The organism is Acinetobacter sp. 18QD2AZ41W (assembly GCF_009829025.1).
In the GTDB taxonomy this organism is placed as follows: domain Bacteria; phylum Pseudomonadota; class Gammaproteobacteria; order Pseudomonadales; family Moraxellaceae; genus Acinetobacter; species Acinetobacter pseudolwoffii.
In genome coordinates this window covers 115,344-346,029 of sequence record NZ_WURP01000002.1, presented here as the reverse complement: position 1 = coordinate 346,029, position 230,686 = coordinate 115,344, and the positions used below count along the sequence as shown (strand labels likewise).

At 43.2% G+C, this 230,686-nt stretch carries 231 protein-coding genes, 3 tRNA genes and 3 pseudogenes (2 of these 237 only partly in view); 136 read left to right on the top strand and 101 right to left on the bottom strand.

Annotated features, from left to right (window positions below; all coding sequences use genetic code 11):
* Window positions 1-742 carry the 5' portion of an RNA methyltransferase gene (locus tag GVV58_RS04665; protein WP_005097613.1) on the bottom strand. 35 nt of this gene lie to the left of the window's left edge, so only the first 742 of its 777 coding nucleotides appear in the window; the start codon lies at window positions 740-742; its stop codon lies beyond the left edge, outside the window.
* Window positions 743-794: 52 nt separating this feature from the next.
* Window positions 795-1,769, bottom strand: coding sequence for a class 1 fructose-bisphosphatase (locus GVV58_RS04660; RefSeq protein ID WP_159516075.1), 975 nt, complete (start codon window positions 1,767-1,769; stop codon window positions 795-797).
* Between the two features lie 181 nt (window positions 1,770-1,950).
* On the opposite strand from GVV58_RS04660, the gene GVV58_RS04655 reads away from it, so the two are divergent.
* Window positions 1,951-2,136, top strand: coding sequence for an NF038105 family protein (locus GVV58_RS04655; RefSeq protein ID WP_005097610.1), 186 nt, complete (start codon window positions 1,951-1,953; stop codon window positions 2,134-2,136).
* A gap of 75 nt (window positions 2,137-2,211) precedes the next feature.
* Here the strand turns inward: GVV58_RS04655 and pal are convergent, their stop codons facing one another.
* From pal to GVV58_RS04620, 7 genes are all read right to left on the bottom strand, one after another.
* Window positions 2,212-2,784, bottom strand: coding sequence for a peptidoglycan-associated lipoprotein Pal (gene pal / locus GVV58_RS04650; RefSeq protein WP_005097609.1), 573 nt, complete (start codon window positions 2,782-2,784; stop codon window positions 2,212-2,214).
* 54 nt (window positions 2,785-2,838) lie between these two features.
* Window positions 2,839-4,122 carry a Tol-Pal system beta propeller repeat protein TolB gene (gene tolB, locus GVV58_RS04645; RefSeq protein ID WP_171502630.1) on the bottom strand — a complete coding sequence of 428 codons (1,284 nt, stop codon included), beginning with the start codon at window positions 4,120-4,122 and terminating at the stop codon, window positions 2,839-2,841.
* 204 nt (window positions 4,123-4,326) lie between these two features.
* Window positions 4,327-5,640: a cell envelope integrity protein TolA gene (gene tolA, locus GVV58_RS04640; protein WP_159516074.1), complete on the bottom strand. Its 1,314-nt coding sequence runs from the start codon at window positions 5,638-5,640 to the stop codon at window positions 4,327-4,329.
* Window positions 5,641-5,643: 3 nt separating this feature from the next.
* Window positions 5,644-6,093, bottom strand: a complete 450-nt coding sequence (tolR, locus tag GVV58_RS04635; RefSeq protein WP_005170046.1) for a protein TolR — start codon at window positions 6,091-6,093, stop codon at window positions 5,644-5,646.
* Window positions 6,093-6,791, bottom strand: coding sequence for a protein TolQ (gene tolQ / locus GVV58_RS04630; protein WP_004279111.1), 699 nt, complete (start codon window positions 6,789-6,791; stop codon window positions 6,093-6,095). The genes tolR and tolQ overlap by 1 nt, the downstream gene beginning before the upstream one ends.
* A 27-nt stretch (window positions 6,792-6,818) precedes the next feature.
* Window positions 6,819-7,226 (bottom strand): tol-pal system-associated acyl-CoA thioesterase, encoded by a 408-nt coding sequence (ybgC, locus tag GVV58_RS04625; RefSeq protein WP_004731733.1) that lies wholly within the window; start codon window positions 7,224-7,226, stop codon window positions 6,819-6,821.
* 266 nt (window positions 7,227-7,492) lie between these two features.
* The gene (locus GVV58_RS04620; protein ID WP_167381270.1) at window positions 7,493-8,836 is read right to left on the bottom strand and encodes an amidohydrolase; all 1,344 of its coding nucleotides are present in this window, start codon (window positions 8,834-8,836) and stop codon (window positions 7,493-7,495) included.
* 258 nt (window positions 8,837-9,094) lie between these two features.
* Here GVV58_RS04620 and GVV58_RS04615 point away from each other — a divergent pair.
* Both GVV58_RS04615 and GVV58_RS04610 read left to right on the top strand, forming a co-directional pair.
* Window positions 9,095-9,355, top strand: a pseudogene (locus GVV58_RS04615) (acetamidase); the annotation flags it as partial.
* A 195-nt stretch (window positions 9,356-9,550) separates the two neighbouring features.
* Window positions 9,551-10,288, top strand: a complete 738-nt coding sequence (locus GVV58_RS04610; RefSeq protein ID WP_227523631.1) for a hypothetical protein — start codon at window positions 9,551-9,553, stop codon at window positions 10,286-10,288.
* A gap of 13 nt (window positions 10,289-10,301) precedes the next feature.
* On the opposite strand, the gene ruvB is transcribed toward GVV58_RS04610, so the two are convergent.
* From ruvB to GVV58_RS04590, 5 genes are all read right to left on the bottom strand, one after another.
* Entirely contained in the window at window positions 10,302-11,309 is a 1,008-nt protein-coding gene (ruvB, locus tag GVV58_RS04605) for a Holliday junction branch migration DNA helicase RuvB (protein WP_005097600.1), read from the bottom strand.
* A gap of 222 nt (window positions 11,310-11,531) precedes the next feature.
* Entirely contained in the window at window positions 11,532-12,134 is a 603-nt protein-coding gene (gene ruvA, locus GVV58_RS04600; protein ID WP_159138210.1) for a Holliday junction branch migration protein RuvA, read from the bottom strand.
* A gap of 120 nt (window positions 12,135-12,254) precedes the next feature.
* The gene (locus GVV58_RS04595; protein WP_005097598.1) at window positions 12,255-13,595 is read right to left on the bottom strand and encodes a deoxyguanosinetriphosphate triphosphohydrolase; all 1,341 of its coding nucleotides are present in this window, start codon (window positions 13,593-13,595) and stop codon (window positions 12,255-12,257) included.
* Window positions 13,596-13,768: 173 nt separating this feature from the next.
* Window positions 13,769-13,900 (bottom strand): putative transporter small subunit, encoded by a 132-nt coding sequence (locus GVV58_RS15530; protein ID WP_005097597.1) that lies wholly within the window; start codon window positions 13,898-13,900, stop codon window positions 13,769-13,771.
* A gap of 11 nt (window positions 13,901-13,911) precedes the next feature.
* A complete protein-coding gene (locus GVV58_RS04590) occupies window positions 13,912-15,549 on the bottom strand; it encodes a hypothetical protein (protein ID WP_005170049.1) in 1,638 nt (545 codons plus the stop codon).
* Window positions 15,550-16,902: 1,353 nt separating this feature from the next.
* Here GVV58_RS04590 and purL point away from each other — a divergent pair.
* From purL to GVV58_RS15605, 3 genes are all read left to right on the top strand, one after another.
* The gene (purL, locus tag GVV58_RS04585) at window positions 16,903-20,736 is read left to right on the top strand and encodes a phosphoribosylformylglycinamidine synthase (RefSeq protein ID WP_159516073.1); all 3,834 of its coding nucleotides are present in this window, start codon (window positions 16,903-16,905) and stop codon (window positions 20,734-20,736) included.
* A 526-nt stretch (window positions 20,737-21,262) separates the two neighbouring features.
* Complete coding sequence (locus tag GVV58_RS04580) at window positions 21,263-21,709, top strand: hypothetical protein (protein WP_051064989.1); 447 nt, start codon at window positions 21,263-21,265, stop codon at window positions 21,707-21,709.
* Window positions 21,710-22,062: 353 nt separating this feature from the next.
* Complete coding sequence (locus GVV58_RS15605) at window positions 22,063-22,188, top strand: KGW motif small protein (protein ID WP_252146096.1); 126 nt, start codon at window positions 22,063-22,065, stop codon at window positions 22,186-22,188.
* 209 nt (window positions 22,189-22,397) lie between these two features.
* On the opposite strand, the gene GVV58_RS04575 is transcribed toward GVV58_RS15605, so the two are convergent.
* A complete protein-coding gene (locus tag GVV58_RS04575) occupies window positions 22,398-24,140 on the bottom strand; it encodes an FAD-dependent monooxygenase (protein ID WP_159516072.1) in 1,743 nt (580 codons plus the stop codon).
* Window positions 24,141-24,311: 171 nt separating this feature from the next.
* Between GVV58_RS04575 and GVV58_RS04570 the strand changes: the two genes are divergently transcribed.
* From GVV58_RS04570 to GVV58_RS04560, 3 genes are all read left to right on the top strand, one after another.
* Window positions 24,312-25,187 (top strand): LysR substrate-binding domain-containing protein, encoded by an 876-nt coding sequence (locus GVV58_RS04570; RefSeq protein WP_100329052.1) that lies wholly within the window; start codon window positions 24,312-24,314, stop codon window positions 25,185-25,187.
* A 29-nt stretch (window positions 25,188-25,216) separates the two neighbouring features.
* Window positions 25,217-25,534: a hypothetical protein gene (locus GVV58_RS04565; protein ID WP_005097590.1), complete on the top strand. Its 318-nt coding sequence runs from the start codon at window positions 25,217-25,219 to the stop codon at window positions 25,532-25,534.
* Window positions 25,535-25,674: 140 nt separating this feature from the next.
* Window positions 25,675-27,144, top strand: a complete 1,470-nt coding sequence (locus tag GVV58_RS04560) for a carotenoid oxygenase family protein (protein ID WP_100357452.1) — start codon at window positions 25,675-25,677, stop codon at window positions 27,142-27,144.
* A 226-nt stretch (window positions 27,145-27,370) separates the two neighbouring features.
* On the opposite strand, the gene GVV58_RS04555 is transcribed toward GVV58_RS04560, so the two are convergent.
* Window positions 27,371-28,174 carry a nitroreductase family protein gene (locus GVV58_RS04555; protein ID WP_005170077.1) on the bottom strand — a complete coding sequence of 268 codons (804 nt, stop codon included), beginning with the start codon at window positions 28,172-28,174 and terminating at the stop codon, window positions 27,371-27,373.
* Between the two features lie 73 nt (window positions 28,175-28,247).
* Complete coding sequence (locus tag GVV58_RS04550) at window positions 28,248-29,048, bottom strand: enoyl-CoA hydratase (protein ID WP_159138205.1); 801 nt, start codon at window positions 29,046-29,048, stop codon at window positions 28,248-28,250.
* Window positions 29,049-29,149: 101 nt separating this feature from the next.
* On the opposite strand from GVV58_RS04550, the gene GVV58_RS04545 reads away from it, so the two are divergent.
* A complete protein-coding gene (locus GVV58_RS04545; protein ID WP_005097586.1) occupies window positions 29,150-29,719 on the top strand; it encodes a nicotinate-nicotinamide nucleotide adenylyltransferase in 570 nt (189 codons plus the stop codon).
* A gap of 5 nt (window positions 29,720-29,724) precedes the next feature.
* On the opposite strand, the gene GVV58_RS04540 is transcribed toward GVV58_RS04545, so the two are convergent.
* On the bottom strand, window positions 29,725-30,630 hold the full coding sequence (locus GVV58_RS04540) for a LysR family transcriptional regulator ArgP (protein WP_100329049.1): 906 nt from the start codon (window positions 30,628-30,630) through the stop codon (window positions 29,725-29,727).
* 103 nt (window positions 30,631-30,733) lie between these two features.
* On the opposite strand from GVV58_RS04540, the gene GVV58_RS04535 reads away from it, so the two are divergent.
* Both GVV58_RS04535 and GVV58_RS04530 read left to right on the top strand, forming a co-directional pair.
* Complete coding sequence (locus tag GVV58_RS04535; RefSeq protein ID WP_005097584.1) at window positions 30,734-31,339, top strand: LysE/ArgO family amino acid transporter; 606 nt, start codon at window positions 30,734-30,736, stop codon at window positions 31,337-31,339.
* Window positions 31,340-31,792: 453 nt separating this feature from the next.
* On the top strand, window positions 31,793-32,356 hold the full coding sequence (locus GVV58_RS04530) for a YceI family protein (RefSeq protein ID WP_051064995.1): 564 nt from the start codon (window positions 31,793-31,795) through the stop codon (window positions 32,354-32,356).
* Window positions 32,357-32,522: 166 nt separating this feature from the next.
* On the opposite strand, the gene GVV58_RS04525 is transcribed toward GVV58_RS04530, so the two are convergent.
* The 5 genes from GVV58_RS04525 to dapD form a co-directional block, all read right to left on the bottom strand.
* A complete protein-coding gene (locus tag GVV58_RS04525; protein WP_005170083.1) occupies window positions 32,523-32,981 on the bottom strand; it encodes a peroxiredoxin in 459 nt (152 codons plus the stop codon).
* Between the two features lie 80 nt (window positions 32,982-33,061).
* Window positions 33,062-33,475: a hypothetical protein gene (locus GVV58_RS04520; protein WP_005170085.1), complete on the bottom strand. Its 414-nt coding sequence runs from the start codon at window positions 33,473-33,475 to the stop codon at window positions 33,062-33,064.
* Between the two features lie 16 nt (window positions 33,476-33,491).
* The gene (gene queC, locus GVV58_RS04515) at window positions 33,492-34,160 is read right to left on the bottom strand and encodes a 7-cyano-7-deazaguanine synthase QueC (RefSeq protein WP_005170088.1); all 669 of its coding nucleotides are present in this window, start codon (window positions 34,158-34,160) and stop codon (window positions 33,492-33,494) included.
* 35 nt (window positions 34,161-34,195) lie between these two features.
* Window positions 34,196-34,906 carry a 7-carboxy-7-deazaguanine synthase QueE gene (queE, locus tag GVV58_RS04510; protein ID WP_100357449.1) on the bottom strand — a complete coding sequence of 237 codons (711 nt, stop codon included), beginning with the start codon at window positions 34,904-34,906 and terminating at the stop codon, window positions 34,196-34,198.
* Window positions 34,907-35,037: 131 nt separating this feature from the next.
* Window positions 35,038-35,859 carry a 2,3,4,5-tetrahydropyridine-2,6-dicarboxylate N-succinyltransferase gene (dapD, locus tag GVV58_RS04505; protein ID WP_005097576.1) on the bottom strand — a complete coding sequence of 274 codons (822 nt, stop codon included), beginning with the start codon at window positions 35,857-35,859 and terminating at the stop codon, window positions 35,038-35,040.
* Between the two features lie 318 nt (window positions 35,860-36,177).
* Here dapD and carO point away from each other — a divergent pair, with 318 nt between their 5' ends.
* Window positions 36,178-36,900 (top strand): ornithine uptake porin CarO, encoded by a 723-nt coding sequence (carO, locus tag GVV58_RS04500; RefSeq protein ID WP_005170093.1) that lies wholly within the window; start codon window positions 36,178-36,180, stop codon window positions 36,898-36,900.
* 61 nt (window positions 36,901-36,961) lie between these two features.
* Here carO and GVV58_RS04495 read toward each other — a convergent pair whose 3' ends face one another.
* The 8 genes from GVV58_RS04495 to GVV58_RS04460 form a co-directional block, all read right to left on the bottom strand.
* The gene (locus tag GVV58_RS04495; RefSeq protein WP_171502629.1) at window positions 36,962-38,164 is read right to left on the bottom strand and encodes a transport of long-chain fatty acid; all 1,203 of its coding nucleotides are present in this window, start codon (window positions 38,162-38,164) and stop codon (window positions 36,962-36,964) included.
* 114 nt (window positions 38,165-38,278) lie between these two features.
* The gene (locus GVV58_RS04490) at window positions 38,279-39,202 is read right to left on the bottom strand and encodes a CysB family HTH-type transcriptional regulator (protein WP_005097573.1); all 924 of its coding nucleotides are present in this window, start codon (window positions 39,200-39,202) and stop codon (window positions 38,279-38,281) included.
* A 54-nt stretch (window positions 39,203-39,256) separates the two neighbouring features.
* A complete protein-coding gene (locus GVV58_RS04485) occupies window positions 39,257-40,318 on the bottom strand; it encodes a sulfate ABC transporter ATP-binding protein (RefSeq protein ID WP_005097572.1) in 1,062 nt (353 codons plus the stop codon).
* Between the two features lie 11 nt (window positions 40,319-40,329).
* Window positions 40,330-41,223, bottom strand: a complete 894-nt coding sequence (cysW, locus tag GVV58_RS04480; protein WP_005097571.1) for a sulfate ABC transporter permease subunit CysW — start codon at window positions 41,221-41,223, stop codon at window positions 40,330-40,332.
* Entirely contained in the window at window positions 41,220-42,053 is an 834-nt protein-coding gene (gene cysT / locus GVV58_RS04475; protein ID WP_005097570.1) for a sulfate ABC transporter permease subunit CysT, read from the bottom strand. Before cysT ends, cysW begins: the two co-directional genes overlap by 4 nt.
* Before the next feature lie 87 nt (window positions 42,054-42,140).
* Window positions 42,141-42,746, bottom strand: coding sequence for an alpha/beta hydrolase (locus GVV58_RS04470; RefSeq protein WP_005097569.1), 606 nt, complete (start codon window positions 42,744-42,746; stop codon window positions 42,141-42,143).
* 29 nt (window positions 42,747-42,775) lie between these two features.
* Complete coding sequence (locus GVV58_RS04465; protein WP_159516071.1) at window positions 42,776-43,789, bottom strand: sulfate ABC transporter substrate-binding protein; 1,014 nt, start codon at window positions 43,787-43,789, stop codon at window positions 42,776-42,778.
* 178 nt (window positions 43,790-43,967) lie between these two features.
* The gene (locus tag GVV58_RS04460; protein WP_159138201.1) at window positions 43,968-44,975 is read right to left on the bottom strand and encodes a sulfate ABC transporter substrate-binding protein; all 1,008 of its coding nucleotides are present in this window, start codon (window positions 44,973-44,975) and stop codon (window positions 43,968-43,970) included.
* Window positions 44,976-45,134: 159 nt separating this feature from the next.
* Between GVV58_RS04460 and pabC the strand changes: the two genes are divergently transcribed.
* From pabC to GVV58_RS04440, 4 genes are all read left to right on the top strand, one after another.
* The gene (gene pabC / locus GVV58_RS04455) at window positions 45,135-45,947 is read left to right on the top strand and encodes an aminodeoxychorismate lyase (RefSeq protein WP_159516070.1); all 813 of its coding nucleotides are present in this window, start codon (window positions 45,135-45,137) and stop codon (window positions 45,945-45,947) included.
* A gap of 1 nt (window position 45,948) precedes the next feature.
* On the top strand, window positions 45,949-47,007 hold the full coding sequence (gene mltG, locus GVV58_RS04450; protein WP_159516069.1) for an endolytic transglycosylase MltG: 1,059 nt from the start codon (window positions 45,949-45,951) through the stop codon (window positions 47,005-47,007).
* 2 nt (window positions 47,008-47,009) lie between these two features.
* Window positions 47,010-47,621: a dTMP kinase gene (tmk, locus tag GVV58_RS04445; protein WP_074383333.1), complete on the top strand. Its 612-nt coding sequence runs from the start codon at window positions 47,010-47,012 to the stop codon at window positions 47,619-47,621.
* An 84-nt stretch (window positions 47,622-47,705) separates the two neighbouring features.
* Window positions 47,706-48,122 carry a PaaI family thioesterase gene (locus GVV58_RS04440; protein WP_005097561.1) on the top strand — a complete coding sequence of 139 codons (417 nt, stop codon included), beginning with the start codon at window positions 47,706-47,708 and terminating at the stop codon, window positions 48,120-48,122.
* Between the two features lie 108 nt (window positions 48,123-48,230).
* Here the strand turns inward: GVV58_RS04440 and nadB are convergent, their stop codons facing one another.
* Complete coding sequence (nadB, locus tag GVV58_RS04435) at window positions 48,231-49,859, bottom strand: L-aspartate oxidase (protein ID WP_005097560.1); 1,629 nt, start codon at window positions 49,857-49,859, stop codon at window positions 48,231-48,233.
* Between the two features lie 236 nt (window positions 49,860-50,095).
* On the opposite strand from nadB, the gene GVV58_RS04430 reads away from it, so the two are divergent.
* The 12 genes from GVV58_RS04430 (at window position 50,096) to GVV58_RS04375 (ending at window position 60,400) form a co-directional block, all read left to right on the top strand.
* Complete coding sequence (locus GVV58_RS04430) at window positions 50,096-51,478, top strand: Do family serine endopeptidase (RefSeq protein WP_005097559.1); 1,383 nt, start codon at window positions 50,096-50,098, stop codon at window positions 51,476-51,478.
* A gap of 127 nt (window positions 51,479-51,605) precedes the next feature.
* The gene (locus GVV58_RS04425) at window positions 51,606-52,061 is read left to right on the top strand and encodes a thioesterase family protein (protein ID WP_100355707.1); all 456 of its coding nucleotides are present in this window, start codon (window positions 51,606-51,608) and stop codon (window positions 52,059-52,061) included.
* Between the two features lie 249 nt (window positions 52,062-52,310).
* On the top strand, window positions 52,311-54,128 hold the full coding sequence (gene lepA, locus GVV58_RS04420; RefSeq protein ID WP_005097556.1) for a translation elongation factor 4: 1,818 nt from the start codon (window positions 52,311-52,313) through the stop codon (window positions 54,126-54,128).
* 20 nt (window positions 54,129-54,148) lie between these two features.
* Window positions 54,149-54,976 carry a signal peptidase I gene (gene lepB / locus GVV58_RS04415; RefSeq protein ID WP_005097555.1) on the top strand — a complete coding sequence of 276 codons (828 nt, stop codon included), beginning with the start codon at window positions 54,149-54,151 and terminating at the stop codon, window positions 54,974-54,976.
* Between the two features lie 24 nt (window positions 54,977-55,000).
* Window positions 55,001-55,372: a DUF4845 domain-containing protein gene (locus GVV58_RS04410; RefSeq protein WP_005170117.1), complete on the top strand. Its 372-nt coding sequence runs from the start codon at window positions 55,001-55,003 to the stop codon at window positions 55,370-55,372.
* A complete protein-coding gene (rnc, locus tag GVV58_RS04405) occupies window positions 55,344-56,042 on the top strand; it encodes a ribonuclease III (protein WP_005097550.1) in 699 nt (232 codons plus the stop codon). The genes GVV58_RS04410 and rnc overlap by 29 nt, the downstream gene beginning before the upstream one ends.
* Window positions 56,042-57,070 carry a GTPase Era gene (era, locus tag GVV58_RS04400; protein ID WP_005097549.1) on the top strand — a complete coding sequence of 343 codons (1,029 nt, stop codon included), beginning with the start codon at window positions 56,042-56,044 and terminating at the stop codon, window positions 57,068-57,070. The genes rnc and era overlap by 1 nt, the downstream gene beginning before the upstream one ends.
* 37 nt (window positions 57,071-57,107) lie before the next feature.
* Entirely contained in the window at window positions 57,108-57,302 is a 195-nt protein-coding gene (locus tag GVV58_RS04395) for an NF038104 family lipoprotein (RefSeq protein WP_005097547.1), read from the top strand.
* Window positions 57,303-57,313: 11 nt separating this feature from the next.
* On the top strand, window positions 57,314-58,024 hold the full coding sequence (locus tag GVV58_RS04390) for a DNA repair protein RecO C-terminal domain-containing protein (RefSeq protein ID WP_074383331.1): 711 nt from the start codon (window positions 57,314-57,316) through the stop codon (window positions 58,022-58,024).
* Window positions 58,025-58,037: 13 nt separating this feature from the next.
* The gene (gene pdxJ / locus GVV58_RS04385; RefSeq protein ID WP_159516068.1) at window positions 58,038-58,763 is read left to right on the top strand and encodes a pyridoxine 5'-phosphate synthase; all 726 of its coding nucleotides are present in this window, start codon (window positions 58,038-58,040) and stop codon (window positions 58,761-58,763) included.
* A gap of 13 nt (window positions 58,764-58,776) precedes the next feature.
* Complete coding sequence (locus GVV58_RS04380) at window positions 58,777-59,430, top strand: tRNA-(ms[2]io[6]A)-hydroxylase (protein WP_159138194.1); 654 nt, start codon at window positions 58,777-58,779, stop codon at window positions 59,428-59,430.
* A gap of 136 nt (window positions 59,431-59,566) precedes the next feature.
* A complete protein-coding gene (locus GVV58_RS04375; RefSeq protein WP_100534825.1) occupies window positions 59,567-60,400 on the top strand; it encodes a DUF4198 domain-containing protein in 834 nt (277 codons plus the stop codon).
* 89 nt (window positions 60,401-60,489) lie between these two features.
* Here GVV58_RS04375 and GVV58_RS04370 read toward each other — a convergent pair.
* Window positions 60,490-60,565, bottom strand: a tRNA-Asn gene (locus GVV58_RS04370).
* Between the two features lie 236 nt (window positions 60,566-60,801).
* Here GVV58_RS04370 and GVV58_RS04365 point away from each other — a divergent pair.
* Window positions 60,802-61,257 (top strand): hypothetical protein, encoded by a 456-nt coding sequence (locus tag GVV58_RS04365; RefSeq protein ID WP_005170144.1) that lies wholly within the window; start codon window positions 60,802-60,804, stop codon window positions 61,255-61,257.
* A gap of 35 nt (window positions 61,258-61,292) precedes the next feature.
* On the opposite strand, the gene GVV58_RS04360 is transcribed toward GVV58_RS04365, so the two are convergent.
* From GVV58_RS04360 to map, 3 genes are all read right to left on the bottom strand, one after another.
* Window positions 61,293-61,730 (bottom strand): PaaI family thioesterase, encoded by a 438-nt coding sequence (locus tag GVV58_RS04360; RefSeq protein WP_005170148.1) that lies wholly within the window; start codon window positions 61,728-61,730, stop codon window positions 61,293-61,295.
* Between the two features lie 362 nt (window positions 61,731-62,092).
* A complete protein-coding gene (locus GVV58_RS04355) occupies window positions 62,093-63,328 on the bottom strand; it encodes a pyridoxal phosphate-dependent aminotransferase (protein ID WP_159516067.1) in 1,236 nt (411 codons plus the stop codon).
* Window positions 63,329-63,580: 252 nt separating this feature from the next.
* Complete coding sequence (gene map / locus GVV58_RS04350) at window positions 63,581-64,408, bottom strand: type I methionyl aminopeptidase (protein WP_005097535.1); 828 nt, start codon at window positions 64,406-64,408, stop codon at window positions 63,581-63,583.
* A 471-nt stretch (window positions 64,409-64,879) separates the two neighbouring features.
* Here map and rpsB point away from each other — a divergent pair, with 471 nt between their 5' ends.
* The 3 genes and pseudogenes from rpsB to GVV58_RS15760 all read left to right on the top strand — a co-directional run bounded on the left by rpsB (window position 64,880) and on the right by GVV58_RS15760 (window position 67,304).
* Entirely contained in the window at window positions 64,880-65,626 is a 747-nt protein-coding gene (gene rpsB / locus GVV58_RS04345; RefSeq protein ID WP_005097534.1) for a 30S ribosomal protein S2, read from the top strand.
* Window positions 65,627-65,768: 142 nt separating this feature from the next.
* Window positions 65,769-66,644: a translation elongation factor Ts gene (tsf, locus tag GVV58_RS04340; RefSeq protein ID WP_005097533.1), complete on the top strand. Its 876-nt coding sequence runs from the start codon at window positions 65,769-65,771 to the stop codon at window positions 66,642-66,644.
* Window positions 66,645-67,054: 410 nt separating this feature from the next.
* Window positions 67,055-67,304, top strand: a pseudogene (locus tag GVV58_RS15760) (DUF3465 domain-containing protein).
* An 18-nt stretch (window positions 67,305-67,322) separates the two neighbouring features.
* On the opposite strand, the gene GVV58_RS04330 reads toward GVV58_RS15760, so the two are convergent.
* The 7 genes from GVV58_RS04330 to GVV58_RS04300 form a co-directional block, all read right to left on the bottom strand.
* Window positions 67,323-67,778 (bottom strand): Mpo1-like protein, encoded by a 456-nt coding sequence (locus tag GVV58_RS04330; protein WP_005097532.1) that lies wholly within the window; start codon window positions 67,776-67,778, stop codon window positions 67,323-67,325.
* A gap of 245 nt (window positions 67,779-68,023) precedes the next feature.
* Window positions 68,024-68,638: a septal ring lytic transglycosylase RlpA family protein gene (locus GVV58_RS04325; protein WP_005097531.1), complete on the bottom strand. Its 615-nt coding sequence runs from the start codon at window positions 68,636-68,638 to the stop codon at window positions 68,024-68,026.
* A 290-nt stretch (window positions 68,639-68,928) separates the two neighbouring features.
* The gene (gene mltB, locus GVV58_RS04320) at window positions 68,929-69,930 is read right to left on the bottom strand and encodes a lytic murein transglycosylase B (RefSeq protein ID WP_074383547.1); all 1,002 of its coding nucleotides are present in this window, start codon (window positions 69,928-69,930) and stop codon (window positions 68,929-68,931) included.
* Between the two features lie 294 nt (window positions 69,931-70,224).
* Entirely contained in the window at window positions 70,225-70,878 is a 654-nt protein-coding gene (locus GVV58_RS04315) for a hypothetical protein (RefSeq protein WP_005097528.1), read from the bottom strand.
* An 18-nt stretch (window positions 70,879-70,896) separates the two neighbouring features.
* Window positions 70,897-71,712 (bottom strand): NADPH-dependent 7-cyano-7-deazaguanine reductase QueF, encoded by an 816-nt coding sequence (gene queF / locus GVV58_RS04310; protein ID WP_159516066.1) that lies wholly within the window; start codon window positions 71,710-71,712, stop codon window positions 70,897-70,899.
* Complete coding sequence (locus GVV58_RS04305) at window positions 71,712-72,485, bottom strand: ABC transporter permease (RefSeq protein ID WP_005097525.1); 774 nt, start codon at window positions 72,483-72,485, stop codon at window positions 71,712-71,714. The genes queF and GVV58_RS04305 overlap by 1 nt, the downstream gene beginning before the upstream one ends.
* Window positions 72,482-73,417 (bottom strand): ABC transporter ATP-binding protein, encoded by a 936-nt coding sequence (locus tag GVV58_RS04300; protein WP_005170164.1) that lies wholly within the window; start codon window positions 73,415-73,417, stop codon window positions 72,482-72,484. The genes GVV58_RS04305 and GVV58_RS04300 overlap by 4 nt, the downstream gene beginning before the upstream one ends.
* Before the next feature lie 178 nt (window positions 73,418-73,595).
* Between GVV58_RS04300 and GVV58_RS04295 the strand changes: the two genes are divergently transcribed.
* Window positions 73,596-73,671: transfer RNA gene (locus GVV58_RS04295), tRNA-Arg, on the top strand.
* 486 nt (window positions 73,672-74,157) lie between these two features.
* On the top strand, window positions 74,158-75,075 hold the full coding sequence (locus GVV58_RS04290) for a LysR family transcriptional regulator (protein WP_005097509.1): 918 nt from the start codon (window positions 74,158-74,160) through the stop codon (window positions 75,073-75,075).
* 37 nt (window positions 75,076-75,112) lie between these two features.
* Here GVV58_RS04290 and GVV58_RS15435 read toward each other — a convergent pair whose 3' ends face one another.
* A complete protein-coding gene (locus GVV58_RS15435) occupies window positions 75,113-75,286 on the bottom strand; it encodes a hypothetical protein (RefSeq protein ID WP_167381264.1) in 174 nt (57 codons plus the stop codon).
* Between the two features lie 876 nt (window positions 75,287-76,162).
* On the opposite strand from GVV58_RS15435, the gene GVV58_RS04285 reads away from it, so the two are divergent.
* Window positions 76,163-76,381, top strand: a complete 219-nt coding sequence (locus GVV58_RS04285) for a hypothetical protein (RefSeq protein WP_005097507.1) — start codon at window positions 76,163-76,165, stop codon at window positions 76,379-76,381.
* Window positions 76,382-76,542: 161 nt separating this feature from the next.
* Here GVV58_RS04285 and GVV58_RS04280 read toward each other — a convergent pair whose 3' ends face one another.
* From GVV58_RS04280 to GVV58_RS04270, 3 genes are all read right to left on the bottom strand, one after another.
* A complete protein-coding gene (locus tag GVV58_RS04280) occupies window positions 76,543-76,893 on the bottom strand; it encodes a hypothetical protein (RefSeq protein WP_005097506.1) in 351 nt (116 codons plus the stop codon).
* A 198-nt stretch (window positions 76,894-77,091) separates the two neighbouring features.
* Window positions 77,092-77,757, bottom strand: coding sequence for a hypothetical protein (locus tag GVV58_RS04275; protein WP_005097504.1), 666 nt, complete (start codon window positions 77,755-77,757; stop codon window positions 77,092-77,094).
* A 100-nt stretch (window positions 77,758-77,857) separates the two neighbouring features.
* Entirely contained in the window at window positions 77,858-78,556 is a 699-nt protein-coding gene (locus tag GVV58_RS04270) for a DNA polymerase III subunit epsilon (RefSeq protein WP_005097503.1), read from the bottom strand.
* A gap of 538 nt (window positions 78,557-79,094) precedes the next feature.
* Here GVV58_RS04270 and glyA point away from each other — a divergent pair.
* The 6 genes from glyA (at window position 79,095) to ahpF (GVV58_RS04240) (ending at window position 86,210) form a co-directional block, all read left to right on the top strand.
* On the top strand, window positions 79,095-80,345 hold the full coding sequence (gene glyA, locus GVV58_RS04265; protein WP_005097502.1) for a serine hydroxymethyltransferase: 1,251 nt from the start codon (window positions 79,095-79,097) through the stop codon (window positions 80,343-80,345).
* 503 nt (window positions 80,346-80,848) lie between these two features.
* The gene (gene rnk, locus GVV58_RS04260; protein WP_005097501.1) at window positions 80,849-81,253 is read left to right on the top strand and encodes a nucleoside diphosphate kinase regulator; all 405 of its coding nucleotides are present in this window, start codon (window positions 80,849-80,851) and stop codon (window positions 81,251-81,253) included.
* Between the two features lie 291 nt (window positions 81,254-81,544).
* Complete coding sequence (locus tag GVV58_RS04255; RefSeq protein WP_005097500.1) at window positions 81,545-82,336, top strand: hypothetical protein; 792 nt, start codon at window positions 81,545-81,547, stop codon at window positions 82,334-82,336.
* A gap of 16 nt (window positions 82,337-82,352) precedes the next feature.
* Window positions 82,353-83,486 (top strand): toxic anion resistance protein, encoded by a 1,134-nt coding sequence (locus GVV58_RS04250; protein ID WP_005097499.1) that lies wholly within the window; start codon window positions 82,353-82,355, stop codon window positions 83,484-83,486.
* Between the two features lie 33 nt (window positions 83,487-83,519).
* Complete coding sequence (locus GVV58_RS04245) at window positions 83,520-84,437, top strand: hypothetical protein (protein WP_159516065.1); 918 nt, start codon at window positions 83,520-83,522, stop codon at window positions 84,435-84,437.
* Between the two features lie 207 nt (window positions 84,438-84,644).
* Window positions 84,645-86,210 (top strand): alkyl hydroperoxide reductase subunit F, encoded by a 1,566-nt coding sequence (ahpF, locus tag GVV58_RS04240; protein WP_159516064.1) that lies wholly within the window; start codon window positions 84,645-84,647, stop codon window positions 86,208-86,210.
* Between the two features lie 265 nt (window positions 86,211-86,475).
* Here ahpF (GVV58_RS04240) and GVV58_RS04235 read toward each other — a convergent pair whose 3' ends face one another.
* The 3 genes from GVV58_RS04235 to GVV58_RS04225 form a co-directional block, all read right to left on the bottom strand.
* Window positions 86,476-86,730, bottom strand: a complete 255-nt coding sequence (locus GVV58_RS04235; protein ID WP_100534819.1) for a YfhL family 4Fe-4S dicluster ferredoxin — start codon at window positions 86,728-86,730, stop codon at window positions 86,476-86,478.
* 2 nt (window positions 86,731-86,732) lie between these two features.
* Entirely contained in the window at window positions 86,733-88,142 is a 1,410-nt protein-coding gene (gene yegQ, locus GVV58_RS04230; RefSeq protein WP_159516063.1) for a tRNA 5-hydroxyuridine modification protein YegQ, read from the bottom strand.
* Window positions 88,143-88,273: 131 nt separating this feature from the next.
* Entirely contained in the window at window positions 88,274-88,684 is a 411-nt protein-coding gene (locus tag GVV58_RS04225) for a Cd(II)/Pb(II)-responsive transcriptional regulator (protein ID WP_159516062.1), read from the bottom strand.
* Between the two features lie 85 nt (window positions 88,685-88,769).
* Between GVV58_RS04225 and GVV58_RS04220 the strand changes: the two genes are divergently transcribed.
* The 3 genes from GVV58_RS04220 (at window position 88,770) to GVV58_RS15430 (ending at window position 90,023) form a co-directional block, all read left to right on the top strand.
* Complete coding sequence (locus GVV58_RS04220) at window positions 88,770-89,393, top strand: cation transporter (RefSeq protein ID WP_159516061.1); 624 nt, start codon at window positions 88,770-88,772, stop codon at window positions 89,391-89,393.
* A gap of 183 nt (window positions 89,394-89,576) precedes the next feature.
* A complete protein-coding gene (locus GVV58_RS04215) occupies window positions 89,577-89,828 on the top strand; it encodes a hypothetical protein (RefSeq protein ID WP_159516060.1) in 252 nt (83 codons plus the stop codon).
* Between the two features lie 18 nt (window positions 89,829-89,846).
* Window positions 89,847-90,023: a hypothetical protein gene (locus tag GVV58_RS15430; protein WP_005170204.1), complete on the top strand. Its 177-nt coding sequence runs from the start codon at window positions 89,847-89,849 to the stop codon at window positions 90,021-90,023.
* A gap of 75 nt (window positions 90,024-90,098) precedes the next feature.
* Here GVV58_RS15430 and GVV58_RS04210 read toward each other — a convergent pair whose 3' ends face one another.
* Complete coding sequence (locus GVV58_RS04210; RefSeq protein WP_005170205.1) at window positions 90,099-90,878, bottom strand: ferredoxin--NADP reductase; 780 nt, start codon at window positions 90,876-90,878, stop codon at window positions 90,099-90,101.
* 105 nt (window positions 90,879-90,983) lie between these two features.
* Between GVV58_RS04210 and tsaA the strand changes: the two genes are divergently transcribed.
* On the top strand, window positions 90,984-91,694 hold the full coding sequence (gene tsaA / locus GVV58_RS04205) for a tRNA (N6-threonylcarbamoyladenosine(37)-N6)-methyltransferase TrmO (RefSeq protein ID WP_159516059.1): 711 nt from the start codon (window positions 90,984-90,986) through the stop codon (window positions 91,692-91,694).
* Between the two features lie 17 nt (window positions 91,695-91,711).
* Here the strand turns inward: tsaA and GVV58_RS04200 are convergent, their stop codons facing one another.
* Window positions 91,712-92,656, bottom strand: coding sequence for a hypothetical protein (locus GVV58_RS04200; RefSeq protein WP_159516058.1), 945 nt, complete (start codon window positions 92,654-92,656; stop codon window positions 91,712-91,714).
* 129 nt (window positions 92,657-92,785) lie between these two features.
* Complete coding sequence (locus GVV58_RS04195; protein WP_159516057.1) at window positions 92,786-94,045, bottom strand: MgtC/SapB family protein; 1,260 nt, start codon at window positions 94,043-94,045, stop codon at window positions 92,786-92,788.
* Window positions 94,046-94,260: 215 nt separating this feature from the next.
* Between GVV58_RS04195 and GVV58_RS04190 the strand changes: the two genes are divergently transcribed.
* The 4 genes from GVV58_RS04190 (at window position 94,261) to GVV58_RS04175 (ending at window position 98,651) form a co-directional block, all read left to right on the top strand.
* Window positions 94,261-96,018: a GspE/PulE family protein gene (locus GVV58_RS04190; RefSeq protein WP_159516056.1), complete on the top strand. Its 1,758-nt coding sequence runs from the start codon at window positions 94,261-94,263 to the stop codon at window positions 96,016-96,018.
* Between the two features lie 96 nt (window positions 96,019-96,114).
* Window positions 96,115-96,492 carry a NirD/YgiW/YdeI family stress tolerance protein gene (locus GVV58_RS04185; protein WP_005097478.1) on the top strand — a complete coding sequence of 126 codons (378 nt, stop codon included), beginning with the start codon at window positions 96,115-96,117 and terminating at the stop codon, window positions 96,490-96,492.
* A gap of 153 nt (window positions 96,493-96,645) precedes the next feature.
* Window positions 96,646-97,311: a response regulator transcription factor gene (locus GVV58_RS04180; protein WP_005170211.1), complete on the top strand. Its 666-nt coding sequence runs from the start codon at window positions 96,646-96,648 to the stop codon at window positions 97,309-97,311.
* 2 nt (window positions 97,312-97,313) lie between these two features.
* Complete coding sequence (locus GVV58_RS04175) at window positions 97,314-98,651, top strand: ATP-binding protein (protein WP_159516055.1); 1,338 nt, start codon at window positions 97,314-97,316, stop codon at window positions 98,649-98,651.
* Window positions 98,652-98,714: 63 nt separating this feature from the next.
* On the opposite strand, the gene GVV58_RS04170 is transcribed toward GVV58_RS04175, so the two are convergent.
* Complete coding sequence (locus GVV58_RS04170; protein ID WP_005097474.1) at window positions 98,715-98,882, bottom strand: hemin uptake protein HemP; 168 nt, start codon at window positions 98,880-98,882, stop codon at window positions 98,715-98,717.
* Window positions 98,883-99,020: 138 nt separating this feature from the next.
* Here GVV58_RS04170 and GVV58_RS04165 point away from each other — a divergent pair, with 138 nt between their 5' ends.
* Complete coding sequence (locus GVV58_RS04165) at window positions 99,021-99,920, top strand: NUDIX domain-containing protein (protein ID WP_005097473.1); 900 nt, start codon at window positions 99,021-99,023, stop codon at window positions 99,918-99,920.
* 37 nt (window positions 99,921-99,957) lie between these two features.
* On the opposite strand, the gene GVV58_RS04160 is transcribed toward GVV58_RS04165, so the two are convergent.
* Together GVV58_RS04160 and mrcB are read right to left on the bottom strand one after the other, a co-directional pair.
* A complete protein-coding gene (locus GVV58_RS04160; RefSeq protein ID WP_005097471.1) occupies window positions 99,958-100,503 on the bottom strand; it encodes a hypothetical protein in 546 nt (181 codons plus the stop codon).
* A 14-nt stretch (window positions 100,504-100,517) separates the two neighbouring features.
* Window positions 100,518-102,911, bottom strand: a complete 2,394-nt coding sequence (gene mrcB / locus GVV58_RS04155; protein ID WP_159516054.1) for a penicillin-binding protein 1B — start codon at window positions 102,909-102,911, stop codon at window positions 100,518-100,520.
* Window positions 102,912-103,103: 192 nt separating this feature from the next.
* Between mrcB and GVV58_RS04150 the strand changes: the two genes are divergently transcribed.
* Together GVV58_RS04150 and GVV58_RS04145 are read left to right on the top strand one after the other, a co-directional pair.
* Entirely contained in the window at window positions 103,104-104,042 is a 939-nt protein-coding gene (locus tag GVV58_RS04150; RefSeq protein WP_005097467.1) for an NAD(+) kinase, read from the top strand.
* Window positions 104,043-104,045: 3 nt separating this feature from the next.
* On the top strand, window positions 104,046-104,318 hold the full coding sequence (locus tag GVV58_RS04145; RefSeq protein ID WP_100534804.1) for a YeaC family protein: 273 nt from the start codon (window positions 104,046-104,048) through the stop codon (window positions 104,316-104,318).
* Between the two features lie 82 nt (window positions 104,319-104,400).
* On the opposite strand, the gene GVV58_RS04140 is transcribed toward GVV58_RS04145, so the two are convergent.
* Window positions 104,401-105,402: a glycosyl transferase family protein gene (locus tag GVV58_RS04140; protein ID WP_100534803.1), complete on the bottom strand. Its 1,002-nt coding sequence runs from the start codon at window positions 105,400-105,402 to the stop codon at window positions 104,401-104,403.
* 407 nt (window positions 105,403-105,809) lie between these two features.
* Between GVV58_RS04140 and GVV58_RS04135 the strand changes: the two genes are divergently transcribed.
* Window positions 105,810-107,153, top strand: coding sequence for a dicarboxylate/amino acid:cation symporter (locus GVV58_RS04135; RefSeq protein ID WP_005097464.1), 1,344 nt, complete (start codon window positions 105,810-105,812; stop codon window positions 107,151-107,153).
* 152 nt (window positions 107,154-107,305) lie between these two features.
* Window positions 107,306-108,448, top strand: a complete 1,143-nt coding sequence (locus GVV58_RS04130) for an acyl-CoA dehydrogenase family protein (protein WP_005097463.1) — start codon at window positions 107,306-107,308, stop codon at window positions 108,446-108,448.
* An 85-nt stretch (window positions 108,449-108,533) separates the two neighbouring features.
* Here the strand turns inward: GVV58_RS04130 and GVV58_RS04125 are convergent, their stop codons facing one another.
* Window positions 108,534-109,052, bottom strand: coding sequence for a DJ-1/PfpI family protein (locus GVV58_RS04125; protein ID WP_005170227.1), 519 nt, complete (start codon window positions 109,050-109,052; stop codon window positions 108,534-108,536).
* A gap of 488 nt (window positions 109,053-109,540) precedes the next feature.
* Between GVV58_RS04125 and pheA the strand changes: the two genes are divergently transcribed.
* From pheA to GVV58_RS15755, 6 genes are all read left to right on the top strand, one after another.
* Complete coding sequence (gene pheA, locus GVV58_RS04120; RefSeq protein WP_005170229.1) at window positions 109,541-110,650, top strand: prephenate dehydratase; 1,110 nt, start codon at window positions 109,541-109,543, stop codon at window positions 110,648-110,650.
* A gap of 66 nt (window positions 110,651-110,716) precedes the next feature.
* Window positions 110,717-111,808 carry a histidinol-phosphate transaminase gene (hisC, locus tag GVV58_RS04115; RefSeq protein ID WP_005170231.1) on the top strand — a complete coding sequence of 364 codons (1,092 nt, stop codon included), beginning with the start codon at window positions 110,717-110,719 and terminating at the stop codon, window positions 111,806-111,808.
* Between the two features lie 3 nt (window positions 111,809-111,811).
* On the top strand, window positions 111,812-114,058 hold the full coding sequence (locus tag GVV58_RS04110; protein ID WP_159516053.1) for a bifunctional prephenate dehydrogenase/3-phosphoshikimate 1-carboxyvinyltransferase: 2,247 nt from the start codon (window positions 111,812-111,814) through the stop codon (window positions 114,056-114,058).
* Window positions 114,059-114,157: 99 nt separating this feature from the next.
* The gene (locus GVV58_RS04105) at window positions 114,158-114,520 is read left to right on the top strand and encodes a hypothetical protein (RefSeq protein WP_159516052.1); all 363 of its coding nucleotides are present in this window, start codon (window positions 114,158-114,160) and stop codon (window positions 114,518-114,520) included.
* A gap of 119 nt (window positions 114,521-114,639) precedes the next feature.
* Complete coding sequence (locus GVV58_RS15600) at window positions 114,640-114,807, top strand: hypothetical protein (RefSeq protein WP_227523637.1); 168 nt, start codon at window positions 114,640-114,642, stop codon at window positions 114,805-114,807.
* A 6-nt stretch (window positions 114,808-114,813) separates the two neighbouring features.
* On the top strand, window positions 114,814-114,939 hold the full coding sequence (locus GVV58_RS15755; RefSeq protein ID WP_345788758.1) for a hypothetical protein: 126 nt from the start codon (window positions 114,814-114,816) through the stop codon (window positions 114,937-114,939).
* 144 nt (window positions 114,940-115,083) lie between these two features.
* Here the strand turns inward: GVV58_RS15755 and GVV58_RS04095 are convergent, their stop codons facing one another.
* Window positions 115,084-115,716: a hypothetical protein gene (locus tag GVV58_RS04095; RefSeq protein ID WP_005097454.1), complete on the bottom strand. Its 633-nt coding sequence runs from the start codon at window positions 115,714-115,716 to the stop codon at window positions 115,084-115,086.
* 123 nt (window positions 115,717-115,839) lie between these two features.
* On the opposite strand from GVV58_RS04095, the gene yaaA reads away from it, so the two are divergent.
* The 4 genes from yaaA (at window position 115,840) to GVV58_RS04075 (ending at window position 120,630) form a co-directional block, all read left to right on the top strand.
* Window positions 115,840-116,622, top strand: coding sequence for a peroxide stress protein YaaA (gene yaaA, locus GVV58_RS04090; RefSeq protein WP_159516051.1), 783 nt, complete (start codon window positions 115,840-115,842; stop codon window positions 116,620-116,622).
* A 1,210-nt stretch (window positions 116,623-117,832) separates the two neighbouring features.
* On the top strand, window positions 117,833-119,155 hold the full coding sequence (locus GVV58_RS04085; RefSeq protein WP_005097450.1) for an NCS2 family permease: 1,323 nt from the start codon (window positions 117,833-117,835) through the stop codon (window positions 119,153-119,155).
* 76 nt (window positions 119,156-119,231) lie between these two features.
* Window positions 119,232-120,233, top strand: a complete 1,002-nt coding sequence (locus tag GVV58_RS04080; RefSeq protein WP_074383304.1) for an adenosine deaminase — start codon at window positions 119,232-119,234, stop codon at window positions 120,231-120,233.
* Between the two features lie 52 nt (window positions 120,234-120,285).
* On the top strand, window positions 120,286-120,630 hold the full coding sequence (locus tag GVV58_RS04075; RefSeq protein WP_074383303.1) for a hypothetical protein: 345 nt from the start codon (window positions 120,286-120,288) through the stop codon (window positions 120,628-120,630).
* 57 nt (window positions 120,631-120,687) lie between these two features.
* Here GVV58_RS04075 and GVV58_RS04070 read toward each other — a convergent pair whose 3' ends face one another.
* Entirely contained in the window at window positions 120,688-121,239 is a 552-nt protein-coding gene (locus tag GVV58_RS04070) for a cytochrome b (protein ID WP_074383302.1), read from the bottom strand.
* Between the two features lie 218 nt (window positions 121,240-121,457).
* Between GVV58_RS04070 and GVV58_RS04065 the strand changes: the two genes are divergently transcribed.
* The gene (locus tag GVV58_RS04065; protein ID WP_100329010.1) at window positions 121,458-121,829 is read left to right on the top strand and encodes a hypothetical protein; all 372 of its coding nucleotides are present in this window, start codon (window positions 121,458-121,460) and stop codon (window positions 121,827-121,829) included.
* Window positions 121,830-121,886: 57 nt separating this feature from the next.
* Window positions 121,887-122,480 (top strand): ribonuclease HII, encoded by a 594-nt coding sequence (gene rnhB, locus GVV58_RS04060; protein ID WP_005170243.1) that lies wholly within the window; start codon window positions 121,887-121,889, stop codon window positions 122,478-122,480.
* Between the two features lie 101 nt (window positions 122,481-122,581).
* On the opposite strand, the gene csrA is transcribed toward rnhB, so the two are convergent.
* The 3 genes from csrA to alaS form a co-directional block, all read right to left on the bottom strand.
* Window positions 122,582-122,836 carry a carbon storage regulator CsrA gene (csrA, locus tag GVV58_RS04055; RefSeq protein WP_005097444.1) on the bottom strand — a complete coding sequence of 85 codons (255 nt, stop codon included), beginning with the start codon at window positions 122,834-122,836 and terminating at the stop codon, window positions 122,582-122,584.
* Window positions 122,837-123,085: 249 nt separating this feature from the next.
* On the bottom strand, window positions 123,086-124,366 hold the full coding sequence (locus GVV58_RS04050; RefSeq protein WP_005097443.1) for an aspartate kinase: 1,281 nt from the start codon (window positions 124,364-124,366) through the stop codon (window positions 123,086-123,088).
* 64 nt (window positions 124,367-124,430) lie between these two features.
* The gene (gene alaS, locus GVV58_RS04045) at window positions 124,431-127,124 is read right to left on the bottom strand and encodes an alanine--tRNA ligase (protein ID WP_171502628.1); all 2,694 of its coding nucleotides are present in this window, start codon (window positions 127,122-127,124) and stop codon (window positions 124,431-124,433) included.
* 388 nt (window positions 127,125-127,512) lie between these two features.
* Here alaS and GVV58_RS04040 point away from each other — a divergent pair, with 388 nt between their 5' ends.
* Together GVV58_RS04040 and GVV58_RS04035 are read left to right on the top strand one after the other, a co-directional pair.
* The gene (locus GVV58_RS04040) at window positions 127,513-128,535 is read left to right on the top strand and encodes a type I glyceraldehyde-3-phosphate dehydrogenase (protein WP_159516050.1); all 1,023 of its coding nucleotides are present in this window, start codon (window positions 127,513-127,515) and stop codon (window positions 128,533-128,535) included.
* A 192-nt stretch (window positions 128,536-128,727) separates the two neighbouring features.
* Window positions 128,728-129,024, top strand: coding sequence for a hypothetical protein (locus tag GVV58_RS04035; RefSeq protein WP_004278968.1), 297 nt, complete (start codon window positions 128,728-128,730; stop codon window positions 129,022-129,024).
* A 43-nt stretch (window positions 129,025-129,067) separates the two neighbouring features.
* On the opposite strand, the gene GVV58_RS04030 is transcribed toward GVV58_RS04035, so the two are convergent.
* Complete coding sequence (locus GVV58_RS04030; RefSeq protein ID WP_005097439.1) at window positions 129,068-129,367, bottom strand: AzlD family protein; 300 nt, start codon at window positions 129,365-129,367, stop codon at window positions 129,068-129,070.
* Window positions 129,364-130,113: an AzlC family ABC transporter permease gene (locus GVV58_RS04025; RefSeq protein WP_159516049.1), complete on the bottom strand. Its 750-nt coding sequence runs from the start codon at window positions 130,111-130,113 to the stop codon at window positions 129,364-129,366. The genes GVV58_RS04030 and GVV58_RS04025 overlap by 4 nt, the downstream gene beginning before the upstream one ends.
* Before the next feature lie 146 nt (window positions 130,114-130,259).
* Here GVV58_RS04025 and GVV58_RS04020 point away from each other — a divergent pair, with 146 nt between their 5' ends.
* The 5 genes from GVV58_RS04020 (at window position 130,260) to GVV58_RS04000 (ending at window position 134,834) form a co-directional block, all read left to right on the top strand.
* Window positions 130,260-130,715, top strand: coding sequence for an Lrp/AsnC family transcriptional regulator (locus GVV58_RS04020; RefSeq protein WP_004645552.1), 456 nt, complete (start codon window positions 130,260-130,262; stop codon window positions 130,713-130,715).
* Window positions 130,716-130,923: 208 nt separating this feature from the next.
* Window positions 130,924-132,090, top strand: coding sequence for an ATP phosphoribosyltransferase regulatory subunit (locus GVV58_RS04015; RefSeq protein WP_159516048.1), 1,167 nt, complete (start codon window positions 130,924-130,926; stop codon window positions 132,088-132,090).
* 70 nt (window positions 132,091-132,160) lie between these two features.
* On the top strand, window positions 132,161-133,480 hold the full coding sequence (locus tag GVV58_RS04010) for an adenylosuccinate synthase (protein WP_004278963.1): 1,320 nt from the start codon (window positions 132,161-132,163) through the stop codon (window positions 133,478-133,480).
* Window positions 133,481-133,639: 159 nt separating this feature from the next.
* Entirely contained in the window at window positions 133,640-133,948 is a 309-nt protein-coding gene (locus tag GVV58_RS04005; protein WP_074383295.1) for a hypothetical protein, read from the top strand.
* A 112-nt stretch (window positions 133,949-134,060) separates the two neighbouring features.
* On the top strand, window positions 134,061-134,834 hold the full coding sequence (locus GVV58_RS04000) for a M48 family metallopeptidase (RefSeq protein WP_159516047.1): 774 nt from the start codon (window positions 134,061-134,063) through the stop codon (window positions 134,832-134,834).
* A gap of 154 nt (window positions 134,835-134,988) precedes the next feature.
* Here GVV58_RS04000 and slyD read toward each other — a convergent pair whose 3' ends face one another.
* From slyD to GVV58_RS03985, 3 genes are all read right to left on the bottom strand, one after another.
* Window positions 134,989-135,471, bottom strand: coding sequence for a peptidylprolyl isomerase (gene slyD / locus GVV58_RS03995; RefSeq protein WP_005097432.1), 483 nt, complete (start codon window positions 135,469-135,471; stop codon window positions 134,989-134,991).
* Window positions 135,472-135,607: 136 nt separating this feature from the next.
* Window positions 135,608-136,894, bottom strand: a complete 1,287-nt coding sequence (locus GVV58_RS03990) for an NAD(P)/FAD-dependent oxidoreductase (RefSeq protein WP_159516046.1) — start codon at window positions 136,892-136,894, stop codon at window positions 135,608-135,610.
* 252 nt (window positions 136,895-137,146) lie between these two features.
* Window positions 137,147-138,460: a D-alanyl-D-alanine carboxypeptidase PBP6B gene (locus GVV58_RS03985; protein ID WP_159516045.1), complete on the bottom strand. Its 1,314-nt coding sequence runs from the start codon at window positions 138,458-138,460 to the stop codon at window positions 137,147-137,149.
* A gap of 175 nt (window positions 138,461-138,635) precedes the next feature.
* On the opposite strand from GVV58_RS03985, the gene GVV58_RS03980 reads away from it, so the two are divergent.
* The gene (locus GVV58_RS03980) at window positions 138,636-140,339 is read left to right on the top strand and encodes a M61 family peptidase (RefSeq protein ID WP_159516044.1); all 1,704 of its coding nucleotides are present in this window, start codon (window positions 138,636-138,638) and stop codon (window positions 140,337-140,339) included.
* Between the two features lie 65 nt (window positions 140,340-140,404).
* On the opposite strand, the gene paaI is transcribed toward GVV58_RS03980, so the two are convergent.
* The 3 genes from paaI to GVV58_RS03965 all read right to left on the bottom strand — a co-directional run bounded on the left by paaI (window position 140,405) and on the right by GVV58_RS03965 (window position 141,892).
* Entirely contained in the window at window positions 140,405-140,797 is a 393-nt protein-coding gene (gene paaI, locus GVV58_RS03975; protein ID WP_074383292.1) for a hydroxyphenylacetyl-CoA thioesterase PaaI, read from the bottom strand.
* A 129-nt stretch (window positions 140,798-140,926) separates the two neighbouring features.
* Entirely contained in the window at window positions 140,927-141,325 is a 399-nt protein-coding gene (uraH, locus tag GVV58_RS03970) for a hydroxyisourate hydrolase (RefSeq protein ID WP_100355846.1), read from the bottom strand.
* Window positions 141,326-141,394: 69 nt separating this feature from the next.
* Window positions 141,395-141,892: a heme-binding protein gene (locus GVV58_RS03965; protein ID WP_100355845.1), complete on the bottom strand. Its 498-nt coding sequence runs from the start codon at window positions 141,890-141,892 to the stop codon at window positions 141,395-141,397.
* Window positions 141,893-142,012: 120 nt separating this feature from the next.
* Here GVV58_RS03965 and GVV58_RS03960 point away from each other — a divergent pair, with 120 nt between their 5' ends.
* Entirely contained in the window at window positions 142,013-142,684 is a 672-nt protein-coding gene (locus tag GVV58_RS03960) for a heavy metal response regulator transcription factor (protein WP_159516043.1), read from the top strand.
* Entirely contained in the window at window positions 142,681-144,066 is a 1,386-nt protein-coding gene (locus tag GVV58_RS03955) for a heavy metal sensor histidine kinase (protein WP_159516042.1), read from the top strand. Before GVV58_RS03960 ends, GVV58_RS03955 begins: the two co-directional genes overlap by 4 nt.
* Here GVV58_RS03955 and GVV58_RS03950 read toward each other — a convergent pair.
* Window positions 144,063-144,851: an rRNA large subunit pseudouridine synthase E gene (locus tag GVV58_RS03950; RefSeq protein ID WP_005170277.1), complete on the bottom strand. Its 789-nt coding sequence runs from the start codon at window positions 144,849-144,851 to the stop codon at window positions 144,063-144,065. The two genes, GVV58_RS03955 and GVV58_RS03950, sit on opposite strands and share 4 nt — an antisense overlap.
* Before the next feature lie 195 nt (window positions 144,852-145,046).
* Here GVV58_RS03950 and GVV58_RS03945 point away from each other — a divergent pair.
* The 3 genes and pseudogenes from GVV58_RS03945 to GVV58_RS03940 all read left to right on the top strand — a co-directional run.
* A pseudogene (locus GVV58_RS03945) lies at window positions 145,047-145,201 on the top strand (NADP-dependent isocitrate dehydrogenase); the annotation flags it as partial.
* A gap of 611 nt (window positions 145,202-145,812) precedes the next feature.
* Window positions 145,813-145,941 carry a hypothetical protein gene (locus GVV58_RS15730; protein WP_005170281.1) on the top strand — a complete coding sequence of 43 codons (129 nt, stop codon included), beginning with the start codon at window positions 145,813-145,815 and terminating at the stop codon, window positions 145,939-145,941.
* A 145-nt stretch (window positions 145,942-146,086) separates the two neighbouring features.
* Complete coding sequence (locus GVV58_RS03940) at window positions 146,087-146,647, top strand: M23 family metallopeptidase (RefSeq protein ID WP_074383288.1); 561 nt, start codon at window positions 146,087-146,089, stop codon at window positions 146,645-146,647.
* Here GVV58_RS03940 and GVV58_RS03935 read toward each other — a convergent pair.
* Both GVV58_RS03935 and GVV58_RS03930 read right to left on the bottom strand, forming a co-directional pair.
* Window positions 146,626-147,837 (bottom strand): YbfB/YjiJ family MFS transporter, encoded by a 1,212-nt coding sequence (locus GVV58_RS03935; RefSeq protein ID WP_159516041.1) that lies wholly within the window; start codon window positions 147,835-147,837, stop codon window positions 146,626-146,628. The genes GVV58_RS03940 and GVV58_RS03935 overlap by 22 nt on opposite strands.
* A 216-nt stretch (window positions 147,838-148,053) precedes the next feature.
* The gene (locus GVV58_RS03930; protein WP_159516040.1) at window positions 148,054-149,484 is read right to left on the bottom strand and encodes a pyridoxal phosphate-dependent aminotransferase; all 1,431 of its coding nucleotides are present in this window, start codon (window positions 149,482-149,484) and stop codon (window positions 148,054-148,056) included.
* A gap of 228 nt (window positions 149,485-149,712) precedes the next feature.
* On the opposite strand from GVV58_RS03930, the gene msrB reads away from it, so the two are divergent.
* Window positions 149,713-150,132, top strand: a complete 420-nt coding sequence (msrB, locus tag GVV58_RS03925; protein WP_004645533.1) for a peptide-methionine (R)-S-oxide reductase MsrB — start codon at window positions 149,713-149,715, stop codon at window positions 150,130-150,132.
* Complete coding sequence (locus tag GVV58_RS03920) at window positions 150,129-150,605, top strand: glutathione peroxidase (protein ID WP_100328997.1); 477 nt, start codon at window positions 150,129-150,131, stop codon at window positions 150,603-150,605. The genes msrB and GVV58_RS03920 overlap by 4 nt, the downstream gene beginning before the upstream one ends.
* A 102-nt stretch (window positions 150,606-150,707) precedes the next feature.
* Here the strand turns inward: GVV58_RS03920 and dapC are convergent, their stop codons facing one another.
* From dapC to GVV58_RS03895, 5 genes are all read right to left on the bottom strand, one after another.
* Entirely contained in the window at window positions 150,708-151,877 is a 1,170-nt protein-coding gene (gene dapC, locus GVV58_RS03915) for a succinyldiaminopimelate transaminase (protein ID WP_004278945.1), read from the bottom strand.
* Between the two features lie 17 nt (window positions 151,878-151,894).
* Window positions 151,895-154,567, bottom strand: a complete 2,673-nt coding sequence (gene glnD / locus GVV58_RS03910) for a [protein-PII] uridylyltransferase (protein ID WP_159516039.1) — start codon at window positions 154,565-154,567, stop codon at window positions 151,895-151,897.
* Between the two features lie 26 nt (window positions 154,568-154,593).
* Window positions 154,594-155,808: a formate-dependent phosphoribosylglycinamide formyltransferase gene (gene purT, locus GVV58_RS03905; protein ID WP_171502627.1), complete on the bottom strand. Its 1,215-nt coding sequence runs from the start codon at window positions 155,806-155,808 to the stop codon at window positions 154,594-154,596.
* A 369-nt stretch (window positions 155,809-156,177) separates the two neighbouring features.
* The gene (ygaH, locus tag GVV58_RS03900) at window positions 156,178-156,525 is read right to left on the bottom strand and encodes an L-valine transporter subunit YgaH (RefSeq protein ID WP_005097402.1); all 348 of its coding nucleotides are present in this window, start codon (window positions 156,523-156,525) and stop codon (window positions 156,178-156,180) included.
* Entirely contained in the window at window positions 156,522-157,274 is a 753-nt protein-coding gene (locus GVV58_RS03895) for an AzlC family ABC transporter permease (protein WP_005097401.1), read from the bottom strand. Before GVV58_RS03895 ends, ygaH begins: the two co-directional genes overlap by 4 nt.
* Window positions 157,275-157,377: 103 nt before the next feature.
* On the opposite strand from GVV58_RS03895, the gene GVV58_RS03890 reads away from it, so the two are divergent.
* The gene (locus GVV58_RS03890; RefSeq protein ID WP_005170291.1) at window positions 157,378-157,875 is read left to right on the top strand and encodes a hypothetical protein; all 498 of its coding nucleotides are present in this window, start codon (window positions 157,378-157,380) and stop codon (window positions 157,873-157,875) included.
* Window positions 157,876-158,079: 204 nt separating this feature from the next.
* Here the strand turns inward: GVV58_RS03890 and GVV58_RS03885 are convergent, their stop codons facing one another.
* Together GVV58_RS03885 and ychF are read right to left on the bottom strand one after the other, a co-directional pair.
* Entirely contained in the window at window positions 158,080-158,697 is a 618-nt protein-coding gene (locus GVV58_RS03885; RefSeq protein WP_005097397.1) for a superoxide dismutase, read from the bottom strand.
* 206 nt (window positions 158,698-158,903) lie between these two features.
* Entirely contained in the window at window positions 158,904-159,995 is a 1,092-nt protein-coding gene (ychF, locus tag GVV58_RS03880; RefSeq protein ID WP_005170292.1) for a redox-regulated ATPase YchF, read from the bottom strand.
* A gap of 293 nt (window positions 159,996-160,288) precedes the next feature.
* On the opposite strand from ychF, the gene GVV58_RS03875 reads away from it, so the two are divergent.
* Complete coding sequence (locus GVV58_RS03875) at window positions 160,289-161,053, top strand: glutathione S-transferase (RefSeq protein ID WP_005097394.1); 765 nt, start codon at window positions 160,289-160,291, stop codon at window positions 161,051-161,053.
* A gap of 61 nt (window positions 161,054-161,114) precedes the next feature.
* Here the strand turns inward: GVV58_RS03875 and GVV58_RS03870 are convergent, their stop codons facing one another.
* Window positions 161,115-162,272 carry a hypothetical protein gene (locus GVV58_RS03870; RefSeq protein WP_159516037.1) on the bottom strand — a complete coding sequence of 386 codons (1,158 nt, stop codon included), beginning with the start codon at window positions 162,270-162,272 and terminating at the stop codon, window positions 161,115-161,117.
* 380 nt (window positions 162,273-162,652) lie between these two features.
* Between GVV58_RS03870 and GVV58_RS03865 the strand changes: the two genes are divergently transcribed.
* A complete protein-coding gene (locus GVV58_RS03865; protein WP_005097392.1) occupies window positions 162,653-163,123 on the top strand; it encodes an Lrp/AsnC family transcriptional regulator in 471 nt (156 codons plus the stop codon).
* A gap of 68 nt (window positions 163,124-163,191) precedes the next feature.
* Here the strand turns inward: GVV58_RS03865 and GVV58_RS03860 are convergent, their stop codons facing one another.
* Together GVV58_RS03860 and GVV58_RS03855 are read right to left on the bottom strand one after the other, a co-directional pair.
* A complete protein-coding gene (locus tag GVV58_RS03860) occupies window positions 163,192-163,941 on the bottom strand; it encodes a YebC/PmpR family DNA-binding transcriptional regulator (protein WP_005097391.1) in 750 nt (249 codons plus the stop codon).
* Between the two features lie 245 nt (window positions 163,942-164,186).
* Window positions 164,187-164,741 (bottom strand): 1-acyl-sn-glycerol-3-phosphate acyltransferase, encoded by a 555-nt coding sequence (locus tag GVV58_RS03855; RefSeq protein WP_159516036.1) that lies wholly within the window; start codon window positions 164,739-164,741, stop codon window positions 164,187-164,189.
* A gap of 797 nt (window positions 164,742-165,538) precedes the next feature.
* Here GVV58_RS03855 and GVV58_RS03850 point away from each other — a divergent pair.
* Both GVV58_RS03850 and GVV58_RS03845 read left to right on the top strand, forming a co-directional pair.
* Window positions 165,539-165,615 (top strand) — tRNA-Ile (locus GVV58_RS03850).
* A gap of 1,282 nt (window positions 165,616-166,897) precedes the next feature.
* Complete coding sequence (locus GVV58_RS03845) at window positions 166,898-167,125, top strand: hypothetical protein (RefSeq protein ID WP_074383544.1); 228 nt, start codon at window positions 166,898-166,900, stop codon at window positions 167,123-167,125.
* A 16-nt stretch (window positions 167,126-167,141) separates the two neighbouring features.
* Here GVV58_RS03845 and bioB read toward each other — a convergent pair whose 3' ends face one another.
* From bioB to queG, 3 genes are all read right to left on the bottom strand, one after another.
* Window positions 167,142-168,143: a biotin synthase BioB gene (gene bioB, locus GVV58_RS03840; RefSeq protein ID WP_100329905.1), complete on the bottom strand. Its 1,002-nt coding sequence runs from the start codon at window positions 168,141-168,143 to the stop codon at window positions 167,142-167,144.
* A gap of 144 nt (window positions 168,144-168,287) precedes the next feature.
* Complete coding sequence (locus GVV58_RS03835; protein WP_005097383.1) at window positions 168,288-168,488, bottom strand: hypothetical protein; 201 nt, start codon at window positions 168,486-168,488, stop codon at window positions 168,288-168,290.
* 109 nt (window positions 168,489-168,597) lie between these two features.
* Complete coding sequence (gene queG, locus GVV58_RS03830; RefSeq protein WP_005097382.1) at window positions 168,598-169,692, bottom strand: tRNA epoxyqueuosine(34) reductase QueG; 1,095 nt, start codon at window positions 169,690-169,692, stop codon at window positions 168,598-168,600.
* 23 nt (window positions 169,693-169,715) lie between these two features.
* On the opposite strand from queG, the gene GVV58_RS03825 reads away from it, so the two are divergent.
* On the top strand, window positions 169,716-171,197 hold the full coding sequence (locus GVV58_RS03825; protein WP_159516035.1) for an NAD(P)H-hydrate dehydratase: 1,482 nt from the start codon (window positions 169,716-169,718) through the stop codon (window positions 171,195-171,197).
* 277 nt (window positions 171,198-171,474) lie between these two features.
* Here the strand turns inward: GVV58_RS03825 and ruvC are convergent, their stop codons facing one another.
* A complete protein-coding gene (ruvC, locus tag GVV58_RS03820) occupies window positions 171,475-172,020 on the bottom strand; it encodes a crossover junction endodeoxyribonuclease RuvC (protein ID WP_159516034.1) in 546 nt (181 codons plus the stop codon).
* A 125-nt stretch (window positions 172,021-172,145) separates the two neighbouring features.
* Here ruvC and GVV58_RS03815 point away from each other — a divergent pair, with 125 nt between their 5' ends.
* Window positions 172,146-172,712 carry an FxsA family protein gene (locus tag GVV58_RS03815; RefSeq protein WP_005170309.1) on the top strand — a complete coding sequence of 189 codons (567 nt, stop codon included), beginning with the start codon at window positions 172,146-172,148 and terminating at the stop codon, window positions 172,710-172,712.
* A gap of 126 nt (window positions 172,713-172,838) precedes the next feature.
* Entirely contained in the window at window positions 172,839-173,477 is a 639-nt protein-coding gene (locus GVV58_RS03810; protein ID WP_100535265.1) for a LysE family transporter, read from the top strand.
* On the opposite strand, the gene GVV58_RS03805 is transcribed toward GVV58_RS03810, so the two are convergent.
* From GVV58_RS03805 to ahpF (GVV58_RS03795), 3 genes are all read right to left on the bottom strand, one after another.
* Entirely contained in the window at window positions 173,461-173,661 is a 201-nt protein-coding gene (locus tag GVV58_RS03805) for a hypothetical protein (RefSeq protein ID WP_005097377.1), read from the bottom strand. The two genes, GVV58_RS03810 and GVV58_RS03805, sit on opposite strands and share 17 nt — an antisense overlap.
* 146 nt (window positions 173,662-173,807) lie before the next feature.
* Complete coding sequence (locus GVV58_RS03800) at window positions 173,808-174,056, bottom strand: hypothetical protein (protein WP_005097376.1); 249 nt, start codon at window positions 174,054-174,056, stop codon at window positions 173,808-173,810.
* Window positions 174,057-174,327: 271 nt separating this feature from the next.
* Complete coding sequence (gene ahpF, locus GVV58_RS03795) at window positions 174,328-175,893, bottom strand: alkyl hydroperoxide reductase subunit F (RefSeq protein ID WP_159516033.1); 1,566 nt, start codon at window positions 175,891-175,893, stop codon at window positions 174,328-174,330.
* Between the two features lie 233 nt (window positions 175,894-176,126).
* On the opposite strand from ahpF (GVV58_RS03795), the gene GVV58_RS03790 reads away from it, so the two are divergent.
* Both GVV58_RS03790 and GVV58_RS03785 read left to right on the top strand, forming a co-directional pair.
* Window positions 176,127-176,345, top strand: coding sequence for a DUF1653 domain-containing protein (locus GVV58_RS03790; RefSeq protein ID WP_004278919.1), 219 nt, complete (start codon window positions 176,127-176,129; stop codon window positions 176,343-176,345).
* Window positions 176,346-176,369: 24 nt separating this feature from the next.
* The gene (locus tag GVV58_RS03785) at window positions 176,370-176,975 is read left to right on the top strand and encodes an O-methyltransferase (RefSeq protein WP_159516032.1); all 606 of its coding nucleotides are present in this window, start codon (window positions 176,370-176,372) and stop codon (window positions 176,973-176,975) included.
* On the opposite strand, the gene GVV58_RS03780 is transcribed toward GVV58_RS03785, so the two are convergent.
* Window positions 176,972-177,178: a KTSC domain-containing protein gene (locus tag GVV58_RS03780; RefSeq protein ID WP_159516031.1), complete on the bottom strand. Its 207-nt coding sequence runs from the start codon at window positions 177,176-177,178 to the stop codon at window positions 176,972-176,974. The genes GVV58_RS03785 and GVV58_RS03780 overlap by 4 nt on opposite strands.
* Before the next feature lie 308 nt (window positions 177,179-177,486).
* The gene (gene ahpC / locus GVV58_RS03775) at window positions 177,487-178,050 is read right to left on the bottom strand and encodes an alkyl hydroperoxide reductase subunit C (protein WP_005097370.1); all 564 of its coding nucleotides are present in this window, start codon (window positions 178,048-178,050) and stop codon (window positions 177,487-177,489) included.
* Window positions 178,051-178,539: 489 nt separating this feature from the next.
* On the opposite strand from ahpC, the gene hrpA reads away from it, so the two are divergent.
* The 6 genes from hrpA to GVV58_RS03745 all read left to right on the top strand — a co-directional run bounded on the left by hrpA (window position 178,540) and on the right by GVV58_RS03745 (window position 188,736).
* The gene (gene hrpA / locus GVV58_RS03770; RefSeq protein ID WP_171502626.1) at window positions 178,540-182,463 is read left to right on the top strand and encodes an ATP-dependent RNA helicase HrpA; all 3,924 of its coding nucleotides are present in this window, start codon (window positions 178,540-178,542) and stop codon (window positions 182,461-182,463) included.
* 30 nt (window positions 182,464-182,493) lie between these two features.
* Window positions 182,494-183,603 carry a beta-ketoacyl-ACP synthase III gene (locus GVV58_RS03765; RefSeq protein ID WP_005170328.1) on the top strand — a complete coding sequence of 370 codons (1,110 nt, stop codon included), beginning with the start codon at window positions 182,494-182,496 and terminating at the stop codon, window positions 183,601-183,603.
* A gap of 26 nt (window positions 183,604-183,629) precedes the next feature.
* A complete protein-coding gene (locus GVV58_RS03760) occupies window positions 183,630-184,406 on the top strand; it encodes a 1-acyl-sn-glycerol-3-phosphate acyltransferase (RefSeq protein ID WP_100355380.1) in 777 nt (258 codons plus the stop codon).
* Between the two features lie 161 nt (window positions 184,407-184,567).
* Entirely contained in the window at window positions 184,568-186,574 is a 2,007-nt protein-coding gene (locus GVV58_RS03755; RefSeq protein ID WP_159516030.1) for a hypothetical protein, read from the top strand.
* Between the two features lie 89 nt (window positions 186,575-186,663).
* A complete protein-coding gene (locus GVV58_RS03750) occupies window positions 186,664-188,379 on the top strand; it encodes an AAA family ATPase (RefSeq protein WP_159516029.1) in 1,716 nt (571 codons plus the stop codon).
* A 30-nt stretch (window positions 188,380-188,409) separates the two neighbouring features.
* Window positions 188,410-188,736 (top strand): gamma-glutamylcyclotransferase family protein, encoded by a 327-nt coding sequence (locus GVV58_RS03745; RefSeq protein ID WP_005097359.1) that lies wholly within the window; start codon window positions 188,410-188,412, stop codon window positions 188,734-188,736.
* A 272-nt stretch (window positions 188,737-189,008) separates the two neighbouring features.
* Here GVV58_RS03745 and GVV58_RS03740 read toward each other — a convergent pair whose 3' ends face one another.
* On the bottom strand, window positions 189,009-189,461 hold the full coding sequence (locus tag GVV58_RS03740) for a DUF441 domain-containing protein (protein ID WP_005097358.1): 453 nt from the start codon (window positions 189,459-189,461) through the stop codon (window positions 189,009-189,011).
* A gap of 139 nt (window positions 189,462-189,600) precedes the next feature.
* Between GVV58_RS03740 and GVV58_RS03735 the strand changes: the two genes are divergently transcribed.
* Complete coding sequence (locus GVV58_RS03735; RefSeq protein ID WP_005097357.1) at window positions 189,601-190,311, top strand: 16S rRNA pseudouridine(516) synthase; 711 nt, start codon at window positions 189,601-189,603, stop codon at window positions 190,309-190,311.
* A gap of 39 nt (window positions 190,312-190,350) precedes the next feature.
* Here GVV58_RS03735 and GVV58_RS03730 read toward each other — a convergent pair whose 3' ends face one another.
* The 3 genes from GVV58_RS03730 to GVV58_RS03720 form a co-directional block, all read right to left on the bottom strand.
* On the bottom strand, window positions 190,351-190,794 hold the full coding sequence (locus GVV58_RS03730; RefSeq protein WP_159516028.1) for a GNAT family N-acetyltransferase: 444 nt from the start codon (window positions 190,792-190,794) through the stop codon (window positions 190,351-190,353).
* Between the two features lie 97 nt (window positions 190,795-190,891).
* Window positions 190,892-191,239, bottom strand: coding sequence for a type II toxin-antitoxin system RelB/DinJ family antitoxin (locus tag GVV58_RS03725; RefSeq protein WP_005097354.1), 348 nt, complete (start codon window positions 191,237-191,239; stop codon window positions 190,892-190,894).
* Window positions 191,240-191,353: 114 nt separating this feature from the next.
* The gene (locus GVV58_RS03720; RefSeq protein WP_159516027.1) at window positions 191,354-192,262 is read right to left on the bottom strand and encodes a pseudouridine synthase; all 909 of its coding nucleotides are present in this window, start codon (window positions 192,260-192,262) and stop codon (window positions 191,354-191,356) included.
* 125 nt (window positions 192,263-192,387) lie between these two features.
* On the opposite strand from GVV58_RS03720, the gene tsaE reads away from it, so the two are divergent.
* The 4 genes from tsaE to hfq all read left to right on the top strand — a co-directional run bounded on the left by tsaE (window position 192,388) and on the right by hfq (window position 196,411).
* Entirely contained in the window at window positions 192,388-192,867 is a 480-nt protein-coding gene (gene tsaE, locus GVV58_RS03715) for a tRNA (adenosine(37)-N6)-threonylcarbamoyltransferase complex ATPase subunit type 1 TsaE (RefSeq protein WP_005097351.1), read from the top strand.
* Window positions 192,857-194,833, top strand: coding sequence for a DNA mismatch repair endonuclease MutL (gene mutL / locus GVV58_RS03710; protein ID WP_159516026.1), 1,977 nt, complete (start codon window positions 192,857-192,859; stop codon window positions 194,831-194,833). The genes tsaE and mutL overlap by 11 nt, the downstream gene beginning before the upstream one ends.
* A gap of 6 nt (window positions 194,834-194,839) precedes the next feature.
* Complete coding sequence (miaA, locus tag GVV58_RS03705) at window positions 194,840-195,784, top strand: tRNA (adenosine(37)-N6)-dimethylallyltransferase MiaA (protein WP_100535272.1); 945 nt, start codon at window positions 194,840-194,842, stop codon at window positions 195,782-195,784.
* Between the two features lie 93 nt (window positions 195,785-195,877).
* Entirely contained in the window at window positions 195,878-196,411 is a 534-nt protein-coding gene (hfq, locus tag GVV58_RS03700) for an RNA chaperone Hfq (RefSeq protein ID WP_005097347.1), read from the top strand.
* Window positions 196,412-196,530: 119 nt separating this feature from the next.
* Here the strand turns inward: hfq and GVV58_RS03695 are convergent, their stop codons facing one another.
* Both GVV58_RS03695 and GVV58_RS03690 read right to left on the bottom strand, forming a co-directional pair.
* Entirely contained in the window at window positions 196,531-197,838 is a 1,308-nt protein-coding gene (locus GVV58_RS03695; RefSeq protein ID WP_100329628.1) for a peptidylprolyl isomerase, read from the bottom strand.
* Complete coding sequence (locus GVV58_RS03690) at window positions 197,838-200,291, bottom strand: LPS-assembly protein LptD (RefSeq protein WP_159516025.1); 2,454 nt, start codon at window positions 200,289-200,291, stop codon at window positions 197,838-197,840. The genes GVV58_RS03695 and GVV58_RS03690 overlap by 1 nt, the downstream gene beginning before the upstream one ends.
* Window positions 200,292-200,412: 121 nt before the next feature.
* Here GVV58_RS03690 and GVV58_RS03685 point away from each other — a divergent pair, with 121 nt between their 5' ends.
* The 29 genes from GVV58_RS03685 (at window position 200,413) to GVV58_RS03545 (ending at window position 222,674) form a co-directional block, all read left to right on the top strand.
* Window positions 200,413-201,426 carry a phosphotransferase gene (locus GVV58_RS03685; protein WP_005170371.1) on the top strand — a complete coding sequence of 338 codons (1,014 nt, stop codon included), beginning with the start codon at window positions 200,413-200,415 and terminating at the stop codon, window positions 201,424-201,426.
* On the top strand, window positions 201,427-202,116 hold the full coding sequence (murU, locus tag GVV58_RS03680) for an N-acetylmuramate alpha-1-phosphate uridylyltransferase MurU (protein ID WP_159516024.1): 690 nt from the start codon (window positions 201,427-201,429) through the stop codon (window positions 202,114-202,116). It abuts the gene before it with no gap.
* Window positions 202,117-202,201: 85 nt separating this feature from the next.
* The gene (gene rsmG / locus GVV58_RS03675; protein ID WP_005170375.1) at window positions 202,202-202,834 is read left to right on the top strand and encodes a 16S rRNA (guanine(527)-N(7))-methyltransferase RsmG; all 633 of its coding nucleotides are present in this window, start codon (window positions 202,202-202,204) and stop codon (window positions 202,832-202,834) included.
* Window positions 202,835-202,859: 25 nt separating this feature from the next.
* A complete protein-coding gene (locus GVV58_RS03670; RefSeq protein WP_159516023.1) occupies window positions 202,860-203,642 on the top strand; it encodes a ParA family protein in 783 nt (260 codons plus the stop codon).
* On the top strand, window positions 203,639-204,526 hold the full coding sequence (locus GVV58_RS03665) for a ParB/RepB/Spo0J family partition protein (protein WP_005097335.1): 888 nt from the start codon (window positions 203,639-203,641) through the stop codon (window positions 204,524-204,526). The genes GVV58_RS03670 and GVV58_RS03665 overlap by 4 nt, the downstream gene beginning before the upstream one ends.
* A gap of 33 nt (window positions 204,527-204,559) precedes the next feature.
* Window positions 204,560-205,198, top strand: a complete 639-nt coding sequence (locus tag GVV58_RS03660) for a MotA/TolQ/ExbB proton channel family protein (protein ID WP_005097334.1) — start codon at window positions 204,560-204,562, stop codon at window positions 205,196-205,198.
* Between the two features lie 10 nt (window positions 205,199-205,208).
* Window positions 205,209-205,631: a biopolymer transporter ExbD gene (locus tag GVV58_RS03655; RefSeq protein ID WP_004278885.1), complete on the top strand. Its 423-nt coding sequence runs from the start codon at window positions 205,209-205,211 to the stop codon at window positions 205,629-205,631.
* Window positions 205,631-207,358, top strand: a complete 1,728-nt coding sequence (gene msbA / locus GVV58_RS03650; protein ID WP_005097331.1) for a lipid A export permease/ATP-binding protein MsbA — start codon at window positions 205,631-205,633, stop codon at window positions 207,356-207,358. Before GVV58_RS03655 ends, msbA begins: the two co-directional genes overlap by 1 nt.
* A 3-nt stretch (window positions 207,359-207,361) precedes the next feature.
* Window positions 207,362-208,366, top strand: coding sequence for a tetraacyldisaccharide 4'-kinase (lpxK, locus tag GVV58_RS03645; protein WP_100329623.1), 1,005 nt, complete (start codon window positions 207,362-207,364; stop codon window positions 208,364-208,366).
* A gap of 12 nt (window positions 208,367-208,378) precedes the next feature.
* Window positions 208,379-209,140 (top strand): 3-deoxy-manno-octulosonate cytidylyltransferase, encoded by a 762-nt coding sequence (gene kdsB, locus GVV58_RS03640; protein ID WP_100355374.1) that lies wholly within the window; start codon window positions 208,379-208,381, stop codon window positions 209,138-209,140.
* 14 nt (window positions 209,141-209,154) lie between these two features.
* The gene (locus GVV58_RS03635) at window positions 209,155-210,135 is read left to right on the top strand and encodes a DNA polymerase III subunit delta' C-terminal domain-containing protein (RefSeq protein ID WP_159516022.1); all 981 of its coding nucleotides are present in this window, start codon (window positions 209,155-209,157) and stop codon (window positions 210,133-210,135) included.
* 15 nt (window positions 210,136-210,150) lie between these two features.
* Complete coding sequence (locus GVV58_RS03630; RefSeq protein ID WP_005170399.1) at window positions 210,151-210,492, top strand: PilZ domain-containing protein; 342 nt, start codon at window positions 210,151-210,153, stop codon at window positions 210,490-210,492.
* 27 nt (window positions 210,493-210,519) lie between these two features.
* Window positions 210,520-211,293 carry a TatD family hydrolase gene (locus GVV58_RS03625; RefSeq protein ID WP_074383252.1) on the top strand — a complete coding sequence of 258 codons (774 nt, stop codon included), beginning with the start codon at window positions 210,520-210,522 and terminating at the stop codon, window positions 211,291-211,293.
* A 40-nt stretch (window positions 211,294-211,333) separates the two neighbouring features.
* Window positions 211,334-211,948: a TetR/AcrR family transcriptional regulator gene (locus GVV58_RS03620; protein ID WP_004645466.1), complete on the top strand. Its 615-nt coding sequence runs from the start codon at window positions 211,334-211,336 to the stop codon at window positions 211,946-211,948.
* Between the two features lie 14 nt (window positions 211,949-211,962).
* A complete protein-coding gene (locus GVV58_RS03615; protein ID WP_074383251.1) occupies window positions 211,963-212,514 on the top strand; it encodes a type II secretion system protein in 552 nt (183 codons plus the stop codon).
* Between the two features lie 106 nt (window positions 212,515-212,620).
* Window positions 212,621-213,022, top strand: a complete 402-nt coding sequence (gspI, locus tag GVV58_RS03610; protein WP_252721253.1) for a type II secretion system minor pseudopilin GspI — start codon at window positions 212,621-212,623, stop codon at window positions 213,020-213,022.
* Window positions 213,019-213,654, top strand: coding sequence for a type II secretion system minor pseudopilin GspJ (gspJ, locus tag GVV58_RS03605; protein WP_159516021.1), 636 nt, complete (start codon window positions 213,019-213,021; stop codon window positions 213,652-213,654). Before gspI ends, gspJ begins: the two co-directional genes overlap by 4 nt.
* A gap of 12 nt (window positions 213,655-213,666) precedes the next feature.
* Window positions 213,667-214,635: a type II secretion system minor pseudopilin GspK gene (gspK, locus tag GVV58_RS03600; protein WP_005097322.1), complete on the top strand. Its 969-nt coding sequence runs from the start codon at window positions 213,667-213,669 to the stop codon at window positions 214,633-214,635.
* Between the two features lie 153 nt (window positions 214,636-214,788).
* Window positions 214,789-215,385, top strand: a complete 597-nt coding sequence (locus GVV58_RS03595; RefSeq protein WP_005097321.1) for a 6-carboxytetrahydropterin synthase — start codon at window positions 214,789-214,791, stop codon at window positions 215,383-215,385.
* Window positions 215,386-215,431: 46 nt separating this feature from the next.
* Window positions 215,432-216,145, top strand: a complete 714-nt coding sequence (gene ung / locus GVV58_RS03590) for a uracil-DNA glycosylase (protein ID WP_005097319.1) — start codon at window positions 215,432-215,434, stop codon at window positions 216,143-216,145.
* Window positions 216,142-217,263, top strand: a complete 1,122-nt coding sequence (locus GVV58_RS03585) for an enoyl-CoA hydratase/isomerase family protein (protein ID WP_005097318.1) — start codon at window positions 216,142-216,144, stop codon at window positions 217,261-217,263. Before ung ends, GVV58_RS03585 begins: the two co-directional genes overlap by 4 nt.
* Before the next feature lie 7 nt (window positions 217,264-217,270).
* Window positions 217,271-217,786 carry a tRNA adenosine(34) deaminase TadA gene (tadA, locus tag GVV58_RS03580; protein WP_100358124.1) on the top strand — a complete coding sequence of 172 codons (516 nt, stop codon included), beginning with the start codon at window positions 217,271-217,273 and terminating at the stop codon, window positions 217,784-217,786.
* A gap of 55 nt (window positions 217,787-217,841) precedes the next feature.
* Window positions 217,842-218,273: an SRPBCC family protein gene (locus tag GVV58_RS03575; protein WP_005097315.1), complete on the top strand. Its 432-nt coding sequence runs from the start codon at window positions 217,842-217,844 to the stop codon at window positions 218,271-218,273.
* Between the two features lie 17 nt (window positions 218,274-218,290).
* Window positions 218,291-218,974 carry a (d)CMP kinase gene (gene cmk / locus GVV58_RS03570; RefSeq protein ID WP_159516020.1) on the top strand — a complete coding sequence of 228 codons (684 nt, stop codon included), beginning with the start codon at window positions 218,291-218,293 and terminating at the stop codon, window positions 218,972-218,974.
* A 110-nt stretch (window positions 218,975-219,084) separates the two neighbouring features.
* Window positions 219,085-220,764 carry a 30S ribosomal protein S1 gene (gene rpsA / locus GVV58_RS03565; RefSeq protein WP_005097313.1) on the top strand — a complete coding sequence of 560 codons (1,680 nt, stop codon included), beginning with the start codon at window positions 219,085-219,087 and terminating at the stop codon, window positions 220,762-220,764.
* Window positions 220,765-220,927: 163 nt separating this feature from the next.
* Window positions 220,928-221,233: an integration host factor subunit beta gene (locus GVV58_RS03560; protein ID WP_005097312.1), complete on the top strand. Its 306-nt coding sequence runs from the start codon at window positions 220,928-220,930 to the stop codon at window positions 221,231-221,233.
* Window positions 221,234-221,256: 23 nt separating this feature from the next.
* Window positions 221,257-221,616: a lipopolysaccharide assembly protein LapA domain-containing protein gene (locus GVV58_RS03555; protein WP_074383247.1), complete on the top strand. Its 360-nt coding sequence runs from the start codon at window positions 221,257-221,259 to the stop codon at window positions 221,614-221,616.
* Between the two features lie 36 nt (window positions 221,617-221,652).
* Window positions 221,653-222,333, top strand: coding sequence for an orotidine-5'-phosphate decarboxylase (gene pyrF / locus GVV58_RS03550; RefSeq protein ID WP_005097309.1), 681 nt, complete (start codon window positions 221,653-221,655; stop codon window positions 222,331-222,333).
* A gap of 113 nt (window positions 222,334-222,446) precedes the next feature.
* Window positions 222,447-222,674, top strand: coding sequence for a hypothetical protein (locus GVV58_RS03545; RefSeq protein WP_100329616.1), 228 nt, complete (start codon window positions 222,447-222,449; stop codon window positions 222,672-222,674).
* 114 nt (window positions 222,675-222,788) lie between these two features.
* Here GVV58_RS03545 and GVV58_RS03540 read toward each other — a convergent pair whose 3' ends face one another.
* The gene (locus tag GVV58_RS03540) at window positions 222,789-223,697 is read right to left on the bottom strand and encodes a lysine exporter LysO family protein (RefSeq protein ID WP_005170429.1); all 909 of its coding nucleotides are present in this window, start codon (window positions 223,695-223,697) and stop codon (window positions 222,789-222,791) included.
* A 68-nt stretch (window positions 223,698-223,765) separates the two neighbouring features.
* The gene (locus GVV58_RS03535) at window positions 223,766-225,262 is read right to left on the bottom strand and encodes an NAD(P)/FAD-dependent oxidoreductase (protein WP_159516019.1); all 1,497 of its coding nucleotides are present in this window, start codon (window positions 225,260-225,262) and stop codon (window positions 223,766-223,768) included.
* 144 nt (window positions 225,263-225,406) lie between these two features.
* Between GVV58_RS03535 and GVV58_RS03530 the strand changes: the two genes are divergently transcribed.
* The 4 genes from GVV58_RS03530 to GVV58_RS03515 all read left to right on the top strand — a co-directional run.
* Window positions 225,407-226,414 carry an AraC family transcriptional regulator gene (locus tag GVV58_RS03530; protein ID WP_159516018.1) on the top strand — a complete coding sequence of 336 codons (1,008 nt, stop codon included), beginning with the start codon at window positions 225,407-225,409 and terminating at the stop codon, window positions 226,412-226,414.
* Window positions 226,415-226,498: 84 nt separating this feature from the next.
* Window positions 226,499-227,644, top strand: coding sequence for a cell division protein ZapE (gene zapE, locus GVV58_RS03525; RefSeq protein WP_100329613.1), 1,146 nt, complete (start codon window positions 226,499-226,501; stop codon window positions 227,642-227,644).
* 371 nt (window positions 227,645-228,015) lie between these two features.
* Complete coding sequence (locus GVV58_RS03520) at window positions 228,016-230,181, top strand: malate synthase G (RefSeq protein WP_159516017.1); 2,166 nt, start codon at window positions 228,016-228,018, stop codon at window positions 230,179-230,181.
* 127 nt (window positions 230,182-230,308) lie between these two features.
* Window positions 230,309-230,686, top strand: the 5' portion of a protein-coding gene (locus tag GVV58_RS03515) for an aldehyde dehydrogenase family protein (RefSeq protein WP_159516016.1). It continues 1,071 nt past the right edge of the window; 378 of the gene's 1,449 nt are visible here — the first part of the coding sequence; its start codon is at window positions 230,309-230,311; its stop codon lies off the right edge, out of view.

Here is a 230,686-nt window from a genome sequence, read left to right as displayed (position 1 = left end):
TCGATCCTGCAATCGCAACATTTAAGGATTCCTGACCCCCCGGCTGCGGAATACTGACAGCTTCTGCGTGTTGCATTGCATAATCAGAAACGCCTTGACCTTCATTGCCCAAGATCCATACGCAAGGTTTACCTAAATCTTTTGAGTACAGACTTTCGGCACGATGTGAGCTGGTGACGTATACAGGAATTTGAAATTGCTCAAGAATTTGTTCAAGTGCAATATTTTCAAAAGTTTGCAGCGTGAAGTGCGCACCCATACCGGCACGTAATACTCGTGGTGACCAAAGTGATGCAGAACCTTTGGTGCAGACAATCTGTTCAATACCGGCTGCTGCTGCAGAGCGAAGCAGGGTACCAACATTACCCGGATCCTGTACATTTTCCAGAATTAAAGTGTCGGCTTTAAAATCCAGTGCATAATTTGCTGTCGGTAAAGTGACCACAGCTAAACAGGCTAAAGACGTTCCTAAGGTGCTTAAATCTTTGTATAAAGATTCGCTTAAAACAAAGACCATCCCTGTGTATTTTGCGAGAATTTTCTCGAAATCAGGATGGGAAAGTGCATGTTCAGTGGTAAAAATCGAATCAATTTTACGGTTTTCATGCAGCCAGGCGAGAGACAGATGCGTGCCTTCCAGCACAGTTTGCCCCTGTTTTTTACGATAGGTGTTTTGTTCAATCAAACCACGTAAGTGTTTAATTTTTGGATTGTCTTTTGAATCAAGAAAAAAAGTTGGCATGGGAGATATAATCCACGGTAGCCGATTCCATATCGGCTACCGCTATAAAAAATTAGTTATGATAGCTGGTCACAAGATCAACTTCGTTTTTAGAACCGATAATCACTGGCACACGTTGATGTAGATCGGTTGGTTCGATCTCCAGAATACGGACACGGCCTGTGGTGGATGCGCCGCCAGCCTGCTCCATGAGCATACTCATTGGGTTGGCTTCATACATTAAACGCAGACGACCAGCTTTAGCCGGATCTTTAAAGTCGTATGGATACATGAAGATACCGCTACGACAAAGAATACGGTGAATGTCGCCCACCATACAGGCAACCCAGCGCATATTGAAGTCTTTTTCACGAGGGCCGGTTTTGCCTGCTAATAATTCATCGATATAACGTTGTACTGGTGCTTCCCAGTGGCGTTGATTCGAGGCATTGATCGCATATTCTTTGGTATCTGCAGCGACTTGAATCGCTTCAGAAGTTAGCAGGAATTCTTGAGTTTCCGGGTCAAAGGTAAAGAACACTACGCCTGCACCGACAGTCAATGCCATCATGGTCGATGGACCATACAGTACATAACCTGCAGCCACTTGATTGACACCGGCTTGCATAAAGTCTTCGGCCTGAGTCACGGCATTTTTCGCAGGAAGAATCGAGAAAATCGTACCCACACACATATTGATGTCGATATTACTTGAACCATCGAGTGGGTCGAACAAGACCAGAAATTGACCATTTTCCTGTGCAGGCGTGAATTCATCCAGTTCTTCTGAGGCCAAACCACCGACATGCGGATGTTGCTGTAAAGCATCAATCAGATAATCATTGGAAATGACATCCAGTTTCTTTTGCTCTTCGCCTTGAACATTTTCATGCTGTGCACTTCCCAATACACCCGCTAAAGCACCTTTTTGCAGCAACAGATCGATGTCCTTGCAAGTGTTTGCAATCGTTTCAATAACTTGTGCAAGTTCAGGTGTGAGATTCCCGCTTTGTTGCTGTAAAAACTGGGATAGGGTGCGGTATGACATAAGGGAAAACTCCAAGACTTAAATCGGGAAAAAATGATCAAAACGATATGCGGCTATATTTTAGATGAGAACGTACTAAAAGAAAAATTAAACTGGATTATTTGTATCGATTTTGCCCTTGCAACTCCTGTGGAAAGTGCTATGTTGAAGGCAAGGGAAAATTGAGAATAGGAGCACAGATATGACAACATTAAAGTTTGATGCGACTCCAACGCCAAGTGAAGGCATTACTTTAGATGATATCTCTGAAGACAAGATGAAAGAAGCCTGGCGGGATTATGAAGCAAAACCAGAGTACAAACAATTCAATAAACACGACCTGATTGAATCGATGCAAGCAGTTGAACCAGGCCAGACCGTAGAATAAAAAGATTTGTTCATTCAACCCAATAAAAAGCACTCAATCATGAGTGCTTTTTATTTGATACGCCAGCATTGAAAGTTATTTCAACAATGGTGGTACCGCTTCATAATTAATTTCAACACGGCGGTTTTCTTTCCAGGCATTTTCATCATGACCTGGATTGATTGGCATTTCCTTACCATAGCTGACGGCTTCTAATTGAGCAGCATTTACACCTGTGGTCACCAGGAAGCTTTCTACGGCTTTGGCACGACGCTCACCAAGCGCCATGTTGTATTCACGGGTACCACGTTCATCGGTATGACCGGTAAGTGCGACACGTGAGTTGGCATTGGCCATCAGGAACTGTGCATGTGCTTGTAGTGTACGAAGATCTTCATTGCTGAGTTCAGTACTGTCATAGTCAAAATGTACGACACGTTTTGCCAAGAAAGCCTTGTTTTCCGCAGTGACACCCTTTGCCGATGCACCCGCCATGTTTTGTGCATTTAATGCAGCATCTTCACTCAGACCTTGCGTATCCACTGTGGTTGAGCTGGTTGTATCTAAACCGCCGGTTTGAACTTCAGCGGCAGGCTTACGACTCGCACAACCTGTCATGACGACAGCTGCTGCTAAAAGTGGTAAGGCAAATAATTTTACTTTGTTCATCTTCATCTCCATGAAGTTTGATTATGGGGTAAAAGGTTTATACAGATACCAATGTTATTTTGGTGCCCAAGCCGGTTCACGGACTTCGCCCGTTTCACTTGGCAAGTTCATACGGAAACGACCATCTAGTGACATGATCGACAGAAGTCCGCGCGCGCCTTCACGTGTGGCATACACCACCATCTGGCCATTTGGCGAGAAACTTGGTGATTCGTCTAGAGTTGTTGGCGTCAGAATATTATTTACACCAGAGTTCATGTCTTGAACGGCAACCCGATAGTTACTGCCGCTTGGACGATGAACCAATGCAAGTTTCTTGCCATCTGCGCTCAGCGTACCACGTGCATTAAATGCACCACGGAAGGTCAGACGTTTATTGCTACTTGAAGCGAGATCATGGCGATAAATCTGTGGAGATCCACCACGATCAGAAGTAAAGATAAAGGATTTTCCATCTGGAGCATAACGTGCTTCGGTATCGATCGCACTGTCATTGGTCATACGTTGTAATTGACGTGTTTCCAGATTCATCTGGTAGATTTCCGGATTGCCATGCATGGATGCAGTAAACAGCATGCTCTTGCCATCTGGAGAGAAACTTGGCGCGCCATTTAAGCCACGGAAACTGGCCAGTTTTTCGCGTTGTCCTGTGGCCAGATCCTGTACATAAATTGCCGGACGTTTGGTTTCAAACGAGACATAAGCAATTTTTTTGGCATCCGGTGTCCAGGCTGGAGAAAGAATCGGATCACGCGAAGTCAAAATTGTTTTTGGCTGTTCGCCATCGGTATCAGCAATTTGCAAGGTATAACGTTGTTCTGGTGTTGCTGGATTACGCAGTACATAAGCAATACGTCCAGTAAAATCACCTGGAATGCCAGTTAATGCCTGATAGATGGCATCACTGATCATATGCGCTGCCTGACGGGTACGTGAGGCTGGAACAGTTAGTAATTCATTTAATAGATATTGTTTTTTTTCGATATCGTATAACTGATACTGGATTTCAAAAGAACCATCCGCTGTGGTTTTTGATGAACCGGTCACGACATAGGGAACGCCAGCGGATGCCCAAGCTTCTGCATTCGGGTTATTTAATGTGGCAGTCGCAGGCAGGTTTTTTGAAGCACTGGTAAATCTGCCTGAACGATTCAAGTCATTTTCAACAATAGGATAGATGCTCTGATCCTGACTGAATGGCACAATGGCGATTTTAGGTGCTGCCTCAGGTGCCTTGGTAATTTCCAGATGCAACTGGGCATAGGACTGAGTTGCCAAGACAGAACTTAAAGCGCCAATGATTGCGAGGCAGAGTAGGTGTTTGCGAGTCTTTTCCATCATTCGTTATTTACTCAAATCAACGGATTTATTGTATAGGTAGCTTGGGCTACATCATCGCATGGATTTAATAGAATAAAACCAGGATTTTATGACCAAACTGTTATGACACTGTGAAAAATGAATATTATTTAATCATATTAAAGTGAAGTTTAGCTGAAAAAATCAAAGCCATCACCTCAATAATGTGTGATGGCTTGGTTTTTATTGTGCGGTAAAGGTTGATGTAAAACTTCGTGCTTCTCGGCGTGCATCTGGATCTGAAGGCATCGGATAAGGCGCAGCAGCCCGCACCGCAGCTTCTACGCTGGCTTTCATGTCTGCATCACTTGAGTTCACGATGACAGAAACCACACCCCCATTATCATTCAAGGTTACTCGTGCATTTGCAGTTTTACCGGATGAACCTACTGGGGTATCCCAAGCGCGTTTAATTTTATTGGTAAAATCGCGTTTTGCAGTAGACGCAATCCGTTTTGATTCCGCTTTTTTCTGAGCAGCTTCTTCAGCGGCCTGTTTGGCTGCTGAAGCCTTGGCATCTGCCTCAGCTTTGGCTTTTGCATCGGCATCTGCCTTACGTTTTGCATCCGCGTCTGCTTTTGCCTTTGCAGCAGCATCGTTTTTGGCTTTTGCATCGGCATCCGCCTTACGTTTTGCATCCGCCTCAGCTTTTGCTTTAGCTGTCGCCTCAGCTTTGGCCTTTGCAGCAGCATCGTTTTTGGCTTTTGCATCGGCATCCGCCTTACGTTTTGCATCCGCCTCAGCTTTTGCTTTAGCTGTCGCCTCAGCTTTGGCTTTTGCATCCGCATCAGCTTTACGTTTCGCCTCCGCATCTGCCTTACGTTTTGCATCCGCGTCAGTTTTTGCTTTAGCTGCCGCCTCAGCTTTCGCCTTTGCAGCAGCATCTGCCTTGGCTTTCGCAGCGGCATCGGCTTTTTGTTTGGCGGCCAAATCCGCTTTTTTCTGAGCATCTAATTTGGCTTTCTGTGCAGCGTCCGCTTTACGCTGTGCATCGATTTCAGCCTTACGAGCAGCTTCGGCATCTGCCTTGGATTTTTGTGCTGCCTCCGCTTTTGCTCTGGCTGCTGCCTGTTTCGCCTGTTCGGCAGCTTCGGCACGTTTCGCTGCTTCAGCAGCTTGTTGTACAGCCTTGGCTTGCGCTACCTCTTTGAGTTCCTGCTGGGCTTTTTGTGTATCCACTTTCGGTGCAGGCGGAGCAGCAGGTGTGGCAGGCGCCGCTGTCGGAATGACTGGCGCAGGCTCAGGACTAGGTTCAGCTGTTTGAGTAATTTCTTCTGCGACATTTTCATGTGCAGTTTCCTCAAACGGCGTTTCTTCTCGGGTGACCGGTTTGAGGTCCTCAGGTTTGATCAGGACCGTTTTAATCTGCTTCGGCGGTTCAGGTGGTTTACTCATGCCAAGATAAAGTAAACCCACCAAAGCCACGGCATGGATTCCTAAGGTGAATCCAATCGCGATGGCTTTTTTCTGAAATGGTGGTTTTTTATAATCTTTCATACATTATTCTAATGGCTGGGTCAGTAAACCGACCTGAGATAAACCGGCATCCTGCAGGCTGGACATTAAGGCCATGACATCGCCATAAGGACGGGTATTGTGGCCATTGATCACGACATTCAGCACTTTATTGTCATTTTGTGCCTGTGTTTGCGCTTCAACAAGGGCAGCAGTCAATTCATCCAGCGTAACTGGGCCAGTGGCCTGATTTTTATGTTCTAAATAATAGGAACCATCTTCTTTCAGGGTGACAATGGTCGGTGCATCTTTAGATTCAATCGGTAGCCCATTGGCCTGAGGTAGGTCGACCTTTATGCCACTGGTGATCATGGGTGCGGTGACCATAAAGATCACCAGAAGCACCAGCATCACATCAATATAAGGTACGACATTCATGTCACTTTTCAGTGGCTTTTTAATACGCTGAAAGCGTCCTGAACCTTGAATCGCCATTAGTCTTTGTCCTGAGTTATGCCCACGGACTGACGTTGTAGCAGTGCCACCATTTCTTCGGCAAACAGGGCACGATCAGAGTAAACGGTTTCACCTTTGGCCGTGAAATGGTTAAAGGCCAACACCGCTGGAATAGCTGCGAACAGGCCAATGGCAGTTGCAATCAGGGCTTCAGCAATACCAGGTGCAACCGTCGCCAGCGTCACCTGATCGACATCTGCCAGGCCAATAAAAGCGTTCATGATGCCCCAGACGGTACCGAACAGACCAACATAAGGTGCAACCGAACCAATACTGGCCAAAGCACCGAGTCCTTGCTCCAGATGACCTTGATCACGGCTCAGGCCGACACGCAGAATACGCTCTGTTCCTTCAATGGACTGGGCAGTCGGTGCATGGCGTTTTTTCAGTTTCAGGAACTCACCCAGACCCTGATAGAAAATATCTTCAAGGCCAGTGCGTTTAGAATTGAGCTGGGCATTGTTATACAGGGTATTCAGTTCAGCGCCAGACCAGAAGATTTTCTGGAAATGTTCATCATCGGCCTGGGCTTTTTTATAACTCATATAGAGTCTGGCAATCAGATACCAGCTATATATTGAGGCTAACAGAAGAGAAAGCATCACCAGTTGTACGACAGGGCTTGCTTGTAAAATAAGATCTGAAACTTGAAGAGATGATTCTAACTGAGTCGCCATAGTTGTTACGTGTGCCAATAAATTTTTTTAGTCTTGTTCCAATTCTTTTTGAATTAGTTCGCGGATTTCATCCGGGAGTCGACGTGGTCGCATCTCTGCACTGATACATGCCAACTCAACCTCACCTGATGCAAGCATGATTTCACCACGATAAATATTTTGTTGCAATACAAATGATGAAGCTTTACATGAAATAACACGTGCTGTAACAGTAATTAAATCATCCATCAGGATGGGGCGCATATATTTGACATTAATTTTGTGTACCACAAAATTATATTCTGCCTGTTGCCAGTAATGACTGACTCCGGCAGCACGCAGCCATTCGGTACGGGTACGTTCCATATAGCGAATGTGGTTAGCATGGTAGACAATACCACCTAGATCAGTATCTTCAATATATACGCGGATATTGAATTCAAAATGATTCGCCATAGTTTTGTTCCATGCAGATGTTCGAAATTTTTGCTTGTTTTTTGGAGAGAGGAAAATCCTTGAATTTGCCGGATTCCTGTCCAAAGTCAAGCAATTTAGCGGGACAAAGTTTAGCATTTTGAGTTTTGAGACCAATGGCACAAGATGTCAAATCTGGCTAGAAATAGTCAAGAGGAAGCGCAGAGCACCTGATAGCTCATTTATAAAACAGCAGAAGATGATGAAATGCGCGAGCTCATCAACTCGCGCATTTTTATAGCAGGCAATTAACCTTTATTGTTCTGTTTCCAGTTGGCCTGAACCTGTTCAGCCACTTTTGGATAATCCAGAATAAAGCGCACATGACTTTCGACACCGGTTTTTAAGGTCGCATCATCGACAATAAAGTTCGGATTATGGTTTGGCGCGGCTTTAGCCGGATCTTGATCGGCCGGCGTGGCACCGACAAAGACAAACAGGGATGGCATGAGCTGGCCATAGTAAGCAAAGTCTTCACTCGCACTGGCATTATTATCCAAGACATGCAATTTATCTTCACCATGGACTTTGGCCAGGGTCGGTTGCATCAGCTTGGTCAAAGTTTTGTCATTGGTGGTGACCGGGGCATAAGGCGCAATTTCGACTTTCACCTTGACATCGTTGGCTGCTGCATTGTGTTCTAGCATCTTCGGTAAGTCTTTTAAAATGCCTTGACGAACGTCTTCACTATTGGAGCGAATAGTCCCGACCATATTGACCTGATCTGGAATCACGTTACCGGTGGTACCACCCTGAATGCTACCAATACTGACCACGCCCATTCCTTTGGTCAGATCCGCTTTACGGCTGATCAAACTTTGCAGATTGGTGACCATCTGGGCAGAGGCATAAATTGGATCTTTTCCTGCCCAAGGCATCGAACCATGAACCTGACTTCCATTGACCTGGATGCGTAAATGATCGGCACTGTTTAAAATGGCACCATCTTTGTAGAAGATATTGCCACTTGGCATACCGGCCATGACATGCATACCGAAAATGACTTCAGGTTTTGGATTTTTCAGGGCGCCGTCCGCAATCATTTTACGCGAACCAATCTGATCGCCTTGGGTAAAGTTATCAATATCTGCACCACCTTCTTCGGCTGGCTGGAACACAAATACCACCGTTCCTGCAATTTTATCTTTGTTGGCGGCCAGAACTTTGGCTGCACCCAGTAACATGGCGGTATGCGCATCATGACCACAGGCATGCATCACATAAGATTCTTTGCCCTGATAAATGGCTTTTTGTTTGCTGGCGAATGATACCGGTGCAGTTTCCTTAATTGGTAATGCATCCATATCTGCACGCAATGCCATGACCGGGCCGGGTTTACCACCTTTTAGTACACCGATCACACCCGTTTTGGCATAACCTTTTCGTACTTCAATCCCATAGGATTTTAATTCTTTTTGAACCAGTTCCGAGGTTTTAAATTCCATATTCCCCAGCTCAGGATATTGATGAATATGCTGGCGTAATTTTATGGTGTGCGCTTCAGCCGTTTGTACAGAATCATCAATCCAGTCGGCCAGACTGAGTTGGCTACAGAAAAGAAGAGGAAGACAAAGGGAAATCTGCTTATACATATTCATACTTGGGGAGAACCTTAAGAATTTTAAATGGTTAAAGTGATTCTCTAGGATTGCATATTGATTTAAATTTGACCAAAACTCTCTAAGTATTATGATAATACCTTTAAGGTATATTGCTTGTTAGACCTTGTTCTAAAAGAGCTTTATGAATACTTTTACATTGTAAAATTATGTACCCTTATTTATTTTCTATATGCTAAAGGTATCAAAATTATCAATAAGACAAAATAAAAACAAATATCAAAAATAGATCAGGACAAGATTCCGCGACAATCATTAACGCAACCTTTGGGCGAAAATGATGAGTTGTGGATTACTCTAGGTTTAGATGAAGACTTAGACGAAGCCATGCGTAAATCGACACGCGAAGCAATCCGTTTTTTGGTCAATGAATACGGAATTTCAGAAGAAATTGCTTATGCATATTTAAGTGCTGCAACGGATTTTAAAGTATCGCAAGTGGTAGATAAAACCAAAGGTATTCACGCGATGATTCGTAAAGCGGACTTTTAGGAGTTTAAGAAAAAAGAGAAGTAATTTTTTTATTTAGTTTTTTGTTTTGTGCTTTTGCCAACTGATTTAGACATGTCAGTTGGCTTTTTCTTTTGTAATGGTTTGAAAATTTTTAGAATATCAATAATAAAAATTTATTGAAATGAAATGGGGAAATTGTGGCAGAGCAGAATAATAATGCAGTGATGATTTCAATTGCCATGGACAGTGCCACAGCAGCCTTTTGATCAAACGGCAAGTGTTGTAGAGAATCCAAATAGAAAGATGGAGCTTGATCTCAATCATTCGACAGATACGACAGCAATTTCATCATTTACTTTATCTGTCATTATTGCGCTTATTTTAGGTAGTTTCGCAACTTGGCTTGCTTATTGGTATGGACGTAAGAGTTTTCAACTCACAGAACTATCTTTTAAAGTAGTAAGTGAAGATATTAAAGAAGCAGCAGAATCTCATAGAAATATGACTAAACAACTTATAGAAAGTCAAGAAAATTTAAAAAGAGTTGAATTACAAGAAGAATTTTATAGAGGTTGGAAACTTAAGTTAATAGACGATCTTGCTGTATTGAAACCATTAGTGCATAAATACATTACATTGTTAGGCTCTGTAGCTTTAGTACTAAATGATGTGAAAGACTGGTTCAAAAATAATGAATACGAAGATATGCGTTCAGAATTAAAGAGTTTAGAAGATGATATATTCCCTTTAATAGCTCGTATTAGTACTCATTTAAAAATGTTAGTAGAGGAAGATCATGAATTAGTATCTGAATGGGACGAATTTGAGCGTTATCTCACTCAGCTACAAATCATGTGTATTACCGCGGTAATTGATAAAGAAGGTATTGCTGATAGTTTCAAAGCTCTAAACATTGTAGTAGATTCTCTTATTCAAAATTTGAAATCTATATTCAATAAAAAAGCAGCCTAAGCTGCTTTTTGAATCACTTTTCTTTTGGCTCAGGTGGTGTCAATCCAAACTGTAAATAGGCCATATTGGTGGCAATACGGCCACGTGCAGTACGCATGACATAACCTTGCTGAATCAAATATGGTTCAATCACATCTTCCAGCGTACCAGAATCTTCTGCCATGGCAGCAGCCAACGCTTCAACACCAGCAGGGCCACCATCAAAACGTTCTAATAACATCGATAGATAACGGCGGTCTAAAGTATCTAAACCATCTTTATCGACTTTGAGCATGTCCAAAGCACGTTGTGCCATATCCTGATTAATTTCACCAGTGCCTTTGACCTGAGCATAGTCACGTACACGACGCAATAAGCGGTTGGCAATACGTGGTGTGCCTCGTGAACGACGGGCAATTTCTTTTGCGCCATCACCAGTCATCGGTACATCCATCAAGTTGGCTGAACGTTTGACAATGTGGGTCAAATCTTCAACTGAATAAAATTCTAAACGCTGTACGATGCCGAAACGGTCACGCAAAGGAGAGGTAAGCAGACCTGCACGTGTGGTTGCTGCAACCAGGGTAAAGGGTGGCAAATCCAGTTTGATTGATCGTGCAGCAGGCCCTTCGCCAATCATGATGTCGAGCTGATAATCTTCCATCGCTGGATAGAGAATTTCCTCAATCACCGGTGAAAGACGGTGGATCTCATCAATGAACAGGACATCACCTTCTTCCAGATTGGTCAGCATGGCGGCCAAATCACCGGCACGTTCTAGCACCGGACCTGAAGTCGACTTAAGATTACCGCCCATTTCGCGGGCAATAATATTCGCCAGCGTGGTTTTACCCAGGCCGGGCGGGCCAAAAATCAATGTATGATCCAGCGCTTCTTCACGGCCACGGGCGGCACCAATAAAGATTTCCATTTGCTCTCGAACCACAGGCTGACCAATATAGTCATCGAGTGAGGTTGGACGGATGGCACGATCAAAATGATCTTCTGGTTTTTCAGAACCACTGATGAGACGGTCTTGCATATCTTTTGAGTTAATCTCTATGGTTTATTTGAGGTGAATAAAGTCATAGCCTCAAAATGCTTTAACAATTCGTATGCCATTGTGCAGGCATGCTCTTACTTTTGACAGGGCAAAAGTAACAAAACCCTTTGCAAAAATAATGGCACATCCTATGCCATATTTCTGCGGCAGCATCCATGCTGCCTTCTCATCTTCATTTTGCAGCGAATATTTAAATCAGTATTAACGATTCATCGACTTTAATGCAGCGCGGATAATGTCGCTGGCTTCAGTGTAATCTGCTTTAACCGCATTAATCAGTTTTTGTGCTTCAGCAGGTTTATAACCCAAAGACTGTAATGCAGCTTCTGCTTCAGCCACGGCTGAATTACCCATAAACTGAATCTGTGGTGTAGTTGAATTGCTTGGCGCAGCACCTGAAGCCATGGCTTTAAAGCGGTCACGTAATTCAATCATTAAACGTTCAGCGGTTTTTTTACCGACACCGGGAACTTTGACCAAGGTATTCACATCTTCATTTTCAACGGTATGAATCAGCATTTCCACACTTAAAGTTGAAAGAATACCCAAGGCCATTTTGGGGCCAACGCCGTTGACTTTTAACAGGGTGCGGAAAATGGTTTTTTCCTGAGCATTGATAAAGCCATACAGCAACTGTGCATCTTCACGCACGGCCAGATGGGTCCAGAGTGTGACTTGTTGTCCTTTTTGCAGCTGGCAGAAAGTCGTCAGCGGCGTATCAATTTCATAACCGACGCCATTTACATTTAACAGTACGGTCGGTGCTTCTAAAGCCAGTACTTCACCAATCAGACATCCAATCATCTTTTATCATCACTAAATTCAGTTTTGCTGCATAGTAGTCAGCATTTTCCGGAAAGGCAAAATCTGCCGCTGTAAAATAGATGATTTTATTACAATCATCCTCCTATACAGCAGAATATTTTATAACAATCCGGCTTTATTGCCTTGTAATTCCTGCGACAGGTTATAAGCCTGATGATCAGAAAATTTCGAAACAATATCCAGCACCTGCATGATATTGTCATAATGGCTGGCGCTAAAATTCGCCCCTGAACGTTGCAGAATCGACATCAAGCGCTGTTCTTTAAAACTCAGGTTTTTATGCGGCGTTGTTAAGGGAATAAAGGCATCCAGAATATTTTGCAAACATTGATGCGCGATAATTTCCAGTCCTGCTTTTTGCGGATGCTCAAAAATTTTATCCCGTGCCAGTTCTTTGGCGCGATTAATCCCGATTTCAATGTCCGCAGTACAATATTGCAATAAAGTACCTTGTAACTGACCCGATAAAATCTGGTCATGATGACGGGCAAAAGCCGTTGTCACTTCATCGACCAGACGTTTCATGACCCGACCACGCAAGGCGGCAATTTTTTGCTGCCAGGTGGTATTGCTCATGGCGATTTCAGAAGGAATACCATAATCACCGAGCAGATTTAAAAAGACCGGCTCAACTTCGTCATAACTGAGCATATTCAGGCTAATACCATCTTCAAGGTCAATCAGGGCATAACAGATATCATCAGCCGCTTCGAGCAGATAGGTCAGTGGATGACGGCAGTAATGATATTCAGCTAACTGAATCAGTCCGAGTTGTTCTGCAATCTGCTTTAAAATCTCTTTCTCGGCCTGATAGCAGCCAAACTTGGCCCGATTGCTGGCAGGTAAATCGACTTGAGATGCCATGGTTTTTGACAGCCACGGATATTTTAAATAAGCCCCTAACGTGGCATAAGTCAAACGCATGCCGCCATCATTGGGATGGTAATCGATTTTGGTCAACAGGCGTAGACCTTGGGCATTGCCTTCAAACTGACGTACATCGGCTTCTTGTTCAGGACTGAGATCTTTTAAAAAATCGGTATGCGATGCATCGTCGAACCATTCTCGAATGGCATATTCACCGGCATGGCCAAAAGGGGGATTACCAATATCATGTGCCAGACAGGCAGCCTGAATAATGGCACCGACATCGGCCGGGGAAATCCAGGGCGGTAACTGATCTTTTATTTTCTCTGCGGCCAGCATCCCGAGTGAACGCCCAATACAGGACACTTCAAGTGAATGTGTGAGTCGTGTATGAATACCATCGTGCTGGGTTAAAGGGTGAACCTGAGTTTTACGGTTCAGCTGGCGGAAACTTTGTGAAAAAATAATACGGTCATAATCTTTGTGGAACGGGCTACGTGCCAGTTCAGTACTTTGCTTTTTACTACCAATCCGAACTGTCGAAAGCAGCTCTAACCAACGCATTTGAGTCATTTATCATTATTCAATTCTTTGCTAAGTGCATCATGCCAAAAAAGTAGCAACAGCACTAGAGTGCTGCGACATGAATTGTCGGAACAAACAAAACTCTGTGGAAATTTCAGCTGAACAATCGCTATAAAAAAACAGGTCATATTGACCTGTTTTTATCTCATGATAGAAGTGGACTAAAGCAAATCTTCACCACTGATCTTGGCTTCCTGGATGTCTTTATAGACCCCCATGCAAATGACGAACAAAATCATCGTCGCCACCAATGGCCAAAAAAGTACATATAGGGTCATAAATTGACTACTCATCTGAAATCTCCTTATTTACTTTTCTCAGATACCTGGTGAAATTCAATCACCATCTTATTGATTTGTTTAAAATCAAATCGTTCTTTGCTATTCATTAAAGTCAGTACTGTACAGACAATGGCGCTGCTGCCGTAGGCGGTCAGGGAACTCAATAGCGTGCCATAATCACGCAGGAAGCCGATGGTCCATGGAAGGAAGCCGATACTGGCCAGAATACCGACCACCAGGCCGACTTTCTTGCCAAAGAAGCCAAAGCTCATCAGACCCAGTACCACACCAATACCGATGGTGGCCATAAGCTCAAAACTGAGTGCGATCAGACCCTGAATTGGCAGCCATTCAAATCGAACCACCAGAAAGCTTAAAAATGCGATACCGACAGACCAGTTAAAGGCACGGGCATTGACCTTGTCCCAGTACAGGCTGGCAATCACCGGGAATACGATGGCACCCCAGAGTGCACCGACGAAAATCAGCATCGCTAGAATGTCGAATTTAAGCGTGGCAATTAAAATACCGAGCATGGTGGCTACAATCATGGTCATCCGGCCAATAAACAGCATTTTCTTCGGATCAGGACGATTTTTAGCAATCTGTTTGCCATAAATATCGGTCATTACGATGGCAGACAGGGCAGATAAATCCGAATCCGCCGTTGACGAAAGCGCGCCAATTACCATGACAAAGAGTAAGGCCACCATAAATGGAGACAGATACGTTGCTGCCATTTGTGGAATCAGGTTGTTCAGGTTGCCATCAATCGGCTGAATCCCGGCAAATAGCGCCAATAATCCGAGCATTCCCAAACCGACGACAATCGCGGCATAACCGATGGTTGCAGTAATGAAGCTGGGTTTGATCAAGTCTTTACGCACTGCAAACAGGCGTTGGGCGATGGTCTGGTTACCAATCGCATAAGCCAGTACCGCCACAAAAAATGGTGCACCCTGTTCTAAAAATGCGGTTTTCGAAAAGAAATCCAGTTGTTCCGGTTGCAGATTATGCATGCCGGTCTGGAACAGTGAAGGGCCGCCCAGGGTGAAAAATAGCGTCGGAATAATGATCACTGCCGCCACAATCATGGCGACCAGTTGCCCAAAGTCGGTAAATACCGAGGAGCGGAAACCGGACCATAAAGTATAGGACAGGACGCCAATTCCGGTAATCAAGACCCCATGGATAAAGCTGAGGGGAGACAGAATTTCAACCAGCGCACCTGCTGCGGTAAAGTTTACCATCAGACTGATCACGCTCCCGACAATGTTGGAGCCTGCCAGAATCATCTGGCTCTGGTTACCATGCCGTGCATGCATGATTTCTGCCAAAGTGTGTGCATTGGGTGCCAGGTCGCGGAAACGTTTGCCGAATGGGTAGATAAATAAAATCATCAGTGCACCCCACAAACCATAGTGTAAGGCACCGGAAACACCGTATTTATATCCGGACGAAGCTGCTGCATAAAATGAAGCGGCCCAGATCCAGGTGGCGGTCATACTGGCCGCAGACATTCCAAATCCGATGGAGCCATTCGAGACCATATATCCATCGACATTTTCATTTTTTTGCTTAATGCGTAACGACAATAGAAAGGTGATGCCATAGAAAAGCACCATCAATAGTACAGTTGCTGTACTAGTGAATTGAAACATACATACTCCTTAAGCGGGTCACCTTTTGTTTTTGAAAATTAAATCATTGGCAACAGATTAAGGCTCTAGATTAGACAGAGCAGTGAAGCTACAGAAAATAAAAAAACCAGCGTCTGAATATCAATTGGATATTCATATCTGCAGCAGAAAAGAGGATGATTCATGCGTCCTGAATGTGGACATTTCCTCAGCAATTGGCGTAGAGGTTAACATAAAATCATCAAATTTACTGATGAAGTCATTAATTATGTAGATTCTTTGCTGATATAAGGCTATTTTTGATTTCAACATCTTATCAAATATAGATTTGTTGTTTCTATATTTTTATAGGAATTACAGGTATTTATTGCATGGTTTTTTATTAGAATAAAGATGGATATCAGTCAGAAAATGAAAAAGTAACAAAATTTTAATATTGCTTATTTTCTTCATTATGAGTAGTGATTTTTTTAATAATAGCCTAAAAACTTTCATTAATTCATGTCTGATGATGCTTATATATTCTGAATTTTTGCATAAGAATAGAGACCGAGAATCAGTTTGAATTTAAGCTGTATATTTTCAATTGATTAGCTTGAAAATAACCTATTTCATAGAGGTAAAATAAGAAATTTTTAAATAAATTTGCTAAGTCAATATATTAATAACAAGAGGCTTAATATCCTGGAAATTTATTTGCTAAAATAGATCTATTAATTTTAAGTTTCGCTCTTTATTAGAAACTATGATTGAGGCTTATATGTGAGATTCAGGTATCTTTAAATAGAGCTCAGATATTAAGATGAGTGAGCGGGATAATCTGGGCTACCGGATATTATTGAAAGTTGATTGAAGCAGGCGATATAGTTTGCTCATACAGACAGGCTCGAAAAGGGAGAACAGCGGGGCAGAGTCTTAAATCCTGCAATGGAGCCCGGAATGGGGATAGCTGGATACAAAATTATTTCAGTAGTGCAACTCGCCGACAGAGAGATGAGCTAAAAAATGAACTCGACTGTTTCAGTCTATCCCGAGAAGCTTTAGCCTAGCCTTAATAAGTTTTTTATAACGGCTCAAGAATAAGTTCTGTACGCATTTTAAGTGGTCTTGCTGTTGAAAAATAATACAATTTTCTTAAGTGAAATTATTGTTAATCGGTTTTGATTTTTCTTTAACAAATTGTGTTAATCTACGCGACTACATTCAATTTTCCTGCCTGAAAATAAACACAATATTTTAAAAATACAGAATATTTCAGCCGTAGTTTTCGTATTTGCCATCTAGCCGATTTCCTTATTTCACAGTAGAATATGCGCTCTCTCAAGTCACATTGTGGCATGGTTGTTCAGACCATCCCGTGGAGCCAAAATCAGCATGTTTATCGTTGCCGGTGCACCCGCACATTCTTCTTTTAAGAAAACTCAACTATTATCGCGTTTGACGTCAATTAGTTCTGTTCAATCAATTGAAAGTCAATGGGTCTACCTCTTTGACCAAGCGCTCAGCGAGCAACAACAGCAATCAGCTTTACAGCTTCTCAACGATGGGCAATCTTTTGAATTGCACCAGGCTGCAAGTGATGAAATCCAAATTTTAGTGACACCGCGTGTCGGCACCATCTCGCCTTGGTCTTCTAAAGCTACAGACATTTTCAAAAACTGTAATACGCCGGTTCATCGTCTTGAGCGCGGCGTTTTATTTACGTTGAAGGGTCTAAAAGACGTATCAAATGAAGTTCAACAGATTTTGCATGACCGTATGACTGAAAGCGTATTCAATGTGATTGAAGAGGCTGCGGTACTGTTTGTTGAAACAGCACCAAAACCACTGAACTCGATTGATATTCTGGGTGAAGGTAAAGAAGCACTGGTTAAGGCCAATAATGAATTTGGTTTTGCATTGTCGATGGAAGAAATTGATTACCTGACTGAAGCGTTTATCAAGCTGGGTCGTAATCCAAATGACATCGAACTGATGATGTTTGCACAGGCAAACTCTGAGCATTGCCGTCATAAAATCTTCGGTTCTGAATGGACCATTGATGGTGAAGTTCAGCCATTGTCATTGTTCCAGATGATCAAGAATACTTATAAAGAATCACCTACAGATGTATTGTCGGCTTATAAAGACAATGCTTCGGTGATTGTCGGTTCGGATACCCAGCGTTTTTATCCAACCAAAGAAGACAATGGCCAGCAGGTTTATAAATATAAGAGTCAAGCCGCGCATATCTTGATGAAAGTGGAAACTCACAACCATCCGACAGCGATTGCACCATTTGCCGGTGCTGCGACAGGTTCGGGCGGTGAAATCCGTGATGAAGGTGCGACCGGTCGTGGTGGTAAGCCTAAAGCAGGTTTAACCGGCTTTACAGTATCTAACCTGAACATTCCGGGCTTTGAACAGCCTTGGGAAGAAAACTATGGCAAGCCATCGCGTATGGCATCGCCGCTACAAATCATGATTGAAGGCCCATTGGGTGGCGCTGCGTTTAACAACGAATTTGGTCGTCCTGCCTTAAATGGTTACTTCCGTACCTTTGAACAAAACATCAATGGCGATGTTAAAGGTTTCCATAAGCCAATCATGATTGCCGGTGGTTATGGCAACATCCGTCCAGATCACGTTGAAAAAGATCCAATCTTGCCGGGCGATTTATTGATCGTGCTCGGTGGCCCTGCCATGCTGATCGGTCTCGGCGGTGGTGCAGCATCTTCTGTAGACAGCGGTAAACTCGGCGAAAACCTGGATTTCGCTTCGGTACAACGTGAAAACCCGGAAATGGAACGCCGTTGTCAGGAAGTGATTGATACTTGCTGGCGCATGGAAGACCAGAACCCGATCGTGTCTGTACATGATGTGGGTGCAGGTGGTGTATCGAATGCCATGCCTGAACTGGTGAATGACCATGAACTCGGTGCGGTGCTGGATCTGCGTAAGATTCCATCGCTTGAGCCGGGCATGTCGCCTATGGAGATCTGGTCAAATGAAGCGCAAGAGCGTTATGTACTGGCGATTCGTCCATCTTCTTTAGAATTATTTGAATCGATCTGTGCGCGTGAACGTTGTCCGTTTGCGGTACTCGGTGAAGCAACTGAAGCGCGTCACTTAACCGTTGAAGATCCGTTATTTGGCAACAAGCCAGTGGATATGCCAATGCAGGTAATGCTTGGTGGTACACCGCGTATGAGCCGTTCATATGAAACCATTGAACGCAAAGGCGATGATTTCGACGCGGCTAAAGTCACAGATCTGAAAGATGCGATTTATCGTGTTTTGAAAAACCCGACAGTGGCTTCTAAATCATTCCTGATCAGTATTGGTGACCGTTCGATTACTGGTATGGTGGCACGTGATCAAATGGTCGGTCGCTGGCAGGTTCCGGTGGCGGATGCTGCGGTAACAACGACAAGCCTAGTAGGCTACACCGGTGAAGCGATGGCGATGGGTGAACGTCCACCAGTCGCATTGCTCAATCCTGCTGCATCGGCACGTTTATCAGTGGCTGAATCAATCTCGAACATCATGTCTGCAAAGATTGAAAAAATCAGCGACATTAAATTGTCTGCAAACTGGATGGCTGCTGCCGGTCAACCGGGCGAAGATCAAGCGCTATTCGAAGGTGTAAAAGCCATCGGTATGGAAATGTGTCCAGCACTGGGTATCGCAATTCCAGTCGGTAAAGACTCATTGTCTATGCGTACAACCTGGAATGATGAAGGCGAAGACAAATCAGTGACTTCTCCAATGTCAGGCGTGATTACTGCATTTGCACCAGTGACCGATGTTCGTAAAACATTGACTCCTGAATTGAAAAATGAAGAGTCGGTACTGGTTCGTATTGACTTATCGAAAGGTCAGTTCCGTCTAGGTGGTTCGATTCTGGCGCAGGTGTATAAAGCAATCGGTTCTGTGACGCCTGATGTCGACAGCTTCGATGACTTCAAAGCATTTTTCGCATTGGTTCAAGACTGGAACAATCGTGGTCTGATCAAGGCATATCATGACATCGGTGATGGTGGCTTAGTCGCAACTGTTGCAGAAATGATGTTCGCATCACGTCTGGGTGTGGCTTTAGAAGATCAGTCAACTGCAAGCCTGTTTGCAGAAGAAATTGGTGCAGTGCTTCAAATCAGCAAAGCGGATTGGGCAGCATTAGAAGCTGAAGTTACAGCATCTACCCTGAAAGAAGCCATTCAGGTTGTGGGTACGGTAAATAACACGGATCAGTTATCTGTAAACGGTCTGGTACTTGAGCGGGCTGATCTGCAAGTGGCTTGGACTGAAGTATCCCACCAAATCCAGCGCCTACGTGACAACGTAGAAACTGCGGATCAGGAATTTGCTCTTATCACTGACAAATCTCATGCAGGTATCATTGCGAAACCGACATTTGATTTGAATGAAGCGATTGAAGCACCGTATATTAATTTACGTCGTCCGAACATGGCGATTCTGCGTGAGCAGGGTGTCAATGGTCATATCGAAATGGCAGCAGCATTTGATAAAGTCGGCTTCAATACCGTTGACGTACATATGAGTGACTTGCTGGCAGGTCGTATCAGCCTGGATGATTTTGAAGGCTTAGTGACTTGTGGCGGCTTCTCTTACGGTGACGTGATGGGCGCTGGCGGCGGCTGGGCAAAATCAGTATTGTTCAATACTAAACTGCGTGACCAGTTTGAGAAATTCTTTAACCGTCAGGAAACCTTCTCGCTGGGTATCTGTAACGGCTGTCAAATGTTGTCTCAGTTGGCTCCGCTGATTCCGGGTGCTGATGCTTGGCCACGTTTCCACCGCAATACTTCTGAAGTGTTTGAAGCACGTGCGGTGAATGTTCGTGTGGAAAAATCAAACTCTGTATTGCTTCAGGGCATGGAAGGTTCGATTCTGCCGATCGCTGTAGCACATGGTGAAGGTCGTGCGGTTGCAACTGCGGAAAACTTTGCTGCGCTCAACGCATCGAATCAGGTGGTTCTGCGTTATGTAGATAGCTTGGGGAATGCAACACAACATTATCCATTGAACCCGAACGGCTCACCGGAAGGTATTACCGGTGTAACCTCTCAAGACGGTCGTGCAACAATTATGATGCCGCACCCTGAACGTAACTTCCGTGCGATTCAGCATTCTTGGAAACCAGAAGACTGGGATCAAGATGGTGCTTGGTTACGTATGTTCCGTAATGCACGTAAGTTCATTGGTTAATCGGTTTTAGATTAAAAAAGGGTTGCGTCAGCAGCCCTTTTTTTATGTATGTTTCGGAGTTAACATCGTTTAAATAATTCAAATAAGTAACCAGTTTAAATCATGAAAATATTTACATATTTTATCTTTGCATTATTGTGTTTTAGTGCAGATTATAACTTTGCAGATGGTGCATATTTAAAAATAGAAATAACGGCAATAACCATTTTAGGACTCGTTTCCTATAGTCTGGTTTATTTGACTCTCTTCGAAAAAATGTCGGATGAGCTGTATAGTCCACATTTAAAAATCATCTTGTGTTTAGCTTTGCATTTGATCGCTGTTGCGATCTTTTATATGAAATATCGTAAACACTACAGATCTACTAAATCATGAAAATATATTGAGATTCAGGATAGATGTTGAGCTTTTTGACAATGATGATGCATATAAAATAAAGAGGTACCTCATGCCAAGAATATTTATCAGATTCTCAAGGTGCATTTTACTTATTTCACTATTCACATTGGCGGGGTGTGATACATACATGTGGCGAGCTAATATCAAGCATTTAGATGAAATAAAACAAAGTGGTTATTTGCCGAAACTCAATCGTGATCGCGATATCGAAGGCCCTGATGTGAATCAAAACGGAATTCGTGATGATATTGATCTCTATATTGAAAAGAATTTTATAAATATGGAACAAAGACAGGCGGTAAAACAATTGGCTATGGTTCTGCAAGAGAGCTTATTACTCGATACTTCTCAGCAATACCCGCTACGAAAAATTGCATTTGAAAAATCGCGCGCGATAGGCTGCATTTACGAGCGTTTTTCTCAAGATACTTTGTACAAACCATCCAATGTCGTTCAGCATGTCATTGCAGTCACCACAAACACAAAACAGCGCTTTAAGGCGTATTTAGCTTTTAGTAAAGCGATGGATGGTAAAAGTATCACACTTCCAAATGAGAACTTATGTAATGAATAATTCATGCTTACAGCAAAGTCACTTCTCATGTGGAAATATCAGAAAATTACTAATCATTAATTTTCTTAATTTTTCAATAAATAACATTTAAAAATATTAACTTAATTATACTTTATGGAAAAATAATTTAAAAATATCTATAATTACTTAATTCGTATCCACCTTGGGGTGGATTTTTGCTTTTTAAGCATTCTGATTTTTTAATTTAACTTCTCCCACTGAACTTGGTTTAGATTTTGCTTTCATATTGTATATAAAGTGCTATGGTATGTTTTATGCACAATTTTATTGCACTATAAAAGAAAGATGGAATAGATCAGTTCAGTATCAATTCTCAAGTATGAGGTGATGACATGGCTAAAACACTTAGAATAATGGATAAGGCGGCAATGCGTCAGAAAGGTTGGATGTTGTTTGCTATTGTCGTAGGACTACAAATATTGTTTGTTGTGGGCAGTTATTTACTTCAAGGCTCTTAATTATCTGATTTAAAAAACCACCGTTGAGGTGGTTTTTTCATAAATTGTTAGACTTACTTTTTTATAAGAATATTCGTTACTTTGAAGGATGAGGGATATATTCCGTAAGGTAACCAAAATCCTTCGTCAGACTGATAGAATGTCTATATCCTACAGGCTGACAGGTGACATCCATGTCGATGGTCAATTAAATATGATTGATGGAATAGTTAGATTATAAGTTGAACCTGCTTCAATACCGCCTTTAACGTATTTTCATAATCAAAAGATGCATTGGTACTGTCCTGATAACGCCAAGCCACATAACCATCTGGACGAACCAGCACCGCACCTGATTCATGAACTTCAGACTTGGCATTCCAAGTACCATAGACATCACGATACTCACGTGAACCAATCTGAATTACATCTAAATAAGGTAAATCTAGAGCCTCGGCAGCCAATCTCCAGCCTTTGCCTGATAAACCTGTCAGTAAGGTAAAACGGCCTTTACCGCTAATATCCAAAGTGGATTGCTTTTGGCCTTTGCTATTGATTAGCCAGGTATGTGGAACTTTGGCACCCGGACGAGTCGTGGCTTGCAGATAAAGCTGTTCATCTTTGTCAAAGATCTCGGGCTCAGCTTCATTCATTACCGCATTTGAGCTATAGCGCTGATTCAGTTCAACACCTTGGGCATTAAATTCAAAATGCTTAATTTCAAGTGCTTCAAATAACTTTTTACGAATTTTGGCACCTTGCTCATCTTCAGCAAAAATACGTTCCAGCATTTGTTTTTGCGTAGTGATGCCTTGGTCAAAACCAAAGACTTCTTTTAAATGCTTATAGTCAAAACGGGACTGGTTGGCACGTGCGACAATCTGCTTGCCTACAGGCGCACGTTCAGACGTATATGAATCGAGGAGGGAAGGTGCGGCCCAACCTTTGATTGCATAGGTGAGTTTCCAGCCAAGGTTAAACGCATCCTGCATACAGGTATTTGAACCTAAACCGCTTGAAGGCGGGTGACGGTGTACAGCATCACCACCACAGAACACGCGGCCTTTAGAGTATTCAGTTGCCCAAGTCTGGTTTACATACCAGTAGGACAGTTTTTGGATTTCGACATCTTCCACTTCAGCGCCAACAAATGTATTCAGACGCGATCGAACCTGTTCTTCAGTCACTTGTGGCTCGCCTTTGGAAATGTCAAAGCCCCAGCCCATAATCCATTCATTCCAAGGCGTAATGGCACGTAGCAAGCCCATACCGAGATCACCAAAGCTGGCTTCAGGATTGACGATCCATTGCAGAATCGCAGGGCGGTGCTGAACATATTTGCTTAGATCGGCTTTAAAAGTCACATAGACTGTACCCGCACGCGCCATCACACCTTCGAGTGGTAGCTCAAGTTGCTCAACCACTTTTGAGCGTGCGCCATCCATACCAATCAGATATTTGGCTCTTAAACTAAATTCTGTGTTGGTAATCCGGTTCAGGAAAGTAGCGGTGACACCATTTTCATCCTGAACATGCGATAAATATTCAGTATTGAAGTTATAGATTGCACCGCGCTCACCGGCATTCTTGACCAGTAAGGCTTCCATTTTCGGCTGAATCAAATCCACCAATGGACATGGACTGCCTTTGATATAGTCGCCATGACGTTCATCACCTGTGCCCCAAGCGCTTAAACGGGCAATTTCTTCACCGACCAGACTGGTGGTAATCAGGCTTTCGCCCATGTGTTCCCACGGTGTCGCAATTTCTTTGACTTGTTCTTCAATGCCTAAATCACGTAATACTTCCATAGCACGCTGATTGGTAATATGTGCACGTGGACTATTGGCCAGCCAGTTAAACTGTGTGAAGAGTTGAACTTTAATTCCATAGTTTGCCAGTGCTAAACCTAAGGTCGATCCTGCAGGTCCTGTGCCAATTACCAATACGTCAGTATCGTAATGCTGTGTCATACATGACTCCATGTGTCTGTCTGAAGAACAAGATTTGAATATATTTACAATCCAGTGTAGTGAAATTCAGGCAATACAATAGGAGTATTCATATAAACTATAGGTCTATTGAGATTCTTACTACTTTCTCGTTTGGCAGCTTAAAATGCCTGAGAATATGCGGCTGAGTTTATGGAACTTCGACATTTACGTGCTTTTTTAACAGTAGCTCAGGAACAGAGTTTTACCAAAGCAGCAGATAAGCTGTTCACGGCGCAGCCTTCTTTAAGTCAGCAGATTAAGGATCTGGAGCAGGAAGTCGGTGTAATGCTGTTTGATCGTTCATCCCGGCAAATCAAACTGACCGATGAAGGGCAAGCTTTTTTGATTCATGCTGAACAGGCGCTTGAAAGTGCCAAACTGGCAGTTGCCGCGGCGCGTCAGGTGGCGCAGCAGAAAAATAACCAGATCCATATTGGCTTTTTAAATGTTGCAGAACTGAAAGTGATGCCAAATATTCTGGCCAAACTGAAGCAGAATATTCCTGATTTAAAAATTCATCTGCATAGTCTGACCTGTATGGAGCAGATTCAACGCCTGAAAAATGCCGAGCTGGATTTGAGCTTTACCCGCTATTGTCTGCAACATCCCGATTTTGACAATATTCATTTAATGAATGAACAGATTTATCTGGTGGCAGCCGAGTATTTACATCCCACAGATCGGCCATTGAAGTTACAAGAACTGAAAAATCATCAGTTGATTATGTGTGAGCAAAATGCCTCGCCAGTCTTTTATGCGCAGTTGAATCACCTGATGTCTTTTGAACAATTGCAGCATGACCAAATACTGTGGGTTACCAATGTGTTGCAACATATTAACCTGATCAATATGGGCATGGGTTTTAGCTTCGTCCCGGAATATCTGCTGCGTTTTTTAAATGAGCATGTGAAAATCGTGCAAACAGATCAAGTCCTGCCACAATTAGGACTTTATGCAACATTTAACAAGAATTCTCATAATTCTGCATTGAATATTATTACCCAGGCACTGGACAATAGATCTTAAATAAGCCATTGAAAATGTTGAAGGGAAACATGCTAAAACTCATTTATTATGTACCAGATGAACATCTTGAAGTGACTAAGGAAGCCTTGTTTAAAGCGGGTGCAGGCGGCATCGGAGATTATACCCACTGTGCCTGGCAGGTACTGGGAACAGGACAGTTTAAAGCGCAGCAAGGTGCAGATCCTTATATTGGTGAAGTCGGGGAATTAGAGCAGGTTGAAGAGTGGCGAGTAGAAATGCTGGTTGCTGATGAAAAGGCGGTCGAGGTCGCCAAAGCTCTGAAAGCAAGCCATCCTTATGAAGAGCCTGCTTTTGAGTTTATTCAGCTCCTGGATATTAAAGTCTAAACGTGCAACCTTATTGCTGCTAGAAGTAATGGTGCGCATCGTGTTTTAGCGTACCATCAGCTTATCTGTTTAAAATGATTAACCTCCTTTTATGAGTATAAAATCAGTCATCATCATAAAAATAAAACAGGAAAATAATAATGCAGTGGTCAAAACAGCTCGGCAATATCCTCAAGAATACGCTCAGTAAAACTATCAAACATGGTGCGGGAATCCTGCATAGCCGCATTCCCTATTCTCATGACAATCCCTATCTGGATGGGATATTTGCGCCACAACGACAGGAACATTTTGCTACTCAATTGATGGTAGAAGGGCAAATTCCTGTAGAACTGGAAGGTGCGCTGATGCGGATTGGCCCGAATCCGATCACGGTAAAGAACCCACGAAATTATCACTGGTTCACCGGTGATGGCATGATTCACGCGCTGAAACTCAAAGCTGGTGAAGCACATTGCTATAAAAGTGCTTATGTCGGATCGGCCAGTGTGCAGAAAAAATTGCATAGACCACAGATTTCAGGGAAAACGCGTGGAATCGCGGATGCGGTCAATACCAATATCATCCACTTTGCCGGGAAAATCTGGGCACTGGTCGAAGCGGGGGCTTATCCGATCGAAGTAAATCGTGAACTGGAATCAAAACGGCATCAACTTTTTGAAAATGATCAGGATCTACCGTTTACGGCTCATCCGCATATCGACCCGGAAACAGGAGATATTCATGCGGTTTGTTATGATGCCTTGAATCATCATCAGGTTTTTTATTTACATATTGATGCTCAAGGCAAATTGCAACATCATGTCGAAATTCCAGTCAAACATGGCCCGATGGTGCATGACTGTGCCATTACTCAATCTCAGGTGCTGATTCTGGATTTGAATGTCAACTTTTCTATGCGTAGTGCCTTAAAAGGCTCATTACTGCCCTATCAATGGAATCCTAAACATCAGGCTCGTATAGGTATGCTGCCTTTTGGTGGCAGTGCGGCAGACATCCGCTGGTATGAGATTGATCCCTGTTTTATTTTCCATACGGTCAATGCTTATGACCTGAACACAGGTGATGTAGTGATGGATGCAGTGGTACATTCCCAGGCACTGGTCAGTTCCATTCAGGGACCAATAGAAGATCAGGAGATTCGGCTGGAAAGATTGATCTTCGAGCAGCAAACAGGAAAAGTCACTCGAACTGTATTATCCAATATCAAGCAGGAATTTCCGCGGATCAATGAAGCCTATACAGGGCGACCTTATCGCTATGCCTATAGTGTTTCCTTTGCCGGCTTTGATGATCCTTATCATGTTAGCAGTAATACACTCTTGTACCATGATCTGGAAACCGGCAGTACAGCAAGCTATTCCTTTGGAGCAAACTGGGTTACAGGTGAGGCAGTTTTTGTCGCCCGAGAAGGTGCTCAAACAGAAAATGATGGCTGGCTGATGTCTTATCTACACGCCTTGGATGGCAGTCCATCGAAAGTGGTGATTTTAGATGCGCAATATATTCAGAAGGGGCCTATTGCCACGATTCATTTACCGGTTCGTGTACCCGTCGGATTTCATTGTAACTGGATGGATGACCGGAAATTGAGAACTTATTATTCTTAGATTTTGATGATGCATAAGCACTTTGGGTGCTGGCACAGTCTCATATCGCGTGAAGATTTAAATCTTTATTTAATAGGTTGATGTTACTTTGAAGGATGAGAAGGGTAGGTCTAAATTAACCGAGATCCCAGGTTAGGCAGAAAATTCATTTCTGAATCTCTGCCTAAGAGTGGTATTCATATCGCCAAGAATATCAAATCAAAGATTTATTCTTCTATTGCTACTGTTAAACTTTCTGGATAAATAACTCACGATCAAAACGGTATTGCGGGAAGAACACGCCGTCTTTGGCGCGTTCACCTGCACCAATCACCATGACTGGATATTGCTGATCATTTAAGCCCAAGATATCGCGTACCATCGGTTCATCAAAACCTTCCATCATGCAGCTGTCAAAACCATAAGCACGTAAGGCCAAGACCAGATTTTCGCAAGCCAGTGCCGTTGTTTTGGTTGCCCAAAGTTTGGCATCACTTGGACTAAAGGCAGAAACAGGCATCTGTTTATCTAAAGTGCGGGCAACTTTGAAAGCCACTTTTTTAAAGTTGCCAAAGACATTTAAATAACCGGTTTTATAGTTATATGGAATGTATTTATAGTATTTTTTGATGGCAGCTGGTGCTTCCGGATATGGAAATTCATTGACATTCCGTTTGGCCATTTCATCAATACGGTCGGTACGTGCCACACAGATAATCAGCTCAGAAGCCGTTTTTGCTGCCAGTTGGCTCATGCAGGCTTTGACCAGTCGCTTTTTCTTCGCCGGGTTTTGTACCACATAAAATGTCCAGGGCTGCAAGTTTGACGAATTGGGAGCCAGCAACGCCAGATCCAGACAAGCATCAAGTACATCTTCTGGAATTGGTTTTTTGGTAAATTTACGCACTGAACGACGACTTTCGATCACTTTACGGAAATTATCGACATCAATATCCTGCGGAGCAGGTTCATAATAACGTTTTTTATCCGGATTGGCGCTATCAATGGTTTCAGTAGACTGGGCAATAATGGATGAATTTTCAGTAGACATATTCTTTATTCTTACAGGTAAAGGAATCAATGAGGCAGTCTAAACCAGCTCATTGAGATCCTAAGTTTGAAAATTAGTTGAATTGTGTGAAATCAGGTTTACGTTTTTGCATAAAAGCTTGTACGGCTTCCAGCATTTCCGGAGAGCCAACGCGCTGCATGAAAATTTCTGCTTCATGGTCGATGCAGGCCACAATTTCATCCAGATTATGTTTCATCAAGGCTTTGGTTTGCTTCAAAGACGCCAAAGGTAATGCTGCTAAAGTCTGCGCCTGTTTTTGTGCAGCCGCATAGGTATCTTCTTCGATACTATTCACCAGACCGGCACCGAGTGCTTTTTCGCTATTGAATTTTTGTGCAGTCAGCAATAATTCAGCCGCTTTATGATAGCCCGCCTGCTGAATCAGCAATTTGCTTGAAGCGCCTTCAGGCGATAGGCCCAGACTGACAAATGGAATCTGGAACAGGGCAGTATTGTCACTATAGACCAAGTCACAATGCAATAAGATGGTTACCCCAATCCCGATCGCAACGCCACGTACCGCTGCAATTAAAGGCTTGGAAAACTTGGCAGCCGCTTTGAGTAAAATAAAGGGCGGGCCTTCAGCCGCAGGGGCCTGACCTTTCTTGGCAACAGATTTCATGAAATCCTGCATATCATTGCCCGCGCTAAAGTCCGCGTCCTGACCGCGTAACACCACCACACGAACCTGATTGTCCTGATCTGCTTCATCGAGCGCTTGAGCAATCCATAAATACAGCTCGCTGTATAAGGCATTTTTCGCTTCCGGGCGATTGATGGCTAAAGTGAGTACGCCATGTTCTAAATTCGCATGCAAATGCTCATGAGGTTGTTGAATACAGCTCAGTGTCATCGTACTATCCTTGCTTTAAAACTTAATTTGATTTTATGAGATTGATTATGTCGCATATTTATTGGGGCGGCACAACTCATGAGTCATAAAAATGATCTGTTATGAACTATACATTTGATTATCTGGTTTTCATTGGCCGTTTTCAGCCTTTTCATCTGGCGCATATGCAAACCATTCAGATTGCTTTGGAACACAGTCAAAATGTGATTTTGGCCCTTGGTTCTGCGCAGAATGAACGCAATATCAAAAATCCATTTCTGGCTTCGGAACGTGAAGCCATGATCCTTGCAAATTTTAGTCCGGAAGATCAGGCGCGGATTCAATTTGTAGAAGTCATTGATGTTTATAATGATGAAAAATGGCAAAAACTGGTGAAATCGCTGATAAATCAGGCCATAGAACCGAATGCCAAAGTCGGACTGATTGGACATTTTAAAGATGATTCTTCATATTATTTAAAATTTTTCCCGGAATGGGAAATGGTCGAACTGGAAAGCCTAGAAGGTGCTTTATCCGCTACGCCGATGCGTGAAGCTTATTATCGCGGTGAAATTCAACGGGATAAATTTCCACAAGGCACGATTGAGTTTCTAGAGCAATTCCAGCATACCGAAACCTATCAGCAACTCAGTCAAAAATTTGTCCAGAAGGATAAAAGCAATCTGGCCTGACTCGATCAGATGGCTAGAGGCTGATTCATGGTGGTCTGAGCATGCTGTTTTAAACATTCACCCAGAATCGCCAGAGCAGGAGACTGCTGTTTCCAGTGATGCCAATACAAGGGGACTTCAATTCGCATTTCACCGGAAAGTTCAATCAATTGTCCTGATTCCAGCAAATGCCGGGTTTGATAATCCGGCAACCAGCCATAACCCAAGCCCATGACAATGGCATCAAAAAATGCATGCGTCGATGGAATAAAAAAGTGAGGATATTGTGCCGGACTCAGGCCAAATTCTTGCTGGATATACTGGGTATGCAACTGGTCTTTTTCATTAAACAGAATCGCCGGTGCGTGGCGTAAGGCATCACGATGTATTCCTTGTTGAAACCAGTTCCGGGCAAATTCAGGCGTGGCAACCAGACGGTAGTGCATTTGTCCAATCCGCTCGGCCAGACAGCCTTTCATGGCTTTGGCTTCAGTGCTCAAACAGGCATTGACCAGTCCGGCTTCCAGTAAATGATGGGTTTGTGATTGGTCATCCAGTTGAAAATGCAGCACAATTTTATGCTGGATCAGTTGGGCTTGTAAGGTCGGCAATAACCAGGTCGCAAGTGAATCGGCATTGGTGGCAATATTCAGACAGTAAAAACCTTCCTGTTGTACCTGTCCGCCCAAATCCTGCATCAAATTCTGTTCTAGCAAACGCTGATGCTGTAAATAATGCAATAAAGTTTGTCCAGATTGAGTCACGCGACAAGGCCGGTCTCTCACCAGCAGCAAGTGTCCCAATTGTTTTTCCAGACTCTGAACACGAAGGGTCACTGCTGAGGCAGTAATATTGAGTTGTTCTGCCGCCAGATCAAAACTTCCAGTTTTTGCAACCGCGTAAAAAGCATCACATTGTTTCGCATTCAGCATCGCTACAATCTAAGAAAAATTTAGTTAAATTGATATTAACTTAGTTTTAATGAATAGCTTCCTTTTTGTTGAATAATTCATGTATTCAAAAAAGGGGAATGTGATGTTCAGTTATATGGTCAGTGGCTTTGCTGTAGGTATGAGCCTGATTGTCAGTATCGGGGCGCAGAATGCCTTTGTACTAAAACAGGGTTTAAAACAGCAGCATATCTTCCTGGTCTGTTTGACGTGTGCCTTGTCTGATACTATTTTGATATTATTAGGTGTTTTTGGTTTTGCTCACATCATTGAACATTATCCAAATGCGGTTATGTTTTCTAAATATATTGGCGCAGGATTCCTGTTTTATTATGGTCTGCAACATGCAATCAATGCATTTAAATCAACAGAAGTTTTGGCTCCAAGTGATCAAGTTACAGCACATTTTTTACAAGTGTTGATGATCTGTCTGGCATTTACTTGGTTAAACCCGCATGTTTATTTAGAAACCGTCATCCTGATTGGTTCAATTTCAACGCAATATAGCCTAGGAAAATGGTGGTTTGCGCTTGGTGCTGTGTGTGCATCCTGGTTTTTCTTTTTTAGCTTGGGCTATGGGGCAAAGATATTGACACCCTGGTTTCAGCATCGCCATGCCTGGAAGGTTCTGGATGCTCTCATTGCTTGTACCATGTGGATCGTCGCAGGGTCATTAATTCTAAGCATTTAATTCAACTGGTAATATAAAAATCCTCAATTGAGGATTTTTATATTTTGAACAAGAGAATGCGAGTAAGGTCTGTAATTGATATTTGTCTAAACATTCTGTTTAAACATTTTTCAAAGAGAATCACAATAGAAAATGGAGTTTGCAGTGCTCGCTGTGTAAGCAAATTTTACTTCAGATTTTGTTGGAATATATGATCATATTTAGGAGATGAATTTTAAAATCAAAGTATTAACAGTCTCCATTCGATGAGCATACTTCGATTAAGCCATTTCTTAAAAATAAATACTAACGATTATTTTTTCCATTAGTCACTAAGGGTTTTACAAAAACTTCAGTTAACTGGTATAAAAATAACGAAAACAAAAATTCTAAAACTGAAAAGAAAATTTAATTTCAGCTTGAAGCGTGTATCTAAATCCGATCAATAAGAAATTAAACAAGGTGGATTTAAAATTGAAAACAACAATAAAAACTGGACTGATTGGCCTGGCAATCTGTTTATTTTTCAGCAGTCAGACTTTTGCAAAATCATGGACGCTCACTCCTAAAAGTGATGTCGGCTTTGAGATCAAGTCAATGGGACTGACTGTGGTCAAAGCCAAGTTTAATCAGGTGCAATCCAGCATGCAGTTTGATGCCAAAGCACCGCAAAATGCTTCAACGCATCTGGTCATGGATGTGGAGAGTTTGAGTTTTAATAAACCGTTATTGAAACATATGATTTTGGGTGAAGACCTTTTTTATGTTGAAAAATATAAAACGGTAAGTTTTAAAAGTATCCAGTTTAAAGACCTGGGCAATGGTAAATACAATGTTTTAGGCAATTTGACTTTGCGTGGTGTGACCAAACCGGTGATTTTTGAAACCACCTTTAAGTCGAGTCTGTCTAATGACAACTTGCTCGAAGTCCAGGCATTTGCAGTGATTAACCGCAGTGATTTCGGCATGAGAAAGGGGATCGCAGGCGTAGGGGAGAAAGTGAATCTGCATCTCTCGGGTCATTGTGAAGTTAATTAAGGGTGTTTGAATACAGTCTTTTTTCAGCTTAATAGACTGCTGCATGTCTATTGCTTAGCTTTAAAAATTGAAGCATAGAAGACATATAAAATGCTTGTATTACATCAAAGTAATCACAAAAAAAGCCCGATTTTTTCGAGCTTTTATCCTTGCAGGAAATAGTCAATTAAGCACTTTGCAGAGCTTTTAAATCTTCCAGGACTTGTTCGGCATGACCTGCGGCTTTGACTTTACGATATTCTTTGACCAGTTCGCCGTTATGGAAAATAAAAGTCGAGCGCTCGATCCCCATGACTTGTTTGCCATACATGTTTTTTTCTTTAATCACATCAAAGTGATTACACAGGATTTCTTCTTTATCACTGATCAGATTAATACTCAGATTCTGCTTTTCAGTAAAGTTTTGATGGGCTTTGACCGAATCACGAGATACGCCAATAATGGTGGTATTTAAAGCATCAAACTGATCTTTTAAACAAGAAAATCCGACGGCTTGAGTGGTACAACCCGGAGTAGAATCTTTAGGATAAAAATAAATCACCAGCCATTCTGTATCCAGCTGGGTTAAATTGATTTCAGCTGTCGTTGCAGGGAAACTCTGGTCAAGCAAACTGATGGCAGTCATATTAACTCCTGTTTTATTTAAATTTTTCAAAAAAATAAGCCACATTATAGTGGCTTATTTCATCAAAGAATAATGAGATATTATTTCTTCGGCGCAGCTTGAGCTGATTTCATTGCTTCTTCAGTCAAAGTTTTCAGTTTGCCTGTTAACTGTGGACCAAAACATGCTTGCAGGTCTTTATTCTGCTTCTGTACAAAAGCTAAAGTTCCAGGACTTTTCTTCTGATTAATGGTGCTTTGGATTTCCCATTTTTGTGCATTGGTTAGTTTACCATCTGCTTCAACAGCGCAAGTACAATATTTACTGACTTCAGCAGCGGTCAGTTTTTTACCTTTGCCAGTTTCATCTTTACAAACATTGATCAATGCAGATTTTACATTGGTGCTTTTATAAGCTTGTTGTAATTTGTCATCAGCTGCCTGAGCCGTTGTTGCGAACATAGCAGCAGCTGAAACAATTGCTGAAAGCACGATGCTTGATTTTAAATTCTTCATAAACTCTACCTTGTTATTACGGTATATAACGTGTCGGGTCTTCAACACCTGCGTCCGCAAAACCCTGTTTACGTAAACGGCAACTGTCACATTTTCCACAGGCACGTCCTTGGTCATCTGCTTGATAGCATGACACCGTTTGACTGTAGTCTACGCCATGTTCAATACCTAAGCGAATAATATTTGCTTTGGATAAATGTAACAAAGGTGTTTCAAATTTGAGCGCCTGACCCTCTACGCCAACCTTGGTCGCAAGGCGTGCCATGTTGGCAAATGCGTCAATAAATTCCGGTCGGCAATCCGGATAGCCCGAGTAATCAACCGCATTAATTCCGATCACAATTGCTTCGGCTTTAAATACTTCCGCAGCGGCTAAAGCATAAGACAGGAAGATGGTATTACGTGCCGGAACATAGGTAATCGGGATACCGGCTTGTTCATGATCAGGCACCTCAATGCTATGATCGGTAAGGGCTGAGCCACCCAGATTGCCCAGATCAATATTAATCACACGATGTTCCACACCGGCAGCTTGAGTCAGTGCTTTGGCTGCATCCAGCTCTGTGGTTGAACGCTGACCATACTTAAAACTGATCGCGATACATTCGTAGCGTGCCTGTGCCCAAGCCAGACATGTAGTTGAGTCTAATCCGCCAGATAACAGAACAATGGCACGAGGGCGCATAAGCTGATTCTCCAAAAAAGTAACTTTACAAAAAATTAACGACCAGTTTCATCATTCCATAACAACTTGTGCAGCTGTAACTGGAAACGAACAGGGAGATGGTCTTCTAAAATCCACTGAGCCAAATCACGCGCCAGTTGCGGTAAACGAACCGCGCCTTTTTCAACCGCAAATGCAGGCGAGAACCAGACTGTACTGACTTTCTCTTGAAGCTGATACTGTTCAAGCTGCTGCTTTGACCATTCATAGTCTTCACGGTTGCAGATCACAAACTTGATTTGATCATGTGGCGTTAAATGATCCAGATTGGATAACAAATTTCGTGCAACTTCACCTGAAGTTGGGGTTTTTAAATCTAGAACTTTGGAAACGCGCGGGTCTACTTTAGCAACATCTAAAGCACCACTGGTCTCTAAAGAAACCTCACAACCTAAATCAGCAAGGCGCTGCATTAAAGGCAGGGCATTCGGTTGAGCCAGTGGTTCACCACCGGTCACACAGACATAGGGTGTTTTAAAATCGAGCGTGGTCTGAATAATTTCATCCAGAGACTGACGCTGACCACCTTCAAATGAATAGGTGGTGTCACAGTATGTACAGCGTAACGGGCAGCCGGTTAAGCGGATAAAAACCGTTGGCAAGCCCGCAGCATTGGCTTCACCTTGTAATGAATAGAAGATCTCCGTAATGCGTAAACCCGCAGACGGATCAGAAACTGGAATTGCGGAAGAACGAAGCGTATTCATAACAAAACTAACCACTGAGAAATAAATAACCGGGTATAAAAATAAAAATCCCTACGATCATGACTGATCGTAGAGACGGGGAGCGCTTGAAGCTCCGAGGAACACCAATGTGCCCTCTAAGTTAAGACATATTAGTCTTCGCGTAATAGATCGTTCAGGCTGGTTTTAGAACGAGTTTGCGCATCTACTTTTTTCACGATAATCGCAGCATAAAGGCTGTAAGTACCACATTTAGAAGGCAGACTACCTGCAACAACGACTGAACCTGCTGGTACGCGACCATAGTGAATTTCACCAGTGGCACGGTCATAAATCTTGGTCGATTGACCAATGAATACGCCCATTGAAATTACAGAACCTTCTTCAACGATCACGCCTTCAACGATTTCAGAACGTGCACCGATAAAGCAGTTATCTTCAATAATAGTCGGGTTGGCCTGAAGTGGTTCAAGTACACCACCAATACCAACACCACCAGACAAGTGAACATTTTTACCAATCTGTGCACATGAACCCACAGTTGCCCATGTGTCCACCATCGTACCTTCATCTACATAGGCACCGATGTTGACATAAGAAGGCATCAAGATCACGCCTTTGGCCTGGAATGAACCTTTACGCGCCACCGCGGGAGGGACTACACGTACGCCAGCCGCTTTGAATTGTTCTTCAGTCCAGTCTGAGAATTTAGTATCTACTTTGTCATAGAAACGAAGATCACAAGCTTGCATTGGTTTGTTGTCGTTTAATTTAAATGATAACAATACCGCTTTCTTAATCCATTGATGAACAATCCATTCACCATCGATTTTTTCAGCAACACGTAAAGTACCATTGTCTAGACCAGCAATTACGTCCTCAACTGCTTGACGGATTTCAGCAGGGCAATCTGCAGCTGTGAAATTCGCACGATCTTCAAACGCTTTTTCAATGATTGTTGAAAGCTGCGACATGATCTTCCTTCCAGAAAAAATTTTCTAGATTTTACACTATATTGCATTAAAAATAGTTGAGCAGACTGAAAATAGATGAAAAATAGCCAAAAGTGTGGGAAGTTTGAAATAATGAACGTGATAAGTGTTATTTTTCATTATTTTAAAATGTAGTAGAAGTGTTAGAAAAAGCCAGGTTATCAACAAGAAAAACTAATTTGTATCAAAAAATAACAAAAGATCAGCAAAACATGAATAAAAAATATTTTTTAAGTCCTTTATATTGAATCCATCACGAATAACTAATGATCAAAATAAGTTCTTTTGAGGAGAGAAATAATGAAGTCTTTACATAAAATTTTAGCAGTTTCCATTTTAGCTGCAGCAGCTGGCTCTGCTATGGCTGCTGATGAAACAATCGTAACAGATGAAGGTGTGGCATCTTTTTCTTTCTTTAAACCCGCAGCTGTTCGTGCTGAAGTCGGTACTACCGGTTATGGTGGTGCACTTTCATGGAACGTGAACCCATATGTCGGCGTGACTTTAGGTTATAATGGTGGTGACATTTCCTGGTCTGATGACTTGTCAATTAATGGCTCGAAATATGATCTAGATATGGACAATAACCTGACCTATTTAAATGCTGAGATTCGTCCTTGGGCGAACTGGTTCTATATGGCGGCCGGTGTAGGATATGTTGATAACGACTATGAAATTGAACGTAGAGTAAGCCCCGAGCGTGGTTTTACAGTAAATGGTCAAGATTTTACAGCTGGTGCGAATGGTGTTCGACTTAACGGTGATTTATCTTATAAAAACAATATTGCACCTTATGTAGGGATCGGTTTCTCACCAGCAATTACCAATCGTTGGGGAGTCTTTGGTGAAATTGGTGCCTACTATAATGGTAATCCGCGTGTTAATTTAGTAAGTGAAGGAACTGTAGAAGCGCGTCAAGCTGAATTTGAGCAGGCTGTAAGAGATGAGGCTAGTGAAATTCGTAACGACAATGAATACGAATGGCTACCAGTAGCGAAACTGGGTGTCAGCTTCCGCTTCTAAGCTATAGCTGCATAAAAAAAACGAGCTTCGGCTCGTTTTTTTATGCGTTGTAATGAAAGTTTTAAAAGTGATAACCCAGTTTTAAGCCCATGATCCAGGCACTATTATCAGAAACAGCAGATAAACCTGCAATCTGAGGCATAAGTGACTCAGATGTTGAGACCTTAGGTTTTTGAAATTTTAAATAATAGAATCCTGTGGCAATATCCCAAGTATCTTGAATCTTGTAAAGATGACCTAGTCCAATACCCCAATATCCATCACTCGGATTTAATGTCGAAGCTGGATTTCCTGTACCGGAATCCCATAAGAGTTCGATAGAATTTATGCCAAAGGAGGGCCATTGATGCGCCAGACCGATTTTGGCAGACCATTGATCCTCACGATAATCAATCATCCTGAATGATTCTAATTCTGGGAATTCTAAGGCAGCATAGTCAATCACTACACTGAATTTAGGCGGCTGAATGACAAAATTTTGCCAGTTTAACCAGCGTAATGTGCCATAAAAGGCATTTTGATAAGGCAATCCTGTTTGAAAATCCAGATGGATGGATTGAGGGGTTTGAATCTGGGTATAGGGGGAGGGATTGGTGCCTACGACAATCGATTCAGCAGTTTTATGATGGTGAGCAATGGCTGAACGGTAAGTCAGCGCAGTTCTAAAAAAATATTCGGGTAGTTGATAACTGAATCCTGCAAGCCAGCCCCAAGCGGGATCTTGTTCAAATGTAGCCCGATAACGATTAAATATATAAAAGGTTTGCCCGGATAAATATAAGCTTCCTTCCAGACTTTGATAACTTAGCCCTGTATAAAAATTCCAGTGATTATCCGGTTGGAAGCCGATTAATGATGTGAGATTGTGGCTATCAAACTGGATAGTCGCGGCTTCAACAGAAAGCGCTTCACCTGCAAAAACAGGATTATAACTATAAGCCACATCTACATGATAAGGCTGATCATAAATCAGTCCCCATGACAGTTGAGGGTGAAGCTGTAATTTTAAGGCAACATTAGAGATAAATTGCGTACTGGCAAGTTGGCCCGTAGAAAAGTCAGTAATACCCAGTTGTTGCAGCTGCTCGGTATGCTGTACCTGACCGCTAATATCAGGGCGAACCCAAGCCAATGAAATTTCAGCATAATGATTTTTTTCAAAAAAAGACTGAATACTTTGATTGGACTGTTCAAAAGCAGCGCTATAACCTGACCCAGAAAAAGCGCAGCCCATACAGAAAAGAGCAAATTTGCTGTCGATCATATTGGTATAATTCAATTTATTATTAATGTGATTATGCTTGATATTTATACAGATTATCCACTTGAAAATAATAAAGAGGCTCGCTGGCCTCTTTGACTGAAAACTTATATATTTTTATTCGTCTGGATAGGCGACTTTTTTAAGCGCTTTAATATCGGCATCCGGCGAGCACAGGGAAATAAACTCGTAGCCATAACCACGTAGTAAATGTCCTTTACGTACCGCAATCCAGGTGGTATTCATGCCAAAAATATCCGTTTTAATCTGCTTTAAACGGTAATCACGCTCCGGGTCATAAGCGACATCGTTGACAATGCCGACGCCCATATTCATTTCCACATAGGTTTTAATCACATCGGCATCGAGTGCGGACATGACGATATCGACATCAAAGCCGGCTTCTTCAAAGGCGGTATCAATCTTGGAGCGACCGGTAAAACCACCATGATAGGTAATAATCGGGTAATGGGCCAGATCTTCGATCCGGATCTGATCTTTAGTTGCAAGTGGATGATTTTGCGGCGTAATAATACTATGTTGCCAGTTATAATAAGGTACGCTGGCCAGATTGTCTTCAGTCGTCAGTGCTTCGGTTGCAATACCGATATCGGCTTGACCTTGCAGCAGCATTTCCGTGATTTCTACCGGGCTGGCCTGTTGCAGAATCAAATGTACTTTAGGAAATTCTTTTTTAAATTGGCTGACAATCGGCGGTAGCACATAGCGCGCCTGGGTATGCGTGGTGGCAATGGTCAAGGTACCTTCATCAACTTTATTAAAATCATCAGCCAGACGCTTAATATTATCGGCATCGACCAGCATGCGTTCTACAATTCCTAATAGTGCCTGACCCGGCTCGGTTAAACCCAGTAGACGCTTACCCTTACGGATAAACAGCTGTACGCCAAGCTCATCTTCCAGATCTTTAATATGCTTACTTACTCCAGACTGCGAAGTATAAAGTGCAGCTGAGGCTTCAGTTAAATTAAAGTTCTGTCTAACCGTTTCTCGTATAATTCTTAATTGTTGGAAATTCATAATTCTCTTTACCCTAGAAGAGGATGGGGCATTTCGAAGCCCCATCTTTTGGTCTTAAGCGACCTGATTTTCAAATAAATGCAAGTTCACCGCACTTAACCACACGGTTTGATTGGGGCGGAATTGGTGTGCTCTTGCTTCATCAGGTGTCAGTAAAATTTCAATCAAGTTACCCTGACGGTCATTCAGTTCTGCAACGACTTTACCCGCAATCCATAATTCACGTATGAAGGTGGCCTGAATGGCATTGTCTTGTGGCTGTGCATGAATGCGCAGCTCATCAGGACGTGCGAATAAAATCACTTCACCTTGAGCAGCATTTTTTGCGCCATCAAAGTGAATGCGATCTTGCCCGAGCTGAATAATGCCGCCGTTGTTCTGGCCTTCAAAACGATTGGCTTGACCCAAGAAATCAAACACAAATGGGGTTGCCGGCGTTTCATAGACCTCACGTGGCGAACCGATCTGTTCGACATTACCTTTGTTCATCACCACAATCTGATCGGCCACTTCCAGCGCTTCTTCCTGATCGTGGGTCACAAAGATCGAGGTGATGTGCAACTCATCATGCAAGGTACGTAACCAGCGACGTAATTCCTTACGGACTTTGGCATCCAGTGCACCGAAAGGTTCATCTAGCAACAGCACACGCGGTTCAACGGCTAAGGCACGTGCCAATGCAATACGCTGACGCTGGCCACCTGAAAGCTGAGCAGGGTAACGGTCAGCCAGAAAACCCAGCTGAACCAAATCAAGTAAACGCGTAACACGTTTTTTAATTTCCGCTTCAGATGGACGGGTTTTACGTGGGCGAACACGCAGACCAAAAGCAATATTGTCAAATACCGTCATATGACGAAACAGGGCATAATGTTGAAACACGAAGCCGACTTCACGTTCACGTACATGAACATTGGTCGCATCCTGACCTTCCAGAATGACCTGACCGCCATCTGCAGATTCTAGACCTGCAATAATCCGTAGCAGCGTGGTTTTGCCGCAACCTGATGGGCCGAGCAGGGCCACCAGTTGACCATCTGGAAAATCCAGCGAGATATTTTTAAGTGCATGGAATGCACCAAAGTGTTTTTCAATATTTTGTACTTGAATACTCATGTTGGCATTCCTTAAGAAACTGTAGAATCTTGATTACGTTTGTCCTGTTTTTCCTGGCGCAGTTCCACCCATGTTTTTAAAATCAGGGTGACAATTGCGAGGAGAGCCAGAAGCGAAGACACGGCAAACGCAGCACTAAAGGTATATTCGTTATAAAGAATTTCGACGTGTAGCGGTAAAGTATTGGTTTCACCGCGGATATGACCGGATACAACCGATACTGCACCAAACTCACCCATGGCCCGTGCATTACACAGAATCACGCCGTAAATCAGACCCCATTTGATATTTGGCAGGGTCACTTTCCAGAAAGTTTGCCAGCCAGATGCACCGAGCACAATCGCAGCTTCTTCTTCTTCCGTGCCTTGTGCTTCCATTAATGGAATTAACTCACGAGCCACGAAAGGTACAGTAATAAAGATGGTCGCCAGGACAATGGCAGGCACTGCATAAAGGATCTTGATGTCATTGTCCATTAGCCAGGACCCCATCCAGCCTTGCGTACCGAAAATCAGTACCAGCATTAAACCGGCAATCACGGGAGAGACCGAAAATGGCATATCAATCAAGGTGGTCAGGAAGGATTTACCCCGAAAGTTAAACTTCGCCACTGACCATGCTGCAGCTACACCAAATACCACGTTCAGCGGTACGGCGATTGCAGCAGTCAAAAGTGTAAGTTTGACCGCAGATAAAGTATCCGGATGCACCAATGCCTGTGTATAGACACCAATTCCCTGTTTAAAGGCTTCCACAAAAACCAGAATCAAAGGCAGGATCAGGCAGCTCAAGAAAAAAATCAGTGCAATAGTGATCAGGGTATAACGTACCCAGGTTGGCTCACGGGTTGCATCACGGGATTGCAGTTTTTCAGCCAGTGCATTGCTGTTGGTATTCAAACTCATCGTGCAGTTCTCCCGGTACGGCGGCTGGCCCAAGCTTGCAGTAAGTTAATCAGGAACAGCAGGACAAATGAAATCAGCAACATCACCACCGCAATTGTGGTTGCACCGGCATAATCATATTCTTCTAAACGGGAAATAATCATCAGTGGGGCAATTTCTGTTTCAAAAGGCTGATTCCCGGCAATGAAGATCACCGAACCATATTCACCAACACCGCGAGCGAAAGCTAACGCAAAGCCAGTGATAAGCGCAGGAAGTAAAATCGGGAAAATGACCTTGGTCACAATTTGCAAGCGATTTGCCCCGAGTGCAGATGCAGCTTCTTCCAGTTCGGTTTCCAGATCACTGAGTACTGGCTGTACGGTACGAACCACAAAAGGCAGACCAATAAAGATTAGAGCCAGCGTAATACCAATCGGGGTATAAGCAACCTGAATACCAATCGGTTCAAGATACTGACCAATCCAGCCAGTCGGCGCATATAAAGAGGTCAAGGCAATACCGGCCACCGCTGTTGGCAGGGCAAAAGGCAAATCGACCAAGGCATCGACAATACGTTTGCCCGGGAAGCTATAACGTACCAGACACCAGGCCAATAACAGGCCAAACACCACATTCACCAGCGCAGCAATAATGGCTGCACTGAAACTGAGTTGTAGTGATTTTTGAATACGTTCAGAGCTCAGGATTTCCCACAAGCCTTCCCAGCCAATGCCCAGTGATTTAATAAAAACAGCAGACAGCGGGATTAAAACGATTAATGATAAATACGCTAGGGTAAAGCCTAGAGAAAGACCAAATCCTGGCAGCACTCGGGATCGCTGCGACATGATGACTCCTCAAAAGAGAGAAAGCTGGTTAAAACTAACCAGCGAAAATTAAAAAAAGAAATTGGACACAAGCATAATTTGCAACGACTAAAATGCAAATTTGAAATAATACTTGCTGTCATCAGTATTGCTGATATGTTGCATAGTCTTTTCTGAAATCAAATACTGGGCAAGTTCAGGAAAAGGGCCAAATCCTGAAGCGACATTGACATGCCCCACCTGTCCGAGATTAATCGGTTTGAGTTTCCAGGCTTTGGCCAGAAACTGGGCGTCTGCATAGCTTAACCAGGGATCATTTTCACTGATTAATAACGTGGCCGGAACCTGAATCTGCACTTGCTGAAAATAATGGCTGTAATCGGTCTGGCTGTTACGAACAAAACCATTTTCCCCAAAACGTGCCGGATTGGCCGGCGCGACCAGAATCAGCTTTTTAACTTTAGCAGTCAATTCTGGATGTTGTGCCAGTGCTGCGACCGAGGTTAAACAGCCAAAGCTGTGCGCTACAATCTGTACATCATCTTGAATATCTTGCAGGGCTTTGACAAATTCAGTGATCCATTCCTGCAAAACGGGATGATTCCAATCTTTTTGTTGCACACGAGAGCATCGACTGAGCTGATGTTGTAAGCATGTTTGCCAGTGATTGTATTCGCTACCACCTACACCTGGAACAATAAGCGTATGTATCATGTCGATGCTCCTGTCAGATCAGCTGCGAATTACTTCGCGCTGTTTGCCTTCACAATCTGGTCGAAAATACCGCCATTCTCAAAATGCGCTTTTTGCACTTTTGCCCAGCCGCCAAACTCCTGATCAATCGTTACCAGTTTGAGTGGTTTGAACACATGATTATATTTCTTTAAAGCTACTTCACTGCGTGGGCGATAATAATGTTTGCCTGCCAGATCTTGCCCCAGTGGTGAGTACAGGAAGTTTAAATAACCTTGAGCCAGATGCTTATTGCCTTTTCTCGCTGCATTTTTTTCTACAATCGCCACTGGCGGTTCAGCCAGAATAGACAGACTTGGCGTGATAATTTCAAACTTACCTGGTTGCTCACGAATCGCTAAGTACGCTTCATTTTCCCAGGCCAGCAAGACATCACCGATCCCGCGCTCGGCAAAGGTGGTAGTTGCACCACGCGCACCTGAATCCAGGACTTTGGTGTTTTTATAAATTTGGCGAACAAATTCTTGTGCAGTCGTGTCATTGCCACCGGCCTGATGTTTGGCCCATGCCCATGCCGCCAGATAGTTCCAGCGCGCGCCACCTGATGTTTTCGGATTCGGGGTAATAATGCCGACACCCGGTTTCACCAGATCGCCCCAGTCTTTAATCCCTTTGGGGTTGCCTTTACGCACCAAAAATACGATTGTTGAGGTATACGGTGTCGAGTTTTGTGGCAGTTTCTTTTGCCAGTCTGTTGGCAATAATTTGGCTTTTTCTGCAAGCACATCAATATCGGCTGCGAGGGCCAAAGTCACCACATCTGCATTCAAGCCATCAATAACAGAGCGGGCCTGTTTACCAGAACCACCATGGGATTGCTTGAAGTTAATTTTTTGACCCGTACGGCTTTCCCAATATTTGCCAAAACTCTTGTTGACATCTTCATACAATTCACGTGTCGGATCGTAGGAAACATTCAGAAAATCACGTGCTGAAGCACCCAATGAGGTTGCCGAAATCACAGCAGCCAGAACCCCAAGTTTTATTATTTTTGAAATACTCATTAGAAACCTCAATTTCTTACACGTTTTGTAACATAGCTGCAGAATAAACCTATTCTTTATGCGTAAAAAATAAATAAAAACGAATTTTATATGAAAAAAAAAGATAAGACAGAGCTGAAGTTATTGAAATGAGAATGGCCTTATCAATAAAGGCCATTGTTTCTGCTGGACTGCCTCATTATTTCGTATGATTTGCCTTTACAATTTGATCAAAGATCCCGCCATTATCGAAATGTGCTTTTTGTACCTTGGTCCAGCCACCAAATTCTTTGTCGATGGTGACTAACTTTAAAGGTTTAAATACGCTGCTATATTTCTTTAATACTTCGCTATTACGTGGACGATAGAAATTCTTCGCAGCCACAGTTTGCCCCGCAGGAGAATACAGATAATTCAAATAAGCTTTGGCCAGGTTTTCATTGCCATCTTTCTTGGCGTTTTTCTCTACAATTGCCACCGGTGGCTCGGCCAAAATTGACAGACTTGGCGTGATGATTTCAAATTTACCCGGCTGTTCACGAGTAGCGAGATGGGCTTCATTTTCCCAAGCCAGTAATACATCACCGATCCCGCGCTCAGCAAAAGTGGTGGTGGCTCCACGTGCGCCTGAGTCCAGCACTTTGGTCTGTTTATAAATTTGACGCACAAAATCTTGTGCTTTGCTGTCATTGCCACCAGGTTGATGTTTGGCCCATGCCCATGCCGCCAGATAGTTCCAGCGTGCACCGCCAGAAGTTTTCGGGTTTGGCGTAATGATCTCTACTCCAGGTTTCACCAGATCTCCCCAATCTTTAATCCCTTTTGGATTGCCTTTTTTGACCAGAAAGACGATGGTGGAGGTATAGGGGGTCGAGTTTTGCGGGAATTTTTTCTGCCAGTCTTTAGGCAGCAAACCTCTCGCTGCAATTTCATCAATGTCGGCCGCCAGCGCGAGGGTCACGACGTCTGCATCCAGACCATCAATCACAGCACGGGCCTGTTTACCTGAACCGCCATGCGACTGTTTATAGTTCACGTCCTGACCCGTGGTTTTTTTCCAGTATGCGCTGAATTCCTTATTAAAATTGTCATATAATTCGCGGGTTGGGTCATAAGACACGTTCAGGAAATCTTTTGCAGACACACTGAAAGCAGTGGCCGAAACCAGTGCAGCCAATACCCCAATTTTTAATTTACCAATATTCATTTTTGCCTCAATTTTTTTAGCTTTTGTTGGACAAGGCAAGAATAGCTGGAGATATTTTGCATAAAAAATAATTAAAAATGCATTTGATGTGAGTAAAAGAGATAAATCGATGGAGCTTATCTCTCAGTACTCAATTGTTGATTTGAGAGGCAATAAAATATGCTCTGTTTGAAAAATGCGAAACATGTCAGTGGGATAGAAGTACTCGATCGGGCCTTTCATTATGGTGATGGCTGTTTTAGCACGGCCCGGATTCGACAGGACCGGGTGGAATTATATGATCGTCATCTGGCACGTTTGCAGCTCAGTAATCAAAAATTAAGTTTGCATGCTGATTTAGCTCTGATTGCAGAAAGTTTAGAACTTTTACGTGAATCAGAAAGTCAGCTGAATGGAACATTAAAGATCGTGCTGAGTCGTGGAGTCGGCGAGCGGGGCTATAGTTTGCCAGAGCATCCGGCGGATCTGTGGGTATTTTATTATCCTCAAGCCCTACATGATTTAAAGTATGAACAGATCCAAAGTGGGGTATTACAGCAGGCACTGGGATTGACCATGCCGGGTCTGGTCGGACTAAAAACCTTGAATCGCCTGGAGCAAGTTTTGCTCAAGCAGGAGGCGGATCAGCGCGGTTGGTCTGAGGCACTGGTGACAGATGTACAGGGCGGGGTTGTCGAAGGGGTGAGCAGTAATTGTTTCATTTGTATAAACAATACATGGATTACGCCGGAACTTCGTTATAATGGCGTCTTTGGGGTGATGCGTGCAGAAATTCTACAACGGATGCAAGATCAGGGAATTGCCTGTCAGCAACGTTACATCGATATGGAGGAAATAGCCCATATTCAGAGTCTGTTTTTTTGTAATGCGCTAAACCCGATGAAAATTGTCACTCAATTTGAGCAGCGATCCCTGGATGGCGATGCTTGTATTGAACTTTTTAACCGTCTTCGATTAAATCAGATGTCTTAATATGTCAGCTTCCAAGTCTAAAGCCAAAAAGAACAATACAGCCAAATTTTCGTCACTTTTCAAAGGAATTGCCTTCGTCCTGATTGGACTTGCCTTGATTTTGGTACTGGTCTTAAAAAGTAGTTTGTGGAAAGACTATCCTGTAGACGGACAAAAACAGCTGCTGGCGATTGGGTCAGGGGAAACCTATTCTGGTTTTATTGACCGTCTGGCCAAAGGAAAACAGGTCAGTTTCCCGATTATTCTCAAGCTTTATCAGCGCATCCTGATTCATGACACCATGAAAGCTGGCGTATATGAAGTGCGCCAGGGCATGAGCATTCGTCAGGTTCTGGATATGATCTCCAATGCTGAAAATGCCCAGATGAACCGGATTTTGGTGATTGAAGGAACCACATTCAAACAGCTGATTGATGCTTTGAAGAAAGATGATCTGGTGACCAAAGAAGTGTCACATTTGCCAACGGCACAACTCCTTAAAGAGCTCAATATTCCATTTTCACATCCTGAAGGTCTGTTTGCACCGGATACATACTTCTTTGCTAAAGGTGAAACTGACCGTAAAATTTTAACCAATCTGTATCAGCGCCAGATGAAGGCACTGGATCAGGCCTGGGAAAAACGCGTGACTGATCTGCCCTATCAGAATAAATATGAAGCGCTGATCATGGCGTCGATCATTGAAAAAGAAACCAGTGTGGATAGTGAGCTAGAACAGGTTTCTGGAGTGTTCGTGCGCCGTTTAAAAATTGGCATGCGTTTACAGACCGATCCTACCGTGATTTATGGAATGGGCGATGCCTATAATGGCAATATTACCCGCAAGGATTTACGTACGCCGACGCCGTATAACACCTATACCATGTCTGGTTTTCCGCCAACGCCAATTGCACTGCCAAGTAAGAAAGCCATTGAAGCAGCCATGCATCCGGATAATTCTGACAACCTTTATTTTGTCGCCACGGGCAATGGCGGACATACGTTTACGACCAATCTGAATGATCACAATAAAGCAGTGCAGGAGTATCTGACCATTTTACGCTCGAAGAATAAGGAATGAGTATGTTTATTAGCTTTGAAGGCACAGAAGGTGTAGGTAAAACCACACTCATTCGTTCGATCTATGACGATTTTATGGCCCAAGGCAAAGATGTGATGCTTACGCGCGAGCCGGGTGGTACGCCGATGGCCGAGCAGATCCGAGCACTACTTCTGGCTGTGAATCATGAAGAAGCGATGGCGCATGATACCGAATTACTATTGATGTATGCGGCGCGTGCCCAGCATTTGGCACAAGTCATTCTGCCAGCCTTAGCAGCCGGAAAAATTGTACTCTGTGACCGTTTTACTGATGCCAGCTTTGCCTATCAATGTGCAGGTCGTGGACTCAGTGAAACAAAGCTGCAGTTATTAAATGATCACTTTGTGGCACGTATGCCGGACATCACCTTCTGGTTAGAAGCACCGATTGAACTGGGAATGAACCGGGCACGCGCGCGTGGCGCACTGGATCGCTTTGAACAAGAGAAAGTCACTTTCTTTGAGAAAGTAAGAGCCGGCTATGAAACGTTGTGGCAGCGTCATCCGGAACGGATCAAACGTCTGGATGCAACCCGTACACCGGAGCAGGTATTCGAGCAGGCTTTAAGTTATTTGAAGTCTGGTTTAAATTGAAATCCTGTTTATTTTAATTTTCACTAGGTAAATGTGTGAAAAATCTTCTATATTGAAGGCAATATAGAAGATTTTTTTAATAAGATGAAAACGACCAAAACCGAAATCCAACAATTTTTACAACAAGAATTTCCACAAAGCCTAGAAAAATGTAGGATCGAAGCCGTTGTTCCACGCGGCGCAACTTTGCTGTATCAGGTTAGCGCACAAGAGTTGCGTCCGGGTGGTACTGTTTCTGGCCCAACCATGATGACCTTGGCCGATCTTGCCTTATATGTCGCTATTCTGGGCGAAATTGGCCTGGTGGGTTTGGCTGTCACCACCAATCTGAATATCAATTTTCTCCGTAAACCTTCAGGTGGCACGGATTTGCGAGGAGAGTGCAAGCTTATTAAAGTCGGTAAAGTTCTGATTGTCGGGGAAGTCTGGATTTATTCAGTAGACCTTGATGAGCCAGTGGCGCATGTTACTGCGACTTATGCCATTCCACCTCAACACTAAACACCTGAAGAATAGAAGTTCAGTGATATAAATAGCCTAAGCTTAATTAAGTAGGTGAGCGCTAAAAGACAGGGAGATATGATTTAAAAATCATATCTCCCCAATAATCTAAATATTGACCAAGGGTGTTTCTACTTCAAAATTCACCGGATTTAGAATGGTCTTGCGTAATTCAGGCAATAATTCCGGATAGTCCAGCGTGAAATGCAGGCCACGAGATTCTTTACGCTGCATGGCACAGCGCACAATCATTTCTGAGACCAGCACCAGATTGCGAAGCTCGATCAGGTTTTTGCTGACCTGATAATCTTGGTAATACTCGGTGATTTCTTTTTTCAGCATTTCAATACGATGCAAGGCACGTTCCAGACGTTTGGTGCTGCGCACAATACCGACATAGTTCCACATGGTCTGACGTAGCTCATCCCAGTTTTGCAGAATCACCACATCTTCATCCGGATTGGTTACCTGTGAGTCATCCCAGATGGGTACGGGCGGAAAGGCATAGTCAGCATTGAAATGAGATTCGATATGCTTGGCTGCACTCATGCCATACACAAAGCATTCTAAAAGTGAGTTACTGGCCATTCGGTTAGCACCGTGCAGACCAGTATAAGAGGTTTCCCCAATTGCATATAGACCTGCGATATCAGTCTGGCTATGTTCATCGACCACAACGCCACCACAGGTGTAATGGGCTGCAGGTACCACTGGAATCATATCTTTGGTGATATCAATACCCAGTTCCAGCAGGCGGGCATAAAGCGTAGGAAAATGTTCTCTAACAAAGCTTTCATCCTTATGGGTAATATCCAGCCAGACATGCCGAATACCCAAGCGCTTAATTTCATAGTCGATTGCGCGTGCGACAATATCGCGTGGTGCAAGTTCGGCGCGCTCGTCAAAACGCAGCATAAAGCGTTCGCCATCGGGCAGACGCAGATAAGCCCCTTCGCCGCGCATTGCTTCAGTGATGAGGAAGGAGCGCGCTTGTGGATGATAGAGACAGGTCGGATGGAACTGGTTAAATTCCATGTTAGCCACCCGGCAGCCGGCACGATAGGCCATGGCAATGCCGTCACCCGTGGCAATATCTGGATTTGACGTATAAAGATAGGCTTTCATTGCACCGCCACAGGCAAGGGCGGTAAAGGGCGCTAAAAAAGTATGTACTTTTTCATTTTTTTCATCCAGCACATATAAACCTAGCGCGCGGTTTTCACCGTCTAGGCCAAGTTTATGTGAACAGATCAGATCAATCGCAATATAATTTTCAAAAATAGTGATATTTGATTTTTCTTGGGCGCGTTGTACCAAAGTAGTCGAAATTGCACGACCTGTGGCATCGGCAGCATGAATAATCCGGCGCTGTGAATGGCCGCCTTCACGGGTGAGATGCAACTGTTCCTGTTCATCCAGAGTAAATTGCACACCGTGTTTTAGCAGAAAGTCAACTGATGGTTTGCCCCCTTCTACCGTCTGTTTGACTGCGTCCATTTCACATAGCTGTGCACCTGCAATCATGGTGTCATCAATATGCTGTTCAATCGAATCCATTTCATCGAGTACTGCAGCAACACCACCTTGCGCATAAAAGGTGCTGGCATCTGTCAGGGTGGATTTCGCTAAAACTGCAATATTAAAATGGTCCGGGAGCGATAAGGCTAAACTTAAACCGGCACCGCCACTGCCCACAATAATGACGTCAAATTGATGGGTAAGGGATGAATTAGACATGTCCATCAGCTAATTTTAAAAAAAGTTTGGTAATAACAGCGCTTTTTTGTGCAAAAGGCAAGCGTTGAAACGCTCATTTATTAATGAAAAAAATTAATCAAAGCCTTAACTTAGTGTTTTAATAATGAGATATTGTCCAGATTGAAGCATTGAAACATATTATTACTTAAACTTTACAATGTTTGTGATAAAACCTATTTACATAAATTTATCAACAATTTGAGTGAATAATTTATATGAAAATTCTAGACTTAAAAAAAGGATTATTTGCAGCGACCCTGACCATGAGTGCTGCACAGTTGCAGGCTGTCACACCGGTTGATTTTTCAAATCTGGTCGAGCAGGTCAGTCCTGCCGTGGTCAGTGTCAATGTCGTGAAAAAAATGAGCGAAGAAGAACTCTTACAACAACAAGTTCCGGAAATTCTGCGTCGCTTCTTTGGCAATCAGGTGATTATCCCGCAGCAGCGCATGCCACAGGAAAAAACCGGCTATGGCAGTGCATTTTTTATCAGTAAAGATGGCTATCTGCTGACCAACCATCATGTGGTTGAGGATGCATCTAAAGTCACCATTACCCTGAATGATCGCCGTGAAATTGATGCTACTGTGGTGGGAAGTGATGCACGTACCGACGTAGCTTTACTTAAGGTCACAGGTTCGAATTTTCCAGAATTGCGTACCGGGGATGTAGGCCGCTTACGTGTCGGTGAGCCTGTGCTTGCGATTGGTTCGCCATTTGGTTTTGATTATTCGGCCTCTGCCGGAATCGTCAGTGCCAAAATGCGCAACATGATGGGTGAAACAGCAGTGCCTTTTATCCAGACAGACGTGGCCCTTAACCCGGGTAACTCTGGTGGGCCTTTATTTAACCAGCATGGTGAAGTAGTCGGGGTGAACTCGCGGATCTTCAGTGGAACCGGCGGTTATATGGGGCTCTCCTTCTCGATTCCGATTGATGTGGCCATGGAAGTGGCAGAGCAGCTGAAAAAGAATGGTAAAGTGACCCGTTCCTATCTGGGGGTCAGCTTGCAGGATATCGACCGTAATCTGGCAGAGTCCTACAACCTTTCTAAGCCCGAAGGCTCCTTAATTACTCAGGTTGCACCAAATTCACCCGCTGCACGTGCCGGTCTACGTGTCAGCGACGTGATTTTAAAATATAACGGCACTGCGATTTCACGCACCAGTGAATTATTAAACTATCTCAACCGTACTGCACCTCAGCAACAGGTACAGCTGGAGGTTTTACGTGATGATAAGCGCCGTAATATTTCAGCAACCTTAAGTACCGCACCGGATGATACCCCTGCAAAAGCCGGAGCACAGGCGCAGCCGAGCAAAGGACCTGTAATTGGTGTGGCTATTCGTGATTTAAGTTCGCTAGAAAAGGATCGACTGGAGATCAAAGGCGGGGTCATGATTCAGGATGTTCGTTCAGGTGGCATTGCCGCACAGGCGCGTATCATGCCAAACGATGTGGTGACGCATATTAATAACAAGGCAGTATTGAACGCAGAGCAATTTGTACAAGAAGTTTCTGAGTTGAAGAAGGGCAATGTGGCACGCGTTACGCTCATGCGCCAAGGGCAGCGTGCGATTGTCGGAATGCGTATCTAATTCTATTTAGATTTTTAAATATAAAAAACCGCTTTTGATGGGCGGTTTTTTATTATTTGCAATTTACCCAGCCTATAAATTCGGTAGACTCTATTCAGTTGAAAATAATGGAAAGGATAAGAGAAAAGTGACAGCTATTTTTGATCTTGCGTTAAAGGTGCAAGCTGAACATATCGATGGCTTGGGCCATGTCAATAATGTGGTCTATGTACAGTGGATGCAGGAGGTCGCCACAGCCCATATTGAAAAATTGGGATTGGGGTTAAAGGAATATGTGGAACTGAAACATGCCATGGTGGCAGTTGAGCATCAGGTGCAATATCGCAAGGCTGCTTTCGAGGGCGATGAAATTATTTTGCGAACCTGGTTGAACGATATCAATGCACTGTATTCATTTCGCCAATATGCATTTTATCGACCACAGGATCAAAACCTGTTATTTACAGGTAGTACGCAGTGGGCCTGTATTGAAATGGCCACTGGGCGTCCTAAACGCATGTCGCCTACCTTTACCCAAGCCTATCAACCTCTTTCTGATCAGATCAATCCTTATGATTTTTCAATAGTGTATCTAGATCAATAAGCGCTCACTTCTTTGGCACAGAGTTAGATATTTCAATCAGGTTTAGCAAAAACATGGTGTGATTTTCAAATTTTCATTGCAGTGATTGAGCTTGAGATCGCTGGACAGGTATTTTGGCAGAGTGGACAAAGCTAAAAATATAATTCTTTTTCTAGATCACCATTCTGCTATAATCCTTCGCAATTTCTATTCGGCTTTTGTTATGTAATATTTTTAAATTACATAGCGCGTTTTTTCTCAAGGTAACCCATGGCGCAAGCTAAAAAATCTGTTGATATTAAAAACATTCGTAACTTCTCGATTATTGCGCATATTGACCACGGTAAATCGACCCTCGCAGATCGCTTTATTCAGACCTGTGGTGGTTTGCAAGATCGTGAAATGCAGGCTCAAGTCCTCGATTCTATGGAGCTTGAGCGCGAACGTGGGATTACCATTAAAGCCACTTCGGTGACGCTAAACTATACCCATCCAAATGGTGAGGTTTATCAGCTGAACTTTATTGATACGCCGGGACACGTCGACTTCTCGTATGAAGTGTCGCGATCGCTCGCAGCCTGTGAAGGTGCTTTATTAGTCGTTGATGCCGCACAAGGTGTGGAAGCACAGTCTGTCGCCAACTGCTATACCGCGATTGAGCAAGGTCTGGAAGTACTGCCTGTACTGAACAAGATCGATTTGCCACAAGCTGAACCTGAGCGTGTGATTCACGAGATTGAAGAAATCATCGGCATTGAAGCGACAGAAGCACCGACATGTTCAGCCAAAACCGGTCTGGGCATTGAAAATGTTTTAGAAACCCTGGTGAATGTGATTCCGGCACCTGTGGGTGATCGCGAAGCGCCGTTGCAAGCGCTGATTGTAGATTCATGGTTTGACAACTACCTTGGGGTAGTTTCTCTGGTACGTGTAAAGCAGGGTCGTGTGCGTAAAGGCGACAAGATGTTGATGAAATCAACAGGTCAAACGCACATCATTACTTCTGTGGGGATCTTTAACCCGAAACATACTGAAACAGGCATGTTGGAAGCAGGCGAAGTCGGCTTCGTGATTGCCGGTATTAAAGATATTTTCGGTGCGCCGGTGGGTGATACCATTACCTTGGCAACCACACCTGAAGTTGCAACCCTACCGGGCTTTAAAAAAGTAAAACCGCAGGTTTATGCCGGTTTATTCCCGATTGATGCCAGTGACTTTGAACCGTTTCGTGAAGCTTTACATAAACTGCAAATTAATGACTCGGCCTTGTTCTTTGAACCGGAAAGTTCGGATGCACTTGGTTTTGGTTTCCGCTGTGGCTTCTTGGGCATGCTACACATGGAGATTGTACAAGAGCGTTTAGAGCGCGAGTATGATCTTGATCTGATTTCTTCTGCGCCCACCGTAATTTATGAAGCGGTGATGAAAAATGGCCAGACGATTTATATCGACAGCCCATCTAAAATGCCGGATGGTTCAACCGTAGAAGATTTACGTGAACCGATTGCCGAATGTCATATTTTAGTACCGCAAGAATATCTGGGTAATGTCATGACCTTGTGTATCGAGCGCCGTGGCATACAAAAAGACATGAAATTCCTCGGCAATCAGGTGTCGATTACTTTTGAAATTCCAATGGCAGAAGTGGTCATGGATTTCTTCGATAAATTGAAGTCTTGTTCACGTGGTTTTGCATCCCTCGACTATAACTTTGTCCGTTTTGAAAGTTCTTCATTGGTAAAAGTAGATGTACTGATCAATGGTGAAAAAGTCGATGCTCTGGCAATGATCTGTCACCGTAATGACGCGCGTCATCGTGGCATTGCGCTGGTGGAAAAAATGAAAGACCTGATTCCGCGTCAAATGTTTGATGTGGCAATTCAGGCGGCAATTGGTGCGCAAATCATTGCACGTTCTACTGTAAAAGCCATGCGTAAAAACGTATTGGCCAAATGTTATGGTGGTGACGTGTCACGTAAGAAAAAACTTCTGTCTAAACAGAAAGAAGGTAAGAAACGCATGAAGCAGGTGGGTAGTGTCGAAATCCCGCAAGAAGCGTTCCTCGCTGTGTTAAAAGTCGAACGCTAGAAGAATAAGGATATAAGCCCATGGATTTTGATTTTAATTTGATTCTTGTTCCTGCGACGCTGTTTTTTGTCGCACTGTGGTTGCTTGACAAGTTTGTCCTGAAACAAAGACAAACTCGCGGCAAGGGCAATGAAAATTTTATCATTACCTGGGCTTATGACTTTTGGCCAGTACTGACGATTGTACTGGTGCTGCGTTCGTTCTTGTTTGAACCGTTTAATATTCCATCGGATTCAATGGTGCCAACCCTGGAAACTGGGGACTTTATTCTGGTGAATAAATTTGACTATGGGGTGAAACTGCCTATGGTCAACACTAAAATTATTGATACTGGCAGTCCAGAGCGTGGTGATGTGGCAGTATTCCGTTATCCACCACAACCGACCATCAGTTATATCAAGCGTATTATTGGTTTACCCGGTGATCATATTGTCTATGATCATGGTCAGTTGAGCATCAATGGTGAACAAGTAGCGAAAGTTCCAGTGGAATTTAGCCGTGAAAAAGATCGTCTGGATACACCCAATGCCATTTATCATAAAGAAACTTTAGGTCAGCATAGCTTTACCATGCGTGAGCTGGAAGGGGTCAATGTCGCGCGTCAGGCGCCTTATATTAACTTTGTGGAAAATGGTAAATATTCAAGTGAAAATGGTTTATATTGGGAAGTAAAGGTGCCAGAAGGTCATTACTTTGCGATGGGGGATAATCGCGATCAGAGTGCTGACAGCCGTTTCTGGGGGCTTGTTCCGGAAGAAAACTTAACAGGTCGTGCATTCTATATCTGGATGCATAAAGAACCTGGCTTTAAATTGCCATCGTTTGGTCGCAACGGGACAATCGATTAATTGTTTCAATCAGGAAAATAAAAAATGAGACATCAACAAGGTGCTTCGTATATTGGGATTTTATTTGCAATCGTGGGGTTTGCATTTCTAGCCAAAGTAGCGATTGCAGTGTGGGGACCCTACTTTGATGATCGTATGGTCGATGGTGAAATTGAGGCGCTGTTAAAAAGTGCGCCAGCCAATATAACACCAGAAAAATTCCGTCAGCAGATGGATCAGCGTTTATCAATGAATAATATTCGCGATCTGAAGTTTGATGAAATTGCCAAAGTTATCCATACCGATGGTTTGCAGATACACAAGAATTATGAAATTCGTAAAAATTTCATAATGAATATCGATTTAGTGATGAAGTTTGAGAAAAATTTTGATCAAAGCGCAGTCAAAACTCAATGATGAACGTCTTGCCAGACGGATCGGTTATCAGTTTAAACAAGCTGAACTGCTCAAGCTGGCACTGACCCATCGTTCAGTCAGTCATAAACAAAACTATGAACGCCTAGAATTTCTAGGCGATTCTCTTTTAGGGATGATCATTGCGAATTATCTCTTCACTGCCTACCCAAGCGAAAACGAAGGCCGGCTGACGCGTATGCGTGCCACCTTGGTTCGACAGGAAGCATTGGGGAAAATCGCCAATGATTTAAAACTCAGTCAGAGTTTAATTCTCAGTACCGGTGAATTGAAATCTGGCGGTCATCATCGCGAGTCTATACTGGCAGATACTGTAGAAGCCATTATTGGCGCAATCTATGTGGATTGCGCTGATCTCACTGTGTTAGAGCCGATTGTGTTAAAATGGTATGAACCGTATTTGGATCATATTGAGCCGACCGATCAGCTTAAAGACCCTAAATCACGTTTACAAGAGTATCTACAAGCACGTAAGAAACCTCTCCCAGTTTACGAGGTTGTAGATATTCAAGGTGATGCCCCTAATCAGCATTTTAAAGTGGAATGTGAGATTGAGGGATTACCGACCATGCAGGGTGAAGGCGCCAGCCGACGTTTTGCTGAACAAGCCGTTGCGGCAGATATTTTAAAACTTTTGGAGCATAAGTCTTAATGACTACTCATTCCGATCACATTGATGCTGATCACGAGTCGCAAAGCGACAGTCACGACCTGGTAAATCAATTTTTTAGCGCACAAGGCACCGAAATTCCGTCGGATTATCGCAGTGGTTTTGTCGCTATTGTAGGTCGCCCGAATGTGGGTAAATCTACCTTAATGAACCATATTTTGGGTCAGAAACTCTCAATTACCTCACGTAAACCGCAAACTACACGGCATAAAATTGTCGGGATTGATTCGCGTGAAAAGTCTCAGGCGGTATTCGTGGATACGCCGGGGATGCATAAAAAGGAAGTACGTGCCATCAATAAAATGATGAACCGTGCTGCCCATTCGGCTTTACGTGATGTGAATCTGGTTTTGTTTGTGGTGGATGCACAGAAGTGGACGCCGAATGATGATCTGGTACTGGAAAAGCTGAAAAATGCTGAAATGCCGGTGATTCTGGTGATCAACAAATTAGATACTTTTGAGAACAAGAACGAAGCTTTACCACTGATTCGTGAGCGCGAAAAGCTGATGAACTTTGCGGAAATCGTACCTGTTTCTGCACTTCGTGGTGCCAATCTTGAGCATTTACGTGACACGATTGCCAAGTATCTGCCGTTCCAGCCGCCATTGTACTCCCTGGATCAACTAACTGACCGTTCAGAGCGTTTCCTGGCTTCTGAAATTATTCGTGAAAAGATCATGCGTCAGCTGGGTGAAGAACTGCCATATGATTTAACCGTGCAGATTGAATCATTCAAAACTGAACAGCCAGTGATGAATGAAAAGACTGGTCGTATGAAGCCGGCCTGTACCTATATTGATGCTACGATTTTTGTCGATCGTCCAAGCCAAAAAGCCATTGTGATTGGTGAGAAAGGCGTTAAGCTGAAAAAAATCGGTATGGATGCACGTCTCGACATGGAAAAAATGTTCGAACAGAAAATCATGCTGACCCTTTGGGTGAAAGTCAAAGGCGGCTGGTCTGATGATGAACGTGCATTGAAAAGCTTAGGTTATAGCGATATCTAAGTTATAAAATTAATAAGCCCCTTTAAGGAATTTCGTGATGATGAAAGTGTTGGCAGTGCTTGCATGTGTTTTATTCTTGCAAGGCTGTATCCATAAAGTGGTCACGGTTCCTGTCAAGGTGGCTTATAAAACCACAAAAGTCGCAGTCAAAGGCACTGCGGCTGTTGTGGGCGCAGTCATCCCGGATGGAGATGACGACGATGATAAAAAATCAAAAAAAGATAAGGATTAAAGTGTCCGCTTATGCGTAACGAAGTACTGCATGGTTATCTGATTCATCATCGTAAGTACCGTGAGCGCAGCCATATTGTGCATTTATTTACCCAGGAATACGGTCGTATGGATGGCATTCTCCGGCAAACACCGCCGCCGCAATATCAGCCCATCAGTTTGCAAGCCACCGGAAAATCAGAACTCAAAAACTTTACCAAACTGGAAATTGTCAATCAGCCGATTTTCTTTTTTGGCGATGCCTTTTTTTCAGGCTTTTATCTGAATGAAGTCCTGTTGCGTTTGTGCCCCCTAGAAGTGGAAATGCCGCAAACCTTTGCCAAATATGCAGAGACATTAACTGCATTGCAGCAATTATCAGAACAATCTAATCCCAATTTATACTTAAAACAGATTTTGCGGCAATTTGAACATATCTTGCTGGAAGAACTCGGTTATGGTCTGGATTTTTCCCTAGATGCTCATCAGGTACAAATCGATCCGTTACAACACTATTATTTTCAGCTCAATGCCGGTTTTATGCCATCGGCCAAAGCATTACGCTCTACCATGTCAGGTCAGCAGATTTTAAGTATGCTAGATCATGAAAATGGTGGGGATTTTAATCCGGAACAGTTACAATTGTTGACGAAACTGTATCGACAGGTGATCACGGCCTTATTGGGTGATCGGCCATTAAAAAGTCGGCAACTCTGGATTCAAAACTCTCAATCTCAAACGTAGTTAGGAAAAGATTATGGCTGCATTACTTGGTGTCAATATTGACCATGTCGCAACATTAAGACAAGCACGTGGTACAACGTACCCAGACCCAGTCAATGCTGCATTGATCTGTGAGCAGGCCGGGGCAGAGGGCATTACCTTGCACTTGCGTGAAGACCGTCGTCACATTCAGGATGAAGATGTGCGTCGTATGCGTCCTGCACTGAAAACCCGTATGAACCTCGAGCTGGCGGTAACAGATGAGATGGTCGCTTTTGCCAAGGAAATTAAACCGCATCATGTCTGTTTTGTCCCTGAAAAACGTCAGGAAGTCACCACTGAAGGTGGTCTGGATGTGGTGACCCATTTCGAATCAGTCAAAGCAGCTACGCAAGAACTGGCGGCGATTGGTTGTGATGTGTCTTTGTTTATTGATGCCGACTTTGCCCAAATTGATGCAGCAGTTGCTTGTGGTGCACCGACCATCGAGATTCATACTGGGGCTTATGCCGATGCAGAAACGCCTGAAGCCCAGCAGACTGAGCTTGAGCGCATTATTAAAGGCGCTGAATATGCCGCATCGAAAGGTCTGGTAGTGAATGCCGGTCATGGTTTAAACCTCGATAATGTAACGCCAATTGCGGCGATTCCACAAATTCATGAACTTAATATTGGCCACTCATTAATTGCAGATGCTGTATTTGTAGGTCTGGCACAAGCTGTTCAGCAAATGAAAGCTGTGATTAAGTCAGCACGTTAAGATCAGAATCGTTATGTCAAATATTAATTATGATGAACTGATGCAGCCGGTGATTGCTTTCCTGGGGTGTGAAACGCCCAAGGCATGGCTGAATGTGGCAGTCGAAAATCTTGAAATCTTGATGCAAGATCATGCTAATTGTGAGAAAAAAGCAGCCAGCACGGCCATGAACCTGATGTTTCGCTATAGTTACTTTGTCGATTTACAGGTGAAGCTTGCGCAGTTAGTGCGTGAAGAAATGCTGCATTATGAACAAGTGCTTGAACTGATGAACAAGCGCGGTCAGGCCTGGCAGAATTTGAGTGCAGGGCGTTATGCCGGTGGCTTGCGCAAAGAAATCCGGACTTTTGAACCTGAAGCCTTGATTGATGTCTTGGTGATTGGTGCTTTTGTGGAAGCACGCTCTTGTGAGCGTTTCTACGCGCTGGCTTCGCGTGTGGATGATGAGTTGGCACGTTATTACCGTTACTTGCTTAAGTCTGAATCTCGTCACTTTGAGGACTATCTGGCTTTGGCGATGGATGTGGCGACCACGGCAAAATTGAAAAATCCGCAAGAGGATATTCAAAGCCGGATTGATCATATTCGTAACGTTGAAAAGCAGCTGATTCTGACACCAGATGACACTTTCCGTTTCCATAGCGGTGTTCCGGCTCAAGCGGCTTAATTGCAGTGAACATTTAAAAATCCTCCGTTCATGGGGGATTTTTTATATCCAGAGCAAATATATAAATGAGAATTATTTACATCTACAGACTTAATCCATAAAATACAGCAGATTTCTTAATAACGATGATGAAATAATGAATAAGCTGGTAAAAGTCATGCCTTTTTTGATCTTTGGAGTGATCAGCAGTACAGCCTTTGCACACTATCCTTATGTTGCCCCACTAAGTTATCAAACTTTTAACAATCACACTGCGATTGTATCTGGCTTTTATGACAATCCATTTGCCTCGGAAGTGGCGATTAAAAACTTTAAGTTTCATTATCATACGCCTACAGGCCAAAAGATTTATCTTGCAGATGATGCATGGACCAAAACACAAACCCTAAGTAGTTATAGTCTGGAAAATAAACAAGAGGGTACCTATCGGATTCGTGGCGAGAAACAGGGGAATAGCCTAAAGTATGCACAGGTTGCTCAAAAATGGAAAATGGTTCTAAGTGCTGTTCCAAAAGCCAATCAAGCCGCCAATCAAAATGTGATTTATCAGCAAGCGCTGAAGAAAAACATGCCACAGAAAACTGTGCAGACTATCGATATTATTGAAACCTTTGTCTCACGGCGTGTGACGTCGAATCAGGTCATTCAGCATATCCATGCTGGCTTTGATGTTCAATTTATCACGCATCCAAATGCATTTAAAAAATCTCAAGCGATTCAATTGAAAGTACTGGATGATAAAAAAGGAGTTGCGAATTTAAACGTTGAGATTTTGGCACAAACGACAGATTTTAGTCGTGATAAAAAAATCTATAAAGCGCTCACAACAGATGCGCAAGGGTTACTCAACTTTAATATGCAGGAAAAAGGCCAGTACTTAATGAAAATTGATTATCAGCAGCCTTTCGAAATAAAAAAGAATGATTTAAAGCGTTATAAATATACCTTGGCTTTTAATGTAATGGATTAAGCCAAAACGAGCCTGAAATCATTCAGGCTTGTTTTATAAAATATTAAACGAAAAAAGCCCACTTCGTTATGAGTGGGCTTTTTAGTATTTGGCTCTCCAACCTGGGCTCGAACCAGGGACCTGCGGATTAACAGTCCGTCGCTCTACCGACTGAGCTATTGGAGAATCTGAAAGCGATTATAGAGGGATTTTGACAGGGGTCAAGCAAAAACTGTCATATTTATAACAAATTCAGCCTGTCTGTTTTTAATTTAGACAATTGCATAAATTTTACGAAAAATACTTGTCAGAATAAATTTCACTTGCTAGATTAAAACCATAAAGTCGTTTGACCAAATGGTCAAACAGTGTGGATTTAAACCTACTTGCCAGCACAAAAATGGCTAAACCGGAGACAGCGAATGAATACGCTCAGCATCCCTCAAATTTTCTCTCAACTCACTTATTATCAAGAAAACTATCTGCAGATTATTGCAGATCCAGCACAGTATTATATTCCTGTTACAGATGCTCATATCAAGCTATGGCCCTTGGCGCAACAGTCCTTGTATCTAGGTGATTTGCTGCAATTGTGGTTTGCAGAAAAATGGTTGGTAGAAACTGAACGTCAATTTAGCTTTGAAGTGTTTTTGAATGCCGATTATCTGAAAGAGCAAAGCAAAGAATTATATATCTATGCCATTTCAGGTAATCTTTTGACCGGTACCAATCAATCCAAAGCTTGGCAGGCATCGACAGCGCAAATACAAGATGTAGAGCTGGCCAATGTGTCCAAGCATTATTTTGAGTTTCAGGGCTTAAGCCGACCACAGATCGCTTGTGTTCAAGCCGGACAGACGAAGGGCAATATTGCTTAGGTCATCGATTGAATGCTGGCCATAGGTTCTCTTGGTTATTCAGGGCGAATAATCATACAGGTCGCAGTGGCATGGGCATATAAACGGCCTTCTTCATCCAGAATCCGACCTTCAGCAATACCCAGATTTTTACTGAGGTTAATTGATTGTCCGGTCGCTTTAAGCTGCTGGTCTTGAGGAATCGGTCGGCACATTTTAACATTCAGATCAATCGTGCCATAACCGACCCCTGCTTCGAGTAAAGTATGAATCGCACAGCCTGTCACCGTGTCTAAAACAGTTGCTGCAAAACCACCATGCACGCCACCAAGCGGATTTAAATGCCGGTGATCGGCTTTGACTTTAAATTCTACGTATCCGCTTTGGATAACGGCAGGTTGCATCGACATGGTTTCGCTAATGCTTGGAGCGGGAATTTTCCCATCTCGCATCGCTTGTAATAAGGCCAAACCGTTCATTTCTTTTGGATTCATTCTGCTTTTCCTGTGATTATTCTTTAGCTGTTTCGATTTTATTTAAAAGTGAAACATCAATAATAGCAAGTGACATATTTTTTAATGAGATGTTGCCGAAGGTAATTGTTATCTTGGAGGGTTAAAAGTTATTGTGGTTAAAATATTTATTTTTTTAATGCTATTGCAGATAGCAGGAGAGTGCTATTTCTACCGGAAATAGAGATACTTTAGATATTCAGGAATTTCGATCAATGCTATGTGTGGCATACACTTTGGCTGCGATCATTTGTTTGATCTGCTTAAAATGCGTTATCAAAAGCATCTTGGAATGGCATAAAAAAACCCGCGATCAACGCGGGTTTTTAAATCAAGCGAATTGATTATTGTGCCGCTTTTTCAGCTTCGATAGAAGCAATCGCAGCGTCAACGCCTTCGATTGAATCAGCAGCTTTCTTGATACGCGCAAGTGCATCAACCAACACTTCATCCGCAGTTGCATAAGAAATACGCATGAAACCGCCTAGACCGAATGCATCGCCAGGAACAACGGCAACGCCAGTTTCTTCCAGTAACCAAGCAGAGAATTCTGTGCAAGATTTAAGACCTTTGGCACGAATCAACGGCTTGATGTTTGCGTATGCATAGAATGCGCCATCCGCAGGTAAGCAAGAAATACCATTGATGTCATTCAAGCCTTTCACAACCAAGTCATGACGACGTTTGAATGCTTCAATCATTGGCTCAAGTACATCTTGAGGACCATTCAATGCAGCTTCGGCAGCAACTTGTGAAATAGAAGTTGGGTTAGAAGTAGATTGTGACTGGATTTTTTTCATCGCACCGATCAGTTTAGCAGGGCCCGCTGCATAGCCAATACGCCAGCCAGTCATTGCATAGGCTTTAGACACACCGTTTAACACGATCGTACGGTCATACAGGTCTGGTGCAACAGTGGCGATGTTATAGAACTCATCTTCCCAACGAATCGGTTCATACATGTCATCAGACGCGATGAATACTTCAGGGTATTTACGCAGTACCTCAGCCAAAGCAAGAAGTTCTTCTTTGGTGTAGATCATGCCAGTCGGGTTAGAGGGACTGTTCAATACCACTAAACGTGTTTTGTCGGTGATGGCAGCTTCTAGTTGTTCAGGTGTGATTTTGAAACGCTGTTCTTCACCACATTTCACAATCACAGGTACGCCTTCAGCGATGATCACCATATCCGGGTAGCTGACCCAGAAAGGTGCAGGAATGATAACTTCATCACCTTTGTTCAACAAAGCCAAAGACAGGTTAAAGAATGATTGTTTACCACCACAAGAAACCAGAATCTGGTTTGCTGCGTAGTCTAGGTTATTGTCACGTTTCAATTTAGCAATAATGGCTTTTTTAAGACCTGGCGTACCGTCAACAGCGGTGTATTTGGTGAAACCGTTGTTAATCGCTGCAATTGCTGCATCTTTGATGTGTTGCGGTGTATCAAAATCTGGCTCACCTGCGCCCAAACCAATAACATTATGACCTGCAGCTTTTAATTCAGCAGCTTTGTTGGTCACAGCAAGCGTTGGGGACGGTTTGATGGCATTTACACGATCAGAGAGACGTACGTCCACGGCAGTATTCCTTCTTATAGGGATTAAAAAATAAAAAGCACATTATCTTAGCTTAAAATGCGAGGCATGGGGCAAAAGAATTTGGAAAACTTTGAGGAAAAAATGGTGTACTTGCAGAGCTTTATCTTGAACTCCGATGCCAAGGGACAACAGTTAAAAGGCTTGAGTTATCAAGTAAACCCCCATAAGCCAGTCAATATAAACTAAAAATGGCCACTTTATAGTGACCATTTTGTGGTGTTGTCTTGGTACTTATTTATTAAAGCGTGACAGATCTTCATCCGGACGCGCGGTTAAGATTTCAACCCCTGTTTTAGTGACGAGCAGGGTATGTTCATACTGTGCTGACAATGAATGGTCTTTGGTGACCACCGTCCATTTATCACCCAGTAATTTGGTTTTCCAGTCGCCACCATTCACCATAGGCTCAATGGTAAAAGTCATGCCTTCTTCTAAAATCATCCCGGTATCTGGCTGGCCGTAATGCAATACTTGTGGTTCGTCATGGAAAGTCGTGCCAATTCCATGACCACAATATTCACGTACCACACCAAAACGTTCAGATTCGACATATTTTTGAATCACGTGGCCAATATCACCAATGGTTGACCCTGGTTTTACAGTTTCAATACCCCGGTACATGGCTTCTTGCGCTACTTTACATAGACGGTTAGCAAGAATAGACGTTTCACCACCGACGATGTACATCATGTTGGTATCGCCATGATAGCCATCTTTAATCACAGTGACATCGATATTCAGAATGTCACCTTTTTTTAACTTTTTGCTATCCGATGGAATGCCGTGACACACCACATGATTCACAGAAGTGCAAATCACATGCTGGAAAGCAGGCCGACCTGGTGCTGCACCATAACCTAAGCAGGCTGGAATGGCTTGTTGTTGGTTAACAATATAGTCATGACAAATCGTATCAAGTTCTAGCGTAGTAACACCTGGAACAATATGCGGTTTGATCATATCCAATACTTCTGCCGCCAGTCGCCCTGCCACACGCATTTTTTCAATTTCGTCAGGGGTTTTGATAAGTCGACGTGGCGCTTGGTAAGTGTTGTTCATGATCTCTAAAAACTTTTGGAAATTTGTGTGTGACTATGGTATAAATAGCCGCCCATTTTATCAAATGCTTTTTCGTGAATAAATTTCACGGGCTTTGTGCGATGGGGCAAAAAATCCGCACATATATCGACACATTACTCTGGGTGCTTCTAGGGATTGTTGTCACTTTATATGTGAGTTGCGTTGTCAGCTAAAATTTCGTCATGCGAGGCATGAAACGATGGTAATGGTATTCCCTTATCGAGTTTCATAACGAAGTATGAGGGGATTTTAGCTACAACCCTTCGGGACAGGGACGTTTTTTGACGCTACTGCGTTATGAATAGTTTATTTAGAATGTTAAATCTCACTATTCATGCCTTGTATCGCTAAAAAATGTCCTCTGTCGCAACCACTGATAAAATGACAGCAATCCCTTGGGTGGAGAATGCGGGTATATGGAGGCCTAACCCAAACTTTAAGGTAAAGAAAATGGCAGATTACAACGTAGGCATGCGCGACCTTCTACAAGCAGGCGCACACTTTGGTCACCAAACACGTTTTTGGAACCCAAAAATGCGCGATTACATCTTTGGTGCGCGTAACAAAATTCACATCATCAACCTTGAGCACACTGTTCCTGCGTTAAATGATGCTTTGAACTTTGCTAACAACTTGGCGAGCAAAAAGAACAAAGTTTTGTTTGTTGGTACTAAGCGCGCAGCTTCTGCAATCATCCGTGAACAAGCGCAACGTGCTGGTCAACCATATGTTGATCACCGCTGGTTAGGTGGTATGTTGACGAACTGGAAAACACTTCGCCAATCTATCAATCGTCTAAAAGACCTTCAAACTCAATCTCAAGACGGTACTTTCCTTAAGCTAACTAAACGTGAAGCTTTAGAACGTACTCGTGAGATGGAAAAACTTGAACGCGGTCTTGGCGGCGTGAAAAACATGGGTGGTTTACCTGACGCATTATTCGTAATCGACGTTGATCACGAAGCAATTGCAATCAAAGAAGCGAAGAACCTTGGTATTCCTGTAATCGGTATCGTTGATACAAACTCTAACCCAGACAACGTAGATTACGTTATTCCGGGTAACGATGATGCGATCCGTGCAGTAACACTGTATGCTTCTGCTATGGCTGATGCGATTCTTGCTGGTAAAGAATATGCTCAATCACAAGCGAATGCACAAGCTAAAGCAGAAGAAGCTCCAGCTTCTGAGGCTTAATGCGTTTGACGCAAGCTTGTCATTTTTGCGACATGTGATGGTGGCAAAGTAAGCGTTATGTATGCAGGCGGCCCATGAGAACTCCTCTGGGCCGTTTCTGTTCTAAAAAGAATTCATTTTCTACCGAATTTAGGAGATAAACATGACTGCAGTTACAGCAAGCATGGTTAAAGAATTGCGCGATCGTACTGGTCTTGCAATGATGGAATGTAAAAAAGCTTTGACAGAAGCGGGCGGCGACGTTGAATTAGCGATCGATAACCTACGTAAATCTGGTCAAGCGAAAGCTGCTAAAAAAGCGGGTAACATCGCTGCTGATGGCGCGATCACGATTGCTCAAGAAGGCAACAAAGCACTTCTTTTAGAAGTAAACTGCCAGACTGACTTCGTTGCAAAAGATGAAAACTTTGCTGGTTTCTCTGCGAAAGTTGCGGCTGCTGCACTTGCTGCAAACGTAACTGATCCTGCTCAAATCGCTGAATTGAAACTAGAAGATGGTGCAACTGTAGAAGAAGCGCGTATCGCTCTTGTTCAAAAAATCGGTGAAAACATCCAAGTACGTCGTGCGAAAATTGTTGAAGGTGCTAACCTTGCAGTTTACAAACACGGTCTTCGTATCGGTGTTGTTGTTTCTTATACTGGTGATGAAGCAACTGGTAAAGGCTTGGCAATGCACGTTGCTGCGTTCAACCCAGTCGCTGTAAATGCTGAAGGCGTTTCTGCTGAGCTTATCGCGAAAGAGAAAGAAATTGCTGAAGCGAAAGCACTTGAATCTGGCAAGCCAGCAAACATCGTTGAGAAGATGGTTGTGGGTTCTGTTGAGAAATACTTGAACGAAGTTGTTCTTGAGCGTCAAATGTACGTAATCGACAACGACAAGAAAGTTGCTGACGTTCTTAAAGCAACAGGTACTACTGTAGCTGAATTCGTTCGTTTCGAAGTTGGTGAAGGTATCGAGAAGAAAGCTGAAATGAGTTTCGCAGAAGAAGTTGCTGCTGCTCAGGCTGCTGCTCAATAATTCGGTAACGAATTATAAAGAAGCTCCACTTTGTGGGGCTTTTTTTATATCTGCATAAAAATACAATAAGTCGAAAGCGGTAGTTTTTCTTGGAAAATGCGAGTTTGCTTAGAAAGTACGCGTGATAAAATCAACGAAATTTAAAGAATTGAAAATCATTAATAGCGCATATAAAACCGACATGGGTATTGGGGCGATGATTGCTTATTGATTGCTGTATATCTGTGTTGATACCTAGCAAAACCAGTTTGAGTGGAGCTCCTTAACAAAAAGTCAGCCAAGTCGCCACACCGACACTCATTTTGAAGCTATGTCTCAAGATGATCTCAATAAAATTTAGACTGCTTTTCAACATCATCAGGGTGCTATTGGGGTTCGATCTTATCGAACAATGATTGCAACGTTAGGTGATGATCATAAAGGATCACGCTATTAAGAGTTCATGCTTGAATGATCAAATTGTATTGGTGACATATAATATCGATTCCGCACCCGGCATTGGTTCGATTCAAAAAGATGATATTGTCGAATTTTATAGTGAATATAAATAGCGAGAAGGGGGATGTGGCGCACTGGATGCATCATGATTGTGCCCGAAAACATGTGTATGGCCGGTTAAAACATCAAGGAAGAACCTATCAAGAAGGTTCTTCTCATTAGAAAAAATGAAGAATGCTGCTAAATGCTCTTCATGTCTCGTATCTGGCGACTTTTCCAGGAAGGTGCTACTTTAGCTAAATAAGCATCCATGCACCAAATCGGGCCAATAAGAAGGAATTGAAGGTCTTTAAAGAAAGATGGCTTTTTGCCTTCCACTTTGTGGCCATAAAACTGACCAATCCAGGCAAAAACAAATAGGCCAACATAAAAACCGGCACCGACTGGCAGAATCCAGATTAACCAGGCCATGATCAATGTTAAAGCAGCCATTGCAACTGCCAAAACAATATCTAGTCGGGCATAGAAAATAAAAGCCAGAGCTAGCAGAAGGGCGGTCAGTAAAGCACTAAAGTGCGCAATAATGCCAATAATCGAAAAATAGATAGTCGGTACGCAGACCCAGTGAATCAGCTTATTGGTTTTGTTTTGATGACTGTCACTATATTCATCCAGCCATTCAGATATTGTTTTCATTATTCGCTCCATTCCATGAATACGTTGTGCTTGCCTGAAAATATAAAGCAGAATCCAGGTTTGGTCAAAAGTTAATCGTGCCAGAACGTGAATTTTATTTGGCGAATTTGCAACATTCAAGCTGTAATGGACAGGTAGCCGGAGATAAGAGGAACTATAGATTGATTGTCATTTTTCTATAACTTGAAGTTAATAAAAAAGCCACATTACTGTGGCTTTTGGTTAAATGTATTGCAAGTTAAATCTTAAGAATTTGGACCAGCGACACGCTCAATACTGACATTGCCAACACCGGCATTGGTAATGCCGAGTTTCTTCGCTGCGCCATAAGATAAATCGACGACACGGTTACCATGGAATGGGCCGCGGTCATTGACTTTAACCACTACGCTTTTACCATTATTTCTATTGGTCACACGAATATAACAGTTCAATGGCAGGCTACGATGAGCAGCAGTCATTGCATTCATGTCAAAGGTTTCACCGCTTGCAGTTTTACGGCCGTGGAACTGGCGACCATACCAAGAGGCTGTACCTGTCTGACTGAACTTGCGTACAGTATTAGAAGCCACGGTATTCAGTTTTTCAATCACTGAAGGCTCTTCTGCGGGAATTTCAATTTTCGCTGCAATGGTTTCACGGCGAACTTTATCGCCAGAACGCTCAGTGATTGAAAGGCTGTTCAAATTGGTGAAATTTGAATTGAAGCTTTGAGCTTCTTTATTTAATACACGCGTTGCAAGGCGCGAATTGTCATTTTCGTGATTAAACGAAGATGACGGAACCATATCTGCCTGCGATTGCGTCAGTGTGACTATCGTGGCAATAGCCATAAAATACTTCAAAATTGAAGAATGCATCGAATCAACTCCTAACAGCATATCGCATGGATTTGTTCATAAGTAACTGAAAAACCATGTAAACACGCCTGATATTCAACTTATGCAACTACATTTAACGAAATGGATAATATTCATGCCTGCAATATCCTGTCTAGTGTTTAATTAAAATAGTTTAAAAAAGAACTTAAAATAAACAATGAGTGATTAAAATATGATCAATATTGTAACACAATATTAAAATTGATCAATATTTGCTCATAATCACTCATAAAAATGTTGACTTTAATAATTTGTATTAAATTCTCATGTTAACGGCTAGTAATTTCTGTACCTAATAACCACAATGCAGTGGCATACATTCGGCTGCGATTATAAGTAGTAATCACTTGAAAATTTGGATAAGTAATATAGTAAATATGCCCATAATTTTCTTGTAATTGAATTACATTGACCAAGTCTAGATCGTCAATTTGAACAATAGGATTCATTGGGCTAATCCCTTGTGTTTTTAACACACCATATGGGCTAGGTTGAGTCAGATCTTTGGCAATTACCGCATCCGGGTTCGAGCCACTATAACGGGCCGGAAAAGCAATCGGTTGATTACGCTGCCAGCCATGCTGGGCTAAATAGTTGGCAATCGAGCCAATCGCATCTACTGCTGAATTACGCAGGTCAATATGTCCGTTACCATCGTAGTCCACGCCGAATTTTGGAATATTACTTGGCATGAATTGTGGATAACCGACCGCACCTGCATAAGAGCCGACGATAGAAGAAGCTGAAACGCCATCTTTATAAGACCAGGCAATTAATGCCGCCAGTTCATCTTGAAAATACTGGGCACGACGCTCATAACCAAAACCTAAGGTGGCCAGCGCATCACGGGTGACAAAAGAACCCTTATTGGTACCAAAGCCGGTTTCTACCCCTAAAATCCCGAGAATGATTGACTGTGGTACACCAAACTGCTGTTCAGCGCGATTCAGCGTTTCCGCATATTGCTGTTTAAAGCGCACACCGCGTTGAATGGTCGACTCAGCCAGAAAGTTGGTTTTATAAGAATACCAAGGCTTGCTTTCACCTGGACGATTCATAATATTGATGATATTGGGCAGGTTGCGCGCCCCGTTCATGGCTGAATCGACTTGCTGGGCACTCAGCCCATAATTTTGCATGGCAGTCTGTTTAAAACTGGCATAAGAGGGATGAGATTGGAAATCGTTGGCCAGACTGAAACTGCTGAGACCGAATGCGGTCAATGCGATTGAAAGCTGTTTAAATTTTTTATAAAAATTCGATTTCAACATCTTGGTACGATTTCCAATTTTTGATAAGTTGCGGGCAATGTTATTTGAATCATGCCATGAAAAAGATTGAGAAATTTTTTCAATCATGAGGCTGTAAAAACCAGATTAAAGATAACATTCGGATGATTAAGAGACCTAGATGCATATACAAAAATAGTGAAAGACTGGTTATTTTTGCGTCAGTTTGCCTTGTGGAGCTGCTTATCTGTAACAAGCTATTTCATTGAACATAAAAAAGCCTGACCGAAGTCAGGCTAATTTTAAAAAATCACTCTTAGATGATTCTATGCAGACCTATTCTGTATAGAACAAGGTGTCATGATATTCAGCCATGGCGCGAAGCTCATCCTTGTTCAGATTGAGAATGATTTTATCTGCAGCCATATTGATGGCCTTAATCACAGCAGAAGCACCAATATCTGCTGCCTTGCGTTTGATCATGCCAAGATCCAAGGTTTTATTAAAATCGACCATAAAGTGACGTACCGTCGCTTCACCAAACTGCTTATACAGGTTGCTAAACATTTGTTTGTCGATACTCTGACCGGCTTTTAGTTCCGCATAATGATGTTTTAAATTGGTCACCAGATTGGCATCCAGCGACTCACCAATACGGATTTGTCCTTCAGGGTCTTTAAACAGACTACGTTCAGAGAAAGCAATAGATTGCTTCACCACATCATTCGGCGCTTTACTCAATAACTGTTTCAGCAATACCGCCACAGTTGACTTGATATAGCCCGCCAGTTTTTCCGCAGTATCGCGCTTATCACTTGCAGGAAAACGACGCACCAGTTCCGTGAGAATCGCATCAATAATTTCATCATTAATCATCAATGCGGTTTTATCACGGAGTGGGTAAAGCGGCTCATTTGAATTTTTATTTTGTTGTGCAGTCTGAATTGTATTTAAAAGCTCTGCAGAAGGAATAAAACCAAAAAATGGCATTGTTAAACCTCAATGTTTTTATTGTCGCGCTAATCGAATAGGGCGAGGCATCCATGTTAAATCCGATACACGGCAAGGGTTGATATCCAATCCACCACGGCGTGTATAGGTTGCGTAGACCATCAGCTTTTCCGGTTTCAGTTGTTGCCAGAGATCGGCAAATATCTGCTCCACGCATTGTTCGTGAAAACCGTTATGCTGACGATAAGAAATAATATAAGCCAAAATACTCTTATAACAAGGTTTTTTGCCCTGATAGCGTATAAATACTGTACCCCAATCCGGTTGTCCAGTGACTGGGCAGTTACTTCTTAATAAATGTGAATACAGCTGGATTTCAACTTCTTCGGTATGGTTCGCATCCAGAGCCAAAAGACTCGCATCAGGATGATTTTCCAGACGTTCCGGAATTAGTTCATCAATGCAGATGCCTTCAGGCTTGGCAACTTCCAAGTCATCAACCTGAAATAAATCTAACGTAATCTCTGCGCCAGCCGCAGCAGATAAATCTTTTTCCACCGTGGCGATAAAGTCAGCTTGAGATTCAAATTTGGCAAAATTCAAACTATTAAAGTAGAGCTTGAGTGATTTGGATTCAATCAGATTCGGCGAAGAAGCAGGCAGGCTGATCCGTCCAATTGCGACTTGCGGCACACCGGCTGAATTTAACCAGGAAATTTCAAAAACATGCCACCAGTCGGCACCTTGCTGAATCGCTTCAACATGTGCGTATTGTTCACGGGCAGGCGCGCGCGAAATTGGAAACAGAACATCAGGCTGATATTCTGTCGGGTAATTGGTGTCTTTACCAAGAAGAGATTGTTCTACACTCATTATTCACGCATTCCTGAACCACGGGAGAGTAAATGATAGGCCAATGCATAGAGCAGGCCGCAACATAAGGTGACCACTGCAAGTGAAACAGTTACATTGACATCGCTATGTCCTAAAATGCCATAGCGGAAGGCATTGACCATATACACCACAGGGTTGATCAAAGATAAATTTTGCCAGAATGGACTTAAGGCAGAAATTGCATAAAACACACCGCCTAAATAAGTCAGTGGCGTTAAAACAAAGGTCGGGATAATCGAAATATCATCAAAAGATTTGGCATAGACGGCATTGATAAAACCACCCAGAGAAAACAGCAGGGAGGTAATCAATACGGTATAAATCGTCACAAACCAGTTGGTAATGTATAGATCCGCAAAAAACAAACTTACGGCACTAACAATAATCGCCACCAGTACTCCACGAATCACACCGCCCAGCACATGTCCCCAAAGAATGGCATGCATCGGTACCGGACTCATGACCAGCTCTTCAATACTCTTTTGAAATTTTGAACTGAAAAAACTGGAAGAGACGTTGGCATAGCTGTTGGTAATCACGGCCATCATGATCAGACCGGGCACAATGAACTCCATATAGCTATAGCCGCCCATGTCTCCAATCCGCGAACCGATCAGATTGCCGAAAATCACGAAATACAAGCTCATGGTGATGGCAGGTGGTAACAAGGTTTGCGGCCAGATCCGCATAAAACGGCGGACTTCTTTATATACAATGGTATATAAAGCTACGCTGAGTTGATTAATGTTCATTGCGCAGCTCCATCCAGATTTTTTTCGACCATTTTGACAAAAAGCTCTTCCAGACGATTGGATTTGTTACGCATACTGCGTACCTGAATATTCTGTGATTCCAATAGCTGGAACAGATCATTCATGCTATGTGCCTTGTCCATGGTAATTTCTAAGGTCATCGGGTCGATTAAATTAAAACGTACCCCGATAATCTCCAGATGCAAAGGTTCAATCGGTGCTGCAAGATCAAAAATAAAGGATTCTTCATTCAGCTGACTTAGGAAGCTCTTCATGCTGGTGTCTTCTTTAATCACACCACGATCGATAATCGCAATGCGGCGACACAGCATTTCGGCTTCTTCTAAATAGTGGGTGGTGAGAATGATGGATGTCCCTTGCTCATTCATCTCGTTCAAAAACTCCCACATTGAACGACGTAATTCGATGTCGACACCCGCAGTTGGCTCATCCAGAATCAAAAGTTTCGGTTCATGCATCATGGCACGTGCAATCATCAAGCGACGTTTCATACCGCCCGATAGCATACGCGCCTGCGTTGCACGTTTTTCCCATAGGCCCAGCTTGGTCAGATAGAGTTCAGCCCGTTGCTGTGCAATTTTTTTAGGAATCCCGTAATAGCCGGCTTGCGTCACCAGAATGTCGAAAGTTTTTTCAAACTGGGCGAAGTTAAATTCCTGAGGAACCACACCTAAACACTGTTTGGCTTGGGAGGGGTGGGTATCCAGGTTGTGACCGAAAATTTCGACTGTGCCGGCGGTTTTTTTTGTTAATGAACTGATAATACCGATGGTGGTGGATTTTCCGGCGCCATTTGGCCCCAGAAGTGCATAAAACTCACCTTCTGGTACATTTAAGTTGATTCCTTTTAATGCCTGAAAGCCATTGCGATAGGTCTTTGACACATCTCTTAAGATCAGTGCATCAGTCATGAATATCTCAAATGGTGAAAAGTTGAGATATTGTGAGTGATCTTGGAAAATAAGCCAAGTGATTCACATGGAATTCTGTGTTGCTGTTTTGGAACATTGTATAAAGTCTAAGCATAAAATGACGAAGTTATAGATAGTTGCTTTACCTTATGATTTTTTTTGTTATGATGTGCATCGCGCGCTCATAGCTCAACTGGATAGAGTACAGGTCTCCGAAGCCTGTGGCGTGGGTTCGAGTCCCGCTGAGCGCACCATTTTCTTATTTCTTACAACATAAAAATCTCTCTAAATTAAATCTTTATACCAGATTGCTTTTCATAAAACATTTTATTCAGTGCCACCATATAGATTGTATTGCTTAAATCGAATCTCAAACTCTGTCTTTTCACTTTATTCGATACTGCTCGAAAATAATCTTAAAAGTTTTCAGACAAACAAATGACATGCTCATTTTCTTTTACTTATTCTGATTCTATATTTTGAGTTGATGCGCTGATTCACAACGGCTTTGAATATTTTGAATACGAGAGCTGATTGCAATGCAGAATACGACTCTTGAATATCTTGAGGATGAAATAACTCAAATGTTTTAATAAACCCATTTTTGAACAGATTATTTGTTGAGTAAAATTCATTAAAATTAATTTAAACGTGAAAATATTGAAGTGATTATCCTGAAATAGATTATGCTATTCACCAAGCTTGAGTAGCTGGTTTCTGTATTTTTTTGGGTAAGCCATATGATAGAACTACGACATTTAAAAACACTGACAGCGCTAAGAGAACATGGATCACTGGTTGCAGCAGCAGGAGATCTCTGTTTAACACCTTCAGCTTTGTCTCATCAATTGCGCGAACTCGATCAATGGTTTGGGGTTGAAGTGGTCAATCGCCGTAGTCGCCCTGTGAGTTTTTCTAATGTAGGTTTACGTTTGTTGAAACTGGCTGATGATGTGCTACCACAAGTACAGATAGCGCAAAGTGATATCACACGTATTGTGCATGGACAGACAGGCCGTATTATATTCTCGTCAGAGTGTCATAGTTGTTTTGACTGGCTAATGCCACTTTTGAATCAGTATCGTATCCAATATCCAGATGTTGATTTGGATTTTGCTTCGGGCTTTGAAGCCAATCCGCATGAATTGTTACAAACGGGCGAGTTTGACTTGCTGATTACTGCCGATCCGATTGCACTCAAAGGTGTGGAATATTTCCCGGTATTTGAATATGAATCACGTTTGGTGTTGTCTAATACACATCCTTTAGTACGTGCCCAAGAGATTACGGTGCAGGAACTGGCAGAAGAAACATTAGTAACTTATCCGGTAGATAAGCATCGTCTGGATATCATGTCACGCTTGTTTATTCCTGCGAATATTTTGCCAAAACAGATTCGGACGACCGATCTGACTCAAATGCTGATTCAGCTTGTTGCCAGTGGTCGTGGGATTGCGGCATTGCCAGATTGGGTGGTAAATGAATATGAACAGAAGGGCTGGGTGACTTCGCGCCGTCTGGATTGTGTAGCCCCTGAAGGCTTACGCCGTACTTTATATGCAGGTTATCGAACTGAAGAAAAACAGAAAGATTACTTTGAGGGATTCTTAAAGCAGCTTGACCGATTTTCTAAAAAGCGGGCACAGTATTACACTTGATCCTAATCTCAAAGGAGCAGACTCAATAATATGAATATTAAGGATTCTGTTCCTCTTCATCCTGATGTTGTTGACGGATTTGGTCTCTTTTTACCTGAGGGTCTTTATCTACGCCCAGCTGACCGCGCTGCATCTCTCGATCCTGTTTTTCTTGTGGATCCAATTCCTCTTCTGGAAATTCTTCATTAATTTTTTCATCTGAATGAGTCATCGCAATATACCTTTTTTTAAAATATAGATTTTTTTTTGATCGATTTAAGATCGGGTTTGAGTACATTTGTTTATTGTATATGAGCGACTTTATTACACTGTTGTTTTATAACTGATTTGATTTTATAAATTGTGATGCTTGTAAGTGTGTTTATACAGTACATTTTAAATAAAAATTAGTGCTTTATGTTCAAAATAACAATGGATTATATCTATAAGAAAATTACTTTTAATTCGGCTAATTACAGCGGTTCCTGTAGAGGTTTGCTAATTTTTGAGTAGCGCTTATTATTCTCAATAATTTAAAAAAAATAAATTTTAAAAAACTGAATAAATTAATAAAGGATGATGTGAACACATATTGAGCTAAATTAACTTAAATTAAAATTTTATAGAAATCATATATTTATTCTAAAAATATTTCCTTCTAAAAAATAATAATATTGGAAATTAATAAGCCTGAAATATCATAATTTAGTTTTGAAAAATGACAATTTAAATCTTGTATGAGTCTTCTTTTAGAAGTGTAAAGAGGGCTTGTAGGTCTGAAAAATGTTGCTATATTGAACTCATGGTAGGTCGTAAAACCAATAAGACGCTACCGATAAGTTGGACGGATCAATGACAGTTAGTTGAGTTTGATGTTGATCACCAAACAATAAATCTAGCACTAGCCATCCAACACAGAGCTCGCAGCAATGCGAGCTTTTTTAATGTCTGTTATAAAGCTTTGTTTAATGATTCCAGATGATTTCTTTTCTAATTGATTCCTATAAAAAAAGTTTACATTGCCAAATTCGCTAACATCTTGACCCTAAATAAGCGATTTAAGTGTGATATAAAAAATGGAAACTTAGGAAATAGAAAGGAGAGAGAAATGTCAAAGATTATTGATATAAAGGTGAAAGACCAATTTAGCAAGGTCATTGAGGCGAAAGCTTTATTACGTTCATTTGCAGAGCAACATCAGCATGATGCAATTGATCTGGTAAAAAAAATTGAACATATCGTGGTAGATGGCGAAACTATTTTACCGAGTATTGAACTGTTATTTGAAAGTCAAAAGTCTTCAAATATTTATAAAGTCGTAGAGTAACTGGATCAATATATTATACAAAGGTGAAAAAATTGAGTCCATCTATCCGATATTACAGGTTTAGCCATTAAAAACTCACCTTCCTGGTGAGTTTTTAATGAATGCAGAAAAGCAAAATTTATCCCCTATTAATAAAAAAGCCCACCGAGGTGAGCCAGAAATCAGATGTACTTAAGTTGTACATTCACATCATATTTTTCAAATTCTTGCAGAATCTGTTTTAAGGTTTGCTGAGCGGTGATATGTTCGGGGCTTAAAGAAATTTCCTGACGAGTATTACTGTCAAAACATTCAATGGCTTGAATCAGCCAATAGTATTCGATAGGGCTTTTTTGAATCACTACACGTCGCGGTTGTAAACTGTCACTAAGCTGGCGGGGCAGTACATAGGTAATTGCCAGTTGCACAAGTTCCAGTTCTTCAGCCGGACTTAAAAAGGTAATGACCCAATTGCCCACCTTGCTCAGTTGCATGGGGTTATCAAACGCATCGAATTCTAAATAATGTGGCATATAGCAACCAAGCGGATTTTAATGATCACTATATGGCGAGATTTTCAGGTTTTTTCTATCCCGCTTAAGTCTGATATTTCAGGATTTAAATTTAGAGATAATATAAATATAGTGTAAAATCAATTGTCTATATTTGAAATCTAAATCTGCTTGATTGCTAAAGTCACTCATTTAAGAGTTTAAAAGACTAAGACATGCTTATTCATGAGCTTGATTTTGCTGTAATTGTGCCAAAGAAAAATTGATCTGTTTTAGAATGTAATTCAATTCTTGCGGAGGAAGTCGGCTTTCCTGCAGTGAGGTGATCCACTGTATTTGGCACATTTTTAAACTGCGCACATCCTGTACCTGTAAAATATGCTGAATTTGCTGTTTGGCCATCAAGCCACAATATTTTTGTAAGCTTTCCATCATCATATATTTGAGGTCTTCAAAAGATAAAGCTTGCGGTTCGGGTAGATGGGGTTGATTGTCTGGATTTGTTTCAATAGATGAGTTTTCTTGCAGCTCTTCGATAGGAACTAGGAGGTTTTTGCGGTTCTCGGTTACAGAAGGGACGGGCAGAGGTGAATTTAAGGGACGGTAAATCTCGGAATGCGCCAAATTGATTTTGGTATCGACTTCTGTGCCGGTCTGATGTGGACTGTTTGATATTATGCTGGTGTGAGCCGGAACAATTAAATCCATTTCACAAAGTTGCTCTAAAAGCTCGGCGGGAGCTAGTTGCTGCTTTAATCTCTCATGTAACAGATCAAAATCTTTGCTGCCGATTAGCACCAATAAGCGGCGTTGGCGTGCGGTCAAGGGGATAGAGCGATTCTGTAGCACCTCGACCCCACGTGGAGTTTTATAAAAATGCATCATAGCTGAATGAGTTGTTCACTAAATTCAGCTAGAGCATAGTCTGGGATAATTACAATAATATGAAGAATATATTAAAAAACAGATACTTGTTTTAAGGATTTTAAAGCGTGCTAATCGCGGTATTTTCGAGAGCCTTGCGCAAATAAGGATCCAGTTCATCTTGCCGCAATAGCCATTGCACATAGTCGGCAGGAAGCTCTGCAATTGCGCTACCACGATGTTTACCAAAGTTAATCGTACGTGGAATTCGGGCATCTTCAGAAGCATCGAACAGTTCCTGCATACTGTTAATTTTCAGGTGATGTACGATATGCATCAGGATGTTGGCAGTTAAAATAATATCCATATCAGCACGATGCGCTTTACGGATCATTTCGCGCGCTCGTTCACTGCCTTTGGTAATCATATAAATCAGTGCAGAAATATTATGTGCTTCTGCATCGGGCCAGACCCGACGTGCTAAAGCCAGTGTACAAATCGCTTTAATTTTCGAGGTATCTACCCCACATTTTTCGACAGCACGAACGTCATAATCAATATTATGACCAATCATATAAATCGTTTCATCTGGCAGGCGAAAGGTACTGTAATGTGGCTGACCTTCCAGGTCAGACTCCAGAATATGATGCACCGCCATGGCGGCAAAAGAAATGGGTTCGTCACATGAATAGAGCTGATCAAACAGGCGGCTTTTATCCATACTGATTTTATGGTCTACAATTGCGACAGGCGCATAGGCAATTTCAATGGGTTGACCATTTAAAGTATGCGTTTCGGTATCAAGAATAATGGCCTGCATGCGTTGAGCACCATAAAAGAAGAGACAGACTCATATTAACGATAAATTGGGAAAAAGATTAGGCTGAATATTAAAAAATATACTTTTTAGCGCAAAGAATGCTGTCAATAAATCCAATCTTGCTGCAGGTTAAGGTTCAGAACTCTCATGCAGGAAAAGATTTAGCGGTACACCTGAAATGTTCTAGGGATTACCACGAAGTCGCTGCTCTAGGTTTATAGGGGATAAAAAGGTAAGCGGAACTTAGCTTGAATCTCATTTTAAAATGCTTGCAAAGCGCTCGAGAAAACCAGTCTTTTCACATTTCAAGCAAGACTAGATGGTGAAGGAATAAAAAATGCTCAAAATTTTAAAAGTTAAAAACTTTAACGCCAATTCAATAATTTGATTTTACTTAAATTGGTCATGATTTCTAAAGGCTAGAGCAATATTTATAAAAAACTGCAGAAAGTTCATGATCGAAAATGCAAAACTTCATGCTACAATACGCGCCAATCTTAGCACGGCTTAAAAGCCCTAAATCAATAGGACCTCGCTAATGTTTGCCAATATCTCTATTGCTGAATTTGATCCAGAATTAGCTCAAGCAATCTCGAATGAAGATGCTCGTCAAGAAGCTCATATTGAGCTAATCGCTTCTGAAAACTACTGCTCACCAGCAGTCATGGAAGCTCAAGGTTCAAAACTCACTAACAAATATGCGGAAGGCTACCCAGGTAAACGCTACTATGGCGGTTGCGAATACGTAGACGTGATCGAACAATTGGCGATTGACCGTGCTAAAGAACTCTTTGGTGCTGATTATGCTAACGTTCAGCCACATGCTGGTTCACAAGCAAACTCAGCGGTTTACTTAGCGCTTCTTAACCCTGGCGATACAGTTTTGGGTATGAGCCTTGCTCACGGTGGTCACTTGACTCACGGTGCAAAAGTAAGCTTCTCTGGTAAAACATATAACGCGATTCAATATGGTTTAAACCCAGAAACTGGCGAAATCGACTATGAAGAAGTTGAACGTTTAGCGGTGGAACACAAGCCACGTATGATCGTTGCAGGTTTCTCTGCATACAGCCAAATCGTAGACTGGCAGCGTTTCCGTGACATCGCGGACAAAGTGGGTGCTTACCTGTTTGTTGATATGGCGCACGTTGCAGGTCTGGTTGCTGCTGGCGTTTACCCAAGCCCAGTGCAAATTGCTGACGTAACAACGACAACGACTCACAAAACACTTCGTGGTCCACGTTCTGGTTTAATCCTTGCGAAAGCAAACGAAGAAATCGAGAAAAAATTACAGTCTGCTGTATTCCCGGGTAACCAAGGTGGTCCTTTGGTTCACGCGATTGCAGCGAAAGCGATCTGCTTTAAAGAAGCGATGGCGCCTGAATACAAAGAATATCAAAAGCAAGTTGTGGTGAATGCAAAAGCCATGGCTGAAGTGCTAATCGCTCGTGGTTATGATATTGTGTCTGGCGGTACTGAGAACCACTTGTTCTTGTTGTCGTTAATCAAACAAGATATCACAGGTAAAGAAGCGGATGCCTGGTTAGGTGCTGCGCACATTACTGTGAACAAAAACTCTGTACCAAACGATCCACGTTCTCCGTTCGTAACTTCAGGTATCCGTATCGGCACACCTGCAGTAACAACCCGTGGTTTCGGTGAAGCTGAAGTACGTGACCTTGCAGGCTGGATTGCTGACATTCTGGATGCGAAAGGTGATGAAACGGTCATTAACGCGGTGAAAGCGAAGGTTGAAACTGTATGTGCTAAATTCCCAGTTTATGCATAATCGGTTTTAATCGGAAAGGAGCTCCCAACCGGGAGCTTTTTTTATAGCTGTTAAAATGACGAGAAAAAATCAGGATTTGGTTTAGCGCAATTCGAGTTAAACTATATCTATATCGCACCATGATTCAGGCCTAATATTTAATAGCTGATGTTGATAGGACAAGAAAATGAGTCATCAACAAAATCATATTGCGTTTTTCTGAATCTGGCTTAAAGTCTTTTATAGACCAATCTCATTTTTAAATATTTAAAAGAACTGATTTATTCATTGCCAGCTTTTTAGATCCACCCTGTACATTCTGCTTAGTACCTGAAAATTTTTATGCAAATTTCAGACGAGCTCAGGTGTTGGTGCAATAAGCGCTGTGAGTGAGATCATTTTCTTTAAATCTGAACATTGTATTTATAGGAATCATTCAAATATGGGCACAACCTGTATTTGGTGTTCCTGTTGGCTGTTGATTCATTAATTTTTTATTTAGGTATCTAACAAAGGTAATCAGGATGAATAAAACCACTATTATTTTATCTCAGCAGGATTTAGATCGTCTGGAAACCATGCTTGAGCATCAGACCAAGCTGAGCGAAACCATGATTCGTCTGGAAGATGAACTGGCACGTGCTGAAATAGTTGGCCCCGCGGAGATCGCAAGTAATATTGTCACCATGCATTCGCGTGTGTTACTGACTATTGCACCGTCTCCAGAGCCTGTGGAAGTCACACTGGTTTACCCACATGAGTTTAAAGGTGATAAAGGTCAGGTAAATGTGATTGCACCGATAGGCGCAGCCATTCTGGGCTTAGCCGAAGGTCAAACCATTGAATGGCCACAACCAGATGGCCACACCATGAAAGTGACCATTGAAAAAGTGCTTTATCAGCCAGAGAGTACCGGGGATTATCTCTGATATTGTCTTGAACGCATGCTCAAAAGCCATAGTAATATGGCTTTTTTCATCTATGATTTATGATTGATGTTCAAGAGTTTCATCAGACTAAGCTAGCAGTACAGCAAAATTTATCAAACACATTTGCTTTCATTGCAAAAAATATAATTAAAATAAAGATAAAACATGGATTTAGTTAAAGTGATGTAACGAATTTCTGGATAAATATACACAACGTGGTCTGTTTTTTTGCTACATTCGAGGATATTCAAGATTTTTATTTAATCTCTCTAAAAGGATACAGTCTTCGTCATGTCGCGATTTGAAGCTTTACCCGCCTTGACTGACATGTCTTTTGATCGTGAAGAAATACTGGCGATCAAACGTAATGAACTTGTGCCTGTACTGAGCCATCAATATGGACTGAATCATTATGCGGATTCTCTGATTCAGGCACAATCGGTGTTATTAAATGGGGTCGATCCGCATTTGACCCAACAGCTGAGCCAGACCATTGAGCAATTGATTCAGGCTTTGGCAGAATCTAAAAAATATCTGAAAAAACGTAAATTTAATGCACTACAAAAATGGCTTGGGATCGATCTGGATTATGGTTCGAGTCAGGTTGAATATTATCAGCGACTGGACCGTTTACTCGATCAAGCAGATCACCTAAGTCGTAAGTTACAGATTGAAATCCAGAAATCTCAGGCCCGTTTTCAGCAGCTTTTGGGTCTACGTGAGCAGATGGCCAAGCATATTGTCGCGGCAGACGAGTTTTTATCAGAATATCCGCTGTTCATCAAAAACCAGCATCCACTGGATAATTTTTCTGAGCGGCTTTCCAAGAAAATCAATACACTGCGTACCTTGCAAAGCAGTAATGACATTGCCATTACCCAGATGCAGCTTTCACAGCAGCTGTCCTTTAGCTTATTAGACCGCTTTAAAGAAGCGCAACAGGTCTTGATTCCGGCCTGGCAATATCATGTCCAACAAAGCCAGAGCAAGCACTCGACAAGTGATCTGGAAAAACTTGATAATAGCCGTGAAAGTCTGATTAAAACGTTAAAAAAATCCCTCGAGAAACCCTCGAAAACATAACAATATAAGGTGAACCATGACCAAGTCTGATTTAGTAAATTTACCTGTTGAAAGCTCGAATGAACTGGTCGAACAAAAATTTCAGCAAATGGATCTGAAAGAACTGGGCTTGCAACCTGCTGACTTTCAGGAAGTACTGGCAGCACGTAAAGAATTGCAGGATATGAGTCATAACAGCGTGGCTGAGTATGGTAAAAATATTGCGACCAAAACCTCGACCTATACTGATGAATTACTGAATCTGGTCCAAAATAGAGATCTGGATGCGACAGGACAGAAACTGAATCAGGTGGTGCAGGTGGCCCAGCAACTGAATACCAGCAGCATTTTAAGTCAAAAGAAAAGTTCAGGTTTTTTTGGCAATATCATCAGCAAGTTCAAAGGCGCAAAAGGCAACTTTGATGCACATTTCAATACCACCAAAGAGCAGCTCGATGTGCTGGTCAAAGAAATTGAAACCTCGCAGTCCGGTTTGAAAGCGCGTGTAGATACCCTGGATAAAATGTTTGACGGGGTACAGGATGAATATAAACAGTTAGGCGTACATATTGCAGCCGGCCGTTTACGTGAGCAGGAGCTACAGCAGGAAATCTCCGCTTTAACCGCTTTGCCGCAAGATCAAACCACAACACAGAAAATTTATGATCTGAACCATCTGGCCAATAATCTGGAAAAACGGGTCAGCGATTTGCAGGTTTTGCAGCAATCTGCCATGCAAACCTTGCCGATGATCCGGATTATCCAGTCCAACAACCTGATGCTGGTCGACAAGTTTTATGCCATTAAAAATATTACTTTACCGGCATGGAAAAACCAGATCAGTCTGGCCATTTCTCTGAGCGAACAAAAAAACAGTGTCCAGCTGGCCAATACCATTGATGATGCCACCAATGAACTGCTGCGCCGTAATGCAGATCTATTGCATCAGAACTCTGTCGATACCGCAAAAGCCAATCAGCGCTCCGTAATTGATATCGAAACGCTTGAACATGTGCAAAACACCCTCATTAAAACAGTCAATGATGTGATACAGATTCAGAAAGAAGGTGTACAAAAACGCACAGAAGCAACCGTGCGTTTAAAGGCTTTACAGGATAATCTGAATCACTTGGTGATTGAGTCAAGTACGAGCGGATCAAAGCCCAACTAAATATTGTGGTTGAAGATCTAAAAGGAGTAAAGATTGCCTCCCTTAGATGAATATGCGGTGTCTCCTGGTGAGATCAAGCAAGGCGTGGTTGCGCTCAAGAAACGTCAACGCAATTTGATGTTATTGGGTATCACCAGTTCTACGGTATTTATTGCCTCCATCATTGGTCTGTTTTTTCAGCAGGAACTGGTCTATGGCTTTTTTGGCCTGAGTACCGAAGTGCAGCAGTTACATTTACCGGTCAGTGTAGATGCCACGCTGGCCAGCATTGGTGATAGTCCGGATTATTTTTTTAGTTTGCTGAGCTGGTTTGGCTGGCTGATTATTAAAATTTTTGCTTCTTTTATCGGTGCATTTTTTATCATTGGCCTATTAAAGAAACTGCGTTTCTTTTATGTGCGCTTTCAGTCTTTTGTGCTGAAATTTGTCGCCTGGCTAATTGCCTTTATCGTGATCTGGTCGGGATTAACTTACTGGCAGCATGATTTACGGAATGACCGGCATGATGCTTATCAGCAGGTGGTGTATTACGATAGCAATATCAATGACAGTGAAATTGCACGATACCTCGCCGATTCAGAGATTGCCGCACCGGTAAAATCTTATTTACTGGCACAAACAGCACTTTTGCATAAACCGCAAGATTTATCGGCTGCAAAACCTTATGTATTCAATCTGGTAGAAGCAGAAAAGCAGGATGCAAAATTTGAGCAATATGGCTTTAAGCCGGAACAACTCTGGACCATGCAGCAACAGATCTATGGTCAAGCCATGACACCGGTTGCCAAGAGTGTAAATACGCAAGTACAACAGGCAAACCAGTTGAGTCAGATCACCTATCTGGTGATTATTGGAGTGGCCATTTTATCGGCATTTCTGAGTTTGGTTCTGTTCTTCTTGGCCAATTCAATCAAAGGCCGATCCTTGCGTATCGAGCAACGGATAAATTAATATTTTAGAAATGCTCCTGTTTAGGAGCATTTTTTATCTGCTGATGAAACAGTATAAAAATTAAAAGTTGAAATACCAAAAATAATTATCAAACCATTGATCTAAAAAAACGATTTATAATATAAAAACAAACTGTTTTACCTATTTTGATTTATGCACTAATATCGCTTTATCAAATAAATATTTATTCCTTTGGAGACGTTAGCCATGTTAGACCAAAATACTTCAGCTCAATTAAAAACACTACTCGAACGTCTGGAAAGCCCGATTGAACTGGTTGCGACTTTAAATGATTCCGACAAATCTGCAAAAATCAAAGAACTGGTTGAGGAAGTGGCTGCATTATCTGATTTAGTCACTGCACGCTTTGATGGTACAAACCAACGTGCTCCAAGCTTTGGTATTGCCAAAGCAGGTGAAGAGCCACGGGTCTACTTCGCAGGTCTGCCAATGGGGCATGAATTCACCTCACTGATTCTGGCTTTACTGCAAAGCTCTGGTTATGCACCGAAAGTATCTGCTGAAGTTTTAGAGTCGATTAAAGGCTTAGGAATCAAATCTGATTTTGATGTATTTGTATCACTCAGCTGCCATAACTGTCCGGATGTGGTTCAAGCCTTAAACCTGATTGCAATTTACAACCCGGGCACAACAGCCACCATGATTGATGGGGCATTCTTCCAGGATGAAGTGGAAGAACGCAAAATCATGGCAGTTCCAATGGTGTTCCAGGACAACCAGCATATCGGTCAAGGTCGTATGACTTTGGAAGAAATCGTGGCAAAACTGGACACCAACTCTGCAGCAAAAGAGGCTGAAAAGCTCAATACCAAAGATGCTTTTGATGTATTGGTGATTGGTGGTGGTCCTGCAGGGAATACCTCTGCGATCTATGCTGCACGTAAAGGCATTAAAACTGGAATCGTGGCTGAACGCATGGGTGGTCAGGTCATGGACACCATGGACATCGAAAACTATACCTCGATTCAAAAAACCCAAGGACCCAAGTTTGCTGCTGAAATGGAAGCACATGTACGTGAATACGGTGTCGACATCATGAACCTGCAACGTGTCTCTAACATCAAAGGTGCAGATGAAACGGCCAATGGTCTGGTAGAAGTCACTTTAGAGAATGGTGCCAAACTGGAATCGAAAACCGTGATTCTGTCGACCGGTGCACGCTGGAGAGAAATGAATGTTCCGGGTGAGCAGGAATACAAAACCCGTGGTGTGGCCTACTGCCCACACTGTGATGGTCCTCTGTTTAAAGGCAAACGTGTTGCGGTAATCGGTGGGGGTAACTCTGGTGTTGAAGCTGCGATTGATCTTGCAGGGATTGTAGAGCATGTGACTTTGGTTGAGTTTGATAGCAAGCTTCGTGCGGATCAGGTATTGCAAGACAAATTAACAAGCTTGCCAAACACCACGGTGATTAAAAATGCCTTGTCGACTGAAGTGGTGGGTGACGGTTCACAAGTGACTGCACTGAAATACAAAGACCGTACAACTGACCAAGAGCACACTGTTGAATTGGCTGGTATCTTCGTACAGATTGGTTTGTTGCCGAATACCGATTTCTTAAAAGCAACAGCGGTTGAATTGTCAAATCGTGGTGAGATCCTGATTAACGAACGCAACGAAACCAATGTGAAAGGTGTATTTGCGGCGGGTGACTGTACTACTGTTCCGTATAAGCAGATCATCATTGCCACAGGTGAAGGTGCGAAAGCATCACTGTCTGCATTTGATTACATCATCCGTTCAGGTCAGTAAAAAATAACACCAAGGTTCCCCAAAACCTTGGTGTTCGATCTCGATTATCTTTGTTATACCTTTTTATAGGAACTCCGGACGCTAACACCAGAGTTCCTTTTTTTATTGTTATATTTGCTTCCTTTTTTAGATCAGCCAGAAGCATCCCCAATTGCTTCTGGCTGTTTCTTTCCTCTGTACTGTTTTTGTTTTGACTCTTATTATTCAGCCTTCCCCAAGGTTGTCTTTATTCAATGCAATATTTATTCCAATGTTTGATCAGTACTTAAGACAGGAACAAATTCAAGACTTTAAATTTTTCTAACAGTTGCTCTTGCGTCTCTACATGCTCAGGATGTGGCACAATGCACTCAATTGGGCATACATCTACACAGGTTTGGCGCTCATAAAAGCCGACACATTCCGTACAACGGTTCACATCAATCTCATAGACTTTCGCACCCTCATAAATCGCATCATTTGGACATTCTGCTAAACACATATCGCAATTGATGCATTTGTCGGTAATCAGCAGCGCCATGTTTAACTCGCCTGATAAGCCAGTGACGATGCTGAAACATCTATAGTCGATGTCGGCAGATTGCGGATGAGCAGTGCATATTGCATATCTACATCTGCCGGAACCGGAATCTCGACGATATGACCTGAGCCTTTAGCCTCAGAAATCAGATTGCCTTTTTTGTCTTTCATTTCGGTTAAAACAAAGCTGATATTGCCTTGCGTCGTCATCAGCTCTAAGGAATCACCCACGACAAAACGGTTTTTTACATCAATTTTGATGGAGTTACCGTTACGTTCTAAGACTTCACCGCAGAACTGTTGATGGTCAAAACTTGAAGAGCCATTTTCATAATTGTGATATTCACTGTGCACATGACGGCGCAGGAAACCTTCGGTATACCCACGATTGGCCAGACCTTCTAATTGCGTCATCAATGCTGGGTCAAATGGTTGGCCCGCAAGCGCATCATCAATGGCCTTACGATAGATTTGTGCGGTACGGGCACAGTAAAAATAGGATTTGGTCCGGCCTTCAATCTTCAAGGAATGTACCCCGACCTTGATCAGACGATCGACATGTTGTACCGCACGTAAGTCTTTAGAATTCATGAAATAAGTGCCGTGTTCATCTTCTTCGGCAGCAAACATGTCTTCATCATTGCGCTGTAATAATATCGGTTCATCAAATTGATGCTGTGCTTGCATATGTGCTTCGTCGGCATCTTGAGAGCAGCAGCCTGAATCCAGATTTTTCACTGGAATCACATCACCAGTTTCATCTTCCTTCGCATCCAGAACTTTGTATTCCCAGCGGCAGGCATTGGTACACGCACCCTGATTGGCATCACGTTTATTCATATAACCAGACAGCATGCAACGGCCGGAATAAGCCATGCACAGCGCACCATGTACGAAAACCTCAATCTCCATATCCGGTACTTGCTGTTTAATCTCAGCAATTTCTTCAATCGATAATTCACGTGACAGAATCACGCGCGTGAGTCCCATATTTTTCCAGAATTTTACCGTTGCCCAATTCACTGCATTGGCTTGCACAGACAGATGAATATCCATTTCTGGAAAATGTTCACGCACCATCATGATCAGGCCCGGATCAGACATGATCAGCGCATCCGGCTGCATCGCCACCACAGGTTCCAGATCACGAATAAAATTTTTCAGTTTGGAATTATGCGGCTGGATATTGACGACCACATAGAACTTTTTACCTAGCTCATGGGCTTCTTGAATGCCAATCGCCAGATTGTCATGATCAAATTCATTATTACGAACGCGCAAACTATAACGCGGCTGACCTGCATAGACTGCATCTGCACCATAGGCGAAGGCATAGCGCATATTTTTCAGTGAACCGGCAGGTGAGAGGAGTTCAGTAACGGTCGTCAGGCTCATGATGGAATCGAAAGACATATAAAAAGTACGGCTTTATTCTAACCATCTAAAATTTGGATTCAACCCAGTAAATTACTCGGAAATAAGCAATTTAGAATAAAAAGAATGTTTTATTTTGAGTGAAATGAAGCACTAAAATTATTCAATATTCAATTATTTTCAGTCTGTTCGAGCATTTTTAAAATCTGGCAATGATCAATGGTGGTCGGGATATTACAACTTTTGCGAAGTGTAATCAGCTGTTGTTCGAATAGCTGTAATTCCCTAATTTTTTTGGAGATATCTTCTAAATGCTGGTCGATGAGCTGATTCACTGCACCGCATTCCTGCTGCGGATTCTGTTCGAGTTTAATCAGGGCTTCAATCTCTTTTAAGGACATGTCCAAAGCACGACAGCGTTTGATAAAAAGCAGCCTTTTCAGGGCTTCTTCACCATAATAACGATAGCGATTACTTGCTCGAAAATTCGGCTGTATCAAGCCTTTCTTCTCATAAAAGCGAATGCTATCTGTGCTTAAAGCAGTCTTTTTGGCTATTTCTGAAATTAAATAGACTGACATTGCTCGCTCCTGCTTGACCTTGGAGTTAGTCCATAGTTTCTAATTATTTTAACTCATTTTTTGCACGAAAGTATGGAAGATCAACATGGCCTGTAGCTGTAGTCATGAACCTGCTCCACCCAAACCTGACAGTAAGTTTAGAACGGCGTTATGGATTGCCTTGGTGGTGAACCTGACTTTATTTGTGGTAGAACTGATTGGTGGGGCCTATGCACATTCATCGGCTTTGTGGGCAGATGCCTTGGACTTCTTTGGTGATGCCGTCAATTATGGCGTCTCTTTGGCGGTCATCGGTGCAAGTCTGTACTGGCGCGCAACAGTCGCTTTACTCAAGGGAATGACCATGGCCTTATTTGGCCTGGTGATCATGGGAAAAGTCATTTATGCCTATCTGCAAGGCATTCCGCCAGAGGCACTGACCATGGGCTTGATTGGTGTGCTGGCATTGCTGGCAAATGTATTTACGGCAGTCATTCTTTATGCCTTTCGTGAAGGTGATTCCAATATGCGGTCAGTCTGGCTGTGTAGCCGAAATGATGCCATTGGCAATGCTGCCGTGATTCTGGCAGCAGTCGGGGTTTTTGGTACAGGCAGTCTGTGGCCAGATATAATAGTGGCGATGATTATGGCAGGTCTGGGATTGACGGCAGGATATCAGATTGTGAAACAGGCCCGGGCTGAACGAGCATTAGAGCATAAGTCGACTTAACAGATAAATTTTTTAGAAAGTAAAGCTGCCGAGAGGTGGCTTTTTTTATGAGTTCTAGGGTTAAAATACATGAAAAATAAAGCTTTACAAATCCACTAAATTTAGAAAGAATCATCCGCGAAATTTATAGAATAGCTATATAACTGAACGCTTTAATTTTTATTGTTTATGAGGGGGGGAACAATGAACTTCATCAAACTATTTTCACTTTCGGCTCTGGTGCTAATGAGCGGTTGTAGCTCTATGGTCATCACTTATGATGCAACAGGTCAGGTGATTGGATCATGCAAAGCAACACGCGGTCTGCTTTCGCTTGCCAGTGCGCATTGTGGTGGTTCAGGTAATGCGCTTGGCGTGAATTACAATACGGTAGATGCCAAGACCGGGTTATTGCCAGTACTGCCAAGTCAAAATCAAATTAATTTAAAACCGTAAATAATAGAGGGGAATATCATGAAATTATCAGCAATTATTGCACTGGCACTGGTATTGACAGGCTGCGCATCGACAGTAACCACATTTGACTCGCATGGTCGTATGATCGGTTCATGTAAGGCAGAGAGTGGTTTTATCATTGGTGGTGGCGCAGGCTGTTCTGGTTCTGCCAATCAGGAAGGCCGTGATCGTTAATTTTTAACCCCGATCCAAATAAAAAACCGAAGCCTGAAGCTTCGGTTTTTTGACTCTGAATTTTTAGATCAGATCTTATTTTTCAACGAATGCACGTTCAATCACATAATCACCCAGAACACCCATTTTCGGTGATTCTTTCAGACCATGCTGGTCAAGCAGCGCAGCTACATCGTCCAGGAATGCTGGGCTACCACATAGCATGGCACGGTCAGTTTCCGGGTTGAAACGTGGCAGACCAATTTTTTCAAACAGCTCACCGGTTTCAATCGCAGTCGTTACACGGCCCTGATTCGGATATTCTTCACGGGTTACAGTCGGGTAGTACACTAATTTTTCTTTGGCACCCAGTTCCGAGAAAAACTCGTGATTTGGTACTTCATTCAGAATCAAATCTTGATAAGCCAGTTCAGAGATAAAACGGGTACCATGAACCACAATGATTTTTTCAAAACGTTCGTAAGTTTCAGGATCACGAATCGTTGCCAGGAATGGCGCCAGACCTGTACCAGAAGACAGCAGGTACAAGTTTTTACCCGGATTCAGGTCATCGAGTACCAATGTACCTGTCGGTTTTTTAGAAACCAAGATTTCATCGCCGACTTTTACTTTCTGTAAAATCGAAGTCAGTGGACCATCAGGCACTTTAATCGAGAAAAACTCTAACTCTTCTTCGTAGTTGGCGCTTGCAATTGAATATGCGCGCATTAACGGCTTGCCATTGACTTCAAGGCCGATCATTACAAACTGACCGTTTTTAAAACGCAAAGCAGTGTCGCGAGTCGTTTTAAAAGAGAATAAAGTATCATTCCAGTGGTGGACGTGAGTAATCTTTTCGACGTTAAAAGCAGCCATTAAAGGTCTCAATAAATTATCAAATTAGAACAGCTTGCTATTCTAAACTAAATCCATTCTCTATAAACTGAATATATTTAATTGAGCTTATCAAAAAAAGTGATGATGAATGAACTCACACTGCCGATAATTGGCTATATGCATTCTCCCTACCAAGAAAAATTTGGCATTCCTCGTCAGCCCAATCTGGTGCAGGTCGAAAGTTATATCGAAATGGTCGGCCCCTATAATGATTTGCTGGCATTTGAAGGAATTGAGGCTTTTAGTCATCTCTGGCTGATCTGGCAGTTTCATGATAATAAATATCAGGAGAATGCGAAATTCCGTCCGCAAGTACGCCCACCACGTTTGGGCGGCAATCAGAAGATTGGCGTCTTTGCGACACGGAGCATGTATCGTCCAGCGCCGATTGGCTTGTCAGTCGTTCAACTCAAAGAAGTCAAGAAGGTCGGCAAGAATGTACGTGTGTATCTAAATGGAAGTGATTTACTGGATGGAACGCCGATTGTCGATATCAAGCCCTATATTCAGTATTCAGATGCCGTGATTGAGGCACAAAGTGGTTATGCACAGGATGAGCCACAACGTAAATCGGTAATTTGGACAGAAGAGGCGGAGCAGCAAAAACAGCAGTTCATGAATAAGGGAAAAGTTTCTCCACAAATACTGCAAGAACTCGAAGAAGTTCTCTCTTTAGATCCGAGACCTGCTTATCAGGATGATGAGGAACGGGTTTATGGAATGAAGTTTGCGGATTTAGATGTGAGGTTTTTGGTAGTCAATAATGTAGTTGAAATCAGAGAGCTAGCTTTTTAGCTCTCTGATATTTTTACTTATTGTGCTAATACATGATCAATTGTTTTACTTGCTTTAGGGTTAAACAGTGAACATTCATCATCTAAGTTAGGGTTTAATTCATACCAATTATAATTTTCACCTTTGCGATAATAGTCTGCATAGAAATAAACACCATTTTCTTCAACTAAAGCACCTTCATCTTCAGTATCGCTATCGAGAAGATGAACATTGAAGCCTGCAAAGTTAACTAATTTTGTTGGCATATCGTCAAAATAATCAATAACTGACTGATAAGCACCAAGATGGTAGAATGGTGTTACTACATAATCTTCAGAGGCATTCTCGGTTTCTAACATCAGGCAAGATGAACCTTGAGGAAAGGTAGAGTCTCCAAATTTTGCAAGATATTGGCTATCGTATTTATACTTAAATTTATCATTATCGAGATATTCAGCGAGTTTCTTTCCGCTTAAATCGATAGATTTATAGGTATTGGTGATTTGTAATTGAGTATTACCTGTCGAAGAGAATGGAATAATTTTCCATTGATTGTTCATTTGAGTAACTGTGGCTATCTTATAACCATACGAGGTTTGTGTTTTCGAAAGATCATAGTGATGAGCTCGAGTTAGATACTGAACTTTATAAAAAGGGGCTGTACTTTGTCGATTGGTATAATCGCTATATAAAGTGTCACCTACCACAGTTAACGTTTCTTTAACGAATCCTGATGTATCCCCTATATGATCTACATAGCTTGCCCATGTGATACTGTCACCTGTAGAACCACCTGTAGAACCACCTGTAGAACCACCTGTAGAACCACCTGTAGAACCACCTGTAGAACCACCTGTAGAACCACCTGTAGAACCACCTGTAGAACCACCTGTAGAACCACCTGTAGAATCTGAACTACCCCCACCACAAGCACTTAGCATGAATGCACTAAAAACTGCGAGTGATAAATTCTTAAATTTCATAAAAATCCCTATAAAAAATCGTAGTAATAAAATTGTTTTTTAAAATAAAGCAGACTAATTATAGCGAATAAATATCAAAATTAAATTTGCAAAATATATAAAAATTAACTATTTAAATATACTTAACAATCAAAATGTCATCCACCACAAAATACCAATCAACACCGCCATATGCAAAATCTGTACTGGCGCAAAGTACAGGGAAAATTTGAAACCACCTGTTACAGCAGCATTGACTGACTTGGCTACAGCATGTGCGCCCAGCCCCAAAAGCAGGGCATAGATCAGCCGGGTATTGGATGGATCTCCTTGAATGACCACGCTTGCCATTGCGGCATGAATTTCAAATAAAGATGCGAACAAGGTACCTGCCAGCAAACCCGCATCTCCTAGTAATAGCTCTAGCCCATAAATTCCAGCCTGAATCAATGTCAAGGTGACTGCAATAATTACCGCCTCCTTCAGGCTAAACATCTGACTATCTTCTTCCTTTGCACAGTTCTCCGCTGGCTTGGCTTTACGTAATAGCAGAAATGCACAAGCAGCCAAAATGGCCATCGCAACCAGAGAGGGTAAAATCAGAATTTTCAACCAGCTCCACGACACCCCTCCAACGACAATAAATAACAATATCAGGGTCGAAATACAGGACATGAGTGCTGCGCCTGCATTGGATTTAGCATCGACCTCACCTTTGCGTACCTGTAGACCTAAATGGGCAATGGTCGCGGTACTGGAGACAAAACCTGAAGCAAGGGAGGATAGCATGAGGGCATTTTTACTGGATAAAAGCCGTTTGGCCACGTGAGCAAGTGCCTGTACCACCAGAATTAAGCTCAATAGTCTTAAGATCAGGTGCGGGTTGAGGACTTCTCCCCATAAAGGCGTGTCGGGTGTTAGTGGCAGGCCGATCAGAATCAGGGCAAGTAATAATAGCCCATCTCTAAACTCTGCTTCGGTAATCCATTGTCCGGCAATATTATGCAGGGAGTGTTTGGCCATCAGAATAGTCGTCAGCATGACCGCGAGCCCTGCGGCCAAGGGGATATTCCAAAGACAGATTGCCCCAATAAAATACGTCATGAGAAAGGCGAGTTCTGTGGTAATGCCAGGATCTTCAGGCTGATTTCGGATTGAAAAAATCACCATGCCACCCACAATCAGCGCACCGGCAAGTCCAATACTCATACCGAACAGGAAGCATAGCGCACCCAATAAGGCACAGATGGCAAAAGAGCGTAAACCGGCAAAACTGGGTTGATGTTCACGTTGTTTATGACGCTCTCGTTCCAGGCCAATTAACAAGCCACAGCCTAAAGCCGCCGTCAGGATGGCCAGAAGCTCCTGAAAAGAGCTACTGCTATTCAGGGGTACCGCGCTAAAATCCAAGTTTCACCTCAACCACCTAACAAAACATGCTGTTTGAAATATAGGCGATTCTTCTAGAGCGCGGCAAGCTGGAAATACAGTAAAGATTGAATAACGGTCGAGGCATCCCAGTATTTTTAAATCCATTCAGAAAAAGTCACTGACATTGCTAACTGGCTAATGCGAAAAATAACAAAAACTTGTTATAGTGAAGGCAGATTTGGGGATTGATAACAATGAAATTTGACTTTGAAATTGATACTGCCTGGTGTTTAGACCAACTGTTTAAAGATGGTAAAATCAGTGAACGTGACCGGATGCTGGTACAGACCACCCATCGTCAACGTGAACAATTAAAATGGCATCCTTTACAATGGCTGGCCAACTTCAATCTTATTGATCAATCCCATCCGCAAACCACATTGACCTTGAACCGCTTATGTCAGTGGCTGGCCGAAAAAACCGGCTTGATGTTCTATATCATTGATCCGCTCAAAGCTGATGTGCAGGCATTGACCAATGTCATGTCACAGGAATATGCATTACGTAACCGTATTCTGGCAGTAGAAATTCAGGCAGACAAAGTTCTGATCGCCACGGATCAGCCTTATAAAACCGAATGGGTGTCGAATCTCGAGCAAAATATTTCCCCGAAAAAAATACAACGGGTATTACTGAATCCGGAACAGTTACAACGTTATATTACTGAATATTATCAGGTCAGTCGTGCGGTCAGTGGTTCACAAAAATCCTCTGCCTATGACCGGGAAAATAAGGGCGTCGAAGCCTTGCTGCAACTGGGTGATTCACAGAATCCGGATGCCAATGATCAGCATATTGTCAAACTGGTGGACTGGGTGCTGCAATTTGCCTTTGAGCAGGGCGCCAGCGATATTCACATGGAACCGCGTAAAGACACCGGTAAGATCCGTTTCCGGATTGATGGGGTGCTGCATACGATTTACAACATGCCGGCCAATACATTGACCGCCGTCATTTCCCGAATCAAGATTCTGGGCCGGATGAATGTGGCGGAAAAACGTAAACCACAGGATGGCCGCCTGAAAACCCGGACACCGAAAGGACAGGAAACAGAACTCCGTCTATCGACCTTGCCGACGGCATTTGGTGAAAAGCTGGTAATGCGGATTTTCGATCCGGAAGTACTGGTCAGAAGTTTCCAGCAACTCGGTTTTGAAGGGCATCTGCTCAATGACTGGAATACGCTGACCAGTCATAGTCACGGCATTATTCTAGTCACAGGGCCAACTGGTTCCGGTAAAACTACGACGCTTTATTCAACCTTGAAGCAGCTGGCGACTGAACAGGTGAATGTCTGTACCATTGAAGACCCGATCGAGATGCTGGAACCGAGTTTCAACCAGATGCAGGTCAATAATGGCATTGATCTCGGTTTTGCTGATGGCGTGCGCGCATTGATGCGTCAGGATCCGGACATTATCATGGTCGGTGAGATTCGTGATCAGGATACTGCCAATATGGCGATCCAGGCGGCACTGACCGGCCATCTGGTGCTATCTACCTTACATACCAACGATGCGCCGTCGAGTCTGACCCGTTTGCATGATCTGGGCGTACAACCATTTTTGACCGCAGCCACCATTCTCGGGGTATTGGCCCAGCGTCTGGTGCGTAAACTGTGTCCGCATTGCAAGCAGGAAAGCTTCTTGAATGAACAGGAATGGCAGCATCTGGCGGCAGATTATCCACTACCACGTCCGGAATTTGTCTTTAAAGCAGTAGGCTGCGAGGAATGTCGTCACACCGGTTATAAAGGTCGTGTCGGGATTTATGAATTTATGCCCCTGAGTCTGGAAACCAAGCAGTTGATTGGGGCCGATGCCAATTTGAACCAGTTACGCCAGCAGGCCAAAAAAGAAGGGGTAGAACCATTGCGTATTGCCGGCGCACGTAAAGTCATGGAAGGAATGACCACACTGGAAGAAGTCTTGAGAGTGGTGCCCTTAAATTAATTTTTGAAAATGAGGGTTTCTTAAGATTCAGCTCATCTTCGGCTGTTTTAATTGCATTATCGAAACCAAGCACAGATACACATAGAGGTATATGTAATGAAAATGATGATGAATACCGTTTTAGCAGCGACCCTGATGGGTTCAATCGCGACAGCAGCTGTAGCGAGTAACGAAACTGTGAATCAGCCCGTGGTAAATCAGGCCGCTTTTGCTCAAGTCACTACCGTTAAACAGGCTTTGGGCATGAAAGATGATAGCAATGTTCAGCTTAAAGGCTATGTGGTTAAAGCGGTCGGTGATGAAAAATATCAGTTCCGTGACAGCACCGGCAGCATCACCGTAGAAATTGATGATGAACTTTGGCAGGGCAAACCGATTTCCGCCAAAACCCCAGTAACCATTATTGGTGAAGTGGATATTGATTACAAACCGGCAAAACGCGTTGAAATTGATGTCGAGCAGCTTCGTTTCTAATTTTAATATGAACAGCTGAATTGAATCTGAAGCTTGCTCTGGATTCGAGGGTTGTAAAAAACCACATGCAAATCATACAAAAAAGCATGTGGTTTTTTTGAGTCTGGACATTTTTCAGGGCAAGATAGACAGATTGGCAAAGCGGAGCACAGCATGCGTATTCTTTTGGCAGAAGATGATCAGTCTCAGGCAGAAAGTATTCAGACCTGGCTGGAAATGGACGGCTATGTGATTGACTGGGTCGAGCGTGGCGATCATGCCATTTTGGCCATCGAACAACATCACTATGACTGCGTGTTACTGGATCGTGGACTTCCCAATGCAACGGGAGACGATATTCTAAAAAGCCTGCGCAGCATACAGAAAGATACACCGGTAATTTTTATTACCGCCCGGGACAGTATTGATGATCGGGTTGAGGGACTGGATTTGGGTGCCAATGATTATCTGGTCAAACCTTTTAGCCTGGAAGAGCTTTCCGCCCGGGTGCGTGCGCAGTTAAGACTGAAACAGAAAACGCCAAATCATATTCTGAAATGGCAGGATTTAAGTCTGGACACCCAGGCCAAGGCTCTGAATAAGGCTGGTCAGGCAATTGGTCTGACCGCGAAAGAATTTCAGATTTTATATAAACTGATGCAGCAGCCGGAACATATCATTACCCGCGAGCAACTGGAAGAATCGCTATATGCCTGGGGGGATGAAATTGAAAGTAATGCCATTGAAGTGTTTATTTACCAGTTACGTAAAAAAATTGGCAGCCAGATGATTAAAACCATCCGTGGTTTGGGTTATCGCATGCATAAACCCGAGGCATAAATATGTCTGCACCAGTCTCCCTGCAAACTCGCCTGATCAAGAATGCCATGCTGAGCTCCATGCTGGCAGGATTGTTGGCGTGGTTGCTGTTACTCGGGGTTTCAAGTTATCAAGCCATTCAGCTGCATGACGATTTGATGGAACAGATTGCCGAGTTATTACTTGGGGATGTCAGACAGGCCGAAGGCGATCAGGTCGATGAAATCAGTGAGCAATTCGATATTCAATATGCGCTGTTGCTCAATCAGGATGTTTTGACCACCTCTATCGAGGATGACTTGCTCAACAGCCTACAGGCAGATGAACCAAGTGGCTTTCAGTTCGCCTATGAAAATGGCCGTTTTATCCGGATTTTGATTGCGGAAGATGAAGGATTGCAGGTCAAAGTGCTGCAGCCTTTATCGGTACGTTTTAATGAATTATGGCAAACCACCTTAAGCTTTGCCGGAATTTTACTCCTGCTCTGGTTATTGCAATGGCTGATTTTGCATGTGGGGGTGAAACGTCAATTACGGCCTTTAAACAATATTTCCAGAGCGATAGGCGCCAAGTCGGCCGAAGATTTAAGTCCGATCCGCAGTCCAGATCCTGAAATCACGGAATTGCAACCAATTGTGCAGCAGTTAAATGCCATGCTGAATCGGCTGGAAAAATCACTGCTGGCCGAACAGCGCTTTACTGCCGATGCATCGCATGAATTACGCTCGCCGCTTTCTGCCATTCAGATGCGTTTGCAGGTGCTGAAACGTCAATATCAGCAGGATGCCCAGTTACCGCAGGCATTACAACTCATTCAGAATGATGTGAATCGTGGTGCCCAGGTACTGGAAAACTTACTCTTGCTGGCACGGCTAGATCCTGAAAAGGCAGAACAATTGCCCAAGCAGCCCGTAAACCTGAAAATGATGGTTCAGGAGGTACTACAGGCCTTGCAACCTTTTGCTGCAGAGAAGCAGATCGAATGGCAACTGAGCATCGGAGATAGCCAGATCATGGCAAATCCGGAATTAATTTTTAGCTGTATTCGTAACCTGATAGATAATGCAATTCGCTATACACCAGAACAGGGCAAAATCGAGATAAAAACCGATGTAGATGCCACAGGAGATCTGCGCTTGCTGATTGAAAATTCGGGAGCAGGAATAGCGCCGGAAGTATTGGCACATCTTGGAGAGCGGTTTTATCGTGCCTTGGGGACACGTACTTCAGGTTCGGGTTTGGGACTTTCGATTTGCCGCAAGATTATGCAATTGCATGCAGCAGAAATTGATATTGCTGCTTCTGATCTGGGGGGGCTGAAAATTATCCTTAATTTTAAAAAGCATGAATCCCGCCAGTAAAAAAGCAGTATGCGCTGATTCATACTGCTTGTTCCCACGTTTATTATAATCAGGGTGTTATAGTTATTTTGTGAGAATCAGGCGGTTATTACGGGTCAGGCGCAAACGGTATTCTTCACCGGCATGCATGATTCTAATTTCACGCCCAAGCGCGAAAAGGTTATTTGAATGCAACATAGGTAGTGCATGATGGCTATTATTACGGCTAAACAAGCTAAAAGGTGCGTTCATTCCATCGACTCCGTGGTATCTGTTTGGATTGGTTTAAATGATAATCATTATCGAATGGGTCTGTCAACGAATTATTCTGTAATTTATAAAATAGTGCAATTTGCTTAAAATTTGTAAAACTTCGAGTGCAGTAAAATTATGTCTAAACCTACAATTCATGTTGCGATTGCAATCTTATTTCATCAAAATCAGGTGCTTGTTGGTTGGCGTGAGGCAAAACAGCATCAGGGCAATAAATATGAATTTCCAGGTGGAAAGGTAGAACAGGGCGAGCAGCCTGTCGAAGCCTGTCGGCGTGAAGTGCAGGAAGAGGTCGGAATTGATCTGGAACACTGGCATGCATTCGATTTTATCAGTCATGAGTATGAAGATGTCATCGTCAATTTACATGTCTTTCATGCATCAGTATCTGCATCACAATTGTCAGGAATTAAAAAACCCTGGAGCTGGTATGCACGTGAACAGCTCAGCAGTCTGAATTTTCCCAAAGCCAACCAGTCCATGCTGCAAAAGCTGCAATGGCCGCAGCGCATCAAGATTGCAGAGGATCTGGCGACTTTGCAGCAACTCGATCCGGATCAGATGCTGTATTGGCGAGTGGCAATTACACCTGAACGCGTTATGCAATTACAACAGCTTCCGATTGAGCTGCTTTCCAAGCTAATAATTAATCAGGAGCTCTGGTCACAGCTTAATGAATTGCAACAGCAAACGATTCGCACCCTTCACCTGAAACAGTCCCAGTTAGTGGCCTTGCAAGCCGGTCAGTTACTGCGAGGCTATCGTTATATTGCAGCTTGCCATGATCTGGCGACATTACAGCAGGCTGAACAGATTGGCTGTGAGGCAGCTTTGCTCAGTCCGGTGCTGGCGACACCGACACACCCGGGTACTGAGACATTGGGCTGGGAGCAGTTCCAACAGCTGGCAACCCAGGTACAAATTCCGGTATTTGCCTTGGGCGGGCTGAAAACAGAAGATCTGAGCTATGCACAAGGCCGGCATGCTTATGGTATTGCAGGTATAAGCAATATATAAGTAAGCTGCTTTTTATTGGTAAGTTATAATTAAGATATTAAAGTTTTTTTAAAGCCTGCTGGGCATTTTGAATGGCTTTGGTGTCTTTTTGCTGTTGTGCAGCCTTTAAACGAACCTGCCAGAGCTGTTTCTTCATCGCATTTGATTGCGCATAGCTCAGGCCACGTAATGCAAAAGCATCTGCACGTGCAGGCTGATTTTTGCGGTTCGCAATCATGCCCAGGTACAGATAAGTTTCAGATGCTTGAGGTGCCAGGCGCTGGGCTTGTACCGCTGCTGCTTCGGCCTGAGAAAATTGCTGCTTGGCATAGGCCTGCTGGGTTTGCTGCATGAGGCGCTTGAAGGCAGGCAGATTACGGCCATCATCAAATTTTTGACTTTTGGGCTTTTGCTCGGGAATCACAATTTTCTGGCGTTTGATTTCAGGACGGTCATAAGGGGTAATGACTACGCCGTCCTGTGTCTGTGTTTTAGGCTTTTCTGCCGCAGGCTTGGCAGGAGCAGTCGGCTTTTCTGGTTCTGGAAAGCTTTGGCAGCCCACCAAACTGAGGATGAGCAGGCCAGGGATGATTTTTTGTAACATAAACATAGACTCAATTAATGGCTATAACTTCCACTCGAGATAATACGGGTTTCATTCGCGAGATCGCGTTCTATTTCTGTTTCACTTTCTTGTATATAACGGCTGATATCATCCATCTCGTCCGGATTGGAAGAAGAAGGTTCCGAGTCGATGGTCACTGGTTCCGTCACGTAGCGCGAGAGACCGCAAGGGGTGGCCTGATTCGGTAGCGAATGCTGCGAAATCGGAATATACATGGCACCTTCACAGCCTGGCGCAGACAACAAGCCGGTATAACGATCCAGCCAGTGCCATTGAATTTCATTCGGTTGTGGCAGATTGACCGGCTTCTGACGTAGCTGTTTCATGACATTGACCCAGACTGGAAGTGCACCAGAGGAACCGGTTAAACCAGTCACTTTGTTGTCATCCAGACCCAGCCAGACCACGGTCATATAATTACCTGAATAGCCGGCAAACCATGAATCACGGCTGTCATTGGTAGTACCTGATTTACCTGCAAGATTCAGGCTGCTTGGCAGGCTGTTATAAGCTGCGCGGCCTGTACCGCTCGACATCACCTGTTGCAGGCCATAATTCAGGGCATAGGCTGATGCCGGATCAATGGTTGGTTGCACACTCAAACTATATCGGTCAAGTATCCGTCCATTGGCATCGACCACAGAACGAATTGACTTGGTTGGATATTTAAAGCCGCCGGTCGCGAAGTTGCCATAAATATTCATGACTTCCATTGGAGACATATCCACCGCGCCCAGATAAATCGACGGATAAGATGGAATATCGGAAGTCACGCCAAACTTTTTCAGATGATTAATAAAGGTAGACAGACCAAATTCTTGTCCTAAACGTACAGTAGACAGGTTATAGGATTGTGACAGCGCTTGTGACATCGGTACGACACCATGTCCACGGCCACTGTAGTTTTTCGGCGTCCAGGTCTTACCATCACTTTGCACACTAATTTCACTGTCTTCAATCGGACTGGCCCAATGGTAACGATTTGATTCCAGTGCACTCAGGTAAATCACAGGCTTTAATAATGAACCCACCTGACGTTTGGCATCTACTGTACGGTTAAAGCCGGTAAAATCTTGAGTCGAGCCAACTGCTGCAACCAGTTCACCATTTTCCGGATGCGATACCAAAACTGCACCCTGCAAGTCTTTTAAACGGCCCGGATTAGATTTGGTTAAACGTGCGACTGTCTGCTTAAAACTGTCCTGAATTCGGGTTTGAGCCAAAGGATCCAGCGTGGTGAAAATACGCAGACCCTGATTGGTCAGGTCAGTTTCCTGATAGTCAGTGCGTAATTGACGACGCACAATATCCAGGAAGTCCGGGAAACGTGCAGGGCCCAAGGTTGGTTTTGAAATCACGTTCAATGGACGTGCGGTTTCTTTTTCATATTGTTCTTGGCTTAGATAGCCCATCACCAGCATATTATTCAGGACGATATCACGGCGTTTTTTCGCACTTTCAGGATTACGCCATGGGTTATATAGACTCGGGCCTTGTACCAGACCGACTAAAAAAGCCTGCTGGGAAATATTCAGTTCACGCAGTGGCAGACCAAAATAAAACTGAGAAGCCAAGCCATAACCATTAATTGAATAGTTACCATTTTGGCCGAGATTCACTTCATTTAGATAAGCTTCCAGAATTTCATTCTTGTCATAATGTAATTCAACCAGCATGGCCATAAAGGCTTCATTGACTTTACGCTTTAAGGTACGCTCAGGCGTTAAATAGAAATTTTTCACCAGTTGCTGGGTTAAAGTCGAGCCACCCTGACGTTTGCCACCGGTAATATTACTGACAACAGCACGTGCAATACCGCGTGGAGATACGCCATGGTGTTCATAGAATTTACGGTCTTCAGTTGCGATGAGCGCTTCGATCAATGGTTTAGGCACTTTATTCAGTTTGATCAGTACCCGGTCTTCGTTATGCTGTGGATAAATTCCACCAATCAATAAGGGTTCCAGTCGGGCAATACCGCTAGAAGATGGCTTGGTGGCGCTGACCTCAGTCACTTGGTTAGCATTAAAACTCACTTTCAGAACTTGTTCCGGTTCAACCCGATCACCAAAATCAAAGCCACGGGTATGTACATATAAAGTATTTCCCGTAGTGACAAAATTGCCCGACTTGGCATAACTATCCGAGTTTTTATAACCGAGTAATTTTAATTCTTGTTGGAAATCCTGCTGACTGACTGGGGCATTGACGTACACTTCCATTGGACGTGCGAAAACTTTCGCCGGAATATCCCAGCGTTGACCTTCAAATTTTTCGCGTACAATATTATCTAATTTAATCAGGTAAATACTAAATACGACAAAGATGGAAATGACTAAAATCGAGAAAATTAAGGCAAAAAACCCCATGCCACGTTCAGATTTCATAAATACTTATAAGATCCTGTGAAATTGTGCTAATCATGCGAAGCTTTTAATCATTTTGCAATATTTAATCAATAAATGCGCTTAAAATTAAAATCAAAGCCCACAATTTCTCCTTAATTCAAATATATTTCAAATAATTTGCGACGAGCTAGCATCCTGTTATAAATTATCATCCAGGTATAGCTTAATGCTATGATATGCAAGATCCGTAGCGGAGCGACGACACTGGTGCAAATTTCCCATAAAACCTTTCGAAATATCGGGTTAATAGGACGTCCTGATAAATCATCGGTGGTTGAAACCTTATGTCTTATTCATGATCATCTTCTGAATTTAGGCTTACATCCTGTTTTTGATGCAGCGACAGCTGAACTCGTTCCATATAACAATACCCAAACTGTCAGTCGTGCTTTACTTGGTGAAGTCGTTGATCTGGTCATTGTGGTAGGAGGGGATGGTTCGCTTTTGCATGCAGCACGCGCACTGGTCAAGTACAATACTCCTGTGATCGGCGTTAACCGGGGGCGTCTGGGATTCTTAACCGACATTAAGCCAACCGAAGTCATCTTTAAGTTAGATCAGGTGTTAAAAGGTGATTTTCAGACTGAGCGACGTTTTTTACTCGAAGTCGAAATTCGCTCCAAAGGCGAAGTGATTTACGATGCGATTGCACTGAACGATGTGGTACTGCATTCAGGAAAATCGGTGCATATGATCGATTTTGAACTGAATATTGACGGACAGTATGTCTATCGTCAGCACAGTGATGGCCTGATTGTATCGACGCCGACCGGCTCTACGGCTTATGCACTTTCTGGGGGCGGGCCAATTGTCCATCCGAGTATGGATGCGATTGCGCTGGTGCCGATGCATCCGCATACCTTGTCTTCACGCCCGATTGTGGTCGGTGGACACAGCGAAATTAAATTACTGATTCGTGAAAATCGCGTACTGCCGATGGTCAGTGCGGATGGACAACACAGTGTGTCTTTGAATGTTGGCGATAGCGTCCATATTCGCAAGCATCCCTTTAAACTGAATCTTCTGCATCCACCGGGCTATGACTTTTATAATGCCTGTCGAACCAAACTGGGGTGGAATCAGGACTTTGATTATTTTAAGCAGGATTAAATCATGAATATTGAACAAATGCTTGCCGTACTCAATCCTGAGATTGTTGAACGCCTAAGAACAGCAATTGAAATTGGAAAGTGGCCAAATGGTGTAGCCCTAACTCAGGAACAACGCCAGACTTGTATGCAGGCAGTCTATGCCTGGGAAATGAAAAACCTGCCTGAAACTGAACGCAGCGGATATATCGATCGCGGCACGAAAGAAGAAGGTGAGGAATGTGATGATGATCATCACAAAAATGAACCTGAATTCAAGCCAATCCGTTTTGTTTAAGCACTGACGTCGTGTCAGTCGTTTGGCATTTAAAAAAAGCATTGTTCAGTGCCTGAACAATGCTTTTTTTGTGCTCAAAAGATTAAACCGTGTGGCGATTTGCCCATAATGTTTTAGCTTTTTGCATCGCAGCCTCAAAGCTGTCATACACGCCCATAGTGTAAAGTGCAATCCCCATGGTTTCTATTACTGCAATTTCACCATACTCATGACTTTGCTGACCCTCCCAGACGGCTTTAAATCGCGCGAGATCCAGTTCTTCTTCAATTGGACTGCGGTTATCCGTCAGTTTTGGCAGTTCATGCTCATACAGCTCGCCATCTTTAATGCCACAAATTAAGGTTTTGGCATCCGGATTACGTTCAAATTCGCCACCTTCACCTTTAATCACAGCGCTATTTTTATAGCCTAAACGAAAAGCGGCTTGCTGGTGCGAACCACGATACGCTGGATGGAAAATTGCTTGCAGGGTCGCTTTGGCATTAAAGGGATTGATCAGACGCGCCAGGGTATGAATCGGTGAGCGTAGACCCATGACATTTCGCAGCGCAATCAGGTCCGCCAGAATTGGAGAAATCACGTCGAGCGGGATATAAGCAAAATGCTGTTGCTGCAGTTGCTGTTCCACCTCGGCATCATTCTGACAGATTGGATAGCCTAAGTAAGTGAGCACCTGTTCGGTGTAAACGCGGTTCATGGTATGACCCGAGGCACCATGCATCACAATATTATAGCCATGCTTGGCCAGCGTCAGTGCCGCCAGAATAAACCATGGATAATGCTTGCGCTTGCCCGCATAGGAAGACCAGTCCAGATCAACATCCAGTGTTTTGAAATTAAGCTGGTCACGTGTCGCCTGAACAAAACCGGCCAATTCATCTACCGATTCTTCCTTGACCCGCAATAACATCAAGAAAGCACCGAGCTGCACATCGAGCACTTCATTCTTCAAAATCATGCCGAAGGCTTGATAGGCTTCATCATAGCTGAGGGAGCGGGCGCCATTTTTCCCCTTACCCACGATGCGTACATATTGGGCAAAGGGATGTTCGAAATCTCTATAAATATTTCTTTTGGTATTCATAACTTATACAGCTTGCAGCAAATATTGGGATCAATGAGGAGGGTCTAAAATTAACAAAGCTTTCAGTATACGGAAAACAGGCATTTAAATCTGATTATCGACTAATGTCTAATTCAATGCGAGCAAAAAGCAGGCAATTGCATAAGACTTTATGCACATTTAATGGGATTTTTCAGTAAAATTCAGACAATTTTTAGAGTTTGTTTAAGTTTTCTTAATCTCTTTCTCCCATTTAATACTTTGGTCTGATGCTGCGCGTCAGATTGAATGCGTGGCTGATTTTCATTTTGAACATTCTCTTGAGCCTATTGAGATTTGATCCAGTTCATCTTCAGAGCAGATGAACAGATCAGTGCATTTCTCAAAATGGTCTTTTTATTTTCAGATATCGTTCAAGTAGATTTATTATGGCGAAAAAACCGATTTATAAGTCACTGTATTTTCAGGTGATTGTGGCTATTATTGCAGGTATTCTGGTCGGGCATTTCTCGCCGAGTGGTACGCAAATTATCAATGGTGTAGAACAGTATGTTCCTGGCTTGGGTGAACAGCTTAAACCGCTGGGTGATGCATTTATCCGCCTGATCAAAATGATCATCGCACCGGTAATTTTCTGTACCGTGGTCAGCGGTATTGCGGGTATGGAAAGCATGAAATCAGTGGGTAAAACTGGTGGTGTTGCTTTACTTTACTTCGAAATCGTCTCCACGATTGCGTTAGTCATCGGTCTGGTGGTGATTAACATCGTCAAGCCAGGTGTAGGCATGAACGTTGATCCTGCATCACTGGATACCACGGGCATCAGCAAATATGTCGCTACAGGTGAGTCACAGTCGACGATCGACTTCCTGATGAATATCATTCCAAATACGGTGGTAGGCGCATTTGCGGAAGGCGAAATTCTACAGGTTCTGTTGTTCGCGATCATTTTTGGTTTCGCGCTGCATAAGCTGGGTGATCAAGGCAAGCCAGTCCTGAAACTCATCGACCAGATTTCACATGTATTCTTCAATATTGTGAACATGATAATGAAACTGGCGCCAATCGGTGCATTTGGTGCGATGGCCTTTACCATTGGTAAATATGGTATTGGTTCGCTTGCTCAGCTGGCACAGTTGATCATTTGTTTCTATATCACCTGCGTACTGTTTATTTTCATCGTACTGGGTTCAATTGCGCGTTTTGCGGGTTTCAGTATCATGAAGATGATTCGCCTGATCCGTGAAGAACTGCTGATTGTACTGGGTACTTCTTCTTCAGAATCAGTATTGCCACGTATGTTGAAAAAACTGGAACTTGCTGGTGCTGAAAAATCAGTGGTAGGTCTGGTGATTCCAACCGGTTATTCATTTAACCTAGATGGAACTTCAATCTATTTGACCATGGCTGCGATCTTTATTGCGCAGGCGACCAATACACAACTTGATTTGTCTCATCAGATTACCCTTCTTCTGGTACTGTTGATTTCATCTAAAGGTGCGGCAGGTGTCACGGGTTCTGGCTTTATTGTGATGGCAGCAACCTTGGCTGCTGTGGGTAATATTCCTGTTGCAGGTCTGGCCTTGATTCTCGGTATTGACCGTTTCATGTCTGAAGCGCGTGCCTTGACCAATCTGGTGGGTAACTCTTTGGCGACTTTGGTTGTTGCAAAATGGGTAGGCCAGCTCGATATGGACAAGCTGAACTATGCATTGGCAAATCCATCAGAAATTGATGAAAAAATGGCGCAAGAAGGCAATAACGCCCATTAATTCTAATGTTTGAAAGAAAAAGGAAGCTTCGGCTTCCTTTTTTATTGACTGCAAAGTTAGTAAAAGATAGATGCCAGTACATGACAGTAAAGCTGAAAGTAGATAGTCTGTAAAACAGGAAATAAAACGATAAACAGTATAAGGACAACCGAATGCTTGCCTACGATGCCGATCTAGAATTATTCCGCGACAATTTTAAACGCTTTATGAATGAACATGTCGCACCGTATTATCAACAATGGGAGCACGAAGGCCTGATGCCACGTTCAGTCTGGAATGCACTTGGTGAAAATGGTTTCTTGTGTGTCGATGTTCCGGAGGAATATGGCGGCTATGGGGTGCCAACCGATTATTCATTGATGCTGATTGAAGAGTCTGCACGTGCCGGATACAGTGCCATTTCTACAGGATTGTCCTGTCATTCGGATATTGCTGCACCCTATATCTTGCACATTGGAACTGAAGAGCAGAAGAAACACTGGTTGCCGAAAATGGTGAGCGGTGAAGTGGTCGGTGCGATTGGTATGACCGAGCCAGGTGCCGGCTCAGACTTGCAAGCCATGCGTACCAGTGCCATCTTGCAGGATGATTACTATGTATTAAATGGCTCAAAAACCTTTATTTCCAATGGTCAGCATGCCGACCTGGTGGTACTGGCAGTCAAAACCGATCCGCAAGCGCGTGCCAAAGGCGTTTCTTTGTTACTGGCCGACACGCATCTGGAAGGCTTTAAAAAAGGCACTAATCTGGACAAAATTGGCCTGCATGCGCAAGATACTTCGGAACTGTTCTTTGACAATGTCAAGGTGCCGAAAGACCAGTTACTCGGTCAACCGGGGCAGGGTTTTACTTATTTGATGCAGGAATTACCGCGTGAGCGTACCGCCATCGCAGCAACAGCCTTGGGTGCAATTCGTGGTTCTATTGATGTGACCACGCAATATGTGAAAGAGCGTCAGGCTTTTGGTCAGGCCATCGGTCAATTCCAGAATACTCGTTTTGTTTTGGCACAAGCGAAAATTGATGAATTGGCGACCGCAGCTTTTTATAACCAGAATCTTGAGCTTTATATGCAAGGGAAACTGGATGTCGAAACTGCAGCGGCATTGAAAAGTTTTTCTACCGATATGCAGATGAAGATTGCTGACAATCTGCTTCAGCTCTTTGGTGGTTATGGCTACATGACTGAATATCCAATTTCACGCTTCTTTGTCGATGCCCGTATTCAACGGATTTATGGTGGTACCAATGAAATCATGAAAGAAATTGTAGCGCGTGGTCTGTTAGGACGTTAATTTATTGATAAAAAAAAGAGTCCTGTTAAGGACTCTTTTTTTACAGGCAAAGTATAGCAAAGAGACAGTGATTCTGTTTTAAATTTTATGATTTTAAGACATTCAAACATTCATGAATAAAAATGGGCAAATCGTTGGACAGGCGCGATGAGATCAACTGGTTATTATCATTTACCAGTTCTACATCATAATAGGTTCCACCCGCATGCTGTACGCGACTCGCATGCGCCCGGATACTGGTAATAATCCGATTTTTCAGCACATCTGCTTCACACAGTAATAAGGATGCATCACATAAACTGAAAATAGCTTTTTTGGCCTGATTGAAGGCATGGATGAACTGTAGCACCCGAACATCGGTAGAGAGAGAAACCGCAGATTCGCCCCCTGGAATCAGCAAGGCATCAAAGTCATCAATACTGATTTGTTCGATGCCACGGTCGATGGTCACGGCAGAACAGCCATGCAGCCCATAGACCACTTTGCCTGCGTTAAGTTCGATATTGCAGACGCTATGATGGGCAGCCAGCAAGGCAGCCACTGGCTCTAGGTATTCTTGGTCTTCAAAATTATTTGTTATAAGTACTGCTATTCTTTTTGGCATGATTGATCCCCCCAACTCATGATTTAAATTAGACTAGCTGTTAAAGGTTGAAAAAACGTCTCTACTTTGTAACAGAGTAGTAATTTCATGTAAAAAATTTAGGAAAATCAATATTAAATAAGAGAGATGAGCGTGAGGAGCGTGCATTTTATTGTGAAAGATATCTCAGATTTTAATAGGTCAAAAAAGACAAGTACAAAGCTATTATTTTAATTTTCTTATGCTTAAAACCGCTATATAGATTAAGAAATAGTGATATTTCATATTCATTAAAATCAGTTAAGATGGACAGGCTAAGTTTACAATTTGATAATGTAAATCAAGCCAAAATGCTGAACTAAATGTTACCAGATATGACTAAAAGCGATGAGTGGTTAAAACCAACTGTCTGTTTTTAAGACTTAATCTAGCAATGTCATATTGCGTAACATTTTAAAGCTCACTATTGTTATACTGAACAGATAAGGTTTATGAAGGGCGACATAACAATGATCAACGACGATCAAAACACCACGACTTCTCTTGATTTGGCAAAAATTCGTGAGGATATCGATTCTGTTGATCAGCAAATCCAGCAATTGATTAACCGCCGGGCACGTTTGGCTGAAGCAGTTGCAAAAGCAAAGTTTGCTTCAGAAGAAAGTCCGCTGTTTTACCGCCCAGAACGTGAAGCACAGGTGTTGCGCAATGTTATGGAGCGTAATGAAGGGCCATTGTCCGACACCACCATGGCACGTCTGTTCCGTGAAATCATGTCCGCTTGTCTTGCGCTTGAAGCTCCGCAAAGTATTGCGTTTCTAGGGCCAGTCGGAACCTATACCCATTCTGCGGTACTCAAGCACTTTGGTCATGATGCGGTGGTTCGACCTTTACCGACAATTGATGAAGTCTTCCGTGAAGTCGAGGCGGGCAGTGCCCATTATGGTTTGGTGCCGGTGGAAAATTCCTCTGAAGGTGTAGTCAATCATACCCTGGACTGTTTTAAAACTTCGAACCTGAATGTGATTGGCGAAGTTGAATTGCCGATTCATCATCAATTTCTGATTTCTGAAAATACCCGTAAAGACAGTATTAAACAGATTTATGCACATCAGCAGACTTTGGCGCAATGTCGTAAATGGCTAGACGCGCATTATCCGGGTGTAGAACGTGTGGCTTTAAATTCTAATGCTGAGGCTGCGCGCCGTATTCAAAATGAATGGCATTCTGCTGCGATTGCTTCTGAAATTGCATCAAGTATTTATAATCTTGAAATTATGCATGGCAATATTGAGGACAATCCGGAAAATACCACACGTTTCTTGGTGATTGGCCGTGAAAAAGTGCCTCAAAGTGGCAATGATAAAACCTCATTACTGATTTCTGCACATGACCGTGCTGGTGCATTGCTGGAAATTCTGGCGCCATTTGCCAAGCACAATATCAGCTTGACCAGTATTGAAACGCGTCCAGCACTTCCGGAAAAATGGGCTTATGTGTTCTTCATTGATCTTGAAGGTCATATTGAGCAGGAACATGTCAAAGCTGCAATTGCAGAAATTCGTCCTTTAGTTAAAGAAGTTCGCGTGCTCGGTTCATATCCTGCAGCTGTACTTTAAGTCAGCTATCCGTGGTCAGGGCGAGGGTGCTGACCACTGTTTTATACCTAAAATTGGAAGTCTAAAATGTCGTTTGTTCCAGCCAATTCAGGCATCTCAAAATTAAAGCCATATCAGCCAGGTAAACCGATCAGTGAGCTTGAGCGTGAGTTGGGTCTTACCGATATCGTCAAGCTGGCATCCAATGAAAACCCGCTGGGTTGTTCAGATAAAGTCAAAGAAGCAGTCGCTGCGGAAATTGCTGAAATTGGCCGTTATCCAGATGGAGGTGGCTTTATCCTGAAAGATCAGATTAAAACTCAGTTTGGTTTTAATCATGATCAGATTACGCTGGGCAATGGTTCAAATGACTTGCTAGAAATGTTTGCCCGCGCATTCGTTTCTTCAAGCGATTCTGTGGTGTATAGCCAGCATGCTTTTGCAGTTTATGCATTGGTGACTCAAGCCATTAATGCACAAGCGATTGAAGTACCTGCCAAAGGTTTTTCACATGACCTTGAAGCGATGGCAGCAGCAATTCAGGACAATACCAAACTCGTCTTCATTGCCAATCCGAACAATCCGACCGGAACCTGGTTCGAAGAAGCCGAATTTGAAGCTTTCATGCAAAAAGTCCCTGCAAATGTAATTGTGGTGCTAGACGAAGCGTATGTGGAATATTTCCCGGAAAATTTCAATAGCCTGAAATTCCTGCAACAATATCCAAATCTGATTGTCAGCCGTACTTTATCGAAGTGCTATGGTCTGGCTGCACTGCGTGTCGGTTTTGCCTTGGCATCGGTTGAAGTGACCGATTATTTAAACCGTATTCGTCAGCCATTTAACGTCAATCATTTGGCCATGGTCGCTGCGGTGGCTGCACTGAAAGATGAAGACTTTATCGCGCGTTCTCGCGAAGTAAATAAAGCCGGTATGGCGCAACTTGAAGCAGGTTTTAAGGCTTTGGGTCTGAACTATGTGCCTTCTCGTGCTAACTTTATTCTGGTTGATGTACAGGCAGACCCAGCAGCAACCTTCAATGGTTTGCTGAAACAAGGGGTCATTGTACGTCCGGTCGGTATTTCCAGCCACATTCGTGTATCGATTGGTACTGAAGCAGAAAACGCGAAATTCTTAAGCGCGCTTGCTACAGTATTGGGTTTAGAGGCAAAAGCTTAATTCATGTCGCAGCCATTGTTTGAAAAAGTTGCATTTATCGGGCTTGGACTGATTGGTTCAAGTCTGGCGCGTGTCATTCAAGCCGAGCACTTGGCCAATGACATTGTGGCATCGACACGTTCGTCCAAAACTTTGGAAGATGCCAAGGCACTTGGTCTGATTTCTGAAGGCTATGCCGATCCTGTAGATGCAGTCAAAGGTGCAGATCTGATTGTTCTGGCTTTGCCGGTACGTGCCACACAAAAAGTACTTGAGCTGATTCAGCCGTATTTGACAGAAAATGTCATTATTACTGATGTGGGAAGTACCAAAGGTAATGTGGTCGATGCGGCTAAAGCGGTCTTTGGTGACCAGCTTCCAGCAGGTTTTGTGCCGGGTCATCCGATTGCAGGTGCAGAGCATACCGGTGTACATGCAGGAAAAGTCGATCTATTTGCCAATCACAAGGTAATTTTGACGCCACTGCCAAGCAGTAGCGATTGGGCCGTGGAGAAGCTGATTCAACTGTGGCAAGCGGCCAAAGCCGAAGTGATTTGCATGGATGTGGACAAGCACGATGAAGTGCTGGCACATACCAGTCATCTTCCGCATTTAATGGCGTTTAATCTGGTCGAACAACTGGCCAAACGTGAAGACAACTTAGACATATTTCGTTATGCTGCCGGTGGCTTCCGTGATTTCTCGCGGATTGCTGCCAGTGATCCACAAATGTGGCATGACATCTTTTTTGCCAACAAAAAAGCAGTTCTGAATGCCGTAGATGGCTTTGAACAGCAGCTCGCGATGATTCGCAAATTGATCGAAGATGAAGATTCCCAAGCATTGATGGGCTTATTGGGTCATGCGCAGGCAGCTCGCCAGCATTTCAACCATATGCTCGCCAAGAAACCTTTCATGGAGAAAAATAAAGTGACACAACAATTTACCATTCAGCCGGGTGCCAAGACATTTCAAGGTAAATTTACCGTGCCAGGTGACAAATCTGTGTCACATCGCTCGATCATGTTTGGTGCCATCGCTGAAGGTACAACACATGTGACTGGTTTCCTTGAAGGTGAAGATGCACTGGCAACTTTGCAGGCTTTTCGTGATATGGGCGTCAGCATCGAAGGCCCTAAAAATGGTGAAGTCACCATTCATGGCGTCGGTATGCATGGTCTTAAAGCGCCACAGTCTGCCATTTATATGGGCAACTCAGGTACTTCAATGCGTTTGCTGTCCGGTATGCTGGCAGCGCAGAAATTTGATTCAGTGATGACCGGTGATGCATCCCTATCTAAACGCCCAATGGAACGTATTGCCAAGCCTTTACGTGAAATGGGTGCACTGATTCAGACCACGGGTGAACGTGGAACTCCGCCTGTCTCGATTACAGGCAACCAGCAACTACAAGGCATTCAGTACGATTTGCCAATGGCATCAGCGCAGGTAAAATCAGGTATTTTGCTGGCGGGCCTATGGGCAAATGGCGAAACCGCAGTGACTGAACCTGAACCAACCCGTGACCATACTGAGCGTATGTTGCGTGCATTTGGTTATGAGGTGAAAACCGAAGGCAATCGTATTTCATTACAAGGTGGTGGAAAGCTGGTCGGAACCAATATCCAGGTGCCATCTGATATTTCTTCTGCGGCCTTCTTTATGGTCGGCGCTGCGATTACTGAAAATTCGGATGTGACCTTAGAGGCTGTTGGTATCAACCCGACCCGTACTGGCGTGATCGAAATCCTGAAACAGATGGGTGCGGACATTACCGTTGAAAATGAACGCATTGCTGGCGGTGAACCGATTGCAGATATCCGTATTCGTGGTACGCGTACGCTTAAAGGCATTCATATGCCTGAAGATCAGGTGCCATTGGCGATTGATGAATTCCCGGCGCTGTTTATTGCTGCTGCCTGTGCCGAAGGTCAGACGATTTTGACCGGTGCTGCCGAGCTTCGCGTAAAAGAATCGGACCGTATTCAGGTGATGGCAGATGGCCTGCAAACCATGGGCATTGACTGTACCCCAACTGAAGATGGCATTATTATCGAAGGGAAGGGCAAATCAGGTGACTGGTCGCCAATCTTTACCGGTGGTGAAATTGAATCGCATCATGATCATCGCATTGCAATGAGTTTTTCGATTGCCGGTTTACGTAATTCGGAGCAGATCAAGATTGTCGGTACGGAAACGGTAGCCACCAGTTTCCCGACCTTTACAGAACTGACCTCAATTGCAGGTTTGCCTATTCAAGTTTCAGAATAATTTTTAAAATTATGTGAAACAGCCAAGCTTTTGCTTGGCTGTTTTGTTTATATTGCTTATGCTAAACCCATACAAGAAAAAAGCCATTAGGATGTAGCGATGCGAAAATTAAAATTCATGGCCAATACACAAAGCCAGCAGCCCCGGGATGGTCAGGAAACCCAGGAATATGTAGCGCATTTTCTTGCCGAAACATTAGGTAAACATGGCTTTCAGACCTTAAGTCAAAGTGGTGCTCAGGTTGCGGTGAGCGTGGATGAACATGCATTGCCCTTATCTGTGAGTTGTGAAACCAGAGATGAGCAGGGGCATCTGGTCTGTGAAATTGCCTCATATCCTGAAGAAGAACAAGATTGGCTCGATCGTATTACCGAACGAAGTCTGCTCAATCAGCTTGCACAAGCAGTAGAAAGCTCGCTCAAAGAGCAGGAAAGCTTTAGCGAGTTTGAATGGAAGAACTAATTCATAACTCCACTATAATTTGATCTCAACGCCAAAGTGAGTGTCTGATACTCAGCTAGTTTCGTGCATCAGATGCCTGAGAAGCTTATGCCGCGATTATCCCAAGTTTGACGCGTTTTATGACATGGGGTCTGCCAGAATCTGAACAAGCATTTGCAACAATATGGCAAAAATGGCTAGAGAATATGGCAGCTCATGAAGAATATGTGTTTGTGATACGCCATGCGGAAAGTCTGAAATTTATGGGGCTTTGTGGTTTAGATCGTTTAAAGGATGAAGTGCCATAGCTTGGAATTTGGATCAAGGAAAGCCCGCATGGTCATAAATATGGTTGTGAAACGGTTGATGCTCTGGTTGGTTATGCCCTTGATGACTTAAATCGTCAGCGATTAATTTATCCTGTAGCCGAAGAAAATTGAGCGAGCCGAAAAGTCGTTGAACGTTTGGGTGGAAAGATTGTTGATATAGTACAACAAGCTAAATGTCGGGCAATGATTTATCACTTAGCTGAAAAACTGCTGTGAGAAGCATAAAAAAACCCATCATCTGACGGGTTTTATTATTTAGCCAAGCGCTAAGTAGCGGGTCATTGCAATCCGCAATTGCTTTAAATAGCCAGTAAAGAAATGATTGGCACCAGGCAATACGGTCACTAAATGACGCTGTGGTTTTGCCCATTCAATCATATCCGACAGCAGGGTTACTTCATCACCCTCACCATGAATGAACAGAATATCACCTTTAATTGCTGGCGTAACATAATGGCGAATACCGGCAACTGTTGCAGTTGGCAGTCCACATAAAATAGTTTGTTTGGGTTGCAGTTCTACAGGTAAGGCTGCATAGCTCTTTGCCATGACATGCGCACCAAAACTAAAACCGCCCGCATAAAAAGACAGCCCAATATGCTGACTGCGAGCAAACCGAATGATTTCTAATACATCATCCGTCTCACCGAAGCCCTCGTCGTGTATACCTTCACTTTGACCAGAACCGCGAAAACTCGGACGATACACAACACAGCCACGTTCCATATACATTTGTGCCAATAGAACGGGAACCTTGTGTTGGGGCGTACCACCTTGCAAGGGATGGGGGTGACAAACTACCGCGAATCCTTTCACTTCACCCTGAGGATAATCCACAAAAACTTCAATCTGACCCGCAGGTCCTTGAAGGAAAATTTGCTCGGACATATAAATACCGATGATTAACAGGAGAATCGCGCATTTTAACGATTATGGTGAATAAAAACATGAATTGGAATTAAAATAAGCAGACTGATATAGTTTGATTAATCATTTTTTGACCAGGTTGCCATGCTCGCTTTAATTTCTCCAGCCAAAACGCTCGATTACGATACCCCATTACCCACTGACCAATTTACTCAAGCCAGATTATTAGAACATTCGCAGGATTTGATCAAAGCTTGTCGCACACTTTCTGCAACAGAAATTTCCAGTTTGATGAGTGTCAGTGAAAAAATTGCCAATTTAAATACAGCACGTTTCCAGGACTGGCAACCAGATTTTAATTTAGCCAATGCACGTCAGGCTATTTTTGCCTTTAAAGGAGATGTCTATACCGGTCTGGATGCTTATAGCTTAAAGCAGGAAGATCTGCACTTTGCACAACAGCATTTGCGTATGTTGTCTGGTTTATATGGGCTTTTGCGTCCCTTGGATCTGATGATGCCCTATCGTCTGGAAATGGGAACCAAATTGGCCAATTCTCGCGGGCATAACTTATACGACTTCTGGGCACATCACATCACTGATCTGATCAATCAAGATTTAGCAGCAGCCCAGTCTGAGATCTTGGTGAATATTGCTTCTGATGAATATTATAAATCGGTGAACGAGCGCAAAATTCAGGCAGAGATTATTAAGCCAGTATTTCTGGATCAGAAAAATGGCAAATATAAAGTGATTAGTTTCTATGCTAAAAAAGCACGTGGTTTGATGGCACGTTTTATTGTTGAAAATAGAATTGAACATGCCGAAGAACTCAAAGCATTCAATACCGATGGCTATTATTTTGATGCCGATAGTTCACTTAAAGGTGAATTGGTATTTAAACGTGATGAACAAATCAGTGCATAAATAACGTTATTCCGCTACCGCATAGAATAATTGGTTTCTAGGCGGTATTGGGAGCTATGAGTATTGAAACTTTATTTGTCCAGCTTTAATCGTTTTTTAAATATTGAGTGCCAGGGGAGTTGATTGGCTGCACTTCGGTACAAATGTGGTTTTTAGCGTCTTTCCCAAATTTTAAGTTAGATAAAAAATTAGAATTATCGCTGAACTCATTGAAATAATGCGTAAAATCTCATCTATTGAATTGTTTTTTACAGAAAATTGAAACTGATATTTCTGGGAAAAGCTGAATAAAATAGCTCAAGTTAATATATTTTAAATCAGGGAATTTTCATTAATTTTTATATTTTTCTTTCCAATAGAAATTTTTATTTAAATAAATAAGTATTTAATATTCAAATATTTAATTTATTAACTTTGGGGAGTATTTAGCGCAAGAGATTTTTTGAGAAAGAATGAAAAATTAATTAAGTAATAATAAATAAAACGATAGAAAAATATCGCTAAACGGTTTAAGAAGTGCATTCTATCGGGTTAAATGTAAAGTAAGTCACAAGTTTATTAGGTTTTTTGTTAGCATAATTGCACAGTGTTACAAAGCAGAATAATAAAAATGAAAATACATGCTATTCCTGTTTTTGTGTTAATGGTCAGTGTATTAGGATTCTGCGTGCATAAACAGGCAGAAATCAGAAAATACGAAAAAATCCGTCATGTCTTGAATGAAGCGCGTGACTCCAGCAAATTGTTAGACTCTAATCGGCATCGACATTAACACATGCATCAATTTTCTTTTTTTTTCAATTTAGCGTAATTAATAAAATTAACTCAATAATAAATATAATAAAATATTAAAAATATTCGAATTAAATAGATTGATTTTAAATAAAGTATAAAATCAAAGAAGCAATCAGAAATCAATGTGTTATAATTTGCCACCTATAAAGATGAAGCAAACTTCATCTTTCTAAGCATTTGATTTATATCATTAAATAGAGCTGCATAAAAGTTATGCAGCTTTTTTGTTTAGATTTTTTGGGGTTTTTATAGCATAGCCCTGGGGCTGTAAGCTGTTCAAACATTTGAACCCGTCAAATGGCTATACTGGCATATTCGTTGCTAACACATCCTCAAAATAAATGAATTTTTTGTGAAATTTCATTTATTTGACGGCGTGCTTGAAGCATAAAGTTTACTCAATAGGGGCTAGGTCATGACGACTCCTAATCCATCTTCAGAAAATATGCTTGAACGTCTGTTTAAACTGAGTGAAAACAAAACCAGTTTCCGTACAGAAGTTCTGGCTGGTGTAACTACATTCTTAACCATGTGTTACATCATTATTGTCAATCCAATGATCTTGTCCGAAACAGGGATGGATCATGGGGCTGTCTTTGTAGCAACCTGTCTTGCAGCTGCGATTGGCTGTTTAGTCATGGGCCTGATTGCGAATTATCCAATTGCGCTGGCACCAGGCATGGGCTTAAATGCCTTCTTTACCTATTCTGTATGTCTGGGAATGGGGGTGCCTTGGCAAACCGCCTTGGGTGCAGTTTTTGTTTCAGGTCTGGTCTTTATTGCCATTAGCCTGTTTAAAATACGTGAAGCCATTGTCAATGCAATTCCAATGTCGCTCAAGCTCGCGATTGGTGGTGGTATTGGCTTGTTCCTGGCATTGGTTGCACTGAAAAATGCCGGAATTATTGTGGATAATCCAGCCACACTGGTGGGCTTGGGTGATCTGAAACAACCTTCTGTATTATTAGCACTTTTTGGCTTTTTGTTGGTTGTGGTAATGCACCAGTTTAAAGTCCGTGGTGCGATTATCATCAGTATTCTGGTGGTGACTGCCATTGCAACGGCACTAGGTTATAACGAATTCCAGGGTGTAGTGGGTCATATTCCATCGCTGGCTCCAACATTCATGCAAATGGATTTTGAAGGCCTCTTTACTGCCAGTTTAATTGGGGTGATTTTTGTTTTCTTCCTGGTCGATCTGTTTGACTCTACCGGGACGTTGGTCGGTGTTTCGCATCGTGCAGGTCTGTTAAAAGACGGGAAATTACCACGTTTGAAGAAAGCCTTATTTGCTGACTCATCAGCGATTGTTGCTGGTGCGGCACTGGGTACTTCTTCAACTACGCCTTATATTGAATCTTCTGCGGGTGTGGCAGCAGGTGGCCGTACCGGTCTAACCGCCGTGGTGGTTGGATTGCTGTTTATTGCCTGTTTATTCCTGGCACCGCTTGCACAATCAGTTCCGAGTTTTGCCACTGCGCCAGCATTGTTATTTGTTGGTGTGTTGATGATTCAGGGTATCGTCCATATTGACTGGGAAGATATTACTGAGGCAGTACCGGCATTTTTAACCATCGTATTTATGCCATTTACCTATTCGATTGCGGATGGTATTGCGATGGGCTTTATCAGCTATGCACTGATCAAGTTGTTGACTGGTAAGGCTGCGACTGTACCGTATATGGTCTGGATTATTGCTGTTCTATGGACGCTTAAATTCGCACTGTTTGGTGGCTAATTTTTCTACATTCAGAAAGGGTGTAAACTGAGTTTGCGCCCTTTTTTATTATTTAAAGGTTTCACGAGGAGAAGTGATGAACCGTCTTGAGTTGATTCGCGCTTTGCCAAAAGCCGAGCTTCATGTTCATATTGAAGGCACTTTTGAGCCTGAGCTAATGTTTGCAATCGCTCAGCGTAATCAGATTGCCATCCCGTATAAATCTGTCGAGGAAGTTAAGCAGGCTTATAATTTCCATAATCTTCAGTCCTTCCTGGATATTTATTATGCCGGGGCCAATGTACTGATCCATGAACAGGACTTTTATGACCTGGCTTGGGCCTATTTTGAAAAATGTGCCGAAGACAATGTGGTGCATACAGAAATGTTCTTCGATCCGCAAACGCATACCGACCGTGGAATTGCTTTTGCGACCGTCATCAATGGCCTGCAAAAAGCCTGCGATGATGCCAAGGCCAAGCTTGGAATCAGCTCACATTTGATCATGTGTTTCCTGCGTCATTTAAGTGAAGAGGCGGCCTTTGAAACGCTGGAGCAGGCATTGCCCTATAAAGACCAGATTATTGCGATTGGTCTGGATTCAAGTGAAGTCGGGCATCCACCTTCTAAATTTGAACGTGTCTTTGCCAAAGCGCGTGAAGTAGGGTTTTTGGTCGTAGCACATGCGGGCGAAGAAGGCCCGGCAGAATATGTCTGGGAAGCTCTGGATTTACTGAAAGTTAATCGTATTGATCATGGGGTGCGTTCAGAAGAAGATTCTGAGTTAATGCAACGGTTGATTCGCGAAAAAATGCCCTTAACGGTGTGCCCGCTGTCAAATCTGAAGCTTTGTGTGGTCGAGGATATGCAGCAGCATAATATCCGTCGTCTCTTGCAGCAGGGTGTCCATGTTACAGTCAACTCAGATGATCCATCCTATTTTGGTGGCTATATGAATGACAACTTTATTGCCATTGCTGAAGCGCTAGACTTGAGTAACGAGGAATTAAAGCAGTTGGCAACGCACTCCTTTGAAGCCTCGTTTATTCCAGAGGCTGAAAAAGAGAAATGGATCAACCAGATCCGTGCCTTGATTTAAGTTTTTACAAAAGGCAGAGTTCGCTCTGCCTTTATCATTTTTATAGGCCAATATGAAATTGAAAAGTTTAATTCTGCTCCTCAGCATATTGTTGATTTCTGCCTGTTCTAGTGCGGATATGACATTGACACAACGTACTTTAAAACCTTTGATTGAATATCAATGCAGTAAAGAGCTGCAAAATTCCAAAGTTTGGAAAGTTTCGACCTACTTAATGCAGGACACCAGTAAAGTTGAACTTGAGAAAAATGTGTGTTCATGTGTAGGTGAGCATGCGTTAAAAGATGTGCCTGCCAAAACTTTGTTAAAAGCCACAGTTGATGAAGCAGCCAAAAAAGAACTGACGCAAAAAGCGATTGCAAACAGTCTCAGAAGTTGTCTCAAGGAATTTATTTAATGAAACAGCCTGCAAGCACAGACTGGGAACATTATTTAGCCCATATTAATGGTCTAACTATTTATCCTGTTGGGTCATACTTTTTAATACATGATCTTTATCGATAAAATGATGTTTAAAGGCTGCGGCAATATGGCCAACCAGTAGAATGCCGACTGCCCAGGAAAGCCAGATATGCAAGGGCTTAACAATAGCGGTCACAGCCGAGTTTTCGGCAATGAGGGGTGGCAGGTTAAATAAATACAGCACCGGTGCTGGATAACCCAAACTCCAACTATACAAACAACCTGTAAGGGGTAGGGCAATCAGCATGAAATACAGCGCCAGATGACCAGCATGTGCCAACGTTTTCATCCGCGGTGACATACTCTCAGGCAGTGACGGCGCCGGATGGGTATAGCGCCAGAAAATTCGAACAACGAGCAGGAAAATAATGGTGGTTGCAATATTTTTATGCAGTGAAATCACATCACCCTTAAAGCTGCCATCAACCTCATAACTTAAAAAATTACCACTATAAAAACCGATGAGCCAGGCCGCAATAAAAATAACCGCCATGATCCAATGCAGCCATTGCGCTGTTCGTGTGTAATACAGTGATTTATTCATCTAGATATTCCGTTGCTCTTCAATAAGGCCGAACCTTAGCAAAGGGTGAGTCAATTCAGCAATTCCAAATCTGCAACGCTATGGTGGCTTTCATGCAACATCTATTAAATTGGTTGGCTGTAGATTAAACATGCTTAGTGATTTTTAGATTTCTTATTCAGGTGAATTTCGGCACAATAGCGACAGTCTTCATCTATGAATGAATAAGGAATATATCTGTGAAAAAATTATTGGCTGTACTTGCACCACTGACTCTGGTTTTATCAGCGTGTACAGCGACAGGCACTTCTGAGGCGCCAAGTACCACTCAACAACTGGGCGGCACTGCGCTTAAAATCGCGATCAATGCAAAATGCACCACTGAACTGAATAATATTCTAGCGTGGCAAACGGCAACACGTTTAATGACCACAACACAAAAGCAAAATATCCAGTCTGAAATTTGTGGCTGTGTCAGCGAAAAAGCACCGCAAAATGTGACAGCGGTTGATTTGGCGACTGCTGCGATTGATCCGGTGGCACGTACCACAATCGTGGGCAATGTGGTTGCAAAAACCATTAACGCTTGTGTGGCTGAAGCTGTAAACTAAGCCAAGATTAAATTGAAATAGGCTGACAGGTTCAGCCTATTTTTTATGGGAAATGACATGAAAATTGCTGGTGTAGATGAAGCAGGGCGTGGACCGCTGGTCGGTTCAGTGGTGGCGGCCGCGGTAATTTTAGATCCAAATAACCCGATTGAAGGTTTAAATGACTCTAAAAAACTGACTGAAAAGAAACGTGAAAAACTTTTTATCGAAATTCAGGAAAAAGCGCTGGCTTGGGCAATTGCTGAGGCGTCAGCAGCAGAAATTGATGAGCATAATATTCTGCAGGCATCCTTACTGGCAATGCGCCGTGCTGTAGAAGCTTTAGCGATTCAACCTGAGCATGTGCTGGTCGATGGCAATAAAGTCCCTCAGGGGCTAACGATGAGCTGTGACGCGATCATTGGTGGCGATGCTTTGCATGCAGAAATTTCTGCTGCTAGTATTCTGGCCAAAGTTACCCGTGATCATCAAATGATTGAGATGGATCTAAAGCATCCACAATTTGGTTTTGCCAAGCACAAGGGCTATCCAACCAAAGCACATTTTGAAGCGATTGCCTTGCATGGGGTGATTGATGAGCACCGTCGTAGTTTTGGGCCGGTAAAAAAGGTAGTTGCAGCATTGCTGGAACAGCAGGGCGCAGAACTTTAATTCTTATTTAATTTAAAGGTTCTGAATATTGAAATGTGTATTCATTAAAGTATAGATCAATTAAAAGCGGCTTCAAAGCCGCTTTATGATTTACACAAAAATTAACGGTTAAAGTTATTTTGTGTTTGGTTTTCATCTTCATACGAAGGTTGGAAATCCTGATCGATATGCTGAAGATGTTCATGCATTGCACGTTCATGCTGGATACGCTGGTAAATCTCTTCACGGTGCACAGAGACTTCTTTCGGAGCATTGACCCCAATACGAACCTGATTACCTTTTACACCAAGCACAGTCACGCTGACTTGGTCTCCAATCATTAAAGTTTCCCCGACACGTCGAGTCAAAATCAGCATGTTTCTCTCCTTGCAAAATGCAAAACCTGCAATCTATTGAATATAAAACAAAAACACAACCAAAAATTAAAAAATAAAATCTGGATAGAAATTCTGTCATCTGGGTGAAAGATTTTAATCTATCTCAGTTTTTTAAAAATCCTCAGGCTTAATATAACAGAGCCACTATAAAAAAAACTATAGTGGCTCTGAATTTTTGTAGAGATTTATAGAATACTGTCAAACAATGACAATATTTTGTCATTCCTCTTAAGCGCGTACGCTTGATTCACCTTGTTCGCGGTCTAGACCGAAGGCGGTATGCAGTGAACGAACTGCAAGTTCCAGATAGTTTTCTTCAATAATCACTGAAATTTTGATTTCAGAAGTAGAGATCATCAGGATGTTAATACCTTCAGCTGCCAGTGCGGTAAACATTTTGCTTGCAACACCTGCATGTGAACGCATGCCTACACCGACGATAGAAACTTTGACGATATCTGAACGGGTAGCGACTTCACGTGCACCAATTTCCTGAGCGGTTGCTTCGAGAATGGCTTTGGCCTTGTTCAATTCGCTGCGGTTGACTGTAAAAGTAAAATCAGTCGTACCATCTTCTTCAACGTTCTGGATAATCATATCCACTTCAACATTGGCATCACCAATCGGGCACAAAATTTTAGAGGCGATGCCCGGTTCATCAGGTACACCTAAAATCGTTAATTTTGCTTCGTCACGGTTAAATGCGATACCGGAGATAATTGGCTGTTCCATATTGTCTTCCAATTCAGTCGTAATAAGTGTACCCACGTTTTGCTTAAATTCTTCGTCGAATGCGCCATCATTGTCATTGTCGAAGCTGGATAATACGCGTAAAGGTACTTGATATTTACCGGCAAATTCAACTGCACGAATTTGCAGGACTTTTGAACCCAGTGACGCCATTTCAAGCATTTCTTCAAAGGAAATACGGTCAACTTTCTTGGCTTTGGGTGCAACACGTGGATCAGTGGTATATACGCCATCAACGTCTGTATAAATCTGGCATTCATCGGCTTTTAGTGCAGCAGCAATCGCGACACCTGAAGTATCAGAACCGCCGCGGCCTAAAGTGGTGGTATTGCCATGCTCGTCAAAACCCTGGAAACCTGCAACTACAAGTACACGGCCAGCATCCAGATTCGAGTTCAGGACTTCAGTATCAATTGATTCGATACGTGCCTTATTGAATGAGCTGTCGGTTTTCATGCCAACCTGGCGACCTGTCAGTGATTTTGCTTCAACGCCAATAGAGTTGAGCGCCATCGCTAACATAGAAATCGTAACCTGCTCACCCGTAGAGACCATCTGGTCTAGTTCACGTGGGTCAGGGGTTTCGGTAATGGCTTTCGCGAGAGCAAGCAGACGATTGGTTTCGCCACTCATCGCTGATACAACCACAACCACCTTGTGGCCATGGTCATGCCAGCGTTTCACACGACGAGCAACATTTAAAATGCGCTCGGGAGTACCCATAGAGGTACCGCCATATTTTTGAACGATTAGTGCCATAGTTGTTCCATATAAGCCATGACCCTGATAGTCCTATCAGGGTCAGTTACACAAAATTGAAGTTTTATTTTGCTGCCAGCCAGGCAGTTAAATCTGCCATCACCGGAGCAAACTTCTCGTTAAGTGGCGCGCCACCTTGTGCCAAGTCAGGTTTACCACCACCTTTACCACCCAGCTCAGTTGCCAGATGTTTGATGATGTCACCCGCTTTTATAGATGCAGTAAAGTCTTTTGCTACAGATGCGATCAAGCTCACCTTGTCACCCTCTACACCTGCAAGCACAATGACTGCATTTTCTAATTTTGATTTCACACCGTCATGCAGGTTGCGTAGTGCTTTCGCATCCATATTTTCAACGGTTGTAATCAAGGTTACACGACCTGCAATGGTTTGAACTTGGCTTAGAAGTTCACCGGCTTGCAGGCTAGCAAGTTTCTGATTCAGTTGTTCGATCTGTTTTTGCAAGCCAGAGGCAGTATCAACTAACGCTTCAACTTTTTCTAAAGTCTGGTCTTTTTGCGCTTTGAGCAAACTGTTAATCGTATTGATGTCACGATCGGCTTTTTGTGCAACTTCAACTGCTTTGGTGCCTGTCACTGCTTCAATACGACGTATACCTGCTGCAACACCACCTTCAGAAGTGATCTTGAACAGACCGATGTCACCGGTACGTTTTACGTGAATACCACCGCAAAGCTCGATGGAGAAATTTTTCTCTTCAATCACTGACCCCATTGACAATACACGGACTTCGTCACCGTATTTTTCGCCGAACAGCATCATCGCGCCTTTGGCTTTGGCAGATTCAATATCCAGCAGTTCAGTAGAAACAGCCGTATTGGCAATCACTTCAGCATTGACCAGACGTTCAATTTCTTGCAGCTGTTCAAAGCTAACCGGTTGATCATTGGCAAAGTCAAAACGTAACACATCAGATGCGACCAATGAACCCTTTTGTTGTACATGTGAGCCCAGAATTTGACGCAGCGCAGCATGTAACAAGTGAGTCGCAGAGTGGTTGCGCGCAGTTGCTGCACGGATGTCTGCTTTCACAGTCGCTTCAACAGATTGAGATGCTTTTAAGCTACCCATGGTCACGATGCCTTGGTGTACAAATGCACCACCAGATTTCTTGGTGTCCTGAACTTCGAAAATCCCGGTATCGTTTTTGAAAATACCTGTATCACCGATTTGACCACCGCTTTCTGCATAGAAAGGAGTCTGGTTGAGTACGATTAAAGCTTCGTCGCCTTCAACGATTTCATCCACTTGTTCGCCATCTTTATAGATTGCGATGATTTGGCCTTCGCCTGCAGTTGCATCATAACCATCAAACTGAGTTTCGCCTTCAACTTTGACAACACTGTTGTAATCGATCGCGAATTTACCTGCATCACGCGCACGTTGACGCTGTGCTGCCATTTCAACTTCAAAGCCAGCTTCGTCAATGCTTAAGTCACGTTCACGTGCGATATCCGCAGTTAAGTCCGTCGGGAAACCGTAAGTGTCGTAAAGTTTGAAAACCACTTCACCCGGAATCACAGAACCTTTTAACTGTGCCAATTCGCCTTCAAGCAATTTCAAACCTTGCTCAAGTGTTTTGGCAAATTGTTCTTCTTCTTTGAGCAGTTGAGCTTCGATACGTGCTTGTTGTGCTGCAAGTTCTGGATATGCTTCGCCCATCACTTCAATAAGCGGCTGCAACATTTTATGGAAGAATGAACCGGTCGCACCCAGTTTGTTACCGTGACGCACTGCACGGCGGATGATACGACGCAGTACATAACCACGACCTTCATTTGAAGGATTAACACCATCAGCAATCAGGAATGAGCATGAACGTGCATGGTCAGCAACCACTTTAAGTGAAGCAGGGTATTGTACAGGTGTGCCTTTTTCAGCCGCTTCAGCTTCAAGTGCAGTAGTATCCAGACCAATGATCTCAGCCGCAGCTTTGAGTAAGTGCTGGAACAAATCAATTTCGTAGTTTGAGTTGACATGCTGTAAAACTGCAGAAATACGCTCAAGACCCATACCAGTATCTACAGAAGGCGCTGGAAGCGGATGAAGTACGCCATCACTCGTGCGGTTAAACTGCATGAAAACGTTGTTCCAGATTTCAATGAAACGGTCGCCATCTTCTTCAGGTGTGCCCGGCAGGCCACCCCAGATGTGATCGCCATGGTCAAAGAAAATTTCAGAACATGGACCGCAAGGACCGGTGTCGCCCATCGCCCAGAAGTTATCTGATGCGTATTGACCACCTTTGTTGTCACCAATACGGATAATGCGAGATGCATCTAGGCCGATTTCTTTGTTCCAGATGTCGAATGCTTCGTCATCGGTATGATAAACAGTGGCATAAAGCTTATCTTTAGGTAGCGCTAACCAGTCATCGCCCGTCAAAAAATCCCAGGCAAATTTGATCGCATCACGTTTGAAGTAATCACCAAACGAGAAGTTTCCTAACATTTCAAAGAAGGTATGGTGACGCGCGGTATAACCGACGTTGTCTAAGTCGTTGTGTTTACCACCTGCGCGTACGCATTTTTGTGATGATACGGCACGGACATAATCGCGTTTTTCTAGACCTAAGAAGCAATCTTTAAACTGGTTCATACCCGCATTGGTGAACAGTAAAGTTGGATCATTGGCGGGTACTAGTGAACTCGACGCGACACGTGTATGCCCTTGCGATTCAAAGTAACGCAAAAATGCTTCACGAATTTCAGCTGATGTCATAAAACGAGTACTCACAACCAAGTCACTCCATAATTTCCGATTTGGCTAAAACACCACAGTCTGACAAGCACATGAGAGCTCTGCTGCAATGCGGGGCTTAAAAATTTAAAACGCCAAATTATAACGGAAAAAGCAGTATGCACCAATCATTTTAAAACCAATTGCCAAGGAATTATTGACTCGGGTTTAGTGCTGAATTCATAAAATGAATTTTCTATTCAGAACAATTCGGTTATATCCATCTATTTACACAGCATCAGAATTTTAAAAGATCTGAATACTGGGCGATGTATCAGAAATAAAATAATCGAAAATCAATATTTTCACTGAAGTTTTTCATGTACTGCGCAAGAAATCCTTTAACATAGAGGAGTTTTAAAATAGGCATATAAAAGGTTGAGTCATGCAACGAGTGGCAATCAATGGATTTGGGCGTATTGGACGTAATGTATTGCGTGCCTGGTTTGAAAATCCGAAAGATTTTAAATTTGAAATCGTTGCCATTAACGATATTGCTGATGTTGAAACCTTAATTCATCTGTTTAAATATGACTCAACCCATGGCCGTTTTCCGGGACAGGTAGACGTCAGCTATGATGCCGAACATATCTATATGCATCTCAGCTATCAAGATGCCGCTTTAAAAGTGCAGGTTTTGTGTGAAGCCAACCCGGCGCAGCTTCCCTGGCAAAAACTTGAAGTAGATGTAGTGCTGGAATGTACCGGGCTGTTCCGTTCTCGTGAAGCCGCGACCCAGCATATTGGAGCAGGGGCGAAACGTGTGATTATCGGCGCGGCACCTTTTGATACGGTCGATGCTGCGATTGTGTATGGTGTCAATCATCATGAAGTCAAAGCATCGGACCAGATCATTTCCAGTGTCTCTTGTACCACTCAGGCTTTGGTGCCACTGGTCAAAATTGTCGATGATGCTTTTGGCATCAGCAGTGCGTTAATGACCGAAATCCATGCGGTGACCGCAGATCAATCTGTGCTGGATCAGGCACATCGCGATTTGCGTCGTGCACGGGCAGCAGGACACAATATTATTCCCACCACATCCAGTGCGCTGGGCGCATTAAAGCGGGTTATGCCAAAAATGGAAGATCGGATTGATGGTTATTCAATTCGGGTGCCAACCATTAATGTGGCCGCGATTGATTTGACCTTTGTTTCCCAGTCACCGATTACCGATCACAAGCTGAATGAAGTGCTGATCAAGGCTGCCCAGCAGGATTTTGCGGAAATAATGGCTGTGACGGATGAACCCTTAGTATCGAGTGATTTTAATCATTCGCCATATTCATTGATTGTGGATTTGACCCAGACTCTAGTGGTGGGGCATCAAGCCAAAGTCTTTGCCTGGTATGATAACGAGTGGGGTTATGCCAACCGTCTGCTGGATTTATGTGAATCATTTCATTAAGTTCGGGTTATCTAAACCTCAAAAGCACCGAGATATGGTGCTTTTTTCTTGCCTGTAAATATTCTGCAAGCCATGTTTTAAGAGAATTCGCCCGTAATTGATCGAAAATCAGGAATTGAGGCTGAATTATTTACGTTATCTGAAGCATTTTTCGTTAAGATAAAGACAATAAAATGAAATAAGAGCAAGCACATGATGGTGGTTTGGGGATTTATTATACTACTGACTTTGGCAGTGATTTTTCTGATCTGGCTACAGTTTAATCAGAGTGATGAACCACGTAGCGTGGAAGGCGTGCCAGTCGAAGAAAAAATCGTGCATCTGGAAGAAAATTTAAAAAAGACTCTGGAAATCATGCAGGACCTAGCCAAAAAAATGCATGTGCAGCAGGAAGTTCTGGATCAGACCACAGCCAAGCTTCAGCAGGTCGAATTGCAAAATGCCGAACTGGTCAGTTTGCTGACCAAAGTGGTCGATCCACAGAAATAAACAAAACCCCTTTAGAAATCATATAAAGAATTCTGTTTGAGGGCTAGACGAGAAGAGTTCTTAAGACGGCTGCAGACACCATGCTGATGGCAACTGTGGGGAGCAAGCCAAAACGCGTAGCGGCAAACAGAGTTAAAGCCAAAGCGATCAGATCTGCAGGGTTGTCGCGTACAAAATACGGTGCAATGACTGAAATCAGGACACAGCCGGGCACAACGTCCATAATTTTACGCTGACGTTGTGTCAGCGTTTTATTTTTTAATAAGACATAGCCCAGAATCCGGGTCAGATAGGTGGTTGCCGCAATCAGCAGGATGGCCAGTAATGTACTCATCTCAATCATGCTTCCTCCTCACCAATCAAGAAAAAAGCAGACACAATGCCGGCTAGCGCACCTATCGGCACATACCAGCCAGCAGGCAAATATAAATAAGCCAGGGCAGCACAGATCAGGCTTACTAGCCATGGCCGGGCTGCATTCAAGCCTTTCCACATGCTTCGCATCAACACCAGAAATACAGCAGGAAAGGCCATATCAAAGCCCCAGCGGTTGATATCGCCTAAAACAGGTCCAAGCATCGCGCCCAGTGTGGTAAAACCGACCCACATCAGATAAAGACAGAAACATAAACCGGCATAGTAGGGCATGCTAAAAGCAGCCCGATAACCCTGCTGGGCCTGCTTTCTTTGCGCATCCGCCAGACTTAAGGCCCAGCTTTCATCAACCATAAAAAACAGGGCCGGCAATACTTTGCGATTCGGGAGATGTTTTAAATACGAAACTAGGCTTGCACCCATCAGCAAATGCCGGCTATTCACCAAAAAGGTAATAAACAGCAGCATGAACAAATTGGGTGGACTGGTCCAGACTTCCAAAATGGCAAATTCAGAACCGCCGGCAAAATTGAGTCCAGTCAGCAAAGGCACTTCCAGCACACTGAAATTTTTCTGAATCGCAGTCGCACCTAGCACCAAAGCAAAGGGAATAATTCCTAAAAGCATAGGAATAGAATCTTTCATGCCGCGCTGAAATTCGCTGAAATCTGTATGTGCGAGCGCGGGCGTGCTGCTTTGTCTGAGCAAAAGCATGTCAGTGACCTGAGGACTTAATATTGAGCCGTATTTTATAGCGATAATCAGGCTATTTGCTGTTGTAGTGCATGCAATTTAAATTTGATTTGGAATTAAATTGCGCTAAATTGGCTTCAAGGAGTTTTAAATACTAAAGTAACAAGATGGATCAAATTGATAAACGCATTTTGCATGAACTGCAAAAGAACGGAAAATTGCAAAATAATGAACTGGCACAATTAATTGGCTTGTCGCCGTCACCCTGTTTAAGACGGGTGAAACAGCTGGAAGATGATGGGGTCATTGAACAGTATGTCGCCTTACTCAATCCGCAAAAAGTCAATCTGGCGATGAGTGTATTTGCACGGGTTTGGCTTAAATCTCAAGAAGCCGCCGTGGTCGATCAATTTGTTGAAGCCATCAAGGAGATGCCGGAAGTGGTGGAATGCCAGTTAATGGCGGGAGATTGTGATTTCTTTTTAAGAATTGTGGTGGCTGATCTGGATGCCTACCGTAAATTTCAGATTCATCATTTGACTCAAATTCCCTGCATCCAAAGTGTAAAAACTGAAATTCCATTGCAAACGGTAAAAAGCACCACCGCATTGCCATTGGTCTAAAATGATTTTTTGTTTATAGCGCGTGCTGGTCATACACGATAAAACGCTGATAGTTGACGCAATTGTGGCTCATTGCATAAGAGAGTAAAAATTATAAAATTTTGCGATGCACAGCCAAAACTATCGTGTTAGACTAGGAGAAATCGGGTGTGCTCCCGATTTTTTTATGCGGATTCGTTCCGCGCTGACAAGAATTTAGGTTTACAACATGCCCATTTCAGAGACATGGTTATTACCTGATGGTGTAGCTGATGTATTACCAGAACAAGCGCAAGTCATTGAAAGTTTGCGCCGTAAATCACTGGATTTCCTTGCATCTCGAGGTTATCAGTTGGTGTACACGCCATTCATTGAATACATCGAATCTCTCTCTTCTCTCTCAGAATCGAATCAAGATTTAGACTTAGCCACTTTTAAAGTCATCGATCAGCTTTCTGGTCGTTTGCTTGGTGTGCGTGCCGATATGACACCACAAGTGGCGCGTATTGATGCACATGTACATCCAGTGGAAGGTGTGGCGCGTTACTGCTATGCAGGTACCGTTCTGCATACCAAACCACGCGGTTTTAATACCTCGCGTGCACCTTTGCAGTTAGGCGCCGAACTGTTTGGTTCAGACAGCATCGATGCCGATGTGGAAATGGTCGACTTGATGATCAGTCTGATTCAGGAGACAGGCCATGCAGATGGTATTCATCTGGACTTAGGTCATGTGGGGCTATTCCGCAGTCTGGTGGCTCAAGCCGGCTTGAACAAAGTCGCTGAACAGCAATTATCTGATTTATACCAACGCAAGGCTTTGCCAGAATTAGAAGAATTCACGGCAGACCTCAAATTTGGTCAGGATTTCTATGCACTTGGACGCTATGCCAGCGATCTAGATGCATTGCAAGCGCATTTAAGTGCTGAAGTGTTGGCAAATCCAGCATTCACTCAGGCTTTTAATGTCTTGCAAACCACCAAAGATGAAGTTCAAACCCGTTGGCCAAACTTGAGTATTGGTATTGATGTGGTTGAATTACGTTCATACCATTATCATACTGGTCTGATGTATGCAGTCTATGCACCGAACCGTGCAGCTGCACTGGCACAAGGTGGCCGTTATGATGGCATTGGTGAGCATTTTGGCCGTGCGCGTCCGGCAACCGGTTTCTCTTGTGACTTATATGCTTTAAGCGCAGGTCAGTTTGACGCTGTACACGTGGTGGTTGCACCTAAAGGCACTGACGCAGAACTTCTGAATGCGATTCAGAATATTCGCGCACAAGGCTTAAGTGTAATTCAGTTACTGGGTAATGATGATTTAAACTCGATTCCATATGCGACGCACCAGTTGGTGAATGCGAATGGTGAGTGGACAGTCAAAACGATTTAACTGCTTGGCTCAGTGTTCATGTCGCTGAGCGGGGCTTTCAACTTTAACAGCATGATGTAATGAGGCTATTATGGGCAAGAATGTTGTGGTACTTGGTACCCAATGGGGCGACGAAGGTAAAGGTAAAATCGTCGACCTGCTCACAGATCAAGCGGCAGCGGTAGTTCGTTATCAAGGCGGACATAACGCAGGTCACACTCTTGTGGTTGGTGGTAAGAAAACGGTCTTACACCTCATTCCATCAGGTATTTTACGTGAAAACGTATTGTGCTTAATTGGTAACGGTGTTGTTCTTTCTCCTGAAGCGCTCATCAAAGAGATGGACATTCTTGAAAAAGAAGGCGTTCCTGTTAAAGAGCGTTTACGCATTTCTCCAAACTGTCCACTGATCCTTCCAAATCACATCGCACTTGACCAAGCACGTGAGAAAAAACGTGGTAATGCGAAGATTGGTACGACAGGTCGTGGTATCGGTCCTGCATACGAAGACAAAGTAGCGCGTCGCGCAGTACGTGTTGCTGACCTGGTACGTGGTGGTGAACATCTTACTGCTCAGTTAACTGAACTTCTGGACTACCATAACTTCCAGCTGACTGAATACTACGGTGTTGAAGCAGTTAAACTGGAAGACGTGCTGGCACTTTGCGACGAATGGCGTAAAGTTGTTGCGCCACTGGTTGTGGACGTGACCACTGAATTGCATAACTACCGTAAAAACGGTGACAATATCATGTTCGAAGGCGCGCAAGGTTCACTTCTTGACGTTGACCACGGTACATATCCGTATGTGACTTCTTCGAATACCACTGCTGGTGGCGTAAGCTCTGGTTCAGGTCTGGGTCCATTACACCTTGACTATGTACTGGGTATTACCAAAGCGTACACCACGCGTGTAGGTGCAGGTCCATTCCCAACTGAGTTGGTGTATGACGCTGCAAATGACACAGGTGATGCGATTGGTAAACACCTCGGTACGATTGGTAATGAATTTGGTGCGTCTACTGGCCGTCAACGTCGTTGTGGCTGGTTCGATGCTGAAATTCTACGCCGTTCAGTTGACGTAAACTCACTTTCTGGTATTTGCCTGACTAAACTTGACGTTCTTGACGGTTTGGAAGAAGTGAAAATCTGTGTGGGTTATGAAGCTGCAGATTCTGGTTGTGTCGGTTCTTCTGATGCGCTTGCATTCGAAACTTTAAAACCGATTTACGAAACTATGCCAGGCTGGTCTGAGTCAACTTTCGGTGCGAAATCACTGGATCAGTTGCCAGAAGCTGCACTGAACTATGTAAAACGTCTTGAGCAACTGATTGAATGTCCAATCGACATCATTTCAACGGGTCCAGACCGTGAAGAAACTATCGTTCTTCGCCACCCGTTTGATGCTTGATCTTCATTTGATTAAAGCTTGAATGATAAAACCCATCTCCGGATGGGTTTTTTATATCCAAAAACTATAAATTTGGCTCAAGACTAAAGTTGCATCGGTGCTGTGACAAAATGTGCTTTAACATAGCCATATATAAAGAAAGAAAAAATGAGCGAAAGGATGCAAAAAAATATATCGGCGACCATGTTTTATTCATTGTTGTTCGCCATGGGCGGGGCACCCACCATCGCTATGATGATTATTCGCGCGCAAACTCAAAATCCTGAGATTATTTATAATGCACTGGTCGGCCTGAGTGTCATTATTGCCTGTGTGCTGGTGCCTGTTATTTTATTGCAAAACGCCTATTTATTTTTTAAACGTAAAGATGAAATTCTGGAACAAAAAATAAAACCCTTAAGCCAGGTTTATCTGGGCTTGAACATTATCTGTCTGATTTATTGGTTGGCGATACAGTACTTGGCTTAAAAATTACAGAATTTATAAGAAGATGGAGTAATTAAGCGTTTAGCTCCTGTATGCTTTCACTTATAATTTTTACAATGTAAATTAAGCTTGGGCTAAGGTAGAGTTGATTATAATGAAGAATAAATTTTTATTGAGTATGGCGGCTGCCGCAGCCGTGACATTGTCGGGTTGTACCACTATTGCGGATATTGCCGGGGCTGATTCTGCGACCTTAAATGCATCTGCGACACAAAGCTATAATGCTATGGTGACTGATGCCAGAAATAAAGGTCAACTGGACACCAGTTCAGCGACCTATAAACGTATTAATACCGTATTTAACCGTTTAAAGCCGATTGCGAACCAAATGAACCAGACTGGTACAGCATTCCAGTGGCAATTGGCTGTGCTCAAGTCCGATCAGGTTAATGCCTTTGTTGCACCGGGTGGTAAAGTGGTATTTTATACCGGTATTGTGAATAAGCTGAATCTGACCGATGCTGAAATTGCAGCAATTATGGGTCATGAAATGGTACATGCCTTAGAAGAGCATTCTAAGCAGAAAATTGGTGCCCAGGCGCTCACCGACCTGGCTTTAGGCATTGGTCTGAATGCAGCTGGTGTGGGCCAGGGTGGCGCAGCAGCAGCGCAATTAGGAAGTCAGATCGGGATTGGCCTGCCATACTCGCGTAATCTGGAAAGCCGTGCTGACCAGGGTGGCTTGATGCTGATGGCACGTGCAGGTTATAACCCGAATGCAGCGATTACCTTGTGGGAAAAAATGAACAAACTCGGTGGCAGCAATGGCGCAACCTTCCTGTCTACGCATCCATCGAACAGCCAGCGTATTGGACAAATGCGTCAACAGTTACCAGCAGCCATGCAGATTTATAATCAACGCAAATAATCCAGCGATTATTCTCTAAAGGGATCTCTTGATCGGATTGAAACAGCAGGGCCATGGTCCTGCTTTTTTATTCTCCATTTTAAAATGAATATTTTGGCGGCAATAAAAAAGGCAAAGTTTTCACTTTGCCTTTTTTACACTCGATCAGAAGATCTTAGTGCTGGTGACCACCTGCACCGTGTACATGACCGTGATCTAATTCTTCTTGAGAAGCTTCACGAATCGATACAATTTCAACTTCGAAAGTCAGGTCTTGACCAGCAAGCGGGAAGTTCGCATCTACAACAACATTGTCGCCTTCAACTGCTTTAACAGTTACGATTTGCACGCCGTCATCAGTTTGAGCTTGGAACTGCATACCTGCTTGAATGTTGTCTACGCCTTGGAACATTTGCGCAGGAACTTCTTGTACGAGGTCAGGGTTATATTCGCCATAACCTTCAGCAGCAGGAACATTAACAGTGAATTTTTCACCCACAGTTTTGCCTTCTAACGCGTTTTCTAAACCTGGGATGATGTTACCTGCACCGTGCAAATAGGCAAGTGGTTCACCTTGAGATTGGTCGAGAGTTTCACCCTCTGCGTTAGTCAATGTGTAGTGGAAAGAAACCACGAGGTTATTTGCAATAGCAGTCATGTGAATTGATCCATTCAATTTTTTAAGGGTACATCATAAAGTGAAATTGCATTTTTGTAGACTAAAATTAGCAAAAAAACGCAATTTGACAATTTTATTGACGATTTTTTCATTGATTGGGCCAAATTCTGGAATTTCAATGCAATTTCAGCTTTGGAGAGATTTTTCGTGTAACTAAATCTTTTGCAGTCAAAATACCGGCATGGGCATAACCATGAATGGCCGCCTGATGAATCCGGTATAAAGAGACATACATTGTTTTGGCAACAAAGCCTTGCACATTGACCTGACCCAGCAATTCCCCCACAGCTTTATTCTGACTTAAGGAAATCAGGGAGCCCTTGTCAGAAAATTTAAACATCGGCAAATAGCTATCTCCATTGACATGGGCTTTTAAAGCATTGGCCAGAAAGCTGGCTTGCTGGCTGGCCACTTGAGCACGCGGCCCTAATACCGGTTGATCTGCCGCAGGCTGGCAATGCGCACAATCACCAAATGCAAAAATACTTGGATCAGATTTGGTTTGCAGCGTGGCATAAACTTTGAGCCGATGAATATGGTCTTTTTCCATGTCGTCGAGTTGTGCCAAGACTTCCGGTGCTTTGATCCCTGCAGCCCAGACTTTGATTTCAGCATCCAGACTGGAACCATCGGCAAAATAAATCTTGTCTTCATCGACCTTGGCCACTCGATGACTGGTCAAGACTTCAATACCGAACTGTTCTAACTGTTTCATGGTATTTGCAGCAACTTTAGGCGAGAGTGCAGTCAGAATACGATCCGCGGCTTCAATCAAGGTGATTTTGACTTTGTTGGGATCGACCTTGTTTAAGCCATATTGAAAGAAATTCTGTTTGGCTTCTACCAGCTCCGCTGCCAGTTCTACCCCAGTCGCACCGGCACCAATAATAGCAATATTCAGCTCACGGCTTGAAGTCTCATGTTGAGCATTTAAATACAGGTGCAGCAGATCCTGCTGAAAGATATCTGCCTGCTGACGGCTGTCGAGAAAATGACAGAACTGTTTGACCCCTTCGGTATTAAAGTCATTTGAGGTTGAACCTAAAGCCAGTACCAGTGTGTCATAGTCAATGCGCTGTTTTTTCTTGGATTGGGATTTTTTGGAGAAATATTCTGTTTCGACCACAATCTGTTTAGCTTCGCGATCCAGACCGGTGAATGTGCCCAAGACAAATTCATAATGATGTGTAGCTGAATGGGCAAAATAATTGGTTTCTTCTTCATGTGGATTTAAGGTGCCCGCAGCAACTTCATGCAGCAGCGGTTTCCAGATGTGCGTCAGTTTTTGATCGACCAGAATAATCTGGGCTTTACCGCTTTTACCCAAGCTCTCACCCAGCTGAGTTGCCAGTTCCAGACCACCGGCACCACCACCCACAATCACGATTTTATGTGCTGTCATATATGATTAACCTGTTTATTTTTTTAATAAAAATAAGAGAAATAGAGAGAAAATATACTATGGCATGGGCCAGATCGCGTCTTGGTTAAAATTGTTATACACATTACAAAACGTAGCAATTCTGTGAGGGCAGGTAAGTGTTGCTGCTTTGAGAAAGCAATGGGAGGGTGAGATTAATAGGCGGAAAATCTGCTAGAAGATCAGCGAGTAGATCTTCTAGCTTAAAGGGAAATTAATTGAGATTTAGCGCTATTATCTATCTAAAGGATAAAGCTTTACGCTTGGCGTATTGTCTGAAAACAAACTAAATAAGCCTTGTAGCCAGCTAAAGAATTTCTGAAACAGATTGGCTTCTTCAATTTCGACATGATCTTCAATTTGAATGGTGCGAATCAACTGATTATTCTGATAAACCTGAATGGTGGCCAAAGGCATCATGGTGGCCAAAGGCGCAATAAGTTCAGAAGCCTTCACTTCAACATTGATATGAGTCTGAGTTTCCTGAAGTGGCTCGATACTTTTTAAAACGCCATCACCAGTATTCAGCATGACACGCTGATGCGCCTGGTCAAACTGATTCAGGTCAATACTGTAGCCCTGATCATATAAAGAAGTGGTAATGATCTGCGGTTGTTTGGTTTGTACCTTAAACATTTTTAAGGTGGATTTGATCACAGGCAATTCAGCCAGTAGCTGTTGATCTTTGATCGCTACCTCATTGCGGGTATAGGTATAAGCCAGATTCATCAGCTTATGTGATACTTCAGCGCGTTTTGCTGCACTTTTAGTACCCAGCACCACCACAATCAGACGGCGATTTGGCATTTCAAAATCTGCTGTAACACGATTGGCGGTCAGCGCCAGGTTATAACCGGCCGCACGGGTAAAACCGGTTTTTAAACCATCTACGCTTGGGTCGACCTGAAGTACACGGTTGGTGGCACGGTGAAAATGCTGGTTATAAGTGAAACTTGGCTGTTTGGAATAATACAGATAATCCGGGGTTTCATTCACCACCGCCATAGAGAGTCGGGCCAAATCGGCAGCAGTCGAATAATGCTCGGGCATGGTAATGCCGGCCGGATTCTGGAAATTGCTATGCTGCATGCCCAGTGCTTTGGCTTCCTGATTCATCCGTTCAACAAACTGGGGAACACTCCCCGAGATTTTCTCAGCCAGCGTCAACGCTGCATCATTGGCAGACATGATAATCAAACCCGCCAGAAGCTGATCGACTGTAATCAGATCACCTTCTTTCAGATACATCTGTGATTCATCCCACATGACATTTTTAACCACAGATGTGGCAGTTAAAACTTCATTTTTATCTAATTTTCCGGCCTCAATTTCCTTTAAGGCAATATAAGCCACCATCATTTTGGTCAGCGAAGCCGGCGCACGTTGCACATCGGCATTGTGTTCTGCAATGACTTGACCAGACTGTGAATCCAGAATAGTCCAGGCTTCAGCTTCAACGCTTTCAGGCAGAATATTGAGTAAGGCAGCATGTGAAAATGCAGAAATAAATAAGCTGAATACCGCAATCAGTGAGATGATGTATTTCAAGGATGTTCCTTAATAACCCGTCGGGCGTTGAACGATTAAATTTTCAGGCATGCTATGCCTTTTTTATACAGATAGCTAGTCGTAAATGTAGACAAATAAGACAGCTAAACCATCTTGGCTTAAAAAATGCTAAGCTAAGCTATACCTCATTTATTTTCATTTTATATCGCCCATTATGTTGCATTATCAAATCGAATTTGACGATTATCGTCAGCACCTTATTCACGTGACTGTTCGCTTTCTGGCAGACCCGACGCAGATCTTATCATTACCGACCTGGATTCCGGGAAGTTATTTGATTCGAGAGTTTTCCAAACACATTGAGGCGGTCAAAGCTTATGATGAAGATGGACGTCAACTGCAAATCCAGAAATTTGAAAAGAACAAATGGCGTTTATTCAATACCGATCATGAGCTGATTACGGTTGAATATGATGTCTATGCCTACGACCTGTCTGTTCGTGGTGCATATGTGGATCAAAACCGTCTCTATGTCAACCCGGCCTGTGCATGCTTGGGGCTAGAAGGTCAGGAAAATAAAGAGATTGAATTAGAAATCTTCCTGCCAGATGAGTTAAAGCATTTCCAACTGGCAACCGGCATGCAATCCAAAAGTCTGGTCAAGGGCCGTTTCACCCTGAAAGCCAAAAACTATGCTGAATTGATTGATGCACCGTTTGAACTGGCAGAGCAAACCCGTTTCAGTTTTGAAGCGAATGGTATTCCGCATGAGTTTGTGGTGTCCGGCAAGCATGCGATGAATGCAGCACGTATGCAGCAGGACATTGAGAAAATCTGTAGCACAGAAATCTCCATGTTCGGTTCAGCGCCATTTGCTGACTATACTTTTATGACCATGGCAACCGGAAATAGTTATGGTGGTCTGGAACATCCAAACTCGACCAGCCTGATTTCACCGCGCGATGACTTGCCGAAGGCCAATGAGCCTGAAGAACCTTCCAAAGATTATCAGCGTTTCCTCGGCCTATGTAGCCATGAATATTTCCATTCTTGGTTGGTGAAATTTATTCGCCCTGAAAATTTTGTCAATTATGATTTGAACCGTGAAAGCTATACGTCTTTGCTGTGGATCTTTGAAGGCTTCACTTCTTATTACGATGATTTGATTTTGCTGCGTAGCGGCGTGATTAATCAGGAATCATATATTGCTTTGTTAAAAGCACAGATTGACCGTTATTTGCAAAATCCGGGGCGTGCGATTCAGTCAGTGTCTGAATCCAGTTTTGATGCCTGGGTGAAATTCTATCGTCAGGACGAAAACTCGAATAATGCGGGTACTAGCTATTACAACAAAGGCTGTTTAGTTGCTTTGTGCTTAGACTTAGGTTTGCGTTTACGCGGTTCAAGTCTGGATGCCTTGATGCGCCGTTTGTATGAAAATGCCCAGAATGGTATTCAGGTACATGAACGTACCATCTTTGAATTGTGCAAAGAGCTGACCGGTGATGATTGGTCAGAGCAGATTAATCACTTGATTAATACCACAGATGAATTGCCACTGGATCAGTTATTGCCTGAGTTTGGTATCGGTTATAACCTGAAAAATGACAAGTCATTGCCTTTCGGTTTAAAACTGGTAGATAAGCCGGAAGGTGTATTGGTTCAGTCGGCGCGTCGTGATAGTACTGCTGTAATAGTTGGCCTTTCTGCCAATGATGTGATTATTGCCGTTGATGGTTTAAAAGCAACGATGAAGTTAATGGAAAGTTATGCAAAACAGGAAGGTGTTTATACCATGCATGCTTTTCGTCGTGACGAGCTGATGAGCTTTGAAGTTCAGGCAGCTGGTTCTGAACTGACCGAAGTTGAACTGAAAATTGAAGATCAGACTAAAGCTGAAAAGTGGTTGAAAGCTTAATTAAATTTCAAACTTTAAAAACCGATGCTTAGGCATCGGTTTTTTATTGCATCAAGTTTTGAAAATTATCTGATGATCAGTCGAGACGTACCGCGGAACTCTGCCACAATTTGATCATGCTGATTTATCACCTGAATATCGTAAATTCCGCTACGGCCACTGCTGGCCCTATGTTCTGCTACAGCAGTCAATGTATCGCCAAGAACTCCTGATTTTAAATAATGAATTCCACAATGCTGACCAACAGCCGGATGTTCACCTGTATTACAGGCAATGGCAAATGCCGCATCTGCAAGCGCGAAAATCACTGCGCCGTTACAGGTCTTGTGACCCTGTAAATGTTGTTCAGTGACTTTCAGCGAAATTTTTGCGTGATTGTGACTATAAGCAACAAGGTGTGCACCAAGATGCTGGATTAATCGATCCTGATTAAACATCTGGTTGACTTGCTGATCCATTGCAAAGCTCCTTGTTTGAGATACGTTTTATTTTTAAATTCATTTAATATGAGTCATGAATAGCATTCCAGCACAAGAATAACAAGTAAAAGAATAAGGCCCAATAAGATGGGCCTTAAGTGAAAGAGCTTAGTTACCGCGATAAGTCGAATAACCATAAGAGCTCAATAACAGTGGAATATGATAATGCTCTAAAGCACCATCAATCATAAAGACCACCGGTACTTCAGGGAAGAATGTCCGCTGATTATTGGCCTTAAACCAGTCACCCGTTTTAAAGGTCACTTTATAAATACCCTTTTGCAGATTGGTATCTTTTGGATATAGCTCTTTAATACGGCCATTTTGATCTGTTTCAGCTTCATTGAGCTTGACCCATTTCTCACCTTGCTGTGCTTCCAAAGTAACTGCAATATTTGCGGAAGGTAAACCTGTTTCCTGATTCAGAACATGCACACTAAGTGGATTCTGTGCAAAGGAAAGCGTGGCTGCGGTGCTCGCAAGGGTTGCTAGCAGGATTTTTTTCATGTTGTATTCCTCAGTAGATGGATGAAGTAATATTGAATAAAAGAAACCAATAAGACTTATTTAAATAGATTAAAGCTGTTTTAAAGTGCTTTGAATGCCGCTATTGGCACATTGATGATCCTGTTCCGAACCGCCTGCACCCGCAACACCTACAGCACCTAAAATATGATTCTGGTACATAACAGGTACACCGCCGCCCAGTAACAGCAGTTCAGGCAAACTATTCAGGTTCTGTGCGTCCGGATTGTTCTGGGCATTGCGCATAAAATCCAGCGTACTGGTTTTCGTTGAATACGCGGTAAAGGCCTTGCGTTCTGCTGCGATCAGGTTGTGAATGCCGACAGATTCATGGCGTTGACTAGCCAGCAGATTACCACCCTGATCCAGAACCACGACTGCTGCGGGCTTGGCCTGTTTCTGGCAGGCCAACATGACATTGCTGGCCATAAGCTTTGCTGCTTCTAGCGACATGACTGGTGCTGTTTTTAATTCTGCATGTGCCAGTGAGCTGAGTAGTAATGAGCTGCTGAACAAGGCTAGGGTTGTTTTGGCGATTGAATTTTTCATACTTGTCATTCATGCAATTGAATACTGTTGCTATTGTAGAAAGAAATACGCCAGTGCAGCATGACAATCAGATTACCAATTTGTAATCTAGGCATAGCTAAAAACAGCTAAACTACTGACATGCATATTTTAATTGTAGAAGATGAAGTCAAGATTGCTGAATATCTGGCAAAAGGACTGAGTGAGTCAGGTTATAGCACGGCCATTGCTGAAAATGGCGTGTTGGCATTGGCCTGTTTGCAGCAACAGTCATTTGATCTGGTACTGCTGGATGTAATGCTGCCAGATCTGGACGGCTGGCAGGTGCTGAAAACCTTGCGAACTTTTAGCCAGATTCCGGTATTGATGCTCACTGCACGCGATCATGTGCTGGATCGGGTGAAAGGCCTGGAGCTTGGCGCCGATGATTATCTGACCAAACCTTTTTCCTATATTGAGTTACTGGCCCGGATCAAAAGTCTGTTGCGCCGTGTGCCGCGACTGGAGCAGGAGGCTTATCAGGTTGCAGGTCTGGTATTGAACCGCCTAAAGCATGAGGTACACCGTGACGGGCAAAAAATCGACTTAAGCCAGAAAGAATTTGCGCTGTTGCAGTTGCTGATGGAGCATCAGGGGCAGGTCATGACCCGCAGCCAGATTGCGTCCATGGTCTGGAATATCAATTTTAATACCGATACCAATGTGGTCGATGTCGCCATTCGCAGGCTGCGCAGCAAAATTGATGACCATTACACGCCAAAACTGATTCATACCGTACGGGGTATGGGTTATAAGCTTGATGAATGCCCATGAAAAATCCCATGTTATTACCGCTGGCAACACGTTTAAGTATCGCCTTTGCGCTGGTGTCCTGCGTGGTGTTCTTGAGTGTGGCGCTGCTGTCTTATCAAAATATGCAGCAGATGATTCAGACCCAGCAGGATCAGGCACTGGCTGCGCGTATTTCCCGGATTGAAGTCTTTCTGGAAGATACCCAGAGTTTCGAGCTTTTGGTGGAGCATCCTAAACTATATGAAAACATGCTGGGGCAGGAAGATAATTTGCTGCTGTTGCAGGATCAAAACAGTCATCTGATTGAAATCAACCCTTTGCAGGTTCATATTCCGGCACTGCGTTATTCTTCGGCATTACAGTTTCAGAATAACCAGAGGGAACAGCCCTCCACGCGGCTGGCTTTTAAACAGGTAGAGTTTGATGGTCGCAGCTATCAACTGGTGGCCGGCAAGCAGCTGGCAGAAGGACAAAAAACACTGGCCAGCTATTTGTCCAAACTGGTGCTATATAGTCTGCTTGGTATTCTGCTCTCGACCTTGATGGCCTGGTTGGCAGGACGCTACATCCTGAAGTCAATGCGTCAGCTGATGCTGGCCACTGCACAGGTCAATATTCAGCAGCCCAATCAGCACATCGATGTTCAGAGTAATACGCTTGAGGTTCAAGAGCTGCGTCAGGCCATGAACGATATGCTCGCTAATATTCAGGCTGCGTATCAGCAGCTGGCACGTTTTTCTGAGGATATTTCACACGAACTTCGCACCCCCTTAAACAATTTAATCGGGCAGACACAGATTCTGTTATCGCGGTCGCGCGAACCTGCTGAGCTGGAAAATCTGCTCTATTCCAACTTGGAAGAATACGAACGCCTGAGCCAGATGATTGAAAGTATGCTGTTTATCGCCCGGGTAGAACATGGCGGATATGCGATTGAAAAACAGCGTTTCAATCTAAATGACATGCTGCAAGAATTGCTTGAGTACTTCAGCTTTCTGGCCGAAGAGAAGCAGATGCATTTAAAAGTGGATGTTCCACCAGATTTAAGTCTGACAGCCAGCACCGTATTGTTACAGCGCGCAGTCGCCAATCTGATCAGCAATGCCATTACTTATGGTCAGCCTGGGAGTGAGATTATTGTGTCTGCACAGCGACTCAACCACAGGATTAAAATATCAGTGTTGACGCCAGAAGTCTGGATTGCAGAGCAGCACCATCCGCATTTATTTGAGCGTTTTTATCAGATCGATGACAGCCGGCACGAAAAAGCCCAGACGGGTGGTCTGGGCCTTGCCATTGTACAGTCGATCATGCAGCTCCATCAGGGGCAGACAACTGTAGAAAATACACCGTCTGGCGTGATCTTTAGCCTGTCCCTACCTGATGAGCAGACTGGGTTTTAACCACGACCGCGTCCGCGACCACGAGGTGCTTTGGTATTTGGACGAGTTGTACCATTGGTACGACGTTTCGGCTTTTCGCTTTCGTCCATTTGCCAGATACGTTTGGTACCTGATTTTTTCACTGAACCATCTTTGTTCTTGCGAACCATTGGCTTACCACCCGTACCACCCGGTTTTTTCACATAAGAACGTGAACGGTATGGCTCTTCAGCAGGAACATTCTGGAAATCTGGATAAAGTAAAGGTTCAATTTCTTTGGTTTCACCCGGTTTAATATCCATACGTACAAGGTCAATATCACCAATTTTAGTACGGATTAAACGCAGTGTAGGGAAGCCCACCGCAGAGGTCATACGACGAACCTGACGGTTACGGCCTTCACAAATTGAAATCTCAACCCAAGACGTTGGGACAGATGCACGGAAACGTACAGGAGGATTACGCTCCCATAACCATTCCGGTTCAGATACTTTTTCAGCTTTGGCTGGAAGGGTCATGCCATCTTTAAGTTCCACACCTTTACGAAGCTGCTCAAGTGCTTCTTCGGTGACATCACCATCAACCTGCACCATATAGGTTTTAAACTTTTTATTGGCAGGATTGGTGATGTACTGGTTCAGACCACCGTGATCTGTTAAAAAAACCAGACCTTCTGAGTCCATGTCCAGACGACCAGCAAGACGTAAATCTTTGTCGTCGATGAAATCAGCCATGGTTTGGTGTTTTTCATCTGGGCGGAATTGGGAGAGGACGTCATAGGGTTTGTTTAAAATGACGATTTTCATAGGAAATAACTTCTATAATTACATAAACTTAAAAAATGTAGAGGCTTATTTTAAAGGGAAATTTGGTTATTTCCCGTATAAATCTCAAAAACAACGAATCTGGATTAGAATATTATGCGTTAAGAACAGTTGAAAGTATTGCCTAATTGGCAATTATTTTTAGGTTTGTCAGTAGCATTCGGAAAAATATGAAGAATAGAATATCAAAAGATCGTAGTACCTGCGGATGGTGCCAAATTACCGTTAATGCAGACCTGTCACTCAACCTAGCAAATAATCCAATTGTCCCATGTATCAAAGGGAATGAAATTGGTGCTGATATTACACCAACAATACAGGCTGTGGTAGATGTTACAGTTTAAAAGTATAGAGTAGTAAGCCCTCAAATGCTTGGATCAGATAGATATCGAATCTGTCAGAAGTAAAAAAGGTTATTAAGTTAATCAAAGAGAAAAAATGGACATGACTAGAATCACCTTGAACTAAATTGTGCGTTAAACATGAACTACTAGAAAGAAGTCCTGACCTGATCATAAAGAAGATTTTAGCTATAAAAATAGCCAAAGAGCGAACATTCACGCAGTCTTGCGCTGGAGGTCAAGCGCAAGACTGCGAGCTTTTTTTGAATTTGATCATCCTACTATTGCAGATATACTTAACTCATTAAAGCCTGATTCTCCTAATTAAAACCTATATTAATCGCAGGTTTCTCAGGGGGATTAAATTTTCTTAAATTCTGATTGATAAACGCCCAAAAGTTAAAATGAGTATCAAACTGCAACTTTGCGTAAAGATTGTAGTGAGCCAGAACAGGATTTGTTCTGAGTTGAATCACTTAGCCAACCTATTATTACATTGACGTATTTGGATACAGCTCGATGATTGGCATATTTTCCAAAAACGTTAGAGTGATCAATGGAACTTCCAGTGATAGAGACGTTTCTCCGAAGGAGTACATAATATGGCCAAATCTAAAGCGAAACATAAGCAGGTCCAACAAAAGGACAAGCAGGACAGCGCTCAGAATGAAGAGCAACAACAGCAACAGCAACAACCAGCCAAACCCTCCCGTGCAAAAAAACGTAAGTAATTCCTAGCTACCTTCCATAACAACGCCCTTACATAAGGGCGTTGTTATATCATTGATTTTATAAAAATATCATTCAAAAAATTACAAGATTACGACTTTAAATTGTGCTGTTCTGCTTAAGATAAAAACCATCTTTCTAAAATAAATGCGAATAATATTGGTGAAATTTTTTCGGATTTTAAGCTTAATTTTATCTGTATGCTTTGTCTTGACCGCCTGTCAGCCACCACCTTCAGGTGAAGCAGCAGGATGGAAAAGTCCTTATCTTTATTGGCAACTGAAAAAGACTCAATTAGAAGCACCGTTACAGATTCCGGTCGAAGGTATTACAGTCCGTCAAATTAATGATACGTGGGGAGCCGCGCGCAGTGCAGGCCGTAAACATGAAGGGACAGATATTTTTGCTCGACGTGGCACACCTGTCTTAAGTGCCACCCAAGGGATTGTACGTAAAATTGGCACCAATAATCTGGGTGGGAAAGTTATCTGGGTGACAGGGCCTGATATGAGTCAGCATTACTATGCGCATCTGAATGATTATGCTGAGCATATTCAGGAAGGCGACTGGGTGGAAGCGGGCGAAGTGATTGCCTATGTCGGCAATACTGGAAATGCCAAAAATACTCCGCCACATCTACATTACGGGATTTATCTGAGCGGGCAAGGGGCGACCAATCCATATCCTTATTTCGTGCCTTCTCCTTGAGCAGAAACTGGATGGGGTTGTGTTTCAGGAGTGAATCTGGCAGGACGGGTACACCAGAATAATTGCAATGTTCCTAATAAAAGAACAAATGCAGCTAATATGAACTGTTGATGATAGCTCAAACCAAAATATTGCAGCGCACTAAAACTGAGTCCGCCAATCAGCTGAACAGAGGCGAAACACAAGGTGGCAATGCTCCAGAGTTTTTTATACGCCAGCCCATACAGTTGCAAAATGGTATAAGAGGTCAGGAAAACCACAGCAGGGTTTAGCATGCCGGTCAAAAAGGAAGAGCTCAACGTGAGCAATGCTTGGCCCTCTAGAGTCGCAATAAAAATAGCCACAATATAAAGACTATAAAGAATTTTCAGGGCAGCAAAATTACCGAATTTTCTGGCCAGTGCATAAGCACTGAAGGCGCCTAAAGCACTACCAAATCCATAAAGAATCCAATTGAAGTTAATCCAGAACAAGCTCAATTCCAACTGCTGGCTTAAATAATCAATCCAGAAGAGCGAATGCGGTATATAAGCAAAGGCGCTACACGCGTAGACAGCCAGTAAGCTATAAAAGACGCTATTCAAAGATATCTTGGAGGTAGTCGAAGGTGCTTGTATGGACAAATAAGGCTTAAATTTTTGGATAAGTCCACTTAAACATAGACAAATGAGCAGGGCAAAGCCACATAAGATCAGCCAGGCAGTCTGTATGGAAATCTGATCCAGATAAGGCAGAAACAGGGTTGCAATTAATACACCTAATCCGATTCCGCTAAAACCGATAAAGTTGATTTTAAGACGATCCTGAAGTTCACAGCACTGCGCAACTACACTTGGCGATAAGATCATCATCAGCCCGCCGCTGATTCCTGAAATCACGCGCCAAAAGATATACCAAACTTCAGAGAAACCAGAAAATGCACAGCACATCAGACTGAACATACCGGCAAAAGCTGAAATTTGAATATACCTGCTCATACTGCGGTCTTGAGGCAGACGCATGGCGGTATAGGCACCGATTAAATAGCCCAGTAAATTGGCACTGCCCAAAAGCCCGGCAAAATCTGTACTCCAGCCAAAGGCTTCTCGTGTGCCGGGTAACAGCGCAGTATAAGAGAAACGAAGAATGCCAATCCCCAAGCACATACTAAGGCAGAGAAACAGGCTGAGTTTAATTGTGTGTGAGGACATCCGTGTACTCATAAAGTTTTATATTTGGTTAAAAAATAACATGAATCTTCGTGATTAAGGAGAAATCACTTGATAAGAAACCGTTGAGTGCAGGAATTTGTGCTTCAGGAAGTCTTTGTACTTTTTAAAATGTTATAAGTCGAAACTTTGAATATGGAGAGAAATAAAAAAACCGCATTCAGAAATGCGGTTTTTTTATGTTGTCTATTTCAGGAGTTAACGCATCTTGGCCAGGAAACGGCCAACACGGATAAGCGCTTCACGCAGTTCATTTTCAGCCGGCAGGAACACCACACGAAAATGATCCGGTGTCGGCCAGTTAAAGCCTGTACCTTGAACCAGAAGTACTTTCTCGGCACGTAACAAGTCCAGCATCAGCTTTTCATCGTCCTGAATTGGATAAACGTTCGGATCCAGTTTCGGGAAGCAGTACATCGCACCCTCAGGCTTGACACAGGACACCCCAGGAATCTCGTTCAGCATTTCCCAGGCAATATTACGCTGTTCATACAAACGGCCACCCGGACGAATCAGGTCATTAATGGACTGATAGCCGCCCAGTGCAGTCTGAATTGCATATTGCGCCTGATGGTTGGCACACAGGCGCATAGATGCCAGCATGTCCAGACCTTCGATATAGTCTGCTGCACGTGTTTTATTGCCGGTAATGGCCATCCAGCCAGAACGGAAGCCAGCAATACGATAAGCCTTTGATAAACCGTTAAATGATACACAAATCTGATCACCTGCCAAGGCAGCTACAGCGACATGCTCGATACCGTCATAGATGATTTTGTCATAGATTTCGTCAGCAAATAAAATCAGGTCATACTTCTTGGCCAAGTCCACGATCTGTTGCAAGACATGACGCGGATAAACCGAACCGGTCGGGTTGTTTGGATTAATAATCACAATACCACGGGTATTTGGCGTGATTTTACTTTCCATATCGACAATGTCGGGATACCAGTGATTTTCTTCATCACATTTATAATGAATCGCCGTACCGCCAGACAGATTGACTGCCGCAGTCCAAAGCGGATAATCCGGCATTGGAATCAGCATTTCATCGCCATCATCCAATAGGCCCTGCATGGCCATGACAATCAGTTCAGACACACCATTACCGATATAAACGTCATTGACGTGCATATCCAGAATGCCTTTTTGCTGATAATACTGACAGATCGCCTTACGCGCCGGGAAAATCCCTTTGGAATCCGTGTAGCCAATCGCATTCGGCAGGTTTAAAGCCACATCGTTGATAATTTCTTGTGGTGCTTCAAACCCAAATGGGGCAGGGTTGCCAATATTTAATTTGATAATTTTGTGACCGGCTTCTTCCATCTCGATGGCCGCTCGTAACACAGGTCCGCGAATGTCGTAGCACACATGCTCGAGCTTAGATGATTTCTTGATCTCGCGAGGGGTTTGGAAAGTGTTCGGCATTTTGATGTTCTCGGAAGGAGTGGAGGTCACTTTTGCATAACGATATAAATAACTTTTAAATGTCTCAGTTGTGACTAGATCGAGATCATGTTCATCTCGAAGTAGTGCAACAATTTTTTCATGCGTAAATCCAAGCTGCTGATATTGTTTGATCACAGGCAGCAGATTTTTAAAAATTACGCTCTTTTTTTGCGACATTTTTTAATCCTGAGCAAATTTAGAGCTAAGAATACCATTAAATTTGCTCACTAAAAAATATTTAATGTAAGAATTGCTTACTTTTATTTTTATATTTGCTTTCTTTTTGCTTTTTTAGGCATTATATGTCTTTTGTAAAATGTTGAATAAAGACTAGAATTTTTAAAATGAATCACGTAAATATAGGATTATCCTATTTTAAATAGCAAGATAAAAAGGTATGTGATCATGGGAAAACTCAATAAATCAGACCGGGAATGGCAAAGAGAGTTATCACCTGAGGAGTTTCGCATTACGCGCGAGAAGGGAACCGAGCCGGCATTTACTGGAAAATACTGGAATACCAAGCAAGATGGCACCTATGTATGCCGTTGCTGCGGCACGCCACTGTTCTCGTCTGAGACCAAGTATGACAGCGGCTGTGGCTGGCCAAGTTTCTACCGTCCCGTCAGCAGTTCGGTGGTAGAAGAATTACCTGATACTTCACACGGAATGGTCAGAACTGAGATTGTTTGTCATCATTGTGACGCACATTTAGGGCATGTTTTCCCGGATGGTCCAGAGCCGACGGGCTTACGTTATTGTGTCAACTCGGCTTCTTTGGACTTAGAAACACAAGAAAAAAATGATGAGGAAACCTATCCATGACCAGCATTTATCAGTTTGAAGCTGAATTGTTAGATGGCAAAAGCAAGCCACTTGCAGATTACGAAGGCAAGGTACTTTTGATCGTCAATACAGCGAGTAAGTGTGGTTTTACCCCACAGTTTTCAGGATTAGAAAAACTTTACGAAAAATATAAAGATCAAGGTCTGGAAATTTTGGGATTTCCATGCAATCAGTTTGGTGGTCAAGATCCGGGTTCCAATGAACAGATTGGTGAATTTTGCCAGAAGAATTACGGGGTATCTTTCCCGATGTTTTCCAAGGTGGATGTCAAAGGCCCTGAAGCGCACGCCATTTTTCGCTATTTAACCAATAATTCCAAAGGTATTTTAGGCAATGGAATTAAATGGAATTTTACCAAATTCCTGATCGGCCGTGATGGCAAGGTATTGAACCGTTTTGCTCCGACCACCAAGCCTGAAGAGCTTGAAGATGAAATTGCAAAAGTGTTGTAAGACTCTGTGTTATTTTCTCAGTATGAGATAAAAATAGAACTCATCTGATTTCAAGTAAAAAACCCACTTTAAACCAGTGGGTTTTTTAGTTTTGATTAAAACTTAGAGGATGGCTTTCAGGCGTTGAATGACTTCTTCACATTGCGCCAGATCGGCCACAAGTGCTAGACGTACATGATTTTCACCCGGATTACCCTGTTCAGTATCGCGGGATAAATAACGACCCGGAAGTACTTTAATATGTGCTTCTTCCATCAGGCGTTTAGCAAAGGCTTCATCATTGTCAACTTTTAACCAGTAATAGAAACCTGCATCCGGTTTTTTGAGTGGCAATAAATGTCCGAGTTCCTGTTGAAATAAATCAAACTTGGCACGGTATTGCACCCGGTTTTCTTCCACATGCGCTTCATCATCCCAGGCAGCGATTGAAGCCAGTTGATGTTGTACCGGCATCGCTGCGCCGTGGTAAGTACGATATTGCAAATAAGGTTTTAACAGGCTGGCATCACCGGCAACAAAACCTGAACGCATACCCGGAAGGTTAGAGCGTTTAGACAGTGAATGGAACACCACGCAGTTTTTATAGTCATCCCGGCCGATTTCAGCACAAACTTCCAGTAAACCTACAGGTGCCTGATCAAACCACAGCTCCGAATAGCATTCGTCTGAAGCAATCACAAAGTTATATTGATCCGACAGGGCAATCAGTTTTTTAAACTGTTCTTTAGACAGCACTGCACCGGTTGGATTGCCCGGAGTACAGACAAATAACAGTGCCGTTTTTTCCCAGACTTCTGCCGGAACAGCATCAAAATCACCAAGGTAGTTATTTTCTTCAGTACAGTTGATGAAATATGGTTTTGCACCTGCGAGCAGTGTTGCACCTTCATAAATCTGATAAAACGGATTCGGCATCACCACATAAGGTGCCTCTTCACGATTTACCAAAGCCTGTACAAACGAGAAAATCGCTTCACGCGTACCAGAAACAGGCAGGATATTGCTGTCTGCACTGATGCTATTTAGCTTAAAACGGCGCGTCAGCCATTGAGCAATACTTTCGCGTAGCTCAGGCAGGCCTTTACTGTTTGGATACGTCGATAAATGTTTAAAGTTATCGATAATCGCTTGTTTCACAAACTCCGGTGCAGGATGCTTCGGTTCACCAATCGACAGGGGAATTAAAGGCATATTTGCAGGCTGGATATCCGCAAAAAGCTGATTTAACTTTTCAAACGGATAAGGATGCAGTAGAGACAAGCTAGAGTTCATGAATAAGTAACCGCGTTTTAATGTGAGTGTTGACTACAAACCTGATGAGAGGCTTCATCCAGCGCAGTTTTAAGTGCAGCTGCAAATTCAGCAGATTCTCCAGGTGTCATAGGGTTGCCATCTTTTTTAGTGACAAAGAAAATATCTTCGGCACGTTCGCCCAGTGTGGCAATTTTGGCAGAGTGGATGTCCAGGCCTTGCATCATAAATAAACCACCGATTTTGGCAAGTAAACCAGGGTGATCAAGGGTCGCAATTTCGACCATATTCTGATTCAAGGCAGGATTGACACTAATCTCGACTGTATTTTCAATATCGAAATGACGTAGTTGACGTGGAATCCGGCGCTGCATCAAGCCCGGATATTCATCAGAATGACTCAAGGCATCTTTAAGGGCTTCAATCACTGTGGCTTCGCGTTCAGGATCAGTCAATAAAGTACCAAAACGGTCCAATACCACGTAGGTATCCAGACTGAAAGCTTTAGTGGCAGTAATAATTCTTGCGTCTTGTACATCCAGATTCATGCGATCCAGAATAGCCACCGTAGTGGCAAAAAGGTTGGGTTGATCCTGCGTATAAATAAAGATCTGTACCGCATCCTGCGCATATTTACGGTGCGCCCGCATCAGCACCAAAGGCGCAGGATTGTCGCCGTGCTGTAAGATGGCACGGGTATGCCAGGCAATTTCATCTGCTGTTTCTTTTAGGAAATAGTCATCACCAAGTTCCTGCCAGACTTTTTCTACTTCATCCAGTGAAAAGTCCTGAACCAGAAGTTCGCTGGCCGCAAATTTGGTATCTTCAATCAGCATTTGATAATCAACCGGACGACCCAGACCGGAACGGATTACATCGCGCGCCTGAGTATAGAGCTGGCGCATCAGGGAAGCGCGCCAGGTATTCCACAGCTTCGGATTGGTGGCGTTAATATCGGCTACCGTCAGGGTGTATAAATAATCCAGATGCTCCATGTCGCCCATTTTTTCTGCGAATTCTTTGACCACATCCGGATCGGAAATATCTTTTTTCTGGGCGGTGACAGACATTACCAGATGATTCTGGATCAGCCAGGCCACCAGGTTGCTTTCACGTTCGGTAAAACCGTGACTACGGCAGAATTTAATCGCATCGCTGGCACCAAGTTCACTATGATCACCGCCACGACCTTTGGCAATATCATGAAAAAGAGCTGCCAGATATACAATGTCACGACGGGTCAGGCGCTGGAACACTGAACTGACCACAGGAAATTCCTTGGCAAATTCAGGTGCTTTAAAGCGATTTAAATTGCGTAGCAACAATAAGGTATGTGCATCGACCGTATAGATATGGAACAGGTCATATTGCATTAGGCCCAGAATTTGCCCAAAGGCCGGGATGTAATTACCCAGTACGCCATAACGCTTCATCGTCACCAGGGTGTCGTAGAGTCGATGCGGTGAGCGGATAATCGCCATAAACAGCGCCTGATGCACCGGATTATCACGAAAATCCTGATCAATGCGTTTTCCTGCCAAGGTCAGCAGGCGTAAGGTACGCGCACGAATGCCCTGAATTTCAGGACGATTGGCCAACAGGTAGAAAATTTCCAGAATCGCGCTTGGATTTTCCGAGAAAATCTTGTGATGCTGAACTGCTAACTTGCCATCGACCAGTTTGAAATTTTCATTAATTTCCTCAATCTGGCGTTCATATTGCGGTAAACGTGGGGTAATCACAGATTCATTGAAGTAGGCCAACAGCATTTCATTGAGTGTAGAGACTTGCTGTGCGCTGCGATAATAGCGCTTCATGAACTGTTCGATCGGATAGTTCGGATGATGCGCCTCATCACGCACATAGCCGAATTTAGCTGCAATATCACGCTGATAATCGAACAATAAGCGGTTTTCGTCACGCTTGGTCAGGCGGTGCAGGTGATGGCGAATCTCCCAGAGAAAACTTTCAGCTTCTTCGAGCACACCCAGTTCAAATTCTGAAATAAAACCCAGATGTACCAGATCATAAATCCGGTTGACGCGGAAATGTCGTTTGGCAATCCAGCCGATTTGGTTGATGTCGCGGATACCGCCCGGTGCATTTTTAATATCCGGTTCCAGATTGCTTTCGGTATTGTTGTGCTGAGCATAGCGTTTATGCTGCTCATCCATTTTGGCATCAAAGAAGGTTTTATCGGTCCAGGTGCGTGACACGATGCGCCGTGGCCATTTGCACAGGTTCTCATTGCCAATAATCAGGCGTGCTTCGATTAGCGTAGTGGCAACGGTGAGATCACTACTGGCCTGACTGACACAATCATTGATGGTACGCACGCTGATCCCCGGTTTGAAATTACCGACATCCCAGAGTAATGAAATGAAGGTAGAAATCAGCTGTTCCTGCTCTGGACTAATCTCGTCTTCTGACAGGATCATGAGGTCGACATCAGAATAAGGCAGCATTTCACGGCGACCATAACCTCCGACAGCAAACAGGGCCAAATCGGTTTGATCCAGTTCGGCATATTTCCAGAGAAATTGCAGTGCTTCATCAATCAGATTGGAACGTGCCAGAATAATATCCCGAATCGGCTGTCCATTTTCAAAACTCTCCTGTAGCTGATTTTCGACATCACTACGCCATTGATTGATGGCTTTAATGTCATGGTTACTTTTAATGTAATTCAGCAGAGGTAAGGTATTGATCATGAACAGTGGTCCGTTGGTATTTCAGCTTAGTTTTGATTAATGCTAACTTGATTTGCGACCTGAAGTGCCAGTTCGCGTGCCTGTTCAATGCTTTCAGCACGTGCAGTCGCAACGCCCATGCGACGCCGTTCGAAGCCTTCAGGTTTGCCAAACAGGCGCAAATCAGTATTGCCGTCTGCTAAAGCAAGATTCAGGCCAGAAAATGAAAGATTACGATCATCTACCCCGGCATAAATCACCGCGCTGGCAGCCACACTATGCCGTGTGGTATTGACCGGCAGGCCTAAAATCGCACGTGCATGCAATTCAAATTCGCTTTGGAATTGAGAGGCAAGTGTTACCAGTCCGGTATCGTGTGGACGAGGAGAAACCTCACTAAACCATACTTGGTCGCCTTTGATAAAGAGTTCTACACCAAAGATTCCGCAACCCCCCAGTGCTGTGGTGACTTTGTGGGCAATGCGTTTAGATTCCTCTAGCGCTGCCGGAGTCATCGGCTGAGGTTGCCAGCTTTCGACATAATCGCCCGAGTCCTGACGATGTCCGATCGGATCGCAATAAGAGGCTTCGATCTCGCCGGTTGCCGGATTTTTTGCACGAACAGTCAATAAGGTAATTTCAAAATCAAAGTCAATTTGCGATTCGACAATCACTGTACCCTGATTGACGCGTCCACCAGTTTGCGCATATTCCCAAGCCGCGTCTACCTCTGCAAAGCTTTTTACCCGAGACTGGCCTTTGCCAGAAGAGGACATGACCGGCTTGACAAAGTTTGGATAGCCGACATCATCACAGGCAGCACGGAAGGACTCTAAACTGTCAGCAAATCGGTACGCTGAAGTTGGCAGCCCCAGTTCTTCTGCGGCCAGACGGCGAATGCCTTCGCGGTTCATGGTCAGATTGACCGCTTTAGCCGAAGGAATGACGGTCGCAATATTTTGTTCTTCAACGTCAACCAGTACTTGTGTGGCAATGGCTTCAATTTCAGGAACGATTAAATGTGGCTGGATTTGATGGATCAATTGTTTTAATTCTTCAGCATCGGCCATATTCAAGGTATAGGAATAATGCGCGACTTGCATGGCAGGTGCATGCTCATAACGGTCAGCAGCATGAACTTCGACCCCAAGACGTTGTAGTGAAATCACCACTTCCTTGCCCAGTTCACCAGAACCCAATAATAGAACTTTATAGGCAGAAGCTTGCAGGGGAGTACCAATAGTCACGCTCATGTGTGTCATCCATGCTTGATTTTATGGACTTTTAGCATAGCAGAACTGAGCCGGCAGTTAAGCCAAGATTCATACAAAATTGTGATATTGTCCAACAGTTTTATTTATAAAGTTTTTCTGGATGTAAGTAAGGCGTAATTGTCATGTCACTGATCTGTCAGACTGATTTGAAGACGGTATATCCTGTTTTGGCAATAGCTTTTTTCTATCTACAACTGGTCGAGTATTAAAAAAGTATAAAAGAATACGGAAATGATTTTATTTGAGCTTTTTCTTTCAGGAAAAATGATAGGGATCAGCTAATTATTTTTATATAATAAAGACCTATACTATTCCATAAGCATAAGTCTTTATCTTGATTGATCAGTCAGTTCAAGCTTAAAACGTCATCGGCACATAGGTATAAACCAGACCATAGGTCAGTGCTGCGGTCAGGGTCGCCATCACGATGCGTTTGAATTTAAAGTACAACGCAGTGAGTACGATAAATCCGACCAGCATCGCAATACTTTTATTCGGTGTTTCTAATAATGGCGGTAAGGTAGCAACTACCAGCATGGAGCTGATTGCCGCAATGCCGATTGAACCCAAGGCAATTTTTAGCCACAATGCTCCGCGTTTTTGTGAGCCTTGCTGAAATTTCTGAATCACAAAAAAAGGCCCGAAGCGTGAGACGAAATTGGCGATCCCGACGACAATGCCGACCAGAATAATCTCTAGATTCATGCTTGATCTCCTGCATGTTCAGGATCTGGCTGTTTTAAGATATAGTGCTTGAACAGGCCGGCAAAAATACCGGAACTGATACCAATGAAAATCGCGGCAGACAGATCAATAAAGTAACAGGCCACAGCAGAAACCAGAATGGTGACAGTCACAACAAAAGTATGTTTCTTCTCAAAAGCAGCCAAGAGGAAACTCAGGAACAGCGCAGGTAACAGGAAGTCTAGAGCCGCTTGCAAGAATTGCGGCAGATTGCTGACCTGATCGGCAAATAAACCACCGAGAAAAGATCCCAATGCCCAGGACATCCAGCTAAACAGGCTTAAACCCAGCATCCAGGATTCAGACCATTCCTGACGCCGTTGCGAGAGCTTGATCATGCCGGAAGCAAAAACCTCATCGGTCAGACCCCAAGACCAGATCGCAGTTTTCTTTAAATTCAGCCGGTCTTGAATCAGGTTTTGCAGCGCAGGGCCATAGAGCAAATGCCGAATGTCTAGGGCAATCACCGTTAATGCCGTCATCCAGATAGATGTGCCACTGCCTAAAAGTGCGACCACAAGGAACTGGCTGGCACCTGCATACATCGAGCAGGAAAGAAACAGCGCTTCCCAAGCCGTAAAGCCAAACTGAGTGGCTGAAACGCCAAAAGCAAACGACACTGGTAAATAAGTGAAGATGATCGCTTGGCTATCTTTTGCACCTTGCCAGAAGCCAGCAGGTTGCGTAGCGAGTTGATTCTGTTCAGACACGACACACCTTGAAGGAGAGTTGAACGATGGGTCAAATGAAGATTGTGTATTCTACGTGAATTTAATAGCATAGTGCCGAAATGTTTAAATTGGCGAGCCTGATATGTGGATGTTCAAGACACGTACGATGCTGACAGCTGCTTTAATGAGCACTGCATTGTTGTTACAAGCGTGTGGGAATGACAGTCAATCGACTGATAAGCCAGAAATTAAACCGGCACCTAAATTGACTAATGATGCGACCACCTATGCCAATGCGGCATGGCAACTGATCAATAAAGTCGATCCACTGGTTTATAATAAAGAAGTGGATCAGCTGGAAACCCAGGTGCGTCAACCGGCACGTAAGCTGAGCACAGACTGGCGTATTAATGTCAAAATGACCGATTCGGTGACTGAAGGTAAATATGCTCTGTGTCGTAAAGCCTTAACCAGTCTGGAAATCTGGGCGCGTACCGTGATCGACAATGGCAGCAGTCTGGAACAAAAGCAGGCGGATTATGAGCGGGATAAACTGCAATGTCAGAATGCGATTGATAATCCTGAATTGGGAAATACTGATCCCAAACAAAAAGGCACCGCGATTGCTAATATGCAATAAACCTTTAGCCATTTAGTTATAAGCATAAAAGCCAGTCATTCAGACTGGCTTTTTTAGGATGAGACAACAGCAAGACTCTAAAAAGAGGGTATCCACACATGTTCTAATAAAATCACAAATACACCACAGATCAGGAGTGTGCTGCCAATTATGCGTTTAATCAGAATAGGTGTAGACATGGTCGATCTCCTTAAATATTTAAAGCTAAAGCGTGTTCAATGCTTCCAGATAACGACGATTCACTTCTTGCCAGTTCACGACATTGAAAAAAGCCGAGATATATTCCGGACGACGGTTTTGATAGTGCAAATAATAGGCATGTTCCCAGACATCCAGACCTAAAATGGGAATATTGCCATGCATCAGTGGAGAGTCCTGATTGGCGCTGCTTTCTACAATAAGTGTTTGATCTGGCGCAACACTCAGCCAGGCCCAACCGCTACCAAAACGGCTCAGTGCTGCCTGGGTAAAGGTGTCTTTAAATGCCTCGAATCCGCCTAATTCATGTTCAATGGCCTTTGCAATTTCAGCTTCTGGATGGCCGCCACCGTCTGGACTCATGACTGTCCAGAACAGGGAGTGATTGGCATGTCCACCGGCATTATTGATCACGTTCTGTTTTAATTGCTGCGGTACTTCATTGAATTTGCTAATTAAGGCTTCGACCGATAAATCTTCCCATTCGGTTCCTGCGATCCCTGCATTGATATTATTAATATAGGTTTGATGATGCTTGCTATGATGAATTTCCATGGTCTTGCTATCGATATGAGGCTCTAGGGCATCATAGGGATATGGCAGTACAGGCAGGGTATAGCTCATGGTCAGGATTCCTTTGCTAGAATGAAGTCATGTTATTTTTCATTAGATTTAACATACGCCTGAATTTAATATTTTTATATGAGAATAATTATCATTATTGTTAATATGTGTGAATTATGCGTTGCCTGTAAGTTTTCTACGCTCGGTCATCTTATTTCCTAGGTAATAAAAAAGCCCCAGAAGGGGCTTTTTCACACAGCAAATACTTAGACGTTAAAACGGAAATGTAAAACGTCGCCATCCTGAACGATATAGGTTTTACCTTCTAGACGCCATTTACCGGCTTCTTTTGCACCCGCTTCGCCGTTGTACTGCACGAAATCATCATAAGCAATACATTCTGCACGGATAAAGCCTTTTTCAAAGTCGGTATGAATTACACCAGCGGCTTGCGGTGCAGTTGCACCAATTTTCACAGTCCAGGCACGAACCTCTTGTACACCTGCGGTGAAGTAAGTTTGTAAGCCAAGTAGTGAATAACCTGCACGAATCACCACGTTTAAACCAGGTTCTTCCATGCCCATCGCTTCCAGGAATTCAGCACGGTCTTCATCTTCAAGCAATGAAATTTCCGCTTCAATCTGGTTGCAAAGAGGTACGACAATTGCATTTTCTTCAGCAGCCAATTTTCTCACTGCATCCAAATGCGGGTTATTTTCAAAACCATCTTCAGCAACGTTGGCAATATACATGGTTGGTTTAAGCGTCATTAAGCCAAAGCCACGTACCAGTTTACGTTCGTCATCATCCAGATCCGCTGCGCGAGCCGGTTTGCCTTCATCGAGTAAAGGCTGGATTTTTTCTAATACTGCTTTAGTAGCAATTGCTTCTTTGTCACCACCTTTGGCAGATTTAGTCAAACGGGTAATCGCTTTCGCTACCGCGTCCAGGTCTGCAAGCGCGAGTTCTGTATTAATCGTGGCGATATCATCCAGTGGATCAATACGACCATTCACATGAATGACGTTTTCATCTTCAAAACAACGTACCACGTGAGCGATTGCATCAGTTTCGCGGATGTTGGCCAGGAACTGGTTACCTAAGCCTTCACCTTTAGAAGCGCCAGCGACCAGACCTGCGATGTCCACAAATTCCATAGACGTTGGAATCACGCGCTGCGGTTTAACAATTGCTGTCAATTTGTCTAAACGTGGGTCAGGAACAGGCACGATGCCGGTATTTGGTTCAATGGTACAGAACGGGAAGTTTTCTGCAGCAATAGCAGCTTTGGTTAAAGCATTGAAAAGTGTAGATTTGCCAACGTTCGGCAAGCCGACAATACCGCAATTAAAACCCATGAAATAACTCACAAAAGCGTTATATAAAAATTGCCCCCAATTTTACATGAAAGCACGGCTAAAGTCAGGTCATGCGCTTGTGGTTTATTGCAATCAAATGCTTCTGATAACTTAAAAGCTCCGCTGAGCTTTCCCGGATTTGTTGTGAGTCCGCCGAATATAGAGGAATAATCAGCCAGTATTGTACTTTTGGATAAAAATCACATTGTTTTTCTAAAAGTGAGTGACTAAAGTATCTGAATAAAACAGCGGCCTATACGCCCTGATCCAATAACGATAAACATGGAGCATGCATGCGAACTTTATACCAGTTTCCTTTATCTCACTTTTGCGAAAAAGCACGTTGGATGCTGGACCATAAAGAGCTGTACTATGTTGCTCACAACCTGATTCCCGGCGTACATCGGGCTTTTGCCCGACTGAAAACAGGACAGAATCGTCTGCCTATTTTGCGCGATCAGGACAAATGGATTGCAGATTCAACCCAGATTGCGCTTTATCTGGATGATACTTATCCAGAACATCGTTTATTGTATGCTGAAGGACATTTTCGAAATAAAGCCTTAGAAATTAATGAAATTACTCTGGAGCTGGGTCGTCATGTCCGCCGCTGGATGCTCTCTCAAGCGCTGACTTCCGATCATGAATCTCTCGATATTTTAATTGGTGAGCAAGGCTATTTGCGCCAGTTTGAAAAATTTTCTAAACCTTTATTAAAAGCAATGGTCGCCAAAGGTTATGCATTGAATGAGGAAACTGTGGCGGAATCCAAACAGCATATTGATGTCACTGTACAGCAACTCAATCAGATGCTGGTTAGTCAAGGTGGATATTATTTTGTCGGAAATCGTTTAGGTCTGGCGGATATTGCTGTCTGTTCTATGCTTGCTCCATTATTGGCGATTCCGGGGACGCCGTGGGAAAAAGAAAATTTTGAAACCTTGTCCGAAGAATATCGTGATTATCAGCAGCATTTAAATGCGTTGCCTCTGGGTGAATATATTTGTCGTATTTACCGAACCGAACGCAATGCGCGAGTAGACTGGCGTGGTGTATAAGCTTCAAGGCAAATCCTAAAATTAAAAACGCGCATTAAGCGCGTTTTTAATGAGATGATGACTAACCCCAAGGATTAGTCTGGTCGATATCAATATTTTTAGTAAAATTATTGAGAAGTGAACCAAAATCAAAGCTGGATGAACCACCACCACTGCCAATATTCTGAATCGTATCTTGAGTCTCAGGCAGAATAGCAGACAAGTCAATATTGGAATCTGTGGCACCCACATCTTGGACCAGATCACCTAGATCAGGTAATTCAATCGAAGAGCTATTATCAATCAATTGCCCAATGCCTCCGACAATGCTACCTAGATCAAACCCGTTTGAAGCAGAGGAAATTCCTTCGATCAGAGTACCCAGATCCAGATCACTATCTAGATTGAGATTACCCAATAATCCTCCTAAATCTATGCCATTTGAGCCATTCGCGATCAGGCCGCTGAGTAAATCGGTAAAGCCATCGAGATCAAAATCCCCCGCTGCATTCTCACCGACAAAACCGCTAATTAAATCTGTGATAGCACCGATATCAAAATCATTGCCTGTATTGCCGCCGATTAAACCGCCGATCAGATCTGCAATCGCGCCGATGTCGATATCACCCAGTGCACCAGACCCACCAATCAGACCACCAACCAGCTGAACGATTTGTGCAATATCAATCTCGCCATTACCACCGATGAGCTTGCTGACCAGATCTGCAATTGCAGCAATGTCGATATTACCTAAACCACCAGAACCGCCGATCAGGCCGCTGACCAGCTGAACGATTTGTGTAATATCAATCTCGCCATTACCGCCGATGAGACCGCCGACGAGTTTGGAAATAGCACCAATATCCAGATTGCTGCTATTGTTCGCCATTAGGCCATTCAACAAATTGGTGATCTGGCCAATATTAAAACTGCCCCCATTGGATTGGGTTAAGCTGCTGATCAGACTCTGAATATCTAACTTCGAAGCATTTGAACCAGACAACTGAGTTAATAAATTGCTCAGATTTGCGCTGTTCAGACTATGTCCAGAGAGAAGGCTGTTTAATAATGAGCTCACGGAAGGTTGTGAATTAGAGCTGTTTAGACTGCCAATGAGATTGCTAAGCGTACCTGAGGCTGTTCCAGCGAATAAGCCACCTAACAGGCTTTTAGTTTGTGTTTCAGCCGTTAAGACAGGACTCACCTTGGTTTTAATCAAACTTAAAATTTTAGAAGCCATGAGCATTCCTTATTTAATATTTTTGAAAAATGCTATTTTTATTTTTAGTGCGGCTTTGTTTTAATCTATTTCTATACACTTGTAAAAGATAAGTGGCTGAACTGTGCGGGTACTTGAAGGTCTGGCTTGTATTTTGCTGGACTAATTAAACTTAAACTATTAAAAAATAAATAATTAATAGAAATTACCATTGGTCATTTTTTAGAATTATATGATTAACGGTTATCTGGTTCAGGATTGAAAGTTACTTTATAAAATGGCAGAAGATTTGGAAAATATTTTCAGAATATGAAAACTTTGTGAAAAATAAATAAATATTGTATAACAGGGAGAGCGCAATATTTTGCTATTTTTATTGATTATTAAGAAAGAGTATAAAAATGGAACTGGATCGTTTCGATAAACATATTCTAGAAATATTGACCCATGAGGATGTCAATCTGAATGAACTGTCAGAGCGGGTAAATTTATCTGTGAGTTCAGTCCATCGCCGGATCAAACACTTGATCGATCACAATATTATCAGTGGCTTAAAGCGTGAAATTAATTATCAGAAATTAGGTTTCACGCTGCATGTACTGTTACAGGTGTCGCTAAGTAAACATGATAGTGATACTTTTGCTAAATTTCTGGAAGAACTGGAAAGTATTCCCGAAGTGATTAATGCCTTTTTGGTCACCGGCCAGTCTGCGGATTTTATTGTCGAAGTAGTGGCGCGAGATATGGAAAATTATAGTGAAATTTTACTCAAGCGTATCGGGAAAATTGAGCATGTGGTTGCACTGCATTCGAGCTTTGTCATTAAAGAATATAATGTCTTTAACTGTAGCGGATTACTCAATAAAGTTTGATCCTAGGCGAGAGTAGTAGACAACTATAAAAAACGCACCCAAGGGTGCGTTTTTAGTTTTGATCAAGCTTAAGCGTCTAATTGCGCCATCACTTCATCGGTAAACTCTACGTTGGTATATACGTTTTGAACATCATCTAAATCTTCAAACATATCGATCATTTTCAGAATCATTTTGGCTTGATCAACATCTGTAATTTCAGCTTTGGTTGAAGGGCTCATCACCACTTCAGCATTGTCAGACTTAAGACCTGCTGCAGTGAGCGCATCCTGTACATCACCAAAGCTTTCAGGCGTGGTAATTACCAGAATTTCATCTTCAGCAATTTCAATATCTTCCGCGCCTGCTTCCAAAGCTACTTCCATGATTTGATCTTCTAAAGAAACATCTTCAAAAGTGATCTCGCCACGTTTGGTAAACAGATAAGCCACTGAACCGGCAGTACCTAAGTTACCATTGGTTTTTGAGAAGCAATGGCGAACATCAGGAACAGTACGATTCAGATTGTCTGTCATGGTCTCTACCAGAACAGCAACACCACCTACACCATAACCTTCATAGGTCACTTCTTTCAGGTCGTCGTTATCTTCGCCACCCGCACCACGTTGAATGGCACGGTTGATCACATCACGTGTCATATTTACAGATAATGCTTTTTCAACCACCGCACGCAGACGAGGGTTGCTGCCTGCATCTGGACCACCGAGTTTTGCCGCAGTGGTTAATTCACGGATATATTTGGTAAAAAGCTTACCACGACTCGCATCTTGTTTTGCTTTACGATGCTTAATATTGGCCCACTTGGAATGACCCGCCATGCGAACTTTGCTCCTTGTAGATTGGCTGTATGCCTATCAGAATGCCGAAATTCTACCATAAGCTTTTTTTTAAAAAAAAGTGTCTGGATTTGAGATTTCAGGATAAAACAAAAAAATTGTATTAAATTGATAGAAAAGGGGAATGCTATAGTGCAGTTTTTGATTTTATTTTTCAAATTTATACAAATGCTTTAGGAGGACATGAACAGCAGTGTATCTGTTCATGTCGAATACCTATACCCAGCTTATTCCGGAATGACAATATCCAGATCCACTTTATCTTTATAGAGCTGTTTGATTAAGGCCAGATCTTGAGCCAGATCTGTTGGATAAATCTTGCCTAAAATGCCACCTTGTTTGGTTCTGGAATTGGCATATAGCAACACAATCGGCACATTGGCAGCTTTGGCAATATGCCAGAAGCCGGTACGGATCGGTTTACGTGCTTCACCTTGCTTGGCACGTGTCGCTTCTGGTGCAATCACCAGATTAAACTTTTCATTATTCTGAAAATGCTCCACCATCTGGGTCACGATATCTTTATTGGCCTTGCGGTCAACAGGAATACCGCCGACAGCTTTTAATAGCGGTTTGAAAGGTCCTTTAAATAGTTCTTTTTTGATCAAGGTATGAACTTTAAGATCATAAATCTGGAAGAGGGCAATCGACAGCACCGCATCCATCATTGAAGTATGTTCAAAGCCAATAATGACCTGTTTGTTTTCGAGTACATCTGGTTCGACATGATATTGCCAACCCGCAAGTTTAAATGCAGATTCGCCAATGAATTTATTTAGCATAAGCACAGATTAAGTAAAAGCCATATGTGGAGAATTGCATAATTTCTTCTTGTTCGGCCATTCAGTCAATAGGCTGGCAAATAAAACGTGTAAATAATGTAGAAATCTATAATTTCTTGATCTTTTTAAACTGAAATATTAAGAGCTAAAATGTATAAATAAAAAATTTTGATATTAAAAAAGTATTATTAGATATAAAAAAAGTCTTAAAATGGTGAAAAAATGACTATCCAGAGCAAGATTTAGTTATTAGACTTTTGTCGAAGAAGAGAAGGGGTATTAATCCTTTCTATTTTGTTGTTCTTTCTACTCTGAGATTGAAAACTATGACATACATTACAGCCTTTGTAGTCTCTTTATTGATTTTAGTGCTTATAATTGTATGGTCTTTCATCGAAATTAAGCAGGATTTGCGTAAAGAAAAAGAAATGAAGTCTCAATTCTAATTTTTCTTTATTCTGCAGCTCATATACTTTTCCATCATTTTTAATATTTTATCAAATATTTTTTGATACTTTATAAATATACTGAGACGTCAAATCTATCAAATGTATGCTTTATTCTATGAGGTTGACGTCAATATTTCAGGCTAGGCTGCCTTAAATTGATCTGTATATACCCATTTTTCTGCATGTCTTTAGACTGAAGTCTTAAAGAGCTAGAATTTCTGTCGAATCAAGTCATGATGATTGCTGCCTAAGTGTTCAAGTGGTTATAAAAGTACTTGTCTTTCAAAAAAATCTTAGCTAGTATTCATGACGCTTGAACTTATTGATAAATAAAGTTTTCAGCATGTAGGGCCTATAGCTCAGTTGGTTAGAGCAGCGGACTCATAATCCGTTGGTCGACAGTTCAAGTCTGTCTGGGCCCACCAAATTTTATATTTATATAGCTTTATATAAGATCTAAACCCTTAACTCTAAAAGAGTTAAGGGTTTTTTTATGTCTTAAGAATACTCAGGTAGACTCGTAGAAAAACACCCTATTCGTATCCTTGTTTGTATCATAAATTTAAAATATAACTCAGGATACAGGAGCCTAGTTTAATCTAGGAAAATCATAATTTTATTGCTAAATCTAAATTGCTCACAGATACCCAATTTGCAGTGTTAAAACCTAAAGAATTAGAGTATAGGGTTTCGGATATTATGGGTTTGTATTTAAAAGTCGTTGTAACAGGTAAAAATCATGGCAGTTGCGGTTTAAGAATACACTTGGTAAATGGACATAGCTTGGGACTTATCCAGTAATCTCAGTCAGAGAAGCATGTTCAATGGCCATTAAGTATTAAAATGGTGAACTCATTTTAAAAACTAAAAATGAGAAGTTATTGGAAGCTCAACAAAAAGAGAACCTATTGTTTGGTAATTTACTGATTAAATGGATGAAGACAAAGCAAGCTGTATGAACTGATAAAACTTATAAGAAAGAGTATCAGTCGATAGAAAAGCATATATTGCCAGTATTTTGTTATCGTCTATTCAAAGACATACCTGCTTCGGAGTGGAAAGGATTTTTCCAATAAAAACAATTAAATGAGCAGATATTCAATCGATTTGAAAAACTAATTTCGTATTGTCGTAATGCTTATGATTTTACCATTGACGATAATTTAACTATTACACTTAAATAAAAATTAGGCAATATTTGCATCAACTTATAAAAAAGAGGTCTGGCTTCAATAGATGAGTTTTATGAGCCATTCTTGAGGATTTTTTATCTAGAAGAATTTTACCTCAGGAAAAAAGTTTATATTTATGAATGGACTGTGATGCACTTCAAAAAATATCAGGAAATAAGATGAAAAGTAGATGAAATGCATTTTACAACTGAGAAAATTATGCTAATAAATAAGAGATGATTTTTTAGTCAGAAATCATGATGTTTCAGGAAGGAATATCTTAAGAAGCGTATTAAAAAAATGATTAAACAGGAGTTTCAAGATGCTTCAGCTATTAAGAAAATTATTTTGCTTGCATATCTATGAGTACGAGCAAATGCAGGAAATCGGGGAACACAGGGAGTGTCGTAAGTGTGGGATCAATAAGGACTGATGTTTTACAAAAAAAAGTGAGCGAGGGCTCACTTTTTTTATGCTTATACTTGGCTGATTTCCGTTAAAATTAGAGTGAAATTCCAAGCTGATGATCGGGCATATGAGCAAAAATTTTCATGCAGATACCTATATCGTAGACAGCAATCTGGCAGATACGCTGCATTGGCTTAGTCTGCATCAAGACAGTTATGAGTCTTTTAGCTATGATGCAATCACTCAGGAGTTGGTGGTGCATCATGCCAATGGAATGGATCAAATCAGAGTTGGAGATTATCTGAATGCCCGCTATGGCATACTGATTACTGCACATAACTTTTCAGCGACTTAATTCACTCCTATATTGCTTAGCCTGCCATCGCATCGGTCGCCAATGCACGTACACTTGGTTTAGGCTGCTCTGCAACCAGACCTAATTTCTCAAATAGCTTTTGGTCACGACCTTGGGCAGTATTTGGGGTGGTCAAAAGTTTTTCACCCGAGAAAATGGAATTGGCACCGGCCATAAATGCCAGAGCCTGATCTGAATCGGTTAACGATTCACGGCCCGCAGAGAGGCGGATGTAGCTTTTTGGCATCAAGAGGCGCGCCACTGCAATGGTACGAATCCATTCAATAACATCCAGTTTTTCTACATCTGCCATTGGTGTGCCTTCAATTGGAACCAGCATATTGATCGGGACAGATTCAGGGTGAATGACCAGCGTGGCAAGTTCATATAATAAACCAATCCGGTCATTACGGCTTTCGCCCAGTCCGACAATACCGCCACTACATACTTTTAAACCGGCTTGACGCACATAATCTAAAGTATCGAGACGGTCATCAAAGCTTCGGGTACTGATAATATGTGAATAATATTCACGAGAAGTATCCAGATTGTGGTTGTAATAATCCAGACCGGCATCTTTCAAACGTTCTGCTTGGGATGCATTCAACATGCCCAGTGTCATACAGGTTTCCAGACCGAGTGCTTTAACTTCCTGCACCATTTCCAGAACATAAGGCATATCGCGCTCATGCGGGTTACGCCATGCAGCGCCCATACAGAAACGAGAGCTTCCAGAAGCCAGTGCCTGTTTAGCCTCCTGAATGACTTTATCGACCGCGATACGTTTTTCAGCTTCTAGCTTGGAATCATAATGCGCAGATTGTGAACAGTATTTGCAGTCTTCTGGGCATTTGCCTGTTTTGATCGAGAGGAGGGTGCTGACCTGAACTGTATTGGCAGTGAAGTGCTCACGATGAACCTGTTGCGCCTGAAACAATAAATCCATTAAAGGCTGCTGATACAGTGCCTGTATTTCTTCACGTGACCAATCATTGCGTACTGCATTACTCGTGTTCATATATCTGTCCTTGTTTGTGCTTATTTATCATTCACCTCATCTTAATAAAAATGTGTGTCTGCCTCACTATCAAAATATGACCTTCTATAACCAACAAAGCCCACACGGGGTGGACTTTGTCATTATATTTAATCCTGAAATTTTTTATTCACGATGACCCCCATGAATATTCTGATTTTGCAGATCGTCACGATGCTGCTTGTTCAGCACTCGTTCATCCTGCTCATGCTGATTGTTCTTAGGAGAATCGATTGGCCCATGTTGGGGCTGCTGCTGTTGTTGCTTCTGCTGTTTAAGCTGATCTAGCTGTTCGTGCTGTTGCTGTTTTTTATCTTGCTCTTGCATCTTCAGTCCCTCTCGTCATTTTTTCATCTCTTTCTTTATGACATAAAGTGATCAAATATTGTGTAAGCCTTATAAGAGATCGAGTGAGCCGAAGTAATAAATTGAAAATTTATGCTGTTTTGGTCAACTGTTCCTGAATCGCCCAATCAATATGCACCTGCACAATTTCGTCATGTAATGCCCGTTGATGTTGTAAAGCGTAAACAATCTTTTCATCAAAAGGTGCATTGCCCAGACCAATTGCGATATTGCGCATGAAGCTTTGATAACCTGTACGACGCATTGGACTGCCTTCGGTCGCACTTAAGAAGGTGGTTTCATCCCATTGCCATAAATCTAGCAAGCTGACCTGATCCAGACCATGTCGTGGATGAAAATCTTCTACCGGGGTGATTTGGGCAAAACTGTTCCAAGGACAAATTAGCTGGCAATCGTCACAACCAAAAACCCGGTTACCAATTCCGCGGCGCAAATCTTCTGGAATAATGCCTTTATACTCGATGGTTAAGTAAGCAATACATCGCCGTGCATCCAGCATATAGGGCTCGACAATGGCCTGAGTTGGACAGATGTCGATACAGGCCGTACAGGAACCACAATGTTTACTGGCAGGCGCATCAAAAGGGAGGTCCAGAGAAGTAAATAGCTCTCCAAGCACAAAGAAAGAACCAGACTTTTTATGAATCAGCAGGGTATGTTTACCTGTCCAGCCCATGCCAGCACTTTCAGCCAGTGATTTTTCAAAAATGGGTGCAGAATCGGCAAAAGGGCGTGATTCAAAATCGCCAACTTTTTCTCGGATTTTTGTCGCCAAGGTTTTTAGCCGACCGCGCATGATCTTGTGATAATCCCGGCCACGGGCATAACGCGCAATAATCGCGGAATTGGGTGCATACGGAACGTAACGTGGCTTTGGAGTCTCGACCAGATAATCCATACGCACGCAGATAATGCTGCGCGTGCCGGGGACAAGTAAGGCAGGATTGGCACGTTTTTCCAGATTATCTTCCAGAAATTTCATGTCGCCATGATAGCCACGATCCAGATATTCCTGTAAGCGCGCTAATTCTGCTTGAGCATCTGGTTTGGCAATGACACAATCAGAAAACCCCAATTCTAGCGCCTGCGCTTTAATCCAGGCTTTTAGCTCGGCTGGATCTTGTTGATAGACTTGAATTTGTGCGTAAGAATCGGGAGTTGTCATAAACCAAAGACAGGGAATAAAAAATGCAGCAACAAGTTTACCATAGCCCTGTTTATCATAGCCAAAGTATTCAAGCATGGGAGCAGCGTTGGTTTCAGCAGCAAAATAGTTCCTATGGTTTGATGCAGCAGGTGGCTTGGTCAGTCACACAGCGTCTGAGTGTGCTATTTAAAGAAAAAAATATACAGAAAATAGCGGTGTGTTGTGGTCAGGGCAATAATGCTGGCGATGGTTATCTGATTGCAAAATATTTAAAACAGGCCGGTTTCGATGTAGATATTTATGCGGCTGAAAAAGGTCAATCAGTGGACTTGGCCAAAGCTTGGCAAGAAGCGCTGGATGCTGGATTGAAAGTAGGGCCGCATTTTCAGTTTAAGCATGAATATGACGCTTATATCGATGCCTTATTTGGCATTGGTTTAAATCGTGAGCTGGATGCGAACTGGCAATCCATCATCCAATTGATCAATGACCAGAAAGGTCTCAAAATCGCGGTTGATATACCGAGTGGACTGCATGCCAATACCGGTCAGCCTTTGCCTATTGCGGTTAAAGCGGATTTTACGTATACGGTTTTGGGCTTAAAGGCAGGACTGTTTACCGGACAAGCTAAGGAATATGCCGCTAAGGTTGAACTGATTTCTGCCATTCCAGTTGATGCCGAACTGCAACCAGTTGCCAAACTTTCCTCACAGCAGATTAAATTACCGAAACGTGAAGCCTTTGGTCATAAAGGCAGTTATGGTCATGTGCTGGTGGTGGGGGGGCATGCTGAAATGGGCGGAGCAGTGATTATGGCAGCAGAAGCGGCATTTGCTGCCGGAGCAGGTAAGGTCACCATTGTCTGTGATGCGAAACACCATACCGCCATTTTGTCTCGTGCGCCGAATATTATGCTGCGTGATATTAATGCTCTCAACATAGAGCAGCGCACAGCCTTAATTCAGCAGGTCGATGCAGTCTGTTTTGGTATGGGCATGGGACGTGATCAATGGGCAAAAGAGCAATATCAGGCATGGTTTAATCTCATTCGAAATTCAGACTTAGACATTGTTTTAGATGCAGATGCATTGTGGTTTTTAGCCAAACAGCCGCAACAATTAAATTCTAAAACTTACAGTACACCGCATCCGGGTGAAGCGGCAACTTTACTTGATTGTAAAACCTTGGACATTGAAACAGATCGGATTCAAGCGATTCATGCCTTAAGGCAGAAGTATGGTGGGCAATGGGTGCTGAAAGGCTCAGGTAGCCTGATTCTGGAACAACAGCTGTATATTTGCACTGCCGGGAATGCGGGTATGGGAACAGGCGGCATGGGGGATGTGCTGGCCGGGATGATTGCCAGTCTAAAGGCACAATTTGCTCAATCCATTCATTTGCATGAAATTGTGACGCTGCATGCACTGGCAGGGGATGAACTGGCCAAAAACGGCGAACGTGGTTTGCAGGCGCAGGACATGAAACATGCAATTTATCAGGTGGTTAATCGTGAAGGCGGCTAATCTGTCTGCAATCAAGCTGAAAATTTCAGGCCAAGTGCGAGGTGTGGGTTAGCGCTACTGGTTTGCTGAGCAGGCTGTGGCACTCGATTTAAAAGGCTAGGTGAAAAATTTAAGTAGTGGCGAAGTGGAGGCTGTTATTGTTGGCGCAGATTCACCGCTTCAGGAAATCATTGCACAAAGTTGACAAGGGCCTGCTTGTGCAATCGGACAAGCAATTATTCCAGAGCATCTGCAATCCGACTTAGGTATTCAAGGCTTTAAAATACGGCGCTAAACATTAACGACGACGGCTGCTGACCCGACTGCGGCCACGTGCCATGCCGCCCAAAGCATTGAGTACCGCCATTTTACTCATACTGCCCGAGGCATGTGCATGACAAATGGCAGCCGCCAGTGCATCGGCGGCATCCTGTTGCGGTTTGATGCTGAGTTTCAAAATATTCATCACCATCATCTGTACCTGCTCTTTATCGGCAGCGCCATAACCCACTACAGACTGCTTGATCTGGCGCGCCGTATATTCAGCAACTTTTAAATCCAGATTGACCAGCGCGGCAACAGCAGCACCACGGGCCTGACCCAGTTTCAAGGCAGAGTCAGGGTTTTGTGCCATAAAGACCTGTTCTACCGCGGCTTCTGTTGGGCCATAAAATTTTACAATCCGCTCTATACCGGCAAAAATTCGTTTTAAACGTTCAGGCATTTCCGTGGTTTCTGTGCGGATCGTACCGGCATCGACAAAAGTCAGTTTGGAGCCGTCTTTTTCGATAATTCCGTAACCAGTTAAACGAGAACCGGGGTCAATCCCAATAATTAATGACATGCCTGCACTTTAAAAATAGAATAATGCCCATATTGTTACATAAGCGTATCAAAAAAGCTTGATCCTGATGAAGCAGTTGATTACATCATCCTATTATTTATTTTACTGAGATTAGATTAATTTTCATGAAATTATTTCTTATTATCCTTGCAGGCTTAATCCTAGAAGTATTTGTCTGGATTGGCGTGGGTGACCTCGTCGGGAGCATGTGGTACGTATTTTTCTGGTTTGTGGCTGCATTTTTTATTGGTATGAACCTGATCCGTAAATATTCGGCCGGTGTGATGCCACAGATGCAGCAAATGCAAATGGGGCAGATGAATGCAGATCCTGCATTAACAGGAAATTTACCTAAAATTTTAGCAGGCTTCTTCCTGCTTCTTCCTGGCTTAATTAGCGATGTACTGGCGGTATTAATGCTGATTCCAGCCGTGCAGCAGGTATTTAAAGCTGCCATGATGAAGGCGATGATGAAACGTCAGCAGGCCATGATGGAAAAAATGATGGGTGGCATGATGGGCGATATGGGGGGTGCGCAAGGCCAGAACCCCTTTGCCGAGATGATGCGTCAAATGCAGGATATGCAAAACCAGCAAGCAGGTCGTGGTGATTCAACCATCATTGATGGTGAAGCGCGTGAAGTGAAGCCTGAAGCGAAAAAAATTGAAATGAAAGATATCAATCCAAAATAAGATATTCATCTGCAAAGTTTAAAAGGTTATATTTAAGCCGAATCTGATGATTCGGTTTTTTATTGGAATATTCTCATTAGTTTGAACAAACGTTATAATCATTTTTTATAATTTAACGCTATTTTAATGTCTCTGCTTTTTACCATCTGCCTTCTGCATTTTGTTGCTCAACTAAGTCCTGGCCCTGATATTCTACTGATCGCCAAAAGTGCTGCATCTACCACACGCCAAAATGCCCTGAAAATTATTGCAGGTATTTCGGCCGGTATTGTCGTGTGGGTGGTACTGACACTGGCCGGATTTACCGTTTTAATCGAGCAGTTTCCATGGGTCCAGCAGGTCTTGATGCTGCTCGGTGGAATATTCCTGGCAAAAATGGGCTGGGCAATGCTCAAGGGTGGTGTGCACAGTTTTAAGAATAAACATCAGCCCGAAGATGATTCCAATGAACTGGCACAACCCAAAAATTACTTTATGTTGGGTCTATGGACCAACCTCTCTAATCCTAAAACGCTGATCTATTTTAGCAGCGTATTTTCACTGGCACTGAGTTCGTCAGCCTCGGAATATCTGAAAGCACAACTCGCGGTGATTATTCCCTTGCAGACTTTTATCACTTTCGCTTTACTCATGTTGCTGATTTCACAGCCGAAAATTAAAGCTCTGTATCAGCGTTCAGGGAGTTATATTGATATCGTTTCAGGCGGGCTATTTTTACTCTTTGCGTTATGGTTATGGTATGACGCGCTTATTTTGATGAATTAACTGGATGATCATCCAAAGTGGATTCGGTGGATATAAGTGAAGAAGACACTAAATTTTCTTGTGTTTTAACCGCTGTTTGATAGCGATTGGGTCTTAAGCTGGTTTCGGTATTTTCAGAACCCTGATAGCTGCGGCTACGGTTGGCACGCTCGCGTAATCCACCTTTTTTAATTAACTGAACCATTGCATATCTCTCATTCCAAGAATTGCTATTGTAAATCAAATCTGGCAGCTATGAAGCTGTTTTTCTGCATAGCGATACTGGTATTAAAACACCATAAAAAAAGACCTGTTTTTCGGAACAGGTCTCTCAATCAGAGCTGAATAAAATTAACGAAGGCCTTTATTTTCTTCTTGTAAAACATCGAGTATAGAGTGTTGTACGGGAACTTCTTGTTGTTGTGATTGCACATAGACGTGCACCACTTTAAATACGATCGCTGTAGCAAGACAGGCCACTAGACACAAAATCCAGAAGCCAAAAGGACTGCGAATATGATGCGAACCGCAATCTGGACATGATTTTTCTGTAGATTCCACTACTTTTTCGCAGCAGGCACATTGATATTGGTAGTGCATTGTTCTTCTCCCAGGATGTTATCCTTTTTTATTCTTCGATCATGAAAGATGATTTATCACCCTATCATATGAGAGCTTTCACAGGCTTGCAATACGAGATTATCGACAGTTACAGACCATCTATACAGAATCAAAATTAATGACATGCTTATGACAAGATTAGCAAGAAGATGAATGGACGCAGTGCTTATAAAATATACTGAATCTAAACCGGTAGTTATTGAAAAATAAAGCCCGCTTCAAGCGGGCTTTATTAGGGTTTTGTTAAGGATTACTGACCTGAACGGATGATATAATCAAATGCAGACAGTGATGCTTTCGCGCCTTCACCTGTGGCAATGATGATCTGCTTATAAGGAACAGTAGTACAGTCACCCGCCGCAAATACACCTTTCACATTGGTCTCGTTACGCTCATTAATCAGGATCTCGCCACGATTTGAAAGTTCTACCGCTGTTGCTTTTAAGAAATCGGTATTCGGCAACAAACCAATCTGTACGAAGATTCCTGCAAGTTCAACGGTGTGCTCTTGGTCAGTCGTACGGTCTTTGTATTTCAGTGCAGTCACTTGTGAACCGTCACCCACCACTTCAGTCGACAAAGCATTTTTAATCACCGTGGTGTTTGGCAAGCTTGTTAATTTGTCTTGCAATACCTGATCCGCACGCAGTTTGCTATCAAACTCAACCAAAGTCACATGCTCTACAATCCCTGCAAGGTCAATCGCAGCTTCTACACCAGAGTTACCCCCACCGATTACCGCAACACGTTTGCCTTTGAACAATGGACCATCACAGTGTGGGCAGTAGGCTACACCACGGGTTTTGTATTCCTGCTCACCCGGAACGTTCATTTCTCTCCAGCGTGCACCTGTAGACAGGATGACTGTTTTCGATTCCAGTTTGGCACCATTCTCTAAAGTCACTTCTACCAGACCATTCGTTGTTTCATCTGCACCTTTGATGTTAGAGACACGTTGCAGGTTCATGATGTCAACACCGTATTCACGTACATGTGCTTCCATTTCAGCAGCAAACTTGGGACCTTGAGTTTTTTGAATCGATGTATAGTTTTCGATGTCCATGGTGTCCATGACCTGACCACCCATGCGTTCAGCCACGATACCTGTTTTAATGCCTTTACGTGCAGCATAGATGGCAGAGGTATTCCCTGCAGGGCCACCACCAATCACCAGTACATCAAAGGCATCTTTAGCATTGAGCTTTTCAGCCTCTTTTGCTGCAGAGTTGGTGTCCAGTTTTGCCACGATTTCTTCCAAAGTCATACGACCTTGACCGATATGCTGGTTGTCCTGGAACACCATTGGAACTGCCATGATTTTGCGTTCTTCCACTTCATCCTGGAAGAAAGCACCATCAATCATGGTCGCTGTAGTGCCCGGGTTATAGATGGCGATCAGGTTGAGTGCCTGAACCACATCCGGACAGTTATGGCAACTTAATGATACGAACACGTCAAAGTTAGATTGAACACCCAAGCTCTTGATATTCGCCAGCACTTCATCAGAGACTTTCGGTGCATAACCTGAAGTTTGCAGCAATGCCAGAATCAGCGAAGTGAACTCATGGCCCATTGGCAAGCCTGCAAAGAATACACGTGGTTCTTCACCAGCTTTAGCAATACCAAAGCTTGGCGCACGTGCATTGTTCCCGTCAAAGCGTGCAGTCACCAGATCAGACAGTGCAGCAACCTCGGACACCAGTTCTTGGATTTTGGCTGATTTGTCAGAACTATCCAGAGTGGCGACCAGTTCAATTGGGCCTTCCAGGCGTTCTAATAGGGTTTTAAGTTGAGCTGAAGTATTTTGGTCTAACATTGCTAACGTCTCCAAAGGAGTAAATGTTTACTTGATAACAGGATATTAAATGAATTGAATAAATAGGTAAAACAGTTTGTTTTTATTTTATTGATCGGATTTACAGATTTATTAAAAAATTCATCATTAATTTCAAAGTTCTATATGGGGTCGAAAGATTAATCTTCAAGTAGTTTAGAGCAAGAATAAGGATTTTCAGCTAAGATTAAAACAAGATATTTGAGAATTGAATGATGGAATTACAACGCGGTATTTATCAACATTATAAGGGACAGCTTTATCAGGTGTTTCATGTCGCCACGCACAGTGAAACTGAAGAAAAGTTGGTGGTTTATCAATGTCTTTATGGGGATTATTCAATTTGGGTACGTCCTTTAACGATGTTCACTGAGACCATTACTACCCACGATGATCGTGAAGTAGAACGCTTTAAATTGATTCAGGCACTTTAAGCCAAACAGACTCAGGGAAGAGTGATGCAAAATTCAGATGAATTTGAAAGATTCATGCAAGAATTATATGAAAAATTTCATAGGCATGACCTTAAACAGGCAGATCGCCTGCACCGATATCGCAATATAGAGCCAGAATCAGGCCGATTTTTATCTATGCTGATTCGTGCGCAACAATCCAAAAATATTCTGGAAATTGGCACCTCTACCGGTTATTCCACTTTATGGCTGGCAGAAGCGGCTCGGCAGACCCAAGCAGTGATAACCACACTGGAAATAGATAAAGCACGTGTCACTCAAGCGAAACACTATGCAAATACATTGGGTTTTGAGCATCTTATTGATTTTAAAGTGATGGATGCGCAGCAATATCTAGAAGCTTCACAGCAACAGTTTGATTTTATTTTACTGGATGCAGAGCGCGATGCCTATCTAGGCTATTGGAAGCATTTGGCTCGATTACTCAAGCCAAAATGTGGGATGCTTGTGGTGGATAATGTCATTTCACATGCAGCAGAAGTGGAAGAGTTTATTCATCTGATTCAGCAAGATCAGCGTTTTATCATCAGCACTGTACCGATCGGTGCGGGTCTGCTGATGGTCGGATATCGTGAATCGCATGAGTTTTAATCCATACAGACTTTATTGAAATGTAAATTATATTCAAGATATTTATGTACGAAAGCAGCTTTATCGTCACGTCTGAGCAGGTTGTCATAAATAAATTCGGGTACAGGATGATAGAGTTCCGTATGGCCATTACTATAAACGATTTTCAGGTGGCGGCTTGAGGGATTATATTTCCATGAAATCACTGTAAGCAGTTTTTGCATATGCGTTCCTCCACTGAATATTTATTTTCTTATCATTTGAACTTATGCCATGCCGTGCTGTAGATGTATAGCTATATTGTAAGAATGGGCAGAGGATTGTAAGAAAATAGCTGCAGCGAGAAATTAAAACTTATTCAGCGCAGTTTGATAGATCGCAAAGAAATAGACGATTCAAGCAATTTCGGGATAAATACACACACTCAATCTGCGTGTAAACATTACTTCTAAAATAAATAAATCAAATCAAAAGTTATAAAAAACCACGCTAAAGAGCGTGGTTTTTTTGAGTCAGTTTAATCTAATTAAAATTAGATTTTACCCACTAGGTCGATTGAAGGAGCAAGAGTTGCATCGCCTTCTTTCCATTTAGCTGGGCAAACTTCGCCTGGGTGAGCATGTACATACTGAGCTGCTTTAACTTTACGAAGAAGTTCTTGAGCATCACGACCGATACCACCGGCGTTGATTTCAACGATTTGGATTTTACCTTCTGGATCGATGACGAAAGTACCACGATCAGCAAGGCCGTCAGCTTCGATTAATACGTCAAAGTTTTTAGCAAGCGTCCAGTTTGCATCACCAACCATTACATACTGGATTTTTTTGATTTCTTCTGAAGAATCGTGCCAAGCTTTGTGTGTGAAATGTGTGTCAGTAGAAACTGAGTAGATTTCAACGCCTAATTTTTGGAATTCAGCGTAGTTGTCAGCAAGGTCACCCAGTTCAGTTGGGCAAACGAAAGTGAAGTCAGCTGGGTAGAAGAATACTACAGACCATTTGCCTTTAAGGTCAGCTTCAGTTACTTCAATAAATTGGCCATTTTGGAATGCAGTTGCTTTAAATGGTTTAACTTCAGTATTAATTAAGCTCATCATTGTCTCCATGATTGAGGTTTGTTTTGAATTTCAATTAGCTTATAGAAATTTACTTTATTGGTGAAATGGTATTTTTACATTACAAAAATCGGAAAAACCGAATCATGTAAAAATTCTCCATTTTCACAAAATAGCTTTGTTCATTGAGCAGCATCAAGATGATGGCTTCATGACAAAATTATCTCTTTTTCCTCGTGCTAACAAACATGATGCTGAAACTGAAAAATTCAAGGGCAAATCAGGAAAAAAATCCTGTTTTCCTCAAAATACTCTCGATATCAATTTAAAAATTAGGTTTATGCTTAAACTTAATCATGTGGACAGGTGAGAGTAGCGGGGTAATTTGCTCGATTTACTACGCCGAATTAAGGGAAATGAGACGAGTAAAGCCAATTTGTCCGGCACTTAACAGAACTACGACTATCTGAAAGCTAATGAACCAAGTAAAATAAACTTTTCCGGTTTTTTGATGTGGGTGTTTTCTCTGTGCAGAGTCATTTAAATGTAGATCAATGGATAATGGCGCGTGACCGTCACCGTTTAAATCGACTGAAGAAGGGGAAAGATGCCAATGCCAAGCAGTATCAGGAACTATTTGAAAAATCCAATCTGAAAGTGCGGCAGCGGCTGGAACGTCTTCCAGACATCAAGCTGAATCAAGATTTGCCCGTTACCCAATACGCTGACAAGCTGATAGCCGCGATTCAAAAGCATCAGGTCATTATTGTGGCTGGCGAAACCGGTTCTGGTAAAACCACACAATTACCGCAAATTGCCATGCTGGCTGGACGCGGCCTGACTGGTCTGATTGGACATACCCAGCCACGCCGACTGGCGGCTCGAAGCGTATCACAGCGTATTGCTGAAGAAGTTGGCGAAAAACTCGGGGAATCAATTTCCTTTAAAGTGCGTTTTACTGAACAGGGTTCCCAAGATTCAATTGTACGCTTGATGACTGACGGTATTCTGCTTGCCGAATTGACGCATGACCGCTACCTAAGCAAATATGACACCATTATTATTGATGAAGCACATGAACGTTCGCTGAATATCGACTTCATTATGGGCTATCTGAAGCAGTTACTGCCGCGTCGTCCAGACCTGAAAGTCATCATTACGTCTGCCACACTGGATGTAAACCGTTTTAGTAATTACTTTAATGGTGCACCCATTTTTGAAGTAGAAGGCCGTAGTTTCCCGGTTGAACTGCGTTATCGCCCGATCTCGGAAATGAGCATTGGCGGCAGCGATGATGATGAATTTGATGACTTCGAAGAAAACTTGCCGCGTGCTGTGGTTAAAGCGGTAGAAGAATGTTTTCAGGATGCACAAGAAAAAGGCCATCCCGAACATGCCGATATCCTGATTTTTGCCAGTACAGAACAGGAAATTCGCGAGCTACAGGAAACCCTGATCAAGCATGGACCACGGCATACTGAAGTCTTAACCTTATTTGCCCGTTTAGCCTTGGCAGAGCAGCAAAAAATCTTTAATCCTTCCGGTGGTGGGCGACGTATTATTATTGCCACCAACGTCGCGGAAACAGCGTTGACTGTACCGAATATTCGTTATGTAATTGATAGTGGTTTTGCGCGTATTTCACGTTATAACTATCGTTCACGGGTGCAGCGCCTGCCGATTGAAGCCGTTTCTCAGGCTGCAGCCAATCAGCGTAAAGGTCGTTGTGGTCGTATTGCGCCCGGTGTTTGTATCCGCCTGTATTCAGAAGACGACTTTCTGAGCCGTCCGGAATTTACTGAACCTGAAATCAAGCGTACCAATCTGGCATCGGTGATTTTGCAGATGCAGAGTCTGGGTTTAGGCTCGCTGGAGGACTTTGATTTTATCGAACCACCGGATCACCGTCTGGTGAATGATGGCCGTAAGTTGCTGATTGAGTTGGGGGCAATGGCCGAGAAAAATTCTCCTAAAACTGAAGATGATCAAGCAAATCCTTCTAAATCTCCCTTTGAGAAAGGGAGACTTCAAAGCAGTGGATTAACCAAAATCGGTCAGCAAATGGCAAAAATGCCGATTGACCCACGTCTGGCCCGTATGATTTTGGGTGGCGCACATTTTGGTGTTTTAAACGAAGTCTTGATTATTGTTGCGGCGCTCGCGGTGCAAGATCCGCGTGAACGTCCTGCAGACAAACAAATGCAGGCCGACCAGAAACATGCCTTGTTCCGTGAAGCTGATTCTGACTTTTTGTTCTATATAAAACTCTGGGAAACATTGCACGGCAATCGCGAAAGTATGAGTGAGAATAAACGCCGTACATTTGCGCGGAATCATTTCTTGAGCTGGCTGCGTTTACGTGAATGGAAAAAAACCCATGAACAACTGGTGGACTTGGCTCAAGGTCTAAAACTGTCATTTAATGACAAAGCTGCCAGTTATGAAAATCTGCATCGTGCATTACTCACCGGCTTATTGTCGTTTATTGCCAACAAGACCGATGAACGTAATGTGTTTATGGCGGTACGTCAGCAGAAAGCCCGGATTTTCCCGGCATCGACTTTGCATAAGAGCAATACGCCGTGGGTCATGGCTTTTGAGATGGTGGAAACCTCGCAAGTGTATTTACGCACTCTGGCCAAGATTGAACCGGAATGGATACTGCTAGCCGCCCGCGATCTGCTCAAGCATCATTATTTTGAACCGCACTGGTCGAAAAAAGCCGGTGTGGTGAACGCTTATGACCAGATTTCATTATTTGGTCTGATCATTGAGCCAAAACGAGCAATCAATTATGAAAAAGTCGATCAGGCTGCGGCGCATGAAATTTTCTTACGCGATGCTTTAACTACGGGTCATCTCGGTATTAGTCCGCCATTTTTAAAGCATAACTTGCTTAAACTGGAAGAAGTCGAACGGGTTGAGGATAAATTGCGTCGTCGTGATCTGGTGGTAGACGAAGAAACCATTTACCAGTTCTATGCATCTAAAGTGCCAGCTGAAGTGGCCAGCCGCCGTACTTTTGAAGATTGGCGGGCTACGGTTGAGCCTCAGCAGCCACGTTATTTATTTGTTGATGATGATGCATTATGGCTGAATGACCGTCCAACCACACAGCAATTTCCTGACTATTTACGTAATGGTGAACTTCGTCTGGCAGCGACCTATCGCTTTGACCCGAGTCATGATGAAGATGGCGCGACAGTTAAAATTCCACTGCAAGCCTTGGCTCAGGTAGATGAATCAATCTGGTCCTGGGGAATTCCAGGCTGGCGTCTGGACCTGATTGAAGCATTGCTAAAAGGCTTGCCGAAGGACAAGCGCCGTAATCTGGTGCCAATTCCAGATACTGCACGAAAACTCATGGCAAAAGTCGATGTACAGGATCTGCAGAAACATATCTTTGGTTTCCTGGCGTTCCAGTTACGTGGCGATCAAATCACTGAGAAAGATTTCAGCTTTGACCGGGTCGAACAGTATCTGTTGCCGTTTATTAAAGTCACTGATGAAAAAGGTCGTGTCATTGAACAGGGTCGTGATTTGTCAGAGCTGAAAGCACGTTGCCGGGCTGAAACGCATAGTCCGGTCAAGCAGCTGAAAGGTGAATTTAAAACCTTCCCGGAAAGTTTTGTGTTTGAAGCCTCACAAAAAGTCACGGGTGTCGTGGTCAAGCAGTATCAGGCGCTGGTGCCGACCAAAGCCTTTGCTGCACTGGAGCAAAAAGATGAGTCGGGCGTGGTGATTCAGACCTTTAACGATCAGGCGGAAGCGATCAAAAAACATCGTGAAGGGGTGATCCGACTGGTGCATATGCAACTGGGAGACCTGATTCGCCAGTTAAAAAAACAGATCTCCAAACCTTTGGCACTGGCTTATTCGCCACTCGGTGACAAGGGCCAACTAGAACAAATGTTAGTTTATGCCACACTGCAAGTGTCCATGAATGAGCTACCTGTCAATGCGCAAGAGTTCCAAAAACTGGTTGAAGATGTAAAAAAATCTTTCTTAAGTCATGGGCAAGTTACCCTGAAAGAGATCACAGATATTTATATCCAGTGGCAGGAAATCCGCCGGAAATTATTGGTTTTAGACCATTCTGTGTTTGAGAAAAATATCAATGATATTGAAGATCAACTTGATTTAATGAATCTTTCTGACTTTGTATATCGTAAACCATCCGATGTATGGATCGAATTTCCACGTTATTTGAAAGCCTTGATCTTGCGTTTAGACCGCTTGCCCAATAATCTACAAAGGGACAATTCCGCCATTGACCAAATTGATCAATGGATGGAAAAATTGTTCAAGTTTAAAGATGACCCTCGTCTGAAAGAATTGTACTTCATGGTCGAGGAGTTAAGAATCTCATTGTTTTCACAACCGATGAAAACAAAAGCACCCGTGTCTCCAACTCGCTTGCAAAAAGTATGGGATCGTCTTGGAATCAGTTAAGATATAGGTAATTCAGAGAAGGAGTTTTACATGGGCATCCGCATTACGGGTACTGGCTTATTCCATCCGGAAAATGTCATCACCAATGAAGAATTAGTTGAAAGTTTAAATGCTTATGTGGAACTGTTTAATCACGAAAATGCGGACAAAATCGCTGCAGGCGAAATTGAAGCGCGTCGTGGTTCTAGTGCAGAATTTATTGAAAAGGCATCTGGTGTCCAACGCCGTTATGTTGCGGAAAAAAGCGGTATTCTAGATCCGAAACGTTTACGTCCGAATTTACCTGAACGTGCAGATGATGAAATTTCACTGCAAGCAGAATGGGGTGTAATCGCAGCCAAGCAGGCGATGGAAAATGCAGGCGTAACTGCTGAAGATATTGATATCGTGATTTTGTCATGCTCGAATTTGCAACGTGCTTATCCTGCCGTTGCCATCGAGATTCAAACCGCTTTAGGAATTAAAGGCTATGCCTATGACATGAATGTGGCCTGCTCGGCAGCAACATTTGGTCTGAAACAGGCCTATGATGCGATTAAGGCTGGTGCGCGTCGTGTGTTATTGGTTAATGTGGAAATTACCTCTGCACATACCGATTTTCGTTCACGTGACTGTCACTTTATTTTTGGTGATGTGGCAACCGCTTCAATTATTGAAAACACTGAAAGCAAAACCGGTTTTGAAATTCTGGATTCCGAGTTGTTCACCCAGTTCTCGAATAACATCCGCAATAACTTTGGTTTCTTGAATACCTCTGAAAATGCCGACATTGATGACAAGCGTTTCCGTCAGGATGGCCGTAAGGTCTTTAAAGAAGTCTGCCCACTGGTTGCGAAAATGATTACAGCGCAACTGGAGAAGAATCAGATTGCACCGACTGGCGTGAAACGCTTCTGGCTCCATCAAGCCAATGCCAGTATGAATGAACTGATCCTGAAACTGGTGGTTGGCAAAGAAAATGCCAAACCTGGTCTGGTGCCGATGATTCTGAACGAGTTTGCCAATACTTCTTCTGCAGGCGTGATCATTGCATTACACCGCACTGCCCATGAAGTGGAAGATGGTGAATACGGCGTACTTTGTTCATTCGGTGCTGGTTATTCAGTGGGTTCGATTCTGGTTCAAAAACGTGTGGCATGATCCGCAATAAATAGAGAGTAGACAGATTGCAGGCCAAGCATGACGGGCAGTGGATCAGGCGTTTAAGTGCCTTCTCCAAGTTATATTTTACCCCGACATTTTTAGGGGCTGAGTATATGGATGCCAGTCGACCTGCAATGTATGTCGGTAATCATTCCATGTATGGCATCTTTGATGCGCCGATGCTGATTGATTACCTCTACAACGAACATAAGGTGGCTGTGGTCAGTATTGCAGATCATAGCCATTTTTATGTGCCGCTGTGGCGTGAAGCCGTGAAAAAGTTTGGTGCCATTGATGGAACACAAGCCTATGTGCGTGCTGCAATGCAGCAAGGCTATTCCATTCTGGTCTTTCCGGGTGGCGGTCGTGAAGTGCTCAAACGTCAGGGTGAGCAGTATCAGCTGATCTGGAAGCAGCGTTACGGCTTTTTAAAGCTGGCGCAAGAATTCAACTATGATCTTGTCCCTTTTGCCGCTCTCGGTGCGGATGAGGTCTATGAGATTGGCTTTAATGCCAATAAGATTATCCAGCATAAGTATTTTCAAACACTACTTAAAATACCACAACTCAATAAATTACTACGTCAGGGCGATGTGATTCCTTCTCTGCCCAAACACCTGTTGCCAAAACGCTTGCCCTTTTATTTTCAGTTTATGCCACGACTATCGATTGCTCAGGTGCAGACGCAAGAAGAGCTGGTTGAGTTTCGGCATAGCTTGCAACAGCATATTTATACGGGGTTGGCAGCGCTCACTGTGCAGCGTCAGCAAGACCAGCAGGCAACCGAATCCTCGTTGTAAATCCAAGTTGTGACATATTGAGATGCGCTATATTTAGAAGTCATCCTGCAGTGCTGTTTTATTGTGCGAGTACTGCCATAATGTATGGTCAAATAGTCACTGATCGATGATCGAGGGCTCAACATGATTCAATATAAAAATAAAATAATATAGGTGCGTATATGGAACAGGGTGGTTGGGTAGCGCCGTTAAAATTGCTGGCACAACAATGTTTGAGGATTTCTCCGGAGTTGAACCAGCTTTATCTGGATCAGATGGCGATGATTGGTCATCTGACTGCACAAAATCTATTAAAAATTCAGCAGGGTCAATACCGGATTGAATTGCTGGACGGGTTGTTCTATATCCAGTTTTATACTGCATATGCACTGGACTCTGGAACTGCACCCGTTTTGGTCGAGAGTCATTTTTATTTTCAGCAATACAAAGCAGAAGCGCTAGAAGAATTTTTTTTACAGGATATCTATTTCCTGACTGGGGACTTGAAACCGCAGCATTCGCTGTATTTACGTGACAAAGCCAAGCAATTACGCAAACTGATTCTGAACCAGGTCTATGAAGCGGTAAATGGCCCAGCACGGGTATTGGCATTCCTGCGACAGATGTCGGTGGTTCAGGCTGAGATTATTGATCATCATTTAATAGAGGCCGGGTTGTATACAACACCAGTCATGCAAAACGTTGTTCTGGACGAACAGGATATTCCCCCGCAAATTCTTGAAAGCTTGCAACAGGCTTTTTCTTTGGCATTTCTACAGCAGGATGAGTTCCTGTCCATCCAGTCCTTAATGGACACTCTGGATGAATTCTGTTTTAGTGCCGCACAGCTTTTGCATCCGGCGACGTTTCGGATTATGTCCTTGTCTTTTGAAGAGCGTTTTAATTTACATGAACTGAATGATCACAGCGATGATATTCGGCTGTTGTATCGACATGCCGAGGAGCAGAGCCACCTGCTCGGTTTTGTCCGTTTGATGAATCGTGAGGTCTGGCATCGCGATGACTTATTAGCCAAACGAAATTTTCTGGAAAATCATCCCTATTTATGGCAAAAAAAGGTGGCCCGATTACCACTATTTGACTGTCATCGTGCAGTGAACTGGATTTTCAGGCAACCAGCCGAAGTGGTGGACTGGATCAGTGGCAATATTCAGCACAGCAGCGTGCGGGTGGCAGTGACGGCCTTAAGTTTTGTAGACAGCCATCATATTCATCCGCAGATTATTCTGGCGACCTTGCAATATTTTCAATATGTTTCTGCGCGACTGTTTATTCATAGCATGCATGAATATGCAATCCAGCATGACTGGTTTCAACATCAGCATAATCAGGCGGTGGTCTTAAAAGGCACACGTCAATCGATGGATGATCAGCGGATTGCAATCACTCCCTCGATTCTGTATCTAGACGAATGGATAGAATTGCTGCGTAACGTGGTCAAAATGGATGATCAGATCACCAAGAAAGTCTATTTGCAACTGAGCCGGGTGATGCAGGCATATATGCAGCATCTATATAAAATTACCGCGCATCTTCCAGAAGAAGTCTTGGCTTATATTCAGCCTCAAAGCCAGCAGAATCGGGATTTCTATCATGTGTTGCAGCGCTATCGGATTCCTTTTGTCGAATTTAGACAGCTGTTTTATTTACACAGTGGACATGTGCGTGAGTCTGTATTTGACAGTTATGTGCGTGACTATCTGGTGGAATATTTTTCCAGTCATAACGAGATTCCGAAAAACCTCAGCTGGAGTGGATTATTCGCTCAGGCCGTGATCTGGCATGATCAGATTCAGAAGCAGGAAATGATGGCCAAGCTGAAAAAAGAGTTTGCGCTCGTAACTTGGTCACCTTTGACGCAGGCCTCATTTTTATTATATTTCAACTGGCGTTTTGAGGAGCTTAAAAATCTGGATCGTATTCTGGAAGAATCCAAGGTTTTCAGGAACTGTCTGGCGGCCAGTTATGCCCAGCAGATTATTGAAGGGCAATATGTGGCCTTTCGCATGTCGCATCCGGATGTGCGTTTACCTTTAATTCTGGGCTGTCGGATCGTCAATGGGCAAGTGATCTTCGATCAGCTGGAATATCCGAACAATCAAAAGGCAGAAGCTGAATATAGCAATATCGCGATGCATTTTATCAACTGGCTCAACTTGCAGGCTTAAGTGCAAGATTAAGTGGTTTTCCGCCATGACGCTTAACTTTTCTGCCAAAAATCGTTAGGCTATAGCCGTTCTTTCACGGTATTGCTCTTATGAAACAGGAAACTGCCCTTAAGTTACTCAAAGCAGGAGAAAATGTCTTTTTAACCGGTTCTGCGGGTGCAGGAAAAACCTATACGCTGAATCAATATATTAATTATTTAAAAGCGCGTAAAGTCGCCGTCGCGATTACGGCATCGACCGGTATTGCAGCCACGCATATGAATGGTATGACCATTCACACCTGGGCCGGCATCGGCATTAAAGACTTTTTGTCCGAAGATGACTTAAAGCGCATGAAAGAGCGTAAATACTTAAAAGAACATCTGGAAAATGCCCAAGTTCTGATTATTGATGAAATTTCCATGCTGCATGCCAAGCAGCTGAATCTGGTCAATCAGGTGCTGAAATATTTTAAGGATAGTGATGAAGCCTTTGGCGGTATTCAGGTGATTGTGGCCGGGGATTTTTTCCAGTTGCCGCCAGTCGGTAAGAATGACGAGCGTAACCGCGATAAATTCTGCTTTATGTCGGAAGCCTGGGTCGAAGCCAAGTTTCGAGTGTGTTATCTGACCGAGCAGCATCGTCAGGGCAATGATTATCTGAATGATATTCTGAATGCGATCCGTGCGCAGGCAATTAGCGCTGAACACCGCACTGCATTACAGGGAACACGTCATCAAGAGATTGGCGATACCTATACGCGTCTGTATACCCATAATATGGATGTGGATAGTCTTAACTTTAAACATCTGAATGAAATTGACAATGATCCGCGCCAGTTTGATGCCCAGTGTGATGGCAATGAAAAGCTGATTGAAACTTTAAAATCTTCCGTACGTGCACCAGAAGCCTTAACCTTGAAAAAGCATGCCAAAGTCATGTTTGTAAAAAACAACTTTGATATGGGCTATATCAACGGCAGTCTGGGTGAAGTGATCAGTTTTGAAGAAGACGATGAATATGGTGTGCTGCCCAAAGTGAAACTGACCGATGGCACGACCTTGGTGGTGGAGCCTGAAACCTGGTCGGTAGACAATGAAGCCGGTAAAACCATTGCCAGTTTCCAGCAAATTCCTTTACGCTTGGCCTGGGCGATTACCATTCATAAATCTCAAGGGATGACCTTGGAAGCAGCAGAAATTGATCTGAGTCATACTTTCGAGAAAGGTCAAGGTTATGTGGCGTTGTCACGGTTGAAAAGCTTAAATGGCTTACGTTTAAAAGGCTTTAATGAACAGGCTTTGGAACTTGACAGTTTAGCGATTAAAGCTGATCGCCGTTTTCAGGAACTTTCTGATGAAGCCGAAGCGAATTTTGAAAATGTCGATTTGACTGCGCAGCATAAAGCCTTTATCCGTCACTGCGGTGGCACATTGAATGAAGCAGAAATCCAGCGCAATGAAAAGAAAATTTCCAAGAGTGGCACGAAGCAGAGTTATGCCACTGCCACACTGGATGAAACCCGAGCACTGTTTGAAGAAGGCTATGAAGTTGCGGATATCGCGACTGAACGTGGTCTGACGCCAGCGACAATCATTAATCATCTAGGCCGTTTACACAAAGAGCAGGGACTGGATATTTCGGTGGCTCATCCGGGTGAGGAAGTGGTGGAGCAGGTGCGTAAAATTTATAAACGCTTAACCAAACGTCAAAGTGCTGAGCATTTTAATGATGATGGCTCGATTAAGTTGCGCCCGATTGTAGAACTTACCACGCCTAAAATGGCCTATGACCAAGTCCGTCTGGCACTATTATTTGTAGAGTAATCACCGAAATGATCCTTCAGAGCTTTTAAGATGCATAGTTTATTCGTATACGGCACGCTTCGTCCCCAGCAACCCAATGCCCATGTCATGGAGCGGATTGGGGGAAGCTGGAAAGCCGCTTATATCCGTGGGCATTTGCAACAGCGTGGCTGGGGTGCTGAATTTGGTAGCCCGGGCATCCAGCTCAGTGATTCGGGCGAGACTGTTCAGGGTTATGTATTTATATCTGAGCATCTTCCCCAATATTGGGAAGAGCTGGATGCGTTTGAAGGTGATGAATATCAACGGATTCCTGTTAAAGTATATTTGGAAAACGGCGAGATGATAGAAAGTTTGGTTTATGCCTTAAAAGATTAGACCGGTATTTGTCATGCAGTGAATTTTAAATTTTTATCAGGTCACAGCTTGTTAAAGATCATTCTATTTTTTTGTATTGCCTTTATTTTAGATTGGAAAGCTTATAACCAAGATGAATCTTCCGTTGATCTGATGACATATCCTGAGCAAGCTTGAAACACTGCTTTAAAGCTTGGTGCAAGGTAATCAATAGATGACCTGCATATTATAGGTCATGTGATGTATTTTTGAGAAATCTTTGCATACTGGTGATGCGTGCTGATGATTTGAATCTATTGTGTACCAATCAATAAAGATAAAATCCCGGCTGCAATCAGCGGCCCAACAGGTACGCCGCGTAACACCGCCACACCTGCTACAGTACCAATCAATAAGCCCGCGACAATATCCGGTTGATTCGACATCAGTTTCACACCGCGGCCACCGAGCCAAGCCACAAAAACACCAATGGCAATGGCCAGTAAAGATTTCCAGCTGAGAAATGACTTGAGAATACTTTCTCCGGCAATTTTGCCACTCGCAATCGGTGCCAATACCCCGATGGTTAAAATAATAATTCCAATATTCAAACCATGTTGTTGTACATAAGGCAACAGGTCGTGTAGCGGGGTAATTTTAAGAACAATCAGTACCGCTGCAGCGATGGTGACAGCACTATTGTGACTGAATATACCACAGGCCAGTAATACCAAAAGAACCATCAAATTTAAATCGAGTTGTGACATGGGCGGGAGAGGAAACATGGAAAATGCCACCATTGTAGAGCGTTTCAGCTGGTGATACGAAGAAAATAAGCGAAGCAATCAATTTAGGTGTGTTTCAGGATAGAATGCACAACTCTTCACGCGATACAGGTTTAAGCAGATGCTATTGGAAAAAATGTTGCAGTCACAAGGTTTCGGTTCCCGCAAGCATTGTCAGCAATTGATTAAAAATGGTGCTGTTTCTATCCAGAATGAAGTGATTGATCATCCTAAACATAAACTGGATTTGAATGATTTAGACTTCGAGGTCTATGGCAAGGCCCATCGCTATCGAGAGAAAGTCTATATCGCTTTAAACAAACCGCAGGACTATGAGTGTTCGCATCAGGCCACGCATCATTTTAGTGTGTTTGATCTGTTTGATGAGATGCTGCTGAATCGTGGCATTCAATGCGTGGGTCGTCTGGATCAGGACACCACCGGACTGTTATTGTTGACTGATGATGGCCAGTTTCTGCAAGCGTTAACACATCCGAAAAAACATGTGGCCAAAGTTTATCAAATGCAAACGGCAGATCCAGTCACTGATGCTCAGCTACAGCAACTGGAACAAGGCGTTGAGCTACGCAATGAAAAAGGTATTTTTGCAGCCACTGAAGTGATACGTCTGTCTGAAAGCCGTCTGCAAATGAGCATTCATCAAGGGGTATATCATCAGGTGAAACGCATGCTGGCAGCCGTCGGAAATAAAGTCGAGCAATTGCATCGTGCTCAAATTGGTGCTTTGGCTCTGCCTGAGCTGGCTGAAGGAGAATGGATCTATTTAAATGCAGAACAGGTGGCTTTGGCAAAATTCCGTTCAGAAGAATAATTGAGTTATTCTTCTCAAGTTTATTTGAACGATCAGATTTTATCTCAGGAAACAATGATAGGTCTGAAACTCATTATCCTTAATAAATCCCATAGATTCATACAATTCATGCGATTGGTAATTGTTCTTTTGGGTTTCCAGGCTAATTCTTAAGGCCTGTTCATGTTTGGCAAATAAAATTGCGGTATCAATCAGTTGTCTGGCTGCACCCTGACGCCGAAATATCGGGGTGATATAGACATCATCCAGAATATAATAGGTCGAGCAGGCCACCGAAGAAAAACCCAGATACAGGATAATAAAGCCGGTAAAAGTATCATCTTTGGTATTAATGAAAATGACGGTCTGTCCATCTTCAAAACGTTGTTTTAAAAATTGGTAGGAGAGTTCGGGGTTAGAGGAGGTGCCATAAAATTGTCGATATTCATCGAATAATATCGCAAGCTGATTCAGGTCTGCTGATTGAGCGCGTCGTACGAGCATTGCATCCTCCATGCTAATTTTTTATTCATTATCAGCATCAAGCATAGCGAAGTTTGTCAGTGGCCGGCTTTAGAAATTGTTCGGAAATGCAACAATGTTAAATTTTGTCGCTTTCACCTAAAATGGCATTCAGTTCTTCAAATAAATCCAGATGATCATCATCGAGCTGGATTTCCTGATCATCCAGAGAATTGAGTGTTGAATTTGGCAAGCTGCTTTGCCCATTCTGGATCTCATTTTGCTTCAGTTTGCGCAGTCGGATCAGTTGTTCCAGATTAATATTCTGGTTTTCAATCGAGAAGGGGATCGATTTGGTAATCACCACCTGTTTGAAAAAAAGACGCACGGCCTGAGCTGGCGTAATCCCCAATTGCTTAAATACCGCAAAGGCTTGTTTCTTCTCTTGCGAGTCCAAGCGAATTTGATAAACTTCAGTTTTTCTCATAATATTTTTAAAGCTTTAAATTACTTAACTTTTCGCCTTTATTCTAATCAATTACGTTTGAAATTCAATCTTAAAGCGACCGATTTTAGAAAATAATCTGTAATGACAAGCGATTTACAGTGTCAATTCAAGTCTGGAGCTGAAATTCATGCTTTTCTGCGTGATCGGATCGATGAATTGAATATGTTGGGCCAATAAGCTTAAAGGGGCAGAAAAATCATCTTCGGCTTTGTGCGCTATCCGTGGATAAAACGGATCATTCTGAATTGGAATACCGAGATGATTCAAGTGCACGCGTAATTGGTGCTGTTTGCCAGTGTGTGGTTTCAGTTCATATTTGGCCCATTCTTTATTATGTTCTAACAGCTGGATTGCCGTTTCGCTATTGGCTTCGCCGTTGACCACCTGCATGGTATAGAAGGGCTGACCTTTTTCCATTCTTAATCGTGTGATCAATGGAAATTCTAAATCAGCCTTGTATGCTGCAATCGCATGGTAGGTCTTCTGCACTTGCCGTGTGGCAAACATCTGTTGATACAGGCCACGAGATTCTACATATTTTGAAATGAGAACCACGCCGGCCGTTTCACGGTCTAGCCGGTGAATCGGTGTTAAATGTTCATTGCCTGTTTGTTTTTTGAGACGAACCAGCAAGGTTTCCTGTACATACTGACCGGTCGGACTCATGGTCAAAAAGTGCGGTTTATCGATCACCATGAAATGCTCATTTTCAAATAAAATCTGATGTTGAAAAGGAACATGCACTTCATGTGCCAAAAATCGATAATAAAAACAATGACTATTGGCCTGAAATGGACTTTCTGTGCTTAATTGATGGCCCTGCGCATCATAGACCAGACCTTTGGCGAAACGGGCTTGCCATTCATCTGCTGCGATATGCGCAAATTGCGTGCATAAATAAGCAAAAACTGTCGGGGGTGTATCTAGACTATCCTGCAAGAACACTTTACTGGCACTGACCCCATTTAACATGGGCGGATTAAACTCAACAGTCGGATGCATGGCAGGCAGATCAACCTCTCAGAAACAGAAATGGTGAAAAAATACAGTTTCTCACACAGGTGAATAGGCTTTTAAAGCGTGGCGATGCTATCATATTTATTCTTTTGCATCATGTCGTGAGTAATATGCCTTATTCATTTAATGTCACTTTAAATCATGAAGACGATACCCAGAAACTGGCCAAGGTTCTGGCCGAAAATTTCCCTGCGGGAGTCGTATATCTGATCGGTGATTTGGGGGCAGGAAAAACGACCTTAACGCGCTATTATTTGCAACAGCTGGGTCATCAAGGTTCGGTGAAAAGTCCGACTTATACGCTGGTCGAACCGTATCAGATCAATGGGCAGGATATTTTTCACTTTGACCTGTACCGTCTGAATGACCCCTATGAACTCGAATTGATGGGAATCCGGGATTATCTGGAAACTCCGAATGCGCTATTTTTATTTGAATGGCCCTCCAAAGGTGGCGATGAAATTCCGCAAGCTGACCTGATTATTGAAATTTTAAAATCTGAAGATGAACTGACCCGTACTGCAAGCCTGATTTCCTCTAATCTTGCTTTGCGAGAGGCTTTGGAGCGTCAATTTTCACATGTCGAATGATTTAAGCCTACGCCGTATCCGTGCCCTTGATCCTGCGCTGGCCAACCAGATTGCTGCAGGTGAGGTGATTGAACGTCCGGCATCCGTGGTCAAGGAATTACTGGAAAACTCGATTGATGCGGGTGCGACCGAGCTGATCATCCGGGTGGAACAGGGTGGCAGTACCTTAATTGAAATTATGGACAACGGCCGTGGTATTCATGCTGAAGATCTGGCATTGGCCGTCATGCGTCATGCCACCAGCAAAATCCAGAGTGCCGATGAGCTGTATGCGATCAGCAGTTTAGGCTTTCGTGGAGAAGCGCTGGCATCGATTGCAGCAGTCTCACGCCTGACCATGATCAGCAGTCAAAATGAGGATGGCATTGGTTATCAAGTAGAAGTAAACGGTACGGCTTTTGATCATCAGCAAATTCAAGCGGTTGCAGCTTCGAAAGGGACGCATATCCGGGTTCAGGATTTATTTTTTAATGTGCCTGCGCGGCGTAAATTCTTAAAGAAACCGGGCACTGAATTTGGCCACATTGAAGAAATTGTACGCCGTATGGCACTGACGCATTTTGATATCCGGTTTGTGCTGGAACATAATGAAAGCATCAAGCTGAATTTACCCGTCGCGGACAGCGGTGCTTTACGTTTCCAGCGGGTACAGCAGTTATTGGGTCGTCAGTTCACTGAAAATGCTTATTGGATCGATGCTGACAGTATCAACATGCGTTTATCAGGCTGGCTTGGTCATCCCTCAGATGCGCGTGCACAGGCCGACTTGCAATATGTCTATGTCAATGGCCGGATTGTCAAAGACAAAACCATTTCTCATGCCTTGCGGATGGCTTATGATGGCATTTTGCATGGCCATCAACATGCGGCTTATTTGCTGTTTTTAGAAGTTGATCCTGAAAATGTTGATGTCAATGTCCATCCCACTAAGCATGAAATTCGCTTTCTGAATCAGCGTGAAGTACATGAGTTTGTGCGGCATTATGCCAAAGACACTCTGGCACAATTCCAGACGGCAACTGCTGATTTAGCAACTGCGATGAAAGTTGATGATGAACCTGTTGCACTTGTACCGCAACCGCGTTATCAGGAACAGTTTAGCCTGCACCAGACTGCGCATGTGCAGCAGCAATTATCCTCTAACCTACCTGTAGCTGCTAAAGGTGAAAATGAGGCATCGGATGTACTGACCGACTTTGAATCTTCGCGGCCACAAACGGTACATTATGCGCGAGACTATAATGCGTCTTATGCAGGCTCGCAGCAGCTGAATAATGCCCTGCAAAGCTATCTGGCACCGCTGCGTGATCAAGCCTCTGCCTATGAGCCACAAGTTGCAGAGCAAGCCTTGCAAAGTCATATACAGGCCAAAGTCGATGAACATCCACTCGGGATTGCGATTGCCCAGTTACATGGGATTTATATTCTGGCACAAAATACCGAAGGGCTGATCATTGTGGATATGCATGCTGCCCATGAGCGGATCGTCTTGCAGCAAATGAAATCGGCTTGGGATAAACCTGAATTCTGGACATCACAGCAATTGCTGATTCCCAAAGTGGTCAACATCACTCGAATGCAGGCGATGCGGGTCGAAGAACTCAAAGGGCAGTTAATGCGTTTGGGGCTTGAAATTGACCAGTATGGTGATGAACAGGTGATTGTGCGTGGCGTACCTGCCATTTTGCACAAAGCAGATTTTGATGCACTGATTCCCGAGCTGTTAAATGATCTGGATCCGAATGATCAGGTACAGGGTCTATTGCAGAAACGTGACCAGATTCTGGCAGGTATGGCCTGTCATGGTGCAGTACGTGCGCATCGCATTTTAAGCCTGTCTGAAATGAATGCTTTATTGCGTCAGATGGAACACACTGAATTTGCCAGTCAATGTAATCATGGCCGTCCGACTTGGCGCGCTTTTCCATTGAATCAACTAGACAAACTTTTTGCTCGAGGAGAGTAGTTTTACATGTCCAATCAATTGCCGGTCATCAATTTAATGGGGCCAACTGCAAGTGGTAAAACCGCTTTGGCATGTGAACTGTATGAGCATGGAAAATTCGAGCTGATTTCGGTCGATTCTGCGCTGGTTTATCGGGAAATGGATATTGGTACAGCCAAGCCTTCTAAAGAGGAACTGGCGCGCTATCCGCACCATCTGATCGATATTATCAGTCCACTCGAAGTCTATTCTGCGGCAAACTTTGTTGAAGATGCTTGCCGGTTAATTGATGATATTCATGCACGTGGTAAAACACCGATATTGGTGGGCGGAACCATGCTGTATTTTAAAGCCTTACTTGAGGGGTTGTCAGATAATCTGCCCAGTGCCGACTATACGATTCGTGCTGAAATTGAAGCCAAAGGCGAGCGAGAAGGTTGGGAGGCTGTTTATGCAGAATTAAGTGCCGTAGATCCCGTTGCTGCGGAGAAATTCAAGGTTAGTGACAAGCAGCGTATTATTCGTGCCTTAGAAGTGTTTAAACTGACCGGTGAGCCGATTACAAAACTACAGGCAGAGCAACCTAAAAACTTACCATATCGTTACAGTTTTTATAACTATGCACTTATGCCAGATCGGTTAGAATTACACGGGCGTATTGAACAACGTCTGCAAATGATGTGGAAAAACGGTTTTTTAAATGAAGTTGTTAGTTTAATTGAAAAATACGATTTTAATGAAAATCTACCTTCTATGCGTTCGGTAGGTTACCGTCAAGCTATAGAATTCTTAAAAAATGCTGACAAAACCAAGGAAAAGCAACAGGAAATGGAGGATAAAGCTTTATTTGCGACACGACAACTTGCAAAACGTCAATATACGTGGCTGAGGTCTTTGCAAGAAAAGCATAAATTTACAACATATTTTACGCTACAGCAGGCTCAACAAGACTTGCGAAACTGTCACGGATAAAGCAAAATTTAGGGACTATCTTTTTTATAATTTTTAATTGAAAAATAGAGATAGTTTTTGCGCTGATTTTTAATTTTTTTTTGGAGTTATAACATGTCTAAAGGTCAAACTTTACAAGATCCATTCTTGAATTCTCTCCGTAAGGAACGTATCCCAGTATCTATCTTCCTGGTAAACGGTATTAAATTACAAGGTCATATCGAGTCTTTCGACCAATACGTGGTTTTATTAAAAAATACAGTAAGCCAAATGGTTTATAAGCATGCAATTTCAACTGTAGTGCCTGCACGTAATCCTCGTCCTGCTGGTGCGCCTGCTGGTCCACAAGGTGCTGGCTTTGGCGGTCAAGGTGCTGCTGGTGGTTTCGGTGGCGGTCAAGGCACTGGCTTTGGTGGTCAAGGTGGCTTCGGTGGCGGTCAAGGCGCTGGCTTTGGTGGTCAAGGTGGCTTCGGTGGCGGTCAAGGCGCTGGCTTTGGTGGTCAAGGTGGTGGCTTTGGTGGTCAAGGCGGCTTCGGTGGCGGTCAAGGCGCTGGCTTCGGTGGTCAAGGTGGCTTTGGTGGTCAAGGCGCTGGTTTTGACAACGATACTAAATTTGAAGATACTCAAGACGACGAAAATAATCGTTAATCGAGTCTGAAAATTAAAAAAACCTCTCATCGAGAGGTTTTTTTATGCCTGTAAGTTTTGCATGGATAAAAATTAAAAAGCCAGCAATCTAGCGCTGGCTTTTTAAAATGGATCTGGGCTTAACGATTACGTTTAGGATCCAGTTGTGGATCTTTAATTTCTACATAGGCATTGCTGCGTGTTTCACGTAACCAGCTGTCCAGCTCGGCATCAAACTGTCGTTCACCAAGTAATTGACGGGCCATACGTTCTTGATATTCCTCTGTCATATCCTGTTGACGTGTTTCGCTGACTTGCAGGATATGCCAGCCAAACTGGGATTGAAACGGTTTACTGAACTGACCCACTGGGGTGCTTTTCATCTGTTGTTCAAATTCAGGCACCATTACCCCAGGGCTTACCCAGCCAAGACTGCCACCATCACGTGCTGAACCGGTATCATTGGAGAAAGTTGAAGCTAAAACAGTAAAATCTTCGCCTTGTTGCAGGCGGCTATATAAACTGTCAATCATCTGTTTGGCATTTTCCGGACTGACTACTTCAGAGGGTTGAATCAGGATGTGACGGGTCAAGTATTGAGGAACCAGGGCTTTTTGTTCGCCACCTTTACGTTCTAGTAGCTTGAGTACATGTACCCCATCAGCAACCGGAATGAGTTCAGAGGTTTGACCTGGCTGTAGGGTCGTGACACGTGCAGCCAGTTCTGCCGGAATTTCTGACAGGCTTCTCACGCCCATGTCAGCAGCTTCGACTTTAATGCCGCCAGTGCTGTATTTTTTGCTGATTGCCTGAATATCATTACTGTTATTCAGCTCTTGCTTTACCTGTGTAGCAATCTGTTCAGCATTTTCGCCGCTTACACGTAAATGCAGCACATGTACCTGACTGCCGAGTAAAGCCTGACCTTGCGGGGTATTTAGGAAGTTTTTAACATCCTGGTCTGTGATTTGAATCCGTGAAGTCACGACTTGTTGACGTAAACGATTCAGCGCTAAATCTTCCGCAATACGGTTGCGTAAAGAAGCATAGGTATTTGGCGCCATGGCATCCAGTTTTTGCTGGAAAGCTTCCAGACTGGTTGAGCCCGAATCGCGTGCAACTTTCAGTACTGCATCATTCAGGGATTTTTCATCGGGACGAATATTGTAGCGTTTAACTTGTTCAAGTTGTGCTTGACGAATAATGAGCTGCTCTAAGGCTTGTTGCTCAAGAAATTGTTGGGGTGGAACTGTCTGATTTTGCTTTTGCAGCTGATGAGAAATCTCGGCCACACCTTGAGCCAGATCACTACGCAGAATGATACTATTGTCGACCACAGCTACAACTTCATCTTTAGGTTGGGCAACAGCAAACGTCGTCATCGCTGAAGAAAGGCATAGCGCAAGTGCAGTCGCTTTAAAAATTTGTTTTAACTGTTTTGTCTTCATTAACGTTCTGTCCAAGTTTGATTGATATTGTTAAAACCTAGAATGCGATTTTCTAGTAATGAGGTGAGTTTGCTGCTTAACCCACCTAAGCCTTTCAGGCTGACCTCGGCCATAATAGCGCGTTTGGCTTTGACGTTTGAATCATTAACGTCGTCTAAGTCATTGTAATATGAACGACCATATACAGAAACTCCCCAACAGCATGACTCATAGTTGACCCCAAGTAAATATTCTCGTGCGACACTATTGTCGAGGTCAAACTGCGCATGTCCTACCAGACGCCAGTTGTTGGCAAGCGGCTGAATAAAGGAGCCGACGATATGATCATAACGGTCTTGACGGTTCGGAATGTCTTTACGATAGAAATAGCCGACGTTGTATAGATTGCCCTGATCGCCAGTATAATAAACCTGCACATCACGCTGCGCATTTTGACCATTCGACATCCAGCTGGAGTTTAAATTGACATGGACATTATTCGATAGCTGGCTGGTGAGCTGAATGACAGGCCCTGTATGGCTTTCACGGTCAAATTTGTCTGCATCCTGTTCCAGTGTGACACGGCGATCTTCAAAGAAGAAACTTTGACCGACACTCGCGCGTAGGCGTTCCAGACCTTCTTCATTAAACAGGCTATAACTCAGGCCTAAAGAGGCAAAGTTATTGTCTTCCAAGCGGTCGTTGCCATAGAAGCGACGCGCACTGAAAAGCTGATCATAATTAATCGAAGCAACGACTGAATCAAAGTTAGGTTGATTCTGCTGGTTTTCATAAGGTGAATAGGCATAGAACAGACGAGGCGTTAAGGTCTGTAAATAGGTGCCTTCTTTTTCGAAAATTAAGCCGGTGTCCAGCGTGAATTGTGGCACCACAATGGACTGGCTTTCACTAGAACCACCACGGTCTCGGGTTTTCTCATCATAGAAGGTATTGATGTTGCGTACAGATGCTTCCGGAATAAAAAACGACCACGGGTTATAGTGATTATAACGCACCGAAAAGTCGTTATAGATGCGGGTGCCACTTGGTTGATAAATCTTGTCATCATTTTGAGGGATATCAGCAAAATTTCTCAGGTCTTTCTGGAAATAAGCAGTATCGTTATTAAACTCAAGCTGTAATCCGAGTGGATTGCCAGTTTTATAATTGACTAAAAGCTGTGGCAAACGTGCATAAGGACGATCTTCATCCAGTACAGTTGGATCGAGTGTCTGGAAATCTTCGACTTTGAATTGTGCCTTTAAGCCGGGAATACCATTTTTATAATTGACTTCCCAGGCGCGGCGCAGGTTTAAGTCAGTTTTTGAGTTCGGGTTATTGTCCAAGTCGGCAAAGTAATCTTTGTCTGAGGCGTAATTATATTCCAGATTGGTCGAGAACTGATCGTTGATTTGCCAATTATGCAAGTAATGTAAGCTTTTACGATCCTCATTATCATAACTTTCATCCGAAGGTAGATAGCCACCCCAGATGCGACCTTCACCATAATTTTCTGTCAGATAACGGAACTCGCCATCTAGCATGGCACCACGATCACCAATATAGCGCGGAGTGAGGGTAGCATCGTACTGTGGAGCCAAATTCAGATAAACAGGAACACCGAGTTCAAGTCCGCCATCATTGGTAAAACCAAAAGTTGGCGTCAGAATGCCAGTAGTACGGCGGTCATCAATCGGGAAGTTGAAATAAGGGATTGCCAATACCGGAACGTCTTTGACATACAGTTTGGTATTGCGGGTTTCACCACGTCCGGTTTCCTGATTCAGCTTGATCTTTTCTGCCTGTATTTTCCAGGTCGGCTTTTGCTCAGGCGGGCAGGTAGAGTAAGTGGCATTTTCCAGTTCTATCGTATCAGTCGATGTTTTGGCAATCTTTTCTGCACGACCGTGGGCATGTTGCTGCTCTGCAATATAGAAACTGTTGTTTAAATCGCCCTGTTGGGTTTTTAAATTATAGTTAATATCATCACTTTGTGAGATCAGACCGCCTTGTGCTAACTGTACCTGACCTGCTGCTTTGGCATAGGTCTGGGTCTGATCAATGGTCACTCGTTCGGCACGGATTTGACGACCTTGCTGATCAATAACCACATTGCCTTCCAGATAGGAGTCGCCTGCCGGATCGTAATGTCCATAATCGGCGGTAATGGTCGAGGTGGCTTGGTCTGGCGCAATAGTCGCTGCATCTGGAGCGATCGGGGTGACCCAGGCACCTTCACAATAAGCCGAACTTAAATACTGTCCCTGACGTTGCTGCGCTTCAGCCGAGGATTTATCGACATAGTATTGTGAAAAGAAGGCTTCACCTGGATAGGTCTCATTAATGCGCTGTTTGAGTTGTTCTGCATTTACATCGGATGAGACAGTTGATGCAGCATAGCTTGAGGCTGAGCTGCCACATAAAAGGGTTAAGATCGCAGTCGCTAGAGGGTTGATTTTAAAGTGATGCTTCATTTGTCTCATTAACCAATCATGCTTTTATCGCAATTAATTATTGTCGCATCATAGAGAAAAAGTTGATAAGTAGCTACACTTAGCACTTTAAAAACTCAGCCTGTATTAGAATTAATTGCAAATGAATACACAACGCGAACAATTGATACAATCTTGGATTGCCTCTGTACTCGGTTCAGATCAATTTGAAACTCATTTTTTAGCAGGTGATGCCAGCTTCCGTCGTTATGCACGAATCAAACTGAATAATAAAACATTTATGCTGATGGATGCACCACCAGAAAAAGAAGATTGTGTGCCTTTTGTGACGATTGATGAATTTTTTGATGCGCATGGCGTGCGTGTTCCGCATATTGTCGCCAAAGATCTGGAAAATGGTTTTTTGCTGCTCGAAGATTTTGGCGATGTCCTGCTTTCCAATCTGCTGAATGAAGAGACGGTGGATGCTTATTATGAGCAAAGCTTTAAGCAGCTGATTCAACTGCAATCAATTGCTGGAGAAGGACATTTTCCGGAATACTCTTATGAAAAACTGATCTCGGAAATGCAGCTGCTGACTGACTGGATGTTGCCAGCCTTAAAGATCCAGCCGACTGAATCAGAAAGTGCCTTGATCAAACGTAGCTTTGCGATTCTGGCCAATGCAGCGCTGGCGCAGCCACAAGTGATTGTGCATCGTGATTTTCATAGCCGTAATCTGATGAAAATTGACAATGAAACCGAACTCGGTGTGATTGATTTTCAGGATGCCGTGATTGGTGCAGATACTTATGACCTGATCTCGATTACCCGCGATGCCTATGTACAGTGGAATGCTGATCGTGTCTATCGCTGGTTTGAAGCCTTTTATAATTTATTGCCAGCCTCAGCCAAAGAAGACCGTGATTTTGAGCAGTTCAAGAAAGATGCCGATATGATGGCGATTCAACGTCATATCAAAATTCTGGGTATTTTTGTGCGTCTGTTTGAACGTGATGGTAAGTCTGGTTATTTAAAAGATTTACCACGGGTGATGTGGTATTTATTAGAAGAATCTAAACCTTATCCAGAATTACAACCTTTTATGCAGTTTATGCATGAAAAAGTGATGCCGGCTTTTGAAGCAAAATATGGTTCATATGAGGTGGCTGCCTAAATGAAAGCGATGATTTTAGCCGCAGGCCTCGGTAATCGTATGCGGCCTTTAACGCTGCATACCCCAAAGCCTTTGCTTGAAGTCGGTGGCAAGCCGCTGATTGTCTGGCATATCGAGAAACTGGCTGCGATTGGCGTCACTGAAATCGTGATCAATACTGCATGGCTCGGTGAAAAACTGGCACAAGCCCTGGGTGATGGCTCACAGTTTGGTGTCAAGATTCTGTGGTCACATGAAGGTGAAGGTCTGGAAACGGCAGGCGGGATCATTCATGCCTTGCCGCTTTTGGGTAATCAGCCTTTTATCCTATTAAATGGTGATGTCTGGACCACAATGGATTTTGCACCTTTATTAGATGTTGATCTGAACGATAATTTGGCACATCTGGTCTTGGTCGAAAATCCGCAGCAACATCCAGAGGGTGATTTCACCCTTGCAGAAGGGAAGGCTTATACCTTTGATCAGCAGGTCGAGGGTGAAAACCTGACTTTTAGCGGTGTATCCGTCATCAGTCCAAAAATATTTGAAGGCTTAGAGGCTGGAAAGCGTCCTTTGGCACCTTTATTGAAGGCAGCGATGCTGAATCATCAAGTGGTTGCCTCTAAACTGGCAGGTATTTGGGTAGATGTCGGCACGCCTGAACGTTTAACGGCACTAGATTTGGCAATCCGTGAAGCTAAGTCTGTTTAAGTGAATATTCACTAAGCACTGCCTACTATGACAAGATATAGAAAACGGTATACTTCCACCTAACTTTTTCGAGCGTAGATTGTTTATGCACATGTTTTTTCAAGAACTAAAGCAGGGTAGCCAAGCTTTGGGTTTAGAGCTATCTGAAGAAGCTTTGAATTTATTACTCAAGTATCAGGACGCTTTGGTGCTGTGGAACAAAGCATATAATTTAACTGCGATCCGTGATCCGAAAGAAATGCTGGTCAAGCATCTGCTGGACAGTCTCAGCATTCTAAAAGATCTGCCAGCGGGCCGTCTGCTCGATATCGGTACGGGTGGCGGTATGCCAGGTATGATCATTGCTTTATGTCAGCCTGAGCGTGAATGTGTATTACTCGATTCAAACGGTAAAAAAATTCGTTTCCTGAAGCAGTTTATTGCCGATCTGAAACTTAAAAATGTCATTGCGGTGCAAACGCGTGTAGAAAATGAAGACAGCATTAACGAGCTGGGTCAATTCGATGTGATTACCAGTCGTGCATTTGCATCTCTGACTGACTTTGTGGATGCCTCTAAACCGTATATGCATGAACAGACCATTATTGCCTCGATGAAAGGCTTAATTCCTGAAGATGAAGTCGCTGCTTTAAAAAATGAATTTAGTTGTGAGATTATTGAACTTAAAGTTCCGCGCTTAGACGAACAGCGTCATTTACTGCTATTAAAACGTATTTAAGAATTTTAAAGGGATTGGGGGCAACATGGCACAAATTATTGCGATTGCAAACCAAAAAGGTGGTGTTGGTAAAACCACAACCGCAGTAAATTTGGCGGCATCTTTAGCTGTGTTAAAAAAGCGCGTTTTGCTGGTCGATATGGATTCGCAAGGCAATGCAACCATGGGGTCGGGCATTCAAAAGAATGACTTGCTCTATTCGGTCACCGATGTATTGCTGGGTGAAGTGCCGATTGAAACGGCGATCGCCAAGGCAGAGGTCGGTTATAAGGTTCTGGGTGCCAACCGTGATCTGGCTGGGGTTGAGCTGGCAATTGCAGAGCAGGAAGGACGTGAATTCATCCTGCGTGATGCATTGCAAGAAGTCGAAAAGTCATTTGATTATATTATTGTTGATTGTGCGCCAAGTCTGAGCCTGATTACAGTGAATGCTTTGGCAGCGGTTGATGGTGTGCTGATTCCGATGCAGTGTGAATATTATGCACTGGAAGGTCTGGCTGATTTGACCCAGACCATCGATCGGATTCAGCAAGCATTGAATCCAGACCTGCAAATAGTCGGTGTATTACGTACCATGTATGATGCGCGTAATGCCTTGACCCGTGATGTCTCTGAAGAATTAGAACAATATTTCGGTAAAAAACTGTATGACACCGTGATTCCACGCAATATTCGTCTGGCTGAAGCACCAGCACACGGTTTGCCGGTGATTTATTTTGAAAAAAGCTCAAAGGGTGCAGTTGCTTATTTAAATCTGGCAGCTGAAGTATTAAAGAAAAGCAAAGTGAAAAAAGGAAGTAAAGCATGACCGTCAAGAAACGTGGACTCGCTAAAGGTCGTGGCTTGGATGCCTTGCTAGGCTCAATTCAAAAAGAAAAATTACAGATGGAAGCCCAAGGTCTTGATCATGGTCAGCTCAAACAGATTGATGTGAACCTGCTCAAGCGTGGTGAATACCAGCCGCGCCGTTATATCAACGAGCAAGACTTGCAAGAGCTGGCGGCATCGATTGAAAAACACGGCATTATGCAGCCGATTGTGATTCGTCCGGTCGATGACGAACGCTATCCTTATGAAATTATTGCCGGTGAACGTCGTTGGCGTGCAGCGCAGTTGGCAGGTCTGACTGAAATTCCTGCGATTGTGCGCGAACTTCAGGATCAGGTCGCGATTGCATTGGCTCTGATTGAAAACATCCAACGTCAGGATCTGAATCCGATTGATCAGGCCATGGCTCTGCAACGTTTCCATGAAGAATTTGGTTTAAGCCATCAGGAAATTGCAGACACAGTCGGCAAAGCACGTACTACGGTCAGTAACTTACTTCGCCTGCTCAGTCTGGCTGAAGAAGTGAAAGACTTTATGCAGCAAGGCCTGCTGGATATGGGGCATGCGCGTGCGATTCTAACGCTGAAGGCAAAAGACCAGCTCAAAGTCGCTGATATCGTGATTGAAAAAAGCTTGTCTGTTCGTCAAACCGAGCAGTTAGTCCGTGATTTTAATGCACCTAAACAAGAAAAAGTAAAACAAGCGCTTGCACCGGATATTCAGCAATTGACCCAGCGCCTTTCAGAGCGTTTCAGTGCTGATGTGAAAATTGACTATAACAAACAAGGTAAAGGAAAATTAGTCATTAGTTATCATTCTTTAGAAGAGCTGGATGGCATTCTTTCTATTTTAGAAGATGAATAATTTATATATTTTTTTTATTGGGGAATAAATTAGATGTGGGAATTGGTTAAAGCGGGTGGCTGGCTCATGCTGCCACTGGTCTTGTGTTCTATCTTTATGTTGGCGATTTCGATCGAGCGCCTGATTCGCCTGAAGAGGAAAGCGGTACTTCCGTCTACACTTCTGATGAGTCCAGTGCAAAATGCATCACAAGTCATGCAAAAAATTCAACAAAGTACAGAATTGAAGCACAGTACTTTAGGCCGGGTATTTGCAGCAGGCTATGCCAGCAAGCCGCAGGGCGAACAGTATGCCCGTGCACAAATGGAAGTGATGGCATCGCAGGAAATTGGTTATCTGGAAAAGAATATTAACTTTCTGGGAACCTTAAGTGCTGTGGCGCCATTGCTGGGTTTGTTGGGGACTGTGCTTGGGATTATCGAATCTTTTCTGATGATCGATGTGGGGACTGGGAGTGATCCGGTATTGATGATGCCAGGTATTTCCAAAGCCTTGATTACCACAGCAGCCGGGATGCTGATAGCAATTCCGGCACTTTTTGCCCATCGTTACTTCCAGCGACTGGTTCAGGAATATGTGGCGGAGCTTGAACAGCAGGCGACCTTGTTTCATGCGGATCTTTTTTATCGCAATATTGCAGATATAGACCAAGATATGCAAAAAGCCAGCTAGGAGGCGGATGATGAAATTCAAACGCAACCAGGTTGAAGATGTGCATATTAATCTGACCCCTATGATTGATTGTCTGCTGTTTATTCTGGTCTTTTTACTGTTATCGACAACATTTAGCCAAATGAGCCGTATGAACTTGACCTTACCAGATGCGCAGGGTGTTCCGCCTAAAAGTTATGATCAGAAAGTTGAAGTGATTGTGGATGCCAATGGTCATTATGCAGTCAATGGTCAATCCTTGGCCAGTAAAGAAGTCGCAGATTTAAATACTGCAATTAAACAGATTTCTAATGAACGCCGTGATTTAATGTTCGTCATTGCCGCTGACGCGAAAGCCAGCCATCAGGACGTGATTCGCGTTATGGATGTGGCCGGGCAGCTCGGCTTTGTCAATATTAATATCAGTACCAAAGTACCTACCCGAGGTTATTAGTGAAGCACGATTTTAAGGTCTATCTTCGCCTTTTAAGTTATTTAAAACCCTTTTGGGGCATCGGATTGCTTGTCCTGCTCGGTTTTTCTATTAATGCGGCTACAGAAGTTTCTGTGGCTAAATTACTGGAATATATTATTGAGGCCATTCAAGACAAAGACCAGAGTTTCACTTCGCTTTTCCCGTTTTTAGTGGTTGTCCTGATGTTCTTTCGTGGGCTGGGATTATTCATGGGGGGTTATTTTACTGCGGTGATTTCCCGTAATCTGGTGTTCAATATCCGTCAGGAAGTTTTTGCAAAACTGCTGCGTTTACCGTCTCAGTATTATCTGGACAATACCAGCGGGCATATTACTGCCAAGATCATGTATAACGTGGAACAGCTGACCGCTGCCTCAACAGAAGCGTTAAGAACCCTGTTGCAACAAGGTTTGATTACGATTGCACTATTAGGTTATCTGTTATATAGCAACTGGCGTCTGACCATGTGTATCCTGATTTTTGCACCCGTCATTGGCTTTGTGATCAGTAAGGCAGCTAGACGGATGCGTAAATTGTCACAGCAAGTGCAAGATACCATGGGGGATGTCAACCATGTGGTTCAGGAAACGGTCAATGCCAACCTGATCGTCAAGGGTTTTGGCGGCCAAAGTTACGAGCAGGAACGCTTTAAGCAGAACTCGCTGGAAAACTTGCGTCGTGGCTTGAAAATGGTCGCTGTGCAGCAGTTGAACAGTCCTGTGGTTCAGCTGATCATGTCTATTTCACTCAGTATTGTCATGTTTATTGCCTTGCGTCCACAGATCCTTGGCGATACCTCTGCCGGTGAATTTGTGGCTTATATTACGGCTGCGGGCATGTTGGCAAGACCAATCAAGGCTTTAACCGATATCAATGAAAAAATTCAACGGGGTATGGCCGCAGCGCATTCGGTATTTGAATTGCTGGACATGCCCGAAGAAAAAAATACCGGGACTTTAAGCGATAGCTTAAAAGGTAATATTCAGTTTAAAGATGTCAACCTGTTTTATGATGATGGTCATCATGCCATTCGTGATTTTAATTTAGAGGTAAAAGCTGGTGAAACGGTTGCTCTGGTTGGGCGTTCCGGTGCCGGTAAAAGCTCACTGGTGAATTTGCTGGTACGTTATCAGGATACAACGTCAGGTCAGCTTCTACTGGATCAGAAACCGATTGAAGACTTTGAGCTGACTGCTTTGCGTACCCAGATTGCGATGGTGAATCAGCAAGTGGTGCTGTTTAATCGGACTGTGCGAGAAAATATTGCCTATGGTCAGCTCGAAGGTGCGACTGATGAAGACATTATTGCAGCAGCAAAAGCCGCTTATGCACATGATTTTATTATGGCTCTGCCAAAAGGTTATGATACCCAACTGGGTGCTCAAGGTTTAAATCTGTCTGGTGGTCAGCGTCAGCGCATCGCGATTGCACGTGCGATTTTGAAAAATGCCTCTATTCTGATTCTGGATGAAGCAACCAGTGCCCTGGATAATGAATCCGAATACTTTATTCAGCGTGCCTTTGATCAGGCCATGCAAGATCGTACAACCATTGTGATTGCACACCGTTTATCGACGATTGAAAATGCGGATCGTATTGTGGTCATGGATCAGGGGTGTATTGTCGAGCAAGGGACTCATGCAGAACTGATTGCATTGCATGGGGCTTATTATCAGCTGCATCAACGTAATTTTGAGGAACAATAAGTTATGGCATTGGCGCAAATCATTCAGGATGCTTGGAATGCACAGGCAAAGTGGCTGGTGGTGCTGCGTCCTTTGTCATGCTTGTATCGTTTAGGTTTTGTCAGCAATCGCTGGCTGTACCAGAAAGGGATCAAGACAAGCTATAGTGCTCCGGTTCCGGTCATGGTGATTGGCAATATCACTGTCGGTGGTAGTGGTAAAACCCCTTTGCTGATTCATCTGGTTGATTATTTAACTCAACAAGGTGTAAAAGTTGGGGTGATTAGCCGTGGTTATGGCGGCAAAGGTCCATTTCCGGCTTATGTGGATTTTAATACCTTGCCTGAGGTCGTCGGTGATGAGCCTGCCTTGATTGTACAGGCGACGGGCGTGCCGATGGCCGTAGGGCCAAACCGGCAAAAAAGTATTGAACTGTTACTGCAAAGACATCAGTTGGATCTGATTATTTGTGATGATGGTTTGCAGCACTGGGCTTTAAATCGTCAGATTGAATGGATTGTACTGGACAATAATCGCGGTCTGGGCAACCAAAAACTGCTTCCGGAAGGCTATCTGCGTGAACCGGTGACACGCTTGGAAACAGGAACGGTAATTGAACATTCGGCAAGCCCAAGTTCTGAGCTGCATATGCATCTGGCTGCATCACAGCCTTATCTACTCAATCAAGACAACAATAAAATCTTCGATTCTCAGTCGGCTTTTTATGCCGTGGTGGGAATCGGTTTTCCGCAACGCTTTTATCAGACCCTGAAAAATCTGGGCATAGAACAATTCCAATGTCATGAATTTCCCGATCATCATGATTATGACATTGAGGATCTACAGTTTGATGATGCCAATCCGATCATTACCACGGAAAAAGACGCAGTCAAGATTATGGCATTACTGAAACAATATCCCGATTTTAAGCAGGATATCTGGGTGGTGCCAGTCGATGCAGTATTATCGCCAGCCTGCTATACGGTCTTGCAGCAACAGTTACAACAATACGGTATTCAAATTTCTTAAGGCTTATTCAGTATGAAACACATTGTTATTCCTGCACGTTTTGCCAGTTCACGTTTGCCGGGTAAACCCTTGCTGGACATTCATGGTCGTCCCATGATTCTGCGGGTAGTGGATCAAGCCAAAAAAGTACAAGGTTTTGATGATTTGTGTGTGGCGACCGATGATCAGCGTATTGCTGAGGTTTGTCGTGCCGAAGGTGTTGATGTGGTGATTACTTCGGTGGATCATCCTTCTGGGACAGACCGCCTCAGTGAAGTAGCGCGGATCAAAGGCTGGGACAGTCACGATATTATTGTCAATGTGCAGGGTGATGAGCCTTTATTGCCGGCACAACTGGTGAAACAGGTGGCACAACTTCTAGAAGATCAACCGGATTCTTCGATGTCGACGCTATGTGAGCCGATTCATCAACTAGACGAATTTAAGCGTGACAGCATTGTTAAAGTGGTGATGTCCAAACATAATCAAGCTTTGTATTTTAGCCGTGCCACCATTCCTTATGACCGTGATGGCGCGAAACTGGCTGAAGCAAAACTGCATAATCAGGCCTATCGTCATTTAGGTTTATATGCTTACCGTGTAAAACTGCTTCAAGAATATGTCACTTGGGAGATGGGGGTTCTGGAAAAACTGGAATCCCTAGAGCAATTGCGGGTACTGGAAAATGGTCACCGTATTGCGATTGCCGTGGCTGAAGCCAATTTGCCACCGGGTGTGGATACTCAAGAAGATCTGGATCGATTGAATCAAATGGATCTTTCTCATTTTGCTTAAGAAGAGTTGAATACATGCCTTTTGATGTCAATGCACAGATTTATCCATGGCAGCAACAGGTTTGGGAAACGCTGACCGGACGTTTTCCCAAGCTTGGGCATGGTTTATTGTTTTATGGCAAAAAAGGCTGTGGCAAGGAGGCATTTAGCCAGCAGTTTCTGGCTTGGGTCTTGTGTCTGAATCGGCAGTCTTCTGGTGCATGTGGCGAATGTGGCAGTTGCCAATGGCTCAAGGCTGATACGCATCCCAATTATGTGCATATCAGCACCGACGAAGACAATAAAAAACAGAATGCCAAAATCAAGATTGAAAAGATTCGTGATCTGTTGCCTTTTGTGCAGCAGACCGTCGATGGCTGGCGAGTGATTGTAATTGAACCTGCGGAAGCCTTAAATATCTCCTCTGCCAATGCATTATTGAAAACGCTAGAAGAACCCGGTGACAATACGGTCATTATTTTGCTGGCAGATCATTATTTAAAATTGCCTGCAACGATACGGAGTCGCTTGCAGCATTTTGCCTTAGACCGGATTTCTGCAGAACAATTTAGTGATTATGTTCAGGCACAGTTGCCGGATGCAGGTTCTAGCCAGCAACAGTTATTGATGAACCTGTCCAATCAGATGCCCTTACAAGCACTCGAGGTTGCACAAAGTGCCTGGCTGCCACTGCGTCAGGAATTCCTGCAAGACTGGCAAAAACTGGTGATGCAAAAAAATATGCCGCTTGCAATTGCGACCAAATGGAACAAAAGCCTGAGCTTTGGTGAATTTGCTCCCATGTTTGAATACTTGTTGTCCGATTTAATTTGTGTCAAGCTCAATCAAACGGTGAAAAACATTGATCTTGAGTTTAATGTGCTTGCCGAACAATATTCATTAGCAGCACTTTTTAAAATTTATGAAGATTTTCAGCAAGCCAAGCAATATCTCGAGCAGAATGTTCAAAGCAATCTGGTTATTGATGAATTGTTTATCAAGCTGATGAATCTTTAATTAAGGGGAAATCACATGCAACCACGTATGGGCGGTATTATTCAGGCCAATATTCCTGATATTGAAACACTGTTTGCCAGCTATATGCCTTATGTATGGGGTGGTGGACTGTTTATTCCGTCCAAGCAGCCGGTCAAGCTGGGTGAAGAAGTTTTTGTATTGACCACTTTGCCTGAACAGACCCAGAAAATTCCTTTAACCGGTAAAGTGATCTGGGTCTCGCAAAAGCAGAATGGCATCAAGCCACAAGGCTTTGGCATCCAGTTAAGCGGTGAAAAGGGTGTTTATTTCAAAAATGAAGCAGATCGTCTGGTTGCAGGTCTTAAATCTGAAGGGCGTAAAAGTTACACTATGTAGTTCATTTAGCTGTGGTAGGAACGCATTGTGTTTGTAGATACCCATTGTCATTTAACGATGCTGGATTTAACGCCGTATAACGGTGATCTGGATCAAGCACTCGCACAGGCCCGTGAAGCGGGTGTATCCAGGTTCATGAGTATCTCGGTCGATCTGGATGATCATATCGCGCTGGCGAAAATTGCCGCGCGTCACCCGGATGTCGGTTATACCGTTGGGGTACATCCTTGCGAAGATGCTGCGACCATGGCGCGTGCCACGACCGAATATCTGGTCGAGCTGGCACAGCCTGAAAAAGTCTGGGCACTCGGTGAAACCGGTCTGGATTATTATCACAGTACAGATTTTGTCGAAGAACAAAAAGCCTGCTTTGCCCGTCATATCCATGCTTCGCAAATGACCAAGAAACCGGTGGTGGTACATACCCGTGCTGCCAAGCATGATACCGTGGATATTATTCGTGCGGAAAAATCCACGCATGGCATCTTGCATTGCTTTACTGAAGATTGGGAAACTGCCAAAGCGGTTTTAGACTGCGGTTATTATGTCTCATTTTCCGGGATTATCTCGTTTAAAAATGCCCAGGATCTGCGCGATGTGGCCAAACAGGTTCCGTTGGATCGTGTACTGATTGAAACCGATAGTCCTTATCTTGCGCCGATGCCATATCGTGGTAAATCTAACGAACCTAAATACGTTCCTTATGTAGCCAAAGCGCTTTGTGATGTATATGATAAGTCGCTAGAAGAAATGGCTTCTATCACAAAGCAGAACTTTGAAAATCTTCTAAATTTAAAGTAAATAAAGTTATATAAAGTACAAGAGAGTTTATAGGGTGAAGATGGATCGTCAGGCTCAGTTTCGAGCAAGAGAAACCTTGATTTTTCAAGTCGCAGAGCAGCTCCTGCTGGAAAATGGTGAAGCAGGAATGACGCTAGATGCGCTTGCTGCTGAACTTGATCTGGCCAAAGGGACACTCTATAAACATTTTCAGAGTAAAGATGAACTGTATATGTTGCTGATTATCCGTAATGAGCGCATGTTGCTGGAAATGATTCAGGATAGTGATAAAGCTTTTCCTGAACATCTGGCCTTCTTTATGTTGCACCATTTACATCATCCGGAACGTACGGTGCTGTTCCATCAGATTGAAGAACGTCTGTCGACGACTGGCGTGGGAATTCAGCATCTATTCAGTGAACTGTATCAGGTACGCAAACAGCGTTTACGCCTGATCATCCGCATGACAGAAAGTTATCTGGTTTCAATTCATAGCCGCATGTCGGTGCGTGACTATCTGGCGTCGATCTGGTCACTGACCCATGGCGCCGCTGCAATTCTCAATTCCAGTTTTTATCAGCGTTATCTGGGTTCACGCGATACCTTGCGCGTGGCCTATATCGATCAAGCACTGGCTTTGCCAAAGCAGGTGCATTCTGCCGAGCAGTTTGCCTAAGGTTAGAGCTTAGTATGATCAGATCATCTCACAGCGCAGTTCGTGGCTTTACCCTCATCGAATTGATGGTGGTGATTGTGATTATGGGAATCATGGCCTCACTGGTATTGCTGAATACCAGTGGTGTCGATCAGCGTAAGGCCATGCAGGCACGCGAGATTTTGTTATTAGACTTGCAGCGGGTCATGCGTGAGGCGAATGACCAGTCCAGAATACTGGCGCTTGATCTGCAACCCGCGACCGATGTCTCGCCATTTCGCTATGGGATTGTAGAATATCGTTCAGCAGCGCAGACTGAACAGAACCTGCAAAATGAAAAATGGCAGAGTTATACAGAATTTAAATTACGTAAGCTGCCGGATCATGTGTCTTTTCGGATTCAGGGGCTAGAACAACAGCGTTATGCCCGTGCGCAAAATCGTGATCTGACGCAGGTGAATTCTCCGCAATTGATCTGGCTGGGGAATGGTGAGGTCAAGCCGGTACGGATTCAGTTCTTTTTAGAAGATCGTGAAGTCGGCTCTGCGATTGAGGTGGATCATCTGGGTAAAATCAATGAAATCTAGATCTTTCAAGCAAAGTGTGTGCTCCAGGCTGATCAAACCATTTAAATCGAGTGTTGATCGATTGCATTGTGGGCACTTCGAGCAGAGCCCTTGGTCTTGCGCAGCGGTGAAACAGCATTTCACTCATCGCAGCTCAGGCTTTACCTTGCTGGAAGTTATGGTTGCACTGGCAATTTTCGCCACCGCAGCCATGACGCTGACCAAAGTCGCGATGCAATATACCCAGTCAACCTCGAATGCCATTCTGCGCACCAAAGCACAGTTTGTTGCCCTGAACGAAGTGGCTCAAATGGAAATCAATCAGCAATGGATGGATGGTACGGCCTCCAAACAGCTGACCCAGCAAGGCGAAACCTGGCAAATTGACAAGCGCAGTGAACCGACGATCAGTCCCAATGTGCAGCGTATTGAACTACAGGTCAGTCTGGTCAATCAGGAGACTGGTCAAGTTGCATCCGGGATCAGCAGCTTGATGTTCTTTAATCATCGCATGAACAATACGCCATGAAGCCTAAAGGATTTACCCTGGTCGAATTATTGGTTGCCATTGCAATCTTTGCGGTACTGTCTGCTTTGGGCTGGAAAGTTTTTGATTATATTGTCAAAACCAAAGATCAAAATGCAGTACATGAACAGCGTCTAGGTCAGCTACAGGAAACCTATCAGCAAATTTTACGGGATACGGTACAGGCAGTCCCTTTAACGGCCAATATCAATAGTGATATTCAACCGGCTCTGGTTTTGCAAAATGGCCGTTTTAATTTTAGTAAAACTGGCGTGACTGATCCTCTGGAGGAGGGTATTTCGCCAGATGAACGCATTGAATATCAGTATCGGGCCGATGAAAAAAAACTGTATCGACTGAAATATCGCAACCTGAATCAGACCGGTCGTGATCAACCTGAATCCAGTATTTTATTATCGGACGTTGAGCAATTTCAGGTTGTGGTGCTGAATCCAAATGAACTCACACAGTGGCCTGATTCTTCTATGGATTTAAATCAGCTAGAGCAGAAACAGCGCTTGCCCAAAGGCATTAAAATCAATTTAACCGTGAATGGCGTCAGCTATGAGTGGCTGTTTAGTTTATTAAATACGGACTTTTTGCTTGATAATCAGAATACAGGTCAACCCGGCTAAGAATCATAAAAAATGAAAATGAATAAACAGAGGCTGAAGCAGCAGCAGGGCATTGCACTGATTACCATTCTGGTGATGGTGGCATTGGCGACTATTCTGGCAGCCACGATTGCCCAGCGTCAGGCTGCAACTGCTGAAAGTACCGCCTATCTGATGCGGCAAAATCAGTCGCTGATGTATGCCAAAAGTGCCGAAGCCTTTTTTTCTGAATTACTGGTGGATGATGCTGAAAATGCCGCAGAGGTTGATCATCTACAGGAAACCTGGGCGCAGCCGATGCCGGCTTTTCCGGTCGATGACGGCTATGTTTCCGGAATCATCCAGGATGAATCGGGCAAGTTTAATTTAAATAGCCTGATCACTGCTGAAGATAGCGTCAATGAAAATGCCAAAGCATGGTTCGAGCTGATTTTAAAACGTGCAGGTTTGCCAGCGCAGCTCAGTGAAGCCGTAATTGACTGGCAGGATGAAAACGAGCTGGTGAGTGGAGGTATGGGTGCCGAATCTAATTATTATCAAGGCTTACCGAATGCCGCTTTACCACCGAATGCAAAATTTCATAGCGTAGAGGAATTAAAGCTGGTACGTGGTTTTGAAGAAAATAAGTACAAACTGATAGCACCTTATCTGAGTGCTGCACCGATGCAGGAAAGTCCGGTCAATATTAATACAGCATCTGCTTTTCTTTTAGCCAGTATGGATGAAAAACTGGATGTGAATGCGGTACAGCAATTGCTGGATCAGCGACAGGCCAATTTGGAACACTTTTCTAATGTGTCTGAGTTATGGTCACTCGAACCGTTTGCGCAAGTCGATGCTGCCAAGCGTAATCTGTTTAATAGCCTGCTCGGAGTGCAATCCAATTATTTTAAAGCTCAGATCGAAGTGGTCTTGAGTGAACGCAAGCGCCAGTTCAGTAGTGATCTGGTTCGTCAGGACAAACAGGTATATGTGGCTTATCGCAGTATGGAACCCTTTTAGTCAGGGCTTATTCAGTTATACCGTTAGTCTAAATCTGAACAGCAGCTTGATCCCTTTTCCCTATCAGGCTGAACAGCAAAATTAATCCTCAAAGCTGTAGTTTTGCTTTATAATCAAAATCAATTCACCTATTTTTTGACGACATTACGGCATATGTTAATTCGTAAGTTATTTAAGTTTGAGAATGCTCATATTGTGCGTAACTGCACGTCAGATCGCTGTAAGCGTTCAATCCATGGCCATAGTTATAAAGTCGAGCTACTGTTAAAAGCCTCGAAGTTAGATCATGGGCAAATGGTCTATGACTTTGGTCTGCTTAAAGGTGTGATTAAGGATTTCTTTGATTCTTTCGATCATGCGATCTGTTTCTGGCAAAATGACGACCCGGAATATATTCAGGCTTGCAAAACTTTCAGTGCGCGGTGGGTGTCGTTACCGGTATCACCATCGGCAGAGCAGTTTTCACGTATCTTTTTCTTTCTGGCGCAACAAGTGCTGGCATCGACCGTGACTCAAAATGGCGAAGGTGATGTCGAAGTCTATTCTGTGATTATGCATGAAACCGATACCGGTTATGCACAAAGCTTTTTAGAAGATATTCAAAATGAACAGATGGGCATTCTGAGTCTGGATCAAATTGAGTTTTCTGAACAGGTGCAAGCTGAATGGACCGATCCGGACATGTTGAACAAGCTGAAACAGGGCACAGCATTTCATAACCCGACTGTAGATTTACAGGTACAGATTTAAAGTCTGCGTGACTTGAAATCCATTGACATAGATTTAGGATTGAAGAATGTCTTTAAATGAACAGCAACTGGCCAAACTGAATAAGGTTCAGTTGGATGAAAGCTGGAAATATGGATTGAGTGAGTTTTTACTCAGTCCGAAAATGGACGAATTAAAAGCTTTTCTGGTTGAAGAAAAAAAAGCAGATAAAACAATTTATCCTCCCAATCATCTGATTTTTAATGCCTTGAATACCACGCCGCTCGATCGGGTTAAAGTAGTCATTTTAGGGCAAGATCCTTATCATGGCCCGAATCAGGCGCATGGATTAAGCTTTTCGGTGCAAAAAGGGGTTGCATTGCCGCCATCTTTGCGTAATATTTTCCACGAGTTACATGCGGATGTCGGGGTTGAACGACCAAAGCATGGTGACTTGACGCATTGGGCGGAGCAGGGTGTGCTTCTGTTAAATGCAGTACTGACCGTAGAAGCAGGTCAGCCGACTTCGCATCAAAAGCGTGGTTGGGAGGAATTCACCGATCACGTCATTGATGTTTTAAATGAGCAGCGTGAACATATTGTCTTTATTCTTTGGGGCGCATACGCACAGCGTAAAGGACAGCGCATCAATCAGGACAAGCATCTTGTGTTAAAGGCCGCACATCCATCGCCTTTGGCCGCAAACCGTGGTGGTTTTTTTGGTTGTAAAGTATTTTCAAAATCGAATAACTATCTCAAACAACATGGCATTGAGCCTATAGATTGGCAGCTGGACGCATGACATATTCTCCCCTTAATAAAACTTATCATCCGGATTTGATCGTTGAAGAAGCGCATAATGGCTGGCGTATCGTTCGTTTAAATCGTCCAAAGTCTTTGCATGCTCTGGATGAATCGATTGCTTCTGCACTTTTGGAAGTATTTCAGGATTTTCATACGGATGACAGCGTAAAAGCGATCTGGTTAGATTCAACCACACCGAAAGCATTCTGTGCCGGCGGCGATGTGCGTAAATTACGTCAACTGGTCATTAACGATGAAGTGGCGGCTGCCAATAAGTTTTTTGAACAGGAATATGCGCTGGATCTGTTATTGCATAATTATGCCAAACCGGTTTTGGTCTGGGGTGAAGGTTATGTGATGGGTGGGGGCCTTGGTCTGTTTATGGCGGCACCTTTCCGTTTAGTGACGCCGTATTCGCGTTTGGCGATGCCTGAAATCAATATCGGTTTATATCCCGATGTGGGTGCAACTCGCTTCCTGGCCGATCGGGGCGCGATTGGTTTATTTACCGGCTTGACCGGTTCAATCATGACCGCTGCAGGTGCTTATGGGATTGGCTGGGCAACACATATTTGTGATGCACAGCGTGATTCAGTTTTAGATAAAGTGATTAATATTGACTGGGATCATTATCCTGCCGGTGACTTCCGTGCCATTGATGACACTTTAAATAGTATGCATCGTCCGGTAGGGCCAGGACCACTGCAAAACTCTCTGGATGTGATTCATAGTGTTTGTCGTGGTGTCAACTTCGAGCATGATTATGAATCGATTATCGGTCTGAGTGATGCGCGCAGTGACTGGTTGCGTCAAGCCAGTGAAAATCTGCAAAAAGGTTCACCAACTACAGCTGCATTGACCTGGTTGCTCTGGCAATGGGGTAAACAGGTACATTCCTGGAATGAAATTTTTGAACTGGAAACCCAGATTTCTGACTGGAAAATCCGTCATCATGATTTCGTTGAGGGGGTACGCGCGCGTCTGGTGGATAAAGACCTTTCTCCTGCATGGAAAAAGGGTGCAGATATGAGCTTAAAAGGTATTTTGTCTGCAAACCCTCCGGTGACCAATATTGAAAGCTGGAATGCCTTGTTAAAACAGTATGGTGTGATTTAAGTCTTACATGTCCGAAACACAATTGAGTCATGAATACTGGATGCAGCTTGCCTATGCGCAGGCTGCACTTGCTGCCGCACAGGGCGAAATTCCGGTGGGTGCGATTATTGTTAGTCAGAATCAGATCATTGGTCAGGGCTTTAATGCGCCGATTTCCTTAAATGATCCGACCGCGCATGCCGAGATTGTGGCGCTGCGTGATGCCTGTCAAAATATCCAGAATTATCGACTACCTGACGATGCAGTGCTGTATGTAACCCTTGAGCCGTGCACCATGTGTGTTGGTGCTTTGGTACATTCACGGGTTTCACGGGTAGTATTTGGCGCATTTGAAGCGAAAGCGGGTTCACTGGTCAGTGCACGTCAATTATTTGAAACGGGCTATTATAATCATGTATTTTCCTTTGAAGCAGGCTGCATGCAGCAGCAATGCTCCGAACAGCTTAGTGCATTTTTCAAGTTGCGTCGTGAGCAGAAGCGGCAACTCAGGTTACAAGAAAAATTATTAAATACGCAGAAATAAATCTACTTTATCGCTAAAATTCCTTAGTTTCGAATCTATAATTTCAGGAAAAATAATGCATAGCATTCAAGTAAAAAAAGAATTTCCGGCATCGATTGATGAAGTCTTTGATTTAATGTCTAAGCATGCCACCTATAATATTGCCTTTGCGCCGATGCAGGTTGAACGAATCAAGGATTCTGCAGATGCTGAACATCCGGATGGACTAGGTTCGGTGCGTGCTATGGGGGTGGGGCCGCTCAAGCCGCTGAAAGAACAGATTACATTGTTTGAGCCGAATGCTCGTATTGAATATCAGATTATTAAAAATCCATTGATCAAGCATCATCTGGGGATTATCGAATTTGAAGCGCTGGCCGATGATAAAACCCTGGTCACCTATACGATTGAATTACAGGCGCGTGCGCCTTTTGTGAGTAAATTAATTCTTGCACAGTTACAGGCAGCGATTAAACTAGGCCTGACGAAACTCGCAAAATCTGTTTAAACAACAACGGGAAAGCAATGACAGTTCAAATTATTACTATTGATGGTCCAAGTGGGTCTGGCAAAGGCACGTTGGCAGCAAAACTGGCTGCACATTATCAGTTTCACTTATTGGATTCTGGCGCGCTCTACCGACTTTTGGGTTTGTCATTGCATCACCATGATTTACTGGATTTAATGGATATTAAGTTGCCAGAATGCGTACAAATCGCAACAAATCTGGATATCCAGTTTGTCAGTAGCGAAACCGGGGTGCAGGTGTACTTGGATGGCGAAGATGTTTCCCAGACCATTCGAACTGAACGCGTCGGAGAATTTGCTTCAAAAGTTGCTGCAATTCCTGAGCTTAGAATGGTAATGGTTTCACGTCAACATGCTTTTGCACAGGCACCTGGTCTGGTGGCAGATGGCCGCGATATGGCCACAAGTATCTTCCCGCAAGCTCAGGCTAAAATATATTTGACTGCATCGGCTGAATCGCGCGCGCAAAGACGTGTAAAGCAGTTGCAGGGTATGGGGCTGGATGTTAAAATAAACGATATTTTAGCTAATATCATCGCGCGTGATAAACGAGATATGGAACGCACTGTCGCTCCACTCAAGCCTGCCGACGATGCTTACATTATCGATAGTTCAAATTTGAACATTGATGAGGTATTCCAGTTGATGACCACTTATGTGGACCAGCAGTTAGCCAATTAACCTGATTTTATCAGCAAACGCATAGCTTGATCAGTTTTATATGGACTATGTAGATGCTTAATTAAACCGGCCTTGTCTGATCCAAGACCGCTGACTTTATCGGAAATATCATGACCGAATCTTTTGCAGCCCTCTTTGAAGCAAGTGAATTAAACCTCAACGTTGAAAAGGGTGCAGTTATCCAGGGCGTTGTAGTAAGCATTGACTCTGATTGGGTAACTGTTGACACTGGCCTTAAATCTGAAGGCGTTGTTGACCGTGCTGAGTTCTTAAATGAACAGCGCGAACTTGAAGTTCAAGTTGGCGACACTGTAGACGTAGTTGTTGAAGCGCTTGACAACGGTATGGGTCAAACTGTTCTTTCTCGCGAAAAAGCTAAACGCGCTGAGACTTGGACTAAACTTGAAAAAATCTTTGAAGACGGCGAAATCGTTACTGGTGTTATCTCTGGTAAAGTTAAAGGCGGTTTCACTGTTGACATCGGTCCAGTACGTGCGTTCCTTCCAGGTTCTTTAGTTGATACTCGTCCTATTCGTGATACGACTCACCTAGAAGGCAAAGAGTTAGAATTTAAAGTAATCAAACTTGACGCTAAACGTAACAACGTTGTTGTTTCACGTCGTGCTGTTATGGAAGCTGAATCTTCAGCTGACCGTGAAGCTCTTCTTGCTCAGCTTGAAGAAGGTCAAACTGTTACTGGTACGATCAAAAACCTTACTGACTACGGTGCATTCGTTGACCTTGGCGGTATTGACGGTCTTCTTCACATCACTGATATGGCTTGGAAACGCATCAAGCATCCTTCAGAAGTTGTTGAAGTGGGTCAAGAAGTTACTGTTAAAGTACTTAAGTTCGACCGCGAGCGTAACCGTGTTTCTCTAGGTCTTAAACAACTTGGCGAAGATCCATGGTTAGCGATCATGAACCGTTACCCTAAAGGTTCAATCGTTAAAGCGCGCGTAACTAACCTGACTGACTACGGTTGTTTCGCTGAAATTGCTGAAGGCGTTGAAGGTTTAGTACACGTTTCAGAAATGGATCACACGAACAAAAACATCCACCCATCTAAAGTTGTTCAGATCGGTGATGAAGTTGATGTTATGGTTCTTGAAGTTGATGAAGAGCGTCGTCGTATTTCTCTTGGTATCAAACAAACTCGTGCTAACCCATGGGAAGAGTTTGCTAAAGACCACGACAAAGGCGAAAAAGTTTCTGGTACGATCAAATCTATCACTGACTTTGGTATCTTCATCGGTTTACCAGGCGGTATCGACGGTCTAGTTCACTTGTCTGATATTTCTTGGAACGAACAAGGCGAAGAAGCGATTCGTCGTTACAAGAAAGGCGACACTGTTGAAGCGGTTATCCTTTCTGTAGACGCTGAAGGCAACCGTATCAGCCTTGGCATCAAGCAAATGAACAACGATCCGTTCAATGACTTCCTTGCTGCTAACGAACGCGGTGCGTTGGTTAAAGGTACTGTAACTGCAGTTGATGCGAAAGGCGCGACTGTTAAGTTGGCTGACGAAGTTGAAGCGACTCTGAAAGCATCTGAAATCAACCGCGATCGCGTTGAAGATGCAACTAAGTTCCTTGAAGTTGGTCAAGAAGTGGAAGCGAAGATCATCAACGTTGATCGTAAATCTCGCGCAATCAACTTGTCTATCAAAGCGAAAGACGAAGCTGAAGAGAAAGAAGCAGTTGCTAACTTGAAAACAGCGCCAGCTGCTGGTCAAGACAATGGTCCTAAGACGATTGGTGACCTGATCAAAGCTCAAATGGGCAACTAAGTAGACGTTTGAATTGTATTGTTAATGTAAGTTAACTAATACTTTTTATACAAATACTGTAAACGGTAGCGTAGTATTTAATTATTGCGCTACCGTTTTGTATTTAAACAGGTTATTATCGGGAAATAGATCCCAAGTAGCTTGATAATTAAAGAGGTCGCAGATGACTACTGAAGCACTTAATAAGTCTGACTTAATAGAGCGCATTGCATTAAAAAATCCGCATTTGGCCGAGCCTTTAGTGGAAGAAGCGGTTAAAATTATGATTGATCAAATGATAGAAGCTTTATCATCTGACAATCGTATCGAGATTCGCGGATTTGGTAGTTTTGCATTGCATCATCGTGAGCCACGCGTGGGTCGTAACCCTAAAACTGGTAAATCTGTAGAAGTGGCTGCAAAAGCAGTTCCGCACTTTAAGCCAGGTAAGGCCCTTCGTGATGCTGTAAACGAATCTGCAAATAAATAATTGTAAATATTTACGGGGTGTTCATGCGTTACGTTCTGGTCGTTCTTTTATTGGTGCTGTTTGGCTATTCATTGGCTTTGGTTTTGCAAAATGGTACCGAATTGTCCGTGGACTTGTTATTTACTCAAGTTCCTGCAATGCGTCTAGGATTATTGCTGCTCCTTACCCTATCTCTAGGCGTCGTGTTAGGCCTGTTATTGGGCGTTCAAATCTTCCGGGTTTTCCAGACCAATTGGGAAATCAAGCGATTACGTAAAGACATTGAACATCTGCGTAAGGAACAGTTGAATACAGCCAAGTTAATGGCCGCTGAAGCAGCAGCCCATACCCGGCATGAAAAAACTGTATTAGATATTACCAATGAAAATCAAAGCCCATTATAATGGGCTTATTTTTTGCCTATTTGAAGGGATAATCTCTTGAGTATCATTGTTGCACTAGATGCCAAAAGCCAATTTGATGCCTTAGCCATTGCAGAACAGCTAGATCCTGCCTTGTGTCGACTAAAAGTGGGCAAAGAGTTATTTACCCATGAAGGTCCAATCATTGTCAGAGCACTTCAAGACAAAGGTTTTGATGTATTTCTGGATCTGAAATTTCATGATATTCCAAATACGACTGCACAGGCAGTCTGCGCGGCAGCTGATTTGGGTGTATGGATGGTGAATGTACATGCATCTGGTGGCCGAAAAATGATGGAAACCTGTGTGGAGCGTTTACAAGCAGGCAACTATAAAACTCAACTCATTGCTGTGACAGTGCTGACTTCAATGGGTCGTGAAGACCTCAAAGATATTGGTCTGGATATTGAGCCAAATGAGCATGTCAAGCGTCTGGCTCAACTGACCAAAAACAGTGGCCTGGACGGGGTGGTGTGTTCAGCTCAAGAAGCAAAAATGTTACGTGAAACATTAGGCCAAGACTTTGCTTTGGTAACACCCGGTATTCGTCCTGAAGGCTCAAATGCCGATGATCAGAAGCGTATTGTGACACCGAAACAGGCGATGCTGGACGGCTCGACTCATTTGGTGATTGGCCGTCCTATTACCCAGTCTAAGAATATGCGTCAGACTTTAAAAGATATTTTGGCAACGCTTTAATATGGTTTGAATGACAAAAAGCCTTTCAGTCGAAAGGCTTTTTTTATACTGTTGCACTTGCCGCTTGAATCCGCCTATTGAAAAAAATGGTTATAAAATAAAAAGGAAAAATGATGACTTCATCTGAACCACAATTAGAAAAAGAACAGAATGACGTGATTCAAAATGTTCAACAGGCGGAACAGCTTAAGCAACAAGAACAGCAACAACAGCAGGCAAGCTCAGCAGATTGGACAGCAGGGATCGATGTGGTCAGTTTGGCATCTGATGCCATCAGCCTTGCTTCGGATGTTATTGAAACAGTAGGCGATGCCTTAAGTGATATTGATTTAAGTTTTTAGTCAGCCCTTCTTGCTTGTGCTTCGTTTTAAAATCCTGCTTTAGAACTTAGTCAGGAAGGAGAGTTCCTCTTTAGAAAAGAGAGATTTAGGGAGATTGAGAAAGCAATAAAGCAATTAAATCGCTGCCAGTACACTCACCATGACTGGTGCTAACAGTGACAAAATAAATCCACTGACCATAGCATGCGGAATAAAATCGTGACCGCAAGCCTGCTTAACCATCGGTAAAGTCACATCCATTGCAGTTGCACCTGCTGCGGAAATGGCAGATCTCGGGTATCTCCAGCCCATACAATACATCAGTAAGATGGCAAAAATTTCTCTAAACAGGTCATTCATTAGTGCAATGCTGCCGAGTTCTGCATTTCGAAGCTCGGTCACGACAACGCCTGACATTGAGTAAAATCCATAGCCTTGTGACAGCATGATCAAATCTTTCAGGCCAATCTGTGTGTTCCAGAATGAATACAGCATAACTGCGAATAATGAACCGAAGATACAACCGATCGGAACCAGAAGAATTTTGATATTTAACCAAGAACGATCCAGTGGCGAATAAGCCAGATCTAAACCAATGAAAAACATAAATACCAGTAACAAATGCCAGGTGCTAATGTGTAAGGACAGATCAAACAGACTCAAGCCAGCATGTAAAAAGTATCCGCCTGCGAGTGCCAAAAAAGCATAACTCATATTCACTAAGGATTTAATTACCAGATCAAGGGATACTCTGCCTGAACTGGGAAGAAAACCAGCCCACTTGAACAGCAAATAGCAAATAGCAAAAGCACCGAGTGATGTCAGAAAGGCAATGCTGATGGATGTACTCAGAATCTGTAGGGGATGCTGTAATTCATCCACAAGCTGTGAGAATTCAAAGGAAATCGCAATCAGTAACACATAGCTAAAATAAGGTAAGAGCTTGAAACAGATTTTAATCATCGATACTGGAATCCGTTTCGCCAAAGCAAAACCGAGTGCCAAACAGAGAAGAAGCTGAAAGATGAGCCAAAGCGATTGCATAAGTTTAATAGATTGAAAAAATTATCTTTAAATTATGCCATCGCTTGATGCTAGATGGTGAAAAGCTTTTAGCTAACTTTATTGAATAATCGATAATCTGCGGTATTGGGTTTCTTGGTTTTCAGCCAGTATTTCCAGGTATAAGTCGGCCATAGGGCAAAATTCTTGCCACCTTCCTGCTGATACCAGCTGACACAGCCAGATTGCCATACGGTCTGTTCAAACATATGTTGCACCTGCTGATTAAATGTATCTTGCGCCTGCTCTTTGACCATAATGGCATCGCTATGTGATTGATCGACCCGCTGCATGAGCTGCAAGATATAGTCAACTTGTGCCTCAATCATAAAAATCACAGAGTTGTGTGCCAATAGGGTATTTGGGCCCAGTAATTGAAACAGGTTTGGGAAACCTTTCATGCAAATTCCATAATAACTTTCAGCCCCCTGTTTCCAGACCTCATTGAGCTGTAGATTATCCAGCCCAGTACATTGAAAATTCTTCATATAGATGCGTGGATCAGTAATGAACCCGGTGCCATAAATCAGACAGTCAATTGGCCGCTCCTGACCATCTTGGGTAATGATGCTATTTTCAGTGAGTTCCTGAATCTTTTCAGTCACCAGTTCTACATTCCTGCGGTTAAAAGTCGGGAAATAGCTATTGGAAACCAGAATACGTTTACAACCCATGATGTAATCCGGAGTGAGTTTTTGAGCTAACTCAGGATCTTTAATCTGGTATTTGATGAACAGTTCTGCCAGTTTCTGGGTGTATTTCATGATTCCGGGTTTAACGATGGGGATAACCCGCGATTCATTTGACCAATATAAGCGGGCACGGTGCAGTTTTCGGAACCAGTCATATTTTTCAAATAGTGTCTTTTCGAGATGGTGATAGACACGTTCATCGCGAGGAATGATCCAGGCTGCAGTACGTTGCATGACATAGAGTTGTTTGCATTGTGGGGCAATTTCCGGAACATATTGAATGGCGCTGCCACCTGTGCCAATCGATGCGACATTTTTTCCATTTAAATCATAAGTATGATCCCATTGTGCAGAATGAAAGACTTTCCCTTGAAACTTCTCAATACCGGGGATAGGTGGAATCTGGGGAATGTGCAAAGGCCCTGAAGCAAATATGACAAATTGGGCTTCCAGGATACTTTGATCTTGTAACTGCAATTGCCACAGACAGCGCTCTGCCTGGTAATGCGCTGAAAGGACTTCAGTATTTAAGCGGCAGAAAGCACGTAGCTTATAATCGTTTACCAGATCCTGAATATAGGAAAATATCTCGGGTGCTTCGGCATAGCGTTTTGACCAGTTGCTTTTCGGCGCAAATGACAGGGAATATAAATGTGACTGCACATCACAGGCTGCGCCAGGGTACTGGTTGTCTCGCCAGGTTCCACCAAATTCATTGCCTTTTTCCAGCAGAATAAAATCATGGATGCCTTGCTGCTGTAAACGTATTGCCATGGCAATACCGCCAAAACCGGCGCCAATAATGGCGACTTTGGTAAAGGGTGGCGAGCGGGTGGCACTTGTATTTTCCAGCATCATTGCATTCCTTGCTTATTTTAATAAGAGATTATTATCATCATTCACTGATAAAAGATTAGACCTAAAATTGATCTAAACGGCAATAGCAGTACACTTATTTTTATAGTACAACTAAGACTATCACATTGTATTTGTATGGTTATGAAACGTTCTGTTCTCAGTCTGATGTATTTGATTCAAGGTATGCGCAAGGCGGGCATAGACGTCGATCAGAAGCTGCAAAACATTGGACTGCGTGTCGATGCCTTTGATCCTGGCTCGATTATTCATCCGAGTCTGGAACATGATGTACTTAAGGTCGTAGGGCAGGAAATCGAAGCTGAACAGGGATTATTGATTGGCCAGCATTATGCATTGGCAGGTTATGGTCCGTTGTTGATGTTACTGGTTACCAGTCCGACGGTACGTGATGCGCTGCATCAGGTGATCCGCTTTCAACAGTTGACGCATTTGACAGGACAATTGGGTTTGCAACAAAGCGAGCATCATAGCGCGTTGTGTTATCGACCGAAAAATCTGGAAGATGGTCTGGGTGTGTTGCTGGCACAGGCGGAGATTTCGGGAACTTTCAAGTTTATCCGTGATATCTACAAAATGATGGGCCTGTCCAAACCTGATTTACGGATCGAGTTACCATTTGCCCATCCGCAAGAGCCGAATACCTTAAAGGTCTATCATGATTATTATGGGACACAGGTTCAGTTCGATGCACCAAGTGCGGCATTCTGGTTTGATGAAGCAGTTCTGGATATTAAAATTCCGTCTGCGGATACGGTGACCTTTGCGCTGTATGAAGCCAAGTGTTTTGCTGAATTGCAACGTTTGCAACAGGATGAGCAGACACCGACAGTGGTGCAGCGCGTTCAGGATTATCTGGAAATACAAAGCGGTTTGATGCCGAGCATGGCCGAAACTGCGCAGGCGCTAAATATTCCGGAGCGAACCTTGCGGCATCAGTTACAGCAGTGTGATACCAGTTATAAACAGATTCGCGAAGACATTATTAAAGATAAAGCTTTGCGATTGATTGAATATAAACAGTATTCAATTGAAATGATTGCTGAGTTGTTGGGCTATTCCGAGCCGGCTGCTTTTAACCATGCCTTTAAAGGCTGGTTTGGGCAAAGCCCTCGGCAATATGTGAAATAGCCTAAGCTTGTTTATGCCAAAGTGTTATAGTGTGTTGATTAAACTCCGCTATAATTAAATTGATCCCAAATAGTACGAAACTCTATGTCCGATTTTAATTCACAGCACAGCACCGCCTTTAGTCCGATTTCTCCTGCAGAACGTTATGCACAAGCGATATCTTCGGGACAGTTTATGCCTGATGATGCACAGGCAATGGCAGTACATGAACTGAATCGTGTCTGGCTGGAATTGATTCAGCGTTTTAAGGCCTCGAAAAAAGCCTTTCGCCGTTTTCGCCGTCAGACTTCTCCCAATGGCGTGTATATGTGGGGTGGTGTCGGTCGTGGCAAAACCTGGTTAATGGATCAGTTTTATGATTCGATTCCATTTCGCCGTAAAACCCGGATGCATTTTCACCACTTTATGCAGCATGTGCATCGTGAATTAAATAAGCTCTCTGGGCAGCGTAATCCGCTGGATCTGGTCGCGGATCAGATTTATAAAGACGCGGTGATTATCTGTTTCGATGAGTTCTTTGTATCCAATGTCACCGATGCCATGATTCTGAGTGATCTGTTCCAGAAACTGTTTGAACGCGGGATTACTTTGGTTGCAACTTCGAACATTGCCCCAGATGGTTTGTATAAAAACGGGATTCATCGTGACCGTTTCCTGCCGACGATTGAACTGGTCAAGAAAAACTGTGTGGTGTTAAACGTCGATGCCGGCGTCGATTACCGTTTACGCGTATTAAAACAGGCGCAGTTATTCAAATTCCCATTAACCCATGATCATAAAAACTGGATTGCGCAACGTTTCAGCGCTTTGACTCAGACGCAAACCTGCTCTGAAGAGCCGATTATCATCAATAACCGTATTGTGGAAACTGTGTCACATACCGAAGATGTATTGTGGTGCGAGTTTTCTGAGCTGTGTCTGAAACCACGTAGCCCGGCTGACTTTATTGAAATTGCCAATATTTATAATACGGTTTTAGTCAGTAATGTGCCGCACCTGACCGATTTCCTCAATGATGGGACGCGCCGTTTTATTTATCTGGTCGATGAGTTCTATGACCGTGGTGTCAAACTGTTATTGACCTCGGAAGACAATATTGTTGATATTTACCAGGGTGAAAAACTGGTCTTTGAAATTGAACGGACGCGTTCACGTTTGCTGGAAATGCAGTCGGATGAATATCTGAATTCTGAACATCGTCAGATTCAGAAAACTATCTCGAGTGAGTAGGAAGCAGAATAAAAGCGCTGGTCATTGACCGGCGCTTTTTTATAAAAATAAGCAGGTAAATGATCGACAATTAGGGCCAAACATGGCTTAATCTTGATCTAAATATGATCGTGTATAACTAGAATGCATAATTTTTACTCGAAAATCTGAACTTAAGTCTAATTTCTACATTTCGAAAACTTTATACACTGTCATTAGGGTATTTAGCAGAATGATATCTCAATGCGGCTGAGCGACGTCTGATATGTTTATGAGGGTACTCATATTATGAAAAATGCTCAGTATTTAGCAATTTGATAATACTATTCAGCTAGATTTTAATCGGTATACTAGAATCTCTTGTATAAAAAGTAGCAATATCAGGAAAGACAATGACTGCACGTATTCAAAAAGGCAAGTTAGCGATTGCTAAAGAACTTTACGATTTTATCGAAAATGAAGCACTACCAGGTTCTGGTTTGGATAGTGAAACTTACTGGAAAAACTTTGAACAAGTCGTTGTTGATCTTAGCCCTAAAAATAAAGCACTTTTGGCTAAGCGTAATGACATTCAAGCGAAAATCGATGAATGGCACCGCAATAACACATTTGAATTACAAGCTTACAAAGCTTTCTTGACTGAAATTGGCTACTTGTTACCAGAAGTAGAAGATTTTCAAATCAGCACTGAAAATGTAGACGAAGAAATTGCCGTATTGGCCGGCCCACAGCTGGTGGTACCGGTACGTAATGCACGTTACTGCCTCAACGCAGCCAACGCACGTTGGGGTTCTCTCTACGATGCACTTTATGGTTTCGACGTGATCTCTGAAGAAGATGGCGCGGAAAAAGGTAAAGGCTATAACCCGAAACGTGGTGAGAAAGTTGTCGCATTTGCGAAAAACTTCCTTGACGAAACTTTCCCATTGGCACAAGGTTCACACGCAGACGCAACTCAATATGCAGTTGATGGCAACGCACTGGTTGTAACATTAAAAGATGGTTCTACAACGACTGTTGCGGATAGCGCTAAATTTGTTGGCTTCAATGGCGAAGCGTCAGCACCGACTGAAATCGTATTTAAAAATAACGGTCTGCACGTTATTGTGCAAATTGATGCAACGAGCCCGATTGGCCAGACTGATGCCGCTGGCGTAAAAGACGTAGTTCTTGAAGCTGCAGTTACCACCATTCAGGATTTGGAAGACTCGATTGCAGCGGTTGATGCTGAAGAAAAAGTGGAAGGCTATCGTAACTGGTTAGGTCTGATGAAAGGCACTTTAGAAGAGTCCATTCAGAAGAATGGTAAAACAGTTACCCGTACACTGAATGCAGACCGTACTTTCAAAAATGTGGAAGGTGGTGAAACCAAGGTTCATGGTCGTTCATTGATGTTGCTGCGTAATGTCGGTCATTTGATGACAAACCCTGCCATTTTGGTCGATGGTGCAGAGATTTTTGAGGGCATCATGGATGCCTTGATTACACCATTGTTGTCTTTTGCCGACATCAAAGGTGAAAATACCATCAAGAACTCGCGTCAAGGTTCAATGTATATCGTTAAACCAAAAATGCATGGTCCTGAAGAAGTGGCATTTGCCGTTGAATTGTTTGAACGTGCGGAACAGGTACTGGGTTTGCCTGCAAAAACTTTAAAAATCGGGATTATGGATGAAGAGCGCCGTACTTCTGTAAACCTGAAGAACTGTATTGCACAAGCCAAAGACCGTACTATTTTCATCAATACAGGCTTCATGGACCGTACCGGTGACGAAATCCATACCTTTATGGAAGCAGGCCCATTCGTACGTAAAGGCGAAGTCAAAGGTCAGATCTGGTTCCCGGCTTATGAAAACCGTAACGTGATGATCGGTCTGCAAGCAGGTTTACGTGGCAAAGCGCAAATCGGTAAAGGCATGTGGCCAAAACCAGATATGTTGCTCGACATGTATAAAACCAAAACTGAACATCCGGAAGCAGGTGCGAGCTGTGCATGGGTGCCATCACCAACAGGTGCGGTAATTCACGCGATTCACTATCATCAGATTAATGTTGCGGATCGTCAGCAAGAGTTATTGGCAACTGAAGCCTTGTCACTAGATGACTTGTTAACGCCACCATTAGCAACAGACACTAACTGGTCTGAAGAAGAGAAAACCAAAGAACTTGAAAATAACTGTCAGGGGATCTTGGGTTATGTGGTTCGCTGGGTAGACTTAGGTGTAGGTTGTTCTAAAGTACTCGATATCAACGATGTCGGGTTAATGGAAGACCGTGCGACTCTACGTATTTCTTCACAGCACGTGGCGAACTGGTTGCGTCATGGTGTGGTAAGCCGTGAGCAAGTAGAAGAAGTGATGCAGCGTATGGCGAAAATTGTAGATCAGCAAAATGCCAATGATCCGTTGTATACGCCAATGTCTGCAGACTTTGCCAACAATATTGCATTCCAGGCAGCGTCTGACCTGATCTTTAAAGGTGGTGAACAGCCATCAGGTTATACCGAGCCACTTTTACATGCAGCACGTTTAAAGTTAAAAGGTTATACAGGTGACTAATCCCGTCTAACTTAAAAAAGCCTCTTCGGAGGCTTTTTTATTGTCTAATGGTAAGCGGCTGTCTTTCTGACTAGAAATTTTTCAGTTGAACTCTTAAAGTGGAGCAAAGCTTGCGAGGAACAATAAAATGATGACGGTATATCAGGACTTAGACCAGCAGTTTATTCATGGTCAGTGGCAACATGGAACTTCAACCAAAATCATAAAAAATATCAATCCTTTTACCCAAACCGAAATTATGAGTCTTGCAGCTGCCAGCTCTGTCGATGTAGACAGTGCGTATACGGCAGCAGAACAGGCTTTTCAACAGGGTGTTTTGAATTCCATTGAAGTCCGTAAAACAGTATTGCAAAATTTAATTAATATTATTCAGCAGCGCCGTGCAGAAATCATTGACTGGCTGATTATTGAATCAGGCAGTACGCGCATTAAAGCCGGCCTTGAGGTAGATGCTGCCTTGGGGATTATTCACGAAAGTCTGGCATTTCCAGATCAGCTGAAAACT

What these genes read in the sequence shown, in the direction of transcription:
- GVV58_RS04660 (WP_159516075.1), bottom strand. Translation starts at nt 1,769, where the DNA reads ATGTCATACCGCACCCTATCCCAGTTTTTACAGCAACAAAGCGGGAAT.
- GVV58_RS04655 (WP_005097610.1), top strand. Translation starts at nt 1,951, where the DNA reads ATGACAACATTAAAGTTTGATGCGACTCCAACGCCAAGTGAAGGCATT.
- pal (WP_005097609.1), bottom strand. Translation starts at nt 2,784, where the DNA reads ATGAACAAAGTAAAATTATTTGCCTTACCACTTTTAGCAGCAGCTGTC.
- tolB (WP_171502630.1), bottom strand. Translation starts at nt 4,122, where the DNA reads ATGGAAAAGACTCGCAAACACCTACTCTGCCTCGCAATCATTGGCGCT.
- tolA (WP_159516074.1), bottom strand. Translation starts at nt 5,640, where the DNA reads ATGAAAGATTATAAAAAACCACCATTTCAGAAAAAAGCCATCGCGATT.
- tolR (WP_005170046.1), bottom strand. Translation starts at nt 6,093, where the DNA reads ATGGCGATTCAAGGTTCAGGACGCTTTCAGCGTATTAAAAAGCCACTG.
- tolQ (WP_004279111.1), bottom strand. Translation starts at nt 6,791, where the DNA reads ATGGCGACTCAGTTAGAATCATCTCTTCAAGTTTCAGATCTTATTTTA.
- ybgC (WP_004731733.1), bottom strand. Translation starts at nt 7,226, where the DNA reads ATGGCGAATCATTTTGAATTCAATATCCGCGTATATATTGAAGATACT.
- GVV58_RS04620 (WP_167381270.1), bottom strand. Translation starts at nt 8,836, where the DNA reads ATGTATAAGCAGATTTCCCTTTGTCTTCCTCTTCTTTTCTGTAGCCAA.
- ruvB (WP_005097600.1), bottom strand. Translation starts at nt 11,309, where the DNA reads ATGCAAGACCGTCTCATCAGTGGTTCTGAAAAACCAGAAGATCATTTT.
- ruvA (WP_159138210.1), bottom strand. Translation starts at nt 12,134, where the DNA reads ATGATTGGATGTCTGATTGGTGAAGTACTGGCTTTAGAAGCACCGACC.
- GVV58_RS04595 (WP_005097598.1), bottom strand. Translation starts at nt 13,595, where the DNA reads ATGACTCAAATGCGTTGGTTAGAGCTGCTTTCGACAGTTCGGATTGGT.
- GVV58_RS15530 (WP_005097597.1), bottom strand. Translation starts at nt 13,900, where the DNA reads ATGAGTAGTCAATTTATGACCCTATATGTACTTTTTTGGCCATTGGTG.
- GVV58_RS04590 (WP_005170049.1), bottom strand. Translation starts at nt 15,549, where the DNA reads ATGTTTCAATTCACTAGTACAGCAACTGTACTATTGATGGTGCTTTTC.
- purL (WP_159516073.1), top strand. Translation starts at nt 16,903, where the DNA reads ATGTTTATCGTTGCCGGTGCACCCGCACATTCTTCTTTTAAGAAAACT.
- GVV58_RS04580 (WP_051064989.1), top strand. Translation starts at nt 21,263, where the DNA reads ATGTGGCGAGCTAATATCAAGCATTTAGATGAAATAAAACAAAGTGGT.
- GVV58_RS15605 (WP_252146096.1), top strand. Translation starts at nt 22,063, where the DNA reads ATGGCTAAAACACTTAGAATAATGGATAAGGCGGCAATGCGTCAGAAA.
- GVV58_RS04575 (WP_159516072.1), bottom strand. Translation starts at nt 24,140, where the DNA reads ATGACACAGCATTACGATACTGACGTATTGGTAATTGGCACAGGACCT.
- GVV58_RS04570 (WP_100329052.1), top strand. Translation starts at nt 24,312, where the DNA reads ATGGAACTTCGACATTTACGTGCTTTTTTAACAGTAGCTCAGGAACAG.
- GVV58_RS04565 (WP_005097590.1), top strand. Translation starts at nt 25,217, where the DNA reads ATGCTAAAACTCATTTATTATGTACCAGATGAACATCTTGAAGTGACT.
- GVV58_RS04560 (WP_100357452.1), top strand. Translation starts at nt 25,675, where the DNA reads ATGCAGTGGTCAAAACAGCTCGGCAATATCCTCAAGAATACGCTCAGT.
- GVV58_RS04555 (WP_005170077.1), bottom strand. Translation starts at nt 28,174, where the DNA reads ATGTCTACTGAAAATTCATCCATTATTGCCCAGTCTACTGAAACCATT.
- GVV58_RS04550 (WP_159138205.1), bottom strand. Translation starts at nt 29,048, where the DNA reads ATGACACTGAGCTGTATTCAACAACCTCATGAGCATTTGCATGCGAAT.
- GVV58_RS04545 (WP_005097586.1), top strand. Translation starts at nt 29,150, where the DNA reads ATGAACTATACATTTGATTATCTGGTTTTCATTGGCCGTTTTCAGCCT.
- GVV58_RS04540 (WP_100329049.1), bottom strand. Translation starts at nt 30,630, where the DNA reads ATGCTGAATGCGAAACAATGTGATGCTTTTTACGCGGTTGCAAAAACT.
- GVV58_RS04535 (WP_005097584.1), top strand. Translation starts at nt 30,734, where the DNA reads ATGTTCAGTTATATGGTCAGTGGCTTTGCTGTAGGTATGAGCCTGATT.
- GVV58_RS04525 (WP_005170083.1), bottom strand. Translation starts at nt 32,981, where the DNA reads ATGACTGCCATCAGTTTGCTTGACCAGAGTTTCCCTGCAACGACAGCT.
- GVV58_RS04520 (WP_005170085.1), bottom strand. Translation starts at nt 33,475, where the DNA reads ATGAAGAATTTAAAATCAAGCATCGTGCTTTCAGCAATTGTTTCAGCT.
- queC (WP_005170088.1), bottom strand. Translation starts at nt 34,160, where the DNA reads ATGCGCCCTCGTGCCATTGTTCTGTTATCTGGCGGATTAGACTCAACT.
- queE (WP_100357449.1), bottom strand. Translation starts at nt 34,906, where the DNA reads ATGAATACGCTTCGTTCTTCCGCAATTCCAGTTTCTGATCCGTCTGCG.
- dapD (WP_005097576.1), bottom strand. Translation starts at nt 35,859, where the DNA reads ATGTCGCAGCTTTCAACAATCATTGAAAAAGCGTTTGAAGATCGTGCG.
- carO (WP_005170093.1), top strand. Translation starts at nt 36,178, where the DNA reads ATGAAGTCTTTACATAAAATTTTAGCAGTTTCCATTTTAGCTGCAGCA.
- GVV58_RS04495 (WP_171502629.1), bottom strand. Translation starts at nt 38,164, where the DNA reads ATGATCGACAGCAAATTTGCTCTTTTCTGTATGGGCTGCGCTTTTTCT.
- GVV58_RS04490 (WP_005097573.1), bottom strand. Translation starts at nt 39,202, where the DNA reads ATGAATTTCCAACAATTAAGAATTATACGAGAAACGGTTAGACAGAAC.
- GVV58_RS04485 (WP_005097572.1), bottom strand. Translation starts at nt 40,318, where the DNA reads ATGAGTATTCAAGTACAAAATATTGAAAAACACTTTGGTGCATTCCAT.
- cysW (WP_005097571.1), bottom strand. Translation starts at nt 41,223, where the DNA reads ATGAGTTTGAATACCAACAGCAATGCACTGGCTGAAAAACTGCAATCC.
- cysT (WP_005097570.1), bottom strand. Translation starts at nt 42,053, where the DNA reads ATGTCGCAGCGATCCCGAGTGCTGCCAGGATTTGGTCTTTCTCTAGGC.
- GVV58_RS04470 (WP_005097569.1), bottom strand. Translation starts at nt 42,746, where the DNA reads ATGATACATACGCTTATTGTTCCAGGTGTAGGTGGTAGCGAATACAAT.
- GVV58_RS04465 (WP_159516071.1), bottom strand. Translation starts at nt 43,789, where the DNA reads ATGAGTATTTCAAAAATAATAAAACTTGGGGTTCTGGCTGCTGTGATT.
- GVV58_RS04460 (WP_159138201.1), bottom strand. Translation starts at nt 44,975, where the DNA reads ATGAATATTGGTAAATTAAAAATTGGGGTATTGGCTGCACTGGTTTCG.
- pabC (WP_159516070.1), top strand. Translation starts at nt 45,135, where the DNA reads ATGCTCTGTTTGAAAAATGCGAAACATGTCAGTGGGATAGAAGTACTC.
- mltG (WP_159516069.1), top strand. Translation starts at nt 45,949, where the DNA reads ATGTCAGCTTCCAAGTCTAAAGCCAAAAAGAACAATACAGCCAAATTT.
- tmk (WP_074383333.1), top strand. Translation starts at nt 47,010, where the DNA reads ATGTTTATTAGCTTTGAAGGCACAGAAGGTGTAGGTAAAACCACACTC.
- GVV58_RS04440 (WP_005097561.1), top strand. Translation starts at nt 47,706, where the DNA reads ATGAAAACGACCAAAACCGAAATCCAACAATTTTTACAACAAGAATTT.
- nadB (WP_005097560.1), bottom strand. Translation starts at nt 49,859, where the DNA reads ATGTCTAATTCATCCCTTACCCATCAATTTGACGTCATTATTGTGGGC.
- GVV58_RS04430 (WP_005097559.1), top strand. Translation starts at nt 50,096, where the DNA reads ATGAAAATTCTAGACTTAAAAAAAGGATTATTTGCAGCGACCCTGACC.
- lepA (WP_005097556.1), top strand. Translation starts at nt 52,311, where the DNA reads ATGGCGCAAGCTAAAAAATCTGTTGATATTAAAAACATTCGTAACTTC.
- lepB (WP_005097555.1), top strand. Translation starts at nt 54,149, where the DNA reads ATGGATTTTGATTTTAATTTGATTCTTGTTCCTGCGACGCTGTTTTTT.
- GVV58_RS04410 (WP_005170117.1), top strand. Translation starts at nt 55,001, where the DNA reads ATGAGACATCAACAAGGTGCTTCGTATATTGGGATTTTATTTGCAATC.
- era (WP_005097549.1), top strand. Translation starts at nt 56,042, where the DNA reads ATGACTACTCATTCCGATCACATTGATGCTGATCACGAGTCGCAAAGC.
- GVV58_RS04395 (WP_005097547.1), top strand. Translation starts at nt 57,108, where the DNA reads ATGATGAAAGTGTTGGCAGTGCTTGCATGTGTTTTATTCTTGCAAGGC.
- GVV58_RS04390 (WP_074383331.1), top strand. Translation starts at nt 57,314, where the DNA reads ATGCGTAACGAAGTACTGCATGGTTATCTGATTCATCATCGTAAGTAC.
- pdxJ (WP_159516068.1), top strand. Translation starts at nt 58,038, where the DNA reads ATGGCTGCATTACTTGGTGTCAATATTGACCATGTCGCAACATTAAGA.
- GVV58_RS04380 (WP_159138194.1), top strand. Translation starts at nt 58,777, where the DNA reads ATGTCAAATATTAATTATGATGAACTGATGCAGCCGGTGATTGCTTTC.
- GVV58_RS04375 (WP_100534825.1), top strand. Translation starts at nt 59,567, where the DNA reads ATGAATAAGCTGGTAAAAGTCATGCCTTTTTTGATCTTTGGAGTGATC.
- GVV58_RS04365 (WP_005170144.1), top strand. Translation starts at nt 60,802, where the DNA reads ATGAATACGCTCAGCATCCCTCAAATTTTCTCTCAACTCACTTATTAT.
- GVV58_RS04360 (WP_005170148.1), bottom strand. Translation starts at nt 61,730, where the DNA reads ATGAATCCAAAAGAAATGAACGGTTTGGCCTTATTACAAGCGATGCGA.
- map (WP_005097535.1), bottom strand. Translation starts at nt 64,408, where the DNA reads ATGAACAACACTTACCAAGCGCCACGTCGACTTATCAAAACCCCTGAC.
- rpsB (WP_005097534.1), top strand. Translation starts at nt 64,880, where the DNA reads ATGGCAGATTACAACGTAGGCATGCGCGACCTTCTACAAGCAGGCGCA.
- tsf (WP_005097533.1), top strand. Translation starts at nt 65,769, where the DNA reads ATGACTGCAGTTACAGCAAGCATGGTTAAAGAATTGCGCGATCGTACT.
- GVV58_RS04330 (WP_005097532.1), bottom strand. Translation starts at nt 67,778, where the DNA reads ATGAAAACAATATCTGAATGGCTGGATGAATATAGTGACAGTCATCAA.
- GVV58_RS04325 (WP_005097531.1), bottom strand. Translation starts at nt 68,638, where the DNA reads ATGCATTCTTCAATTTTGAAGTATTTTATGGCTATTGCCACGATAGTC.
- mltB (WP_074383547.1), bottom strand. Translation starts at nt 69,930, where the DNA reads ATGTTGAAATCGAATTTTTATAAAAAATTTAAACAGCTTTCAATCGCA.
- GVV58_RS04315 (WP_005097528.1), bottom strand. Translation starts at nt 70,878, where the DNA reads ATGCCATTTTTTGGTTTTATTCCTTCTGCAGAGCTTTTAAATACAATT.
- queF (WP_159516066.1), bottom strand. Translation starts at nt 71,712, where the DNA reads ATGAGTGTAGAACAATCTCTTCTTGGTAAAGACACCAATTACCCGACA.
- GVV58_RS04305 (WP_005097525.1), bottom strand. Translation starts at nt 72,485, where the DNA reads ATGAACATTAATCAACTCAGCGTAGCTTTATATACCATTGTATATAAA.
- GVV58_RS04300 (WP_005170164.1), bottom strand. Translation starts at nt 73,417, where the DNA reads ATGACTGATGCACTGATCTTAAGAGATGTGTCAAAGACCTATCGCAAT.
- GVV58_RS04290 (WP_005097509.1), top strand. Translation starts at nt 74,158, where the DNA reads ATGATAGAACTACGACATTTAAAAACACTGACAGCGCTAAGAGAACAT.
- GVV58_RS15435 (WP_167381264.1), bottom strand. Translation starts at nt 75,286, where the DNA reads ATGACTCATTCAGATGAAAAAATTAATGAAGAATTTCCAGAAGAGGAA.
- GVV58_RS04285 (WP_005097507.1), top strand. Translation starts at nt 76,163, where the DNA reads ATGTCAAAGATTATTGATATAAAGGTGAAAGACCAATTTAGCAAGGTC.
- GVV58_RS04280 (WP_005097506.1), bottom strand. Translation starts at nt 76,893, where the DNA reads ATGCCACATTATTTAGAATTCGATGCGTTTGATAACCCCATGCAACTG.
- GVV58_RS04275 (WP_005097504.1), bottom strand. Translation starts at nt 77,757, where the DNA reads ATGATGCATTTTTATAAAACTCCACGTGGGGTCGAGGTGCTACAGAAT.
- GVV58_RS04270 (WP_005097503.1), bottom strand. Translation starts at nt 78,556, where the DNA reads ATGCAGGCCATTATTCTTGATACCGAAACGCATACTTTAAATGGTCAA.
- glyA (WP_005097502.1), top strand. Translation starts at nt 79,095, where the DNA reads ATGTTTGCCAATATCTCTATTGCTGAATTTGATCCAGAATTAGCTCAA.
- rnk (WP_005097501.1), top strand. Translation starts at nt 80,849, where the DNA reads ATGAATAAAACCACTATTATTTTATCTCAGCAGGATTTAGATCGTCTG.
- GVV58_RS04255 (WP_005097500.1), top strand. Translation starts at nt 81,545, where the DNA reads ATGTCGCGATTTGAAGCTTTACCCGCCTTGACTGACATGTCTTTTGAT.
- GVV58_RS04250 (WP_005097499.1), top strand. Translation starts at nt 82,353, where the DNA reads ATGACCAAGTCTGATTTAGTAAATTTACCTGTTGAAAGCTCGAATGAA.
- ahpF (WP_159516064.1), top strand. Translation starts at nt 84,645, where the DNA reads ATGTTAGACCAAAATACTTCAGCTCAATTAAAAACACTACTCGAACGT.
- GVV58_RS04235 (WP_100534819.1), bottom strand. Translation starts at nt 86,730, where the DNA reads ATGGCGCTGCTGATTACCGACAAATGCATCAATTGCGATATGTGTTTA.
- yegQ (WP_159516063.1), bottom strand. Translation starts at nt 88,142, where the DNA reads ATGTCTTTCGATTCCATCATGAGCCTGACGACCGTTACTGAACTCCTC.
- GVV58_RS04225 (WP_159516062.1), bottom strand. Translation starts at nt 88,684, where the DNA reads ATGTCAGTCTATTTAATTTCAGAAATAGCCAAAAAGACTGCTTTAAGC.
- GVV58_RS04220 (WP_159516061.1), top strand. Translation starts at nt 88,770, where the DNA reads ATGGCCTGTAGCTGTAGTCATGAACCTGCTCCACCCAAACCTGACAGT.
- GVV58_RS04215 (WP_159516060.1), top strand. Translation starts at nt 89,577, where the DNA reads ATGAACTTCATCAAACTATTTTCACTTTCGGCTCTGGTGCTAATGAGC.
- GVV58_RS15430 (WP_005170204.1), top strand. Translation starts at nt 89,847, where the DNA reads ATGAAATTATCAGCAATTATTGCACTGGCACTGGTATTGACAGGCTGC.
- GVV58_RS04210 (WP_005170205.1), bottom strand. Translation starts at nt 90,878, where the DNA reads ATGGCTGCTTTTAACGTCGAAAAGATTACTCACGTCCACCACTGGAAT.
- tsaA (WP_159516059.1), top strand. Translation starts at nt 90,984, where the DNA reads ATGAATGAACTCACACTGCCGATAATTGGCTATATGCATTCTCCCTAC.
- GVV58_RS04200 (WP_159516058.1), bottom strand. Translation starts at nt 92,656, where the DNA reads ATGAAATTTAAGAATTTATCACTCGCAGTTTTTAGTGCATTCATGCTA.
- GVV58_RS04190 (WP_159516056.1), top strand. Translation starts at nt 94,261, where the DNA reads ATGAAATTTGACTTTGAAATTGATACTGCCTGGTGTTTAGACCAACTG.
- GVV58_RS04185 (WP_005097478.1), top strand. Translation starts at nt 96,115, where the DNA reads ATGAAAATGATGATGAATACCGTTTTAGCAGCGACCCTGATGGGTTCA.
- GVV58_RS04180 (WP_005170211.1), top strand. Translation starts at nt 96,646, where the DNA reads ATGCGTATTCTTTTGGCAGAAGATGATCAGTCTCAGGCAGAAAGTATT.
- GVV58_RS04175 (WP_159516055.1), top strand. Translation starts at nt 97,314, where the DNA reads ATGTCTGCACCAGTCTCCCTGCAAACTCGCCTGATCAAGAATGCCATG.
- GVV58_RS04170 (WP_005097474.1), bottom strand. Translation starts at nt 98,882, where the DNA reads ATGAACGCACCTTTTAGCTTGTTTAGCCGTAATAATAGCCATCATGCA.
- GVV58_RS04165 (WP_005097473.1), top strand. Translation starts at nt 99,021, where the DNA reads ATGTCTAAACCTACAATTCATGTTGCGATTGCAATCTTATTTCATCAA.
- GVV58_RS04160 (WP_005097471.1), bottom strand. Translation starts at nt 100,503, where the DNA reads ATGTTACAAAAAATCATCCCTGGCCTGCTCATCCTCAGTTTGGTGGGC.
- mrcB (WP_159516054.1), bottom strand. Translation starts at nt 102,911, where the DNA reads ATGAAATCTGAACGTGGCATGGGGTTTTTTGCCTTAATTTTCTCGATT.
- GVV58_RS04150 (WP_005097467.1), top strand. Translation starts at nt 103,104, where the DNA reads ATGATATGCAAGATCCGTAGCGGAGCGACGACACTGGTGCAAATTTCC.
- GVV58_RS04145 (WP_100534804.1), top strand. Translation starts at nt 104,046, where the DNA reads ATGAATATTGAACAAATGCTTGCCGTACTCAATCCTGAGATTGTTGAA.
- GVV58_RS04140 (WP_100534803.1), bottom strand. Translation starts at nt 105,402, where the DNA reads ATGAATACCAAAAGAAATATTTATAGAGATTTCGAACATCCCTTTGCC.
- GVV58_RS04135 (WP_005097464.1), top strand. Translation starts at nt 105,810, where the DNA reads ATGGCGAAAAAACCGATTTATAAGTCACTGTATTTTCAGGTGATTGTG.
- GVV58_RS04130 (WP_005097463.1), top strand. Translation starts at nt 107,306, where the DNA reads ATGCTTGCCTACGATGCCGATCTAGAATTATTCCGCGACAATTTTAAA.
- GVV58_RS04125 (WP_005170227.1), bottom strand. Translation starts at nt 109,052, where the DNA reads ATGCCAAAAAGAATAGCAGTACTTATAACAAATAATTTTGAAGACCAA.
- pheA (WP_005170229.1), top strand. Translation starts at nt 109,541, where the DNA reads ATGATCAACGACGATCAAAACACCACGACTTCTCTTGATTTGGCAAAA.
- hisC (WP_005170231.1), top strand. Translation starts at nt 110,717, where the DNA reads ATGTCGTTTGTTCCAGCCAATTCAGGCATCTCAAAATTAAAGCCATAT.
- GVV58_RS04110 (WP_159516053.1), top strand. Translation starts at nt 111,812, where the DNA reads ATGTCGCAGCCATTGTTTGAAAAAGTTGCATTTATCGGGCTTGGACTG.
- GVV58_RS04105 (WP_159516052.1), top strand. Translation starts at nt 114,158, where the DNA reads ATGCGAAAATTAAAATTCATGGCCAATACACAAAGCCAGCAGCCCCGG.
- GVV58_RS15600 (WP_227523637.1), top strand. Translation starts at nt 114,640, where the DNA reads ATGACATGGGGTCTGCCAGAATCTGAACAAGCATTTGCAACAATATGG.
- GVV58_RS04095 (WP_005097454.1), bottom strand. Translation starts at nt 115,716, where the DNA reads ATGTCCGAGCAAATTTTCCTTCAAGGACCTGCGGGTCAGATTGAAGTT.
- yaaA (WP_159516051.1), top strand. Translation starts at nt 115,840, where the DNA reads ATGCTCGCTTTAATTTCTCCAGCCAAAACGCTCGATTACGATACCCCA.
- GVV58_RS04085 (WP_005097450.1), top strand. Translation starts at nt 117,833, where the DNA reads ATGACGACTCCTAATCCATCTTCAGAAAATATGCTTGAACGTCTGTTT.
- GVV58_RS04080 (WP_074383304.1), top strand. Translation starts at nt 119,232, where the DNA reads ATGAACCGTCTTGAGTTGATTCGCGCTTTGCCAAAAGCCGAGCTTCAT.
- GVV58_RS04075 (WP_074383303.1), top strand. Translation starts at nt 120,286, where the DNA reads ATGAAATTGAAAAGTTTAATTCTGCTCCTCAGCATATTGTTGATTTCT.
- GVV58_RS04070 (WP_074383302.1), bottom strand. Translation starts at nt 121,239, where the DNA reads ATGAATAAATCACTGTATTACACACGAACAGCGCAATGGCTGCATTGG.
- rnhB (WP_005170243.1), top strand. Translation starts at nt 121,887, where the DNA reads ATGAAAATTGCTGGTGTAGATGAAGCAGGGCGTGGACCGCTGGTCGGT.
- csrA (WP_005097444.1), bottom strand. Translation starts at nt 122,836, where the DNA reads ATGCTGATTTTGACTCGACGTGTCGGGGAAACTTTAATGATTGGAGAC.
- GVV58_RS04050 (WP_005097443.1), bottom strand. Translation starts at nt 124,366, where the DNA reads ATGGCACTAATCGTTCAAAAATATGGCGGTACCTCTATGGGTACTCCC.
- GVV58_RS04040 (WP_159516050.1), top strand. Translation starts at nt 127,513, where the DNA reads ATGCAACGAGTGGCAATCAATGGATTTGGGCGTATTGGACGTAATGTA.
- GVV58_RS04035 (WP_004278968.1), top strand. Translation starts at nt 128,728, where the DNA reads ATGATGGTGGTTTGGGGATTTATTATACTACTGACTTTGGCAGTGATT.
- GVV58_RS04030 (WP_005097439.1), bottom strand. Translation starts at nt 129,367, where the DNA reads ATGATTGAGATGAGTACATTACTGGCCATCCTGCTGATTGCGGCAACC.
- GVV58_RS04025 (WP_159516049.1), bottom strand. Translation starts at nt 130,113, where the DNA reads ATGCTTTTGCTCAGACAAAGCAGCACGCCCGCGCTCGCACATACAGAT.
- GVV58_RS04020 (WP_004645552.1), top strand. Translation starts at nt 130,260, where the DNA reads ATGGATCAAATTGATAAACGCATTTTGCATGAACTGCAAAAGAACGGA.
- GVV58_RS04015 (WP_159516048.1), top strand. Translation starts at nt 130,924, where the DNA reads ATGCCCATTTCAGAGACATGGTTATTACCTGATGGTGTAGCTGATGTA.
- GVV58_RS04010 (WP_004278963.1), top strand. Translation starts at nt 132,161, where the DNA reads ATGGGCAAGAATGTTGTGGTACTTGGTACCCAATGGGGCGACGAAGGT.
- GVV58_RS04005 (WP_074383295.1), top strand. Translation starts at nt 133,640, where the DNA reads ATGCAAAAAAATATATCGGCGACCATGTTTTATTCATTGTTGTTCGCC.
- GVV58_RS04000 (WP_159516047.1), top strand. Translation starts at nt 134,061, where the DNA reads ATGAAGAATAAATTTTTATTGAGTATGGCGGCTGCCGCAGCCGTGACA.
- slyD (WP_005097432.1), bottom strand. Translation starts at nt 135,471, where the DNA reads ATGACTGCTATTGCAAATAACCTCGTGGTTTCTTTCCACTACACATTG.
- GVV58_RS03990 (WP_159516046.1), bottom strand. Translation starts at nt 136,894, where the DNA reads ATGACAGCACATAAAATCGTGATTGTGGGTGGTGGTGCCGGTGGTCTG.
- GVV58_RS03980 (WP_159516044.1), top strand. Translation starts at nt 138,636, where the DNA reads ATGTTGCATTATCAAATCGAATTTGACGATTATCGTCAGCACCTTATT.
- paaI (WP_074383292.1), bottom strand. Translation starts at nt 140,797, where the DNA reads ATGGATCAGCAAGTCAACCAGATGTTTAATCAGGATCGATTAATCCAG.
- uraH (WP_100355846.1), bottom strand. Translation starts at nt 141,325, where the DNA reads ATGAAAAAAATCCTGCTAGCAACCCTTGCGAGCACCGCAGCCACGCTT.
- GVV58_RS03965 (WP_100355845.1), bottom strand. Translation starts at nt 141,892, where the DNA reads ATGAAAAATTCAATCGCCAAAACAACCCTAGCCTTGTTCAGCAGCTCA.
- GVV58_RS03960 (WP_159516043.1), top strand. Translation starts at nt 142,013, where the DNA reads ATGCATATTTTAATTGTAGAAGATGAAGTCAAGATTGCTGAATATCTG.
- GVV58_RS03955 (WP_159516042.1), top strand. Translation starts at nt 142,681, where the DNA reads ATGAAAAATCCCATGTTATTACCGCTGGCAACACGTTTAAGTATCGCC.
- GVV58_RS03950 (WP_005170277.1), bottom strand. Translation starts at nt 144,851, where the DNA reads ATGAAAATCGTCATTTTAAACAAACCCTATGACGTCCTCTCCCAATTC.
- GVV58_RS15730 (WP_005170281.1), top strand. Translation starts at nt 145,813, where the DNA reads ATGGCCAAATCTAAAGCGAAACATAAGCAGGTCCAACAAAAGGACAAG.
- GVV58_RS03940 (WP_074383288.1), top strand. Translation starts at nt 146,087, where the DNA reads ATGCGAATAATATTGGTGAAATTTTTTCGGATTTTAAGCTTAATTTTA.
- GVV58_RS03935 (WP_159516041.1), bottom strand. Translation starts at nt 147,837, where the DNA reads ATGTCCTCACACACAATTAAACTCAGCCTGTTTCTCTGCCTTAGTATG.
- GVV58_RS03930 (WP_159516040.1), bottom strand. Translation starts at nt 149,484, where the DNA reads ATGTCGCAAAAAAAGAGCGTAATTTTTAAAAATCTGCTGCCTGTGATC.
- msrB (WP_004645533.1), top strand. Translation starts at nt 149,713, where the DNA reads ATGGGAAAACTCAATAAATCAGACCGGGAATGGCAAAGAGAGTTATCA.
- GVV58_RS03920 (WP_100328997.1), top strand. Translation starts at nt 150,129, where the DNA reads ATGACCAGCATTTATCAGTTTGAAGCTGAATTGTTAGATGGCAAAAGC.
- dapC (WP_004278945.1), bottom strand. Translation starts at nt 151,877, where the DNA reads ATGAACTCTAGCTTGTCTCTACTGCATCCTTATCCGTTTGAAAAGTTA.
- glnD (WP_159516039.1), bottom strand. Translation starts at nt 154,567, where the DNA reads ATGATCAATACCTTACCTCTGCTGAATTACATTAAAAGTAACCATGAC.
- purT (WP_171502627.1), bottom strand. Translation starts at nt 155,808, where the DNA reads ATGACACACATGAGCGTGACTATTGGTACTCCCCTGCAAGCTTCTGCC.
- ygaH (WP_005097402.1), bottom strand. Translation starts at nt 156,525, where the DNA reads ATGAATCTAGAGATTATTCTGGTCGGCATTGTCGTCGGGATCGCCAAT.
- GVV58_RS03890 (WP_005170291.1), top strand. Translation starts at nt 157,378, where the DNA reads ATGTGGATGTTCAAGACACGTACGATGCTGACAGCTGCTTTAATGAGC.
- GVV58_RS03885 (WP_005097397.1), bottom strand. Translation starts at nt 158,697, where the DNA reads ATGAGCTATACCCTGCCTGTACTGCCATATCCCTATGATGCCCTAGAG.
- ychF (WP_005170292.1), bottom strand. Translation starts at nt 159,995, where the DNA reads ATGGGTTTTAATTGCGGTATTGTCGGCTTGCCGAACGTTGGCAAATCT.
- GVV58_RS03875 (WP_005097394.1), top strand. Translation starts at nt 160,289, where the DNA reads ATGCGAACTTTATACCAGTTTCCTTTATCTCACTTTTGCGAAAAAGCA.
- GVV58_RS03870 (WP_159516037.1), bottom strand. Translation starts at nt 162,272, where the DNA reads ATGGCTTCTAAAATTTTAAGTTTGATTAAAACCAAGGTGAGTCCTGTC.
- GVV58_RS03865 (WP_005097392.1), top strand. Translation starts at nt 162,653, where the DNA reads ATGGAACTGGATCGTTTCGATAAACATATTCTAGAAATATTGACCCAT.
- GVV58_RS03860 (WP_005097391.1), bottom strand. Translation starts at nt 163,941, where the DNA reads ATGGCGGGTCATTCCAAGTGGGCCAATATTAAGCATCGTAAAGCAAAA.
- GVV58_RS03855 (WP_159516036.1), bottom strand. Translation starts at nt 164,741, where the DNA reads ATGCTAAATAAATTCATTGGCGAATCTGCATTTAAACTTGCGGGTTGG.
- GVV58_RS03845 (WP_074383544.1), top strand. Translation starts at nt 166,898, where the DNA reads ATGAGCAAAAATTTTCATGCAGATACCTATATCGTAGACAGCAATCTG.
- bioB (WP_100329905.1), bottom strand. Translation starts at nt 168,143, where the DNA reads ATGAACACGAGTAATGCAGTACGCAATGATTGGTCACGTGAAGAAATA.
- GVV58_RS03835 (WP_005097383.1), bottom strand. Translation starts at nt 168,488, where the DNA reads ATGCAAGAGCAAGATAAAAAACAGCAACAGCACGAACAGCTAGATCAG.
- queG (WP_005097382.1), bottom strand. Translation starts at nt 169,692, where the DNA reads ATGACAACTCCCGATTCTTACGCACAAATTCAAGTCTATCAACAAGAT.
- GVV58_RS03825 (WP_159516035.1), top strand. Translation starts at nt 169,716, where the DNA reads ATGCAGCAACAAGTTTACCATAGCCCTGTTTATCATAGCCAAAGTATT.
- ruvC (WP_159516034.1), bottom strand. Translation starts at nt 172,020, where the DNA reads ATGTCATTAATTATTGGGATTGACCCCGGTTCTCGTTTAACTGGTTAC.
- GVV58_RS03815 (WP_005170309.1), top strand. Translation starts at nt 172,146, where the DNA reads ATGAAATTATTTCTTATTATCCTTGCAGGCTTAATCCTAGAAGTATTT.
- GVV58_RS03810 (WP_100535265.1), top strand. Translation starts at nt 172,839, where the DNA reads ATGTCTCTGCTTTTTACCATCTGCCTTCTGCATTTTGTTGCTCAACTA.
- GVV58_RS03805 (WP_005097377.1), bottom strand. Translation starts at nt 173,661, where the DNA reads ATGGTTCAGTTAATTAAAAAAGGTGGATTACGCGAGCGTGCCAACCGT.
- GVV58_RS03800 (WP_005097376.1), bottom strand. Translation starts at nt 174,056, where the DNA reads ATGCACTACCAATATCAATGTGCCTGCTGCGAAAAAGTAGTGGAATCT.
- ahpF (WP_159516033.1), bottom strand. Translation starts at nt 175,893, where the DNA reads ATGTTAGACCAAAATACTTCAGCTCAACTTAAAACCCTATTAGAACGC.
- GVV58_RS03790 (WP_004278919.1), top strand. Translation starts at nt 176,127, where the DNA reads ATGGAATTACAACGCGGTATTTATCAACATTATAAGGGACAGCTTTAT.
- GVV58_RS03785 (WP_159516032.1), top strand. Translation starts at nt 176,370, where the DNA reads ATGCAAAATTCAGATGAATTTGAAAGATTCATGCAAGAATTATATGAA.
- GVV58_RS03780 (WP_159516031.1), bottom strand. Translation starts at nt 177,178, where the DNA reads ATGCAAAAACTGCTTACAGTGATTTCATGGAAATATAATCCCTCAAGC.
- ahpC (WP_005097370.1), bottom strand. Translation starts at nt 178,050, where the DNA reads ATGAGCTTAATTAATACTGAAGTTAAACCATTTAAAGCAACTGCATTC.
- GVV58_RS03765 (WP_005170328.1), top strand. Translation starts at nt 182,494, where the DNA reads ATGGGCATCCGCATTACGGGTACTGGCTTATTCCATCCGGAAAATGTC.
- GVV58_RS03755 (WP_159516030.1), top strand. Translation starts at nt 184,568, where the DNA reads ATGGAACAGGGTGGTTGGGTAGCGCCGTTAAAATTGCTGGCACAACAA.
- GVV58_RS03750 (WP_159516029.1), top strand. Translation starts at nt 186,664, where the DNA reads ATGAAACAGGAAACTGCCCTTAAGTTACTCAAAGCAGGAGAAAATGTC.
- GVV58_RS03745 (WP_005097359.1), top strand. Translation starts at nt 188,410, where the DNA reads ATGCATAGTTTATTCGTATACGGCACGCTTCGTCCCCAGCAACCCAAT.
- GVV58_RS03740 (WP_005097358.1), bottom strand. Translation starts at nt 189,461, where the DNA reads ATGTCACAACTCGATTTAAATTTGATGGTTCTTTTGGTATTACTGGCC.
- GVV58_RS03735 (WP_005097357.1), top strand. Translation starts at nt 189,601, where the DNA reads ATGCTATTGGAAAAAATGTTGCAGTCACAAGGTTTCGGTTCCCGCAAG.
- GVV58_RS03730 (WP_159516028.1), bottom strand. Translation starts at nt 190,794, where the DNA reads ATGCTCGTACGACGCGCTCAATCAGCAGACCTGAATCAGCTTGCGATA.
- GVV58_RS03725 (WP_005097354.1), bottom strand. Translation starts at nt 191,239, where the DNA reads ATGAGAAAAACTGAAGTTTATCAAATTCGCTTGGACTCGCAAGAGAAG.
- GVV58_RS03720 (WP_159516027.1), bottom strand. Translation starts at nt 192,262, where the DNA reads ATGCATCCGACTGTTGAGTTTAATCCGCCCATGTTAAATGGGGTCAGT.
- tsaE (WP_005097351.1), top strand. Translation starts at nt 192,388, where the DNA reads ATGCCTTATTCATTTAATGTCACTTTAAATCATGAAGACGATACCCAG.
- mutL (WP_159516026.1), top strand. Translation starts at nt 192,857, where the DNA reads ATGTCGAATGATTTAAGCCTACGCCGTATCCGTGCCCTTGATCCTGCG.
- miaA (WP_100535272.1), top strand. Translation starts at nt 194,840, where the DNA reads ATGTCCAATCAATTGCCGGTCATCAATTTAATGGGGCCAACTGCAAGT.
- hfq (WP_005097347.1), top strand. Translation starts at nt 195,878, where the DNA reads ATGTCTAAAGGTCAAACTTTACAAGATCCATTCTTGAATTCTCTCCGT.
- GVV58_RS03695 (WP_100329628.1), bottom strand. Translation starts at nt 197,838, where the DNA reads ATGAAGACAAAACAGTTAAAACAAATTTTTAAAGCGACTGCACTTGCG.
- GVV58_RS03690 (WP_159516025.1), bottom strand. Translation starts at nt 200,291, where the DNA reads ATGAAGCATCACTTTAAAATCAACCCTCTAGCGACTGCGATCTTAACC.
- GVV58_RS03685 (WP_005170371.1), top strand. Translation starts at nt 200,413, where the DNA reads ATGAATACACAACGCGAACAATTGATACAATCTTGGATTGCCTCTGTA.
- murU (WP_159516024.1), top strand. Translation starts at nt 201,427, where the DNA reads ATGAAAGCGATGATTTTAGCCGCAGGCCTCGGTAATCGTATGCGGCCT.
- rsmG (WP_005170375.1), top strand. Translation starts at nt 202,202, where the DNA reads ATGCACATGTTTTTTCAAGAACTAAAGCAGGGTAGCCAAGCTTTGGGT.
- GVV58_RS03670 (WP_159516023.1), top strand. Translation starts at nt 202,860, where the DNA reads ATGGCACAAATTATTGCGATTGCAAACCAAAAAGGTGGTGTTGGTAAA.
- GVV58_RS03665 (WP_005097335.1), top strand. Translation starts at nt 203,639, where the DNA reads ATGACCGTCAAGAAACGTGGACTCGCTAAAGGTCGTGGCTTGGATGCC.
- GVV58_RS03660 (WP_005097334.1), top strand. Translation starts at nt 204,560, where the DNA reads ATGTGGGAATTGGTTAAAGCGGGTGGCTGGCTCATGCTGCCACTGGTC.
- GVV58_RS03655 (WP_004278885.1), top strand. Translation starts at nt 205,209, where the DNA reads ATGAAATTCAAACGCAACCAGGTTGAAGATGTGCATATTAATCTGACC.
- lpxK (WP_100329623.1), top strand. Translation starts at nt 207,362, where the DNA reads ATGGCATTGGCGCAAATCATTCAGGATGCTTGGAATGCACAGGCAAAG.
- kdsB (WP_100355374.1), top strand. Translation starts at nt 208,379, where the DNA reads ATGAAACACATTGTTATTCCTGCACGTTTTGCCAGTTCACGTTTGCCG.
- GVV58_RS03635 (WP_159516022.1), top strand. Translation starts at nt 209,155, where the DNA reads ATGCCTTTTGATGTCAATGCACAGATTTATCCATGGCAGCAACAGGTT.
- GVV58_RS03630 (WP_005170399.1), top strand. Translation starts at nt 210,151, where the DNA reads ATGCAACCACGTATGGGCGGTATTATTCAGGCCAATATTCCTGATATT.
- GVV58_RS03620 (WP_004645466.1), top strand. Translation starts at nt 211,334, where the DNA reads ATGGATCGTCAGGCTCAGTTTCGAGCAAGAGAAACCTTGATTTTTCAA.
- GVV58_RS03615 (WP_074383251.1), top strand. Translation starts at nt 211,963, where the DNA reads ATGATCAGATCATCTCACAGCGCAGTTCGTGGCTTTACCCTCATCGAA.
- gspJ (WP_159516021.1), top strand. Translation starts at nt 213,019, where the DNA reads ATGAAGCCTAAAGGATTTACCCTGGTCGAATTATTGGTTGCCATTGCA.
- gspK (WP_005097322.1), top strand. Translation starts at nt 213,667, where the DNA reads ATGAAAATGAATAAACAGAGGCTGAAGCAGCAGCAGGGCATTGCACTG.
- GVV58_RS03595 (WP_005097321.1), top strand. Translation starts at nt 214,789, where the DNA reads ATGTTAATTCGTAAGTTATTTAAGTTTGAGAATGCTCATATTGTGCGT.
- ung (WP_005097319.1), top strand. Translation starts at nt 215,432, where the DNA reads ATGTCTTTAAATGAACAGCAACTGGCCAAACTGAATAAGGTTCAGTTG.
- GVV58_RS03585 (WP_005097318.1), top strand. Translation starts at nt 216,142, where the DNA reads ATGACATATTCTCCCCTTAATAAAACTTATCATCCGGATTTGATCGTT.
- tadA (WP_100358124.1), top strand. Translation starts at nt 217,271, where the DNA reads ATGTCCGAAACACAATTGAGTCATGAATACTGGATGCAGCTTGCCTAT.
- GVV58_RS03575 (WP_005097315.1), top strand. Translation starts at nt 217,842, where the DNA reads ATGCATAGCATTCAAGTAAAAAAAGAATTTCCGGCATCGATTGATGAA.
- cmk (WP_159516020.1), top strand. Translation starts at nt 218,291, where the DNA reads ATGACAGTTCAAATTATTACTATTGATGGTCCAAGTGGGTCTGGCAAA.
- rpsA (WP_005097313.1), top strand. Translation starts at nt 219,085, where the DNA reads ATGACCGAATCTTTTGCAGCCCTCTTTGAAGCAAGTGAATTAAACCTC.
- GVV58_RS03560 (WP_005097312.1), top strand. Translation starts at nt 220,928, where the DNA reads ATGACTACTGAAGCACTTAATAAGTCTGACTTAATAGAGCGCATTGCA.
- GVV58_RS03555 (WP_074383247.1), top strand. Translation starts at nt 221,257, where the DNA reads ATGCGTTACGTTCTGGTCGTTCTTTTATTGGTGCTGTTTGGCTATTCA.
- GVV58_RS03545 (WP_100329616.1), top strand. Translation starts at nt 222,447, where the DNA reads ATGACTTCATCTGAACCACAATTAGAAAAAGAACAGAATGACGTGATT.
- GVV58_RS03540 (WP_005170429.1), bottom strand. Translation starts at nt 223,697, where the DNA reads ATGCAATCGCTTTGGCTCATCTTTCAGCTTCTTCTCTGTTTGGCACTC.
- GVV58_RS03535 (WP_159516019.1), bottom strand. Translation starts at nt 225,262, where the DNA reads ATGCTGGAAAATACAAGTGCCACCCGCTCGCCACCCTTTACCAAAGTC.
- GVV58_RS03530 (WP_159516018.1), top strand. Translation starts at nt 225,407, where the DNA reads ATGAAACGTTCTGTTCTCAGTCTGATGTATTTGATTCAAGGTATGCGC.
- zapE (WP_100329613.1), top strand. Translation starts at nt 226,499, where the DNA reads ATGTCCGATTTTAATTCACAGCACAGCACCGCCTTTAGTCCGATTTCT.
- GVV58_RS03520 (WP_159516017.1), top strand. Translation starts at nt 228,016, where the DNA reads ATGACTGCACGTATTCAAAAAGGCAAGTTAGCGATTGCTAAAGAACTT.